Source organism: Paenibacillus uliginis N3/975, from assembly GCF_900177425.1.
Lineage (GTDB): Bacteria > Bacillota > Bacilli > Paenibacillales > Paenibacillaceae > Paenibacillus_AQ > Paenibacillus_AQ uliginis.
In genome coordinates, this window is record NZ_LT840184.1 from 5,095,403 (window position 1) to 5,326,088 (window position 230,686).

Annotated in this window: 204 protein-coding genes, 4 pseudogenes and 2 riboswitches (1 of these 210 only partly in view); of the genes and pseudogenes, 54 read left to right on the plus strand and 154 right to left on the minus strand. The window is 43.1% G+C overall.

Annotation, left to right across the window (positions count from 1 at the left end; all coding sequences use genetic code 11):
• Positions 1–193 precede the first annotated feature (193 nt).
• The 30 genes from B9N86_RS23895 to B9N86_RS24035 form a co-directional block, all read right to left on the minus strand.
• On the minus strand, positions 194–982 hold the full coding sequence (locus B9N86_RS23895; protein ID WP_208915598.1) for a sugar phosphate isomerase/epimerase family protein: 789 nt from the start codon (positions 980–982) through the stop codon (positions 194–196).
• Positions 983–1,143: 161 nt separating this feature from the next.
• Positions 1,144–1,269: a hypothetical protein gene (locus B9N86_RS30715; RefSeq protein ID WP_280174955.1), complete on the minus strand. Its 126-nt coding sequence runs from the start codon at positions 1,267–1,269 to the stop codon at positions 1,144–1,146.
• A gap of 67 nt (positions 1,270–1,336) precedes the next feature.
• Entirely contained in the window at positions 1,337–1,888 is a 552-nt protein-coding gene (locus B9N86_RS23900) for a hypothetical protein (RefSeq protein WP_208915599.1), read from the minus strand.
• Positions 1,889–1,936: 48 nt separating this feature from the next.
• Positions 1,937–2,965, minus strand: a complete 1,029-nt coding sequence (locus B9N86_RS23905; RefSeq protein WP_208915600.1) for a hypothetical protein — start codon at positions 2,963–2,965, stop codon at positions 1,937–1,939.
• 143 nt (positions 2,966–3,108) lie between these two features.
• Positions 3,109–3,498 carry an imm68 putative immunity domain-containing protein gene (locus B9N86_RS23910; RefSeq protein ID WP_208915601.1) on the minus strand — a complete coding sequence of 130 codons (390 nt, stop codon included), beginning with the start codon at positions 3,496–3,498 and terminating at the stop codon, positions 3,109–3,111.
• A gap of 102 nt (positions 3,499–3,600) precedes the next feature.
• Complete coding sequence (locus B9N86_RS23915) at positions 3,601–3,888, minus strand: hypothetical protein (protein WP_208915602.1); 288 nt, start codon at positions 3,886–3,888, stop codon at positions 3,601–3,603.
• A 155-nt stretch (positions 3,889–4,043) separates the two neighbouring features.
• Positions 4,044–4,343: a hypothetical protein gene (locus tag B9N86_RS23920; protein ID WP_208915603.1), complete on the minus strand. Its 300-nt coding sequence runs from the start codon at positions 4,341–4,343 to the stop codon at positions 4,044–4,046.
• Between the two features lie 87 nt (positions 4,344–4,430).
• Positions 4,431–4,853, minus strand: coding sequence for a hypothetical protein (locus B9N86_RS23925; protein ID WP_208915604.1), 423 nt, complete (start codon positions 4,851–4,853; stop codon positions 4,431–4,433).
• A gap of 49 nt (positions 4,854–4,902) precedes the next feature.
• Positions 4,903–5,514 (minus strand): hypothetical protein, encoded by a 612-nt coding sequence (locus B9N86_RS23930; RefSeq protein ID WP_208915605.1) that lies wholly within the window; start codon positions 5,512–5,514, stop codon positions 4,903–4,905.
• A gap of 173 nt (positions 5,515–5,687) precedes the next feature.
• Complete coding sequence (locus tag B9N86_RS23935) at positions 5,688–5,849, minus strand: hypothetical protein (protein ID WP_208915606.1); 162 nt, start codon at positions 5,847–5,849, stop codon at positions 5,688–5,690.
• A gap of 155 nt (positions 5,850–6,004) precedes the next feature.
• Complete coding sequence (locus B9N86_RS23940; protein WP_208915607.1) at positions 6,005–6,370, minus strand: hypothetical protein; 366 nt, start codon at positions 6,368–6,370, stop codon at positions 6,005–6,007.
• Positions 6,354–6,563 carry a hypothetical protein gene (locus B9N86_RS23945; protein ID WP_208915608.1) on the minus strand — a complete coding sequence of 70 codons (210 nt, stop codon included), beginning with the start codon at positions 6,561–6,563 and terminating at the stop codon, positions 6,354–6,356. The genes B9N86_RS23940 and B9N86_RS23945 overlap by 17 nt, the downstream gene beginning before the upstream one ends.
• An 87-nt stretch (positions 6,564–6,650) precedes the next feature.
• On the minus strand, positions 6,651–7,379 hold the full coding sequence (locus B9N86_RS23950) for a hypothetical protein (protein ID WP_208915609.1): 729 nt from the start codon (positions 7,377–7,379) through the stop codon (positions 6,651–6,653).
• Between the two features lie 54 nt (positions 7,380–7,433).
• Positions 7,434–7,922, minus strand: a complete 489-nt coding sequence (locus B9N86_RS23955; RefSeq protein ID WP_208915610.1) for a SitI3 family protein — start codon at positions 7,920–7,922, stop codon at positions 7,434–7,436.
• Positions 7,923–8,103: 181 nt separating this feature from the next.
• Positions 8,104–8,508 carry an Imm7 family immunity protein gene (locus B9N86_RS23960; protein WP_208915611.1) on the minus strand — a complete coding sequence of 135 codons (405 nt, stop codon included), beginning with the start codon at positions 8,506–8,508 and terminating at the stop codon, positions 8,104–8,106.
• A 14-nt stretch (positions 8,509–8,522) separates the two neighbouring features.
• Entirely contained in the window at positions 8,523–9,617 is a 1,095-nt protein-coding gene (locus B9N86_RS30485) for a restriction endonuclease fold toxin (RefSeq protein ID WP_244562831.1), read from the minus strand.
• Between the two features lie 333 nt (positions 9,618–9,950).
• The gene (mutT, locus tag B9N86_RS23970) at positions 9,951–11,003 is read right to left on the minus strand and encodes an 8-oxo-dGTP diphosphatase MutT (protein WP_208915612.1); all 1,053 of its coding nucleotides are present in this window, start codon (positions 11,001–11,003) and stop codon (positions 9,951–9,953) included.
• 6 nt (positions 11,004–11,009) lie between these two features.
• Positions 11,010–14,174 (minus strand): DEAD/DEAH box helicase, encoded by a 3,165-nt coding sequence (locus B9N86_RS23975; RefSeq protein WP_208915613.1) that lies wholly within the window; start codon positions 14,172–14,174, stop codon positions 11,010–11,012.
• Positions 14,175–14,766: 592 nt separating this feature from the next.
• Positions 14,767–16,176, minus strand: a complete 1,410-nt coding sequence (locus B9N86_RS23980; RefSeq protein ID WP_208915614.1) for a TIGR02679 domain-containing protein — start codon at positions 16,174–16,176, stop codon at positions 14,767–14,769.
• A gap of 9 nt (positions 16,177–16,185) precedes the next feature.
• Complete coding sequence (locus B9N86_RS23985; RefSeq protein ID WP_244563166.1) at positions 16,186–20,301, minus strand: TIGR02680 family protein; 4,116 nt, start codon at positions 20,299–20,301, stop codon at positions 16,186–16,188.
• Positions 20,302–20,319: 18 nt separating this feature from the next.
• On the minus strand, positions 20,320–21,549 hold the full coding sequence (locus B9N86_RS23990) for a TIGR02678 family protein (protein WP_210190609.1): 1,230 nt from the start codon (positions 21,547–21,549) through the stop codon (positions 20,320–20,322).
• 33 nt (positions 21,550–21,582) lie between these two features.
• Positions 21,583–23,136, minus strand: coding sequence for a TIGR02677 family protein (locus B9N86_RS23995; protein WP_210190610.1), 1,554 nt, complete (start codon positions 23,134–23,136; stop codon positions 21,583–21,585).
• A 22-nt stretch (positions 23,137–23,158) separates the two neighbouring features.
• Complete coding sequence (locus tag B9N86_RS24000) at positions 23,159–23,596, minus strand: TIR domain-containing protein (RefSeq protein ID WP_208915615.1); 438 nt, start codon at positions 23,594–23,596, stop codon at positions 23,159–23,161.
• Positions 23,597–24,464: 868 nt separating this feature from the next.
• A complete protein-coding gene (locus B9N86_RS24005) occupies positions 24,465–24,749 on the minus strand; it encodes a hypothetical protein (protein WP_208915616.1) in 285 nt (94 codons plus the stop codon).
• A 378-nt stretch (positions 24,750–25,127) separates the two neighbouring features.
• Positions 25,128–27,173: a protease Lon-related BREX system protein BrxL gene (gene brxL / locus B9N86_RS24010; protein WP_208915617.1), complete on the minus strand. Its 2,046-nt coding sequence runs from the start codon at positions 27,171–27,173 to the stop codon at positions 25,128–25,130.
• Positions 27,174–27,192: 19 nt separating this feature from the next.
• Positions 27,193–29,745: a BREX-1 system phosphatase PglZ type A gene (gene pglZ, locus B9N86_RS24015; protein WP_342193880.1), complete on the minus strand. Its 2,553-nt coding sequence runs from the start codon at positions 29,743–29,745 to the stop codon at positions 27,193–27,195.
• Positions 29,746–29,829: 84 nt separating this feature from the next.
• Positions 29,830–33,375 carry a BREX-1 system adenine-specific DNA-methyltransferase PglX gene (pglX, locus tag B9N86_RS24020; protein ID WP_208915619.1) on the minus strand — a complete coding sequence of 1,182 codons (3,546 nt, stop codon included), beginning with the start codon at positions 33,373–33,375 and terminating at the stop codon, positions 29,830–29,832.
• An 82-nt stretch (positions 33,376–33,457) separates the two neighbouring features.
• Positions 33,458–37,024 (minus strand): BREX system P-loop protein BrxC, encoded by a 3,567-nt coding sequence (gene brxC / locus B9N86_RS24025; protein ID WP_208915620.1) that lies wholly within the window; start codon positions 37,022–37,024, stop codon positions 33,458–33,460.
• Positions 37,025–37,045: 21 nt separating this feature from the next.
• Positions 37,046–37,612, minus strand: a complete 567-nt coding sequence (locus B9N86_RS24030; RefSeq protein WP_208915621.1) for a DUF1788 domain-containing protein — start codon at positions 37,610–37,612, stop codon at positions 37,046–37,048.
• Between the two features lies 1 nt (position 37,613).
• On the minus strand, positions 37,614–38,216 hold the full coding sequence (locus B9N86_RS24035; RefSeq protein ID WP_244562832.1) for a DUF1819 family protein: 603 nt from the start codon (positions 38,214–38,216) through the stop codon (positions 37,614–37,616).
• Between the two features lie 415 nt (positions 38,217–38,631).
• Here B9N86_RS24035 and B9N86_RS24040 point away from each other — a divergent pair, with 415 nt between their 5' ends.
• Complete coding sequence (locus B9N86_RS24040; RefSeq protein WP_208915622.1) at positions 38,632–38,901, plus strand: exonuclease domain-containing protein; 270 nt, start codon at positions 38,632–38,634, stop codon at positions 38,899–38,901.
• A 264-nt stretch (positions 38,902–39,165) separates the two neighbouring features.
• Here the strand turns inward: B9N86_RS24040 and B9N86_RS30855 are convergent, their stop codons facing one another.
• From B9N86_RS30855 to B9N86_RS24050, 5 genes are all read right to left on the minus strand, one after another.
• Positions 39,166–39,375, minus strand: a complete 210-nt coding sequence (locus B9N86_RS30855; RefSeq protein WP_342193257.1) for a WCX domain-containing protein — start codon at positions 39,373–39,375, stop codon at positions 39,166–39,168.
• Complete coding sequence (locus B9N86_RS30860; RefSeq protein ID WP_342193258.1) at positions 39,368–39,721, minus strand: WYL domain-containing protein; 354 nt, start codon at positions 39,719–39,721, stop codon at positions 39,368–39,370. Before B9N86_RS30860 ends, B9N86_RS30855 begins: the two co-directional genes overlap by 8 nt.
• The gene (locus B9N86_RS30865; RefSeq protein ID WP_342193260.1) at positions 39,675–39,860 is read right to left on the minus strand and encodes a hypothetical protein; all 186 of its coding nucleotides are present in this window, start codon (positions 39,858–39,860) and stop codon (positions 39,675–39,677) included. The genes B9N86_RS30860 and B9N86_RS30865 overlap by 47 nt, the downstream gene beginning before the upstream one ends.
• Positions 39,829–39,981, minus strand: coding sequence for a hypothetical protein (locus B9N86_RS30870; protein WP_342193261.1), 153 nt, complete (start codon positions 39,979–39,981; stop codon positions 39,829–39,831). The genes B9N86_RS30865 and B9N86_RS30870 overlap by 32 nt, the downstream gene beginning before the upstream one ends.
• Positions 39,982–40,616: 635 nt before the next feature.
• Positions 40,617–40,823: an aspartyl-phosphate phosphatase Spo0E family protein gene (locus B9N86_RS24050; protein WP_208915623.1), complete on the minus strand. Its 207-nt coding sequence runs from the start codon at positions 40,821–40,823 to the stop codon at positions 40,617–40,619.
• A gap of 182 nt (positions 40,824–41,005) precedes the next feature.
• Between B9N86_RS24050 and B9N86_RS24055 the strand changes: the two genes are divergently transcribed.
• Entirely contained in the window at positions 41,006–41,326 is a 321-nt protein-coding gene (locus B9N86_RS24055; RefSeq protein ID WP_208915624.1) for a helix-turn-helix domain-containing protein, read from the plus strand.
• A 147-nt stretch (positions 41,327–41,473) separates the two neighbouring features.
• On the opposite strand, the gene thiE is transcribed toward B9N86_RS24055, so the two are convergent.
• The 6 genes from thiE to B9N86_RS24085 form a co-directional block, all read right to left on the minus strand.
• Positions 41,474–42,148: a thiamine phosphate synthase gene (gene thiE, locus B9N86_RS24060; RefSeq protein WP_208915625.1), complete on the minus strand. Its 675-nt coding sequence runs from the start codon at positions 42,146–42,148 to the stop codon at positions 41,474–41,476.
• Positions 42,145–43,053 (minus strand): bifunctional hydroxymethylpyrimidine kinase/phosphomethylpyrimidine kinase, encoded by a 909-nt coding sequence (thiD, locus tag B9N86_RS24065; RefSeq protein ID WP_208915626.1) that lies wholly within the window; start codon positions 43,051–43,053, stop codon positions 42,145–42,147. The genes thiE and thiD overlap by 4 nt, the downstream gene beginning before the upstream one ends.
• The gene (gene thiM / locus B9N86_RS24070; RefSeq protein ID WP_280174956.1) at positions 43,050–43,892 is read right to left on the minus strand and encodes a hydroxyethylthiazole kinase; all 843 of its coding nucleotides are present in this window, start codon (positions 43,890–43,892) and stop codon (positions 43,050–43,052) included. The genes thiD and thiM overlap by 4 nt, the downstream gene beginning before the upstream one ends.
• A gap of 55 nt (positions 43,893–43,947) precedes the next feature.
• Positions 43,948–44,619 (minus strand): thiaminase II, encoded by a 672-nt coding sequence (tenA, locus tag B9N86_RS24075; RefSeq protein WP_208915627.1) that lies wholly within the window; start codon positions 44,617–44,619, stop codon positions 43,948–43,950.
• Positions 44,620–44,763: 144 nt separating this feature from the next.
• Positions 44,764–44,867: riboswitch (TPP riboswitch) on the minus strand.
• A 125-nt stretch (positions 44,868–44,992) separates the two neighbouring features.
• Complete coding sequence (locus B9N86_RS24080) at positions 44,993–46,171, minus strand: MFS transporter (RefSeq protein ID WP_208915628.1); 1,179 nt, start codon at positions 46,169–46,171, stop codon at positions 44,993–44,995.
• Between the two features lie 403 nt (positions 46,172–46,574).
• Positions 46,575–47,333 carry a hypothetical protein gene (locus B9N86_RS24085; RefSeq protein ID WP_208915629.1) on the minus strand — a complete coding sequence of 253 codons (759 nt, stop codon included), beginning with the start codon at positions 47,331–47,333 and terminating at the stop codon, positions 46,575–46,577.
• Positions 47,334–47,633: 300 nt separating this feature from the next.
• Here B9N86_RS24085 and B9N86_RS24090 point away from each other — a divergent pair, with 300 nt between their 5' ends.
• The 4 genes from B9N86_RS24090 to B9N86_RS24105 all read left to right on the plus strand — a co-directional run bounded on the left by B9N86_RS24090 (position 47,634) and on the right by B9N86_RS24105 (position 51,127).
• A complete protein-coding gene (locus tag B9N86_RS24090; protein ID WP_208915630.1) occupies positions 47,634–48,248 on the plus strand; it encodes a GntR family transcriptional regulator in 615 nt (204 codons plus the stop codon).
• 187 nt (positions 48,249–48,435) lie between these two features.
• Positions 48,436–49,593 carry a betaine/proline/choline family ABC transporter ATP-binding protein gene (locus B9N86_RS24095; protein ID WP_208915631.1) on the plus strand — a complete coding sequence of 386 codons (1,158 nt, stop codon included), beginning with the start codon at positions 48,436–48,438 and terminating at the stop codon, positions 49,591–49,593.
• Complete coding sequence (locus B9N86_RS24100) at positions 49,562–50,221, plus strand: ABC transporter permease (RefSeq protein WP_208915632.1); 660 nt, start codon at positions 49,562–49,564, stop codon at positions 50,219–50,221. The genes B9N86_RS24095 and B9N86_RS24100 overlap by 32 nt, the downstream gene beginning before the upstream one ends.
• 18 nt (positions 50,222–50,239) lie before the next feature.
• Positions 50,240–51,127: a glycine betaine ABC transporter substrate-binding protein gene (locus tag B9N86_RS24105; protein ID WP_208915633.1), complete on the plus strand. Its 888-nt coding sequence runs from the start codon at positions 50,240–50,242 to the stop codon at positions 51,125–51,127.
• 55 nt (positions 51,128–51,182) lie between these two features.
• Here the strand turns inward: B9N86_RS24105 and B9N86_RS24110 are convergent, their stop codons facing one another.
• Positions 51,183–52,541, minus strand: a complete 1,359-nt coding sequence (locus B9N86_RS24110) for a serine hydrolase (RefSeq protein ID WP_208915634.1) — start codon at positions 52,539–52,541, stop codon at positions 51,183–51,185.
• 121 nt (positions 52,542–52,662) lie between these two features.
• Positions 52,663–53,121 (minus strand): MarR family transcriptional regulator, encoded by a 459-nt coding sequence (locus B9N86_RS24115; RefSeq protein ID WP_244562833.1) that lies wholly within the window; start codon positions 53,119–53,121, stop codon positions 52,663–52,665.
• 197 nt (positions 53,122–53,318) lie between these two features.
• Between B9N86_RS24115 and B9N86_RS24120 the strand changes: the two genes are divergently transcribed.
• Positions 53,319–54,731: a helix-turn-helix domain-containing protein gene (locus B9N86_RS24120; protein WP_244562834.1), complete on the plus strand. Its 1,413-nt coding sequence runs from the start codon at positions 53,319–53,321 to the stop codon at positions 54,729–54,731.
• Positions 54,732–55,066: 335 nt separating this feature from the next.
• Here B9N86_RS24120 and B9N86_RS24125 read toward each other — a convergent pair whose 3' ends face one another.
• From B9N86_RS24125 to B9N86_RS24145, 6 genes are all read right to left on the minus strand, one after another.
• Positions 55,067–55,246: an aspartyl-phosphate phosphatase Spo0E family protein gene (locus B9N86_RS24125; protein ID WP_208915636.1), complete on the minus strand. Its 180-nt coding sequence runs from the start codon at positions 55,244–55,246 to the stop codon at positions 55,067–55,069.
• A 172-nt stretch (positions 55,247–55,418) separates the two neighbouring features.
• Positions 55,419–55,547 carry a hypothetical protein gene (locus B9N86_RS30720; RefSeq protein ID WP_280174957.1) on the minus strand — a complete coding sequence of 43 codons (129 nt, stop codon included), beginning with the start codon at positions 55,545–55,547 and terminating at the stop codon, positions 55,419–55,421.
• Positions 55,548–55,552: 5 nt separating this feature from the next.
• Complete coding sequence (locus tag B9N86_RS24130) at positions 55,553–56,905, minus strand: helix-turn-helix domain-containing protein (RefSeq protein ID WP_208915637.1); 1,353 nt, start codon at positions 56,903–56,905, stop codon at positions 55,553–55,555.
• Positions 56,906–57,032: 127 nt separating this feature from the next.
• Entirely contained in the window at positions 57,033–57,254 is a 222-nt protein-coding gene (locus B9N86_RS24135) for a hypothetical protein (protein ID WP_208915638.1), read from the minus strand.
• A 258-nt stretch (positions 57,255–57,512) separates the two neighbouring features.
• The gene (locus tag B9N86_RS24140) at positions 57,513–57,677 is read right to left on the minus strand and encodes a hypothetical protein (protein ID WP_244562835.1); all 165 of its coding nucleotides are present in this window, start codon (positions 57,675–57,677) and stop codon (positions 57,513–57,515) included.
• A gap of 5 nt (positions 57,678–57,682) precedes the next feature.
• Complete coding sequence (locus B9N86_RS24145) at positions 57,683–58,027, minus strand: sigma factor-like helix-turn-helix DNA-binding protein (RefSeq protein WP_208915640.1); 345 nt, start codon at positions 58,025–58,027, stop codon at positions 57,683–57,685.
• A 523-nt stretch (positions 58,028–58,550) separates the two neighbouring features.
• Between B9N86_RS24145 and B9N86_RS24150 the strand changes: the two genes are divergently transcribed.
• Together B9N86_RS24150 and B9N86_RS24155 are read left to right on the plus strand one after the other, a co-directional pair.
• Positions 58,551–60,251, plus strand: a complete 1,701-nt coding sequence (locus B9N86_RS24150; protein WP_208915641.1) for a DUF4127 family protein — start codon at positions 58,551–58,553, stop codon at positions 60,249–60,251.
• Positions 60,252–60,515: 264 nt separating this feature from the next.
• Positions 60,516–61,493, plus strand: a complete 978-nt coding sequence (locus tag B9N86_RS24155) for an aldo/keto reductase (RefSeq protein ID WP_208915642.1) — start codon at positions 60,516–60,518, stop codon at positions 61,491–61,493.
• Between the two features lie 69 nt (positions 61,494–61,562).
• On the opposite strand, the gene B9N86_RS24160 is transcribed toward B9N86_RS24155, so the two are convergent.
• The 11 genes from B9N86_RS24160 to B9N86_RS24210 form a co-directional block, all read right to left on the minus strand.
• On the minus strand, positions 61,563–62,681 hold the full coding sequence (locus B9N86_RS24160) for an SGNH/GDSL hydrolase family protein (RefSeq protein ID WP_208915643.1): 1,119 nt from the start codon (positions 62,679–62,681) through the stop codon (positions 61,563–61,565).
• 84 nt (positions 62,682–62,765) lie between these two features.
• A complete protein-coding gene (locus tag B9N86_RS24165) occupies positions 62,766–63,338 on the minus strand; it encodes a GNAT family N-acetyltransferase (RefSeq protein ID WP_208915644.1) in 573 nt (190 codons plus the stop codon).
• Between the two features lie 180 nt (positions 63,339–63,518).
• Positions 63,519–64,460 (minus strand): AraC family transcriptional regulator, encoded by a 942-nt coding sequence (locus B9N86_RS24170; RefSeq protein ID WP_208915645.1) that lies wholly within the window; start codon positions 64,458–64,460, stop codon positions 63,519–63,521.
• A 170-nt stretch (positions 64,461–64,630) separates the two neighbouring features.
• Positions 64,631–65,290, minus strand: coding sequence for an HAD family hydrolase (locus tag B9N86_RS24175; RefSeq protein WP_208920711.1), 660 nt, complete (start codon positions 65,288–65,290; stop codon positions 64,631–64,633).
• A gap of 280 nt (positions 65,291–65,570) precedes the next feature.
• The gene (locus B9N86_RS24180) at positions 65,571–65,708 is read right to left on the minus strand and encodes a hypothetical protein (RefSeq protein ID WP_208915646.1); all 138 of its coding nucleotides are present in this window, start codon (positions 65,706–65,708) and stop codon (positions 65,571–65,573) included.
• A gap of 126 nt (positions 65,709–65,834) precedes the next feature.
• Positions 65,835–66,770, minus strand: a complete 936-nt coding sequence (locus tag B9N86_RS24185) for a hypothetical protein (RefSeq protein WP_208915647.1) — start codon at positions 66,768–66,770, stop codon at positions 65,835–65,837.
• 410 nt (positions 66,771–67,180) lie between these two features.
• Complete coding sequence (locus B9N86_RS24190; protein ID WP_208915648.1) at positions 67,181–68,095, minus strand: DUF5692 family protein; 915 nt, start codon at positions 68,093–68,095, stop codon at positions 67,181–67,183.
• A 249-nt stretch (positions 68,096–68,344) separates the two neighbouring features.
• On the minus strand, positions 68,345–69,598 hold the full coding sequence (locus B9N86_RS24195) for an FAD-dependent oxidoreductase (RefSeq protein ID WP_208915649.1): 1,254 nt from the start codon (positions 69,596–69,598) through the stop codon (positions 68,345–68,347).
• Between the two features lie 5 nt (positions 69,599–69,603).
• Positions 69,604–70,644: a helix-turn-helix domain-containing protein gene (locus B9N86_RS24200; protein WP_208915650.1), complete on the minus strand. Its 1,041-nt coding sequence runs from the start codon at positions 70,642–70,644 to the stop codon at positions 69,604–69,606.
• A 293-nt stretch (positions 70,645–70,937) separates the two neighbouring features.
• The gene (locus B9N86_RS24205; protein WP_208915651.1) at positions 70,938–71,450 is read right to left on the minus strand and encodes a GNAT family N-acetyltransferase; all 513 of its coding nucleotides are present in this window, start codon (positions 71,448–71,450) and stop codon (positions 70,938–70,940) included.
• 611 nt (positions 71,451–72,061) lie between these two features.
• Positions 72,062–72,307 (minus strand): hypothetical protein, encoded by a 246-nt coding sequence (locus tag B9N86_RS24210; RefSeq protein ID WP_210190611.1) that lies wholly within the window; start codon positions 72,305–72,307, stop codon positions 72,062–72,064.
• Positions 72,308–72,652: 345 nt separating this feature from the next.
• On the opposite strand from B9N86_RS24210, the gene B9N86_RS24215 reads away from it, so the two are divergent.
• Positions 72,653–74,176, plus strand: a complete 1,524-nt coding sequence (locus tag B9N86_RS24215) for a flavocytochrome c (protein WP_208915653.1) — start codon at positions 72,653–72,655, stop codon at positions 74,174–74,176.
• Positions 74,177–74,520: 344 nt separating this feature from the next.
• Here the strand turns inward: B9N86_RS24215 and B9N86_RS24220 are convergent, their stop codons facing one another.
• Complete coding sequence (locus B9N86_RS24220; protein WP_208915654.1) at positions 74,521–75,609, minus strand: SMI1/KNR4 family protein; 1,089 nt, start codon at positions 75,607–75,609, stop codon at positions 74,521–74,523.
• A 571-nt stretch (positions 75,610–76,180) separates the two neighbouring features.
• On the opposite strand from B9N86_RS24220, the gene B9N86_RS24225 reads away from it, so the two are divergent.
• From B9N86_RS24225 to B9N86_RS24245, 5 genes are all read left to right on the plus strand, one after another.
• Positions 76,181–77,890 (plus strand): peptide ABC transporter substrate-binding protein, encoded by a 1,710-nt coding sequence (locus B9N86_RS24225; RefSeq protein WP_208915655.1) that lies wholly within the window; start codon positions 76,181–76,183, stop codon positions 77,888–77,890.
• 122 nt (positions 77,891–78,012) lie between these two features.
• The gene (locus tag B9N86_RS24230) at positions 78,013–78,951 is read left to right on the plus strand and encodes an ABC transporter permease (RefSeq protein ID WP_208915656.1); all 939 of its coding nucleotides are present in this window, start codon (positions 78,013–78,015) and stop codon (positions 78,949–78,951) included.
• Positions 78,948–79,892 (plus strand): ABC transporter permease, encoded by a 945-nt coding sequence (locus B9N86_RS24235; RefSeq protein ID WP_208915657.1) that lies wholly within the window; start codon positions 78,948–78,950, stop codon positions 79,890–79,892. The genes B9N86_RS24230 and B9N86_RS24235 overlap by 4 nt, the downstream gene beginning before the upstream one ends.
• A gap of 19 nt (positions 79,893–79,911) precedes the next feature.
• Positions 79,912–80,904: an ABC transporter ATP-binding protein gene (locus B9N86_RS24240; protein ID WP_208915658.1), complete on the plus strand. Its 993-nt coding sequence runs from the start codon at positions 79,912–79,914 to the stop codon at positions 80,902–80,904.
• Positions 80,901–81,860: an ABC transporter ATP-binding protein gene (locus tag B9N86_RS24245; protein ID WP_208915659.1), complete on the plus strand. Its 960-nt coding sequence runs from the start codon at positions 80,901–80,903 to the stop codon at positions 81,858–81,860. Before B9N86_RS24240 ends, B9N86_RS24245 begins: the two co-directional genes overlap by 4 nt.
• Before the next feature lie 182 nt (positions 81,861–82,042).
• Here the strand turns inward: B9N86_RS24245 and B9N86_RS24250 are convergent, their stop codons facing one another.
• The gene (locus tag B9N86_RS24250) at positions 82,043–83,338 is read right to left on the minus strand and encodes a sensor histidine kinase (protein ID WP_208915660.1); all 1,296 of its coding nucleotides are present in this window, start codon (positions 83,336–83,338) and stop codon (positions 82,043–82,045) included.
• Positions 83,331–84,068 carry a LytR/AlgR family response regulator transcription factor gene (locus tag B9N86_RS24255; RefSeq protein ID WP_208915661.1) on the minus strand — a complete coding sequence of 246 codons (738 nt, stop codon included), beginning with the start codon at positions 84,066–84,068 and terminating at the stop codon, positions 83,331–83,333. Before B9N86_RS24255 ends, B9N86_RS24250 begins: the two co-directional genes overlap by 8 nt.
• A gap of 229 nt (positions 84,069–84,297) precedes the next feature.
• Between B9N86_RS24255 and B9N86_RS24260 the strand changes: the two genes are divergently transcribed.
• Both B9N86_RS24260 and B9N86_RS24265 read left to right on the plus strand, forming a co-directional pair.
• A complete protein-coding gene (locus B9N86_RS24260; RefSeq protein WP_208915662.1) occupies positions 84,298–85,212 on the plus strand; it encodes an ABC transporter ATP-binding protein in 915 nt (304 codons plus the stop codon).
• Position 85,213: 1 nt separating this feature from the next.
• Positions 85,214–86,011 (plus strand): ABC transporter permease, encoded by a 798-nt coding sequence (locus B9N86_RS24265; protein ID WP_208915663.1) that lies wholly within the window; start codon positions 85,214–85,216, stop codon positions 86,009–86,011.
• A gap of 79 nt (positions 86,012–86,090) precedes the next feature.
• Here the strand turns inward: B9N86_RS24265 and B9N86_RS24270 are convergent, their stop codons facing one another.
• From B9N86_RS24270 to B9N86_RS24320, 11 genes are all read right to left on the minus strand, one after another.
• Entirely contained in the window at positions 86,091–86,603 is a 513-nt protein-coding gene (locus B9N86_RS24270; RefSeq protein WP_208915664.1) for a ferritin, read from the minus strand.
• Positions 86,604–86,759: 156 nt separating this feature from the next.
• A complete protein-coding gene (locus tag B9N86_RS24275) occupies positions 86,760–87,470 on the minus strand; it encodes an ECF transporter S component (RefSeq protein WP_208915665.1) in 711 nt (236 codons plus the stop codon).
• Positions 87,458–89,131 carry an ABC transporter ATP-binding protein gene (locus tag B9N86_RS24280; protein WP_208915666.1) on the minus strand — a complete coding sequence of 558 codons (1,674 nt, stop codon included), beginning with the start codon at positions 89,129–89,131 and terminating at the stop codon, positions 87,458–87,460. Before B9N86_RS24280 ends, B9N86_RS24275 begins: the two co-directional genes overlap by 13 nt.
• Complete coding sequence (locus tag B9N86_RS24285; protein ID WP_208915667.1) at positions 89,104–89,991, minus strand: energy-coupling factor transporter transmembrane component T; 888 nt, start codon at positions 89,989–89,991, stop codon at positions 89,104–89,106. Before B9N86_RS24285 ends, B9N86_RS24280 begins: the two co-directional genes overlap by 28 nt.
• A gap of 1 nt (position 89,992) precedes the next feature.
• Entirely contained in the window at positions 89,993–91,048 is a 1,056-nt protein-coding gene (locus tag B9N86_RS24290) for a DUF4430 domain-containing protein (RefSeq protein WP_208915668.1), read from the minus strand.
• Positions 91,049–91,156: 108 nt separating this feature from the next.
• Positions 91,157–95,029 (minus strand): S-layer homology domain-containing protein, encoded by a 3,873-nt coding sequence (locus B9N86_RS24295; protein WP_208915669.1) that lies wholly within the window; start codon positions 95,027–95,029, stop codon positions 91,157–91,159.
• Between the two features lie 153 nt (positions 95,030–95,182).
• A riboswitch (cobalamin riboswitch) is annotated at positions 95,183–95,383 on the minus strand.
• A gap of 140 nt (positions 95,384–95,523) precedes the next feature.
• Complete coding sequence (locus tag B9N86_RS24300) at positions 95,524–97,935, minus strand: ABC transporter permease (protein ID WP_208915670.1); 2,412 nt, start codon at positions 97,933–97,935, stop codon at positions 95,524–95,526.
• A 5-nt stretch (positions 97,936–97,940) separates the two neighbouring features.
• Positions 97,941–98,708, minus strand: coding sequence for an ABC transporter ATP-binding protein (locus B9N86_RS24305; protein WP_208915671.1), 768 nt, complete (start codon positions 98,706–98,708; stop codon positions 97,941–97,943).
• 99 nt (positions 98,709–98,807) lie between these two features.
• Positions 98,808–100,241 (minus strand): sensor histidine kinase, encoded by a 1,434-nt coding sequence (locus tag B9N86_RS24310; protein WP_208920713.1) that lies wholly within the window; start codon positions 100,239–100,241, stop codon positions 98,808–98,810.
• A gap of 20 nt (positions 100,242–100,261) precedes the next feature.
• Positions 100,262–100,957, minus strand: a complete 696-nt coding sequence (locus B9N86_RS24315) for a response regulator transcription factor (protein WP_208915672.1) — start codon at positions 100,955–100,957, stop codon at positions 100,262–100,264.
• A gap of 137 nt (positions 100,958–101,094) precedes the next feature.
• Positions 101,095–101,964: a helix-turn-helix domain-containing protein gene (locus B9N86_RS24320; protein ID WP_208915673.1), complete on the minus strand. Its 870-nt coding sequence runs from the start codon at positions 101,962–101,964 to the stop codon at positions 101,095–101,097.
• A 144-nt stretch (positions 101,965–102,108) separates the two neighbouring features.
• Here B9N86_RS24320 and B9N86_RS24325 point away from each other — a divergent pair, with 144 nt between their 5' ends.
• Genes B9N86_RS24325 through B9N86_RS24335 form a run of 3 tightly spaced genes read left to right on the plus strand, consistent with a single transcriptional unit; the run spans position 102,109 to position 105,936 of the window.
• Positions 102,109–103,068, plus strand: coding sequence for an MTP-1 family protein (locus B9N86_RS24325; RefSeq protein ID WP_208915674.1), 960 nt, complete (start codon positions 102,109–102,111; stop codon positions 103,066–103,068).
• A gap of 12 nt (positions 103,069–103,080) precedes the next feature.
• A complete protein-coding gene (locus tag B9N86_RS24330) occupies positions 103,081–103,905 on the plus strand; it encodes a carbon-nitrogen hydrolase family protein (RefSeq protein WP_208915675.1) in 825 nt (274 codons plus the stop codon).
• Positions 103,906–103,926: 21 nt separating this feature from the next.
• Entirely contained in the window at positions 103,927–105,936 is a 2,010-nt protein-coding gene (locus tag B9N86_RS24335) for a glycoside hydrolase family 125 protein (RefSeq protein ID WP_208915676.1), read from the plus strand.
• Between the two features lie 591 nt (positions 105,937–106,527).
• Here the strand turns inward: B9N86_RS24335 and B9N86_RS24345 are convergent.
• Entirely contained in the window at positions 106,528–108,012 is a 1,485-nt protein-coding gene (locus tag B9N86_RS24345; protein WP_208915678.1) for a radical SAM/SPASM domain-containing protein, read from the minus strand.
• Positions 108,013–108,516: 504 nt separating this feature from the next.
• On the opposite strand from B9N86_RS24345, the gene tnpA reads away from it, so the two are divergent.
• From tnpA to B9N86_RS30495, 4 genes and pseudogenes are all read left to right on the plus strand, one after another.
• Positions 108,517–108,915, plus strand: a complete 399-nt coding sequence (gene tnpA, locus B9N86_RS24350; protein ID WP_208915679.1) for an IS200/IS605 family transposase — start codon at positions 108,517–108,519, stop codon at positions 108,913–108,915.
• 5 nt (positions 108,916–108,920) lie between these two features.
• Positions 108,921–109,881: pseudogene (locus B9N86_RS24355) on the plus strand (transposase).
• A 182-nt stretch (positions 109,882–110,063) separates the two neighbouring features.
• Positions 110,064–110,528, plus strand: coding sequence for an SDR family NAD(P)-dependent oxidoreductase (locus B9N86_RS30490; RefSeq protein ID WP_244562836.1), 465 nt, complete (start codon positions 110,064–110,066; stop codon positions 110,526–110,528).
• The gene (locus tag B9N86_RS30495) at positions 110,512–110,751 is read left to right on the plus strand and encodes a Rossmann-fold NAD(P)-binding domain-containing protein (RefSeq protein ID WP_244562837.1); all 240 of its coding nucleotides are present in this window, start codon (positions 110,512–110,514) and stop codon (positions 110,749–110,751) included. Before B9N86_RS30490 ends, B9N86_RS30495 begins: the two co-directional genes overlap by 17 nt.
• A gap of 143 nt (positions 110,752–110,894) precedes the next feature.
• On the opposite strand, the gene B9N86_RS24365 is transcribed toward B9N86_RS30495, so the two are convergent.
• The 6 genes from B9N86_RS24365 to B9N86_RS24390 form a co-directional block, all read right to left on the minus strand.
• Entirely contained in the window at positions 110,895–111,545 is a 651-nt protein-coding gene (locus tag B9N86_RS24365) for a Vat family streptogramin A O-acetyltransferase (protein WP_208915680.1), read from the minus strand.
• A 67-nt stretch (positions 111,546–111,612) separates the two neighbouring features.
• Positions 111,613–112,488, minus strand: a complete 876-nt coding sequence (locus tag B9N86_RS24370; protein WP_208915681.1) for a radical SAM/SPASM domain-containing protein — start codon at positions 112,486–112,488, stop codon at positions 111,613–111,615.
• 237 nt (positions 112,489–112,725) lie between these two features.
• On the minus strand, positions 112,726–112,944 hold the full coding sequence (locus B9N86_RS24375) for a hypothetical protein (protein ID WP_208915682.1): 219 nt from the start codon (positions 112,942–112,944) through the stop codon (positions 112,726–112,728).
• A gap of 93 nt (positions 112,945–113,037) precedes the next feature.
• A complete protein-coding gene (gene truA, locus B9N86_RS24380) occupies positions 113,038–113,775 on the minus strand; it encodes a tRNA pseudouridine(38-40) synthase TruA (RefSeq protein WP_208915683.1) in 738 nt (245 codons plus the stop codon).
• A gap of 8 nt (positions 113,776–113,783) precedes the next feature.
• Complete coding sequence (locus B9N86_RS24385; protein WP_208915684.1) at positions 113,784–114,203, minus strand: MarR family winged helix-turn-helix transcriptional regulator; 420 nt, start codon at positions 114,201–114,203, stop codon at positions 113,784–113,786.
• Positions 114,185–116,479 carry an ATP-binding cassette domain-containing protein gene (locus tag B9N86_RS24390; protein WP_208915685.1) on the minus strand — a complete coding sequence of 765 codons (2,295 nt, stop codon included), beginning with the start codon at positions 116,477–116,479 and terminating at the stop codon, positions 114,185–114,187. The genes B9N86_RS24385 and B9N86_RS24390 overlap by 19 nt, the downstream gene beginning before the upstream one ends.
• Positions 116,480–116,756: 277 nt before the next feature.
• Here B9N86_RS24390 and B9N86_RS24395 point away from each other — a divergent pair, with 277 nt between their 5' ends.
• The 8 genes from B9N86_RS24395 (at position 116,757) to clpP (ending at position 125,053) form a co-directional block, all read left to right on the plus strand.
• The gene (locus B9N86_RS24395; protein WP_208915686.1) at positions 116,757–117,779 is read left to right on the plus strand and encodes an ABC transporter substrate-binding protein; all 1,023 of its coding nucleotides are present in this window, start codon (positions 116,757–116,759) and stop codon (positions 117,777–117,779) included.
• A gap of 24 nt (positions 117,780–117,803) precedes the next feature.
• Positions 117,804–118,910 carry an ABC transporter ATP-binding protein gene (locus B9N86_RS24400; protein WP_208915687.1) on the plus strand — a complete coding sequence of 369 codons (1,107 nt, stop codon included), beginning with the start codon at positions 117,804–117,806 and terminating at the stop codon, positions 118,908–118,910.
• Positions 118,907–120,562 (plus strand): ABC transporter permease, encoded by a 1,656-nt coding sequence (locus tag B9N86_RS24405; protein ID WP_208915688.1) that lies wholly within the window; start codon positions 118,907–118,909, stop codon positions 120,560–120,562. Before B9N86_RS24400 ends, B9N86_RS24405 begins: the two co-directional genes overlap by 4 nt.
• Positions 120,563–120,777: 215 nt before the next feature.
• Positions 120,778–122,478, plus strand: a complete 1,701-nt coding sequence (locus tag B9N86_RS24410; protein ID WP_208915689.1) for a sensor histidine kinase — start codon at positions 120,778–120,780, stop codon at positions 122,476–122,478.
• Positions 122,471–123,259, plus strand: coding sequence for a response regulator transcription factor (locus B9N86_RS24415; RefSeq protein ID WP_208915690.1), 789 nt, complete (start codon positions 122,471–122,473; stop codon positions 123,257–123,259). The genes B9N86_RS24410 and B9N86_RS24415 overlap by 8 nt, the downstream gene beginning before the upstream one ends.
• Positions 123,260–123,526: 267 nt before the next feature.
• Entirely contained in the window at positions 123,527–123,943 is a 417-nt protein-coding gene (locus B9N86_RS24420; RefSeq protein WP_208915691.1) for a MerR family transcriptional regulator, read from the plus strand.
• On the plus strand, positions 123,940–124,452 hold the full coding sequence (locus B9N86_RS24425; protein WP_208915692.1) for a hypothetical protein: 513 nt from the start codon (positions 123,940–123,942) through the stop codon (positions 124,450–124,452). The genes B9N86_RS24420 and B9N86_RS24425 overlap by 4 nt, the downstream gene beginning before the upstream one ends.
• A gap of 19 nt (positions 124,453–124,471) precedes the next feature.
• On the plus strand, positions 124,472–125,053 hold the full coding sequence (gene clpP / locus B9N86_RS24430; protein ID WP_208915693.1) for an ATP-dependent Clp endopeptidase proteolytic subunit ClpP: 582 nt from the start codon (positions 124,472–124,474) through the stop codon (positions 125,051–125,053).
• A gap of 188 nt (positions 125,054–125,241) precedes the next feature.
• On the opposite strand, the gene rsgA is transcribed toward clpP, so the two are convergent.
• From rsgA to B9N86_RS24465, 7 genes are all read right to left on the minus strand, one after another.
• Entirely contained in the window at positions 125,242–126,309 is a 1,068-nt protein-coding gene (gene rsgA, locus B9N86_RS24435) for a ribosome small subunit-dependent GTPase A (RefSeq protein WP_208915694.1), read from the minus strand.
• A 417-nt stretch (positions 126,310–126,726) separates the two neighbouring features.
• Positions 126,727–128,580, minus strand: a complete 1,854-nt coding sequence (locus tag B9N86_RS24440; protein WP_210190612.1) for a hypothetical protein — start codon at positions 128,578–128,580, stop codon at positions 126,727–126,729.
• A gap of 11 nt (positions 128,581–128,591) precedes the next feature.
• Positions 128,592–130,883 (minus strand): glycosyltransferase family 2 protein, encoded by a 2,292-nt coding sequence (locus B9N86_RS24445; RefSeq protein WP_208915696.1) that lies wholly within the window; start codon positions 130,881–130,883, stop codon positions 128,592–128,594.
• Positions 130,883–131,971: a bifunctional glycosyltransferase family 2/GtrA family protein gene (locus B9N86_RS24450; RefSeq protein ID WP_208915697.1), complete on the minus strand. Its 1,089-nt coding sequence runs from the start codon at positions 131,969–131,971 to the stop codon at positions 130,883–130,885. The genes B9N86_RS24445 and B9N86_RS24450 overlap by 1 nt, the downstream gene beginning before the upstream one ends.
• Positions 131,972–133,612: 1,641 nt before the next feature.
• Positions 133,613–134,827: a NupC/NupG family nucleoside CNT transporter gene (locus B9N86_RS24455; RefSeq protein ID WP_208915698.1), complete on the minus strand. Its 1,215-nt coding sequence runs from the start codon at positions 134,825–134,827 to the stop codon at positions 133,613–133,615.
• Positions 134,828–134,924: 97 nt separating this feature from the next.
• Positions 134,925–135,881 (minus strand): nucleoside hydrolase, encoded by a 957-nt coding sequence (locus B9N86_RS24460; protein WP_208915699.1) that lies wholly within the window; start codon positions 135,879–135,881, stop codon positions 134,925–134,927.
• Complete coding sequence (locus tag B9N86_RS24465; protein WP_208915700.1) at positions 135,881–136,831, minus strand: nucleoside hydrolase; 951 nt, start codon at positions 136,829–136,831, stop codon at positions 135,881–135,883. The genes B9N86_RS24460 and B9N86_RS24465 overlap by 1 nt, the downstream gene beginning before the upstream one ends.
• A gap of 304 nt (positions 136,832–137,135) precedes the next feature.
• Between B9N86_RS24465 and B9N86_RS24470 the strand changes: the two genes are divergently transcribed.
• The 6 genes from B9N86_RS24470 (at position 137,136) to B9N86_RS24495 (ending at position 141,918) form a co-directional block, all read left to right on the plus strand.
• A complete protein-coding gene (locus B9N86_RS24470; RefSeq protein ID WP_208915701.1) occupies positions 137,136–137,780 on the plus strand; it encodes a P-loop NTPase family protein in 645 nt (214 codons plus the stop codon).
• A 147-nt stretch (positions 137,781–137,927) separates the two neighbouring features.
• Entirely contained in the window at positions 137,928–138,107 is a 180-nt protein-coding gene (locus tag B9N86_RS24475; protein WP_208915702.1) for a hypothetical protein, read from the plus strand.
• A gap of 14 nt (positions 138,108–138,121) precedes the next feature.
• A complete protein-coding gene (locus B9N86_RS24480) occupies positions 138,122–138,826 on the plus strand; it encodes an ABC transporter ATP-binding protein (RefSeq protein ID WP_208915703.1) in 705 nt (234 codons plus the stop codon).
• The gene (locus B9N86_RS24485; protein WP_208915704.1) at positions 138,819–139,964 is read left to right on the plus strand and encodes a hypothetical protein; all 1,146 of its coding nucleotides are present in this window, start codon (positions 138,819–138,821) and stop codon (positions 139,962–139,964) included. The genes B9N86_RS24480 and B9N86_RS24485 overlap by 8 nt, the downstream gene beginning before the upstream one ends.
• Before the next feature lie 15 nt (positions 139,965–139,979).
• A complete protein-coding gene (locus B9N86_RS24490; protein WP_208915705.1) occupies positions 139,980–141,158 on the plus strand; it encodes a sensor histidine kinase in 1,179 nt (392 codons plus the stop codon).
• Positions 141,159–141,171: 13 nt separating this feature from the next.
• The gene (locus tag B9N86_RS24495; protein WP_208915706.1) at positions 141,172–141,918 is read left to right on the plus strand and encodes a LytR/AlgR family response regulator transcription factor; all 747 of its coding nucleotides are present in this window, start codon (positions 141,172–141,174) and stop codon (positions 141,916–141,918) included.
• A 449-nt stretch (positions 141,919–142,367) separates the two neighbouring features.
• Here B9N86_RS24495 and B9N86_RS24500 read toward each other — a convergent pair whose 3' ends face one another.
• The 6 genes from B9N86_RS24500 to B9N86_RS24525 all read right to left on the minus strand — a co-directional run bounded on the left by B9N86_RS24500 (position 142,368) and on the right by B9N86_RS24525 (position 147,343).
• On the minus strand, positions 142,368–142,880 hold the full coding sequence (locus B9N86_RS24500; RefSeq protein WP_208915707.1) for a DUF4241 domain-containing protein: 513 nt from the start codon (positions 142,878–142,880) through the stop codon (positions 142,368–142,370).
• Between the two features lie 139 nt (positions 142,881–143,019).
• A complete protein-coding gene (lplA, locus tag B9N86_RS24505; RefSeq protein ID WP_208915708.1) occupies positions 143,020–143,937 on the minus strand; it encodes a lipoate--protein ligase in 918 nt (305 codons plus the stop codon).
• A complete protein-coding gene (gene lpdA / locus B9N86_RS24510; RefSeq protein ID WP_208915709.1) occupies positions 143,930–145,624 on the minus strand; it encodes a dihydrolipoyl dehydrogenase in 1,695 nt (564 codons plus the stop codon). Before lpdA ends, lplA begins: the two co-directional genes overlap by 8 nt.
• A gap of 95 nt (positions 145,625–145,719) precedes the next feature.
• Complete coding sequence (locus tag B9N86_RS24515) at positions 145,720–146,073, minus strand: carboxymuconolactone decarboxylase family protein (protein ID WP_208915710.1); 354 nt, start codon at positions 146,071–146,073, stop codon at positions 145,720–145,722.
• A gap of 132 nt (positions 146,074–146,205) precedes the next feature.
• Positions 146,206–146,637 (minus strand): MarR family winged helix-turn-helix transcriptional regulator, encoded by a 432-nt coding sequence (locus B9N86_RS24520; protein WP_208915711.1) that lies wholly within the window; start codon positions 146,635–146,637, stop codon positions 146,206–146,208.
• A 136-nt stretch (positions 146,638–146,773) separates the two neighbouring features.
• The gene (locus B9N86_RS24525) at positions 146,774–147,343 is read right to left on the minus strand and encodes an SF0329 family protein (protein ID WP_208915712.1); all 570 of its coding nucleotides are present in this window, start codon (positions 147,341–147,343) and stop codon (positions 146,774–146,776) included.
• A gap of 446 nt (positions 147,344–147,789) precedes the next feature.
• Between B9N86_RS24525 and guaD the strand changes: the two genes are divergently transcribed.
• From guaD to scfB, 4 genes are all read left to right on the plus strand, one after another.
• Entirely contained in the window at positions 147,790–149,154 is a 1,365-nt protein-coding gene (gene guaD, locus B9N86_RS24530) for a guanine deaminase (RefSeq protein ID WP_208915713.1), read from the plus strand.
• Between the two features lie 40 nt (positions 149,155–149,194).
• A complete protein-coding gene (locus tag B9N86_RS24535) occupies positions 149,195–150,547 on the plus strand; it encodes a uracil-xanthine permease family protein (protein WP_208915714.1) in 1,353 nt (450 codons plus the stop codon).
• Positions 150,548–150,779: 232 nt separating this feature from the next.
• On the plus strand, positions 150,780–150,929 hold the full coding sequence (scfA, locus tag B9N86_RS24540; RefSeq protein ID WP_208915715.1) for a six-cysteine ranthipeptide SCIFF: 150 nt from the start codon (positions 150,780–150,782) through the stop codon (positions 150,927–150,929).
• 92 nt (positions 150,930–151,021) lie between these two features.
• A complete protein-coding gene (gene scfB / locus B9N86_RS24545; protein WP_208915716.1) occupies positions 151,022–152,410 on the plus strand; it encodes a thioether cross-link-forming SCIFF peptide maturase in 1,389 nt (462 codons plus the stop codon).
• Positions 152,411–152,556: 146 nt separating this feature from the next.
• On the opposite strand, the gene B9N86_RS24550 is transcribed toward scfB, so the two are convergent.
• Positions 152,557–152,847 carry a type II toxin-antitoxin system PemK/MazF family toxin gene (locus tag B9N86_RS24550; RefSeq protein ID WP_342193881.1) on the minus strand — a complete coding sequence of 97 codons (291 nt, stop codon included), beginning with the start codon at positions 152,845–152,847 and terminating at the stop codon, positions 152,557–152,559.
• Positions 152,848–153,093: 246 nt separating this feature from the next.
• On the opposite strand from B9N86_RS24550, the gene B9N86_RS24555 reads away from it, so the two are divergent.
• A complete protein-coding gene (locus B9N86_RS24555; protein WP_208915717.1) occupies positions 153,094–154,119 on the plus strand; it encodes an HIRAN domain-containing protein in 1,026 nt (341 codons plus the stop codon).
• A 99-nt stretch (positions 154,120–154,218) separates the two neighbouring features.
• On the opposite strand, the gene B9N86_RS24560 is transcribed toward B9N86_RS24555, so the two are convergent.
• The 13 genes from B9N86_RS24560 to B9N86_RS24620 form a co-directional block, all read right to left on the minus strand.
• Positions 154,219–156,543 (minus strand): ABC transporter permease, encoded by a 2,325-nt coding sequence (locus B9N86_RS24560; RefSeq protein ID WP_208915718.1) that lies wholly within the window; start codon positions 156,541–156,543, stop codon positions 154,219–154,221.
• A 2-nt stretch (positions 156,544–156,545) separates the two neighbouring features.
• On the minus strand, positions 156,546–157,250 hold the full coding sequence (locus B9N86_RS24565; RefSeq protein ID WP_208915719.1) for an ABC transporter ATP-binding protein: 705 nt from the start codon (positions 157,248–157,250) through the stop codon (positions 156,546–156,548).
• 550 nt (positions 157,251–157,800) lie between these two features.
• Positions 157,801–158,499: a transglutaminase-like domain-containing protein gene (locus B9N86_RS24570; protein WP_208915720.1), complete on the minus strand. Its 699-nt coding sequence runs from the start codon at positions 158,497–158,499 to the stop codon at positions 157,801–157,803.
• 29 nt (positions 158,500–158,528) lie between these two features.
• The gene (locus B9N86_RS24575; protein WP_244563167.1) at positions 158,529–159,257 is read right to left on the minus strand and encodes a helix-turn-helix domain-containing protein; all 729 of its coding nucleotides are present in this window, start codon (positions 159,255–159,257) and stop codon (positions 158,529–158,531) included.
• A gap of 35 nt (positions 159,258–159,292) precedes the next feature.
• On the minus strand, positions 159,293–159,874 hold the full coding sequence (locus B9N86_RS24580; protein WP_208915722.1) for a DUF4256 domain-containing protein: 582 nt from the start codon (positions 159,872–159,874) through the stop codon (positions 159,293–159,295).
• A 204-nt stretch (positions 159,875–160,078) separates the two neighbouring features.
• The gene (locus tag B9N86_RS24585; RefSeq protein WP_208915723.1) at positions 160,079–161,173 is read right to left on the minus strand and encodes a hypothetical protein; all 1,095 of its coding nucleotides are present in this window, start codon (positions 161,171–161,173) and stop codon (positions 160,079–160,081) included.
• A gap of 517 nt (positions 161,174–161,690) precedes the next feature.
• The gene (locus tag B9N86_RS24590; protein WP_208915724.1) at positions 161,691–162,701 is read right to left on the minus strand and encodes a Gfo/Idh/MocA family protein; all 1,011 of its coding nucleotides are present in this window, start codon (positions 162,699–162,701) and stop codon (positions 161,691–161,693) included.
• Positions 162,702–162,776: 75 nt separating this feature from the next.
• Positions 162,777–163,952: a DUF4317 domain-containing protein gene (locus tag B9N86_RS24595; protein WP_208915725.1), complete on the minus strand. Its 1,176-nt coding sequence runs from the start codon at positions 163,950–163,952 to the stop codon at positions 162,777–162,779.
• Between the two features lie 399 nt (positions 163,953–164,351).
• Entirely contained in the window at positions 164,352–167,726 is a 3,375-nt protein-coding gene (locus B9N86_RS24600; RefSeq protein WP_244562839.1) for a HEAT repeat domain-containing protein, read from the minus strand.
• Positions 167,727–168,028: 302 nt separating this feature from the next.
• A complete protein-coding gene (locus B9N86_RS24605; RefSeq protein ID WP_208915726.1) occupies positions 168,029–169,189 on the minus strand; it encodes a cobalamin-independent methionine synthase II family protein in 1,161 nt (386 codons plus the stop codon).
• Between the two features lie 264 nt (positions 169,190–169,453).
• Positions 169,454–170,443, minus strand: a complete 990-nt coding sequence (locus B9N86_RS24610; protein WP_208920716.1) for a tRNA dihydrouridine synthase — start codon at positions 170,441–170,443, stop codon at positions 169,454–169,456.
• A 184-nt stretch (positions 170,444–170,627) separates the two neighbouring features.
• A complete protein-coding gene (locus B9N86_RS24615) occupies positions 170,628–171,197 on the minus strand; it encodes an SF0329 family protein (protein WP_208915727.1) in 570 nt (189 codons plus the stop codon).
• 147 nt (positions 171,198–171,344) lie between these two features.
• On the minus strand, positions 171,345–171,830 hold the full coding sequence (locus B9N86_RS24620; protein ID WP_208915728.1) for a hypothetical protein: 486 nt from the start codon (positions 171,828–171,830) through the stop codon (positions 171,345–171,347).
• A gap of 275 nt (positions 171,831–172,105) precedes the next feature.
• Here B9N86_RS24620 and B9N86_RS24625 point away from each other — a divergent pair, with 275 nt between their 5' ends.
• A complete protein-coding gene (locus tag B9N86_RS24625) occupies positions 172,106–172,453 on the plus strand; it encodes a helix-turn-helix domain-containing protein (RefSeq protein WP_208915729.1) in 348 nt (115 codons plus the stop codon).
• A 372-nt stretch (positions 172,454–172,825) separates the two neighbouring features.
• Here the strand turns inward: B9N86_RS24625 and B9N86_RS24630 are convergent, their stop codons facing one another.
• The 7 genes from B9N86_RS24630 to B9N86_RS24660 all read right to left on the minus strand — a co-directional run bounded on the left by B9N86_RS24630 (position 172,826) and on the right by B9N86_RS24660 (position 180,077).
• Complete coding sequence (locus tag B9N86_RS24630) at positions 172,826–173,650, minus strand: hypothetical protein (RefSeq protein WP_208915730.1); 825 nt, start codon at positions 173,648–173,650, stop codon at positions 172,826–172,828.
• The gene (locus B9N86_RS24635; protein WP_208915731.1) at positions 173,634–175,523 is read right to left on the minus strand and encodes a DUF2326 domain-containing protein; all 1,890 of its coding nucleotides are present in this window, start codon (positions 175,521–175,523) and stop codon (positions 173,634–173,636) included. Before B9N86_RS24635 ends, B9N86_RS24630 begins: the two co-directional genes overlap by 17 nt.
• Positions 175,516–176,025, minus strand: a complete 510-nt coding sequence (locus B9N86_RS24640; protein ID WP_208915732.1) for a hypothetical protein — start codon at positions 176,023–176,025, stop codon at positions 175,516–175,518. Before B9N86_RS24640 ends, B9N86_RS24635 begins: the two co-directional genes overlap by 8 nt.
• Before the next feature lie 8 nt (positions 176,026–176,033).
• The gene (locus B9N86_RS24645) at positions 176,034–176,780 is read right to left on the minus strand and encodes a hypothetical protein (protein ID WP_208915733.1); all 747 of its coding nucleotides are present in this window, start codon (positions 176,778–176,780) and stop codon (positions 176,034–176,036) included.
• 339 nt (positions 176,781–177,119) lie between these two features.
• Positions 177,120–177,719: an HNH endonuclease gene (locus tag B9N86_RS24650; RefSeq protein ID WP_208915734.1), complete on the minus strand. Its 600-nt coding sequence runs from the start codon at positions 177,717–177,719 to the stop codon at positions 177,120–177,122.
• On the minus strand, positions 177,688–178,680 hold the full coding sequence (locus tag B9N86_RS24655) for a DNA cytosine methyltransferase (protein ID WP_208915735.1): 993 nt from the start codon (positions 178,678–178,680) through the stop codon (positions 177,688–177,690). Before B9N86_RS24655 ends, B9N86_RS24650 begins: the two co-directional genes overlap by 32 nt.
• 1,097 nt (positions 178,681–179,777) lie before the next feature.
• Positions 179,778–180,077: a hypothetical protein gene (locus B9N86_RS24660; protein WP_208915736.1), complete on the minus strand. Its 300-nt coding sequence runs from the start codon at positions 180,075–180,077 to the stop codon at positions 179,778–179,780.
• Between B9N86_RS24660 and B9N86_RS24665 the strand changes: the two genes are divergently transcribed.
• Positions 180,076–180,435: a hypothetical protein gene (locus B9N86_RS24665; protein WP_208915737.1), complete on the plus strand. Its 360-nt coding sequence runs from the start codon at positions 180,076–180,078 to the stop codon at positions 180,433–180,435. The genes B9N86_RS24660 and B9N86_RS24665 overlap by 2 nt on opposite strands.
• Positions 180,436–180,852: 417 nt before the next feature.
• Here the strand turns inward: B9N86_RS24665 and B9N86_RS24670 are convergent.
• Positions 180,853–180,991 (minus strand): annotated as a pseudogene (locus tag B9N86_RS24670) (GNAT family N-acetyltransferase); the annotation flags it as partial.
• 437 nt (positions 180,992–181,428) lie between these two features.
• A pseudogene (locus B9N86_RS24675) lies at positions 181,429–182,135 on the minus strand (DNA alkylation repair protein).
• A gap of 491 nt (positions 182,136–182,626) precedes the next feature.
• On the opposite strand from B9N86_RS24675, the gene B9N86_RS24680 reads away from it, so the two are divergent.
• On the plus strand, positions 182,627–183,829 hold the full coding sequence (locus tag B9N86_RS24680; protein ID WP_208915738.1) for an MFS transporter: 1,203 nt from the start codon (positions 182,627–182,629) through the stop codon (positions 183,827–183,829).
• 252 nt (positions 183,830–184,081) lie between these two features.
• On the opposite strand, the gene B9N86_RS24685 is transcribed toward B9N86_RS24680, so the two are convergent.
• The 12 genes from B9N86_RS24685 to B9N86_RS24740 all read right to left on the minus strand — a co-directional run bounded on the left by B9N86_RS24685 (position 184,082) and on the right by B9N86_RS24740 (position 195,390).
• A complete protein-coding gene (locus B9N86_RS24685; RefSeq protein WP_280175009.1) occupies positions 184,082–185,734 on the minus strand; it encodes a formate--tetrahydrofolate ligase in 1,653 nt (550 codons plus the stop codon).
• A gap of 474 nt (positions 185,735–186,208) precedes the next feature.
• Positions 186,209–186,787: a DUF4256 domain-containing protein gene (locus tag B9N86_RS24690; RefSeq protein ID WP_208920719.1), complete on the minus strand. Its 579-nt coding sequence runs from the start codon at positions 186,785–186,787 to the stop codon at positions 186,209–186,211.
• Between the two features lie 267 nt (positions 186,788–187,054).
• Positions 187,055–187,486, minus strand: a complete 432-nt coding sequence (locus B9N86_RS24695; RefSeq protein ID WP_208915740.1) for an RloB domain-containing protein — start codon at positions 187,484–187,486, stop codon at positions 187,055–187,057.
• Positions 187,464–187,979, minus strand: a complete 516-nt coding sequence (locus B9N86_RS24700) for an AAA family ATPase (protein WP_342193882.1) — start codon at positions 187,977–187,979, stop codon at positions 187,464–187,466. The genes B9N86_RS24695 and B9N86_RS24700 overlap by 23 nt, the downstream gene beginning before the upstream one ends.
• A 239-nt stretch (positions 187,980–188,218) precedes the next feature.
• Entirely contained in the window at positions 188,219–189,142 is a 924-nt protein-coding gene (locus B9N86_RS24705; protein ID WP_208915742.1) for an NAD-dependent epimerase/dehydratase family protein, read from the minus strand.
• 60 nt (positions 189,143–189,202) lie between these two features.
• The gene (locus B9N86_RS24710; RefSeq protein WP_210190614.1) at positions 189,203–189,928 is read right to left on the minus strand and encodes a GyrI-like domain-containing protein; all 726 of its coding nucleotides are present in this window, start codon (positions 189,926–189,928) and stop codon (positions 189,203–189,205) included.
• Positions 189,877–190,140, minus strand: coding sequence for a MerR family DNA-binding transcriptional regulator (locus B9N86_RS31045; protein ID WP_425298621.1), 264 nt, complete (start codon positions 190,138–190,140; stop codon positions 189,877–189,879). Before B9N86_RS31045 ends, B9N86_RS24710 begins: the two co-directional genes overlap by 52 nt.
• A 35-nt stretch (positions 190,141–190,175) precedes the next feature.
• Positions 190,176–190,334 carry a hypothetical protein gene (locus B9N86_RS24720; RefSeq protein WP_244562840.1) on the minus strand — a complete coding sequence of 53 codons (159 nt, stop codon included), beginning with the start codon at positions 190,332–190,334 and terminating at the stop codon, positions 190,176–190,178.
• A gap of 69 nt (positions 190,335–190,403) precedes the next feature.
• Positions 190,404–192,071 carry a DUF6138 family protein gene (locus B9N86_RS24725; protein ID WP_208915743.1) on the minus strand — a complete coding sequence of 556 codons (1,668 nt, stop codon included), beginning with the start codon at positions 192,069–192,071 and terminating at the stop codon, positions 190,404–190,406.
• 576 nt (positions 192,072–192,647) lie between these two features.
• Positions 192,648–193,169 (minus strand): ankyrin repeat domain-containing protein, encoded by a 522-nt coding sequence (locus B9N86_RS24730; RefSeq protein ID WP_208915744.1) that lies wholly within the window; start codon positions 193,167–193,169, stop codon positions 192,648–192,650.
• A gap of 30 nt (positions 193,170–193,199) precedes the next feature.
• Positions 193,200–193,526, minus strand: a complete 327-nt coding sequence (locus B9N86_RS24735; RefSeq protein WP_208915745.1) for an AraC family transcriptional regulator — start codon at positions 193,524–193,526, stop codon at positions 193,200–193,202.
• A gap of 535 nt (positions 193,527–194,061) precedes the next feature.
• Positions 194,062–195,390 carry a DUF4261 domain-containing protein gene (locus B9N86_RS24740; RefSeq protein ID WP_342193314.1) on the minus strand — a complete coding sequence of 443 codons (1,329 nt, stop codon included), beginning with the start codon at positions 195,388–195,390 and terminating at the stop codon, positions 194,062–194,064.
• A 443-nt stretch (positions 195,391–195,833) separates the two neighbouring features.
• On the opposite strand from B9N86_RS24740, the gene B9N86_RS24745 reads away from it, so the two are divergent.
• Positions 195,834–197,285: an RNA-guided endonuclease InsQ/TnpB family protein gene (locus B9N86_RS24745; protein ID WP_208915746.1), complete on the plus strand. Its 1,452-nt coding sequence runs from the start codon at positions 195,834–195,836 to the stop codon at positions 197,283–197,285.
• 118 nt (positions 197,286–197,403) lie between these two features.
• Here B9N86_RS24745 and rlmD read toward each other — a convergent pair whose 3' ends face one another.
• The 4 genes from rlmD to B9N86_RS24765 all read right to left on the minus strand — a co-directional run bounded on the left by rlmD (position 197,404) and on the right by B9N86_RS24765 (position 201,085).
• Complete coding sequence (gene rlmD / locus B9N86_RS24750; protein WP_208915747.1) at positions 197,404–198,915, minus strand: 23S rRNA (uracil(1939)-C(5))-methyltransferase RlmD; 1,512 nt, start codon at positions 198,913–198,915, stop codon at positions 197,404–197,406.
• Between the two features lie 214 nt (positions 198,916–199,129).
• Positions 199,130–200,011: a diacylglycerol kinase gene (locus B9N86_RS24755; protein WP_208915748.1), complete on the minus strand. Its 882-nt coding sequence runs from the start codon at positions 200,009–200,011 to the stop codon at positions 199,130–199,132.
• 28 nt (positions 200,012–200,039) lie between these two features.
• Positions 200,040–200,795, minus strand: a complete 756-nt coding sequence (locus B9N86_RS24760) for a sirohydrochlorin chelatase (RefSeq protein ID WP_208915749.1) — start codon at positions 200,793–200,795, stop codon at positions 200,040–200,042.
• Complete coding sequence (locus B9N86_RS24765; protein ID WP_208915750.1) at positions 200,795–201,085, minus strand: YerC/YecD family TrpR-related protein; 291 nt, start codon at positions 201,083–201,085, stop codon at positions 200,795–200,797. The genes B9N86_RS24760 and B9N86_RS24765 overlap by 1 nt, the downstream gene beginning before the upstream one ends.
• Before the next feature lie 265 nt (positions 201,086–201,350).
• Between B9N86_RS24765 and B9N86_RS24770 the strand changes: the two genes are divergently transcribed.
• Entirely contained in the window at positions 201,351–201,938 is a 588-nt protein-coding gene (locus B9N86_RS24770) for a hypothetical protein (RefSeq protein WP_208915751.1), read from the plus strand.
• Between the two features lie 203 nt (positions 201,939–202,141).
• On the opposite strand, the pseudogene corA reads toward B9N86_RS24770, so the two are convergent.
• From corA to B9N86_RS24790, 4 genes and pseudogenes are all read right to left on the minus strand, one after another.
• Positions 202,142–203,099, minus strand: a pseudogene (gene corA, locus B9N86_RS24775) (magnesium/cobalt transporter CorA).
• Positions 203,100–203,225: 126 nt separating this feature from the next.
• Positions 203,226–204,215, minus strand: a complete 990-nt coding sequence (locus tag B9N86_RS24780; protein ID WP_208915752.1) for an inorganic phosphate transporter — start codon at positions 204,213–204,215, stop codon at positions 203,226–203,228.
• Positions 204,216–204,228: 13 nt separating this feature from the next.
• Positions 204,229–204,843: a DUF47 domain-containing protein gene (locus B9N86_RS24785; RefSeq protein ID WP_208915753.1), complete on the minus strand. Its 615-nt coding sequence runs from the start codon at positions 204,841–204,843 to the stop codon at positions 204,229–204,231.
• Between the two features lie 213 nt (positions 204,844–205,056).
• Positions 205,057–206,298: a DUF3048 domain-containing protein gene (locus B9N86_RS24790; protein ID WP_244562841.1), complete on the minus strand. Its 1,242-nt coding sequence runs from the start codon at positions 206,296–206,298 to the stop codon at positions 205,057–205,059.
• Positions 206,299–206,711: 413 nt separating this feature from the next.
• On the opposite strand from B9N86_RS24790, the gene B9N86_RS24795 reads away from it, so the two are divergent.
• Positions 206,712–207,242: a DoxX family protein gene (locus B9N86_RS24795; RefSeq protein WP_208915754.1), complete on the plus strand. Its 531-nt coding sequence runs from the start codon at positions 206,712–206,714 to the stop codon at positions 207,240–207,242.
• 119 nt (positions 207,243–207,361) lie between these two features.
• Here the strand turns inward: B9N86_RS24795 and B9N86_RS24800 are convergent, their stop codons facing one another.
• Together B9N86_RS24800 and B9N86_RS24805 are read right to left on the minus strand one after the other, a co-directional pair.
• Positions 207,362–208,189 (minus strand): alpha/beta hydrolase family protein, encoded by an 828-nt coding sequence (locus B9N86_RS24800; RefSeq protein ID WP_208915755.1) that lies wholly within the window; start codon positions 208,187–208,189, stop codon positions 207,362–207,364.
• Positions 208,190–208,363: 174 nt separating this feature from the next.
• Positions 208,364–208,654 (minus strand): hypothetical protein, encoded by a 291-nt coding sequence (locus B9N86_RS24805; RefSeq protein ID WP_208915756.1) that lies wholly within the window; start codon positions 208,652–208,654, stop codon positions 208,364–208,366.
• Positions 208,655–208,844: 190 nt separating this feature from the next.
• On the opposite strand from B9N86_RS24805, the gene B9N86_RS24810 reads away from it, so the two are divergent.
• Together B9N86_RS24810 and B9N86_RS24815 are read left to right on the plus strand one after the other, a co-directional pair.
• Complete coding sequence (locus tag B9N86_RS24810) at positions 208,845–209,186, plus strand: PadR family transcriptional regulator (RefSeq protein WP_208915757.1); 342 nt, start codon at positions 208,845–208,847, stop codon at positions 209,184–209,186.
• A complete protein-coding gene (locus tag B9N86_RS24815) occupies positions 209,183–209,845 on the plus strand; it encodes a DUF1129 family protein (RefSeq protein ID WP_208915758.1) in 663 nt (220 codons plus the stop codon). Before B9N86_RS24810 ends, B9N86_RS24815 begins: the two co-directional genes overlap by 4 nt.
• A gap of 146 nt (positions 209,846–209,991) precedes the next feature.
• Here the strand turns inward: B9N86_RS24815 and ilvA are convergent, their stop codons facing one another.
• Positions 209,992–211,260, minus strand: coding sequence for a threonine ammonia-lyase IlvA (gene ilvA / locus B9N86_RS24820; RefSeq protein WP_208915759.1), 1,269 nt, complete (start codon positions 211,258–211,260; stop codon positions 209,992–209,994).
• 209 nt (positions 211,261–211,469) lie between these two features.
• Here ilvA and B9N86_RS24825 point away from each other — a divergent pair, with 209 nt between their 5' ends.
• On the plus strand, positions 211,470–211,976 hold the full coding sequence (locus tag B9N86_RS24825; protein ID WP_208915760.1) for a DUF3231 family protein: 507 nt from the start codon (positions 211,470–211,472) through the stop codon (positions 211,974–211,976).
• 115 nt (positions 211,977–212,091) lie between these two features.
• Here B9N86_RS24825 and B9N86_RS24830 read toward each other — a convergent pair whose 3' ends face one another.
• The 6 genes from B9N86_RS24830 to B9N86_RS24855 all read right to left on the minus strand — a co-directional run bounded on the left by B9N86_RS24830 (position 212,092) and on the right by B9N86_RS24855 (position 217,640).
• Positions 212,092–212,292, minus strand: a complete 201-nt coding sequence (locus B9N86_RS24830; RefSeq protein ID WP_208915761.1) for a DUF6199 family natural product biosynthesis protein — start codon at positions 212,290–212,292, stop codon at positions 212,092–212,094.
• Positions 212,293–212,532: 240 nt separating this feature from the next.
• The gene (locus B9N86_RS24835; RefSeq protein ID WP_208915762.1) at positions 212,533–213,102 is read right to left on the minus strand and encodes a helix-turn-helix domain-containing protein; all 570 of its coding nucleotides are present in this window, start codon (positions 213,100–213,102) and stop codon (positions 212,533–212,535) included.
• Positions 213,103–213,134: 32 nt separating this feature from the next.
• A complete protein-coding gene (locus B9N86_RS24840; RefSeq protein WP_208915763.1) occupies positions 213,135–214,103 on the minus strand; it encodes an NAD-dependent epimerase/dehydratase family protein in 969 nt (322 codons plus the stop codon).
• A 14-nt stretch (positions 214,104–214,117) separates the two neighbouring features.
• Entirely contained in the window at positions 214,118–215,311 is a 1,194-nt protein-coding gene (locus B9N86_RS24845) for a glycine C-acetyltransferase (protein WP_208915764.1), read from the minus strand.
• 206 nt (positions 215,312–215,517) lie between these two features.
• Positions 215,518–216,132, minus strand: a complete 615-nt coding sequence (locus B9N86_RS24850; protein WP_208915765.1) for an alpha/beta hydrolase — start codon at positions 216,130–216,132, stop codon at positions 215,518–215,520.
• Positions 216,133–216,500: 368 nt separating this feature from the next.
• Positions 216,501–217,640: a serine hydrolase domain-containing protein gene (locus B9N86_RS24855; RefSeq protein ID WP_208915766.1), complete on the minus strand. Its 1,140-nt coding sequence runs from the start codon at positions 217,638–217,640 to the stop codon at positions 216,501–216,503.
• Positions 217,641–217,952: 312 nt separating this feature from the next.
• Between B9N86_RS24855 and B9N86_RS24860 the strand changes: the two genes are divergently transcribed.
• Positions 217,953–220,094, plus strand: coding sequence for an alpha-amylase family glycosyl hydrolase (locus B9N86_RS24860; protein ID WP_208915767.1), 2,142 nt, complete (start codon positions 217,953–217,955; stop codon positions 220,092–220,094).
• 59 nt (positions 220,095–220,153) lie between these two features.
• On the opposite strand, the gene B9N86_RS24865 is transcribed toward B9N86_RS24860, so the two are convergent.
• Positions 220,154–221,050, minus strand: a complete 897-nt coding sequence (locus B9N86_RS24865; RefSeq protein WP_208915768.1) for a LysR family transcriptional regulator — start codon at positions 221,048–221,050, stop codon at positions 220,154–220,156.
• Positions 221,051–221,205: 155 nt separating this feature from the next.
• Here B9N86_RS24865 and B9N86_RS24870 point away from each other — a divergent pair, with 155 nt between their 5' ends.
• Positions 221,206–221,955, plus strand: a complete 750-nt coding sequence (locus B9N86_RS24870; protein WP_208915769.1) for an SDR family NAD(P)-dependent oxidoreductase — start codon at positions 221,206–221,208, stop codon at positions 221,953–221,955.
• Between the two features lie 453 nt (positions 221,956–222,408).
• On the opposite strand, the gene B9N86_RS24875 is transcribed toward B9N86_RS24870, so the two are convergent.
• From B9N86_RS24875 to purM, 7 genes are all read right to left on the minus strand, one after another.
• On the minus strand, positions 222,409–223,254 hold the full coding sequence (locus B9N86_RS24875) for a sugar ABC transporter permease (protein WP_208915770.1): 846 nt from the start codon (positions 223,252–223,254) through the stop codon (positions 222,409–222,411).
• Complete coding sequence (locus B9N86_RS24880) at positions 223,251–224,564, minus strand: carbohydrate ABC transporter permease (protein WP_208915771.1); 1,314 nt, start codon at positions 224,562–224,564, stop codon at positions 223,251–223,253. Before B9N86_RS24880 ends, B9N86_RS24875 begins: the two co-directional genes overlap by 4 nt.
• A 101-nt stretch (positions 224,565–224,665) precedes the next feature.
• Positions 224,666–225,976, minus strand: coding sequence for a sugar ABC transporter substrate-binding protein (locus B9N86_RS24885; RefSeq protein WP_208915772.1), 1,311 nt, complete (start codon positions 225,974–225,976; stop codon positions 224,666–224,668).
• A gap of 455 nt (positions 225,977–226,431) precedes the next feature.
• The gene (gene purD / locus B9N86_RS24890) at positions 226,432–227,700 is read right to left on the minus strand and encodes a phosphoribosylamine--glycine ligase (protein WP_208915773.1); all 1,269 of its coding nucleotides are present in this window, start codon (positions 227,698–227,700) and stop codon (positions 226,432–226,434) included.
• A 138-nt stretch (positions 227,701–227,838) separates the two neighbouring features.
• Positions 227,839–229,386, minus strand: a complete 1,548-nt coding sequence (purH, locus tag B9N86_RS24895; RefSeq protein ID WP_208915774.1) for a bifunctional phosphoribosylaminoimidazolecarboxamide formyltransferase/IMP cyclohydrolase — start codon at positions 229,384–229,386, stop codon at positions 227,839–227,841.
• A 138-nt stretch (positions 229,387–229,524) separates the two neighbouring features.
• Positions 229,525–230,148 (minus strand): phosphoribosylglycinamide formyltransferase, encoded by a 624-nt coding sequence (gene purN, locus B9N86_RS24900; protein ID WP_208915775.1) that lies wholly within the window; start codon positions 230,146–230,148, stop codon positions 229,525–229,527.
• Positions 230,148–230,686 carry the 3' portion of a phosphoribosylformylglycinamidine cyclo-ligase gene (purM, locus tag B9N86_RS24905; protein ID WP_208915776.1) on the minus strand. It continues 502 nt past the right edge of the window, so the window shows 539 of its 1,041 coding nt (coding positions 503–1,041); the start codon falls outside the window, past its right edge — the gene reads right to left on this strand; it ends in the stop codon at positions 230,148–230,150. The genes purN and purM overlap by 1 nt, the downstream gene beginning before the upstream one ends.

Below are 230,686 nucleotides of genomic sequence, written 5' to 3' on the forward strand. Positions count from 1 at the left end.
ATTATAACATGCTCCTGAAGCGACCACACGGCAATACGCCCCTCCAAATACTCAAAAACCCGAGCGCTGAATACGTTCGGGCTTTACTCGACAGGTAAATGCGCCTTTTATTCGTCTTTGGGAAATAAGGCGAAGATGCTGCTAATTATGGTATCCTGCATATATCAAAGATTGTTGCAGATTATTTCCGTTTTCATTGATTATAGAGTTTTAATGCTTCCAGCCTTTTTGCTCGCTTAAACGCCTTATGTAAAAACTCTTTAGCCGATAAATCCTCATAATCCCAATTCATGGCCTCTATTGCAGTCGCGCCTGAATAATCCGTTTCCGCAATTTTTTTCATGGTTGTAGACCAATCAATCGTGCCGTCAAAGGGTAACCCGTGTTGGGCATAACTTCCGTTATTATCATGTAAATGTAGTGCCATCAGCCGGGAACCGTACATGGATAATAAATCATCGTCTGGATAATGGCGGTAGTGATGTCCACAGTCATAACAGAATCCGATACGCAGGGAATCCACTTGCTCCAGCACATATGCCAAATTGGAAAGGTTCCATAAATTCTCCAGTGCAACATTAACACCAAGCTGTTCAGCTTTTTCAGTGATTCTCTTGATTCTATCCAGTCCCAATGTGTTATATGGATTGTCTTCGCCCGGCAAGTGCACCACCATTGTCGGAATCTCAAATTCGGCGCAATCTGCAACACATTGCAAATAGCAATCAGTTACGATTTCGCCGTCCAGATTGTCAAGCCAGAGGTTGTTTTCGTTTTGGACTGGTGTATGGATATTTTCTATAAAAAGACCCGCTTCTCGCGCAATTTGCGGCCCATTGCGGTAATCGTTCCGACCAAAGCAGTCACGACCAAAACCATCACTCCACCATAATAAAACGCCATCAAATCCAGCTTCTTTTATTAACTTATAACGTTCCTTATTGGGCAATTCATAGCCAAACCAATCATAAATGGTAATCATAAGCCACTTCCTTTCTTGCTTTTATATGGTATCTAATTGTCAGCGCTTACGTAATTTCCCTGTATGTTTATCACCGTCAATGGCGTGAGCGTTTGTGCGTCAGGCACTACAGGAACATGGGAACGGTAACGCCAATCTACCAGCAATAAGAAAACGGCAGGTCACCCTGCCGACCCTCGTTGTCTATCCATATCTGCCAGCACGCATCCAATATGAATATCTTCGACGACGTCCACGTTTTTTCCTTCTGCTTCAAAGAGTGCCTGACTGCACGTGATCATTCCCATCAACCTACTTTCCTATTTTCATTCTCCGAAGCGCTGTTTATATAAGGTTTCTATTTTTTGCATGTAATCACCCTCTCACTTCGTAAGCCTGTATATAATCAAAGATCATGGCCCAACCGTCCATAGGGCTGCCATATCCCCATAGGGGTTCCGTCATTTTTTCCAATTGATTGAGCTTTTCCTGATATTGCTTCACCATGGCTTGACGCTCTTCTTGCGTATACGCGTTCAAACGTTCGTCACTTACCTTAAGTCGCATATTATGCAGGAAGTTGATCATGTCACAATAAAGTGAACCATCCTCAAACGTAATGAAATCTGGGAAAATGGCAATGACTTCGTCAAAAGCATGCTGCAAATGCTGCAAGCCAAATTTCACCAAAACCTCGGAAATATACGGCACGAGATACGGCTGATACGCGATGATACCGTCCCAGCCATCCGACTGCCAGTTGCCGATCATATTGATGGCGATGTGAAGTTGAAATAACTCTGGCGACACCTTCTCTTGGATGGCATCCAGTTCGCCGATCTCCCATATTTTATCGGATAATTCCGCTAAATCCATTTCATCTGCAGGGATTTTTCCATCCCATATCTCATTCAATCCAATACTCATAGTAACACCTCTCCCGGAATCAGAATTCTGCTCGTTCTCGCTTCTCTATTATGATAGTTCCAAATAACTTCTCATCCGTACATCTTCAATCGTCTTAGGTAGCAAATCAATCACCATCTGCTTGTAAGATTCGTAGATAACAGGACATCGATTGTAAACTTGAAATTTGACCTTATCGTTCAGGTGTGGATGTTCCATCAAACGTTCCAACCACCTGGCATCCAGATTTTCCGCCAATTTACGCTTGAAAAAGGTTCTGTGATCGTAACTTCCGTAGCTGTAACGTCCCCAAAATGCCGACATTGTGTGACTGTCAATTTGATCGTCATAATAGATCCGTCCCAAGCTGATATGAATATACCGATTTAATGCTTCATCCTGCAAAAAAATAGCAAATTCATCATACACGTTGTCTGCGCGGTCGGTAAGAAGCTTTGCGGAAAAATAAGGAATCAGCCACTCATTACCGTATTGCGTATACAGGTCCTCAGCCAACAAAATCAACCGTTCATCCATGCTCCGTATAATCGAAGCAGCAAGCACAAGCGGGAAAATACATACGGTTTCCTGGGGCTGCGGGTTCCACATTCTGAGCGTATCGTTAATGTGCACATAGTCCTTATTGGCCAATAGTTTAAGCCTCTCGACCAATGGCTGATTCGCCGCAATGAGACGGTAGACGCCGATCATGGACGGGCTGCCTTTGCCAAGCATAACGGAAACAACGGCAGTGAATCGTTCAAACTCATCCTGATCGGTCAGAAAATCTGGCGGCTGTTGAAACAGCTCGTGAAAATATTTCCCGCAATGCTTGCCCACCACTTCCGAAACCGTATCCGAAATAGCTGGCATCAGGATGTCCTCGCCCAAATTTTTGTGTTTCATATATTTTTCCCAGATCGCAGTCGCTTCCCCACACTCTTGATGAGCAAGTGCTTTTAACGCCGCTTTTTTCCATTTCCCTTTCTCATGTTCTACAAGATATAGAAGCGCCTCCACATGACTCAATCGCGCAATAGCGTCTTCTCTCTTCTTCCCTTTTTCCGGCAACGTCGCCAACACTTCTTCCAACGTCATATAAGCGCCTCCTTACTGAATAATCTCCGCATTTCAGGGTGTACCGTCGATCTTGCCTTGTGACAGGCTGAAAATAAAATTCTAATTTTTCCTTGCCAAACTGCCGCTCCAACCCCGTCCACTGCGCTGTCTTATTTGTGACTTTACATGTTCCGTTCTGTCATAGAAATGACAGCATCTTTGTCCATGATGCCGCCATCCACATCCGTAAGATGAACCTTACCGTTTTTTTGACATTCCAGAATAATAGCCGTAACATCCATCAACAAATTGATCGCACAGCCTATATCGTGACGATGCCCGTTATCGCTAATAAAGTAAATGTCTTTCGTTTGGCGTAAGTCTTTTATTTCCCAAGCATTAGTCAGCTGAAAGTCTCGCAAAATATTTTTAACGTTTATTTTTGCTGGAATATCCAACTCAAATTCTCTGTTAACGAAATAGTCGATTAAAGTATATGTATCATCGGTTCCGCCAATATATTCTCCATTTCTTCTTTGTTCAACCAACATAAAACTATCTTTATTTATCAAGATCTACAGTCCAATCAATCTCTTCAATAAACCAATTACACAATTTTGTTGAACCATTATCCATTTTCAAAGGGATCTCGCTTGCCCACATTTTAATGTCATTTACTCTAAAAATAGATTCCCCAAATGATAGCGTTGCTCTACTTTATACATTTTTTCATATTCTTCTACCGTAACTGCAATATCGATTGTCAGATAGTTATCTTTTTTATTATATCTAATAAATGACTTTCTTCTATAAGATTCAGGTAAGCATCTAAAAGCTATTCCGATCGAAACATCAACATTACAATATTTTGATTTTATTTTAGATACCAATGCGTTTCTTAATTCACTAGCTAATTCAGCAACTCTCGCACCCGCAGTATCTGTAACTATTGAAAAATCCATGCAACGCACTCCTTCTATAACCTATTTAGTGTCTACACTTAAAAAAGAGTAGCAATAAAATCCCCAAAGGGTTAATGCTACTCTTTTGATATAGATGTATTTTTTTGCAAATATAGCCAATTAACAAAGAGAAATACAAGCTGCTATTTCTTTTATTAGAACGTCATAATAAAATCTTCCTGAAGTAACTTTAATTGATTAATTCTCTCTACTATAAAATCTTTATAACTTTCTTTTGTATAACCCTCCGACCATGAATTACAGAATTCTTCACGAGAAATTGTCCCAATTACTATTCTAATAATTTCCGTGCAATAAAACACAAATGTTTTGTGATAATAAAGATCATCTGAATAGTCTTCCATCACATTCCTAATCAACCTCATCATTTTTATAAATGATTCTTCATTCCAGTCAGCGTTTATTCTGATATAATATGCTAACTCCTCTTCCACTAAAACTTCACTTACTCCTTTTGCCCATTTATTCGCTGTATGAATTGGATCACCTTTTGGAACCCTACTAGCACCATTCCACCATGTCTATTTATAGTTTGTATCTTTCAAATTTCCTTTAATCCAGCTTATGATTATATCGTTTATCTTTTCCAAGTTATAATTATTTAATGTACAAACGATCACCAACTCTTTCTGGCTCTGATTGTTCCCCATAGAACTATTAATCCAATAAGAAAATACATTCCCATTCTTAGGGCTTTCTTGAATAATTCTTATTATTTCATCCTTTTTTATAGATTTTGCTGAAAATATAGGATTTCCATCCATCATTTTTTTCCCATTACCGAAGGTAGTGTTATAATAAGGACATATCCAATCATTACCATAAATATTTTCTTTATGCAACAACATAAAAAACATGTCAATCCAATATTTTTCTAAAGCATCATACACATCTTCATCATCCAAGTAATTAATAAAATTATGAAGACAATTTCTATTTTCCAAGACAATTACCCCCAATTTTTATTAGAAAAATTTTTACCTATACTATTAACTACTCATACTTCGGAACCCCATAGTGCCACATCTCTTCTACTGTTTTTAACGGATAGTTATCCACACCAAGCAATCGTAGTTCTTTCAATGGATCGATCCAACGGCCATTCTCAATCGATAAAATCAAGCGACGTACAAATTCATAACCAGTGTTATATCCAACAATTTCATAGTTATTTAAAATATTCGGGTCATTTCTATCAATGTTATATTGAATAATTTCATTCCCCATAATACCTTTATCACCGACGGCGGTATCAATTCTCACTAAATTGTATATTAGTTCATCTTCAATAAATTCTGATCGATTTCCCCACTGTCCTCTATCACTACTAATAAAAATCTCTGGTATAGGGATATTCAAGTTAGGTTGCACATTTTTCACTTTACCTACAGAACACATTTTAATAAATCTTTTTAAAATCATACATACCCCGAAAGGTTTAAACGTATTTAAGTCAAGCTGTTTCTTATTAAAATTATCACTATCACATTTTATATTAAAAAATGCAACATATGGATTTTCTAATAATTGTACAATAATAAATAAATTATCTTTTAATTGTATTGAGTGAATATCATTTTTCTTCCAAATAAATCTTTTTAACATACCAACACCCCTTTAAAATTTTCGAGATCTGATACCTCGCGAGTATTATTAATCTGAGAAAAATATTCTTCGACGTTAGATTTCAAAAGTGATAAGTCATTTAATCTTTCTGTCAGGTCTACTAATTAAGGTATTTACATAGAACAATTTTCTCACTTCCGTTAAGTAAAGAGTCAAACTAAGAGTACTTCTAACTGACTCAGTTCAATTCCTTTAGGTAACTCTATTACATCATTATCAATGTATCCCATTGATTCAAGTTGTTCCAATAAATCGAAATCCGATAATATTCTCTCTAATTTGAGAGAATACTCAATAGCCATTTCTTCCTCCATTGATTTTGGGCATGCAAAAGGCTCATTCCTCCTCATTGTTCAAGTTGGAATAAGCCTGTGAAAGCTTGTCAAGTTGTTTAGTGTTTGATTTGTTGGTTGTATTGTACGATCTTGTTGTTGGGGTTGTAAACCACATCAGCAAAATACATTACATACTATTCATCGGCAATCCATACATCTTCGTTTAATTCCCAAGAACTAGATAGAATATCGCAAAGCTCTATAAGCAGTTCCTTTGCCTCCTTATTTAATTGCTCTGTTTTTATATTTCGCAGTTGCTTTATAACAATATCTATGTCCTGGATTTTCCAAGGTCTCTCCCACCAAGGTTCTTCAACATTATAGTAATATGCTAGACCTGTCCAACCGTTTTCCTCCGGCTGTATCTCCCTCATTATTTCATCAAAATAACCGTCCCAGATTTTTAATACATATTTATCACCATTAGAAAGATACCTTATAAATTGCATCTCACCTTCGCCTTCATAACCTTCATAGTATTTATTATTTATTATTTCCATGATCACAACCGCCCGTTTCATTGATTTTCTCATCAAACTTCTCTCGGGTGTCACCAACATCAAAAACCATTTTAGTTCCCCAGACGGCTGTGTCGATGACTTCCTCAACAGTTCCGATTGTAGCATCGTATAACATCTGTCCGCTATCAGCAGCAGTAATAACACTTGTCTCAACAGTTTGATTTACATCCAAAAAACAGACCCGAATTTATACGGACTGACGAATCTGTATTAAGTACTATCAAAAAATGCACTACCATTGGTAGAGCATTTTTTCCAACTATTCTGATTCCACTACAAATTGCTTTTTGGATAAATCCAATGTATAGGTTATCTCTTTCAGCCCTTGTTCATTGTTCTCTTCTTCGGTATTTCTAGTAGTCACAACCAACTTCTCATTTTCATTCTTAGGGAAGTGATCGACTGCATAGTTAATGGTTTCTTGCTCATTTTCACCTGTTTTAAAGGCTATCGGGAAGGCCCCTCCATTTCCTTTATTTATACCAAAGGCAAAAGAGTTATAACCTCTGGAGGCCATATATTCTGGAGTAAGCAGAAAAATATCTACCTCTTTGAAGCTAATCTTCTCTAAAGAAATCGGTTTATCGGTCTTCTGTACAAATATGAGATCATTAAATTCCTTGATAACTTGTTCGGAGCCATTATGTTTGTAAACCACATCATAATTACCTCTAAAAGTGAGATCACCCTCTGCACCGAAAACGCTCGGTACTCCGATGTGGCCAATTTCTTCTTTATCTTTAGAAACAACAAAGAGTTCTCCCTGCTCTGTATTTACCTGCGCGCGAACTGTAGAGGCCTCCTGAATAGCATCCAGTTCAATGTTGTATTTATTATCCGGATATTGAGATTTTAACTTTTTACTATTTTCAGTCTCAGTACTCTGAGAATTTTGAGTCGGTGTTTCCTGAGTAACGGGAGGCTGTTGTTCATTATTACCACAAGCAGTCAACAAAGCACTGCACAAAATCACTGCATTTAGAATCAAGATAGGCTTTTTAAGAATTTTATATTCCCTTCTTTCTATTAATTTTCGTATTCTCTAAAAAATATAGTTTCCATCAAAATTGCAATATTTATAACCCTTAAGAATTTCAGCAAAACAACCCTTATCCCAAACATGCGATGAATTTTCCGAATATATACAATCTTTAGTGAAAAAACATAATTCATTATCACCATTTGATAAAAATAGAGCATTTGAATTATTGTTTTTCATCAAATTGAATACCAGAGATAGCACAAACTCATAAGTTTCATTATTGTATAAGTTGTTTACAAACCGAAAACTTAATGTACTTTCATACACGAATTCATTTCTCAAAAACTGGGTTTCGTAAGCGTTATATGGATATTCACCAGACTCCGTTAAGTAAAGATTCAAACCAAGTGTGCTTCTAAACTGACTCATTTTAATTCCTTTAGGTAGCTCTATTACATCATTATCCGTGTATCCCATTGATTTAAGTTGTTCCAATAAACCGGATTCCGATAATTTTTCCTCTAATTTGAGAGAATACTCAATAGCCATTTCCTCCTCCTTTGATTTTGTATGCAAAAAGGCTCATTCCTCCTTATTGTTCAAGTTGGAATAAGCCTGTGAAAGTTTATCAAGGATTTGTAAAGTTTTTTAGTCTTTGGTTTATTGGTTGTATTGTACGATCTTGTTATTGGAGTTGTAAACCCTAATTGTTTAGACAAGCCTACATTTATTAATCCTCGTAATCATCTTCTATTTTAGGTATAAATGGGGAAAGGAAGGGATCATTATGATCCATGATTTCTCCTCGAATTAATGTGTAGATCTTAAACTCATTGAAAAGTTCTGCATCATCACTATCTCTTACATATAAAACTCCATAAGATCCTGGAGCCAACTCCCCCACCTTTCTTAATACCTCAATTGGATTATGTTTTGTCACAGGTTTGTGATTATTAAGACCTGCTATCCAAACTTGATAATCACCATTTACTGCTCTTAAATCCAAAACACCAGAAGGCCATTCTAACCCATCGAAATACTTCCGAATTTCTTGAACAATTAACGAGTACTTTTCATCATCATCTTCAAATGAGGAACTCTCTCTAATCGTTGCCCATCCGTGATATTCATACATTTCAATTCATCCTCTCATGGTTTTAAGGGCTTGGTATCAATGATTATTTCCACTCCGTATCTTTCGGCATACTCTTTGAGCTGTCGCAGTACTCTATCATCGGGTTTACCTTCAAAGTGAAAATAAGCTTTTCTGCCAGTCTCAATAGCCGCTTCTATTGTAGCCTTTGCCTGTTTTCTGAATTGCTTATCTAAACTGTTCAGTGGCGGCTTGGTTTGTGCAATATACTGATCGCTTATTGTATCAAACTCGCGTCTATTAGGATCATTGCTAAATTTCACTCTGGATTGACCACCTAGTTTTTTAGACAACATATCGGCAGCTTCATCTCCCTTAGGAACCTTTACTAATTCCCCGGAATATTGCCCATTAGCTTTTGGCGTCCCCTCATCTTTCTTAAGCGGCCTACCTCCGTCACCACCCGAGTCATGCTTCAAGGCATGCCTATTCTTCACCCCAACCCTACGGAGAAGGACTCCTCCAGCAAACAGAGCTCCCTGTTCTCCCAAATAGTTCGCCATACCGCCCGTTTCATTGATTTCCTCATCAAACTTCTCTCGGGTGTCACCAACATCAAAAACCATTTTAGTTCCCCACACGGCTGTGTCGATGACTTCCTCAACAGTTCCGATCGTAGCATTGTATAGCATCTGTCCGCCGGTCCCCAATGGGTCTTCTATTAGAGATTCTACTGTATCGCTAACGGAGTCGGCCAACATTTTTCCACCAGATTTCGCACCTTCCCAGAGCTCTTCAGCATAGTCCTGCCATGTTTTAGGCTCACTTTCCTCACCACTAACAAACGGCTTGAAGTCAGAATAACGAGGCATATATAGTGGATTCGACTTGTCGTCAATGAGTATAAACTTATTAGCAATTTTCTTTAATTCCTCACTAATTACCTTCATGTACTCAATCGTTAATGTCATCTCGTTGCGGGCTCTCTGGAAATCGTCAAAAAACCGCTGCCGCGTTGTTCCATCCCAAACCAGCATCGTGGAAATTTGCTGATTCAGCAGGTTAATGGTCCATTCCAATTGTATTGATGCTGTATGAAATTCATTCGCTACACGGAACAGCAGCTCAGGAGGAACAAGGATCTTGGACATAAATCAACCTCTCCATCATTTGCTAACCTAATTTTATTGATCTACAAATAATTGGTAAAGGTTCCAAGGTCCTTCATTTCCGGTTTTTAATCCACCATTGTTATCGACCATTTGGTTCATTGTTACTATTTCAGAGGATAAACAATGTGGATTTATCCTCCAAGATCACGTAAAAGATAAGAAAATAACCCACTTCATCACGAATCTTGGAAGTGAGTTATTTTCTTTTATCGATGGAAGTCAGCAATGCCAGCAAACAGAATCCCAAAGGTTATATATTGATAGAAAAACGGTGCCGCCTCAGGCATCGTTTCAACAATCCCCTCTCTATAATCATGGAGTTACTTTTCTTAACCTCATAGCTTGAAAATGCGGCTTTCCCTCACCCATGAAACGTGTATGGAAGTCTTCCACCTGAAAATGTTCTTTGACAATCCGCTGAATCTCTTCATCAGGATACATGGCAAAATACCGCTTTGGCTCATATGTATCCTGCTCCCACACCCCGTCCGTCGATACCCCTCCATACAGCCCCAAATAGAACAGGCCGTTCGGTTTCAATACACGTCTAATCTCCACGAGCACGTCAACGAGCTGCGCCTTCGGAACATGAAGCAGGCAGTTCATAGCGTACACGGCATCAAAGGCCTGATCTACAAACTTCAATTGGTAGAAATCCATTACCATGGCGTTCAGACCCTTTTGCTGACACAAATGAACCATTTCTTCTGACATATCTATCGCTGTTACATCCAAACCATGCTGCCTAAAGTATAAGCTGTCCCGGCCTGGCCCAGCACCGATTTCCAGCACATTTCGGACATAGTTCTCTTGAAATACATCAAGCACGTTTTCTCGTTCTTCTGCCTTCCAACCTTCCAATTCCGTAGAGTCTCTTAATTCCGCATTGTGGTTGTACGCCTGCTTGAGAGTACTTTTAATGTCGAACGCAGCAGTCTCCTGCTCTTTCATCAATTTCTCTTCTTCCGCTGCCTTCTGCTCTTCCATCTGCATCTCCACAAATTTCATATCCGCAGGCGCAAAAATAAAATCACTAAGCTCATGCCGCTCCACCCAGCGGAACTCGTCATGATCGACAAGCTGAATGGTGCCGTTTATAAAGCGAGCTTTGTATGCAATCAGCCGGATGTGCGTCGCCCCATAATAATGGTCATTACTTCCGAACCACGCGTAGGGCTCAATTTCAATCTTCATCTCCTCTTGAAGCTCACGTTTTAAACACGCCTCCGGAGATTCACCAGCCTCCAGCTTCCCACCCGGAAACTCCCACATTCCAGCCTGTGACTTACCGGCTCGCCTCCGGGCAATCAGGAGCTGCCCCTGATCATTTTCTATAATCGCTGCCGCAACCTCTATCAATTGCATTCACTCCTATACGATAACTTTGTTCGCCACGGGCACTAATGCCGCCGGCATTTCTTCCTTCAAGCGCCATACGAAGCTCATTGGTTTATTGCCCTCATGTCGGACGTACTCTGCTTCTCCAAGGAACGTGAACGGAGCCGTGAACTGATTGTCCTCCTTATACTCACGCACAAACAGTGCAATTTTGTTCCCAAGTCGCTTGTGGTTAATATAACGCTGCGCCGTGTTCGAACCCTCTGAAGTTCGGCTTTGGGTTTGCCAATGGAACAGCCGCTCATTAATGGCGTAATCCTCGTACAGCGTAGAAGGAGAAAAATCTTTATCCGACTTATGAAGTGTGATGAAGAAAATATCGGTCTGCTTGTCCTCAAAATATTTTACGCCTTCACGAAACGCCGGTGCTTTCTCTTCATTATAGTAACCAAAAGCCGCCAGCACTTGGTCCGTAGAGTACGAGCAGTGAATATCCAGCGGACAAGGAAAGGAGAACGTATTCTGGATGTCCACAAATTCAATATGCTCCAGTTTATATGTTAAAATCTCCGCGATTTCATCTCGAAACTCCTTGCAGTTAAGCACATGACGAATGGCCTCATCCATATTGCCAAAACCCTGCTTCACAGGTTCAGAACGGTAAAATGTATAATAGAACATGGTCAGCATCAAGTGTTCTTCCTCACCCTGAGGCTGTCTTCCTTCCGTAATATATGCCAGCAAAAACTTCAGCCACCGTCTGGAGTTGATGTTCAGCAGCGCAGGAATACGATTTTTCAGACCTTCAACCTGCTCAAGCGAAAATGGCTCCTTCAGACCCGCCTCAACCATTAGCTCCCGGAAAAATCTTTTGCCTGTACGGCCACCGTACAGTTCATGAATCGTCATGCCGTAATACTTCGTAAATTGTCCGATGGTGAGCGACAGACCCGTATCTGCTTCAAAATACCGCATCCGCTGCACAAGACTTCTTCGGTTAAGTGTTGCTTGCTTCAGGTTACGCAGTACATAACCCCGAGCCTGCTTCTCCAGCTGTATATAGCTGCCTCGCGGCAAATGTGCAAAGCCGTTTTCCACATAATGCTGAACAGAATGCTTCGTCTTGCCAAGCAAAGCTCTGAACTTCTCTTGAAAATTATAATCCTTGTGTGCCTGTCCGATAAAATCAAGCACCGTCAGACATTCCTTTCCCTCCGCTAGGCGAAGGCCACGGCCCAACTGCTGAAGAAATACGGTCAAGCTCTCAGTAGGACGCAAAAACAGCACTGTGTTCACCTGCGGAATATCGACGCCTTCATTGTACAGATCCACAACGAAGATCATTTTAATGTCTCCATTAATGAGCCTTTTCTTCGCTTGCGCCCTATCCTCCGAGCCGGATCCACCGTAGAGTGCAAGTGCAGGAATACCATTTTCGCTAAACACTTTTGCCATGTACTGTGCATGATCAACGCCGACGCAAAATCCAAGTCCCTTAACCTCGTCCAAGTCGGTAACATATTTGTGGAGGCTATGCATGATCTGTACTGCACGAATTTTATTATTGGTATATAAATGTTCCAGCTCCTGCAGGTCGTAGCCGCGGCGCGACCATTTCACCTGAGACAAATCCACCGCATCCGCCACACCAAAATATTGAAACGGACTCAGCAGCTTTCGATCAATCGCATCCGTAAGCCGTATTTCCGCTGCAATCGTATGATTGAAATAGCCCAGCACATCCCGACCGTCCATCCGCTCCGGTGTTGCTGTCAGTCCAAGCAGAATCTTAGGAGTATAATAGCTCAGTAGTCGCTGATAGGATGGGGCCGCCGCATGGTGAAATTCATCCACTACGATATAATCGTAGAAATCTGGAGTCGTAACTTCCGTCAATTTCATAGAATTAAAACTCTGGATGCTGATAAACAAATGATCGATTTCGTCCGCCTGATGTGCGCCGACATGCAGCCCACCAAAATTCAGATCCTTCAGAATATAGCGGAACGTATCCCGGCTCTGCTTCAATATTTCTTCCCTGTGGGCTACAAAGAGCAGGCGGGCACGACTGTTCTGGCCTCGGAATCTTTTGTAATCAAAAGCGGAAATCACCGTCTTCCCTACCCCGGTAGCCGCAATAACCAAATTACGCATATGGCCGTAAATCGTTCGCTGCGCCTCCAGCTTCTCCAGCACTTCCTTTTGATAGTCAAACGGCATGATGTCGAACGTAAACGTACCCTGCACCTGCTGCACATCCTTCGAGCGTCTTAGTGCCAGCTTCAGCTGTTCAACATTGTTCTCTTCTTCCAGTGAAAAAGCTTTAAACTCCCGGTCGTTCCAATAACTCTCATAGGTCGCTTCGATCTTTTTCAAAACATCGTAGGAATCCTTCTCCGTAATTTTCAAGTTCCATTCCAATCCGCTAGTCAATGCCGGATTGGACAGGTTAGAAGAGCCAACATAAGCCGTTGTAAACCCTGTATCTCTTCTGAAAATATACGCCTTTGCGTGCAATCGGGTACGCTGGATATCATACGAGATTTTAATCTCGGTATTGTTCAGCTTGCTGAGCTCCATCACCGCTTTGTAATCTGTAGCTTCCATATAGGTTGTCGTGATGACCCGCAGCTGCCCTCCTCGCTCCGTAAACTGACGGAACTCTTCCATAAGACAGCGTAGCCCGCTCCACTTAATAAAAGAAACCAGCAACTCAATCCGATCAGCACTCATAATCTCATGCTTCAGCTCATTCATCAGCTCCGGCTCGGATTTCGAGCCAGTAAACAACGAGCTCTGTGACAACGGTGTCACCGGGCGAATCGCTTTTACATCCTTCACCGCTCGGATGTTATTCATTTTTGAGTAAACGTATGTAAGAACTTCACCTTGCTCCGAGATTTGCAGATCGTTAAACTCTTCATCCCCCAGATTGTTGCGAAGAATAGAGATCATCTCGTTACATGTCTGTATCTGGGCAAGAACGGCCGCGGCATCATCGCTAACCTGCTCCCGCACCATCTTCAACGCCTTGCGGGTCACGATCGATATATAGTTGGCTAGCAACAGCCTTGCCTCTTCGGGATCGATAGCCTCCCGTCCGATATCATACTCGCCTGTGTTCAGCTCATCCAACTGCTGCGAGGTAATGTGGTTGATGATTTGTTCGTATAGTCCTTGGTATAGTCCTTGGTGCATGGTGGCCTCCCTTTCAAGGAGTATTCTGTAAAAATATTAATGTAATATTATAGAATATAAGTGGTGTGATTGGATTATAAAAGTAACTAATCCTATTATACCGGGAAAGCAGGGTCACAGGTTGTTAGATGATACTTAGTTCTGGTCAATTTTTAAGAATAAAAATCATAGGTAGGGCATTGATCCGTTATTGAGGTCTAAAAACGGGGTATGTTAAGATAGGAATAGAAATAAGGAGCAGCCGCCAGCTGCTCCCTTGTACAAACATCTTGAGTAGGATTTCTCCTCCAAGATCAAGCTAGGAATGAGAAAGTAACCCACTTAGGCGCTAACCTTAGGAGTGGGTTACTTCGCTTAACGATGTAGGTCTACAGTGCCAAAAGGAAGATCCCGAAGGTTATCACTTTACCGAACGAAATGTTCATCGCACCACCTAAAAGCTTTCAATAGAAAGCCACATCGAAAGCATGAGGAGTACGCCCACTCAAGATGTGCATGTGCATGTGCATGTGCATGTGCATGTGAAATTATAGTATTATATCTGTACTTCAGGGAAAAACCCTAGTAAATTCAATATATTAATTTATCTCACTTAAACTTTAACAGATAGTCTTAATAATTCAATCCAGTCATTCTTTAATTCAAATGTTATACTTTCTTGGTAAACCTTCCTTCTCTTATCAGCCATGGTACTTGCTAATTCATTATCAGGTTTACTTTCCAAAACTTTTCTATCATGATTTGAAAGTAACAAACTATCTCGATTTAGATAACGAATATATGTATCCGAGTCCATTTTCCACATTTCTACAGCGCCGATGAACATTTTATTAACACCGCTTGCAATTTCGACTCCATACCGATCAAAATCACCGGAGTAATAAATAACACACCTCGGATTAGTTTTAAGACAATTTTCTATAAAGTGCTTAGAAGCATCACGTAATTGACCAGAAGTGCATACCAAGGCAGGAAAATTCTCAGGCAGCTGTTCATATGATAAACCTGTTCCATTAAGAAAATGTATCGTTTCATCCATCAAAAATGAAAATACTGATGGATTCTCGAAAACATATAAGGCAGAATATTCGGGCCAGTCTTCACATTCTTCAATTTCGCGCAGATTCAGTGTTCTTGGAGAGGATGAGTACATAAAATCTTTTGCAAAAATAAGCATATTTGAGCTAATATCATCATCCATAATGCCGGAGTTTCTATAAACTTGACGTTTCTCCATAAAATTCGGAAGCATTAAATGCTGATTATATACATTTATTCCATTCTTAATCCTCTGGTTATTAATATCACGAAGAGCATACCATAGAAGTCTGCCTCCAGGCTGTTTCCAATCAAAAGCGTGTGGGTCCAATGTAACGAATTCAGCTAAAATAGGAAGTCTAATCCAAGCTACACTGATTCCTTTTTTTTGAAACATAACTTCTCTTTCAATACACAAGAACCATAGAGCCTTAACACATTGAAAAAGCTCATCCCCCCCTCCTCCCTCTCTAAATAAATTTTTCACTACTCCGTAACCAGATGCATCTCCTCCTTTTAATCTGTTAAACCAGTTATATATCTCTTCTGAAAAAACACTGTTATACAGATTTGTCTTAAATAAATTCTCGAATTTACTATTTACTTGGTCAAACAACTGTAACCATTTCATTTCTCGTATCTCTTTTTGCTCCATATTCGTAAGCAATGGTTCATCATTTAAAATTTCATATAATTCAGGAATGGTCAGCTTGTATCCCCGCTCCAATTCCTCCGCAATAACGCTAAGATGAACTTCAACTTCAGTCCCCGGACGTACTCTCCGCGTTAATCGGGTTCCAAAAAAATCCTGAAGTCGACTCGCCTCTTCGGTAGTACCTACAGTAATTTTAGCATTACCCTTTACGCCATTCTGTCCTCGATATTTCCGAAATACGGCATCCAGTAGATTTGAGAATGAAGGATCACTATAATATTGCTTAGCTGTTTTACGATAATGAACCATAACCCTAGCTTACCTCGTTTCTAGACTTTCAAGTTCTTTCTCTACCAAAACTCTAACTTGTCCATTCCAACGATAATGAAATAATGTCACCACATCTATATCCTTGGGTCTGAATATTTCATATATAGCCAGCCGCGGAACTGTATCATAACACCCCCACAGCACTTGAGAAGTCATAATGTAATCAAAGCCCATATCGGTTAACAAATGAAACATATCCCTCATATTCGATTCATCTACTCCAGCAAAAGCTTCATCAAGCGAAATGATCCTTGGTGCATCCATGTCGGCATCACTGTATCTGGAATAGGTCGCCGCAAATAAAGGAATATACATTGACATTGCTTTCTCTCCGCCGCTAAGGACATTAAATTTGGAATCGGTAAGTGGTTTATATCCCGTTTGTCCACCTTTTTTATAACTTAGTTCAAATTCAAACCACAATCTGTAATCCAGCAAATGGTAGAGGTATTCTCTTAATGCCCCATGTCCGTCCTGTGCCTCTTGCTTTGCTTGAGTAATACGTGTACGAAAATGTTCAATAACCTGCTCAATCTGCTCATCATCCATCCGATGCGCATCTAATTTCAACAATTCAATTAGCTCCGAGGTATCTAGTTCAGATTCAATAGAACTACCTTTAGCTTTCCAATCAAGTGATAATTTTAGCCCACTGGATGTATCCCGCTGACCCATCAATTTCTTCATCTGGTCTATCCAATCTTGAGCTCGATTTATCCGATTTCGAACAGCCTTTCCAACACTTCCTAATATAATTTCTTCATAAAGCGCTCTGTCGCTTTCCGTTAGTAACACTCGTTGTTCTTCTTCAAGCGTACGTAATTCTTCGAGTAGAACAGATGGGGGAAGAGAATTAAAACGATCCCTATTCGACGAGATAATCATCCTACCCGATTCAAGATATTCTAGATTAAGAGCATAATCCTGCAAGTTACTTCGAGCCACACTAAATTCTTGTGAAAGTTCATTAGCGACTCTTTCTTGTGGTACGTCAATAAATTCAGATCTATAATAATTTATTATTTGTTCACATAAATTAATGCTTAATTCGCTATCTCCAGAACTGTTCTGGTACTCTTTCCATTTCAACACTAGACCCAATTTCATTTCATTGGACCATTTTTCTAGTGATGTTTTTAAATTATCTTCACTTTCATTCCGCTGATTATTTAACAAATCAAAATTAGCATTGATCCTTCCAATTTCTTGTCTCAACTTCTCTTTTGTATCTTGTTGACAATCAATATAACCTTTCAATGCTTTTTTTTCTTCTTTTAATAACTTGATTTCCTTGAAAATTTCCTCTGGACCCAGACCAGACATCAGCTTTTTCATCTCGTTGATTTGTGCAGTTAAGGTCTTCTTATCCTCAAGTAGTTGTTCCTTCGATAATTGTTCTTCTTCTATTTGTATCAATACACTTGATTGCTCCTCAAGCAAATGGCTATATCTCTGTTTGAGTTCTTTATGACTTCTCCACAGAGAAAACAATTCTGAGATCATAGTCCGATAATCGTGACATGATTCGATGGCTTCTTTAATTTGATGTTCCTGCTTAATTCTTGACCACCCAGCAGTTTGCTCTGTTAATTTAATCTGGAATTCTCTCCAGTTTGCGACTTTCTGCTTATATCGGTTCTCTACCTTCTGTTCCTGATTCATGATTTCTTTTAATCGATAGGATACTTGAATCAAAGCATCGATATGTTTTTGTAGTTCTATATCGCTTGGAAAATCGTCTAACTCCTGTTGCAGTTGTTTTCGTTGATTTTCAAATTCAGTAATAACATGATCTCTTTCAATAATCATGTTATGAAGTTGTTGAATATTTTCTTCAAGATTGGAAATTTTAATTAACCGGGTCTGCTTTCTAGTCTCGCTTCCAATAAATTCAGCACGTATTTTGGAGGCATTTTTCCCGGTGAGCGGTCCTAATTTAAAATGGCCTTTTTCACTAATGAATGCATCATGCAGCAGACTTTTATCATTTAATCCTTTTGTATCCTTCAGCCATCGGATGCTATTTAAGACCTGGTTAATATCTTCATGAGATAAACCACATTCCAGAGAGGGTGTAGCATACAAAACGCTTCCTAAAGACTCCCCGTCCGTTTGAAAAGCCGGTTCGAACCAGACTTCTTCTTCATTATTTGCATTGGAAATAATCACTCTTCCATCAGGGAAAATCCATGCGTCCAATAGACCGGAATGAGCAAGCGTCTCTTCTATTAAAGCTCTATCGCCCTCACTCAACTCAGGATTGAATTCGCAAACAGTATAAAGGGGCGCTCCTGTTCCAAGTCTTCTCCGACTTCTAGATTCTGTTTTTCTCACTGACCTCTCTGGTTCAGGATCTTTCGAATTCATCCATTCATCACGCTCAGCTTGAAGCGATTCACAATCTTTTTGCAGCGACTGTTTTTGATGATTCAATGAACTCAATTGTTGCAATATTTCCTGTTGTTTTTGTTCATAAGCATCTATCATCGGCAAACGTACCGTATTATAACTTCTTTCTTTCACCGATATAAGAGAAAGAGATCGTAATGATTCACGCAATTGATCTCCTCCTACAGGTAGGATAGTTAACTTCTGCTGCCAACTTACAAAAGCTTCTCTTAATTTATCTCTTGTCTCTTCGAATTCATTCTCTTGCTTAGCTAGCTCTTCCTCTGTAATATTTCTCTCCCTTACAATCTCACCCAATTCAATTTCTGCCTCTTTTGCTGTAATTGATGCCTCCCTTTCACTTCTGGCTATCTCATAAGTAACAGACAATTGGTATTGATGTAATTGAAAGTCCTTTGTCCAGCTATCTGCCCATTTTTCATCCTCATGAACGCTGCGAGACCAAATTCCTTGATATATGTCATGCTCTTTAAATTCTACTATCCGCGCAATATTCTCCATTTCCTCTATAGCTTTATGCTGATCATTCGAAAGTTCAACTAATTTATCATTAGAGTAGGTAACTTGCTGGTTCAAACGATCACGGCGAATAATAGTTTCATTTAATCTGCGCTCATTAATTGTTAACTGATTAATAGTAGATTGTATCTGTTGTTCAAGACGCTCCATTTCTCTATGCTTTTCCATTACTTCACTACGGTTTAATACATCTAAACTACTATCAATTTCTTCTAATCGCTCTCTAGATATCCTTAGAGTTTCCATAGCATATAAATATTTTTTGTTAACTTCATTTTTCTCAATTTCATGAGAACTAATTTGCTGTAAGAGTTGATTATTTTTTTGCGAGCGTACCCAAACTTCCTCAGATGATTGCTTGAGCAAATACTCATTATATTTATTATATTTTTCTGTGATTTTTTGAAGATCACCAATATGAATTTGTAGTTCTTCTAAACGATCTGTAATTTGATCCATATCTTCCATCACATCTGAAAGAGGATTTAATTCTTCTTCACTTAAAGGTGGCAAGGCTCTTGTAAGTATTTCATACATAGAAGAAGGTTTAAAATCTTTTGATAATTTGGGGCTTCTAAGTTCTAGCAACAACTTCAACAGATCTTTATACGATTCCTCATCTCGAAAACCGAATATAGCTTTATTCACCAGACTTTTATATGCCGCCTGCTCCTGAACTACTTGGCCCGCACCTATCAAATCTTCGAGATTTTTTCGATTTAAGGGGATTTTTTTATTTTGCTCTTTCCATAAATTACAATCATACAACCAAAAATCATGATTGATTCTTCTACCATCATCCAGCAAAAAACCCCAAAAGCCAAGTTGGGCTGCACCACGTCGTGCTCTAATGCCGATACCAATTGTTTTAAATAATTTTTTTTCAGAATGATAGAATTCAAGCCATAAGTAACCTGTTCGATCGGTATGACCATGATCATCCTCTCCCAACAAGTAATACTCAAGTCTGCGATCGCGGGATCCAAAGGGGTCAAGCCTCTCTGGCCTTTTATCACCATCCAACACAAGCGGAATAAAACTCTGCATTGTAACCGATTTGCCGGAGCCGTTCGCTCCTCTTAAAATAACTCTGCCTTCTTCTAATTGAAATTCTTCATCATCGTAAAACCAAAAGTTCAGTATTCCGGCCCGATTCATCTGCCAACGTTCTACCACCCCCAAAACTCGCACCTCCTAGGTATCTAATTCCACTGATCCATATTTAGCCGTCCATCTTCCAACTGCAGCATTCACTACGAAAAATCCATCATGATCCCATTCAGCCAATCCCCAATCTATAAGATGCTGACACACATCCTCGGCAAGCAAAGGGGCATTCTTCTTACGGTATTCATTGGCCCAGAATTCTTTGTATTCGTCCTTTAAATGAAGTAAGATTCGTTCCACATGACCTTTGGTAAGACGTATTTGTCCACCCTGTTCGAAAATCAATTTTGCATTAGTCCCCTGGACTTCCGTCCTAATTTGACCACATAACAACAGACCAATATCTGAAATTGCTGATAACGTTGGAAATACTTCAGCCTCAGCTGAAGGCCCTTCCTCAAAAAATAGAAGCCCCTCACGATACTCGCTGCCTTCCCAACCAAACATGGATTGCAATTGTCTTAATAATTTATTTTTTTCACTATAAAAATAATAAAGATCATCTTTCCATTCCTTATCCAACACCACTGGTTCCAGTAAGAACCGTCGGTACATCTCATGTCTTCTTCGACGATTTAATTCTTGAAGATCATCCCCATACAACTGTGTTTCTCTTAACTCTTCTACTTGAAAGTAGCTCATAAGTTCCCTAGGTAAGTTTCTCAACACATAACGATGGTAAGAAGTACATTCATAAAGCACATCACGACTTGCATCATGCGTTGCCCATTCCATCTCATTTCCGTCGACCCCGCGAACAATGTCTAAGCTTTTCAGCTTCTTTATAGCTCTGGACATAGAAAGCCGATGAAAATAATTTTTCCAGTCTACTTCCATCCCTTGCTCAACCATGTAATCACGAATTTCTCTAATCAGCTCTGTTAAAAGAAATTGATCACTCTCTGTTTTTTGTTCAAGAAACCATAAGCCATAGGTAAACAATGTGTAATCAAGAGGTTCACGAAATTCTTGAAAACCCATCCACGGATGAGCGATAACCGGAGTCTTTTCCAGTTTGACTAGTTTTCTATTTAAAATTAGAGAATAACCGGCAAACTCATTGAACCATGTTTTTAATTCAGATATCTGATCCTTTATCCAATAATACAACTCAGGATCGGATTCTTTAGTGATCCAAGGACGATTTAAAAGAGCGTTCATACACTGTTTACGTCGATATGCACGCTCATCCTTGTCAACGACGTTTGTTCTTTTTCTCTTTGGATTATTCGTTTTTCCAATTTTTATTTTCTCCATGATTCACCTCAAACAATGTGGAGATGTCATATACTATTCCTCGACCCAGTGAAGCATTTGCTCCCATGCACTCTGATTAATTACTGAAAAAGTAAAACTATAATTTAAAAGTTCAAGATCACCATCTTCACATTGCATAGTGGTTCGTTCTTTACTTTCGGGTTGCTCCATTTGGATTCTCACTCCTTCAGGAGTTTCCAATGACCATTTAGGTGAATTCAGGCAACGGCTAATCCATTGTAAAATCTGAATTCTTGTAGAAGTTGTTATTCTTTCTAAATTGGATATTTCTACATTCTTAAGACCAACCATACTTTTCAGGAACTTGTACTCCTGTTTATGTTGCTCGATATATATTTTCCTTAAATTATTTTTTCTCATAGTTTTATCCATAATTGGATTCTGGCCATCTTGCCGGTCCTGTTTTTTTCTACTCCGTGACCGCAGCGTTTTTTCAATTGGAGGCTGTTCCCACATAGACTCTTCCTGGCTATCTGATTCCCTTCGATCTACTCCCAGCAAATGTCGGGTTGGAAACATTCCAAATACATAGGCAGCGAGCGTGTGAGCTAATTCGACGTCCTCTAAACGGTAAAACCATTGTCCCAAGTAATCGAGTTCTTTTTTTCTGCTGATTCCAGAACTTTTTCTTTCCTGTATACGCACTGCACAGCGAACTATTTTGACGATCGCTTCTTTGGTCGCGCGTTCCAATAAAGACATCTCACTAAGGTAATCATCCCCACCTACGAACCACCTATATATACCTTCCCATTTCTCCAACAGCTGTTCATAGTATTGTTCCTGTGTTATTGTCACTTCCATTTTTGGTATACGCCATTCATCCTTCAAAACAGCCTGTATAAATAACTCCTTTACTCCTGGTGTTATTTGTTCAAAATTACCCTCAATTCTGTACGATCTCCGCTGTAGAGCCTGAATAAAATCTTGCAGGTAACGAGTGATTGAGTCTTTATATAACAAAAAAGCATCTGTAACCATTAGATCTTCTGCCATATTCGTCTGAAGGCTAGCAATGTAGTCTACTGATGCTTCATGTAATGTTTGAAACGAGCCATATAATGTATTCCATATATCTCTAGCTTCATCCGCTTCATATTCACCTGCATTTTTTCGGACTCTGATTAAGCAATCTGCAATAGTATCAAATAATGTTGGTTCTAAAGAACCTCCGTAGCCTCGAACATTTTCCAAACTCTCAAGCAAACGCTCAATTTCAATAGAATAAGGGGTGAGGAGATACTGATATTTTTTGCGTAAATATTCATCTACGGTAACCGCCTTTCCGCCATCATGTCTGGAAGAAAGATTTCCCCATTCTACTAACTGATCAAGGTCAATTTGGCATTGTTCCAAGGTATAATTGAGGTTTAAATTCCATGACATTATTCCCTCGTATACATCTTCAGATTTGAGCCAATAATTAAGCCTCAGATATTCCCCGTAAAGAAAACGCATAATGGCCCTGTATCTCGTCACATTATCTGCATTTATGTATTTCAACTCCGGCACGCTACGTAGAGAATGTATATTCGGAACTTTACCCACAGTAGTTCCCCATTTCATCTTGACTATGTAGATACAGAATCTAAACTATATTTTTTGAATTTAAAAACCGAAGCCACTGCACAAGATCATTTTCAGCTTTATATTCCCGGTTCAGATCACAATAAATTATGCCTTGCAGATCCGTAGCCATCCTAGGTTTCCCTCTTCGGCATATAATTGTTCTTTCTCTCCCTAAAAGAGAAACAAAAAAACCATACTCCAAAACAACGTTATCTCTCGTTGTTAGCTGTAATTCATTTCTATACCAAACCTCATCATCTTCGCTAAAAATAAGTATAGCTGCATCGATTCTTCCACTAACTTCTCTCAAGCTGTCTAAAATATAATTCCCTGGTCTAAAGATCTCCGACTTAGTCCAAGGAAGTGGGATATGTCCTTCGGCCTCAATTATCATGGCCACTTTCCTAAGATGATTTAATGCCTCTACTGAACTTGAGCTCCCAAGGAAGATGTTCACTGTTAGAGCCCCCCTTTCATTTCAATCCAGTCAATTATTTTTAATGATACTAAAAAGACAACTTATTGACCATAGAGAGGTTTTCAGCTAAAATTTTTTTATCATCTATTGTCCAATCTATTATTTCAAAGTAGATTTATTATTTTGACTAAATACCGTGGAGGTGTGTATAGTTGGTTTCATTAGATCAAGTGAAAGCCCTTTCAAAGATTTTTGATGAAAATTCTACAGAAGAAGAGTTAGTTGGATTAATTAACATCTTATTAAATGCACTACAGTTTGTAGAAAAGAAGTTAGATTCATTAGACCCTTTACATAGCACATATCTACGTTGTCCTTATTGCAGATCAGGCAGGAATAAGAAGCATGGCGGTAACAATTCAAAACGACTTGTCTGTTTACATTGTAATCATACATACACTAGAGAAACTGGTACTCTCCTTCACAGAAAGCAATTTCTCCGACAAATTTATCAAGCTCTTCATTGCTATCTATAGCACCAATCAATCTTCACACGAAATCAGAAGAACACTTCAAATATCAAAACCAACCTACTATAGATGGAGAAAACAAATTCTATTAATTTTTCCTCAAATCGAGAAAAAATTCTCGAACAGACGCTAATATACCGGTAACTTGTGACCCAAACCTATGTTTAAGGTTAAAAAAATAATATCATTATATTTTTTAAGATATCACATTCAAAAATTAGATGATAAAAAATATAATAAGCACGCTCTTGTTTTTAGAAGCGTTTAATACCTGGATATTAAAAAGATAGATTCTATCAGAACAAGTCTGATTCTCTATCCTTAAGGGTAAAGCCTATTATAATATCTTTATAAAGTCTTCGTCCTAGAAACAAAATTCAATGACTTCTCTTTCTCTCGACTCCTATTCCAACTTTTATGGCCGGCGCTTGGTCCATTCCAATAGGATAAGCCTGACCATCTTCAAATAAACAATCAGGGACAGCTCCCTCTAGTATAGGTATTGTAGAAGAAGTTCTAATATAGTCTTTATGTCTCCAAATGACTTCTGCAATAGGATCAACCTCTCTACCTGCTACCTCTTGGTAAAAGGGTGTAACGACTAGCACATAACCATTTGTGATTTGGTTGTTTTCCCAAGTAATCTTATTAAACAATTCCAAATAACGAATGGACCTTTTTTAACTTTTTAGATCTTCGTTTGGACAATGTTTCAACAACAGAGTGTTCGTTTATGGCATCTTTAACTTGTAAATTTTCGAATGTAGATAAGTCAAACTAATAGGCCCAGCCATTGGATTTAAGTATTTCTTTTGTTAATTCGATTGATTGAATATTTTTTTCAAATCAATTCTTATTTGAATATACCTTATTAGCAAGACAAACAATTGTCAGTAAACGTACGTCCTATATATTGATTCAAATTTTTTCAGGATTACCTGAAGGACGTTTTAACAAAAAAACGAGCCTTAGAAGAGTGCTAATGGCTCGTTAATAAACTTAAAGTTAATTTATTGGAACAGTACACTGATTCTATCCACTTATAGAGCCTTAAACACTGCATCCGACGGATCCGAATAAAACATTGGTTGTATCTTTATGAGCAGATCAGGTGGAACAGTCTGAAAGTCTATAACAGATGAAGCAGGAATTAGTACCTTTTTCGCTCCCGCATCCACGCAAACCTGAAGCGTATTGGCGAACTCCTCGACCTTAGCAATCGTACCACCAACCGTCATGTTTCCAAGCACAACCAAGCTCTCTTGAACAGGTCGTTCCAATGCCCCAGAACAAAGCCCTATCAGCTCAGCTATAGCCAGCTCATCAGTCAGCCCAATACCCTGTAAGTCGCTAATATGCATGAGGTAGTCTTTCGTCTTGGTACTAATCGAGCCACTAATACTTTTACTGTTCGAAGTAAAGTAGCGGAATGCTGTATCTAAGCTCTCTTTTGCACCCCGATGAGTACCAACACCTGATTTTTCAAACTTGCCTGAACCCGAAACCACTTGATTCTCCAGTTTGTACACGCCAATCATGCCCGAATCACCATGTCCAACGGTGTACACGTGCCCTGGCTTGCCCATGCCTTCAGGAATTAGCTTACCCCCACTCTGCTCTGGAACTGAAACATACTCTTCACTCAACGTTTCTTTATCAATGTAGGAGAAGTGGACATCGTAAAATTCCATGCCACCAATTTTCTTGAGTTGCTCTTTGACTCTTCTTCTACCTTCAAGAGCATATTTCAGAACTTCTTCTACATCTTCTCTCGTATACACACCATTCGGATACAAGAGTTTTAAGAATCCCGACACTGTTTTACGAACAGCTATGACATCACGTTGATTTAGGTTATTTCCGAGTTTAAAGTACCGATCAATGGCATCAGCAAACGAGCGTTTACGCATCTCCCTAAAATATTCAGCCATGTAGTCTACAATGAAGCCGTACTTATCGGTAAAGAAGTCAGGACGCATTTTCGGCACTTCCCAGCCTGGAAGATAATAATGCATCCGATCAAAGAACGCCGAATCGTTTGCCATTGCTTCAGGAAAGGGTGCAAATAAGTGGGAAGTCTTGATCAACGAATCAAGGCTCTGATTGATATTACCGACAAATACCATCGAAGCGGAAGCCGCCTTCTCTTCCCTGCCTCGAGCAAATGACCCAGAAGCCATATAATCCTTCATGATCTGAATACCGTCTTTATCCTTGAACGTTATGCCAGCCACCTCATCAAAAGCCACAGTATCCCATAATCCCACAAGCCCAACCTTCTTACTGGACATGTTGTAAAACAGATTGGCTACGGTTGACTGGCCGCCTGACACTAAGATAGAGTTAGGCGAGATTTCTTTATAAACATGTGACTTGCCCGTACCTCTTGGACCTAGTTCACACATGTTATAGTTATTTTCAACAAGCGGTACGAGTCTCAGCAGAAGATGCCATTTCACCCTGTCATCAAGCTGTGTCGGCTCCATTCCTGTTGAGCGAATGAGTACATCTATCCATTCCTCTTTCGTAAAGCTCTTTCTGCCCTCGAATACCTCGTTCAAGTCCATATTGGGCATCTGAATAGGCTTTAGGCTACTTATGCTGAAAGGATTACTATTCTTTACTTCTTCGTCAAAAAAGTATTCCATCTTGAGCATACACCATATCCCGCCTGCCAGAAGCTTGTCATATTCCTTTACATAGTTCGGTGAGATTGGTACACCTTTAAGTCCCAAGTTCGAGAACTCCGCCACATAGGAATCAATTTTCTCATTGAGTGTAACTGAAATCTTATCGATAACGGAAAACTGTCCCAGTTCCCGAATTCTCGACTTAACTTTCTCTGCTTCATCAGGTCTGACAAAGTTTTCCGAAAGGATTTTCTTTACACGCTCAATTCCTTCTCGGATATAATCCTCATCGTCTGTTGCCGCATACATACCCAGCAGATATTCAAGCACATAAACGGGAACATTCGCTCCCTCTTTCATTAACTTTGTCAGGTCTTTCCGTACAACTCTGCCCGAAAACACATCGTTCAGCTTGCGATCTAAATCAAGTGACCGATCTTCACTTATTTGCTCCATTTGACTTCTCCCCCCTCTCTTAAAAATCAAAGTCGCTAACGATGCCTAAATTGATTGTAAATGAGGTTTTTTCCACAATGACATTCGTTTCAGCATCAATTGTAACCAGATAATAGTTTTTACTCTTGTCATACGGCATCGACTTCAAAGCAAACCGAAGCTTAAATGTCCGTTCATCTGGCTTATCTGAGATACGGTCACAGATCAGCATTTCCTCATTGCTGATTACGTTATCTGCATCATCTACCATATAGATCTTCACTATCCGAGGTACTCGCTTGTCCTCCACCTTCTCTGTTTGGAAAAAGGTAAGGTTGAATAGGCTGTTCGTTATTTTTCTAGTCGTGTTGGTAAGCTTCACGTCAACCTTCTCGATTTCACGACTATTCTTCTGTCCACTACGGATGTTTTTAAATTGAATGAGCGGTACAACGATCTCTTGTAGACTGGCTCCACCATGTACAAAATTAGCCCCAGCACCTTGTATTTTGAAGCGAATCGTTGCCTTAGGAACGTAAGTCGTGATCTGATGCTCATTTTTAATCAGCGTATCCATATTGATATCAAGAAGACCGATTCGTTCCCTTTTTTCCTGTGAAAGTAGGTGTCGCCGCTTGACCTCTAAGGCCTGAATGCCTTCTTTTTCAATCTTGTCACTCTCTTCTAATGCATCACGTTGATATACAAATCCATGATCTGCTGTGATGAAAATGTTCGTACCGCTCAAATCATCCTTAATGATCTTAACGGTATCGTACAACTCATCGATCGCTCGATCCACTGCTGTAAACGTATAGACCTCTGTGGAGGCTTTCTCCCCCGTTGCATCGATGCTGTCATGGTATATGTAAACCAATTTCTTACCTTTGAATGTTTCTCTGCGCCCAGCCTTATTCATGTTTTTCAGCTCTTGAAAATGAATGGCTGTGCTATCGGTCACTGCCCCTTGTAAGATGCCGATTCGATTGTCCATCCCTTTTGAGGACTTGCCGTTAACCAATACATTACCGTTCAGATCGATTTCCAGGCTCTTATGTGGAAGAAGTGATGCCATTCCCATCTTAGTAACAGAAGGGACAACCCCCAATAACGGCTGGATATCGCAGGCTCCTGTCATTTCCGAGTTAAGCCTGTCCGCCAGTTCCATCGCTATTTCGTAGCGTAGGGCATCAGAGATGATGACAAATACCCGATCGCCATTATGAATTTTAGGTGCAACGAAGCTTCTATAGAAATCCTTCTGGTTCTGAACACCTGGAAGTACCCAACTGGATTTCATCTCATCTTGCACAGCGGCGGACCAGTTAGCGCATAATTCGCCCATATACCAGTTCGTATAGAGGTTTTCTACCATCGTTTTAAGCTTTTTCAACATTTCACTGTTGGAATCATTGTCATAAGCAACATAGAACTTTCTATAGTTCATGTCCATTTGGTGATAGTCACTCACATATGCTCGGTACATATCCACGGCTTGTGCTTTAGGAATCCCCATACTGTACTTCTTATAGAACTCAAACATCTTGACCGTATAATACAGAGCATCATAAATGGGTTGATAACGTTCGTAATAATGCTTAGCTCTACGTAAGTTGATCAGTTTCGTATATGCTTCATAATCCTCCAGCCGTTCTCCCAGACTGTTAGCGATATAGATGATGATGGCTTTGTCGAAGTATGGGAATGTATCAGCCACCTTGAATTCCTCTATAGGGAGCTGATTCACAATATCCGATAACTTAATTTCTTTCTCGGCTATTTCAGCATACTTGTCATACACCTGATAATCACTTTTATGATGCATCCAGTGATCGATGAACACCAAAGCATTAGATTTGTTTCGAGTGGCAATATAGTTCTTGACCAGTGTGAGACGCTCTTCATTAACCGCATGGCTTAGCGCAGTGACGGTTAAATGAATAAATAGCGTCTTGAGTGACTTTTGATCTTGCTCATAACCATACCTCTCGGCTACCGCATTCCAAAACACATCTAACCCAACGTACTTCGTAATCAAATCCAGGTATTTGTTTTGACTATCATTAAGTGTGTCCATTAGGGCAACCTTCAGTACATCTTCAAAGTCTGGAGTTTTGAGATTACACAACGCACTCATCATTACGAGTTCGAGTGTTTCTTGAGTAAACTTCAAAACCTCAAACCCTTTAAATTTCCTAACCCTATCTTTACTCCCAAAGAACTTTTCGTATTTTTTCACCGCACTTCGCAGAGAAGGATCAATATTCAGCTCGTTCATAATGAGAGATATCTTATCCGCATAGAAAGTCCTCGAGTACAGAATCGTATCCAACAACCAGTTGTCTTCCATACTCAAGTCTAAGTTAGAGTATATTAAGTAATGCGAAGTCGGATCCTCTTCTTCAAGTAAAACCTTCGTATAGAAACTGTTACCTTCTGTCAAAGTATGTACCATGATGTTATCTATGGAAATTTCATTGATGTATTCAGCAAACTCCTGGTCTTTATCGAACCAAAAGACAATTTTACGTTGTTCACCTTCATTAAGTGGTTGAATAAAAGCCTCTTGCAGTGCTTTCTTAACTTCATCCATATTCACGTTTTATCAACACCTTTATCATCAGGCTAAAAAAAGGGATATACCAAGATTAACTGGCATATCCCCATTGTACCCAATTTATTTAATTGGAGCGAGTAAGCCTTCAAATTTAGCATAGTTCACAGCAACACCTTCATCAAGATCAATCTCAATCTGCATGTCTGCCATGTGGTGGAGCTTTTCATCGTATGCACGCAGTTCCTCAATCTTCAGGTCAAGCGTCTTGAGTTCTTTCTTCGCATTGCTGATTTCTTTGCTTGTACTGTCTCCATTAATGATATCAAGCAGAGATTTCTTCTTGGCATCCATGCGAAGCTGAAGCTCGTGCAGGTAGTCCGTTCTGATTCTTGATAGAGTAGACTTGTCGTAGCGGTGCATATAGATCAGGCAGTTAAATGCCTTCTGCTTCCCAGAGGTAAAAAGCCAATAAATTGGTTTCTTTTTGTATGTTTGCAAATGATCTTTGAAGAAGTCGTTAAGGAAATATCTTTGAATAGTCTCTTTAGCTGTCTCACCATCTTTCTGTCCCAGTGAGTCAGCGATATATTCAAGATTTTCTACTAAGGATTCTTCCCCATAGGCTGCCCTAACAAAATCAAGAAGTCTGGATACTATGTCATCTTCAAAGTAAGCCCCTGATAGAATGGGAAGTATGTTGTCTTTATCGACAGAAAAAGATTGATATCTATCGGGGACAAATTTACCACCCGCAAAGGCAATGCCTTCCTTATTCAAAGAATATCTCCCAAATACACACCCTAATATATAGGAGATAAGAGATCTGATATCTTTATCTTTATCCGCTTTTCTGAGTGTTACATCTGACTCTTCCAAATTAGGTGTTATCTCATTCTGCACTCCATATATATCTGTAAATATTGCATTTAATTTCTCTTCATTATATTTCATATCACTAATCCATTGAGAATTAAGTTTGCTCCATTCATTGTACGCATCTTTAATATAGGATATCTCCGATCCAGCATTTAGAAAAGGGTGTCTATTAAAGTTCCAAGATGTCTCAAATGAATCCCATTCATTCTTACTTATTTCAATATTAGCATCTACCAATCTCACTATATCTTCACCGTATATTGTTCTTGCGTCATTCATGAATGGAATCCGATAAATATCACCATTCGTAAAGCTCATGGTCGGGTTTAAAATTTTCAGAACTTCAAATGATAATTTAGAACAAAACAGCCCAATAATAATTTTATTTAACCTAGGGTCTTCGGAAAAGGCAGACCTACCTGTGTCATCAAAAATAAATCCAACTTCTTTATACCTGACAGCAAAGTTGCCTGAACTAATTTTGGTCCATGTTAGACCTTCTTTGAAAAACCAATCTGTATTCCTCGGCGCAGACCTAAGCTTTCCATTTTCAGTTTTAAAGTTCCTAATTTCTTGCCCATTATGCTCCCAGTTTACGACAACTTCATTGTTACCGTACCATTTTCTATATGCACCACCGCTGTTACATGGAAACCATTTATGCAAACCATTCTCTGTCTCTCTAATATCTTGATAATTAAAACCTATTTTCGCAAACTCAACTTCAAACCACTCTTTTTGAAAATAAGTATTATCACCAGTTGACAAGCCAGCCTTTGGTTCAGCAATTTCTCCAATCGGCGTACTTTTTATAAAAGCTTTTAAAAGATCATCACTAATCCAATATGCAATCGGTCTTTCTAAAATACGAGTAAAAGTGTTAATATCGCCGAAGAAACGATCTTTTGCATTAGAATCTTTAGCCGCCTCGATTGTTTTTAACTCTTTTTCCCTTGATTCTCTATAATCAACTAATCTAATATAATCCCCTTTAAAACCCTTTATTGCATTGTTTCGTAAGACAAAAGCTGTCGATTGAACAACTTCTCCACCTATCTCCTCGAATGCCCCTGCACCAAGATGAATCATTGAATAAATAGTTTTTGTTCTGACCAATTTTTCTCTTAGTCTTTCAAAACTTGAAGTGAACATCCATGAATGCTGATTTATCATCGTCAAAAACCCATTCGGTTTTAAATAGTATTCCATTTCCATAAACGCAGTGCATGTATCAGTTTTTGAATCCGCATATTTATCATTCAACAATTTAACCAGTTTTTCATTCATTCTTCTTGAACCCATGTAAGGCGGATTTGTAATCACTACTTCGTACTGCTGACTCATGATTTCTGCCTGCGTAATCAAGTCTTTAAAATACATAATGATTTTATCCCGTGATTCAATCTGGTCTAAATATTCGGCTGGATGATTTATTATATCATCTAATCGATCTTTGAAGAATTGGCTATCAATCGGATCTATTTTTAGTAATGAACCATATATTTTAGCATCACGAAATTGTTCGATAAATGAACTTGTCTTATCAAAACGATCTCCTGCCTTCTCATTAGCAAAGTAGGCTATATCAAACTTATTGAAACAATTTGTTTCTTGTAATGACACTAAATTTAAAGTTACTCCCTCTCTCTCAATTGTTCTAAGAAACCTACTATTATACTTTAGTGCTTTCATAATAATTGAGAAACATGCAAGTTGGTACGCACGATCATCTATGTCCAAACCGTATAGATTATTCTCAATAATAAGTTTTGGTATTTCTCTCTCCATATATCCACATTTACTGTAAATCTCAAAAAAAACTTCAAATAAATATACCAAAATATGTCCACTACCCATAGCTGGATCAAGACACTTAATATCCTCTACTCTTAATTGTTTATCGATATATGGAGCTAACATTTCATTAAACTGATTTCTACTATTGTCATTTTTGAAGTAATATTCCCAGTTTGAGGTAAGATCTCTATCCTCTGGATGAGATTCAACCCAATACCTCCCAAGTGAATTTTGAACCATATACTTCACAATCCAGTCAGGGGTAAATAGTTGGGTCACACAAGGTATCTCTTCCTTCTTGTGTCTTCCTGTTTCTTTATATACTTTGTCTTTCTGATCAGAAATATAAAATTGATAAAGCCAACCAATTATCTCAACCTGTTCCCAATCCGTTTCTGGAATTATATCCGTGTTAGACATATTTCTAAGGAAGGAATCCTTCATAAGCAAACTTTCTGGGAAAAGAATCTCTTTATAGTCGTCAATAGTTTCAAACATAAAAGGAAGAATTCGGTTCAAACTGTTGCACTGCTTAATAACCAAATACTTGAATAATTCTTCTGTCATATTGCTCAGTTTCATTTCATAAACCAGTTCTTTATCAATATCCAAGTCAACCGTCAAAGCCTCTGTAATAATGTCAGGCTCAGAACTGCCAGGATTATTGGATGATAGCACCCTAACTTTTGTAGGAAGATAGTTGTTTACCTCCATAAAACGCAATGCCGTAAAGCGGTTAAACCAAGTATAGGACACTTCTTCTACAACTTGCTGATACCCAATTTCATTAATTCGAGAAATGAGCTTCTCCCGTTGCTTCTTCTCTGTTGCTGAAAGCTGTTTACCATCAATATAAATGGCATCCGAGCTTTCAAACTGAGCCTTCTTGAAGCTCTCCTCGGTAATACCGATTCTAAATGCTTTTGCTTTTACCTTCTCTATTAACTCTTTACGAGCATTCGTTGCAAATTTTTTCAGCGCTGTCTTATTCATGCGTGCTGTTCACCAGCCTATTTTGGAATATGTTTTCATGTAATAGACAAAGTGCCGTAGCCTTTGACCACGGCACATCCAACTAATCAATAAACTCAATTTGTTTATTGCTCTTAATAATCTGCTTCAGCTTTGCTGACAATGTGTTCAACAACATATCCACATCCTCCTCAGTACGCAAGGTCTTCGTGACAAGTAAATTATTCACTTTCACACGTTCTTTATGAGGAAGTGTTTTCACTGCTACGTAAGGCTCTTTTCCTTCAACCACGACTTCTGGCTTTTCTACTTGTTTCTTCCCACATTCATGAATCTCACGATTGATTACAGTATCTTGTCTATCTTTAAAGGCAGTGCTTTGCGTTATGGTAGCATCCACCTTGAAGATATCGGTAAGCTCATTCATACTGCTGAATAAATTTTTATAGTAAGCCTGAACCCGCCTTTTCGTCTCATCGGATACGCCCTCTTCATTTGTCCGTAGCGTTAGGTATTCCAAATCCAGTTGAATAACACTTTTCGCCGCCACTTTCTTCTCTTCAAGGACACCTTGGATTTGCTCATCGATCTTATTTACAAGCTCAGGGATATCCTTGATTTTCCGATACGGTTGTACGTCCGTTAATATCTCTTTTAGCTTATCAGCATATCCTTTGATTTCATTCCCAGATAAATAAACATCGTTCTCTTTATACTTCTCGATTGCACGAAGTCCTTTATCAAAGATGTCTTTTTGAGAAGCAAAGAAACTCTTTACATATGTCATATCTTCTTCCCAGTCCAGCAGGTTATCTTCCAGATCACGAAGCTTGGTAAAGAACGATACATTGTCTAATCCCTTCGTAAATTCCCCGAAATATTCAAGGCCTTTATCCAATAGACTACCACCAGGATATTCCCTATCTTCGTAACGACTTTTCAGTCCATTTATCTCTTTCACCTGTTCTTCAATCAACCCTCGAATATCCTTTATAAGTCCATCCTCATCATCAGCAACGTCAGTTTTATTAAACACTTGCTTACAGATGTTTTTGGCTACTTTCAATAACGACTCATCAACGATAACCCGTTTCACAACAATGACCTTCTCGACTTCACTCGCCTTGGTCAAAGCATTAACTGTGTTACTATCCTCAGGTTCCAGATATTCAGAGTTGAGCCGAAGTCGGATTCGTTGCTCTTTCATTAACTCTGCAATCATACCCGCTATGTCGAGATCCTTCCAGCCATAAGGCTTGTCCTTGAAGCGATCTAATAACACTTTGACCCGAATTTGTTTCTGAATGCTGTCTTGCAAGCTGATAAAGTCCATTACTTCCTTTACAGCCAGCTCGTTTGCATTCTCCGTCATTCCATCAATGGTCAATTGCTCAGTACTTCTTCTTAGGATCGAAATAAGATCCTTCTCCGAGTCAAGAAACGTCTTCACATAACCAATCTTCGTATACACATTTTCGACTAACGTCTGAAACCCAGTATTAATCCGATCTTTAACCGATGAACCCTTGATATCTGCCTTATTGCCGTTGATGTAGAATACTCCACCTTTAATCGCTTCTTCCAGCATATCTCGCACTCTACGTCTACGATCTCTTGCTTCAGCTTGTTTATTGTTTAAGATGTTTTGAATGCTTTCAGGAAGCTGGGTCGGATTTTTATTCTTCCGATACTCTTCGATCTTGAGCACTTCTTCTATCTCTTCCACATAAGCTTCATTCGCTCCCAGCTTCAGAATCATCTCCCCTGTGCCAGAAGACATGAGCATTAGCTCTTGTTCGGATCTCGCATAATGATCAGACAGCGGCGAAAGAATATTGATGCCTATATTCGACGTTTGATTACCTATGTTCTTCTCATCCATCTTCTGATTGTATGGAAATTGATATTGAGATGAATAGCGGTATCTCTTGTCATCATACAAATCTTGATAGATATAATTAGCAAGTTCACGTTTGATGATATCCTCTTCAATCTTCATACCCTTGATCTCACGGTTAATGTCCTGCTCGTCATCCGTCAAGAAAAGATAGAACTCACCATTCTTCTGAATAAGTGTTTGGGAAATCAACTTGCGAAGAGATACCTTAATTTTCTCCTTCAAGGCCAATTTATCTTCATCGATCTGAGTGACCATGAGCGTAGCAATATTGTCGATATTCGCAGGAAGTTCTTTAATATACTTGATCATGAACAGCACTTTAAGCAGATTCATGTTAAACTCGTCGTCTCGTAACGCAGGATTCTCATACGCACCTTCAATAACCCTTGCAATCGAAGGGGTTAGAAACTCTTTGATCGTATCGTAGAACGCATAGAAAGGAATTAGCGTACCCTCCTCTGCATCCTTGTACCGCAAACCGGATTCTTTAAATGCTGAGAGCATGGACCGCTCCCCTTCTGATAAGTGCTTGCCAGAACTTCCATGTTTTCGTACTTGTTCGAAAACATTCTGAAGGAGCTTGAATTGATAGGGAAGAAACGGGTACACATCCGCAAACTCTCTTTCATCTTCAAATCCTCTCAAATCCGCAGTGCTATCCTTAAAGCTTATCAAATTTTTGAGTGTTGCACTCTTTTCATGGTGAAGAAGCTTCAGTTTATCGGCAACATGCTCCTTCTTATCAAGGATCCGCTTCTTAATAACCTCATCTACCGAGATGGAAGAAAGGGATAGTCTTGTATCAAACCGACCTTGGATACGCGAGAAGTTATCGTCCCCTTTTACCTTCACAATGCTATCTATACTTTCTTGTGAAGTAACCATAATCCACACTTTGCCTAAACAATGCGTTCCGAGATCCTCAGCCATTGTTTGCAGATTTAACATTAGCGGTATGTTATCCCCTATATACTGTCCAATCTCATCGACGAGGAAAATCAGATGAAAATTGTCTCCCTTTTGGGCAATATACTCCTTAACGTCCTTCGAGAACTTCTCGATGCTAATCTCAAAGTTATTCACCCCGTTGTCAAACCAGTTTCTTGCTGTTTCTTCAGACATCGAAGTAACTTTCGTCAATGCTCCGATAACGTAGTCAGCATCAAAATAGAACGTGTTTCTGCGTTCTACCCATTCTTCGCCTGCCGCCGCTTTAAACTCACGCTTAAAGTCTTCATAAACGCCTTCTTTGGTCAGATACTTCTCCATCTCCGCCACACCAGGAATATCACCGTAGAAGCCCTGATGTTCGTAGAATACTTTTGTAAATACTCGAAGAATGGCATCTTCTTTGGATTTGTTATCCAATGAGCTTTTCGAGTCAATATTGAACAGAATTACTTCAGTATCTACGTTAGCGGTTCTTTTCATATTAGCGAGCACGATTGGATCTTGAATTTTATCGGCGAAGAAATCAACAGCTCGTTTGTCTTTCGCCTTTTTATTTTCAAGTAAGTAAGCAAGGATTTTCAAGAAATGTGATTTACCCGAACCAAAGAATCCCGATATCCATACGCCCATTTTATCTGTATTCCCGTCGATACCCTGCTGATAATTTTCGTAAAATTTAGATAAATGCTTATTTAACTCTCGTGTCACGACATATTCGTCGAGTTCTTGATAAATATTTTCTTCATCTGTCTGACCAACCTTAATAACGCCCTTAATTGGACGATCTATGCCTTTCAGAAACATATCTTTAATAAGCACTGGTGATTTTCCCCCTCGAAGTTAATCTACTAAACGGAATGCTCTATAATAGTTGTCGTCTTTGAAAAGATCGAATAAGCGTAATGATAATCCATCATACTCCCCTGGAAAGAACATAATAACAGGTATCTTATCCAATACTTCCTGAAGATTGTTCAGAATATTATGAGAACGCACAAATGGGTACACTTTACCAACACCTGTGATAAGGACAATATTGTGATCCTGCATCTGCTCCTTGATCTTTTGCAGAAAGATTTCAGGCTTAGCAAAATTAGCCATCGCTTTAAACAAGGCATCCTTTCCTTGTTTTTCTTCCATCTGGGGAATTCGCTCAAATATTCGCTTTTCCTTGGCAATCTCAATGAGCAACTTATACAAGTCGAACTCAATGATCCTACGGTTGGAACCTTCGTGATTAAACTCCTTCAATATATGTGGAATGTAATCTCGAACAACAAGTTCCTTCTCTGGTTCATAATCAAACACATAAAAACTGATCTCGTTACCAAGACCTCTACCTTCAATAAACTTGTCTTCTTTAATCTTCGGAATGATTTTGTCGAGTCTGCTATTCAAATTCGCCATACTATACCTCACCCATTGCCCGAACATAAGCAATGTCTCCGATTTGAATCAAATGCTGTTTCAATTGCTCTTCCATCATAAGTCTGCTTAATTCACCTGTCTTTTTATCCTTTAAAATGCCTGATTCAAGCAGGATTCTCAATATTACTTGTTTTAATTTGTTCACCGTTTTTTCTGTCCAACCTGCTACACCTGGATCTTGCTCCGCTTTTGATGCAAAGTAGAGATTTAGATCCTTCTTTTCGAACAGATAGTTGTTAGATTCGAGTTTTTCCCGAATCACTTCATTCATGAATTCAAAGAAGAGCCGATCTGTTTTCATGATGGCATAGAGATTGATCATTTTACCTATCTCCAGTGACTCCTTAAGTACCATTGTCTTCAATGTATCATCCAGTGTGTCAACCCTTCGTAAGATTGAGGGCAAACTACGTTTCAGGCTTGAAGTTACTTCGTATTGAAACAAATTCTGGGAGACAACTATTTCTTTGATTTCGGACTCTTTACGTCCTTCGTGGAGAAGTGACAACACTTTCTTAAATTCATATAACATAAAAGCTGCACCAGTCAAAGTTGCAGAATACTTTAATTGAGTAACGATCATAAACATCCCCTTAGGAATACTGTTTTATGTCCATTATTGTAGCATAATTAAGGGATTCTTAATCAGAGGATGTCCCAAGGGAATTTTATACTATTATTAACTTCAACCTAATAATATTAAATTTAGATTATAGGTATTTGTCATCTTTCTACCTATTAATATTGTACTAGTTTAGGTTAACAACATGCTGTCACTAACTATTGACCATTTTCATCCGAACACGAATTGCCTGACAAAATGCTCCCTCTCCCCTCTGCTACAATAGCCTCAAATCGAACCGAGAGGAACAAGCAGATCAATGATCACCTACATTATCTTCGACCTTGAATTCATGGTCGTCCAAAAGCAGCAGCATCTGGCCGATATTATATAGATTGGTTCCATCAAAATGGTCAATCAAGACGGCGGACCCATCATGTCCGACCTTATTCATTCTCAAGTCAAACCGAGTAGACAGTCGAAATTAACGCCAGCCACCACGGAATTCACCGGGGTTACACAAAAACAGGTCGATCAAGCCCCCACTTTCCAGGAAGCCTTAGGATCATTCAAGGAGTGGCTAGGCGAAGACACGTATTACTTGTGTACCTGGGGACCGGACGACAAGTACCAACTGATCAGTCACCGTCATTTACATAAAGAGCCTCTGGATTGGCTCAGTGTTCACCAGGCTCCACAACAATGATTTCATACAACAATTCGGCTTAAAGCGGGCACTAGAGCTGCTTAATATCCCGTTCTTCGGTCAACAGCATAATGCACTGGATGATGCTTAATACAGCCAAAGTTGTTTGCTACAATCTTCTCCCAGGTTCAGCTTCAAGAAAACAATGCGGCGGATGAGCAGCTCTATGCCTCCCAGTTGGTGTACTCTACCAGACAGGAAGAGAACCTTCCATCCAGCAGCTGGCCAGTTATTAGGAATGGTACATTTGTTGCCGTTCCTTTGCTATTTCCCATATAACTGGCTCCACTTCTCCAGCCGCTTTCTCATAATATCTCGATAAGACTTTGGCTCGATAATCTCCGCATCCGGACCATACTGGCTTATCCAGTTCATGAACTCCCGATCATGATTCAACGTTACCTCGAACAAAAGACTCTCCTCCGGCAAGTCGGTCATTCTCGGACTTACAAACATTTCCTCTTTTTTAAACATAGCGCGCCACATCCGGCGAGAACTTCACTTTGAAATGAATCTGCTCATTGCCACGTTCTATCGACCAGGTATTTCTCATATAGCTCTTGATATTGAAGTCTCCCCGATTGAATCCACGTTCGTTAATCTTTAGTTTGCGGAAGCGGCTTAACCGAAAAGTACGTATATCTTGAACCTGTTGGCAATAACTGATCAGATAAAAACGTTGGTCCCTTGGAACGAGGTAGTAGGGATCAATCGACCGCTCAGTTAACTCGTTACGGCTCTGAGTGTGGTAGATAGCAGTTAGCGTTTTTCCGTCAAAATTGCTTGATAACCGGCAGCAAATAGTTAGGTGAATCTTCACGGTAAGCCGACGAACCCATCTGGATAATGTCTGTGACGTGTTGCAAAATATCCTGATCACGGCGCTTCTCTCGGACATGAGAGGCCATGACTTTGTCATATGCACTATCAAAATCCGGAGGCAGGTTCGTTTGATCCACAAAGGAAGGCAGCACGGAGAACACCAATGCCTCCTGCGGCGTCCCAGTTCAGCGGAAACATAGCAAAATCTCCTGCAAACGTATGCCCCTTCCCGTAACCATCATTAGTAATCGGGGCCAACAAATCAAGAGATCTTAAATCACGATAAATCGTCCTTACGCGGTGTCACATTTTTGCGCCAGTTCCGGGGCTTTAATCCATAGTCTGGCTTGAATGGCATAGATGATTTTGAACCATCGAAACAGCTTGTCTAACATAGGCCCAATTTCCTGGTTAAACTAAAAAACGTTCATAATTATAATTCGACAGTCCTACAAAAAAACCTCTCTAGAACTAAATCGATTATGTGTTTATGTACTCAAACAAAAACCGCCCGTATCACACTTGTGTCAATAGGCGGTACCTAATACCTTGATTTAGCAAAAAAACATCCTATTCCTAAAATTTGTGGAGAACATAGTCATATATGGTTTAACAGTTCTTCCGAATCATATAGAGTTATGACCTTGAAACCAGCGAAACAGCCACATTAAAATACAATCCAAATACCGCTGGCGAAGATGTTAACGCTAAAGGAGACAAGGGCATATTTAGTCTGGGAGAATTCAATATCCCAGCTATAGACAATATTAAGGGAATGAACCAAGAGGAGTTATTCAAACAAATTAATGCTGAGGCTGCTGATAAGAAAACATAGGCAATAATGTATCACTTAAAGCGTTACGCTCTTGGATCATGGTGGGCGATGGTTGAGGTTATTCGTTTAACGAAGAGTCGTTTGATTCAGACAATCGGCTGCATCCTTTTTTACAAGCAGCCTTGTTATACCGATTAAGAAGTTCATCAAGCTCCATTGATTGTTTAAGGACCTTATGGTGCCGCAAACCATACTTCTTCCCCAACTGATACAGCAATTGCCTCGACTCTTCTATTCGTTGCCGAATGACTTCGGCATCCATCATTGCTCGCCACCTCTATTCGCGATTTAAAATCTTCTTTATATCAGTTGACAGATTTGAATATGTTTACAGTTTACCATTTGAATCATTAAAGGACAATATTTAACAATAAATAAACTTTATAGTGACTGCAATAATAACTTTTTTTTGTCTACACTTCTTATATAAGAGGAGTAGATACCAATATGATGCAATCAATTACAGTGAGATTAGGCATTGTTATAAGAGAAATACGGAAAAGTCAAAACTTAACCCAAGAGGAGCTTGCCGAAAAAATCGGAACTTCGTTTAGTTATATTGGTAGACTGGAACGAGGAGAAGGCAATTTCACCGTGCAGACCCTAGAAAAAATCACCAATGCGCTTAATATAGACTTCTTCGACTTCATGTCCTTAGTCAAAAAAGAAAATGAGATCCTGCTTGAAGTTAATTCCCTGCTGCTTCAGCAGGATGAAGACAACCAGTTAAGAGGGTTAAACATCCTCAAGGAGCTATACCGAAGATAGTTTAAATGTAATAACTTCTGCTGAAACACTATGAAAAGAGCCTTTTCCACTTATCAGTGGAAAAGGCTCTTTTTATGTTTCCAATTTATGATTCCATGCTGTATTCTTTAGCTCGAATAAAGCGAGAATCTCAAAAATTCAAAGTCATCACCCTAACCTCACTACTGCCTGGTTCACTGTGGCCGCTATCCCCTCCACTGCACTCCTAACCCGCTCCGCCTGCGTTACCGCCGAAATCACCGCGACACCATTCGCGCCTGCGCGGATCACTTCCTCCGCACGGTCGGCAGTAATGCCGCCTATCCCAACGATAGGCAACTCAATTCCAGCTCCTCGCATCTCACGCAAAATGGCGGTGCCTTGTGCTGCCTTCGCATCGTCCTTGGAGACGGTCGGGTAGATCGGCCCGACGCCGAGATAATCCGCGCCGTGAAGAATCGCCCGACGGGCTTCTTCCACCGTGTGGGCGGAAACGCCGAGAATTCGGTTCCCGATCCGTTCGCGGACGGATTCGGCGGATTCATCGTCTTGGCCGATATGTACGCCGTCGGCGTTCAGTTCCAGCGCCAGCTCGACATCGTCGTTCACGATGAATGGCACGCTAGCGCGGCGGCACATGTCCTGCAGCTGGCGGGCGAGTGTGAACATCTGCTCACCGGACAACGCGTCCGTCCCCTTCTCGCGGAACTGGAACAACGTGATGCCACCGGCTAAGGCCTCTGCCAGCACCATCTCCGGCTCTGTCCGGCAGTTCACATTGCCCATGACCAGATACATCCGAAGATATTCGCGCATCCTGACGGGAGAAATTCTCTCCTTCATCGAAGCACCTCCTGACGACGGCAGCCGTAGGCCCAATGGTTTGTCGGTCCGTAACCAGCACCAAGATACAGTCCATCCTCAATAGCCGCCTGAATAAATGCTCTTGCATTCGCGATAGCTACTAGCGGAGACATCCCTTTGGCTAATCCTGCGGTAATCGCGGCGGAGAACGTACATCCCGTACCATGTGTATGTACAGTGTGCACCCGTTCGCCGGTCAATTCTGTAAAGACCGTGCCATCATAGACCAGGTCAACAACCTGCCCGCTTCCGCAGTTCGCCCCATCCTCGCTATTTTCGTTGTACTCAAAATTTTCACGGGTGTCACTACTCCAGCCGACCTGCCCATCCTCGCCCTCATCATGCCCGCCCTTGATCACAACGATCTTCGGCCCTAGATCGCGGATACGCCTTGCGGCTTCCCGGCGGTCCCCCATGGATCGGATGCTCATCCCGGATAACACTTCGGCTTCCGGGATATTAGGAGTAACGACGAGCGCCAAGGGCAACAAATCCTCCTTGAGTGCCTGCACCGCTTCTGTCCGCAGCAGCTCGGCGCCACCTTTGGCGATCATCACCGGATCGACAACAACCTTTTCCCAACCAAATTTCCGGATCTGTTCTGCCACGATGCGGATAATATCTGCACTAAACAACATGCCAGTCTTCAAAGCATCTACCCCAAGGTCTGACCCTACAACTTCGATCTGCTCTGCCGACGCTTCCGGAGGTAGTGGATATACCCCATGGACACCCAGTGTATTCTGTACCGTTATCGCAGTAATAGCCGACATGCCATATACACCAAGCTCCTGAAACGTCTTGAGGTCCGCCTGAATTCCGGCTCCGCCGCCGCTGTCCGAGCCAGCAATCGTCAACGCTCTGGGAACGCGAGTGCTCGTCATCGTCTATCACCTGCAGCGGCTGCACTCAATTCCCGAATAACGGAGCGTCCCTCCAATGAGCCCGGGTGCAGCTTGGCGAGCTCATCCAGAAACGCAACCTGGAAGCTTCCGGGTCCGAGATCAGACGTACGTTCCGCTGCCCGTGAGGCAGCCGCACCATAAAAGGCGAGGCCTGTAGTACCTGCCAGCATCAGGTCCGGTTCAACTGCAGCAAAAGCACCCAGCACCGAGGTCAGCAGACAGCCTGCTCCGGTCACCTTGGTGAGCAACACGTCTCCACCGCTTATGATCCGGACTAACGCTCCATCCGTAATGACATCCTTTTGTCCGGTAATCGCGACGATCGTATTCAGCTCTCGTACGGCCCGTATCGCCAGGTCCACATTCCCACCGCCTGCGCTGTCTCCAGCATCCACGCCTTTGATCTCCCGTTCCTCTCCCACAAGATGGGCGATTTCAGCCGCATTGCCCCGCACGAGTGAAATCTTGACCTCGCTAAGGATTCGCAGAGCCGACTCCGTCCGAAACGTTGTGGCTCCCGCGCCCACCGGGTCCAGTAGAACCGGGACGCCATGGGCATTCGCCGATTGCCCGGCGATGATCATGGCGTCCACCAATTCACGGGACAATGTTCCAATGTTCAGCACCAGCGCACCTGCGATCTTCGCCATGTCAGCGACTTCATCAGGAGAATAAGCCATCACAGGCGATGCGCCCAACGCATAAAGACCATTCGCCGTAAAATTGGTCACCACCACATTCGTCATGTTATGTACGAGCGGTTTGTTTGTTCGCACCTTTTCAAGGAGAGCAGAAAGCTCTTGATCCAGCATACTCATATTGATCAGCCTCTCTTATCATTATAGAATCGCAAAAATATCACAAGTCCGCAGCCTACACCTGCAATGGCCACTCTTCCTGCCGGTAAGCCATGTCCCAGAACATATACTCCAGCTGGCAGCTGAGCATGAAATGTTCAGCCATGCGCTCACGCTCGGCAGCCGTTGCTTCTTGCGCCCACGTATCCACACGACTGCGGAAATTGGCTGCTGCATCTTCGGCCCGATTCCCGTAAAAATATATCCACTCATAGAACGGATGGCTCTCATCCGGCTGAACCTCATCCAGCAGCTTCCGGCCGATCTCTAAGTACGTCCAAGGACAAGGCAGCAGCACGGCCATGATCTCACCAAGGCTACCTTCGTGTGCAACCGTCAGCATGTGATGGATATAATGATGTGCGGATGGAGCGAGCGGGTACCCCTGCATTTCTTCATAAGTTACTCCTGCAACAGCACAGAAATTTTGATGCGGGTGAACTTCGCTGTGGAGTATAAAAGAAATCTGTTCATTAAAATCTGCAATCTCATCCCGTGTTCTACATTTAGAGATCGCGATCCCGTAAATCCGCATATAGGCATTCAAATACTCATAGTCCTGTTTGATATAGTGAATTAACTGTTCCTTGGACAAATTCCCGTCTGCAATACCTCTCACAAAGGGATGCTCATAAATGGCCTGAAAAATGCCGTCCGCCTTCTGACGGAGCTCTTGCGTAAAACTCACTTTTCCCCACCTCCAAATAATTGAAGAGCAGGAAGTCCCGTAAGACAGCACCCTCGGAACAACGCAAAAAAAAGCCGCCCCGAAAGCTGGAGCGGCTTCATCTATATGCCTATGAGTGTGAACGAACACATCGCATTTAAGACCTTATAACCGACTCCACTTTCCTACGCTAGTATGAACTAGATCAGGTTCAAAGGGTCCAAGATATCCTCTTGTCTCAGCCGCTAACGGCTCCCCTAGTGGACTTCCTATTCTATTGAGTAATACTGTACAAAGGTTTACTAGATCTGTCAAACATCGTTATTAGAAAAATGAATACGGACTATCGAAGCTGCTTTATCTTTTTCAAAAATATGTACAATTCGCTTTAAGCTCATTTATGGGAATGAGTCCGGTTCTCTATCGTAACCACTGGATGGTACGGTTCGTCTTTCGGAAGCATAGTCAACAGGAATGGAACCAGCAGAGCCATACTTACTGCAAATATAATATAAGGAACAGTAGGGCCATATGTATCAAACACAAAGCCACCCAATGCAGGTCCTATGATCATCCCAAGATTTGAGCCAATGGAATATTTGCCAAAGGCATCCCCAATATGTTCTTCTGGAATCCTCTTAAAAAACATGGCATCGAGAGAAAGATTAAACGTTGAACAGGAAATGATAAAAATTGTCCAAAGTAAAGCAAAAATGCTTAGACTAGAAGAAAATACAATTGTCGAAATGGTTATGAAGGATATAACTACTGATAAAGTAGTAGCCTTACGATAACCTATACGATCTCCAAGTTTGCCCAAAAAGGAACCTGAAAAAGATGAGACAAGCATTGGCAACAAAAAAGTAATGGCAATTTCTTTAATGTCTGCATCAAATCCAGCTTGTAGATAGGGTATTAATAGAGCAAAAATCATACTGGATAACAAACAGAAAAGCACATTAACAAACCAGATTTTTCGCTTTTCTGGAGATAAAACAAGTTTAGGTATATAAGTCATACGTTGCTGCTCAGATGCTCTGGATATGACCAAAGAGTAAACAAATGCCAATGCGGCAACTGCTCCACAAGCCGTAAATAATACTGTCCATCCGTTCAGCAGCTCATATCTGTTTAGAATAAAAAAACATAATCCAACGCCAATAAGACCGCCGAAATTTCGGTTACTGCTAAAGCTTCCTAATTTTTGTGCAAAACCACTTTTTGTATCTGTGATCATTCCGTACAGGGATATTGTAAGCAAAATACCTGCTACACCATGTATCACTCTGGCGAGGAGCAGAATCGATAATTCAGTCGCAACGGCATAGACAAAGTACGCTATGAAAAAACACAATAAAGAACTTATAAATATGGAGCGCCGACTGTATTTATCTGAGACCTTACCAAGAATAAGTCTCATGATCAATTGAAACATTGAGAACACAGAAATTAAGATAGTGAGTTGAAACGTAGTAAATCCCAGCTCTTTTGTATACACAGGCAATAAAACGTCAAGAAAAATGATTGGTAAAGAAATCATAATAATAGGAATCTTTAATTTCTTATAATCCATGACAACACCTCTCTATTTTTTCTGCTACCATCCTCCTGCAGAAGCTCGATACACTTCCCGATCCAGGACGCCCGTAAGTTTATTAATTAATCCTAATCAAAAAAGCAAAAAATGTAAATGCTTGTTAATTATGTTTGTGTGTATAAGCAAAATATGAATCTTAATTCATTGACCATAATGTTCTCAGTGGTAAATACGGGAGCTTATGTTCTTATTTTTCTGAAGCGGTTGTAAAAATGGGACTATGACAAAAAGAGACGAATGAAGGACAACAGATTTTCTCTGACGCCGTAAAGAAGTGATTTTATGATGGCCGAATTGTTAGTACAAGCTCAGCAACACCACGATCAGGAGGCATCGCCAACAAGAAAAGGCTGGCCAATTTATATTGGTCAGCCTTTTCTTATTTTTCAATAGGTTTAACTTCAATTTGATTAACAACGAATTCATTCTTAGCACTATCGAATTTATATGTGACATTGAACTCACACACATATGTGGGGGATACGCCAACAGATCCCGAGATATTTAATTTTATTTTTTGATTCTCCAATGCATAAATAACTATACCGCCGAAACCAAGCTCATCTTGATTGTAATCTGGCGCTGGATCAAAACCATAATCGAACTTATATTCTTTTCCTTGCGTTTTAACAGTAATTGCTAAAGTATCATCCTTATTTTTAGCAACATGTGATTCAATTTGACTGGCAACAATGCCCTCATAACTTTGTACTTTAATTTCGGATAAATCCTGGGCATTAACTACATGGATATCAAAGTTATCTAAGCCTGTCCCTCTGCCAGTCTGAATGATAATTACAGCTTCTTCCTTCCCGTCACCTGTAACATCCGTATAGAACACCTGCGGTTCAGTTCCCGTATCACCAGGGTATTTCCAATCAAAGTCTCTTTGACTTCCATTAATATTTAAGGTTACCCCTTTAACTCCATTCTTCGTTTCCTTAGTAGCATAAAGTTTTACTTCTTCATTTTTTGAAGCCTTAATCAATTTTGCATCAGTCTCTTGCTCAGGCTGCGTTGTTACCTGTTTATTGGGAGATTCGCCTGACCCTTGCGTAACCGTTGCTAGCTTATCTGTACCACATCCCGAAAGCAAAACTGCACTCAACAACAACAATGTACCAATTTCTTTTTTCAATTTCCTTGTGCCCCTTTCATTGTGCCTAGCAGAAATTATATCAAGGTAAATAAGAAGATGAATTACAAAATAATAACAATATTTAGTGATATAGTTAAATATATGTTAACAAACCTCAGGCATCACTTCAAACAATACGCCAAGCCCAATTCACAACTAGAAATGAGATTCATACTCCTACTCATATCAAACATATCTACAAGATCATGCCAACATCATAAAAACACATGACATACAGAGTATAATAAAACTGCTATAATAGTACAGGATATTGCAATTCATAATGGCAGGAGGATCATCGTGCAAGACATCGCTGGTTACAAATCAATTGCGCTTGATATTGCGCAAAGAATCGTGAGTGGTGAATTTGGTGTTCGAAGTAAAATATCAGGTAGGTCATTACTGGCTAGTCAATATCATGTATCGCCAGAAACAATTCGAAAGTCCATTAATTTGTTAAAAGAAGAGGATATCGTCTCCGTTTCGCAAGGGAAAGAAATCATTGTTATTTCAGATCAGCGAGCATTGGATTACTTAACTAAAAATAATTATTTAAAAACCGTCTACTCCTTAAAGCAAGATCTAGAAAATTTGCTGGAGCAGAAAAAGGAAATTGATCATAAATTTGAAAAAGTTATATCCGGGATTATTAATTTTTCGGATCGGCTTCAGAATCTAAAGCCATACCATCCCATTGAGATTAACGTGAGTGAATCTTCACATGTCGTGGGTAAGACCATTGGAAACTTAGAGTTCTGGCAACAGACAGGGGCTACCATTATTGCTTTACGCAGAGGTACCGACATCTCAATATCACCAGGACCTCACGTGATTTTACGAGAAAATGATGTATTGATTGTTGTGGGCGATGGTCAAGTCCATCAGAGAACAACACAATTTATTAATCAACAATAACGGTAGAAAACACAACCATGGTGGTTGTGTTTTTTTTTGCATTTCCACTGACAAAAATATTTTTTACCATAATTATACTAACAACTTATTTAACAATAATGGGTTGTCAGTTAAATTTTTCTTTGTTATAGTATTGAAAACGTTTCTAGCCACGGGGGTGCACCACAGAATGAAGGAGCATGATGCTATGATTAAGTTTGAAAATGTATGTAAAACGTATGCAGACGGATCTCAGGCTGTTAAAAAAATGAATTTTGAAATTCAAGCAGGTGAGTTCATCGTCTTGATTGGACCGAGTGGTTGCGGTAAGACAACGACCATGAAAATGATGAATCGATTAATTCCCCATACGGAGGGGACCATTTCCATAAGAGGCCAAGATATATCTCGACTTAATCCTGTTGAATTAAGAAGAAATATTGGATATGTCATACAACAAGTTGGACTTTTTCCTCACTATACCATTGAAGAGAACATCGCATTAATTCCCCATCTAAAAGGTTGGAGTAAAGAACAAAAACATCAGCGTGTTCAACAATTGTTGCAACTTATTGGATTAGACCCCAACCAATTCGCCAAAAAATATCCCCGTGAATTATCTGGAGGCCAACAACAAAGGATTGGTGTAGCTCGGGCATTAGCCGCAGATCCTGAAGTCATCCTCATGGATGAACCGTTCGGAGCTCTAGACCCCATTACGAGAGAACAATTACAAGATGAGTTGCTACGATTGCAGAAATCTCTCAAAAAAACCATTGTATTCGTTACGCATGATATGGATGAAGCGCTGAAATTGGGCGATCGCATCGCAGTAATCAAAGATGGAATGTTGCTGCAGATGGATACGCCAGAGAAGCTGCTTAATGAGCCAGCCCATGGATTTGTTGAACAATTTATTGGAAAGAATCGAATCTATCAGAATCCTGCATTTATTACTGTCAAAGATATTATGCGTGAGAATCCGGCTGTTGCTACACCCGACTTGTCCCCATCAAGAGCATTTGCTCAAATGAGGAAGCGAAGAACAGATACGCTAATTGTTGTCAATGATCAAGGACAATTTAATGGAATCGTGTCGGCATACGATCTACAGTCGCGCATGGAATCCATATCTACAATTCAAGAACTAATCATAGATTCTGAATTTTACCTAGATGAGACGGCAACTGCAAAAGATGCACTAATTGCTATTGATGATGCCAAACACGGTATCATCCCTATCGTAACAAGTGAAATGAATGTTATTGGGGTTGTAACAAGAGCGAGTCTATTAACAACATTTGCAGGGCACTGGGCCGGTAAGGAGGAGAACAATGAGGCAATCGCTGTGGGAACAACTCATTAAACAATTTAGCTCAAGATGGGAAGATCTGTTGGCTTCAATAGGAATGCATATCGAGCTTGTTCTAATCTCTATGCTGATTGCCATTATTGTAGGAGTACCTTTAGGCATATTAGTTTCTCGTGTTCCTTCGTTAAAAAGTTGGGTTATTGGTGGAGCCGGTATTCTGCAGACGATCCCCAGCTTGGCACTGTTAGGTTTTATGATCCCTTTATTTGGAATTGGTATCAATACAGCCATCGCTGCCCTCTTCTTGTATTCGTTATTGCCGATTATTCGGAATACGTATACAGGAATTAAGGATGTGGATGCTGCTACAATCGAAGCGGCCAGGGGCATGGGGATGACGGATATGCAGATTTTGTTTAAAGTCCAGCTCCCGTTAGCGTTATCTGTCATAATGGCAGGGATTCGTACGTCTACGGTTATTAATGTGGGTACAGCAACCCTTGCAGCCTTTATTGGTGCAGGTGGTCTGGGGGATTTCATCTTCTTGGGTATATCTAGAAATATTGATGCTCTTATTCTTCTTGGTGCTGTACCGGCTGCAATTCTCGCTTTAATCCTGGATTTCTTATTAGGCGTAACGGAGAAATGGACAACACCAAGAGGTTTAAAAAATACGAAATAAAAGGGGAGAACGAGAAACATGAAGAAACAATGGTTTATATTAGGTTTGATATCAGTACTTATGATTTCATTGATTGGATGCAGTTCAGGCAAAGAAAGTAAAGAGACCATCACCATTGGCTCTAAGAACTTTACCGAGAATATCTTATTGGCACATATGATGGCTGATTTAATCGAGAAGAATACCGATTTGGCTGTAGAGCGAAAAGTGAATTTAGGGGGATCCGATATTGCTTGGAAGGCCTTAAAAAGCAATGATATTCAACTCTATCCTGATTATACAGGTACTATCGTAGCTAACTATTATCAGCAAGAGACAGGAACTGCGGAAGAGACATTGAACAAAACACTTGATCTTATGACAAAAGATAAGTTGTCTTTTCCTGCAAATTTCGGCTTTAATAACACCTACACTTTAGCAGTAAGTAAAGAAACGGCTGCGAAGTATAACCTGAAAACGTTTAGTGATCTAGCGAAAGTAGCGAATGAGTTAGTATTGGGTTGTGAGTTCGAATTTAAGGATCGCCCAGACGGATATCCAGGACTAGAAAAGACTTATGGAATGAGCTTTAAGAAGGTGAATGCGATGGACCGAGGAATTATGTATCGATCACTGACTGATGGGCAAGTCGATGTTATTAATGCTTTCGCTACAGAAGGTCAAATCAAGGTTCATGATTTAGTAATATTAGAAGATGATCAAGGTTTTTTCCCTCCATACCATGCGGGAACAATCATTCGTGAGGATGTCCTGGCGAAGTATCCAGAACTAGAAAGTACATTAAAAAAACTTGAAGGTGTATTAGATGAACAAATCATGCAAGATTTGAACGCAAAAGTAGATTCTGAAGGCCTTAAGGCCGAGAGCGTTGCACGTGATTTTTTGAAAGAAAAAGGCTTGATGTAAACATGATATTAGAGCCCTTCATAGAACTTATGAAGGGCTCTTGTCCCTTCCAACATTACTCCGCCCGAATCGCGTGCTCCTCTGTTCCATTTTCTTCATAAATAATAAATTTTGAAGCTTTGGCAGGCGTATCTGCAACGAACTCCACCTCCACCGGCAAAGGCCGGAGGAAAAACCTTACTTCTGATGAAGGATATAGCTCCAGACGCATTTGTCCGTCAGCTTGAAGATACAGACGGTCCTGCTCTACAGTAATCCATGCAGCTCTGCCATCACTGAGTTGATAAGAACCTGTATAACGCTCATATATTTTCGGATCAACCTGTACCGCTCTTCTCTTCTCGGGACGTTCCGGAATATCAAAAGGCTGGTCGAACAAAATATGTTGAACTGCTGCAATGATACTTTGCTCAAATTCGTAATCCTGTTCCATATTGCTCAGGTATATAATCGTTTTGCTCTCGTCGATATAACGAATCATGAGTGTCGCATACCCCGGCCATCCACCGCTATGGCTAACGGTCATCCCCTTTTCCGCATTCTTTTCCAGAATCCAGCCGAAGCCGTAATCATACGTTTCTCCGTTATTCAACCGGACCGGCGTGAAGGCTTGCTTAAGCGTTTCTTCACTTAATATTTTATCCGAATATAAAGCTTGATCGAATTTCAGTAAATCCCCTATTGTAGAGTTCACTGTTCCATCTCCTTGAATGCCATCAAGGTAGATCACATACTGTGTCTCCAAAAGCTGTTCCGGAAGCACATATTCACCCGAAATCGCATCGTAAACATAACCATAAGCATATCCGGAAATTTTCTCATTCGAATATCTTCGGTTGTATACCCGCGAATTCAGCATACCTAGTGGACGAAACAGATACGTATCCATGTACTCGGCGAAGCTCAGTCCTGAAATCCGTTCTACAAGCAATGCGAGCATGACATACCCGGTATTGCTATATTCCCATTGTTCATTCGGTAAAAAATAACGCTCCGGCTTATACTCCATCAACAGGTTTAACACATCTTCATTCACAGCAATCTGTGTATGATCCCAATGCTCCTGGAACAGATCCATGTAATCGGGTAATCCTGAAGTATGGTTCAACAGATGCCGTACTGTAATACCGGGGTAAGGAAAATCAGGAAGCCATTGTTCGATGGAATCGTCATAGGCTAGCCGCCCCTGTTCTTCCAATAGCATGATAGCTACCGCGGTAAAAGGCTTGGATAACGAAGCCAGTTCGAACACGGAATCAAGCGTTAACTTTCTCTTGCTAGACAACTCCCCATATCCAAATACACCCTGATACAAAATTTCTCCTTGCTCGGCTACACATACCGCTCCGTTTATTTGTTCTTTTTCACGTAAAACGCTAAATAGCGTCTCTAATTGCTGCTTCTTCAATTTCATTTCCAATTCCCCCTTGAATTTAGTAAGTGAAATTAATTATTAAGGAAACTAACATATTCGACAAAAAAATCCCCCCACTGCTCCCAGCGTGCGGTGGGGCGTTGTATGTTCAGCGGTCGACCTAAGATCTGCTTAATTCCTGCTCCACAATTTCCTTTAATTTCAGTGTTAATTGCAGGAGCTGCTGGACCTCTTCAAACTCCATTTTCGCATAAAACCGTTCAATAATCTCTCTCTCCACCTTATCCTGCTTAGCAAAATAGGTGACTCCTTGCGATCCTATCTGCACAATAATTTCACGCCGATTTTGGAGATTAATCTCCCGCTTCACGTACCCCATTTTCTCAAGCTTGCCAATAATCTGGCTTACCGCACTAGAGGAAACCTCCATCTGATCCGCAATTTCCCGTACGGTCATTCTCTGATGTTTATGAATCAATTCCAGCAGCAATGCCTGTTTCGTTGTAATCTCATCGTCTAATAACGAGCGATATTCGTGCAGTAGCAGCGCGTTGATCAAATACTCGGCTTCATTCATCTCTTTAACACAACTTACAAAATCTTCATTTACATTATCCACCTTAAATCGTAAACCACCTTTATTCTTAAGCTGTCTAACATATAATAAAATAAGTTTTTAGAAATGACAAGGGCGAAATTGCTCTTCATCGATGGCGGCTGAGATATTCGAAGCGAAAAATATTGACCATTGGTATAATTATGCATAAACTTACTTATGTAAATAGTTTTTGAAAATATTGGATTTGTATCTGGGGGGTGATATCTTTGGAGCCTGCAGACAAGACGATCAGTGCAGAGTTAATACGCTACATAAAGAAAGAAAATATTAGCATCTCTTCCTTCGCAGATAAGTCGGGAATCAATTCAGGAACTCTTAGTAGAATCATCAATGGCAATCAATCCATTTCCGTATCACACCTTGATTTAATTACAAGAGCAATGAATTTGGAAGAAGGATACTTTTATACTTTATATGCAGATGAGTGCTTTATGCAATCATCACTTGACTGGAGACGGCTTGGGCCGTTTATCATGCGATGTGCCGAACTAGGTAAATTACAATGTATTGATCAAGTTATTGGTATGACGATGGATAATCTAAGTTATTCTTCTTTGCTTTTCGATAGTGCAGAAACACTATATCAAAACGAAAATAAAGAAGCGGCATTAATTATTTTCAAGACAGTTGCCGAAAGTGAAAAATACCAACACGCTGAGCGGTTGGCTTTGTGTCAATATAGGATATTTACATGCTCATTAAGTCAGGACCAGGAAAATAATCTGGAGTGCGCAGTACAATTTGAATCCTATGTTTCACGTCTTAGTGAATCAGAGCAATTAGATGCTTTGAAAGATTTAACAAATATTTTTTTGTCCTTACGAAAGTGGAATAAAGCAAGATACTATGCACAAGAAATGGGGCGTATCTCCAGGTATCTTTATGAACAGAAGAATTACAGAAAGAAACGTAACGGAAAATACATAGAGCCAAAAAAACCATTGTTTGGATACATTTTGTACTCTGATTTGCTGTTAGGCGCAATATCTGCTGAAAACGGCGATTACGAGCAGGCACTTTATTATCTATCATGTTATGAGGATCAAAGTTGGATTATAGAAACGGATGAATTAGCTGAACTTACAAAAAATCAATTCCGGGAATGGGCTATAGGCAACGGTTACCTGTATAGATTAATGACTGGAAATACTACTATACTTGATGAGTATGTAGAGTATATCTCCTCCCGAAAAGATGAGATTCTAAGAGCTTTATTTAAAATCGTTCAAGCAGCAAATTACTATCATTTTGATATTGATAAGTATCTTGAAAGGTTTGAAGATCTCATATCTGATCAACTCGAATTATCAGGAACTATCGGTAGTTACACAGTTCATATTATGGACGATCGCTTTGCAAATTTTCTAACAGATGTCGGTTTATATTATTTAAAAAAAGATAATATTAAAAAGGGTTTTAAATATATATTGGAAAGTTTGGTAATCTCGTTTAAAATTAACAATACAGCGAATATGGTGAGGTGCTGCAGCATGATAGAGAATATCCGACATAAGTTAGATAATTCCAATCTTCAAAAATACGCTGCAATTATGAAGGAGGTTTATAATCCAGATGAAGAAAAAATTAGCGGTACTCTCATTCATCATTAGTTTAGGAGTCGTCCTTATCTTACCCGTTAGTATAAGTTCAGCTGATCAAGCAACTTCAATTCCAAAAATCCTCTATTCCGCGAATAGCCATGGTGAGGGTGGTTGGTAATACATTATTTACAAATATAAAAATACTATCAAAGAAAAACGAGCCTTTATAATCCCTTCTAAGGCTCGTTTTGTGCTTAAGGAGATATATTTGTCTTTTTCAGTGGTGGCCTCATATAGCGCAAATTTCGGTTTTGAGCCAATATAAATATGAACATTTATGATAAGGTGCCCATAAATAAAACAGATACTTAAGCCCCGTGTTATAAGGAAATGATTTGTTTATTTTAAGCAATAGGCTTCATGCCTTCTCTATATTTAACCCTGTTATATCGATTAATTAGTTCGTCAAGATGCATAGATTGTTTAAGCACTTTGGGGTGCCGCAAACCATATTGCATTTCCAGTTGATACAGCAGTTGTCTAGACTCCTCTATGCGCTGCCGTATGACTTCGTCATGTAACATTTGATCGCCACCTCCTTATGTAATATTTTAGGATATAATGTAAAAATATAGATTTATAGATGTATTGCATTAATCTAATAGATGAATACGAATATGGCCTATCATTGTTCGGGAACAAAAAAAGACCAGCCGGTTTCGGCTGGCAAATGATATAGCTTAGCTTCTTTAGATATTAAAGATCGTATCCAGCACCGTGATTAAATGTCTGAATCGGAGGCTGTGCAGAAGAAGCACTTACAGGAATCGCAATCGACATAACTACAAGAGCAGTGGTCAACAGTACAACTAATTTTCTTTTCATTTCTTTTACACCTCACAAATTAATTTATGATATCTATGTTGTGCTTCTTTGGATGACACATGTCGGAACAGCTCAAACAGTCTTACATACTTGAGAATCGCATCATCATTATGAATTTCTATAGCCGTTTCCAATCCAATCAGTACACACTTTATACCAGTCTCATATCTCTCACGGTGCCAATAGTAAGTAGAAAGCTCGGTCAAGAGACAGGTAAATTTATTCATTAATACTTGATCGGTATACTTCCCTGTAGTTCCATAATTATCGATAAACAGAGTAATTTGTAATTCAAATTTTATAAGAATATCGTCTATATTAAAATCAAAGCGATTTGCTGCTTGAAGAATATTAGTTACTGCATGAATAATTTCATTTTCTTGCGATTCGATAAACGCTACATATTCCTGAAGCACCTCAATTTTTCCCATCATCAGATGACATAAGTAAGTGTTCGCCGTAGCCCACATTTTGAACTTCTCTATCAACTGCTTAGCCTCTTCCGTGTCCTCTCTCACCCAGTTCAGATCAGAATATAAGGGAATATACTGCAAGGCTTGCTCATAATCGCCGTATTCTTCACAGATAGCCGAACGCATTAAGTGAGAGTATACGATATAAGTAAACAACGGACGTTTAGGCTCTCGATGCTTATCGCTTCTTCTGGCCTGTTCATACCTATAATTGTATTGGATTAATGCCTTCTTTCCCATTATAGCGGCCATTCCATCCACTTTATCCCATTTTCTGAGAGAATAGTACATATTCACTAAATCCTTTAGCGCATCAAGCTGGTCTATAACATCCAGCCGCTCGACAAAACCCTCAAGTCTAGTAGCTGCCCGAAGATTCTGTTCCTGATCATGACTTAATGAGATGGTGAATAATCGATAATGGCAAAGAGCTAAGCGCTCGGAATGCTGATACTTCTCGCTTTCGGTAATACTCTCATAAATAATAGCCGCAGCAGCAAACTTGCCCTGGTTAAAGAAATCCTCAGCTGTATCAAAAAGCGCCGGAATGTAAGAAAGGTTATCCATCATGAGGTGAACGACTCGCTGAATACATTCTAGCTTGTCCAATTCTGTACAACGGTATAAGAATGGTCGCAAACGCCGCCAATTGGGGGATTGAACAAAGCATTCATCTACATATAATTCATAAAAACTGCCTTCGGGAAGTCCCATAGCCAATACAATCCGGTCTAGCTGCTGCATGGCAATAGGCCTGGTTCCCTTGATGATCGTACTGATCGTCCCGGAGTTAACCTTGGATACTTCTGCAAATTGATTAATCGTTAACCCGGTTCTATTCAGGTAACTTTCCATTTCTGATCGTATCGTGGTTGTATGTATCAAATCAAACAACCTCCAAATAAAACATTAACACTTGCAACATCCACAATTTAGTATAACATTCCAATATAAGTAATACTATAGATGATTTTTACACCCTGTCAATTAAATCTTAATGAGGTTAAATTACTTACCCTAAAACAAACAACTTTTTAAGACTATCTAATAAAGAAGTAGATGTAACTAACCAAAAAATTAATAAACACATTATTAAAGCAAAAACAGCATAAATTATTAATTTCCAGTTGAAATTCGATTCTACTTCCATTCCATATTCTAATTTTTTTCGTTTCCGCTTCTTATATTTGCGTGGTCTCCCTCTAAGCAACTCAACTTCCTCAATTTCATTCATACTCATGGTCTCCTCGCATTATCTAAGTTATTCTATTTTTTCAGTTTTTAAACACACTTCCTTCTATATCTTTTATCGTAATTTCATCAACTAAAATGGAGTCTTAATTATGTTTAGTCAAAAAAATTAAAAAAAGAGCCTCTCCCGCATTACACGGGCAAAAGCTCTACGTATTCCTCTATCATGTCTGATTTATAAGAAACGGGTCGAGTCAAATCAAAGCCATAACAAAACATCCAAGGTTGGAAGAATCTGTGGTTATTCTACACTGTTCTTGATATATTCCAGAAGCTCCACTACAATCTCCGATACGGCATCCTCTTGGGGCAATTGAATGAATTGACTTGCCCAAACAATGTCGTATTTAAACAATTCTATCAGTTGCACCATCGCTTCCGGATCATCTTGTTGTACAGCACGCACCAATGCTAGGAGCTCACAGTCTGGGACAACTGCTCTATCATTTTTCGTTTCCATTTATTCACCGCCTGTTGGCTCATATTTAGTTGAAGGGCGACTTCGGATTCGGTCTGATCTTGTATATAAAGTTTATAGATAATCAACTTGCCTTGAGGAGGTAGTGTATTGATGAGTTGTTCAATCATCATTCGATTCTCGGAGCCATCTGTAAAAGAGACATCCGTTCGCATATATTCTAAATCATAGAAGGAATACTCTCGTTTTCTAATCGTTTTGGCACGATATTGAATTCTCCAGCCAATACGGTCAACCTGGACCTTAAGACGTTCGTAGGCTGTCTGCTGTTTATCCATTGTACAATCACCTCTGTTTGGATTCATTTTTATATAAGATGAATTAAGATTCTTAGCCTAAGCATCACTATGAATGCAGATTATTCTTCCAATCGCTGTTGCCCCCGGATTTCTTTTATAAGTTTATTCAATCGTTGAAATCCGGGGACAGCTTATGCTTCCGATGCGAGCTTTCCTGTGGAAAGCTTTCGGGCGACCACTAACGTTTCTCCAGAATAATTCCGCCTTCTCCGTTGAAGTTTCTATTTCGGTTAATTCAATCTTATTAGACTAACCACAACAAAATGAGAACACCCGTTCTTATTAATTAACAATATACCACTATTTACTATTGGATTTCCACAGGAATTACTGATTTTAAAAAAATTCATCCTAACGGTTGTAATTTGTATATATGAATTACCTATATAGGTGAAGGCACCCGCAATAAAGAATAAAATGAACTTGGGAAGAGGTTCATTTTGATTTCTTCACTTCCCTTTTGCATGTAGCCTATCAATAAATGATAAAGGGAGATGTTTATATGAAAAAAGTACTGTATGTGCCATTAGATGATCGTCCGGTGAACCTGGATGATGTTATTGTTCAAGGAAGATCCGCCGGAATCGAGGTTATTACGCCTTGCATTAGCGATATTACTAACCGTTTGGATTCACAAAAAACAGCATCATGCTCCATTCTGGAAAGCACTTCTTCACCGATCTTTGGAAACATGCCGAACATCCGCCAATTTATTCTCGATCACGCAGACTCTGTAGATGGCTTCATTATTTCGGCAGACATGCTTGCTTACGGAGGATTAATCGGAAGCAGACGTCTGCGGAGCAGCGGGAGCGGAAGTTATCCCAACTACGATCCTTCCACAACAAATTTATTGGACGCTATTCGTCTGGTTAAAGAATCCTGTCCGAGTAAACCGGTCTATGTTCTGGATACGATTATGCGTCTGGCTACAACCACTTATGTTGAAGGTGTATTTCAGAACGCTTATGATGAATCCCGCAGCTTCATGAAACAACCACGTAAAGAAGTGTGTGATTTCAACGGAATTTTGAATGGCTATGACATAAAACCGGACGGCACTCCATACGAAAGCACAACCACCTTCAACAAAGAGCATTATTATGAAGCTCGTCGCCACAAATTCAAATCGAACTATTACATCCTGGATAAGCTTGCTCGATTAGGTTATATTGATTTTCTTGCGATTGGTGTCGATGACTCCTCTACGCAAGGCGTTCAGGCCAACGAAATCACCTTTGTGGAGGGCTATATTACAGCTTGTCTGGGGGGAACGGACGGACAAAATCCTGACCGTGTTGTCATTCTTCCTGACGCGGACGGCCTCGGCCATTCACTCATGGCCCGAATGGCCAATCATCTATTATGCATATCAGCTAAACCGAGATATACGGTGCAATACTTCGGACCACATGGTTCCACAATCATTAACCCTTACGAATATATGAGTGTGCATGAAAATATCAGCCATCACGTGGATATTGTAGGCGGCCAGCTGGTTAGTGATTGCCCTGATGTGGAGATCATTGCGGTTACAGACGTTAATCAGGTATCCAGTGCGGTAAGTCGAATTGAATCCAATGCCTCGAACCGTGTTCCGACTGTCGTCATTGATTTCGTCGCCGGAGGTGCCGCGAACTCAGCGGTTACAGAGGCGCTGCTCAGCAGTCCATCCACAGGACAAATTCTCGGATACAGTGGATGGAATACAGCCGGCAATAAGATCGGAATTGCGATCGGGATGGGGCAAGCCCGGTATGCGTACCTGACTACAGAAACACACTCCGCAGCCCTTGATGCGGCGGTAAACGCACACGGTTCGCTTTTGTTCAAGCGATTCTTGAAAGACTACTATTATAAGACGTTGACCATTGGAGAGATTCGGCAGTATTCCAGAGCCAATACTCTATATACGAACATTCCATACTCTGATGCGAATTTTCTGCTCTTCAATTCAGAGAGCGATTATAATTATGTGCTTAACGTCTTACAGGATCGAATGCAGACACACACAGGTACCCTTGCCTGCAAAAACGCCTTCCAAATTGGTCAGTCTCCTGCCTCATGCAGTATCCGCCAAATCTGCGGGGGGACATGGTCCTATGCGGAATATGCCAGTGCCTCAACCGCATTTGAGAACCCGAACTATATCTGGCATCGGGCTTTCGAGATTACTGTGAACCCTGAGGTTACATTGTCCTGATCTGGTCGGCCGACGTCATGCGACGCCGCACCACGCTCTGGATGACTTGCGCGATATGATCTATTTCGACGGTATCGAAATAGATCATTCGTATAATCCACCTATGCTTGGACCAGCGCAGGCAGATTGGTTATACTGGGGTTATCTAAGGATAGCAGACTCTTAGTCACCCTTCGTTCAGATAACCTATAATCCAAGTGGTAAACAGGGACGGAGCGTTGGTTCTATGAGTCTGGTATCACTCTCACTAAAGGAGCGGATATTATGCAATATCGCCGTCTTGGGCAGAGCGGACTCCTAGTCTCTCAATTGGGGCTCGGCACCAATGCTTTTGGCAAACGGGCTGACCAGGAAACGTCCAACCGTATTCTCCATCACGCGCTAGATCATGGCATTAATTTTATCGATACGGCCAACATTTACGCTAATACTGAATCGGAGCGGATCATTGGGGAAGCGCTGGCTAGCAGACGCCATAACGCCGTACTGGCAACAAAGGCCGGACTTCCAAGAGCTGACGGACCGAACGAACGGGGTTCATCGCGCTACCATCTCATGCAGGAGCTGGAGCACAGCTTACGTCGGTTAAAAACCGATTATGTAGACCTGTATCAAATCCATACATTCGATCCGAACACACCGCTAGAAGAAACGCTACGAACGCTCGATGACATGGTCTCTTCCGGAAAAGTGCGGTACGTTGGCGCCTCGAATTATGCTGCATGGGAAATCATGAAAGCGATCGGGATCAGCGAACGGAATGGTTATATCCGCTACACCTCCACCCAGACCAGCTACTCACTTGCGGACCGTACGCCAGAACTTGAGCTTGTTCCATTATGCTTGGATCAGGGTGTCGGCATTATTCCGTATTTCCCGCTGGCGGGTGGGATTCTGACCGGGAAATATAACAGCAGCAACGGAGAAGTCCCATCCGGTTCCCGGGCGGAAACCGACCCGAACTTCAATCGGTTCCTGGAAAGTAAGAACATCCAGCTTGGAGAGCAGGTAAGCCGTCTGGCTGAAGAGAACGGCCATACACCAAGTGCCCTTTCGCTGGCTTGGCTCATGAACCGTCCCGCTGTTTCCACGGTTATCGTGGGCGCTACTCGTACCGAACAGCTGGATAGCAATATGCAAAGCCTGGACATTCATATCGATCCGGAGCTTGGCAAGAAATTGGATGAAGTAAGTGATCCGTTTGTTCACGGAAAGCCGTTTGCAACGTATCGCTTAGAATAGATAAATAGGTTCACAATGCAAAAAGATGACTTCCGGATTGCTCCGTAGGAAGTCATCTTTTTTATGTCTTTATGTTTGATCAGCGCTCGCAAGAACCTGCTTGAAGATCGGTTCAAGATAATCCGCCATCATCATGAAGCCGAGGTCCGTCGGATGAACGCCATCTACCGTGGCCTCACCCGGATGGCTACCCAGCAGGTTGGTTCCATCAACAAAGGTAAGTCTGTGGTCACCCGCATCCGTCAGACTCTGTATCAGATCAGCTTGGAAATCCCTTCGCTCCAGCCGCTCCTGAACAAGCTCCGGCTTAAACCTTTCTGCACCGTATGGAAATCTTGAGACGAGAATAATCGGCACATCCGGATGAGCTTCACGGTAAATTCGGATAAATGCAGGCAGAGTTTTCTTGTACTGTTCCGTGCCACAGGAATTCGCTTCATAATCAATGACCAGACAGGCTGGATTATCAATCTGCGCTATGAGATGTGCAAGCTCAGGCTCACCCTTCCCGTTTCCGGAAAAGCCTAGATTGATGAATTCTCTATTGATTCTACGGCTCAAAATATTCGTATAGGACATGCCTGGACGTGCCGCGCATCCGCCTTGTGTAATCGAGGTGCCGTAAAGGATAATTCTTTTGTCCGAATCATAGGATTCCGGTGAAGAGATTTCCGCTTCTGAATCTAGACCAATCCACATCTCTTTTACCCCTTGATAGAGCGGCAAATTCAGCATGTAGGAGCGCCATTCCCTGTTCTCATTAACGAATAGCCGACTCTCATATTCCAGTTGCCCTGGCGTGAAGTTCGCAGTACCCGCGAATAACCAGTTACCCGGCCCGCCTGTGTAAGCGTCTACACCACATTCCCCAGTCGGGGGCATATGATACATACCAGATCCCGCTGTTAAGCGAACCCGAACAGATATGTATCGTGAATTGGTACGGAACCGAATTTGTCCACCTGACGTACAGTTAGCTAAAATATCGACAGCAGACGGTATCGGATAATCCGGCACTGCCGGAAGTCTCCGGTAGAGACGATTACTTTCAAACCAGGCAAGACCGGATACCCGGAATGGCTCATCGAGCGGAGAATGCCACGTCAGTTCATCTGTCACAACGTTCTGGGCCTTCATATTTTGATCTAATTGATGTGGGGATACTTCTTCCCGATTGTGCTTCTCCATTACATTTCGCCTCCAAATGGATAGGTATGTTTTGGCATCCCCAGTCTAATCGTATCTCCAGCATTTGTAAACAAGAATCTACTATTACTTCTCTTCATACTCTTGTTTCAAAATGCTGTAAATCTCCAGATCAACAATTCCTTTTCCTGACCATAAGGAAGCTTGTCTTAACATGCCCTCTTTCGTGAAGCCGTTCTTTAACAATACCTCTTTGGAAGCTTCATTGGGCGGCATCACCTCAGCGTGAATCCGATTGACCTGTACCTCTTCGAACAAATACCGAAGCAGCATCGCAACTGCGTTCGTAGCTATCCCTTGTCCCCAATTACACTCCGCCAAAAAGTAACCGATGGTCACCATATTCACTTTTTGATTAAAGTCAGAAGCTTCAATAATGCCAACCAGCCGCTCAGGTTTTTGATTGCTGAATATACCCCATTTAACTCTCGTTCTCTTGTTATAATCCCTTTCAAAATGTCCGATCATCGACTTCACGGTGTTTTTGTTATGTTTAGGAATGATGCCGCAATATTCAAACACACGGTCATTATTATAAATTTCGTAAACCTCATCAAGATGACTCACGTCAATCTTCTTCAATATAAACTCATCCGATTTTATCGTAGGAAATTGCCCGAACACGGCCTCGATATCCATTGTTTATCCCCTCTCTGCCAAGATTCTCTTCTTAAATAATGCGTGTTCAAAAAGGTCGGTTTTCAGCACCGAGAAGGTTGGATAAAGCTAGGGACTAAGGAGCGGAGCGTACGTTTTGGGTACGTGAGCACCGGAAGGACCGGCTGAATTCAAGATTCGATGACGAGCCCACTTCCTGATTCACTTCGTGATCAAAAGCGGACTTTTTGAACAACCTCTAATAGGGATGTAAAGTTCAACCTTGCACTTCCCTTCCTGATCGTTCGCAGGATCATTCATACAGAACTCAAGGCATGGTCTATCGTCAGAGTCATACTCGCTGTTCGGCAGCCACTGATCAAACAAGCTTTGGTACGCGATAGCCAGCTTGTCGACCGTATCGTAGAAGTTATATAAGGCATACGTTCCGCCGCTCAGCGTCTTAAACTGAACCACATCTGTATTCTTTTTAACAAAATCCTCTGGCAGCGTGATACAAGCATCGTACCTGCACTCGGATTCTTCCACCGTGGCAGGATCATCTAGCGAAATACCGATAAAATACTGACTCATTGGGGTAAGCTGATGCTCATTGGCCCACTTCCCTAATACGCTCCATGCCAGATGGGTGTCCAAATAGCTGCCGATATGTCTGACATATGCAACCTCGTATGCAGGAAGCTCCTTAATCGTAACGTTCATATCCCATATCCTCCTCAGAAAATGACTTATTTTTCTGTGTTCATCGTAATTCAGAGGATGGAATAACTCTTTCTCATTATTGCTAACTATCAATGAAATATTGCTATTATTGCTCCCGCTTGCTCTAACTTCACTGGGCGTCCGATTATAAAACTTCTTAAATGCCGTGTTAAAAGTTGTTACCGACTCAAACCCACAAAGCTGTGAGATGTCCAAAATTGTCCGGTCACTATCTGTTAAGTACTGTATCGAATTGTGCAGACGAACCTGATTCACATATGCGATGGGGGTTACGCCCACGATCGACGTAAATATTCGGCTAAAATGAAACTTCGAAAAATTAGAATGTTCCGCCAGCTCCTCCAACGTAATTCGTTCGGAACTGTTGTCCTTGATATACTGAATGACCGCATTCATTCTTTTGACGTATTCGTTGTTCATTTGAGGTGTTTCCTTTACGGTTTTTCTGGTCTATCTTTATTTGAATTATACTTTAATGCAGTAATATTATGGAATATGCTATAGCTTTGAGCCAAAAGAAAAAGCGCCGGTAATTGGCGCTTTTCTTTAAATGATCAGTATTCTACTGACTCATATTTATTTGGTTTCCACTACATGGCTGTATCGTTATCTATATGTTTAATGACCTCGGCTAAACTCATTTCACCCATAGAATTAATTCTTAAATGATATTTCTCGAAGCTAATCTCCTTGGTCACTTCATTAGGCACGATAACACATTTCATGCCCGCTGCGATTGCGGCTTTTGCCCCGTTGGCCGAATCCTCAAAAGCTACAGCTTCGCTCCCTTTAACATTCAAAGCCTCAAGAGCGTTTATGTACAGCGTCGGGTCGGGCTTCACTTTTTCAACTTCGTCTCCCGTCTTGATCGTATCAAAGAAGTCAATGATCTGAAGTTTTGTCAGGAACCCTTCAACCCACTCCCTGTTGGAACTTGAAGCCAGACCTATTTTGAGCCCCATCTCTTTCGCTGCTGACAAGTAGTCCTTAACGCCTTCTCTGATTTCCAGCAGATCCACCTCGGATCTGTGGTTTTCCTTCGCTAAATTCATAATCGTTTCGATGCTTTCCAGACCTAACTTCTCTTCAATGAATTCATGAATCGCTTTATCATGCGTACCTACACATTTCGTAAATACCTCCATCGGAAAATCCAAGTCATAGTCTCGAAGCACATCTTTAAACGCATTGTACCATACGGTTTCCGTATCGATGATCAATCCATCAAAGTCAAAAACAATTGCCTTTATCATTTTATCCTCCTTGATAGCCGCATGTGAATGCCCTAAAATGCCTCAGGCCTCCCCCCACATTGTCTGCTGTTCACACCCTAGTGTCAATATCTAGTGGCTATTTATAGTGAAATTATAGATTGGGATAGATTTTTCCAACGCCAAATAGTCCCATTCTCTCACAAGATAGGGACTATTTGATGTTGCACACGAGGATGTCCACCCGCGCATATATAAATTCCAAAAACACTTGGTTTTTTTCTATAGAATATTTGGTATCATCTAGTTCGCGTTATCCTTATCCTGCTTTGCAGCAACCTGATTCACTCTTGCTCTCTTCGCTCTTGCTTGTTTTGCAGCAGGATTTTGTTTCAGCAGGAGTATCCATAACTATAGGATCTTCGGTTTTTGTTTTACAGCAGCTACTCTTCTCCATATGTCTCACCTCCTCTCCTTAACATGATGTCATTCATAATAAACATGATGCAGCACTCCCCGTGCGCGGCGGTACGGCGTCGCATGACGGTGGTCGTCCCCTATGATGACCTATGTGATACTGCAATTAAACAGGATCAACAGAGCCAGATGAGACTTTCATCGCTTGCTGTCTTTCCCATTTCTTGTACGCCAGTACTCCGCCAAACAAGAATACAGATGCAATGAATGCACCTAATGGAATCATTGGAACAACATGTTCAGGGAAGACAAACGGCAGCAGCGGAAAGGCAAATACGGCTGGCAGTCTGATTCCAACAATTCTAAGCAGCACGAACATCAAGATCATATCGATAAGCGTAGCTAAAATCCATGAATCAATAACAAAGTACATCACAGTTCCAACAGTCGCAGATAAAGTGAGCGCCATCACTTGTTTAAGCACCATTTTGCCATTGTACATTGGCTTCTGAAGTACTTCATACACGACAACCGCAATAGATGGGATCACTGCAAATTGTGGATAGCCTGCGATCCAGGTTAATCCAATCCATATGAAACTCAGCCCCAAATATACAACCATATATTTATAGTGAATCTTCACTTTCTTTTCCAGCCCTTTATTCAACCGGAATGTGAGAACCCCAAGCATCAATATAAAGGTGAACGCGAATACCGATACAATAAACGACCATTCTTGTGCATTCGTTACCAAGGGCAATAAGCCTGTTGCGAGAGATGCTGCGAGGTTCGATTGAATGACCCGCAAGAAGAGCATCATCAAGCACAGCGTAAGAATGACCTTTCCTACATAAGCGATATCCAACTGATTCACGGCAAAACCGATCACAGCTGTAAACGACGGTGCTACAAAAATCTTCGATGGCTGTCTGATCCACCCGGCTTCACGGTACGCCCACAAGGCGATTGCCATGGCAGCAATTTCAGGTAATATGATCTCTCTATCCTTAAAAAGAACAGCAGCTGCAACCATTGTTAATATAAAAGCTAATGCAATAGTATATGAGATCACCGTTTTTTTTTTAGAAATAACGGAATTCATGAGAATTACTCCTTTTTATATAGTAGTCATCCAATTCAGAGGAGTTCCTCTCCTACTCGATATAATATACCCCCCAACCCTATAATTCAACACTGAAATTTATACATAATTGTGAACGACCGTGGCGATTCTTACACTATACGTCTATCCATCGGCTCCTAAATATTTGTTATGATAATAAGTAGCCTAGTTTCTATACTCCTCTTTAAAGAGCAAAATGCCCTTTGCTTTATTTCTCAGCAAACGGCATTAATTAATCACGGAAGATGAGTAGGATTGAAATGATAAAGCAAAAATTTCAAACCGCGCAACTGATTTCCCAGAGTCAGCTCATCATACCGCCGGACAACAAAAAGAGAAGCTACAGCCTCCACCGCTGCAGCTTCTCTTTCTCTTACCGGCCGAGGTCTTTAATTATGCTCGGCGACCGCTTGATATGCTTTCAAATCCGTGTACACTTCCACCTTGAGCGGATTGCGTTTATGCTTGGAAATCTTGTAGAAGTGATATACGAATACCGCGATATTTGCGGCCAGGGACAAGGCGCTTGCTACCCACAATGCCGTTTCGCTGTGGGAGGACTGTACCGCAAATTTGGACTCTCCGACAAATGTCGGGAACGACATCGTAAACATCATCCAGATCGCGAGCGTTTGAGCACGGTGCTGCAGCCACGCCCCTTTTTTAAAGAAGAATGCCGGAATCGTACAGGAGATCAGCAACGCTGCACCTGCATAATACGAGTGGTCGGAAACACAGTTGTACACATAAGCAAAATTCCAGATATCATAAGCAATGATCCAAAACCAAAGTTGATCCGGCCATACCATGTCCTTGGACCGGTTTTTGCTTACCATAATGCCCATCCAACCGGAAATAGTAATAATGTTCAGCAAACCGGCGATTCCGTTCATAATATTCCATGGTCCGCCGATCATCATGACGCCGTCCACAATTCCATTTAAACTGTACACCTGGAAATCGCGGATCACCGCTTCAAGAATATTGAGAGCGAGAATGAAAGCTGGGAACATCAAGACGTACTTGTTCTTGTCCCACCCTTTAATGTACCTCAAGGCCATAAAACCAAGACAACCTGCCAGTGCGGAATAAACTTTGACCCAATGGAACCAGGTTCCTACGCTAGAGCCTTCCCCCGCTGTATTCGGCCATACCGCAACAGTCAGAATGATCGGCAGTACAAGAAAGAGAAACAGAGACACCCATTTGCTCATCCGCGCCAATTCATTCACAAGCATTAAACCCCCGAGCACCACAAACCACATCAAGACCGAGTACCAAGGCATCGCTTCGAAAAAAAACATGCATAACCCTCCTTTTGCAATGATGCAATCCCTATCTGCCTTGAATATAGCGCTTGGCGGAATAAGCATCAAATCCCGAGATTCCTTTCAGGACAAGGGCCCGCGGACTTTGCTTTAAAGGTAGGTTTACACTTTTTCAGTAGAGCTACCTTCACGGCAACTCCGCTTGCGAATCATGGAATTCATTACAATATAGTGTAAACAAAACTTGAAAGTAAAATATTGCAGAATAACACAAGCTGCAGCAGGTCAGAAATACCGTTCGACCAAAGATTTGGCATAGATGATGCAGTTCTCAAGCGTAGGAAAATTCATAATTTCTCCCGCAAAGTAGATGCCGTATTTTCCCTGCATATGTTCAAGCTGTGTATAGAAGCCTCTCTGAAGGGCGTCCATGTCCACATGGGGAAAATGATTCCAGCACTTCATCATGTAAAGCCGGATATTTTCTCCCCCCAGACTGGCAAGCGTAGCCTCGATGCTCTCCCGCATTTCGGAATCACTCATGCTTTCGCTTTCCGCCACATATACAGTGATCAGATCCGTCTCTGCTAGATCCGCCCATCTGTGATACCAAGCCATCATTTGGCCCTTGCGTCCTGGTCCCATATTACCCGGAATGTAACCTGACAGCTTCGGCATGTTGTCAACCCTGTAGGCGTAAACTCGAAACCGCTCATAAATAATACTCTCCAGCAGCTTACGGTCTTCAGGAGCCATATCCACCTTGTCTGGCAAATCCCGCAGTGAGGCTGTATAAATTACTTTGTCAAAGTACAGCGTTCCTTGATCGGTTTCAACCCTGACTCTGCCTGGCTCTTCCCTGTCAATACGATTCACCCCGCACGTAAGCCGCAGATCCGAAGCCTGATCGCCCATGCGCTTGACAAGCTCCGTTACCCCTTGGGGCCAGGAAATCATATGAGTGATTTCAATAAATGACATGAGGTTATCGTAATTAAGCAGCTTCAAAACATAAGCCGCCGGGACCTCATCGATGCTACCAAAACCAAATGCGCTGAAATAATGCATAAACACCTGTTTGAGTACAAACAACCCGTTTTCATCACACCAGGCGGCAAAAGGCTTGCATAGCTCCAGCGGAATATTAGCAAACCCCGGGGCTTTAATGAATTCATAGCGACCCAGCAGCTCCGGAAGATGTTTGAACTCTCTGGCAAAGTCCGACAGCTGCTCTACAGGAATTTGTGAGGTTGTATACCCGTCCCTGTTGAAAAATCCACGATCCAGCAGAGGGCCCTTATCCTGCAGATCAAACTCCTCCATTAGCTTCATCGTCATTTTGTATGACGGCAGACCAATCAAGGTGCCCATTTCATAGGTTTTCCCCTTGTACTCGATCGAGTGGCATTTGCCGCCAACCCGGTCCCCTTGTTCCATAATCGTCACGTGGCGGTAACCTTTCTTGCCCAATTCATAAGCGAGGGTCACGCCGGAGATTCCCGCACCTACGATCCCGATTTTTTCACCGTCCCTGATCATATCCCTCATCTCCTTGTATACAACCAGAGCGGCAATGGCTCCTGAACCCCTCTGAAATCAAGCACAATGTCAGAAGGGATTTTACCTTGGTTGTTCCCCTCCCCGAGAGGACGGGTATAGTTATAGTAATTCATGTATTCATTTAAGCGCTGCTCCAACGTGTCAAAGGAATCTATTCTTCCCTCGTGCCAAACCGGTTTATAAAATTCTTTTCCCAGAACCGTAGTGAATTCATGCAAAGGCTGAAATACCTCGGGATGATCGGCGCCATAGGTAACGGAGTTAATGTTGTGCTTGTGCAGATATTCTGTATACATGTGGTTTCCCCGCTCCCAGGCTGTCGAGAATTCCTGGCTTTTGTTGGTTACCAGATTATCGATCTCCAGATGAAAGGTTCTCAGCAATGGCATGATCTTAAAGCGCATAAAATCAATAAGTTGCATCGTTGACTTCTGATTGCACAGCTTCACCAGCGCTAGTCGCGAATAGGAGTCTAAATTGATGTACTGGTATAACTTCCCTACATTCGGAAACTTGCCTATGTATTGGATGGTCTGAAAACAAATATAGCCGGGCCTCGCATGATCCGAATTGTTCATGTTGTAGTCCAGTGGGTTTTGCTGCTTCACCTGGTTTCCGGCAGAATTTGATTTTCCCCGGCTTGTTCTCTTCTTGGCCTTGATCTCCCTGGCGTATCGCTCCCGATCCTCTCTCCGGTTTAGCCCGTGTCTGCGTAGTACGTTATAAATGCCGGATTCCCCCGTCCGTACTCCTTCGTCCTGTAATTCATAGTAGATCCGCTTGGGCCCATCCTGGGGAAAACGTGCCACATATTGCAAAATAATCTTTTCCGTTGTTCTGTCCACCTGATTCGGCATCACCGGTCTGCGGTCCTTGCTGCCAAGTCCGGCCATTCCATCCTGCATATAGGCGTTATACCAGCGGTAATACAGAGTTCTGGAAATACCGAATTCCTTGCACGTCTTTGACACGTTGTTACTTGTCATTCCGTGGAGGATAACCTGATACTTCTGGCTCTCGTTCAATCGCTTCGCCCCTTTCCCTGAACCGTCGTACTTACTCTTATTGTAGTAAAGTAAGGGGTTCCAGACAATAAAATGAGTTACATGTTTGTGACCCGTCGGATCATTTCAGGGCTTGCCCCGAAGCTAACAAACTATAATTTTCCAGTAAATAAAAATAACTAGAATTACATGTTAAAATTGTTACAATGTTGGGTGGTGAAAAGGGAAACACCAATCCATACCAAAATAGTCGCATATATTTCGGTTCCAGATTTTCTATAGATTAATAGGCTCAAGCGCATTAGAACCCTCCATTATTTCCACTCTTCTTCTAAAATAGCGTAATAATATTCGTCCCACCATTCATTTCCATGTGGTATACACTTCTTGAAAAAGCCTTCTCTTCTCATTCCAACCTTCTCCATCACTCGATATGATGGGGTATTCTGTGGCTGACATGTAGCTATAATTCTGTGTAATTTCATTTTCTCAAACCCATATTTCAATGTAGCTTGTGCTGCTTCAGAAGCATACCCTTTGTTGAAATATTTAGGATTGAACACCCAACCAATTTCATACGTATGTTCACCAAAATATTTATGAAAAACAATATGACCAATCAGGATATTTTCATCTATTAATACCACAGGAAAGTTCTTAGCATTTTCACCAATGTTTTTATTTATAAAGTCTCTTGTATCTTCTTCAGTAAAGACCCCTTCGGGTATGTATTTCATAACATTGATATCTGATGTATACTCATGGACAGCTTCCCAATCTTTGAACTCAAATGTTCGTATTAATAATCTTTCTGCTTTTATAAACATTACTTTTCCCCCTCAAAAATTTGACCTTATATCTTTGTTTCAATAATAGGAAGAAAAGATCCTTTAAAGACAAGGCTCCAATCCAAAATAAATTTTTGAAACTAGTTGATTACCGTTAATCGATAAGTAATTACATGCAAAGCCTCACCGCGCCCTGGAAGCTGCACACAGTGTGAAAATAGAGATAAAACCCGGACAGAGCGCATTTCGGACTTACATTCCGCTATTTGCTACAATTGAGAAGATTTGCAATCGTTACGGACTGAGAATCCGTTATTTCCACAAAACATACCCGATTCCGCTTAAACAAGCGAAAATAGCTGCCTCAGTCCGTTACCTCACTCTAATAGACGAAATCGCTCCATATAACGGAACCTGAGTCCGTTAAGGTTCACCTGTAAATTTCAAACCACTACAAACACCCGAATATACGGCAGGCAAATTAATTGAAATCCTGTTTAGTGAAGATTTTGGCAGTACAGTAGTAGTTGAAGAGTTATAATGTTGTCGCAACAAAAAAACTACCAAACGGTAGTTTTTTATTGCAAGCGTCTCGAAAGTGGTGTGAATTCTTTCCTATCTTCAGTAACTGGCTTGAGCACGATACAGAGCTACTTTTTACCACCCAAGTTGAACAGCGAAACGATAATACCAATGACGAGCAGCACGAGCGGCGAACCAATCAGTAAAAAGAGAGAAGCCGCCATACCTTCATAAGAGATTGTACCGATCACAACTGGAATCTCGACTCCTACCTGCGTAAGGATGAATAAAACACCCCAAGACACAATCCAATGATACCAAAAGTCTTCATAGTTCTTCCAAAAGATTTTGACATTTCTTATCCTCCATTTCAACTATGATTCTAGGATAATGTCTCTTTGAATCCACGGCTGATGCTATTTCTATTAGGGATATGCAGGGGAATTGATGATGTATTTGGAATGTATAGAAGACGATTCGACAAAATTCAACAACTATTGTGAAACAATTCACAACAAATATGCTGATAGTATATTAAAATGAAGTGAACCTAAAAGACTAACGATGCAGACAGGGGGTAACCGTGAAAGATTTGAAGTTAGGAGAACAAAGGCGACGCTCACGCTCCTCCACTTCTCAATTTCTCCGTTACTCCCTTCTTTTTTGTTGGGTTCTTTACGTTCATCTAGATAACAGACATATAAAGCGGAGGGTCAAACATGAAAAAGAACGTAGCAACAACGCTTATTCTCGTTCTCTCTCTCATGCTCGCGATCGCGGGATGTGGCAACGGGAACCAAAACCAGAGTCAGGGCAATGAAAAAAAAGAAGAGACCAAAGAAACGGAAGCCGTTTCGGGAGCGTCTCAAGCCGGTTATACACCAATCGATCAACTAAAAGATAAATATGATATTATCATTGTCGGTGCAGGTGGCGCTGGTATGTCTGCTGCACTTGAGGCAAAAGAAAAAGGCATGAACCCGGTTATTTTTGAAAAAATGCCGCTTGCTGGCGGGAATACAACAAAATCATCTTCGGGTATGAACGCTTCTGAAACTAAGTTCCAAAAAGAGCAAGGCATTAACGACAGCAATGATTCATTTTATGAAGAGACGTTAAAAGGCGGTCATGATACAAACGACAAAGAGATGCTTCGTTTCTTCGTTGACAATTCAGCAAGTGCGATCGATTGGCTGGATTCCATTGGGATTCGGTTGAACAATATTACGATTACAGGCGGTATGAGCGAAAAGCGTACACACCGTCCTGAAGATGGCTCAGCGGTAGGACAATACCTTGTTAACGGTTTGCTAAAAAACATACAAGAACAAGAAATCCCACTTTTCGTGAACGCTAATGTAACGGAAATTACGGAACAAGACGGCAAAGTAAATGGCGTCAAAGTCACCTTCAACCAGACTGATGAGAAAAACATTACAGCAGATGCTGTCGTTGTAACAGCCGGCGGTTACGGCTCCAATATGGATATGATTGCCGAGGTTCGCTCCGATCTGAAAGGTCTTGTGACAACAAACCAAGAAGGCAGCACCGGTGACGGCATCAAAATGATTGAAAAACTCGGCGGTGTAACGGTCGATATGGATCAAATCCAGGTTCACCCAACAGTGCAGCAAGAGAAATCCTATCTCATTGGGGAAGCGGTTCGCGGTGAAGGAGCGATCCTAGTTTCCAGTGAGGGTAAACGTTTCGCAAACGAGCTGGACACTCGTGACAATGTCACTGCTGCAATCAATACACTGCCTGAAAAATCGGCTTATCTTGTATTTGATTCCGGCGTAAAGTCCCGCGCTAAAGCGATTCAGCAGTATGAAAAAATGGGCTTTGTCATTCAGGGCGATTCGATCGAGGCATTAGCCAAAGAAATGGGTGTTCCCGCAGATCAGCTCCAAACCACACTGGATACATGGAACAACGCAGTGAAGGATAAAAAGGATGCCGAATTCGGCAGAACAACTGCAATGGACAACGACTTGTCCAGTGGACCATACTATGCCATCAAAATTGCCCCTGGTATTCACTACACCATGGGTGGCGTGAAAATCAATACGAACACAGAAGTGTTGAATAAAGATGGCGAAGTCATTCCTGGCTTGTATGCAGCAGGCGAGCTTACAGGCGGCTTGCACGGCCAAAACCGGATCGGCGGCAACTCTGTTGCGGAGATTATTATTTTCGGTCGCCAAGCTGGTATACAATCGGCTGAATTTGTAAAAGCACAATAAGCTAGCTATAGGCTGCATCTTTCATACGGCAAAACAAGAAACGCTTGGGCCTATCATGGTCCAAGCGTTTCTTGTTTTTATTGGGCTGCCTCCTACGATTTTAAGTAAAATGTTTCGCACTTTCTTTGTTCTCGTTCCATTCCCCGTTTTCTTTTCCTCTTGTTGTCTCACTCTCATCTTCTCCTGCCACTCCTCATGACGACAATATAAACTGAATATGAACAGGCAAAAAAATGCTACGTCGTCACATGCAAAGAAGCTTGCACATGATGCCGTAGCATGGAGAATGTCTTATTTTATCACGCGTTCATATTCCAAATCCCTAGTTCAATCGTCATTACGCATCATCTCATAATCCTATAAACATTCCCGTTCAACTGCCCTTTTATCTTGTAAACATCCCCTACCGAAACAACGAGTTCTTTAAGCCCCTTCACCAAAACTTCCTGTTCCAGCCCTTCCACATATAACGGAAAACACTTTTCGCCTGGATCATGCATAAACAACCGGTTCACCCGTCCAATTACAATATGCTCAGACCGTTCGCCAATGACGGTAAGCGGCTGAAGTGCCCCGCGTTCATCCTGTTCTTCTATTTTTTCAAGCTCCAAAGGCATCCAGGATTTATGCTCCATATATAAGGAAACCACGAGCCGATCACCAACCCGGGTATGTTCCGAGTATCCGCCTTCCCTTACAAAGTCGCCTGGATAAAAATATTCAAACTGAAACGAATAATGATACTGATCCTTGCGTACATGCAAATCCCTAACGCTTCCGCCCAACTTCACCTTGGTAATGACGCATGAAAATTTGTCGTTATGTTCCAGGTGGGCCAGCCTCTCCGTTATTTTACGGTCTAACCACTTGATATAATAATCGCTAAATGAGTTGCTAACCGGATAAGTACCCTGCCCATGACATGTATCAATGTAGTAAAGCTTGCCCGCATGCTCGCCTGACACAATCATGACGATATAATAACCGCAACCATCGTTATGCAGCGTAATCGTTCCGTGCAAAGCCTCCATAACCATCCGATCATATTCTTCATCTGCAAGATCTTCATCAATGTTTTCAAAGCCATCCCCAAAATATCGATTGCAGCTCTCCAAGGAAAAGGGAAGGCTCATATATTCAAGTCCAATAGTGGTATTTAGATTGGATTCAATGCAATCCTTCGCGTGCGATAGAGACAGAGGAAACGGTCTGCCGTGATGGCCTTGTTTGCCGCCATTTCCGATATGAAGCAGGAAATCCTTATAATCTTGCGGCAGCACTACCTTTGCCGCGGCTTCAAATTCCTCTATTTGATCCGCCGTTAATTGATCATTCAAAACATACGGACCATTTCCGTCATAGAGACTTTGATAATGCTCCAACATCTGTTCCACTCTTGTAATGAATTCGCTCTTGCAGTTGATTTCGTTCATGCCTGCACCTCATTTTGAATTAAAATGGAGAATCATCCGGGTCGTTACCGTTATTGAGGCCTAATGGAAGATCCCGAAGGTTATTACTTCACCGAACGAAATGTTCATCGCACCACCTCCTTCACAAGGAGGAAATACGCCCACTCAAGGTGTGTATGTACAATCCAAATTATAACATTATTTTTGGCTTGCTTAGGGAAATTCCTCTAAATTATTGTTGAGGCGCTACATGTCAAGCCTTCGTTTTCCCAATACTCCCCGCCTTATCCACATGATCCGAATTGTCACCACTAAATCAGACAGCTCTTTTTAAGGGCTACTCTTCTGTAGTTGACCGGGCTCACGCCCGGCTTGAACCTAAAGACCCGCTTCTGCCCCCGCTCCACGCTGGAAAATCTCGCCTTCCATGACTTTCACCATGAAAATTTATCACAAATGGGAATAAATAGAGACGAGTTGGCATGTTTATAGAATGATAGGGTATACACCGATGGCTGCATCGATTCTGCTTCATCATCTTGCCTCCGGCCAGGTGGACCACTTCATATCAAGAGAGGGGTACGCTATGCGTATGAGACGTAAATCCATGCTGGCCGTGCTGACACTATTACTAATCGTAAGCGCTTTTATGAGTGCTTGCGGCAGCAGCGGCGGCCAAGACAACAACTCATCATCGCCTCCGGCGAAGAACAATGAAAAGCCCGCTGATCCGGCACCTGGAGGCAAGACCGAATCGCCGCCAAAGGAACAGGTATTCCGCTTTAATCTGCATTCGAACCCGCCAACGCTTGATCCCGGTCAGGCGCAAGACACCGTGGCATTCGCCGTGCTGAACGGTCTGTTCGAAGGGTTGACGCGGATCGATGACAAGGGCGAGGTCCTCCCGGGCACTGCCGAGAAATGGGATACCTCCTCCGATGGGACCAAGTACACCTTCCATCTGCGGAAGGACGCGAAATGGTCGAACGGGGACCCCGTCACTGCGGGAGACTTCGAGTTCTCGTGGAAGCGGGTGCTCGATCCAAAGATGGAGCCGGCACCGCCGTACGCCTATCAGCTGTACTATATCAAGGGCGCGGAAGCATACAACACCGGGAAGAACGTCGACCCAAATTCGGTAGCCATCAAGGCTGTCGATGCCAACACGCTTGAGGTCGAGCTGGAGCATTCCACTCCGTACTTTTTAAGTCTTCTTTCATTCCAGACCTATTTCCCGGTTCATTCCTCCGTCAAAGACAATCCGAAATGGGCATCTGAGGCCAGCACCATTGTTTCGAACGGCCCGTTCAAAATCAGCGAATGGAAGCAGCAAAGCTCGCTGGAGATGGTGAAAAATGAGCATTACTACGGCCAGGATGAAATTAAATTCACTAAGGTGCAAATGTCCATGGTCGACGATTCGGGCTCGGAGCTGAACATGTACGAGTCCGACCAGATTGATTACGCCGGCATGCCGACCGGACGCATTCCGAACGAGCAAATTCCAATTTTAAAGGAGACGAAACCGGACGAACTGGAGATTAAGGGAATCGCCTCCAGCTACTACTATTTGTTCAACAATAAGCAGGAACCGTTCAATAACGTCAACATCCGCAAAGCGCTGTCGAGGGCGATCGACCGCCAGCTGATTGTCGACAAGGTGACTCTCGGCGGACAGCTGCCCGCATTTGGCATCGTTCCTCCGGGAATCGCGGGCGAGAAAGGCGAATACCGCTCCGAACACAAGGACGATTATCTCAAAGAAAATATAGAAGAAGCGAAGGCGCTGCTGCAAAAGGGGCTCGAAGAGCTGGGACTGTCCGCCATGCCTGAATTTACGCTCGCCTACAATACCGATGAAAGTCACAAAAAGGTAGCCGAGGCCGTCGCCGACATGTGGAGCAAAAATCTCGGCATCAAAGTGAAAATCGAGAACCAGGAATGGGGCGTCTTCCTGAAGAACCGGACCGCGCTCAACTATCAGATGGCCCGAGCTGGATGGACGACCGACTATAACGACCCAATGTCCTTCATCGATCTGTACATGACCGGAAGCGGCAACAATGATATCGGTTACAGCAATCCGGAATTCGACAAGCTCGTCCGGGAGGCGAAGCAATCATTGGATAACAAGGAACGGATGGAATTAATGGCAAAGGCGGAGCGCATGATGATCGAGCAGGATCAGGCCATTCTTCCGCTGTACTACTACACGAATGTTGGGCTCAAGAAGCCGAATCTCAAGAACGTGTTTATCGATTATCAGGGAATGATCAACTACAGCCGGGGTTACTTCGAATAACGACGCAGCTCGCGTCCTGCCCGGTATGAAATCCGTTCGGGATGCACTTGGCCAAGTAGCCGGTGCGTCCCGCTTCTTCATATCCGTGGTGGAATGAACCTGATCAGAAGGAGGATGCATCCATGATTCGGTACTCCTTGACCAAGCTGTTCTATCTCATCCTATCGCTGTGGGTGCTGGCTTCCGTTACCTTTTTGCTCATGAAGGCCATTCCCGGCGATCCATTCATGTCGGAAAAAGCAGTTCCACCGGAAATCCGCGCCCGGCTGATGGCCCAATACGGACTGGATAAACCGCTGTATGAGCAATATTTCGTCTATTTATCCAACCTAGCGAAAGGCGATTTGGGCATTTCGATGAAAATGCTGGACCGCGAAGTCGGCCAGACGATTCGCGATGCCTTCCCCTATTCCCTGAAGCTCGGCGTCGTCTCGATTATCGTCTCTGTCGTCATCGGTGTTAGCCTTGGCATGATTGCGGCGCTGCGGCATCGCAAGCTACTCGACTCCGCCTCGATGGTCATCGCCGTTCTGGGCGTATCGGTCCCCAGCTTTGTACTGGCCTCCTTCTTCCAATATATTTTCGGCGTGAAGCTGAAATGGCTGCATGTCGTCGGCCTAAACGGTCCGCTTGATTACATTATGCCGACCCTGGCGCTCTCCGCCCTGGCTATCGCTTTCATCGCGCGCCTGACGCGCTCGAACATGCTGGAAGTGCTCTCGGCCGATTATATTAAGACCGCCAAGGCCAAAGGTTTGTCCCGTGGCGCCATCGTTCGCCGGCATGTGCTGCGCAACGGCATTCTGCCTGTTGTCACTTATCTCGGGCCACTTACGGCCAACGTTGTGACAGGTTCCTTCATCATCGAGCAAATATTCGGAATCGGGGGGCTCGGCAAAATATTCGTCACGAGTATCAGCAACCGCGACTACTCGCTTATTATGGGCATTACCCTATTCTACGGGCTGATTCTGATGTGCGCCCGCTTCATCACCGACATCGCGTACGGGTTGATCGATCCCCGCATTGCTCTTGTCTCGAGAAAGGAGAAGTCCGCATGACAATGTTCCATTCCCCGGCTGAAGAACGCCCTCTCGCCCCAGACGATTTCCGGAAGGCGGACGTCAGCGAACATGCGGCGGAAGCGATCGTACAGGAAAGCATATCCGCATGGCGTGACGCATGGCTGCGGCTGCGCGACAATCGGGTTGCCATGACGGGCCTTGTCTTCTTGCTGCTCATCATCGTCATGGCCATCATTGGCCCGATGCTAACGCCTTACGATTACTACTCCAATAATTTGGAGAAGACGAATCTACCGCCTTCCGCCGAGCATTGGTTCGGAACGGACGATCTCGGCCGCGACATGTTCGCCCGCACGTGGATGGGTGCCCGCATTTCTCTTACCGTCGGCTTCTCCGCCGCGGCCATCAATCTCGTCATCGGTGTTATCTACGGCGGCATCATGGGTTATGTCGGAGGACGGATCGACGAGGTGATGAACAAAATCTCCGAAATCATCTATTCCATTCCGGATCTGCTCGTGGCGATTCTGCTCGTTGTCGTCTTCGAACCGAGCCTGGGCACGATTATTTTGGCGCTGTGCGTGACCGGCTGGATCAATATGTCCTGGATCGTGCGCGGGCAGATGATGCAGCTCAAAAATCAGGAATATGCTCTCGCTTCCCGTTCCCTGGGCTCGTCGGGCATGCGCATTCTGTTCCGGCATCTCCTGCCGAATGCCATGGGCCCGATTATCGTCACCTTGACCTTGGCAGTGCCGGCAGCTATCTTCAGCGAAGCGGTGCTCAGCTTCCTCGGGCTGGGCGTGCAATCGCCGGCCGCATCATGGGGGACGATGATTAACGACGCGCTTAAGGCCATGATCATTCATCCTTGGCGTCTTGCCTTCCCTGCGCTGTTCATCAGCTTGATGATGCTGTGCTTCAATCTGTTCGGAGACGGGCTGCGCGATGCGCTCGATCCAAAGATGAAAAAATAAGGACAAGGAGGGTTCGCACATGCAACGATTGCTCGAAGTCCAAGATCTCCGTGTCTCCTTTCACGTCCGCGGCGGCGAGGTGCAAGCGGTGCGCGGCATCGGATTCCATGTCCAGCCCGGCGAGGCCGTCGCCATCGTCGGCGAATCCGGCTGCGGCAAGAGCGTGACTGCCCAAGCGATCATGCGTCTTCTGCCGCATCCTCCCGCCCGCATTCATCAAGGAGCTATCCGGTTCCAGGGAAAAGATCTACTGCACATGAAGGAGCGGGAAATGCAGTCCATCCGGGGCAAGGATATCGGGATGATCTTCCAGGATCCGATGACATCGCTCAATCCCACGATGACGATCGGCCGCCAGATTACTGAGGTGCTGACAAAACATCAACACATGACAGCACAGGAAGCCAAGCGGCGGGCGATAGAGATGCTGGAGATGGTCGGTATCCCCCATTCAGCCTCGCGTTTCTCCCAATATCCGCATGAGTTCTCCGGGGGCATGAGGCAGCGGGCCATGATCGCCATGGCCTTGGCCTGCCGCCCGGCTCTGCTCATCGCAGACGAGCCGACAACGGCGCTCGACGTGACGATCCAGGCCCAGATTCTGAGCGTGCTCAAGCATCTACAGCGCGAATTTGGGACATCGATCATTTTGATTACGCATGATCTTGGCATTGTGGCGGATCTGTGCGATCGCGTCATCGTCATGTATGCGGGGCAAATCGTCGAGTCCGGCACGAAACGGGAAATATTCAAGCAGCCGCAGCATCCGTATACCCGAGGCCTGCTGCGTTCCCTACCGCGGATCGATCAGAGCAAGGATGAGCCTCTCGTGCCGATTTACGGCACGCCGCCCGATCTGGCCAAGCCGCCGACAGGCTGCCCGTTCTGGGCCCGCTGCAACGACGCAATGCGCGTCTGCCAGCAGCGGCAACCGGAATCGACCGCCATCAGCGGAACCCACAGCGCGAACTGCTGGCTGCTGCATCCGCTGGCCCGGGAGGTGGCCAGATGAGCACAGAGCCATTGCTCCGGATCAACCGGCTGAGCAAGCATTTCCACCTTGGACGGGGCCAGACGCTGAAGGCCGTCCATGACATCAGCTTAACCGTTCGCAGAGGAGAGACGCTCGGGATGGTAGGCGAATCGGGGTGCGGCAAATCGACGGCGGGACGGACCATCCTCCGCTTATACGAGCCGACGGAAGGGGAAGCCTGGTACGGAGGAACGAATATTTACCGGCTGAAGCCGCGGCAGCTCAAGGCGTTCCGCCGCGAGATGCAGATGATCTTCCAGGACCCGTACGCATCGCTAAATCCGCGTATGACCATTATGGACATTATCGGGGAGGCACTGGACATTCACCGTCTCGCCGACAGCCGTCAGGCGCGCAGGAAGCGGGTCGAGGAGCTGCTTTATCTTGTCGGGCTCAATCCCGATCATGCCACCCGCTATCCCCATGAGTTCTCGGGCGGCCAACGCCAGCGCATCGGAATCGCCCGCGCGCTGGCGGTCGATCCGAAGTTCATTATTTGCGACGAACCGATCTCGGCGCTGGACGTATCGATACAGGCCCAGGTCGTCAATCTGCTGCAGGATCTACAGAAGCGTCTTGGACTGACCTACCTGTTCATTGCTCATGATCTGTCCATGGTCAAGCATATTAGCGATCGGGTTGCCGTCATGTATTTGGGGCAGATCGTGGAACTGGCTGACAGCGGGGCGCTGTATGCAGATCCGCTTCACCCGTATACACGCTCTCTCATGTCCGCCATTCCCGTCCCCGATCCCGACATCGAGGCCGGCAAAGAGCGTATCGTGCTGAGCGGCGAACTGCCGAGTCCGCTGAATCCGCCGAGCGGTTGCTCCTTCCGGACGCGATGCCCATACGCGATCGAGACCTGCGCCGAGCACAAGCCCGAGTTCCGGGAAGCGAAGCCAGGACATTATGTCGCCTGCCATCTGGCCTAGAGCTGCCGCAGGGACGCAGCGAAGGATATGGAAGAATATGCTGGTTGGATGAATAAACCCGCGAAAAGCCTTGTAGAATCAAGCTTTTTCGCGGGTTTTTCGTCTTTTCCAATCGCCGCAAGGCTTCCTGCCTCATCATCGCAATCAGTAGTCCCAATTCAATAAATCTTGCAGCTCCGATTCTAGTTGCTCTTCACATTCAGCTCTTTCGATATCTCAAACAAAACAATTTCAACTTTAAATATCTGATCTTCATAAGAGATATCGCATATGCCTTGATGTTCTTCTACCACTTTTTTAACGCTGCTTAACCCTATTCCATGTTTATATTTATCCGGTTTATTTGAGATGATATTGCCACGATGATTAGTAATAATTTTGTGGGCATAGGAATTTACCACTTTTAAAAAAAGGGACTCGTTCATGTAATGAATATATATATTGATATATGGATCAGAAGTAGTATTAGCTTTACACGCTTCAATGGCATTATCCAGAATATTCCCTAGAATAATGCTTATTGCTACACTGTCTAACTGTAAATTCGGCGGAATGTTTATATCCAGATTAACGGGGATCTTCAATTGATGGGCGATCTTCTGTTTATAATTAATAATGGAGTCGATAATCATACAACCCGTGTTACAACTGCCCACAGCATCATTGATGTTTCCTAGAAGATCATCCAGTTGCTTCATGCTGACTTTTTCATGTTCTGACCGGAGTTGGGAACGCAAACCTAACAGTATATTTTTGAAATCATGTTGAAACTTGCTCATTTCTTCTTGTCTGTTCTTTGAAATTAAATATTGATGAATGTAATAAGCGTTTTGCTGTTCCAGAAGGCTGTTTTTGATCTGGGTGGATTGGATACGTAATATACGATCGCATAAAATCAACACTAATAAATTGATAAATAATAAACTGCTAGAAATAATGGGAAACATATTAGAGTATATTCGGTATGAAAGGTTCATTGTGAGTTGATGAATTCCGATAATGCTGAATAGCGGGCATAGGAACAATATCATCCAATACCCTTTATTTAAATGACCGTCGCCAATAGATTGCGCCAGCCTTAATATGATTTGCATGATTAAAAAAATAAGTATCTTTGAGAAGAACAAACTAAAGATATAATCCGTAGTATTTTGAACCTGAACCATCATGGCTATGTCAGCAAGTACAATGACCACAATAATGAAAAAAGCCACGCCTATCTTCCATGCCGTACGCCCTTTATAAAGAAATCCTAATAATATGATGAACACCGCATTCATTAGTAAAATATATGTACCGGACAAAGAACTGAAGTGTAAGGCCAAACTGAGCACATAATATAAGCAGTAAAATATGAAAGTATACACTCCATTGAAAACACAAACCCTAAAAACCTGCTTATAGAAATAATGAATAATTACAGGAATCGCAGCGAGTGTAAATCCATAGAATAGTTCTTCTATCCAAAAATTATCCAATTAAATTCCCCCTGAATGTTAAATAGCTTTTTTTAACAGAGGCAACATATCTTTCGCTGATCGGTAACTCCAAACCATTCAGTAATACAATCTTCTTAGAAGTGATTTGTTTCACATGATAGAAATTAATGATATACGATTGATGGGTTCGTATAAATTCATCACTAAATAACTTCTCATTTTCTTTATTCAAAGTACTGTAATATTCGATTTGTTCCGTTTTAGTATGCAAGATAATTTTTCGACTATTACTTTCCAGATAAATAATATCTTTAAAAGGGATTAGGGACTCGCTTCCTTTTTGCTGCAATCGTAATAATCGTCTTCTGTTGTCCTTGGACCTGCGTTTAATCTTCTGAATAGCTGATACTAGCTTTCGCTCAAAGAGGTCAGGCTGAATAGGTTTACTAATAAATCCTGACGGCTGAACATCAAAAAGCTGCATATGATACTTTTCATGGCTTGATATGTAAATGAGCTGAACCAAGTCATTATTTTCATCCGCTCTTAACATATGGCCAACGTCTACCCCATTAAGTCCCTTCATTTCAATATCCATCAACATGATTTCGTATGGGCAGCTCTGCTTTATTTCCTCTCTTAACTTTTCCCCCGAATAAAAAATATCGGTTTCAATTTCCTCGGCATGCTTTTGTTGAAAGGAATCTACCAAATTTTCAATTTGTTCAGCCATTTCAAAGTCATCATCACAAATTGCAATGCGAATCATATTACCCTTCCTTTCCGCATTCCTGACCAAAAAATATAAAGATATTCAGTTATAGTATAACTTAAATATCTTCTTCCTTTTCAAAAATAATCCAACTATTGTATTTCCGCAAAAATTACAATTTTCGCCCCATTTTTTACATAAGGCACTTCAGGTAACCAAAATAGTAGTACTATTCACTTAATCATATACGATAGTTCATTACAAAAAATAAGGAGCGACAACTCACTTGAGTACAACGATCTTTGAGGCCAAAGGATTAGGCAAGCGATACGGGAAGAGCTACGCTCTTCAACATATCAATATGGTTGTAGAACAAGGTGATATCTATGGACTGATTGGAGAGAACGGTGCAGGTAAGACTACCCTAATGCGGATTATTAGCGGGCTGATCTATCCTACTGAGGGGAGTATCGCTCTATTAGGTCAACACAAACCTAGTGATATTATTCAGGCTAGAAAACAATTGGGAATTCTGATCGAAAGACCTGCTTTATACCCGCATCTAAACGCCTTGGAGAATTTGACCTTTTATTGCAAAGTATACGGAATTGGCGATCTTTCGAGAATTCATGAAGTGTTGGAATGGGTTTCTTTATCAGATGCAGGAAATAAAAAAGCTTCAGAATATTCCTTGGGCATGCAGCAAAGATTAGGGCTTGCCATCGCATTACTGAATCACCCGAAATTCCTTGTTTTAGATGAGCCTATTAATGGACTCGATCCTTCAGGAATTGTGGAAATAAGAAAAATATTGACTAGATTAGCACGTGAAAATGAAGTGACTATACTTATTTCCAGCCACATTTTAAGCGAACTTCAACTCATGGCAACAAAATTTGGATTTATACACAAGGGAAAACTGGTTAGAGAACTGCCTCTGGAAGAGCTAAAGGAGTCGGCAAAAGCTCACTATTGTATCAAGACGGCTAACCCAGCTGCAGTCATGGAGATCATGCAACAAGAACTGAATATAACGAATATTACCCTATCTGAGACAGGGGAGGTATTCATTCCTAAAGATATGGTTGAATTAGAAGTTCTGTTGTCTATATTTTTGAAGCATGGGATACACATTGAAGCAATTAACCTGTCTGCTACTAATCTTGAAAATTACTATATGAATCTGATAGGAGCCATGTAAGATGAGGAATTTTTTAAAGGGCCAAACCTATTATATAATGCGGGATACCGCATTTATGGGAATTAGCCTACTGTTCTTAATAGTTGGTATTCTGCTTCCGATTTGGATAGGGAATAAAACGAATTTTCAGCTTAATAACTGGATAGAACCGTTAACTCAGGTTACTCCCTTATCTTTATTTCTCTATTTTATAATTCCGATATACTTAAGCTTCTTCGTTACAGAAGGCTTCGAGCATGGTTCAATCAAGCATATCATTGCTTCCGGGTACAGTAGATCAAAGTACATCACCGGAAAATTCATGTCTGCCGTTCAGGCAATAACTTGGTGGGTCTTCCAATTCTTCGGAACCTTCTATGTTGTATATATTTTAGCTGCCTGGATCTCAGGTTCTAGTTCGGATCATCAAAATTCAAACAATGATTTAGTTACGGCAGCAACTGCGATCACGTTCAACATTCTGTATTTAGCTGCGTATGCGGCCATCATTATGCTAGTTAGCATACTTGCTAAGCGAACAGCAACAGCCGTAGTTGCCACCTTCATGATTATATTCGGTGATTTCTTGATAAGCGGCTATTTCAAGAATAGTTCTTCTAACGTTTTACTTTGGCTATCTGAACATACGCTAACCACACAAATTATGAAATTTTCTGGCGTTTATGTCGTTAATTCCGAACATATTGTGCTTTCCGGATTATCTGACTATTTGAATGCACTGGCAATTCCCTTGATCTTGATAGGCTTCTGCTTGAGCATAACTTACATTTTGTTTAGGAAGAAGGATATTCAATCTTGAGTTTGGGGAGCACAGCAAAAGAAGCCGTTCTCCCACATAACATGTTCGGGGAAAACAGCTTCTTGATTGTTGATTAAGTTTAAGCTTCGCCAGCCGGTGGCGTGAACGTGCGCTTGGCCAGTTCGGAATCGAGCATATAGAAGGCGTTGCTGTCATTATCAATACGACGCAGCTTCTGAATGATGCTGTCGAAGGTTGCTTCTTCCTCTACTTGCTCGTCAATAAACCACTTGAGGAAGTTAATCGTCGCATGCTCCCGCTCATCCCACGCGATATCGGACAATTCATAAATTCGCTTGGTCACCGTCTTCTCATGCTCGAAGGAATGCTCAAAGGCGTTCAACAGTGAACTGTATTCATTCTGAGGATGCTCCATACCGCTGACAATGGCGCGTTTGCCCAAGGCGTTTATAAAATGGAAAATTCTCATCCCGTGATACTTCTCTTCTTCTGACTGCATGATGAAAAAGTTCGCAAACCCGTCAAAGCTCTCCGATGAACAATAGGCCGCCATGGCCAGGTACACCTGAGAAGAATAAAATTCATAATTCATTTGATCGTTCAACTTCGAAAGCAGCTTTTCACTTAACATCGGATCACTCTCCCTTAATAGCTTGTCTAGATGAAAGGTAATCTCATCCCGTTGTACAAGTTTACCACCAACGCGGCATTTCCGCACTAGCTACCCTGGTATCATTCTTTATCTTGCACAGCTTGCTTCCTTCTATTCTCAGTATACACCACAGAATTACATATCCGACAGTTTTATGTCACTGGAATGCAGCAAACCGTATTTCGACTTGACTCGCAGTAATATTTTCAACCATATTGCCGAGAAAACGGTAATGAAAAATACATTCGACAGAGCATGGGCAAGATCGAAATAGAAGCTCGCCACATAAGCGGATACGAATACTTTCCAGCTTAAATGATCATACATGCCAATTAAGAACCATAGATTCATAATCCAGCCGAACAGAAAGCCCCACGAAAAGCCGAATATATTTTTGCCCCATAGACTCTTCATAAACCAGGTATTTCTCAATAATCCTGCTGTAAACCCGATCATACCCCAGCAGAACATTTGCCATGGTGTCCACGGACCTTGACCAAGGAAAATATTTGATACGACTGCAGCAATGCTTCCCACGAGAAATCCAACCTCTGGCCCGAACACGAGAGCTGACATCATAATGACAAAAGAGGTTGGCTGTACACTTGGCAGCGGTGCAAACGGAACACGGCTCACTGCAGCGATAGCGCCAAGCATCGCGATGAGAAGGATTTCCTCCGCCTTCATCGTCTTCCGCTCAAAGCGAATGAAGAAGGGAAGCATCGCCAATCCAATCATCAGAAAGCTCAAAGGCATATAATACTTATCCATCCATAGCACGACCGCGAGTAAACCAACAGCTGCTGCTAAACTTCCGATATAGAGCGCGCGCTTCATTTTCCCCATTGTTTCCATACATCCTTCACCGTGATCGCTGCTGGCAAAATGTCTCCTACCGTACGATGAATGGTCGTCGTGTAGAAATAATTGTTCTGCAAAAATGATCGTGTCTCTTCAACGGCGACCATGGCCCCGTCGAACAACAACCCGCATCTGGTTGCATAGGAAGCTGCGAACTCAATGTCGTGGCTGACCATCAAAATCGTTGTTCCCGCTTCACGGATCATTTCAAGCAATTCCGCCAATTTATGCTTGGACATAGCGTCCAGCCCCTTTGTCGGCTCATCGAGCAGTAGCAGTTCCGGCTCTGCCAACAGCACAAGAATGAGCGCAACCTTCTGCTGCTGCCCCCCGCTTATGTCAAAAGGATGCTTATCCATAATATCTTCAATTTCAAATCTGACCACAAGCTCATTCAGTCTTGTTCTACTGCTGTGCTCGCCCAGACGTTTGAGCCGATCAGCCAATTGTTCTCTTACGGTATCTCTTGTAAAGTAGAGCATCGGATTTTGCGCTACGTACCCGATCTTCAGGCTCCTATCGAGAGCGGAACCTCGAAGCAGGGACTTGCCCGCATACAGGATATCCCCCCTTTGCGGTGCAAGCGCGCCCGCGATTTGCTGAAGAAGCGTGGACTTACCCGATCCATTGCCACCGAACAGAGCAAAGAACTCGCCTTTGTGAATCGATAATGACAGACGATTCAAGACAAGAGGAGCATTCTTATCATATGTGAAATAGAGCTCCCTGCATGTGAGCAGCGGTTCGGATTGTTGTCCCTCATTCCCTGGTGGCGCAGACACTGCTTCCTCTTTTGCATTTAAACGATCCCTGTTAGCTTGAATCCATTTTCTTCCCTCTTTCACACTTACGGGAATGGCCCGGTGCTCCTCGGCATTCTCTACTTCCAGGTAGAGCTGGCTGATAGACGGAAGATACGGTATGAATGACGAATCACCCTCACTCCATATCTGCTTCATGACCGAATTTGGAGACCCGTAATATGCCACCTGTCCATGTCTGAGCATCACAAGCTTCGACGAAAGCGGTACAATCTCTTCAATCCGATGCTCACTGATTACAATCGTGATGGAGAACTCCTCATTAATGCGGGACAGTAGCTGAATAAACTCTTTGGCCGCAATAGGATCAAGCTGTGCAGTGGGCTCATCCAGTAGCAGCACCTTTGGTCGCAGCGTCATGACCGAGGCGAGATTGACAAGCTGCTTCTGCCCGCCAGACAGTTCATGAATCGGAAGCTGAAGCCAGTCTTCCATGCCGAAAAATTGAACAAGTTCGCCTACCCTTCGCTGCATTTGGGCTGTTGAATAACCGAGATTCTCCATCGCGAAGGTCAGCTCTTGCCAGACGGTGTTCATGACGATCTGATTATCCGGATCTTGAAACACCATTCCAATCTCTTCGATCGAGCTTCGCTCTTCCACCTGATCTAGGAGCAATCCTCGATAATAGATTTCGCCGTTTCGTATGCCCTCCGGCCGAATTTCCCGCTTCAATTGCCGAAGCAAGGTCGTCTTCCCTGATCCCGAAGAGCCGCACAGCAATACGAACTCTCCTTCTTCAATCGTAACGGATATATTTTGTAGTGTCTGGTCTGGACAGTTCGGGTATTGAAAGCCTACATTTTCGATCTGATAGTGCGCCATAACAGCTCCTCCTTTCCGTTCAAGACGATCGGGATGAAGACAAAGATCAAATAACATATCAAATGCAGCCAGAGTTGTGGTGACCATTCCAGCGGCTGCAGCCGAGGATATACCTCGTACCTATTCACGCCAAACAATCCTCCAATTACAATATTGGCGCCCGTCACAACCATAATCCAGGTTACAAGGATATCTCTTCGATCCATTTGATACGATATGGCACTGGTTCTCTTCCCGATCCCATATCCCCGTGCCCGCATTGAACTGGCCGTTTGCAACGCCTCTTCCAATGACCAGCTGATTAACGTATGCAGTGTCTCCATCCCCTCACGCATGAGATGTCTTTTATTTGCTCTAGGATGCAAGTAACCAAGTACACGCTGGACTGTCATAATTTGCTTCAGTCGTCTTGTCAGCAGCGGTACAAAACGGAGGGTTACCGTAATAATAAAAGCGGTTCGCGGCGCTATTGGCGTTAAGAGATATAATAATTTTTCGGGCGTTATAACGAGATTATAAGCAACAAACGCCAGCAATATATTTAACAGCGACAGCGCGAATAATGCTCCATAGGTGATCGATTCTAATGTAATCGGCCGATCGAACACATATCCTAATATGGTGGCTCCCCGGCTGGAGAATAAAGGGTTAGACACGAAGATAATAATAGCGAGAATCAAGTAACCCTTTATTCCCTTTTTAAGCGCTCGTCCTCCATCCAAGGATAGATTCAGTGCAACGATACCGATTAACGTGAGAATCGAATATACCGGATGGGTATACATCATGCATGCCAACAATAGGACGGCAAAATAGGTAAAACATAATCGAGGATGTAAAGAAGAGAAACCATATATCATGTCAGCTCTTCCCATCCCATAATCCGTTATCTACGCCGGCACCCACATCTTTGCCTAAGTCTTCCGTGTACAGCCACTGAATATGATCACCGGGATGAATTGACCATACACCTGCACTCCGATTCGGAAATTTATTGTTAACGCTGTACATCCAGCCGCTTCCTGCACCTTTATCGAACTCATATAAATTATCAATGCCTTTGATGTATGCGCTGGCACCAGAGCCGCTATAATCCATTTGAATCTTCAAGGAACGTGTTGTTTTCTTCAATATATCCAGCACTGTCTCCGAATCTCCGATGTCAATCTCCTTCGTGCTCATAATCGTCCCGACATCGGGAGAGCCCACAATCGTAATTCGCACGGTATTGGACGAAGACGGCGCAACTTCCGGTTCAGGGGCAGGCGTGTTGTCAGTAGAAGGGCTCGCTGCCTGTTTCCCGCTGTCCGGCTTTCCTTTCATCGCCGCAGTGTCCTTGTTCTTCACTGTGGACGAGGAAGAACTGGATGCTTTCGTGCCCTTCTCTGATGGGGGCACTTTTTTAGAAGAATCGATCGTCTTGCCAGTAATCGGTGATTCTCCTTTGACACTCTCGGTAACCGTACCAGGCTCTCCGCTCGCGGACTTCTTTCCTTCAGAGGAGGAAGCTTCTTTCGTATCTTGCTCTGTTGATTTCTCCGCCTTGGAAGTCTCGCTGCCGGTCTTACTTGCAGTCTCCTCGTTCCCAGCCTCATTCTGACCGGATGGAGCGGCAGTTGGTTGCTCCGACTGCACTTCAGACGTTGCCCCATTCGGTTTCGTCACCGTCGTATCGGTTGAGGAATCAGTCGAATCCCCGGACGTATCCTTTGTGTTATCCTCGAGGTTATCCTTGGACGTATCCCGCTCTGCAGTCTCTTGTCCCAACGCAGCCGACGAGGCTGTATGTATTACACCCTTTGATTGTTCACTGTTCCCGCCATAAATCCATACTGTAGCTAGCACAATTGCCAGTACGGCGAATACTCCAAGCAAGTAGTTTTTTTTACGCCATAATAATGCTAACCAATTGGACATATCCTCACCTCAAAGCATTACATAATTGTCGATGATGCATAGAATGTTTTTTGAATAACTTTTGAAATGGAAAGAAGGAGATTGCTCTCCTTCTCTCACAAATACTAATTATTGAATGTCATGCAGTCTGACGATGACCACCGCGGCCATTTCTCTTGTCACATGTTGCATTGGTCTAAAGTACCCACCATCACCGGACATGAGTCCTGTTTGATAAGCATATTTGACGTAAGGCAATGCCCATGTGGACACTTGCTTTTGATCTTTCAGACCTGCAGAGGTATCTGTGTCCTTAGACAGGCCTTTCATTCGAACCAGAATTGTCGCCATCTCTTGTCTCGTAATGGCTTGATTTGGTGCAAACGTATTGGCTGTGACACCTGAAATCAATCCTTTTTCCTTCGCAGTGGCAACGTAACCTGCATACCAGGACTTGGCGTCAACATCTTTGAACCCTGTATTCTTACCTTTTGGCTCCAAGCCGGCATATCTGACGATTAACGCTGCGAATTCGGCACGAGTCAACTCACGCTTCGGCTCGAACTTGGCCGCCTCACCGCTCGTTCCTTGCATCAATCCGAGTTCGGTTGCCTTGTTGACCGCTTCCTTCGCCCAGGCAGCTATGGAAGCTTCATCTGCGTATGGATGTGCAGCCGTCTCTGGTTGCGAGGTACCTGTTGATTTCACATCTGTCATATCAAACAGGCTGTTGTGATTGTTCAGCATGCGATCATAGGCTGCGAGCGCCAGCAGCGCTTGCTGTGTCGCCATATAATTGCTGGCTTCTCCGCGTCCATGAGCGAAGCCTCCGTCTTTATTGAGATACGTACGCAATGCTTTCAACAAATCGCCGTCTTGCTTCACGAATCTCTTATCTTCCAGACTGTTTCCAAGACTGGACAGGGCAATGATCACTTGTGAGATGCTCTCACTCGTTTCAACACCCCAAGCCTTGAATCCACCGCCCGGAAGCTGCTGCGACGACAGCCATGTCAACGCCTTATCTGTTGCTGCCTTCACCTCTTTGCGATCCTGATATTTCGCCAAGGCCTGAAGCGCCATGGCTGTCATATCGATGTCACTTTCAGCGTTCGACTCTTTGCTGATCGGGAATCCGCCGTCTGGATTTTGCTGGTCGAGGATTTGTTTTACGAGCTTGTCTTTTGTCCAGAGCGCATCAGCAGGGATAGCTGACTTGCTTGCATCCAATGCTAACAAAGCAAATACCAGCCCATTTGTCCCTTGATTTTTCATACGCTCGTTGTTATAAATTTTTTCCAGGAAATTATAGCCCGCGATGTTGCTTGGGTCCTTGTCAATGGCCATTACCGCCAATGCCATGCGTTCGTAATCCGTAACCAACCGGAATTCGCCTTTTTTCTCTTTAACGAAGCTCTCCAGTACCGTGTAATACACAGATGGCACTTGTTTGCCGGAACGAGCCAGCGCCAAAACATCCCAATCGTTAAAGTTGTCTTGAACGGAGAACTTACGGTTGTTTAAGATCCATGCAGCGGAGCCGTTAATAAGGCTCTGGAGCTTGGCTGATTCTTCGATCTGCTTCGGAGGAATCGTATTTCCGCCCGCTGTTCCCGGAACTCCTGAAGTGCCAGGTTGACCAGATTGTCCTGGTTGTCCTGGCTGACCTGGTTTTTCAGTACCGCCATCAAGGCCGCCGTTAATATCTTTACCCAGGTTCGTTGTATACTGCCAGCGGAGAGTATCGCCATTGTTCAATGTATATAGACCGGCACTATAGTTCGGGAATGTGCCGTTGACGGAATACATCCATCCGCTTAGGGGGCCTTTATCGAACTCTCCCAGGCCGTCGATAGCTTGCACATAAAGCGAAGCCCCGGAGCCAGTATAGTCGATTGAGATCCCTCTTTGATCAGCTGCTCTTTTCAGTGCTGTAAAAGCATTATCCCCATCCTGAATTGTAACGCTTATTGGTGCTATAATATCTCCTTCACCTATGGAGCGTTTTTCAGCAGACAATGTAATTGTTTTCGTAATCGGAGGAACTACACCGCCGCCATTGCCCGATCCATTATCTCCTCCGGTTCCGCTACCATTGCCATTACCATTGCCAGAACCGTTATCTCCTCCGGTTGTTTCCTTCTCTTGTGTAGTATAGGCAACAAATTCAGTAAAGTGCGTAGTCTTAATGATTAGATCGCCGTCATGGACATAAGCGTAAACCTCGTTACTACGTGCCGACGAATCCTCATATTTCGGAATCGGTGTAAATGCCCCGCTTGCATCGATAAATCCAGCTTCTGCATATCCTTTACCCTTCAAGGTTAATGTCACATGCTGGTTGAAGTGGATATCCTGATCACCGCCCACTTTTACGCGCAGATCAATCCCCTTGATCTCTTTGTCTGCAGAGGACAAAACTTCATTTATCTTGTTAAGCAAAAGATCATAATTCGTATTCAAGCGATGCGGTAATTCAAGCTTGTTATCCCATGCTGAAATGACATTCGTATTCGGGTCAACTTCCAAATAAGTACTGTCTGTTGCCGATGTTACATGCGGCAGTTCGTTCTTTGGAAATGCAAGTGTAACTTTGCTTGAGGACAGCGGATCCTGATCCGACCCGACACTCACATTGGTTTCATTCTCGTCAATGACGATCGTATGGTCACCGTTTGGATCCGGAATTTCATTTACACTTATGACAACTTCATTACTTGTCTTTTTCCCTGCTGTTGCTGTTGCCAGCGCTTGAATGGAAATATAGCCTGGAGCCGCTTGACCTTCGAAGACAAGCTTCGCTTGTTGATCCGTAAGCAGCGATATCGATTTTAAGTTCAGCCCAGTAGTCTCTGAAATTACAGACCAACTGTCAACCTGTACTGCCTCGGATAAAAACGTATCGCCAACAAGCTGTATTTCAATCGAAGGATCTACAGTGCCTTGCTGAATGGAAGATGTGGACGATATCACAGGCTGACGATCCGGTGGAAGACTCCCTTCGGCAATTCGCTTCCATACCGACTTTCCATGCTGAATATCAAGTAAACCGATAAGAGCCTGTTCAGTCGACATTCCGTTTTTATCGGTATCTTCTGCTTTCCATTTAAACGAGCCGTCATCCAATTGGAATCCTGCATACGCATCAACGACGGTATTCCCGTTCATCTGCCAAGCGGGCGACATCATGTCTTCGCCTACGGCAACCAGACCGGATACCGAAGTAGATAAGCTGTTCGAATTATCTCCAGAGCCCCAAGTGCCCGTAGAATTAAAACCACCATTCTCTAGCTGGCGATCCTTTAAGACATTCTTGGCCCGTTCAATGGCAGCATCAACTTCACTCTGCCCCTTGTATTGCCCCAGCGCAAGCAGCGCCATGCCTGTAATATCTGTATCGCTGTTTTCTCCTCCTGAAGCAGACAGACCAAAGCCGCCGTCTTCATACTGCGCTTTGAGCAGGTATTGCAGCGCTTTTTGCTTGGACTCAGCATTCCATGAGCCTACATTCTGTCCGAGCTTCTCTCCGGCATCCAGAGCAAGCATCGCCCAAATATGTTTATTTACACCGCCAATGCCGCCCGTCTCTTGATTTTGATGGGTAGCAAGTTCCGCCCATAGGTTTCGATCGGTTTCCCAAGCGTGAGCCGGGTCTTTCCCCATGGCGAGCAGTGCGAAAATATACCGAACATGATCAGTTAAATTTACGGCATCAGGTTTAAGTCTTGGTGCTTTCGTTTCCCAAGATGGCAGTTTCCACGTTCCATCTTGCAAATCCTGACCTGCGCCCCATAGGCCAACAAGCTGCCACCAGGAATCAATGGTGGCTGTAGGATCTTCCTCATAGTACTCTTTATAATAATTAACTGTACTTTCAATCATGCTGTCTAATTGTGTATTGCTTTGACCACTCGCCGCACTCACGACTTGTGGATTCAGTAGAGTAAGCAATAACACAACGCTTAATAGTGCAGATATACTTTGCTTCAACAATCTGTTCATAGGTGTCAACGTTCTCCTCATCGTCAAAATGGAATAAAAAAAACATCTTTCCGTATTAGAAAGATGTTCTAAGGCCTGTCTCGCATAACCAAGCAAACGTGCAACTGTAAACAAGCTGCACAAATAAACATCTCCCTCCCATCCTCGTGAGAAATATAGAGCACTTACATGGCAGGTCTCCTGGCTTCGCTTCATCGCTTGACAATCGTCCTTCCTGTTTAAAATCGTTAACAGTGGACTACTACCTTGATTGTCAGCTCTGCGTTACAGTGGCGGGACCGCGTCGAACTCTCATCGACCTTCCCTATTAAGCCGCATACTTTATGCATCAGCACCATATAAGCTGTTTCTATTTAATTTTGATAGACTTTTTTTTATATTAACAAAGATTGGTATATTTCACAAAGGAATTTCTCATAGACAGTACAAAAAACGGCCTACATGAAGCAATAAGACCCTTCTATATAGAGAAGGGCCTAGACTTCGTTATATTTTTACTCAATCACCAATATCCGAGGGGATGTGTTCGCGATTACCCTGGACGACAGCCAAGAACCAACCCCTGCCGATATGATACTTACGACTGCAACTCCAATAATACCGCCCCAATGCATAATTAGAGGTACTTCCACAATCCCATAATATGTTAATATATTTTCCAGCAACATAGGCAGAAGGTATACTCCGACGTATATGCCTAGTAGCGCGCCGATGACGGATAAAGCAACGATCCCTTGGGCTACGGATAATCTAATCCTATTCGATGTTAAGCCAAGTGATTTGTAAATGCCATAGGTTTTGCTGTCTTTTCTAATATTTATACGACAAGTGATGTAAATAATGATGCAAGTGACAACAATAAACAACAATCCCATCATACTCATTGGCAAGATAAGCAGGCCGACAGCCTCTTTAAATACGGAATCTAGTAGCGTTTTCTGAGTTAATGCGGAGAGCGCTTCCTTATATTGCTCATTAATATCACTTACGACCTGATCGGACTGGCTGCTATCATGCAGGTTGATAAAATATGTTTCTGCATTGCTGTAGTCCAGATGATCTGCTTTAATCACATCGATCGTTATTCTTGCAGAATAGGACATATTGGAGATCGCTTGATAAATTCCTGTAACGATGAGCGAATACGGTTTTCCATTGATGTACACCGTTATCACATCACCAATATCTTTGTTAAGCTTCTTCGATACGTTGATACCAATAGCGATTTCGTTCTTGTGAAGGGGATTGGCTCCTCTTAATGTGGAATACCCCAGATCATCATAGTTACCATCAGCAACACCGATATAGACATTCATGGATGAGGTGTTCGAATCTCCGGAACGATCGGATAGTTCTGAAGGAACCACTCCCGTAACATTCCCAAACCACCCGAAATTTTTGATTCTTGGATCGGACAGCATATCTTCTTCAAATTGAGTACGTGAAAATGCTGCTTGATTAAAGACTTCTACTGCAATATGTGAATTGTCGTATCCCCATGATGACGCCGTTCGTTGAATGGAATAAACGCTGTATAACAACACAAATCCGAATACAAGAACGGCTGATGTAATCACGGTTAGAATAAACATGAGAATAGAACCTTTCACATTCTTCAACATATTACGCAGACCAATAACGAACATAATGGGAAGTCGATCGAATCCAACTGGACGATTTCCATTCGAACGTACACGTCTTGCCCATTTACTGCTATCCATTTCAGACATGCCATACCGGATTGCTTGCACAGGCTGTACGGAACGGGCTTTATTGGCATAGAACAACACACATAGAATGACCAGGGCAAATACACATATTCCGACTGCTAGAGCCGTGAAATTACCCTGCATCGATAGCTCTGAACGATTTGTTTTCAAAGATGACAGCGAGCTCTCTACAATGACTTTGGATAAAAACTGACTGGCAGCTAACCCAGGAATAATCCCGATGATCGATAGAAAAGCATATTGAGACATGTAGGTTCCAATGATTCGAAATGAAGATAGCCCACAAGATTTCAATACCCCAATCGTTCGATAATTCGCCAATATCGCGTCTGAAATCGTGAACCCAATTGTGAATAAGGCCACAAGCAGCATGACAGCTCCGAGAAAAATCATAACAAAGCCGATTACTTTATTCATAATTAGATAAAATGACGATATCGATTCGAATTCCATTTTATATTCAAGATACTGCGTACCGGCCTGCTTCTCGAAGCGGTCCCAATACTGTGTATTGGTATCGTAATCGTCAAAGCGAAGTCCCATCATATACATGTCTTTTCCCTGCAATGACTGAAACTGATCTTTATAATCTTGCGTGTTCATCCAGATGCGGGCGTTTCTTGTGAACGGAGCTCCAAAAGGCATATCTACGACAACTGCTGCTACCTTCAACTCAAATGTACTCTTGCCTGTTTTAAAACTTACCTTATCACCTACTTCAATTCCATTGGAATAAAAAAACGAAGTGGGTATCCAGATGGTCCCGACCTCAGGGGTGCTTCTTTCATCTCCTTGCGCCCAGATCAGCTTATCAACCGTAAAGGGAAGCTCTGCTGTATCCATCATAAACATATAGATATTATTAATTTCTTTTCCTTGATGGGTGATTCCTGACAGATTTCGATATGGTATCAGCTCGGACGCCGTAACCCCCTGCTGCTCATCCCACCATTGTTTGAAAACGATCGGATCATGCAGACCATTTCCCAACATCAAAATTTGATGAGAACCGTTTGCTTTCGTATGCATGTCTGTAAATAAATTTTGTGTGTTTGAGATTACAGTCATTGCGGTTGACAGAAGTAGCGTAGATAACAGAATGAGCACCGTTGTAAGTCCGTTTTGGATTTTCTTCGTTCTTAGGTTAGATAGGAAAAGAGTCCACACCGTATTCACCCGCGTCACTCCTTTCCTGACACATAAGAAAATATAATATTTTCTCTGTCCTGGATGTCGTCATTGTCCGATTGATATTTATCAAATTCCAGAATGCCGCCCACTTTGCCATCTCTAATAAAAATGAGCCGGTCAGCTCTGCAAGCCGCTTTGATATCATGCGTAACCATGACAACGGATTGCCCTTGACGATTCATATCCGTTAAAATATCCAATATCGCGACGCCTTGATCATAATTTAAACTGCCTGTCGGCTCATCGGCAAAAATGATTTCCGGAGAATTAATCAGTGCTCTGGCAATGGCTGCCCGCTGCTGCTGTCCCCCTGAAGCTTGAGCTGGCAAACGATTGTTCAGGTTCTCAATCTCCATTGCTTCCATGAGCGAAAGCGCCTTTTTCTTCACTTCATTTTTCTTATTGCCGGCGATATAGCCAGGCAATGCGATGTTTTCCCCAAAAGTGAGATCAGGCACCAAATTAATTCCTTGATAGATGAATCCAATCCTCCGTGCCCTGAAGTCTGCCATTTTCTTTTCGCTGTAAGAATTAATATGTTGTTCTTGATAATACACCTCTCCAGCTGTCACGCTATCCAGTCCGCTTAGAAGATAGAGCAATGTCGATTTTCCTGAACCGGAATTTCCCATAATAACCGTGAAGTCTCCTTGGTAAATATCGATATCGAGATTTCGAATGGCATGATATTGTTCGCTGCTGGTAGAGTAAGTTTTACAGAGGTTAGTTGCATGAATCATCGTTTTTTTGGCCGTCATTCATTAATGCCCTCCTGCAATTCAGTATATTTGCCATTGTAAAGGGCTTTTCTTGCATGCTGCTTATCAGATTATTAATAAAGTATTACAGACCACGGCTTAGCATAATGGAATGGAAAAATAAAAAGTGGTTCCTTGACCCGGTCTGCTTTTAAAGGAAATCGATCCCTTATGCGCTTCAATAATATATTTGCATATGGACAAGCCCAATCCTGAACCCTCATTTTTTTGTTTAACAGACAGATTGTCCACCTGACCTTTAAAATAACGTTCAAAAATAAACGGCATATCCTGCGGTAGAATTCCTTGGCCTGTATCTGCAATCGTGACGGTTAACTGATCCCGCTCCTGTTCAATGCCAATTCGGATGGAATCACCTGGAGATGTATGCTTCAAGGCATTCGCAATCAGATTAGAAATCACCTGTTCCAGCCGATTTGCATCCACATTGATGAGTGCATTAGGAATCTCTACTGGCTCGATAAAGGTAATCCCGGCGGTACGAACGGAATGAGCGATCGGCTTAATGATGTTTAACAGGATCTCTTTACTATATTGCTCTATTGGACAGACTGAAATTTGCCCTAACTCTTTTAATGCATGCAAGAGCAGATCATCTATAAGCGCTGTCATTTTTTGTGTGTTGGTTTGCATCACTTGGATATATTCCATAACCGATTCCATGTCAGGACAAATCCCTGCACGTATCGCCTCAAGGTATGCTTTTACCGTCGTGAGGGGCGTCTTGAGATCATGAGATAGATTCGAAACCAGCTCCTTCTGAGCTTTATCTTGCTCATCTCTTCGTTTGCTAAGGTGCATAATCTCCAGCCTCATCTGGTCGAACATGGCATACACTTCTCCGATTTCATCCATGCGACCATACTCCGCTTTATGCTCGTAATCCCCTTTCAGAATGGCTTCCGAATAGTATTTCAATTTCTGGATCGGCTGGATGGTATCGTTGTTGATTTTCTTTCTAAGGAACCACAGTAAAGTAAATACTATTAATACACATGAAATCATCAGGATTAAAGGAAAGAGGGGGAGATCATCCGATGGTTCATAGATAACCTGATCTGCCGGCACGGTAAAAATGGCGTTTCCGATTTGAGTTTGGGATTCTTGGCTGATGACGGGAAAGGCTATTTTGAAAAAATCTTTATCTACTCTCGAAAGATATAAATCATAATGAAGTGAATTCCTTAAATCGATAGTCTGTATTAACTCCTCAGGGGAAGAATGAAAAATAACCTTGCCATCCAACTGAGAAAACAGAAGGTTTACCCCACTAGTTTCACTCATCTTCCGCAAGGTCTCTCGTATCGTCGCATCGCTGGCAATCACTTGATGATGTTGTTCAAGAAATAACATCATATCATTGACCTTGATACGCACTTGATTAATCACATAGCTCGTAGGGGTCTTGTCCTCTTTCCCGCCCCACAGGATGTACGCTCCACATCCGATCGCGATGATTAGACATATCGAAACAGCGTAAATCCACTTTCTTAACCACCGGTTTACATACATCGTATTCTCCATCCCCAGACTTAATCCAAGCTGAATTTATAACCAACGCCCCAGACCGTTTTAATAAACGTTGGATTTGAGGGGTCGGTCTCCAGCTTTTCTCGCAATCTTCGAATATAAACGGTTATTGTGCTTTCATCTCCAAAGGTTTCGTAACCCCATACTGCATCTAATAACTGACTTTTAGAGAACACCTGATTTTTATGCTTGGACAAGTAATACAACAGTTCAAATTCCTTCGCAGATAATGATATCTCTCGACCTTCTATCGTTACCTTGTAGGCTTTCTTATCAATGATAAGGCTACCATACTGCAGCAGTTCATCATGCTTGGGCCTGCTATCCATGTCCCCTCTCCGCAGATGGGCGTTAATTCTAGCCACGAGCTCACTTAGAGAAAACGGTTTCGTCATATAATCATCCGCACCAAATCCAAGTCCAAGCACTTTGTCCGTATCACTGCCCCTGGCGCTCAAAATCAGAATAGGCGTGATGCATGTCTCACGTATTTGACGGCAGAGCTCAATCCCATCCACATCCGGAAGCATAATATCCAGAATAATAAAATCGGGCGACAAGGTGTCGATTAATTTCAGGCCTTCCTGACCGTTATCCACAACCAAAACCTCATATCCGTTAACGGTTAAGTAATCTTTGATAACACGGGAAATATCTTGTTCATCCTCAATAACGAGTATTTTCTTTGATCTGCTCATTGTGTATTCTCCACTATGTATTTATAGTTTTTCTTTTATTTATCATAGTAGCATGGGATAAGGGGGATGGAAAGATCATACAAATCAGCAGCTTAGCGGTAAACTTATTTTGCTCAGTGGCAGATAAATTTTTCTCTCTAATATATCTTCTTAATACTAGTCTTCCTTTCTCCATTTACACGATAAGTATGCGGGGTCATATTGAATTGCCGCTTGAATAAGTCATAAAAGTAACTCATGTTCTCAAGGCCGACCTCGAAGCAAATATTCACAATCTCCATATCGGTATTGAGAAGCAAATTTTCTGCATAGGACAATCTAAACCTGTTGATATATTGTATTGGGGTAATTCCCAAATGTTTCTTAAACATTCGGCACACATACGCATGCGACTTGCCTGACACCCGGAGCATAGCTGATATTCCCTCTATAAAATTTTCTTTTTTCTTCATCTCCGTGCATAACTCCTGCAGCCAACTCGGCTGCTCACTCCAATCAGGGCTCTCTGCTACTGTCATATAACGTGAGAATAACTCCACTAGCAATGCCCTTACTTCAGCTTTTACGTGCGCTTTATCCGTATGTGGAATGAGATTCAATCTATCAAGCCGGTATCGTACATATTCCTTCTCCGTCTTGGAGAGAATTACGGTCGGAGGCATGTCTGGATTCAGAATCTGCAGCTTTGGAAAACCTTCGCCAAGGTAATCGAACAAAGCTGCAACGACTTCCTTATTGAACGAGAGATTAATGAACTGGCAATCCCCTTCTTCCGTTTGCTCATAGTAATGTACATCCCGATCCCGAATGAATACAAGTGTATTTTCCTCAAGCCTTTGCCGCGTTCCGTTTATACAATGGATAACACTGCCTTTTAATATAAGAAACAATTCGAAGAAATCGTGCGTATGAATTTCCGCCGTATTTCGGATTGATGTAATGAACCGGTAATGCGCCTGAATATCCGGATCAATTCCCTCCGAAGCGAGCAGCTTCTTGACCTCCATTTTCCCAGCCTCCAATCATCAGCTTGTCTCATATGTCAAAATACCATAATCGTTAATCAAAACAAAGCAAGATTTACAGTTCTCCATGATTTACGATAGCGATAGAAAAGTTAACTAACGAATATGACTAAGGAGATGTTGAACATGAATCTTATGAAACGTCGTAAACAATTCGAAGAGAACAAACATATATACGAAAGTGTAAAACTCACTTTTCACGGCGTAGCGGGATATGATGTTTACAATGCATCCATTCCGTTTGAATGGAATGGCAAACGTTATATCTATGGACGAATCGAAAAACGTGAAGAATGGGCTCGCTCCTGGGTTCGCCTGTTTGAGAAGAGTGGTAATGATGAATGGACACTGGTGCCGGACTCTATGATTTATCAGCTTGAAGATCCGTATGTAAGTGTGGTCGGAAGTACCTTGGTGCTCGGTGGGACGCATGTCCGCTACAAACAGGGAAATGTCGACAAGTTCTTCGGTTACTTCTATAGAGGCACCGACCTGAACGATCTCTATTACTTTACGACCGGGCCGGATAATATGAAAGATATTCGACTGGTAGAAATGCCAGGGAATAAAATAGGCGTGTTCTCCAGACCACGGAGCGAGGAAATACGTCAAAAATACGGAAGCGAATCACTTATCGGATTCACTGTCATCAACAATCTGGATGAACTGTCGACTGATCTCATCGAGAACGCTCCATACATTCCAGATTTGTTCGCTAAGGACGAATGGGGCGGCTGTAACCAAGCCTACTATTTGGAAAGTGGAAAAATCGGCGTAATCGGACACATCTGCTATAAGTCAATGAATGAAGAAGGACATATGATTCAAACCTACATGAACATGTCCTTTGTTCTAGATCCAGCCACAAATGAAGCGCTAGATGTCAAGATCATCGGTACACGTCCCTGCTATCCTGAAGGACCAGCTAAAAAGCCCGTTCTGACGGATTGTGCCTTCACGGCAGGCATTGAAATGCGTCAAGACGGCAAAGTTAACCTATACAGCGGCATCGGGGATACGGAAGTCGGTCGAATTGTGATTGACTATCCTTTCGAAGGTTACGGCCAGATCGTGACATTTGCTTAGGAGGAGAACAAGATGGAATTAACAATTGGTATCGTTCAAATGGACTGTGTAATAAAGGATAAGGAAGCCAATATTCAAAAAGCGGAAAAATATATTGATCAGGTAGGGTTAGATGTTGATGTGCTATGTTTGCCTGAATTTTTTACTACAGGATATCATCTTGGCTTGATTAACGATGATTTCTACACATTGGCTGAAACGGTGCCTGGGCCCACGGTTTATCGGTTGGCAGAAAAGGCAAAAAAATATGGTACTGCGATTATAGCCAATATTGTAGAAAAGGATTCACTTCAGGAATCCGTCTTATACGATACAACGTTTGTGATTGACGAGAATGGTGACTATGTTGGCAAATACAGAAAAGTTCATCTTTACCCTACCGAGCATCAATATTTCCGGAGTGGATCGGAATTCCCGGTATTTGACCTCAAAGGAATGAAAATAGGAATCGCGACATGCTATGACCACGCATTCGAAGAGATGTTTCGTATTATGGCGCTTAAAGGTGCAGAAGCCATTTTCATTCCTTCAGCCGTTCCTAAAAACTTCGAATATTTACTGAACCTTCGTACTTGTGCCAGAGCACAGGATAATCAGATTTTTACAGTAGCTATTAATCGGGTTGGAACAGACGGTGAATGTACCTATTGCGGTTTAAGTAAAATTGTGAATCCTCGTGGTGAAGTCGTATGCGAAGCAGGAGATGAAGAAGGCGTATTAATCGGTACGATCGATTTATCCCTCATCTTGAAAGAGCGGAAACAAGAGCCTATCTTACGAAGCAGAAGACCTGAATTATACGGGTCATTGGCAGAGAATCCGAATCCCAAATACTAAAACAGGTAGGTCAGAGCAAAAATGCAAACAGAATTCAACAATCGTCAGATGCTCCCTTTAATAAATGTTAGCAATCACAAACCAATCGATGTCGGAAACGGGCGCTTGTCGGCCAGTATAGGACTTGACGGATTGGTCCGTTCCGTAAATAGTTATCATCCAACGCAAGGATTCATTACACTGACTTCGATTGAACAGTTTCCAAATGACAAGTTTTATGATAGCAACTATGTTCGCTGTTACCGCAGAAGGTTGGTTGATTCATTAGAAGGTGAACGCCAGGCGGTTGGTTTCGGTATCAGACCTCAAGAGAAGAGCTTAAATCAAGAAGTTTATTATTTGGAAGGCAAGGCGCCTGTTTTTCGCTATCAGTTCGAAACAGCCGAAGTTCATTCTATGTTTGTAGCAACCGAAAAGGATGAAAAAAGCTATTTCATTCATAGATTCGAAGTAAACAATATAAGCGATAATGAAATCGTCTTTCCACTTACGGTCGGTGGACTATTCAGTTTAAACCGATGCAGTTATGGACAATTGACGGAAGGAGGACCTATTCCAATTCCTCCATTGGAAAATAGAGTGAATGTCCAGAACAATCATATGGCTATTTGCAATTCGCATCTATCTGCCAGAGCTGATATGTATTTGTTTATCGGTAAAGATGCCTTGATCCTTGTACCCGTACAGACAACAACGAATGAACCTGTCAATTACGAATATGGAACGGAACTTACGTTGGAACAAGGAGAAAGCCGAATCATTAGCATGGTTTATTCACTTTCACATCAGGAAGAATGTGAGTCTGAACTGACGTACACCGATGTTGAAGAGCTGACGGCCAAGGCAATTCAGAATTTACCTAAATGGAAGAATACGGAGTCCGTCCAAGGTGATAAAGCGAAGGCAGCTCGGTTTATCATTCAAAGGAATCTTGATTATATCATTTCCTGCTGTTCTGTGCCGATTTGTGATGAGTATATGTGTGTAATCACCGATCATCAATTACTTCCTTTATCATGGAATCGAGACTCCTATTACATGATGCAGCTCCTATTGGAATCCGAGAAAAAAATGGAGTTCCTGTTTGAAGATTCATATCGAACAGAATGGAAGAGTCTTGTACAACGGATTGTTAAGGGGCATTTACTCTGGATGTTCGAAAAGGCCGATCGCCCGCTTCAATACTGGGGACGCGCTTACTTGACTAACGGCTTCAGTAAAGATAATGTGTTCCAATTCGACCAGCAATGTTATCCGCTTCTTGAGCTTTGTGACTACTATGCACAGTTCGGTGATAAAGAGACAATTGAACGTTTACTGCCAATTGCCAAAGATGTTCTTGATATGATCATGGAGTATAAACATGAGAAGAAGTGGCTGTTTAAGACAGGTGAGACTCCGGCTGATGACAAAGTCGATTATCCTTATCATTTTTCCAGTCAAGTACTTGCGTGGCATACGTTGCAGCAATTATCCGAGTTGAACAAAGAGTTTGCTTTTTACGATAAAGATTTATCAGAATGGGCCGATCAGGTACGACATGATTGCATAGGATCATTTAGCACACTTCATAATGGGAAAGAACTGTTTGCCTATCTGACGGACTTGAAGGGCAACTTCCAGAAGTATCACGATGCGAACGACCTTCCTGCCGTATATGCTCCAATGTGGGGATTCTGTAGTAAAGATGATACGAAATGGATCCATACGATGGAGTTTGGATTCAGTGAAGACAATAAAGGCGGATTTTATCCCGGCCGTTATGGAGGATTGGGATCTGTTCACACGCCTCATCCATGGCCTTTAGGGGATGCGCAGGAGCTGCTCTTTAGCGATGTTATGGAGGATGAGGTTCGCCGAGACAGAATTTTTCAAAAGCTCATGGAGCTTGTTCAATGGGATGGACTGTATTCAGAGGCGGTCGATGAAGAAACAAGAAAAGTACAATCCAGACACTGGTTCTCTTGGCCTGGCGCGGTTATATCCACTGTGTTTTGTACCACTATCTTCAATAGCTTGGAGATTAAATGAAATTTGCGATTGCTCCAATGTGCGATGAGAAGTTGTAACTGTTTGAGAGCCTTGTTGGCGCAACGAACAGTCACTTGTAAGAATGGAGCTTCACCTCGATGGAGGCACAGTTCATTTTAAAAAAAGAAACCCTGTACCTTTAAGAAGGACAGGGTTTCTCGACAATTTAAGCCTGGGATCTCGGATCCCAGGCTTTTGCTGTTGCTATTTTATGAGAAAATGATGTACTACATGCAACATTGGTGCACTGAGTGTATCCCCACCCGCATGTTGTTGTATGATATGCAACACTACACCGTGCCTCGCAAACCATGTGCAGCTATTCTGCGTATTCATGCACCAACATTCTCATCTCAAGAAAGGCATCGATGAGCCTGGGCACTCACAGAGCTTCAGAGCTGTCAGCTGGCTATTAGCTCAAATTACCGGGTACAGACTTGGTCAAGCGTCCCGTCTTGATCGATGCAGGCTTTGCTGCTGGACGAATTACTTTCACATTACTCACCTCCTTGCAATACGCACAGGCGGTACGAAGTTCGCCTGGCTCTCCTTCCATTCCATGATCAGGCTGGCTTCATGACTAGATGCAGCCTACTGCTCAGCTGATTCGCAAGCCACGGACTGGAGCCATATCGTGCGCAGTACCTGCTTAATTTGACGCTTCTCATAGGAGCAAGGGCGGTTGCCCGTCCGCATCCGATAGAGCGGACAATGATTGCCTTGACAGGACGGACGGAAGAAACAGGCTTGGCAGTTCGCATCCGTTTCTTCCCCGGACGTCGTCCATAAGGCCAACTTGTCCATATCAACGTCGAGCGTACCGTCCTCATGAATACGTCCTAATTGATTGTTCTCTTGTTCGAACGCAACCGAGCATTTGTAAAGGCGTCCATCCGACCCGACAACCATCGAATTCGGCTTCGCTGCATAGCAGATCGCCCCTGTCGGAAGCAAAATGTCTTTAATAAAGGAGCTTACAGGTAGCCCTGCTTGAATCGCTTCCTCATTGAGCGCCCATATTTCCTTATCTTTAGTGCGAGCATCACACACAGGGAGCGTAAGATCGTTTTCTCCCCCCATGCAGCCGACAGGCCTGAAATAGACGGCAAACCGCTCATCGTCTCCGAACAAATCGCGCAGTTCCGGAATAAAGGAATGAACAGCTTCCAGATTGCTATTGTCAAAATTCACTCGAATGTTGATCTCGAACGGGCGATCAACCTGCTTAAGGGAAAGCAAGTTCGATACGATGCGTTCATAGGTGTCCCCACCCCCGAATAATCCCCGCCGAGCGTTATGTACTTCTGCAGGGCCGTCCAGCGTAATCATATAGCGATCGATGTGCAGATCGAGCAACTGCTCGAACAGCTCTCGTGTCAAGTAATAACCGTTCGTTGATATTTCCGCATGATACACGACGTCATACTTGTCGCAGACTTCAATGAAAGACTCAGACAACTGCTCAATCACACGTGGAGCCAGAAGCGGCTCACCGCCATGCCAGCTGATGTTCAAGACATTGAGTGTCTTCGCCCGCTGCTCTATATAGGCCATCAATCCCTTGATGACTTCGCTCCGCATGTTTCCACGCGGGAAGTATTCATAGCAATAATTGCAGCGGAAATTGCATGCTTCGGTAACTAGCAGCACGAGGTGCATGGCATCGAGCTGGTGCATCGACTGATGAAGGAATTGCGCCCGCCGCAGTTCGTCTGTATCCGCCGAAACAAGGAAACCGTGTTCCCGCAGTTCCTTGTAAATCTCATGATCCGGCTCCATATCCGCTTCTCCCGGGTGAAGCCAAGACAGTACACGTTTCCGTTCTTCCGCCGAGAAGGAAGCAATGGCCCCCGAATAACTGTTGTAAAGAACAAGCCCGTCGTCATCCACTTGCGCCTGGGCATTGAAGCGAGAAGGGCGCCATTGCACAACATGCTGAACAGGATTCGAGGACTGATGCTGCGTCTCCTTATCAGAGTCCGGGCATGCTTTTGAGCAAGTCGGCTCTAAAGAGGCTTGCTGCAATTTATATGTTGGCAATTGTTGTGATGCATGTTGTGATTCGTCTTGTGCCATGTAACGTTTCCCCATCCTTTTTACGGTTAAAACTCAGTATTTTATGCTCATATATGATGCCGCATACGAGGTGGAAACGACAATGACACCCGTCACGTATACTCACTATAATCACTTACCAAGATTAACCTTTGCCGAACGTGAAGAGCTTTATAGTGAGCGTTTTACTCGCATGCAGCAAGAATTCTTGAACGAGTTTCGTCAACTATTTTGATGAAATTTGAGATAGACCATCAAGGCGTACGGAAGGAAACAGTGAATAGAATCTAGAAGAAGAGGAGAAAGTCTACTGATTAAAAATCGAACATTAGAGGTGATATTGGATGCAATTTTTTATCATTACAGCATTTCCTGAACGGGAAAGCCCACTTCTTTAGGTGTAGGATGAAAGTGAGGTCGGATACGGAGTGCCACTAGCCGAAAGGTTTGTGGGACCTCAAGTATCCGAAAAGTCTATGTCCTTTCTCTGTTGCAGTATATCAGTTCAATTGATACTATATAGACATGAACGAATACAGAAGAACCAACACAACCGTATCTCTACTGAATTATCATTTTGTGTTCTGCCCACGATACAGAAGAAAGATCTTTCTCAAAGCAGAGGTAGAGCAACGCTTCAAAGAATTAGTACATGAAGTGTGTGCGGAATTAAAAATTGAGATTGTCGCCCTTGAGTGCGATAAAGACCACACTCACATGTTTCTCAGTGCACTACCAACATTAAGTCCTGCCGATATTATGGCGAAAGTGAAAGGTCGCACCTCTAGAAAGCTACGTGAAGAGTTTCCACACCTCTTGCATTTGCCGAGTTTATGGACACGTTCATATTTTGTTTCTACTGCTGGAAATGTATCAAGCGAAATGATTAAGCGTTATGTTGAAGAACAAAAGACAAGGGGGTGACGTATATGGCACAGACCATAACAGTTAAGGTAAAGCTACTTCCCACAACAGAACAAATCCAACGATTGAAACAAAATAGTAACGAGTACATACAAGTCATAAATATGCTCGTGGCTGAGATGGTTGAAGAAAAGAAAAGCACGAAAAAGACGACGAAAGACGTTCCAGCTAATCTACCCAGTGCGGTAAAAAATCAAGCGATTAAAGATGCGAAAAGTGTATTCTCTACCAAAGTAAAGAAAAGTAAATACACGATCGTTCCGATTCTAAAGAAACCAGTTTGTGTATGGAACAACCAAAACTATTCTTTTGATTTCACGCACATTTCTATTCCACTTATGGTAGAAGGTAAATCCAATCGTGTTAAAATTCGTGCATTGTTTATCGACAAAGATAATCGGAATTTTGATTTATTAAAGCATAAACTTGGTACGCTCCGTATCACACAAAACTCAGGTAAGTGGGTAGCGCAAATATCTGTCACGATTCCGACAACTGAAAAAACGGGTACAAGAGTTTTAGGCGTTGATTTAGGACTGAAAGTCCCTGCGGTAGCTATCACAGAAGATGATAAAGTTCGTTTTTTTGGTAGCGGACGAGAAAACAAATATATGAAACGGAAGTTTCGTAGTGTTCGTAAAATACTTGGGAAACAAAAGAAAGTGAATGCTATTCGCAATTTAGACGATAAAGAACAACGATGGATGAAAGACAAAGACCATAAGATCAGTCGCGAAATCGTTAATTTTGCAGTTGAGAATAAGATTTCTGTCATTCGCTTAGAGCAACTAACAAATATAAGGCAGACGACAAGAACAAGTCGTAAAAACGAAAAGAATCTACATACATGGTGTACAAGATAGAAGATACAAGTGCCCATGTGGATTCGAGAATCATCGTGATATCGTTGGGGCGATGAATATTCGCTACGCAACTGTGGTTGGCGGTAACAGTCAATCAGCCTAAGATGCTATACGCACTGTCTTAGGAGGGGCGATGACACACCCTAAACTTGAGAGTTGTCCAAAACAGAAATGGATTGAGGGCGTTAACTACTCAAGAATCCCAACTGCGTCAGCAGACTTGCCCTTTAGGGGTGGGAGTGTCAAAGGTACATCAAGGGGAATTGATGAAGCATTGGCCACACAATGCTAGATGAAAACCATCATATTTTTTGCATATCGAGAACTAGCAATCGTAGGCTAATTGAACTGGCGAAGGAAAAAAACAACCGGTTAAGCTATCACCCATTTGACCTGAATAACTTAAGTGGAATAGATCAACTTTTTGAAGAGTTATTTAACACAATACAACATGAGTCGGAAATTGATGCGGTTCATTTGATAAACAATGCCGGAATGCTATCCCCCGTTGCTCCAATTGAACTGAATAGTGCTGATTGCATCATTGAAAATGTAAATATCAATTTGCTTGCTCCTATGATCTTTACGTCAAATTTTATTAAGCACACGCTCGAGTTAAACGTAGACAAACGGATTATGAATATATCATCTGCCTCAGCCAAATATTTGTTGCCATCACAAAGCTGTTACAGCACCTCTAAAGCCGGTTTGGATTCTTTCCAAGAGCGTGAGCTTGGAACAGCTGAATAAAGAATATCCTGCCAAGGTTGTTTCCGTATATCCCGGTATGATCGATACGCAATTGCAGGCTGAGATTCGTTCTGTAAGCAATGAAACTTTCCCTTACGTGGATCAATTCATCCAAATCGCCCAAGAAGGGAAGCTCCAAACACCCGAATATACGGCAAGCAAATTAATTGAAATCCTGTTCAGTGAAAACTTTGGCAGTACAGTAGTCATTGAAGAGTTATGAAACTTAAAAAGAGGGGTTCTCCCCCTCTTTAAATCCCATATCTAGAGGTCCTGCCTCACCAACAGTGAACAGCACCCCACATATGAGGAGAAAGTGAAAGGGCTATTAAATAATAACCCTTGTTTGACTTCCTGCTAATTATACTACTCCTCATTCAATAGCTTCTTTAGTGTGGCAATATCGTTAACTGCTACTAATTGCTCAAGATTTTCAAATATCTTCTTCTCATCCCAGTTCCACCATTGAAGCTCTAACAATAATTTAATCATCTCATCACTGAAACGCTTCCTAATAGTATTTGCAGGATTGCCGCCAACAATTGTATACGGTTCAACGTTTTTTACAACAGTTGAGTTCGAAGCAACAATTGCACCGTCACCAATTTTAACTCCCGGCATAATCGTGACATGTTGTCCCAACCATACATCATTGCCAATCAAAGTATCGCCTTTGATTGGCAACTGCTCTATCGTTGGAGTGACCTTTTCCCAACCTCCAGCAAAAATATTGAAAGGGTATGTTGTTAAACCATCCATTCGATGATTAGCACCATTCATAATAAAAGTAACCCCTTCAGCCATGGCGCAGAACTTACCGATAATCAGCTTATCACCTAAAAAGTCATAATGATGCTGAATATTGTCATAGAAATTCTCTGGTGATCTTGTGTTGTCACTGTAATATGTATAATCTCCAATCTCAACATTTAGCCTGCTAGGTAGATTTTTAATGTAACAAACTGTTCTAATATTTTCATTTGGATAAAGCTTATTTTTATCTGGAGCTATCGTCATACTTACACTACCTCTCTAACAAGTTATTAACCTTGCCCTTCCTCTTGTCAATCCCAATCAACAAACATTACGCTCCAAACCTTTGGCGGTATCCACATCTTCTACATAGTTCCTCGACAGCTTCCCTGCGGGAAAATCCGTCAACGAGGTTATTTGCCCGCTCGCCATCCACGATGTCAGAAAATGATGCCTGATGGATATTGCCTAGATTAATTACCCCTTCACCATCTAGACAACATGGTACGACAGTTCCGTCCACAAGAATGGCCGCTTGGCTGCGAAGTGCATGGCAGAAGCCTCTACCTTCATCCTCAGGTGCTGTCATACTAGGCCACTGGAATTCATGATCTTGGTTCAAATAGACGTTGTTGGAGACTCTCACCCCTCCGCCTGGCACTACCTTTTCTTCGATCTTGTAATCTAGGCCAAATTCTTTCTCTATGATTTCGAGTGTCTGGCGGTTTCTACTCTTATCAATGTTTGTTGCGTTGTCCTGCGTCAAATTCCACAGACGGAATGAAAAGATGACATTATGCTCCTCCGCTTCACGGACAAAGGAGAGGATTTCCCTTAAATATCCTTCGCGGTTGGTTGAACCCTCATGTCCGTCAAAGCTGTGGAGCGAAAAGTTCATCTGTCTCAGCGCAGGCTTTCCAAGCAGCTTATGCCGATTTTTTGCGATCAATGTTCCGTTTGTTGTGATATTGACCTTAAAACCTTTTTCATGACTAATATCTAGTAGCTCATCGATCTTAGGATGGAGAAGCGGCTCCCCTTTGACGTGTAGATAAATGTAATTGGTGTGCGGTTTGATCTCATCCAACCTCTTCGAAAAGTCATCCACCTTAATAAAATTTGCCTTACGCTCCGTTGGCGGGCAAAAAGTACAGGCGAGATTGCAGATGCTTGTAATTTCTATATAAACTTTTTTAAATGATTTCAAGATTTTATCTCCATTCCAGTGTCATGATTGTACGATGCTTATTTGCTTGATCATACCCCACATCGTAACATAGGAGGGCTTTTACAGCTACAGCTCTCTACAGTCGGCCGATACCATGATGAATTCATGAGAATATATGATAGCCATGCACAGTCAAACCTAACAAAAAATCGAGGGCACCGGATTTTCCGGGCCCCCTGATTTTTACTCGCCAGTATATGGTGGTGCTAGCGCTGTTTATTCTGAATCGCTGTCTTCATCTCCTACAGCCTCGCCAGCTTTGTTACCCAATGCTGCGCCTGCGATACCACCTGCAATAGTGCCGATTGGACCCAATACGGAACCCACAGCAGCACCTACAACACCACCGCCTGCAGTTCCTACAGCTTCTCCAGCGTCAACATCCATGGTCGTGTCGCGGTCAGAATCAACGTTTTGATCTTTTTTATTAGCCATCCATCTCACTCCCTCGGAATTGTGATAGGAACCGCTTCTTCTTGCCAGACCAGTTCCAAATCATATCTTGCCCTAACGGATCTGAAAGAATTCTTAAAAGTTAATCTTCTCCAAGTAAAGTCCACATGCATCCGCCATTCCACCCGTCTGCACTCGTTCTTTGGAGAGTAAAATGGTCGGTATTTCTTCTGCTTCTTTTTCACCTAATCCGATCTCGATCAACGTTCCAATCATTTTCCGAACCATATTATACAGAAATCCGTTGCCACTTACTCGAAATTGGATAAAGCCTTCTACTTCTTCTACATCCAGCGAATATATTTTTCGTACCGTATCTTTTTTCTTAGACTTGGCGTTGGAATAAGCCGTAAAATCGTGTTCACCGATAAAATACTGGCATGCTCTTTTCATTTTTTCGATATCCAGCTTTTTCCCGACATGCATACTGTACTTTCTCATGAAAGGATGGCTATACACTTCGTTCCAAATCTTGTACAAATACGTTTTATCTTTCGCATTATAACGAGCGTGAAAACGGTCATCCACTAGCTCAACTTCCGTAATGCTAATATCCGGAGGTAAATAATGATTTAAAAAATTCATGATTTTAGATTCAGGCATATTGTCACTGATCTTAAAATTCGCTACTTGCGCAAGAGCGTGGACCCCCGCATCTGTTCTACTGGACCCAATGATTTCAATGGATTGACCTACCATGACGGATAAGGCATTTTCGATTTTCCCTTGAATGGTATTCTCACTATCACCCAGACGCTGCCAGCCCTTATAACGCCCGCCATCATATTGTATGGTCAATTTATAATTATTCATTGTTTACTCTATTCCTCCACATATGAATCGGTTATTTTTTTGCACAACTGTATAAAACAATGTAGTTCTTCTTCTGTCAACGTATTCTCAATTAAATTCATGGTTTCATTTCTAAATTTTTCTGATCTTAAAAGAAAATTCTTACCATCGGGAGTAATTAAAATGTCATAAGCTCGCCGGTCATTTTCCTGACGTTCTTGTGTAATGTATTTCTTCTCTAAAAGCCTTTTCGTTAATTTAGACATTCCAGCTTGTGAAATTCCACGAATCTCTGCTAACTCTTTAGTTGTTTTAGAGCCTTGTTTATCTAAAATATCCAATACATTATACTGAGCCGTAGTAACACCCTCAATGTTAAGACGATTAATATTACTAATAATCATACATTGAAAAGGAATATAATATTTTTCTAGTTCTTTTTTTGCCATGCATATTCCCCTCCCTTAATATATTTTTTTAAATATTGTCCTGTAATGGAGGAATTACAGTTTATTAGATCCTTTGCCGTTCCCTCGAATATTACTTCACCACCCTTTTGCCCTGCAAAAGGTCCTAGATCAATAATCCAATCTGCTTGACTAATAACGTCCAGATTATGTTCTATCACAATTACGGTGCTGCCTTGTTCAGCAAGACGGTTCAAAATTTTAAGGAGCTGGGATATATCTGACATATGAAGCCCAGTGGTTGGTTCATCCAGCACATATATATTCCCTTTACTTTCAAGTTCAGCGGCGAGTTTTACTCTTTGCAGTTCACCACCAGATAAAGTATTTAATGGTTGTCCAAGTGTGATATAAGTTATTCCTACGTCTGCTAGTCTATTTAAGGTTGCAGATATTTCTTTTTCGTAGAAAAAGTCTAAGGCTTCATCAACTGTCATGTTTAAAATTTCGCTTATACTTTTGTCACGCAACTTGTAATTTAATACCCCATCTATAAATCGATTGCCCTGACAAACCTCACATTCACTTACAACTGTATCCATAAAAGCCAAGTCTGTATATGTTACTCCCAAGCCCTTGCAGTTAGGGCAGGCTCCTTGTGAATTGAAGCTAAATAAAGCAGGTTTTACATGATTGGCTTTCGAAAACAACTCCCTTATGATATCGAATAATCCTGTAAAAGTAGCAATATTGGAACGTTTTGAAGCTTGGATTGGTTTCTGATCAATAAAAATCGTTTCAGGATAAAATTTGGGCAACACTTGATTGATTAACGTACTTTTTCCTGAACCTGCAACTCCAGTGACTACCGTCATAACCCCTTTAGGAATGTTCACATTAATATTTTTAAGATTATGCAAATGCGCGTTTTTCAAAGACAGCCATTCGGCTGGATTTCTAATGTTCTTTTTCAACTGGGTTTGATTGCATAAATATTTCCCCGTAAGTGTGTCTGCCTTTACCAAACCATTCAAAGTACCTTGATACATGATTTTCCCACCATTTGTTCCAGCTTTCGGCCCCATATCAATGATATGATCTGCAATTTCAATAACATCGGGATCATGCTCGACAATAAGAACGGTATTCCCTTTATCACGTAAAAGTTTTAATAAATCATTGATCTTATTTACATCATGAGGATGTAAACCAATGCTCGGTTCATCAAAAATATAAGTAAGATCCGTTAAGCTGCTTCCTAACTGCCGAACCATCTTTATCCGCTGTGATTCGCCGCCTGAAAGAGTTGACGTCTCACGGCTTAAACTTAAATAACCTAGACCGATTGAAACTAAATGTTCCAACCGATTTCTTAGAGCCATGACCATGGTTACTGCTTTGGGGTCTTTAATGGCATTGATAAAATCGAGCAGATCCGTAATTTGCATGTCCACACAATCCGCTATATTTTTATCATTTATTGTGCACTGCAAGACCTCATGATTTAATCTAGTACCGCCACAGAGGAGACACGCTTCTTTACTGACAATGCCAGCAATTTCTTTTTTATATTTCTTTGATTCTCCATCTTCTTTTTTTAAGAAACTTCTTTCAATTCGCGGTATAAGACCTTCATAAAGTGAAGTTTTCGGCCATTCCGGATCAGCAGTAGTTACTTTAATATCTGATTTGTATAAAAGCATCTCCAATTCTTCAGCTGTAAAATCTTTTATTTTTTTGTCGTTATCAAAAAAGCCTGAATGGATATATCTTTTTAATCTCCATCCGCCTGGTTCAAAGGTTGGAAACAAAATGGCTCCCTCAATGAGAGATTTGTTTTTATCCAACAGCCGCTCCATATTTATCGTATCGACTTTCCCTAATCCCTCGCATTTTGGACACATTCCAGAAGGATTATTAAATGAAAAAACATCGGAATAGCCAACAAAGGGCTGTCCAATCCGAGAAAACAGTAATCTTAGTAATGAATGTATATCTGTGATCGTTCCAACCGTTGACCTTGCGTTTCCTCCAATACGTTTTTGATCAATGATAATGGCAACAGATAAATTTTCAATAGCATCCACATTCGGTTGTCCATAGTGCGGCAAGCGATGCCGAATAAAACTTGAATACGTTTCATTGAGCTGCCTTTGCGATTCTGCTGCTACTGTATCAAACACTAAAGATGATTTTCCTGAACCTGAAACTCCAGTAAAGACAGTTATTTTTTTCTTTGGGATTCGCACATCAATATTTTTAAGGTTTTTCTCTCTAGCTCCAACTACATGTATATATTCTTCATCTTTCTTATCCATAAAATCACCTTTCAAAAAACATATTTACAACTTACATAACAGGGTAAATATATAACCTGGTTATTTATATTTAACACCTTTCTTTTTTTTAATGCAAACGTAATTTAGAAATCGTATATGCAGCCGCTTATATTTTATTTTCACTTCAGATCTCTCTTTACTCAAAAATAGGTTGCGAATTTTAGACGATGTTTGCGGATTATGGGATTCTGTAAACGGTATCATGCTTGCTACAATAGACATGCAACGAAACAAACTTAGTTCAGGGGGAATAAAAATGAAAAGGTTTTCTATGTTGCTTATAGCTTGCATGCTAGTTGTAGGGGCGCTAAGCGGTTGTGGAAATAGTGAGTCAGATTCGGGTTCATCTAATAAGCTCGTCATCTACAGTCCGAATAGCGAAGAGATCATCAAGACCATCATTCCAATGTTCGAGAAGCAGACGGGGATTACGGTTGAACTTGTAACGGCTGGAACAGGCGAAATTGTTAAGCGCTTACAGTCCGAGAAACAGAATCCTTACGCTGACGTTATGTTTGGTGGTTCCATGGCTGGTTACCGTGAAAATGCCGATCTATACGAGCCTTACGTGTCACCTGAAGACAAGAATTTAATTGAAGGTCATCGCAATACTTCGGGATTCGCTACCCCTTATATCTCAGATGGAAGTGTGTTACTCGTGAACAAAAACCTCATCGGCGATATTAAAATTGAAAGCTATGAGGATTTGCTCAACCCGCAGCTTAAAGGGAAAATTGCTTCTGCTGACCCAGCAAGCTCAAGCTCCGCTTTTGCACAGTTAACCAATATGCTGAAAGCGAAGGGCGGCGACTATGAGAATGATAAAGGCTGGGACTATGTTGGCAAATTGATCGAGAACCTAGACGGTAAAATTGCAAGCGGTTCCGGTGCCGTTCACAAAAGCGTTGCTGACGGTGAATATGTGGTTGGCCTAACTTACGAAGACCCTTCTAGCACTTATGTAAAGAACGGTGCTCCGGTAGAAGTTGTATATCCAACAGAAGGCGCAGTATTCCTGGATGCGGCATCCGCTATTATCAAAGATGCTCCGCACATGGACAATGCCAAGAAATTCATCGACTTCATTCTGTCTCAAGAAGCTCAAGATGCGTTTGGTACTCAATTAACGAACCGTCCGCTTCGCCAAGATACGAAGCTTGGTGATCACATGAAGCCATTGGCCGATATCAACATGATTGATGAAGACACAGACTATGTAAGTTCGCATAAATCCCAAATCGTTGAGCGTTACATCGATGTATTCACAAGCACCAAATAAACTATAAGAATTTAGGTGACAACTATGAGCGTAACAATAACCATTAAAGATTTAGTAAAAAAATATGGTGATGCAACCGTCATTCCTGAGTTGTCCCTGGAGATTAAGAAGGGTGAATTTTTCACCCTTCTCGGTCCTTCCGGGTGCGGCAAAACAACACTTCTGCGCATGATTGCTGGCTTTAACAGCATTGAAGGCGGAACGATTAACTTTAATGAGCGTGTCATTAATCAGGTCGAACCAGGTAAGCGAAACATCGGGATGGTGTTTCAGAGCTATGCCATCTTCCCTCACCTAACGGTTAAAGGAAATATCGCGTTCGGACTTGAGAATCGGAAATTATCCAAAGCTGAAATCAGCTCCAAAGTGGATGACATCTTGAAGGTCGTTCAAATCGAACAATTCAAAGATCGCATGCCGAAGAATTTGTCCGGTGGTCAGCAGCAGCGCGTTGCACTAGCCAGAGCGATCGTCATACGACCAGATGTCCTTCTTATGGACGAACCTCTATCCAACCTGGATGCCAAGCTTCGTGTCGACATGCGGAACGCGATTAAAGACATTCAAAGAGAAGTCGGGATTACAACCGTCTACGTAACGCACGATCAGGAAGAAGCTATGGCTGTATCCGATCGAATTGCAGTCATGAAATCAGGCGTGATTCAGCATCTCGGTACGCCACAAGAAATTTATCAACGTCCTGCGAATGTTTTCGTTGCTACCTTTATCGGACGTACCAACATTATCGAAGGAAGCTTAACGCGAGAAGCAGGCAGCTATAACCTGCAGATCGGTTCAGGCTATTCTGAAGAAATCTCTAACATTCAAGTGCCGACATCGAATGCGCAGAATACTCTTAATGTTAAAATTTCGGTTCGGCCTGAAGAGTTCATCATGACCGAGGATCAAACAGGCCTGAAAGCGACTATTGTACACAGCGTATTCTTAGGACAGAACACCCATTATTTTGTGGATTTGGAGTCCGGTCAACGTGTTGAAATCACACAGGAATCGAAATCCACACAAATACTTGAACCTGGTGAAGTCATTTATCTGAAGGTGAAAAAAGAGAAGATTAATGTTTATGATGCTGCAGGTGAATTGAACTATACAAGGGGCGGTCAACTATGAGGGGGACGCGCAAACGATTTGATGTCTGGACCAACATTTCGTTACTGATCTTCGCTTTCTACATTCTTTTTCTGGCCCTGCCTTTATTTACGATGTTGTTCAAAAGCGTTTACAACGGCACGACAGGCGACTTTTCACTCGCCTATTTCACAAAGTTTTTCAGTAAACCCTATTATTTAAATGCCCTGTTCAACAGTGTTAAAGTAACCGTCAGCGTAACATTACTTGCTGCCATCATCGCAACGCCGCTGGCCTATATCATGGCAACGGTTAAGATTAAAGGCAATTCAACCATTCGAGTGTTGATTCTGATCTCGTCGATGTCGGCCCCATTCATTGGAGCTTACTCCTGGATCCTGTTGTTAGGAAGAAGCGGCGTCATTACCAAATTCGTTAGTAACACATTTGGAATTACGATGCCTGATATATACGGTTTTACAGGTATAGTAGTGGTCTTAACCTTGCAGATGGTCCCTCTTATCTTCATGTATGTATCGGGGGCACTTAAGAATGTGGACCAATCGCTAATGGAAGCTGCAGAAAGCATGGGTTATAAGGGCCTCAGCAAAATGCGCAAAGTGCTGCTCCCGCTCATTACGCCAACCTTGCTTGCAGGCGGCCTGCTCGTATTCATGCGTGCACTCGCTGATTTTGGTACACCGATGCTGATTGGTGAAGGGTACAAGACAGTCCCTGTACTGATCTTTAACGAGTTCATCAGTGAGGTCGGCGGCGATGATGGCTTCGCTGCTGCGATCAGTGTCATTGTCGTTCTGTTTGCAACAACGATCTTCCTGCTTCAAAAATTCGTATCCAATCGTAAATCCTTTACGATGAGTGCGCTACATCCAATTGAATCCAAGAAGAAAAAAGGACTCGGCAACATTACGGCTCATGCCGTCATCTATCTGTATACTTTAATTGCGCTGTTGCCGCAACTATATGTCATCTATACTTCTTTCCTGAAATCAAACGGCAGAATCTTTGTAAAAGGGTTCTCGCTCCAAAGCTATCGGGATGCTTTCAATAATATTGGAGGCGTCATTACGAACACGTTCTTCCTGGCAATCGTGTCGCTTGTCGTCATCATCCTGTTAGCGATTCTGATCGCTTATGTAACGGTTCGAAGAAAGAATGCTTTAACGAACACGCTTGATATTTTCACGATGTTCCCTTATATCGTTCCCGGCTCCATTCTAGGGATTGCCTTATTGATCACGTTTAACAATAAGCCGCTGGCACTAAGCGGAACAGCCTTAATCATGATCATCTCATTCGTCATTCGGCGTCTGCCTTATACGATTCGATCGAGTGCAGCCATTCTGCATCAGATTAACGATGGTATTGAAGAAGCAGCGATCAGCCTAGGAGCTTCCCAGATGAAGACGTTCTTCAAGATTACACTTCCGATGATGCTTGCTGGCGTAGTCTCCGGTGCGATCTTAAGCTGGATTACCATCATTACCGAATTAAGTACTTCGATCATTCTTTATACAGGCAAGACGAAGACCGTAACGGTTGCCATTTATACCGAGGTCATTCGCGGAAACTATGGCGTTGCGGCAGCACTGTCCACTATCCTTACCGTGATTACGGTAGTGTCACTGCTAGTCTTCCTCAAGCTCTCTGGACAAAAAGAAGTCTCACTTTAAGAGAGGTAGTTCAAAAAGTCCGCTTTTGATCACGAAGTAATACAGAAAGTAACTCGGCATCGAATCTTGCGTTCACTCTCGAAGTCAATAGATTCATTTACATCCAAGTCGGTACCTGCAGCATGAGGACCGGCTTGGATGTATTTGGATTGTCTGCTATGAACAACGAGTAAGTATAATGTATAATGAGAGGCTTATCGTAAGTGGAGGGCAACATGGAACATAAAAAAAAGCGTAATTTCAAGGAATCAACCCGTCACTTATTTCGAATATATACGATTATCCCGTTTTCCATTTTAATCGTACTGTTCTTGGCTTTCACCATTATTAATGGCAGAATGAACCTGACCCAAAAAACGACCGAAGCTGCCCAATCCATTAGTCAGTCCATGGCAGGCGTATATCAGCAATACTACGAAGAGATTAATCAGATGGCCGTCTCCCCTACTGTTATGAACTATGTGAGCACACATTTGGGCAGTGATAAAGTGTACTCCCAGTTTTATGATTTCAATAATCATCAGAAGGTCAAGAGTATTTTCCATATCGTCAATACGGAAGGCATCTTCCTGGCTAGTTCCGCTCCGCCAGATGAACTGTATTCCAACTTTGCTTTTGGCAATCTCATTAATCGGATTGATCAGAGGCCGAGCGACACGCTGACCGAAATGAATAGCTTCCGTTATTCGCATGATCGCGATACGAGCTATACGTTTGGCAAAGCCATCGTAAAGGACAAGCAGACGATAGGCTATATCATCTACCAACTGTACGAATCAGACATCCAAAAAGTTATTTTTGAACAAAATAATGAGATAGCCATGATCACCGATGAACATAACACCATTATTGCCACAACTAGCAATGTTACTAAAGGTGTTCTGAACAAATTCAGCCCTAAGCTCGATAATCAGGGGCATGTTTTATTGAACGATGGCAAGTACTACATGTATTCCAAGCGAATACCTGACACGCCTATTCAAGTCATTACGCTCAATTCCTACAAATCAGAGCAATACACCTACTATACGGTGTCTTTCTTTGTTATTGCTGCCAGCCTTCTGCTATGGATCATGATTCAGTTCTTGGCCAACAAAATGTCCACGCGCAATTCTGAATCGATCGATAAATTAATTCATGCTTTGGCACAGCTGCGCGAAGGGAATTTCAATGGCTATGTCGACATTCAGACGAATGACGAGTTTGAGATTCTAGGTGATGAGTACAATGTGATGCTTGATCGATTAAAGGATCTGATGGAGAAAAATAAAGAGCTGTTAGAGCTCCGCACCATTATTGAGATTAAGCAGCTGCAATCACAGTTCCATCCGCATTTTATATTCAATGTACTGGAAACACTGCGCTATGCAATTAAGATTGACGCGAATCAGGCGCAGGAAATCGTCATGATTCTATCCAGACTACTTAGATACAGCATCGGACATGATCGCAGTGTTCAGCTGAAAGATGATATGAATTATGTACGTGATTACCTGAAGTTGCAGCAAATTCGTTTCAATGAACGACTGGAGTATCGGATTTCAGTAGCGGAGGAAACCCAAGATGTATATGTCCCTAAGCTTCTGCTTCAACCGATTATCGAAAACGCTATCAAGTATGGCTATCGAAATCAAGCCAATGTGCTTATTGAGATTAGGATCTACCCATCCACAGGAAAGCTGATTCTTGAGGTTCTCGACAACGGGCCAGGCATGAGTGAAGAGACGTTGCAGGAAGTTAATCAGATTTTGCAAAGTCAGACGAACGTTACGCAGCATATCGGGCTATACAACGTTCATCGTCGTTTAGTGCTTCTATATGGTGAAGAATCCGGCATCCACATTGACAGCACGCAAGGAAAAGGCACCTGTGTGACACTTACAATTCCTTACGAATGGAGTGGATATCATGTTTAAAGTTCTGCTTGTTGAAGATGAAGATATGATTCGCAGGGGGATACGATTCAGCATTGATTGGCTTAAATACGATTGTATCGTCATTGAAGAAGCGCTTAACGGGCAAGATGGCTATGAGAAGATCTGTAAGCTTAAGCCGGATATTGTCATATCGGACATCAACATGCCGATTATGGATGGCATCTCGATGATTAGAGAGGGGCTGCAGAAGCATACCTTCAGCAGCATTATTATTTCAGGCTATAATGAATTTCATCTCGCCAAGCAAGCACTCCAGTTAGGCGTAACTGAATTTTTAGTGAAGCCATTAGAGGATGATCAGTTGGTTACAGCACTGGAATCTGCCAAAGCAAAAGTGGATTTAATACGCAAATATGAAATCATCTCTAATCATCCGCAAGAAAAAGAAGAGATTATTAACAGCAAATTTTTAGAGAAAGAAACAAAAACATCTAAATACGTATCCAAAATGATCGCCTATGTACAGGAGAACTATGCAAAGAAAGTCAGCATCCATGACCTCGTTGAGGAGCTTGGCTTAAGCGCCTATTACTTGAACCAAAAATTCAAGGCAGAGACAAGCTATACGTTCAATGAGTTTCTCAACCGCTATCGCATCCAAAAATCGATAGATTTACTGAAATCAGGGGATAACAAGGTATATACAATCGCTCAAGATATCGGCTTTAGTGACTACAAGTACTTTATTAGTATCTTCAAAAAGTACGCCCACGTTACGCCAAGCCAATATCAAGAGTATTTCGAGGACAAGAACTTATAGCATTATATAGTCTTTCCTACCAACAGTGAGCAACACTCCACATGTGTAGGTTGCGTAAATAGGCAGTCCTTCGATGTGGCAGTATTCACTAATTATTGTCCATCTACCTCTTGGTACGGTTTCACAGCTCACCTTAGGGTGGGCTTTTTTATTTAGTTGTCATTGTAATCAATACACACTAAATTGACAATTGAATAACGTTACAGTAAACTGTAAACAATACACTATAGTGTAACAGTAACAGTTAAATGTCATTGGAGGTGTGTCATGAATAGCTATACCGCTAAACAAATAGCAGAAGTTCTCCAACAAGACGACCCACGCATGAATTTGCGAACAGTAAGGTATTACACGCAGATTGGTATGGTACCGCCCCTTGAATTAGTCGGTAATAAGAGGGTTTACACGGATAATCACATTCACTACTTTCGCGCTATTATCACCTTATCAAGAACTGGCGAAACATTGGCCTCCATTCAGGAAACATTGAAGAAACTTTCCTTGGAGGATATTGAAAAAATCAGTCAACAAATGACACTGTATGAACCTAGCCGAATTATTGAAAACGAAACACTGAAAATAACGGATGATGTCATAATAACGATAAGCCCTCGGATTTCTGCAGAATTAAAACAAAAAGTTATTGATTCGGTATCTCAGGCATTGAGGGGTGAAAATCAATGATGCTTGAAATTAAATTAGCCAAGTCATTGATGGAGAACGAAGAAGGAATGAATCATTTATGGATACAGATACTTCGAGATGAAAAAGTCGAATCTCAAAAATCGGAACTCGACATCCAGCTTCCGAATGGCGTTTATCGCTCACGTAACCTCAATGGTTATGTTGAGAATGAACGAGAACAAATTGTCCTTGATGTACAGGACAAAGAGGTTATGATAGAAATCTTCACCCAAAACGCAATTGCATGTGGTGAAATGACAATTTCTGTGACCTTGTTTTCACGCGAAACCTCGGTAAGCAAGGAAATTCCAATTCATTTAGTGAATGAAAATGAAATGGATATGGTCGAGATTGACGAACAAGTTGTAGAACGAATTAAAGAATTAAGTAATACCAATAACCCACCCAATAATGAAGAAACAAATGTCTTATTCATTCAACCAAAGGTTTTGGAAACAAGGGATAATGAGTTTTCATATTTAGAAAAGAAATACCGTGTCGATTACTAAAAAGGATGGGAGCGTAACTATGAATCTAATTCCTTACGTTGTCGAACAATCCTCTAGGGGCGAAAGAGCCTACGATATTTACTCAAGGCTCTTGCAAGACCGAATCCTATTTGTGTCCGGCGAAATTACTGACGAGGTTGCAAACAGCGTTATATCACAGCTTCTTTATTTAGATGCTACTGATTCGGAGAAGGATATAAACATGTATATTAACTCGCCAGGCGGCTCAATTACTGCAGGTATGGGGATTTATGATGCAATGCAGTTAGTGAAAGCTGACGTAACAACTCTATGTGTTGGTATGGCGGCTTCAATGGGTGCTTTTTTATTGGCAAACGGAGCAAAAGGAAAACGGCTTGCACTTCCTAACAGTGAAGTCATGATTCACCAACCTCTCGGCGGAGCACGAGGTCAAGCAACGGATATAGAAATAAGCGCCAAACGTATTATTCGATTGAGAAGTAAGATAAACCACATATTGGCTCAACAAACGGGGCAAGCACTTGAGAAACTTGAAAGAGATACCGACAGAGATAACTTTATGGACGCCCACGAAGCAAAGGCATACGGGCTAATTGACAAAGTCATTGTAGCTCAATAACCGACAGATCGGTGGTGGAGTTCATTCGACCTATACCTGAAAACGACTCCCTATACAGGAGTCGTTTTCATCAATTGCCCTAGAGTTCCTTGCCAAAACAAATGGATTCTTCTTCTAAACCCTTTGGCAATTTCTCTCTCAATCATCGTAATTCCAATTTTTCATAAGCATCATTCATATTTATCAGTTCAGCGCTTACTTCTCTTGCTATACTTCTGCATGTATTCTTTTTTCTTTTCCTTCAATCGGCTCAATTCCCTTTGTTGAGTTAGATAGCGTTCATAACGCTCCCGTGATATCACTCCGCTATCAATAGCTGATTGAACCGCACAATCCGGCTCTGTTCTGTGAGTACAATTCGAGAATTTACATTGGGCGACAATATCCACGACATCTGTAAATACCGAATCAAGATCACCGTTCTCTGCCCACAATTGCAGTTCTTTCATACCCGGAGTATCCACGATCATACATCCCGAGTGATGAAAGAACAACTGTCTGTGAGTTGTTGTATGCTTGCCCTTACCAGAATAATTACTTGTTTGATTTGTTGTCTGCACTTCCTGTTCAAGAAGGGAATTAAGCAAGGTAGATTTCCCAACGCCTGACGACCCGAGAAATACAATCGTTTTGCCTTCGACCATGTAATTCAAAATTGGATCAAATCCAATTTTGTTAGCGGCACTTATTGGCAACACAAGTGAACCACCAGCTATTTCATTTACCTGAGACAAATACTCTTCGGGCTTGTCGCACAAGTCAATCTTGTTGAGCAGAATGACTATTTCTAGCCTTTGATGCTTAGCAAGCGTCATATATCGTTCAATTCTTGATATGTTAAAGTTTCCGTCCATCCCGCACATAATAAATACTGTATCAATGTTGGATACGATTACCTGTTCCTCGGTTATACCACCTTCAATAACACCGTTCTTCATTTTTCTCCCCCCAGATATCGGGGCTTTCCTTGAGAAACAATTTTTCCTTTGTAGAACCATATGAATCAAGGCATGGTTTGACTCTTCAATGTGCTCTGCCAGCACAAAATCTCCAACTACAGGATAATCTCTAAGGTGATTTGCTTTAAAACGAAATTTACCTGTAACCTTCGCTGTGAAATCCCCTTGCTCCGAAACAAGATGGTATCGATCATTATGCTGAGATACAACCTTTGCCGGTATATATTTGTTATGTTTAGACGGTATCAATTGTTCAAAAAAGAATGAATCCCAGCCCATTGACTGCAATGATTTCATTGATATATCTACCTCCAGTAACCTTTTTTTGCGCGCAAAAAGACCGCAGGCTATGTCTGCGGTCTACTTAATCCTTATTGGAGGGTAAAAAACCATAAGCAAATAAACCCTCTCTTTTAGAAGAAAAAATGAGCAGTACAATCCTTAAAGAGTGGCAGACCTAGTGTCTGCCCACAATATTCAGTTAAGAATCACCTTAAAATTAACAGTTGTAGTAATAGCCCGGCGTTTCATGCCGCTCACTCCCTTCAAAGAAAGATATTTCCATCTTACCCCAGATTGTTGATGGAAGCAATTTCTAATTTAGTAGTATTTACTTGAAATCACATTAAAACTATCCACATATCAGCTAGCCTCTTCCTCTTTCTGCATGATGGATCCACCTGACCAGAACAGGATTCCATTACGATTATGTCCTCATTGCAGCGTAAGAACGATCTGATCCCCGGAACGGGTAATTTTGTAGATACCCTCCTGCATGTCAACGCCATAATGCTTTTTCAACAACCGCTTTGCGTCGGAATCCGTCTCCACAACGACCAGATAATCGTAGCCGCTCAGAAGATTGTCCATGTTGTCCTCATAGAACAACACAATCCCGTCCACTTTTGGGGCATACAAAAAATACTTCCCGACGTATTGCATGTAATAGTTCGTGACCTGCTGATCCCTGTCCGAGGCGTAGAAGAGATATCTGTGGTTATCCTCCTGGCCACCTTTGTACCACCGATCACCGGTAACCGCATAAATCTTGTGCGGAAGCGTCGTATCGTAGCTTTTGGCGATGGAGACGATACCATTGTATTCCGATAAAAGGATGGTGGCTGCAATAGCTATACAGGCTATAATTCCTTTTTGATAATAGCCTTTCGTCTCGAAACTCTTAAATGCACGATAATCGGGCACTTCACCGATTTTATAGTGGAATGAACGCTCCAGGTCTATCGCAGCGCACAGCACCAGCCCGCCGGCAAACAGCACCACTATGCTCGATGCATAACGCTCAAAGCCTGCCAGCCTAATCGCCTCATCCAGCGGCATCGAGTAGAGGTACAGCGCCAGAATCCCTGCATAGTACAGTAACAGTACGATATCCAGAGCAATCAGTGCTTTCCACAAGTTCCACTTCTTCTTCAACACAACTACCGCAAATACAGAAGCTGCGATCGCTACAAGATGAAAGATAACAATCCCGATCACCGGCCGTGTCGTAAGGTCGGTACTAGATCTTAGAAATAGCGAAATAATCTCACGCATCTGCTCCGGAGTCTTTCCGATCTGCAAACCGGAGGCAGCAACATCGAACTTGTTATCTACCCCCTGGAACACCGTCGCCATTCGCCAGCTCCAGCCGAAGTAAGGAATTAGTGCGCCGCAGATCGTTCCCACCACAGCGAGCGCAGGTTTCCAACCGGACTTTTGCCCATGAGTTAGCCATGTATACACTAGAAAGATCAGGCCGATGGCCGCAAAAATAATACCGGTGCTTTTAACGACTGTCAGCAACCCCACCAGCGGGAGAACGACAATGCATGCTCGCTTCATATCATTACGATACTGATAGACAACTGCCAAGATCGCTAGTGCATATATCGGGAGCAAGAAGTCCACCAACAGATTGGTGATGCGGATCGTAATATTGAAAAAAGAAAGCGTAGATAAGCCGAGTCCGAGAAAAGCATACAGAAGAAAGCGCTTCTTTTCGGAAACGATGCCGAACATGGCATAAAAACAGGAGAAGATAAGCAGCCCTTGCGCCAATAGCATAACGGATTGGGAATGTCCCGCGAAACGGCAGACATAATAGAGAAAAGACGAGACGCCAAGCGGATAATTTTTAAAATCAATGAGATTGGAGTCTGGCGTCGGAAAGGCGTCCGTACTTAACATCTGCTTCAAAACGATAGCCCAGTGGGAAAAATTATCGTAGTGCGTCAATTTGTTCTGGAAAAGCACCAGCAGAAAAATGAAGCTTCCTACGAGAAAACAAAGCTGGGATATGGAAAAGGAAATGCGGAATGAAGCCCCTTGGCGCAGCCAGAGAAACGCGATCACAACAAACGCAAGCAGGCCCAGGACCATAACGGCAAGGCTCCCCATAAAGAGCTGCCCTGCCAAACCGCTAAAAAAAACAATGCAGGCAATCGATGAGAACACGAATACAGGGATGAACTCCCATTGTAGTGAAAGTGTCTTCCGAACAATAAGCAAGTAACCAAGAAAGGAGAATACCAATAAAACTCCCATCAAAAGTTGAAGCATAATCAGCATCTCTATCTCTCCTAACCCTCTCTAGTGAAACTCTCGGAATGCGGATGGATCAAATCATCCAACAGTTGATCTATAAGGCCGCGCTCCACAATATCGTCGATATTCTCAACCGAGAGAAGCACCTCGTGATGACCGGCTGTAGTTTTTCCTGTATGCTGCAAAATGACTTCAATATTATTTTTTGTATAAAAAGTAACCAAAGCCCCTGCCGAAATATCGCCTTGGAAGCCAGAGGCGGAAAAGAAACGGTAATTGAAGCTGCGTAGCGTACAGCTAGCACCATTTGTAAAAACGATCGGAAGCTGAAGTCGGATCCGAGGCATTTTTCTCTTATCCGATCTGGGTTGGACAATACGCTTTTTCACATTGCGAAGCATATCGTCATAAGCCGTATCCCAAAGATTCATCTGCTCTGGCAAAGAATGTTTTCGGTCATAAATGATTTGCATGTATTGGCGTTTATCCCTCTCATTGACCGGCTGAACCTTTGCAGAATAGCGCCAGCCCTCTCCGTCCTTTTTCACATAGACGATGACTGCATCGAGATTCGCCTCATAGCGCTCGGTTTTCACGACCAAAGAGATCTTAGTCTGTTGCGGCAAGTAAATAGGATACGAGACATATAGGGCAATGCCTTGCTCGGATACATCTACGGTCTGGGCCTGATTGTGCAGGTTGTTAGCTTTGTAGTGGATTGTTACATCCTCTTGTGCCCGAATACGCTCTGTCTCACGATAAGCGCGGCGGCCGATCATGAAGAATAGGGCGTAAAATAATGCAATCATATTATAAATCAGCCAAAAAATGATGATACTGCTGTAGAACAGAGCTAAGCCGTACTTGCCATGCACAAACCGGACCACTGCCGCAACCGAAAGAAGAAGAAGGATGATATGCGGAATTGCATACAACAGGGACGACATCCATTTTCGGCCGGCGGCCTTGTTTTTGTTCGTAACCTTGAATTTTCTTTCATGGATGCCCAAGGTTTCAAGGAAGACAGGCACAATCAGATACGGCATAAATATGGTATCAATGACTTGACTCCAGCGCTGATTTCGAATATTGCTTGACAGATAACGCATCGACATACTGTAGCAAAAATAGGACGGAAGCCAAAATATTAAAATTTCCCAAAAGCTAGTATTTACAATTTGGAAGTCAAATAGCGCAAATAAAATGGGAGCCATAATGAAAATCAACCGATTAAAAAAGGACCACCAGTACAAGTAGCTGCTCAAGTAAGTAACTCTCGTCCAGAAGGGAAGCTTCTTGGAAAAGATAGCGCGGGTATTCTGCAAGCTTTGAATAATGCCCCTTGCCCAGCGGGTGCGCTGCTTAATCATGCTCTGGATCGTTGTCGTGGTCAGCCCGGCGGCCTGAACCTCCTGGGTTGCATAAGTAATATAGCCCGCTTGCTGCAAGCGGACGCTCGTCTCAAAATCCTCGGTGATCGTTTTCAGCGGAAAACCATGGATTTCCTCCATAGCTTTCCGGGAAATGACCGTATTGCTCCCTGTATAAGCCACCGCATTGGAGGCATTACGCAAAATATTAACCTCTCTTGAGAAGAAATCCTGCTCGTTAGGAATTTCCTGCTCTGCATAAAGGTTAAATTGGAATAGATCCGGATTGTAGAAGCTCTGAGGGGTCTGAACCAGCCCCAGCTTAAATTTTTCATCCAATTCATCCTCTCGGCGAAGCCGCCATTGCCCATTTTCCTCTATAAACTTGGAGAGCAGGAAATACGGAACGGTCTTCATCAGAAAGGTGTGCTGCGGAATCATGTCAGCATCAAAGGTTGCAATGAGCGGGGAGGAGGTTTTGCTCAGTGCATTGTTCAAGTTGCCAGATTTGGCCTCCGTGTTTCCGGGAAAGCCAAGATACCCGACGCCAAACTGTCTAGCAAGCTCCTCAACCTCAGGCCGTCCTCCATCGTCACACAAATAAATATGAACCTTCTGTTTGTCCGGATAATCCATAAACGTACAGGCATTGACGGTTTTATACAACAGATCGACCGGCTCATTGTGCGTGGCAATGAATACATCTACATCTGGATAATGCTCCGGCGGAATGGTTGGAAAGCTAAGCTGTGTACGTTCCTTTTGCATCTTCTGAAAAAACAATTCAAAGGTAGTCAGCACCGTTACCGTTTCAGCCACAATCAGCAGGATACCGAAAACCATGTTCAAAAAACCTTGATCCCATGGCAGCGTAAAAATCATGCGCCATAGCAAATAAATAGACATTAGGATCATCGTGACGACAAACAGAACATTTTGCCGCTTTTTGTTTAGCACTAAAGCCGCTGCCTCCTTGCTGCAAATACCCACCGCCGCTGCATCTGAAAACTGAGCAGGAACAGCAAGGCATCACAGACGATTTTCGCTATTTTCTCACTCATGAAGAAAATCGTATGGATCAAATATACCCCGGTACTGGAAAGCAAGATCACGAACGCGCATAGCATCAAATAGCGCCATAGACTTCCCTGGGTATCCTCTTTGTGGAATACAAAGTGCTTATTCAGCAAATAGTTGACCATAATGGAAATGATTCTTGCAATCACCGTGGCCAATAGAATCCTTACATAGTCATGCTGGCCCAACATCGGCCGCAAAAAGTCGATCAAAAACCATGCGATTCCTATATCAACTGCAGCACTGGCAATCGAAGAGGAAATAAATCGCACGAAATTGGAGAACAGAACACTCATCACCCGGGCGCTGTCCCGGATCGCTTTAAAATGAGTCCCCGCATTTCCATTTTCATAAATGACTTGAATCGGCAGGGTATGAATCGGTATGCCAGACTGGATACAGGAGATGAGCATCTGCAGCTCGTATTCAAATCGGGAGCCGTGAACGCCTTGCATAAATGCAAGCAGCTGGGGGCCGAAGGCACGAAGCCCTGTCTGGGTATCTGACAGCCGCTTGCCGTACAGCATGGCAAAAATAATGGAGGTAATCCGATTGCCCAGCAAAGACTTGGGCGGTATTCCTCCCTCACTGAAGTTCCTTACCCCTAGAACCAGCGCGTCAGGATGGCGTTGCGCTTCTTTGGCAAGCCGGTATACATCCTCTGCAGCGTGCTGTCCGTCTGAATCTGCAGTTACAACGGAGGAAACCTCATCAAACTGCTGTTCGATATACTGAAAGCCAGTCTTGAGTGCAGCGCCCTTCCCTTGATTTTCCGTATGCCGCAGCAAGATACAACCGTTCTCACTGAGCTCCCTAAAAATCGACTGGTACTCCTCACCAGAGCCGTCGTCCACAATAACAATATTCATAAGGCCGTATTCTCGCAATTCCTGTACATAGGACAATAGTCTCTCGTCTGGTTCAAGCGATGGAATAAGGATAATAGTTTCGCCCTTTTGTTTCCCCATAATCCTCCTAAAAAGACCCAATTTTACATATTTTCGCAAATTTTTATTGAATTTTGTATAGTATAACATCGAAACTTGAATCTAGCATGGTAAAAAAGGACTACTGAAATTATGGATTAAAACGAAAATATCGGTGATAGGGAGACTGCAATGAAGCCGACCGATGCGTGTTGGCATACATGCAGGAACAAACCTTGCCCGCCGCAAGACCATACAGTTCTCTCACATGGACGATTCTACGAAGAGAAGAAGCGTACCTCAGGCTGTATGAGATGGACGAGATCGACCGCCAGCTTGTTCGCGGGTCGCCTAAACGACCTGAAGAGGGAGCTCGACACCGAGCCCACCTGCCGGTCGAAGACCGACAAGCATTTTTTAAGTATAGCCCCTTCCGCTGAACCATTAGCGAAGGTGCTTTTCCTTTGTCCGGGAAAACCCCGAAACTCAATCAGACATTGTTCATCACCTTTTAACATTTTTATACAATTAAATGCAGCTCTAAATCACTAAGTTCTCACCAACAACACACAGCACTCCACGTGTATCGAGTATGGTTATACCTAAGCCCCAATCCACAGATTCAGTATCGCAGTCTCTACCATCAATTCCATTCTCCGCTTTGCCACTACTTGTGATACGGTTCTCTTAATAGCTTGCTTATGTAGTAACTGTCAAGTACAATCTCGTGTCTAATATGTTTTACCATCACTTGTGATACGGTTCAGCTTAACGGGTCTATCGTCGAAAAAAGTAAGAGCTGGTAGAGATCAACATTTACGTACGAGGATTTCTTTATACCTTTATGAAACTTAACGATTCTCATAACAGGAATATAACACCCTTACTAAAGGTCGGTCACACGTAAGTTGGTGCATCTCTTCGAAGTAATTCTTGTTCACTTACCAGCCCACTGTCCTTTTCTGATTTTGTTTAAGCGTACCATGTTGTTCTGAATAATTTCTAAATATGACAAACCGAAGAAGCCATTTTGCAACTTAGCCACGACGACGAAATGAGATACAAGCTTCTGATTCAGGGAGTCAAGCGGTTATTGGAAGATCGCAAGCGGGGACGAAATAAACTCATGCAAGTTCTTAAATTCCCGCAAAGAAAAAAGAACATGCAGGCCGCGAAATGGTCATGAGTCAAATCCAAACTGAATGCGGCGAAACAATGCAAGATTTAAGTCACAGTATAGCGGCTTGAGGCGGAGGGAGCAGGCCTGATAGGCTGGATGCCGGAGCGAACAAGGTCCCTTAGACCACTTCGCCCATCGCAGGAGCATCGGGCCCGCTAAAAGCTCCGGGTTAAGCCCCGGCATTCTAGAAACAGCCCCTAAAACCAAAGGTTGTCTTAGAGGCTCAAGTATCACTCTAATACACCTTCCTACAACATTCTCTGCACTTCTCCCCCACACCCCAATTTTTCGCCGTCACTTATATGATACGGTTCACCGCTACTAATCTTAAACGATTTTACACATGCTGGAGCCCCCCTGCTCCACAAAAACCTTCAATAGAAAAATGCTCTCAATATGTGTTAAGTAGACAGTGTGAACATGCGCGGTGCAAGATTAGAACCTTACACCGCCGTTGTTTCATACCCTCTATTTTATTTATACGTCTCAGTCGATCATCTGATCTAAATGAGCATCCCGGCAATAGCTGCGCTCAATAGGTTAGCTAATGTTGCTGCAATAACCGCACGTAAGCCCATCTCAGCGATATCTTGTCTTCTTGAAGGAGCAATCCCGCCCAAACCTCCAATGATCAGTGCAATCGCAGCTAGATTGGCAAAGCCGCAAAGTGCAAAACTAATAATTACGGCGGTTTTTGGAGACAAATTAGCAATCTCAGGTGCAAAAGAAGTGTACGCTACAAATTCGTTTAGCACAAACTTTTGACCGATGAAAGATCCAGCTTGTAGGGCTTCATCCCATGGAACACCGATCATAAAGGCAATCGGCGCAAACAGATAGCCTAAAATTTGCTCCAGCGTCAGCGCTTCTAAACCAAATATGCCGCCAAACCAGCCAATAATCGTGTTTACTAAGAAGATAAGCGATATAAACGCCAGCAGCAGTGCACCAACACCGGCAGCCATTTTTAGCCCTTCCGAAGCCCCGCGAGCAGCGGAATCGATGACATTTCTGGACTCCGTGTCTTTAATCATTTCAACACGATCAACTCTAATTTGATGCTCTGTTTCAGGAACCAATAATTTAGCCATTAGCAAACCACCCGGAGCTCCCATGAATGCTGCTGCAAGCAAATATTCAATAGGAACACCAAGCATAGCGTATCCACCTAGAACAGAACCAGAAACGCACGCCAGTCCGCCTACCATAACAGCAAACAACTCTGACTTGGTCATTTTCTCGATGTAAGGCTTGATGACAAGTGGCGCTTCTGTCGGACCTAGGAAAATATTCGCAGCCGCTGACATGGATTCCGTTTCACTCGTTTTGAGCACCTTTGCTAAAAATCCACCAATAATTTTCGTAGCCCACTGCATAATTCCAAGATAGTAAAGAACCGATATTAAGGAAGAGAAGAAGATAATAATCGGCAATACTTGTAAAGCGAACGTGAAGCCTGCATTTTCTGCACCTAGTATCCCGCCAAACAAGAACTGAATTCCTGCATTTGTAGAATCTATGATGCTTTGAACGACGGCTGCCAAGTATTCGAGAATTTTTTTACCAAATTCCCATTTTAATACGATCAATGCAAAAATGAACTGAATCGCAAACGCGCCAATGACCGTTCTCGGATTGATCGCCTTACGGTTTTTCGAAAACGCAACGGCTATTAAAAAAATGCCTAAGATGCCTAGAACTCCCCAAATGAATTGCATATACATATCCTTTCTTCATGTGCAGTGACCCGGAATGTAAAAGTGAAAGGGCTGGAAATAGCCGCTCTCCATTTCAGAAGACGACTATTTTCATGCATTAGTTAATAGATTTCAATACTTCAAATAGCATCTCTTTAAAAGCATTGCGATCAATCGCTTCACAGACGCGAACATTGCGAGTGCGTTCCAAACGATGGTTAATATCTACAAGGCTATAGCCTCTTGTCAGCTCGCCAACGGTCTCAATATCAACGTGATATAGATTAGACTTCGTCATAATCTTCTCATCCGCTGCTACTGCTGCGAGCAACGTATCTGGATGTGTTGTGCCATTTAGTCTATGTACCGTTTTATTAAATCTCATAACGACTTTGTTGACATCTTTGAAAAACTTCGCGCCTTTTGTCGCCAGAGCTTCGATCTCTGCATGATCGTTATCATCCATAATGGAATACTCTGTACACATTTCCCAACCAACCATGGTGATTGGAATGCCCGAATGAAGGACAATTTTAGCTGCTTCAGGATCAACGTAGAAATTGTACTCCGCACTCGGCGTAATATTTCCTAGCGCATTGTTCGTGCCGCCCATAATATAAAGATGCGGTATTTGGGGTACAATGGTCGGGTCCTTCTTAATCGCCATTGCAATATTCGTTAACGGCGCAATCGCTATTAGATGGATCTCTCCAGGATTTTTGTGAACGGCATCAATAAGAAAATCGACGGCATGTCCTTTTTCAGGAGACTGAATCGCTTTTTCAAAAAACGAATCCCCCATTCCATCCTTACCATGCACATCCTCAACCGTACGATGCTCTTTTTGACCTAGACCCATCAATGGGCGCTCATGCCCTTTATAAACAGGAACTTGTCCACTTTTCCCAGCTACTTGAACGGTGTAAAGTGCATTTTCAACCTGTTGATCGAACTGGACATTACCACCCGTCATCATAATGCCTTCTACTTGAAAATAATGAAGTGCTGTTAAAATGGCAATCGTATCATCGCCTGCTGTGTCGGTATCAATAATAACTCGCTTTTTGTCTGACATTATGAAACCCTCTCTGTTGCTTTTTTCGCCAATTCTGTCATGTAATCAAAGAATGCATCCCGATCCACGTCATAAACGACATTTACCGGACGTCCGTCAGCCGTTTCAGCGGTTCGGCCTTGGCTTGCACCTTCTGTAAGCACAATGCTGTTCACCGTCTGCACCTTAACCAGATCGCTTTTGCCAACAAACGCTGTCGTTAATACATCCCACAGATAGTATGTTGAGTTCGTCGAGAAGTGAACAAGCGGCGGCACCATCGCGTAGCATTGGCCAAGGAAATCAACACCGATATGCTTGCGTTCTGAAGCCCAGCGCTCACGAACATCTAGTGTAAGTGGTACCTGATTTGTGCTTTCTAGTGCTACTAAATCAATCTCGATCCCGCTTTCCCATACACGAGCAGCTGCTTCAGGGTCCCAGAATACATTCCACTCTGCTGTTCCATCATGCTCAGGCTCATGCACATTTCCTTCTTCACGGAATGTACCACCCATCCACACAAGGCGTTCTACTTTTTCTTCGATCGTAGGATCGATATCTAATGCACGAGCAAGGTCAGTAAGCGGACCTGTAAATAGCAAAGTCGTCTTTCCTTCCGTTGCACGTAACGTTTCTATAATATGAAGATGTGCCGGCTTGTCCGCTACTGGAGTAATGACTTTACCAGATTCATTGAGAAGCGGTAGTGCGTCAACATAGAACGCATGCATACGCCAGTCCTTTGGAAAAGGATTCTTCCCACGAGAATTGGACTCTGCTACATCCACACCACCGTTACCGAAACGATCAATAATTTTACGGCTTGCAAACATAGCTGGTTCTAAGTAACAATCCGCTGGAATGACCGAAACTCCCGTCAACTCAACATTGTCCATTTGCAGTAGCAAAAATAACGAAATTAAATCATCAACGCCGCCATCGTGATTAAAGTAAATATTCTTCTTCATCTTAGCTCCATTCCCATACATCAACACTTCATTTATAGTAAGTGTAATTTCTGCATCAATGTATAAAGTGTTTTAAAACCGAACAATAATTTAAAAAATAACCTTAATTATTCGTATTCCAATAAATATAATACCAAAATTTTAATAAAAAATAAACAATCATTAATAAAAATATCAAAATTGAGGTTATGAAGCGGGGTAATCGGTCGATTGTGTCATCCCCCCTCCTACTATTTGTAGTGGTATTATGTAGGGGAAAAGGTACGACGAAGAAAATAGGGGAAAGGGAGTTTGAACAAACTTTATGCCAATTATATGTCTTGAGGGAGCAAGTGCTGTTGGGAAAACAACCACATCAAAAACACTTGCTGAACAATATGGTGCTTATATTGTTGAGGAGGTTCATTTTCTTTTTGAACAGCCTAAATTAGAGCCTCATGAAATAACACAGTGGTTGCTTGAAAGACAACTTGATCGATGGAGGATCGCCCGAGAAAAACTACAATCGCACGATCTGGTTGTGTTGGACGGAGACCATTTCAAAATGTGGTATGACTGGATCTATGGTGAGGATAAAGCTGCATTTCAAACGTCCTACTCCTTTTTTAAGAAAGAAATTATGAATAGCCATTTTGGCTTTCCGGATAAATATTTTGTTCTATATATCAACCAAGAGGAATTAACGACTCGTAAAGTAAATGACACTACGAGAAGCCGTAGAAATTTTGAAAAGCATTTAAAATTGATCGACCCCCAAAAGGAATATTTTAAAGCACTAAATAACTTCCGTCCCAATTATGTGGAATTCATTGAAGCCAAAAGCGTAGAACAGAACATACAAATTATCCTCGATTCCGTATCTAATCTTTCAAGCACAAATCGAGATTCGCTGGAGTTATTTGAAAATGTTATGGAATGGTTTTGTAGGAACGAAATCGATGAATCCTAACCGTCCTTTTTAATGTCTTGACCGTAGCCTGGAACAGCATAAATGTTACTTTCAGCACAGATAAGATGCCTTTGAAGAGCAATTATCAATATTCCTCCTGCGAGCAGCTACAATACAAGTACCAAACCACTTTAGGGGGAATAGCCAATGCTGTTGGATACGAAAAATAAAAAAATGATATTTTACATTGCCATGATCGTACTATGGGGGGCGACGGGCGTAGCATATACAGTGAAGAAAGATCTGCTCCTCTCCCTCATATCGTTTGCCCTCGTGCTTGGTATCGGAGTAAAGCTCTATAACACAATAAAAGACTCACACGAGTAGGAGCAGGGAACGGTATGATATTAGAAGTGAATCATGTGAACGGCTGGTATACGAAGGATAAACACATTATCGAAGATGTTCATTTTCAAGTTGAAGCGGGCAAAATTTACGCCTTGCTCGGCACCAACGGTGCTGGCAAAACAACCCTGCTCCATATCCTCACATCCATCCATAGCCAATATAGCGGAGAAATTTATGTATGCGGCGAGAAGCTGACACCTGACAATATTGTACGGCTGAAGCAGCAACGATATTTTATCCCGGATCATCCGGACTTGTTCGATGAAATGTCGCCGCTAGCCTTTATGGAATTTGTGCACGGGTTATACGGTAAAACATTCGATATACAGAGATTTCAACAATTGTGCGGGGCATTCGCCTTTGAGACATACGTCCATCAGAAGATTAGCACCTTGTCGCTAGGCAACAGACAGAAGACGGCTTTAATCAACGGACTGCTGCTCCAATGTCCCTTGCTCATTATGGACGAGCCGCTGGTCGGTCTGGACGTCGTGGCCATCGAAACGTTCTATCAAGAGCTGCGGGCATATGTGGCGCAAGGGAATTCTGCACTTCTATCCACGCACTTGTTCCAAGTAGTCGACAGTGTGTGTGATGAAGCCTTTATTCTTCATCAAGGAAAAATAAAAGATCATGTAGTGGTTAATAAGCAGCGTTCGATGAAAGAGACGTTCTTTCGGGTGATTGAACATGAATAGCGCAGGAGCCGTGTTTCGAGTTTTTTGGCTTGATGAAACCAAGGATAAAAAATGGACGCGAGAAATAATAGCTATAGCTGCCATTATGACAATCATCATGTTCGTCATTCCTGCTTCTTACACAACCCTCAGCGTCCATTCGCTTGGCAATCTGCTTAAGGGAGCGATGACCGTTACCTTGTATTTATCCATCCTATCCGCTATATCCCTGATGCGAGACCGGAGATACAAGCTGCTGCATTCCCTTCCGATCGGCAAAAACATGTTCATCTTCCTCTATGCTCTCGTTGTATTTATAAAGAACTATGCGCTAAGAGTAATGCCCATCGTCCTGTCTGTGCTGACCGTGAGCTGCCATCATGATCAGCTGACATTCTTTCAAAGTGTTCTGGCGGCAATTGGGTTTGCCATAGCAGGACTAGCTGCATCGTTATGTGGAATCGGAGCCATCATCTTTGCCTATGATCGTAACTACCTGCAGTTCAAAACAAGACGCTCCAGGATAAAGTTTAACTGGCTCAAAAGGGAGTTCGTTAGATTTGCAAGTGACAAGGTAATATTCATTAACCACGTTGGATACTCGCTTTTTATTATCTTTTTCATCGTCAACGCGATCATGGTATCCGATGTGACAGGTGGATTTTTACTGTTTATCTTAAGCCTGTTGTCTACTTGCTCCACACCCAGTGTATTATTTTCATATGAAAAGCCCTATCGCAATCTGCTGCTAACGCTGCCTGTCTCCTTGAAAAGCTTGTTTTGGAGCAAATATGGCTTCAGTATCGCGATAACATTGCCGCTGTATGCCGTTGCCTACACGATCGTTCACATCTCCAACCCTGAGATGTATAAGCTGGATTTGCTCGTTCTCATGCTATGTTCGCTAGGATTGACTACATTCATCAAGCTATACTTTGATTACAAGCGGCCAAATGACAGCTGGAGCCACAGCCGCCAAATGTTCGAGCATAAGCGAAAATATAAGATTTGGGCCATGTCAATGTCCGTGTCAGTAACATGGATGCTATACTTATATGTAAACCTAGCAGCAATAATCGCATTACAGCTGCTCTTGACTAAGGTCTTCCTGTACGTAATAAAGAAGGAAGACCCCAGTCAACGCATCTTAGAAAGGTGAAGCCGGTGATGTGACATGGATATAAGTACAGCTTGGATCGTCATATTCTTCTTTGTTCTCTTATATACACGGACGAAAGACATGCTAGCATCGCTATTATTTGGTGTGCTCAACTACGTGAATTTCCTGTTTGCCATGCAGATAAGCCAGATTATATGGAGCGATATGCTGAACATCAGGAAACCAATGATCGAGCAGATATTCCTGTTCGCATTCATCGGGGTAGTGGCGTATCTGATCGGCAAATTATTTTCAGATCATACGAAGCGTAACCGTCAGAGCATGCAGCATGTTTTTTCCTTACGGCAGCGCATATTTGTCTTGTTCGGCAATATGTGCATGGTGATGGGAGGGATATACCTTTCCCTTATCTTTTACCGGGACGCTTCCGGTATGCAAGAAATCCTCCTGCACAGTCTGCTGCTCGCCGTATATATCGCGGTCATTTTCTTTAGCCATTGGCTGTATACGTATACGCTCAAAAAGGAAATGGAGAAGCTGCAGATGGAGCAGGAAGTGGGACAACTAGAGAAATACGCGGCTTCCCTGGAAGACGTGCTGCAGGACATGCGCACATTCAAGCACGACTATGCCAACATTTTATCCTCTTTGCAAGGATTCATTGAGGACGAGAACTATTCGGAGTTAAAGCGATACTTCCATCATGACGTTTGTACGTATTCCAATAAGCTGTTCCAAATCAATACGAGACTGTCGCTGCTGGGACATGTGAAGATTGCGCCTCTCAAAGGGATTCTCTCATCCAAAATGGTAAAAGCCCACGCAGAGCAGATTGACGTATTTATCGATATTGCAGAGGATGTACATGAAGTAGCAATGTCAACGCTCGATCTATGCAGAATTATCGGAATATTGCTAGATAATGCAATCGAGGCAGCTTTGGAAACGCCGCAGCCGAGAATTGAGCTTGGGATCGTGCCCGTAAAAGATTCGACTCTATTCATTATTAAAAATAGTTGTTCCCAGCATGTGCCGCCAATCTATAAAATGTTCGAATATGGCTTTTCCACGAAAGGAAACAATCGGGGCATTGGTCTGCCCAATGTTAGGGAGTTAATCGACTGCAAATATCCCCATGCGAATCTTAATACCGAGATTGATCCCGAAGCAATGACATTCATGCAAGAACTAACCATTAAGCATGTCCAACACAGAAGTACGAAATTAGGATGAAGGTGATTCCCAGATGTTGAAAGTCTATATCTGTGAAGATAACAAACAGCAGCGAGAACAGATCGAGCGAATCGTGAAGCATTCGATCATCAAGCAGAAGCTAGATATGAAGGTGGCTTTGGCTACGGGTGATTATCAGGATATTGTGGATCAGCCGCAACATGAAGGCGGCCGCTATCTTTTTATGTTGGATATTGATCTTAAAGCCGACATGAACGGAATTCAACTGGCTGGAATACTAAGGGACAGCTATCCGGACTGCTTCATCGTATTTGTGACCACCCATTCGGAGCTGAGCTATCTGACTTTCCAGTACAAGGTGGAAGCTTTCGACTTTATTATGAAAGACAATCCGGAACAATTTCTATTACGGGTCGATGAATGTCTCCGCAAGGCGTATGAACGTCATTTGAAAAAGGGTAGAGACACTCGAAAGATGACCATTGAAACGGAAGAATCGATTATTAACGTCAAACACGAGGATGTTTTGTTTTTCGAAACCTCTTCCTCGCCGCACAAAATCAAGCTGCATGAGCAGTATCGGCAGATCGAGTTCTATGGAACATTAAAAGAGCTTGAAAAGCAGCTAGATGATCGCTTTTTCCGCTGCCATAAGGCATACATCGTTAATCTGCACAATATTAAAGAGATCGACAAACAGAATCGGGCTGTTCATATGATCAACGGCGAGACATGCTACGTCTCCTTTAGATACTACAATGGGCTGGTCAAAGCTTTGATGAACAGGAATGGAAGGTAAGTCCCTTATACGGATTAAATTCATCCGATACTGTTATACGAGAGAAATATAAAAAGCAGGGTATATTAAACTCCCTGCTTTAATCTTTTCTATAAATTTATACGGTCTTGGTTGTTTACCGATCCGATCTACTACACTTCTCATACTGACAGAATAGTATCTATTGGAGCTAGCGGTCTAACAATTAAATCGAGTATACCCAATGAATCGTCATCTTGCAGTTCAATCGCCAATCCAAGAGTCACATAGAGATTAACGACATCCATTATATTTCTGGGGTATTATCAGGGGTGCCCCAGACACGCACGCCGTCAATATTTTGATAAGCCATATGATATTCTACTCCTGTATTTCACTTATTAAAAACCGCAGATTTTTATAAGGCTAAAAAAGACTATGCTAAATAAAGTCCCCTAGAAGAGACAATGGAAAAACCATTTGGACGCCAACTAACTCTTAATAAACACAATTTTCACGCCTACGACCTGATCCTGTGCATTGACAGCCTTATACACGCCATACGCACCATCGCCCATGCCGCTACGAGAAACAACGCCACCATCCAGGACACCCGCTTCCTCCCCGCTCTCGGTTACATCACAGCAGGCGTAATACCATTCCGTATCGGTATCCGAACTTTCGTGTGGCGCATTCGTATCGGGTATTCTATATTTTTGGATGTCAAAAATCCCGGCCTGACCGCTATCCACCCCAGCCACAAAAGGACATTTGATCCATTCCAGATATGCCCCCTGCTCGGCCACAGAGTAATGGTAAGCCGTCAACTTTGCGTTGGCTTCGCCCCAGTCGCGAACTTCAACTTTCTCCACTTCCCCAATCCACGTTCCATTTAATACAGCTTCCAACACCCCCATGATGATGCTCGTATCCAATTCGTAACAGGGATCGGCTACAACCAATTGTCCGGACTTCACTTCAAACTTGCCAAGTTGAATGATCAATGAGGAGACCTCCAATCATGCGTAAATTTAAGTCTATTCTATCACGCGTGATGGGACGGAATCACAAAAAACTGACACCGATTCAGTATCGGCGCCAGTTTGCTATCTATTTTTTTATTGTCCACTAAATGGGGGCTGCTTACAGAGCAAGAAGCAACAAATCTTTTTCAATTACTTCCTTAAAATCCATACCAATAAAACGGTTTTCAACTGCGCGAAAATCCAAAATAGAGATGCTATCAGAAAAAATCTTCAGCTCTTTGACAAGCCCATGTTCAACTTGGAAAAAGGCCTGGATGTTGCCTGATGAAGTCCTTTTCTCAATAGACGCGTTATATACAGGACTCTCCCCATAAATCCATCGATCATCCATATATTTCTTAATAAAGTCAGGCGATTTCTCTTGCCGGTTATACTTTACCAAGAAGGAGTTTTCACCGTAAATTTCCCTAAAACTGTCAATCAGCGCTTCGGAAAGGCTGGAAATTGTGATTTCATCGTTTAGTTTCTTCAGATTGACGACCCGGCTTTTGACCGAGGTGATTCCTTTGGATTCCAGCTTGAGTTTGGATGGTTTCAGCACTTTAGCAAGCATAGTCAAGTCCACGTCTACCATCATGGTTCCATGATGAAATGCATTCCCGTCTTCTTCATAAAAGGCATGACCGGAGAATTTTTTACCTTCATGGGTCAAATCATTTCTACCGGACCGAACCACTTGAAGACCAAAACGCTCGACAGCTTTTTGGAGTACTGCTATTTGTTTAGTCAAATCTTCTTCTGACTTCTTACATACAAAAGTGAAGTTTAGATTCCCTAGATCGTGGTAAACTGCTCCACCACCCGAAATTCGTCTCGCAATTTTGCCTCCACTTCGCTTGATTTGCTCGATATCACACTCGATATACGGGTTCTGATTTCTACCGATAACGACTGTTTTTTCATTTTGCCAAAGGTATAGTGTCACTTCACCCTGCCGTGCGTTTCTAAACAGCTCCTCTTCCAAAGCCAGATTGAAATAAGGATCGTGTTCCTGAGAAATCACGATTTTATTCATGGTAATGAAGCGCTCCAATACCTAAGCCTAATGCCGCTTCGTGGATGGCTTCGCCAGTCGTGGGATGAGCGAAAATCGTATGTATAATCTCATCCTCTGAGATCCCATTATTGATGATTACAGTAAGTGTACTGATCAAAGCGGAAGCCTCAGGACCGATTATGGAAGCACCGACGATTTTACCGTTGTCGATATTTTTAATTAATTTGACAAACCCTTTATCTTCTCTCATCGTTAACGCTTTCCCATTAGCCTGGAAAGGGAATTTACTGATCGTAATTTTCATCTTTTGACGCAGTGCTTGTTGTTCTGTCAGTCCAACGGATGCAATCTCAGGTGAAGTGAAGATAACGTTTGGTACCATATCGTAATTTAAGGTCGAAGATTTTCCTAATATATGGTCTATAGCTGCTGTTCCTTCATGGGAAGCAACATGAGCCAACTGAATGCGATTGGTGACATCGCCGATAGCATAAATATGATCTACAGATGTCTGCAAATGTTCATTAACGGCAATGCCTTTTCCGTTTTCATTTAGCGTAACGCCAGCTTTATCAATATCCAATCCTTCGAGGTTTGGCTCTCTTCCAATGGCGACCAGAACTTTTTCACTTGTCATAAACATTTCAGTATCATCTTTTTCAAAAATGACGACCGCGTTGCCGTTCTGATCTTTTTCGATTCGAGTTACTCTCGCTCCAGTATGAACGCGAATTCCGCGCTCAGCGGCGATGTTTCTGATTTCTTCCGAAACGTCCTCATCCACCATAGTCAAAAGCCGGTCACAATATTCGATGACGTTGACCTCGATCCCGAAATTGGAGTAGATAAAGGCAAATTCCATACCGATGACACCGCCGCCAATAATGGTGATCGATTTAAAATTCTCCTTCTGCTGCAGCGCCGATGTACTGTTCAAGACAAAATCATGTTCGACACCCGGCAGATTGATTTTCGAAATTTTTGAGCCTGTAGCAATTAGCGTATTGGTCGCTTGAATGGTATATTCGTCTTTCCTGTTTTTGACCAGTACCTGCTTGTTGTCTATAAAAGATGCACTTCCTCGGATCACTCTTACTCCGTTTTTCTCCAGCAGGTAGTCGATTCCCGAAACAAGCGTATCTTTGATTTTATCTTTTTTCTCGATGACCTTAGCCATCTCCACTTGAATGTGTTCAGCGGTAATTCCGAAATCTTCTGCATTCTTAAAATTATGGAATACTTCTGAAGATCGGATCAAAGCTTTAGTAGGAATACAGCCCACGTTAAGGCAAGTTCCGCCAAGCTTCTCTTTTTCCACGATAACCGTCTTTAGGCCATGTTTCGCTGCATAAATAGCGGCTACATATCCTCCAGGTCCTGCACCGATCACTAGAACATCGGCCTCCACCCGTTCCTTTTTGCCATGAACCAGCCCAGAAAAATAATCCAGTTTAGGTTTGGCAGGTTCTGTCTGATCGGTAGTCATTTTAAACATTACATGACCAATCCCGATTTCCTGACCTTCTGAAACCATAATTTCGTCGATTTTACCAGCGTATTTAGATTTGAAAGGGGTATTGCCCTTTTTGCTTTCTAATTGCAATAGTTGTTGTCCAACCTCAACTTGATCCCCAACGGATACATTAATTTTTCCGATTTTCGATTTCTTCTCATGTCCGGAAAGCTGTTCAAGTTTAATCTCCAAAAGAGATGCCTCCTTTAGTTCATCTAGGTTGTTATCCGCAAGGTCTGCTTGTTAAAGCAGACCTCCCATGTTCAGTAAAGCTGCTCTTGTAATTGTTATTTGAAGTCTTTCTCAAATTCGTCAATAGAGTCCTTAAGCAAAGTGACAGAGTAGGCCATGCTCGGACCTCCGCCAAACGCTACTGCCACCATCGCTGCTTCGATAATTTGCTCACGTGTCGCGCCAGCTTCAAGAGCTTTGTAAACGTGAAAAACGATACAGTACTCGCAACGGTTGTAAGCGGCAACGCCGATACTTATCAGTTCTTTCGTTTTTGTATCGAGAGCTCCCTCTGAATAGGTCGTTCCCAGCAAATTCATAAACGCGTTTACGTGTTCACCATTGGTTTCAGACAGGGTGGCTAGTCCATTTGTGAAATCATTCAACATTTCTCTCACATCTTTTTTCATCTTCGTCTCTCCTCTTGATTAATTGTGAAATAATTCACTTTTGTTCTCGAAAAATTAACTTTACACTGCAATGGTTGCTATGTAAAGTATATGTGTATAAAGTATCACTTAGCTAGAATAATGTCAAATCAATTAGTTGTTTTTCGACAAATTCCGAACCATTTTATTGAGCACTTCTTTAAAAATAGATAACTCCTCCTGTGAAATGTTTTGAGTAGCTTCATTATGAAAAGATTGACCAAAAGGAAGCAATTCTTCTCTCAGCGTTTCACCTAGCGGTGTCAATCGAACTCTGGTAATCCTTCTGTCTTTAACGTCTCTGATTCTATAACATAAATTCTCTTTTTCCATGCGATCCATAAGTCTGGCAATTGAGGACTCCTGCACATTCATTTTTTGAGACAATTCCTTTTGGATAATTCCATCCTTCTCTCCGATGAAATAAAGAGCCATCCACTGTACTCGGGTCGTACCACTATTCTCTAATCTATTGTTAAATTCATCAATTATTTTTTTGGAAGCTGTATTCGTAATAAAACAGATGCAATCGTTCAGATCAAACATAAAATTCTCCTTTCACTGCATTAGCGGTTAAGAATGAATTATAACATAAGAACGGTTTTCATCGATACAAAGCTGTCAGCAAGTATATGTTCTCATGAAAAAACCTCCCGATTGGAGGTCAATGAGTTATTTATTTTCATAACGTACTAAGCCGTAGTTCATAGAAATACTGCACACTTGGATGCTTTAACTTCATCATCTCGCTCATGTTTAAAATTCGCTTTTTTCCAACTCGTCTGTCCACCAAAGCTAGAATATTCAATAAGATATCATTACTCTCTATGCTTTCCTCTATTGAAATGGATAAAAATTTATTAGCTACAACGATAAAATTTGATTTACTTAATGTTGACTGTGCTGACAAAAGCCCCTTCGCATGTTCTGATATTTTTCTACTTCTTGCAATTACTTTTAAACGATCCTCCGGAACTGTCCCCTTGGTATCTTTTCTGACCGCTTCAATTTCTTCATTGCTGATAGGAATTTGGATATCTGAATCATTCTTAATTTCCAGCTCCGTCTGATACCATCTGATTAAGGTAGTTGTATCACTCATATTGAGTACGTTTTTTTTATCTACCGTAATATAACAAAGTCCTGCTTTATCTGGTGAATAACGGTAGCTGGTTGCACGGTATTCGACCCTTCCATATAACGCAGGACAGAGAAAACTCTCCAGTTGTTGCTTCAATTTGCTCCAGGACATATATCCTCCTATGTACTATAATAGCCTCTCGGCATTCGCCGAGGCCGATGGGACAAGGGTTCCCTCATCTCATCAAACGTACCTTCCTCCTACTTCGTAGGGGGATTTTTTAAAGTCCTTTAGTCGAAAAACCCGAAATGAAAAACGTGCTGAAAATGTAATTTTAAGGACGGTTATTAACATAAAAAATCCTTGTTATTAGGGGCGCAGGTAGTCCTGTCCAAATCCTACTAACTAAGGAGTTCGCATGGACAAGAATATCATAAAATCCACATTTATGGAATCGTTTTTACCAACCAGCAAGGTACACGGTTTGCTACCCGATTAAAGGCCATTGCGATTATTGCAAAAACTTGTACATATTCGTTTTTTTATTATAGACTTATCATTTTCGACAGATTATAATAACGAATACACTCCAAAAAACGAACATTAAGGAGATACTCATGTATAAATATATGCAATTATTTCAAGGAACTTCTTTTTCGAGCAAATCCTCCAAAGAAATTCAAATATTAAAAAACTATCTTTTTTGTATCAATGCGGACGGCATGATTGAGCAAGTCGTGGCGCCAGAAGACGCCGAATATCAATCCTTGCTGGATACGTACCAAGGCAGCGACAACTTTCATCGTTTAGAGGAAGGTCAGTATTTCTTGCCTGGTTTTGTCGACTTGCATGTTCATGCCCCGCAGTGGGCTCAATCTGGAACCGCACTAGACATCCCACTCTATGATTGGTTAAACACCTATACCTTCCCACTGGAGTCTAAATTCTCAGACTTAGATTTTGCAAAAAAGGTATACGATGAAGTGGTAAGCACCTTACTGGCAAACGGAACAACAACAGCACTTTATTTTGCAACGGTGCATAAAGAAGCAAGCTTGTTGTTAGCAGAAATATGTGCAAATAAAGGCCAACGTGGACTCGTTGGGAAGGTAGTCATGGACGATCCCGAGCAAAATCCAGAATACTATCGCGATGCTGACACCAAAGCGGCACTTGCAGATACGGAAGAATTTATTATCGCGGTACAAGAATTAGCTAAATCCACGAAACAAGGCGTGTATCCCGTAGTAACACCAAGATTCATTCCAAGTTGTACAGATGAAGGCCTAAAGGGCTTGGGGGAACTGGCGGCTAAATACGATACGTATGTTCAATCCCACTGTAGTGAAAGTGATTGGGCTCACGGTTATGTACAAGATCGATATAACAAGAACGATGCTTTTGCGCTGCATGATTTTGGCCTATTGCGTGATAAATCGGTCATGGCACATTGTAACTTCCTAGATGATCCTGATGTCGATTTATTTGCTCAAACCGGAACCGCTATCGCTCATTGTCCTGTATCAAACGCGTATTTCGCCAACAGTGTCATTCCAGTCGCTCATATCCATTCCAAAGGTGTTGAGATTGGCTTAGGGTCTGATATTTCCGGAGGCTTCTCACCGAGTCTATTCGATAATATAAGACAAGCTGTAATCTCTTCAAGAATGCTCGAGGATGGCGTTAACACCTCTCTTCCTGCCGAAGAGCGTGGTGTACCAGGATCACGCATTACGATACATGAAGCATTCTATCTTGCTACTGCTGGCGGTGGGGAAAGCTTGAGCTTGCCTATCGGTCGTATTCAAGAAAATTATACGTGGGATGTACAGGTTATCGATACGAAATGTCCATCAGCCAAACTGCCGATCTTTGATGAGAATGAAGATTTACAAGATATTTTCCAGAAAATCATGTATCTTGTCAGACCTGAGCATATCCGCGAAGTCTGGGTACAAGGTGAAAAGGTTCATTCACGTTAAGATATAGAAATTAATTTGAAAATTCGAGGTGTGCATCTGAGTGAAAACACAAGCAGACAAGCAAGATAACGCGCAAACACAATCACAGCATTTAACGGTTCTGCCCGAAGACAAACTATCATTCGGAAAATCGGCAGTCCTAGGCTTACAGCATGTATTAGCGATGGACGTTTATGTCGTTCCTTTCCTGATTGCCATGTTAATTGGCTTACAACCCAATCAATCGAGCGCATTAATTCAATCCACATTTATTGCTGCTGGGCTTGCAACGATTGTCCAAACTTATTTCTGTATGAAGCTGCCTATGGCGCAAGGTCCTTCTTATGTTCCGCTCGGTGCGATTGTCACGATCTATGCCGCTAGTGGTGGTGGAGAACTAGGTTGGAGTTCTGTGTTAGGTGCCAGCTTAATTGGTGCGATCCTCGTTATTATTTTGGGCTATACTGGAGTATTCAATAAAATAGTTAAATCATTTATCCCTCCCATTGTAGGGGGAACGATTATCTTCATTGTAGGTCTTTCTTTATTGCCTGTTGCGATCAGAGACAATATTTATGGCGCCACTGACGCTACAATCAATCAAAATGTGTTATTAGCGCTTATTTCAGCTGCTGTGCTCATTATTTTCGTGATCCTAGGCTCTTTGTTCCGTAATAAAGGATCGATATTCCGAATTACTTCCGTGATGATCGCGTTAATTGTCGGATGTATTTCTGCACAATTTATGGGTGTCTTGGATTTCTCAGCTGTTCAAAATGCCCAGTGGTTTAGCATGCCGCGGATTCCTTTTAAAGATTTCGGCTTTTCTTTCGACTTTTCTGCTATTATCACCATGGTCATTATTTATCTCGTACTGCTGGCTGAAACAACAGGTACGTGGTTTGCTATCAGCAACGTAATCGATAAGCCGTTAACGGATAAAAATATTAACCAAGGTGTTGTTGGAGAAGGGATTAGCTGTCTTATAGCTGCTGGACTCGGTTCAACTCCGGTTACAGGCTATTCCACAAATGCAGGTATTATTTCCATCACAGGTATCGCGAGCCGACGAGTCTTTCTTGCAGTAGGAGGATGGTTTGTCCTCTTCGGCTGTTCAGGAAAATTAGCAACTTTAATCTCTTCGATTCCAACAGCTGTCATCGGCGGCGTGTTCGCTATCGTCTGCGGTATCATCTCAATTAACGGTATCCAGGTCATGAAAAACGAAACGATTGGCGAAAAAGAAATGTACATTATCGCAATACCGATGATTTTAACACTAGCGCTAGTGCTCATTCCTAAAGACTTCCTCTATACTCTGCCTACTTTCGTGCAATATCTATTGGGTTCACCTATTCTAGCTGCTTCGCTTGCAGCGATCTTGTTGAATAAGCTGTTGCCAAGCAGGAAGTAGGTTGTAGAGCTAGGGTATTGTTGCACTGATTCTAAATCTCTCCACACTGGATGAGTACTGGCGGTAGGTAGGTCTATTTTGTAGTAATCTGCTTTTTGAGTTGATCCAGTGTGACCTATTTGATTGATGTACATCCGAAGTAATTGCTACCATGTTCAAAGAAGTAGAGTGAATTCATTCACAATATTATCTTGTATTGTTGAACTAATGAAATGGCAGAGGAGTTATTCAAATGAAAAGAATCGTAACACTGAGTACCCGCAAACTGATGGATACCGCAAAACACGGCGGATGTGGCGCATGCCAAACATCTTGCCAGTCCGCTTGTAAGACTTCCTGCGGCGTTGCCAACCAGCGCTGTGAAAACCCAATGAACAAATAGGATTCGAAAATGTTCACCGCCCACTGCTCTGTAGATGGGCGTCTATTTTTTAACCGGTCTTTTTGTCGGTAAAAGGAGCTTGATTAGCAAGTATGATTCATCAATATCAACTTAACGGATACAACATCGTGCTTGATACCTACAGTGGGTCGGTACACGTTGTTGATGATCTGGCATACAAAATCATTGAGCTTTATGAGCATACATCTCCGGAGGAAATCCTGACACTCATGCTGGAGCAGCATGAACACGATTCAGGTATTACCGAGAGAGACATTCGAGAAACCATCGCGGCCATTGAGGAGCTTAAAGATACTGGACAGCTCTTTACCGAAGATCCATATGAGAATCTCTCTATGGATTTAAGGAATCGAAAAACTTATGTTAAAGCACTATGCCTCAATGTCGCGCATACCTGCAATCTATCATGCGACTATTGTTTCGCCAGTCAAGGAAAATACAACGGCGATCGGGCCATCATGAGTTATGAGGTTGGAGAGCGTGCTATCGATTACCTGCTAGAAAATTCAGGACATCACCGAAACCTAGACATTGACTTCTTCGGCGGCGAACCGCTTATGGCCTGGAAAGTCGTCAAGCAGATTGTAGCTTATGCACGAAGCAAAGAAAAAGAATATAAGAAAAAATTCCGCTTCACCTTCACGACGAACGGTATGCTGCTGAACGACGAGGTTACTGAATTTTTAAATAAGGAAATATACAACGTCGTACTCAGTCTGGATGGTAGAAAAGAGATTCATGACCGGCTCCGCACAACCGTTAACGGAAAAGGCAGCTATGACCATATTGTACCGAAGTTCCAGGAATTCGTCCGAAAACGTGGAGACCAAGAATACTATGTACGAGGAACCTACACTCGTAACAATGTCGATTTCACCAATGATATATTCCATATCGCAGACCTTGGTTTTGATAAACTTTCGATGGAACCAGTCATCTGTGATCCGCGAGAGCCTTATGCACTAACCGAGAAGGATCTTCCGGAAATTTACAACCAGTACGAAATTCTCGCCAAGGAAATGATCTACCGTGGTGAACAAGGCGAAGGCTTTACCTTCTATCATTACATGCTTGACCTATCTGAAGGCCCTTGCATCCAGAAAAGAATCACCGGCTGCGGGTCAGGAACGGAATATCTTGCTGTCACGCCATGGGGAGAGCTTTTCCCTTGCCACCAGTTCGTCGGAGATGAAGCGTACAGCATGGGGAACATCTGGGACGGTATCACACGATCTGAGTTGCAATGCCAATTTAAAGAGAGCAACTGCTACTCGAAGCCGGAATGCAAGGATTGCTGGGCCAAACTCTACTGCAGCGGCGGCTGTCCTGCCAATGCCCTGCACGCGACGGGTTCCATCAACGGCATCTATGACTTTAGTTGTGATGTTTTCCGCAAGAGGGTTGAATGTTCCATGATGGTGAAGGTTGCCGAGTCGATCAGAGTTATGGAGAACGAGTAAGATAAACAAAAAAGAGGGGTGAGAACCCCTCTTCATTTATAATAACTGGCAGTTCTTGCTGTTCTTTTAATAACACTGATTTCATGAAGAACACCGCTCCAATTAAACCGAAACGAAGGAGCAGCTTGTATATAAATAATGTACGGTTAGTGAATCAACAAGTCTACCTTAGACAAAACCTCATCCAATGTCTCCTTTGGAACTCTGCCAATAAACTTGACTTGGCGAGATTGCCAATCGAGGCTCTTGATTTGATCAGAAAGAATAACCCCATCTAGCGGTAGATCCTGTGGAATAAACACCTCGAACGGGTAGCCTTTAGCCTTGGAAGTAACCGGACAGATGGCGCTGCTGCCAGTACACTCAGATATGCAGAAAAAGGCGCTGCCATCAAGCAGAGCCCCTGTTTGTCTATAAGTGTGCTTCCTCTTCCTAATCTATCCGTCTTGGAAGACTTCGCGTGCCTATAAATTCAGAATCCGATCATCTTCGAAAACTCAAACGCACGCTCCGATAGATTCAATCCAAAGACGGTGTGATTCAAATTGAGCGATGTACGACCTTGTAACTAAAATGTAAATCCAAGATTTTTAATCACCAATCTCTACATAAAATCTCCAATTTATAAAAGTAGTATTATAGTATAATAGTAAAATTAGTAAATAAGTATTTAGGAGGATTTTATGCAAATTGAATTTAATGTATCTGGAGTCACCTTTGAGGATCGTCCAAATATTATTAGAAGATATGCTACTGATGGAGATACAATTTATTTAGTTCGAGAGCCAAACAATGAGTATGATTCAAATGCTATTAAGGTATTCCTACCTAATAGGAAATCTATTGGGTATGTCCCAAAGGAATTCACACCATTACTAGCGAAGTATCTCGATAGTGGTGGAAGTATTTTTGCAAAAGTAAAATCTGTTAATAATAGAGGGGAAGATTTACAAAGTATAACAATTTCGATTAGCACGCAGAATAAAGCTGGCTATGTTATGGGAGATATTAAAGGTTTTATTTATGATGAGGATTCACCTGAGGAATCTACACATGACATTGAATGTTTTGGAATTATTCAATATAAAGATGGTTTAGGAACAGATCTTAATAAGCCTATAGTACATTTAGTAGCTTGTTATGAACTTACCAATTTTCATGTTGATGATATCAAGGAAAGAAATCCGTTATCTGAAAGGGAAATATATTTAGTTAAGGCATTTGAGCAAGTAACTCCTAATAATGCTTTGAGTGATATAGGTTACGTAATGAGAGAATATAGTAAATATGTATCTCGCGATAGCGATGATCGTTATCAATTTAAGTCATTAAGGGAAGATGTTGTTATTCAAGAACAATATCATACGGTCTATATTACAAGTGAAGACTCACTTAATGATTTAAGTAAAAAACGACAGGCACTTGAAACTAACTATTTTGATACCTTAAGAAAAGAATTAAATAACATTGAAACACAGAAAATAAAATATACGATTATTCCCTTTGAAGAAAATAGCTATATTTTTGAACGCATTAATGAAAAATACATAGGTGAAAAAAGATACTCAATTTTGACAATTAATTATCATCTCCAAATTAAATCAAATTTAGAGATGAGTATAAAAGAGCAAGCTGACTTTTTCAATAAATTAGAACGAATAAAAATGGGTTCAAGTCGTCTTTTAAATGAGCAATTAGTTCTTATATAGAAGATATATTAAATTATCCTTTTAAAGGAGTTATTTGTGTGGGAGTATCGGGATAATATATCCTAGTACTCCCATTTTTGTCCCATCTCCTTAAAAGCTTTATTCTACACTTTTTAATGATTCAATCATATTGATTTGGGACACTTTTCTCCGAAGTAGCAAATTAGAGAGAATGGTGAGTAAGAATGCAAGCATAACAGATACCAGCATTATAAAAATATTTAATTTATCTGGGATTTGTTGATGGGTACTAGACAGTGCCTTTACAATAATTGTATAACAATAGCCACTTATCGGTAAAGCTACAATTACCGCAAAGGTGGTTAGTATGATGTTTTCAAAAAAGATAAGTCGGTTTATTTTATTTTTTTGATAGCCTAATACCTTAAGTGTTGCAAGCTCACGATTCCTTTCATAAATGTTTATGGAAGATATCGTATATATTGCGCCAAAGGAGAGTATGACGGCACAAATGATAAACATGATAAATATAAAACTATTTTGTTTCAAAATATATTGAGCTGATTGCTTTAGATCATTCTTATCTGCAATTGTATCTACATGAGGATCTTGTTCAAAGAAGTTACGGACGCTTATAAGATCGGTAGAGCTATTGGCTTCAACTAACAGTGAGGTTGGACTATAGTCTATGCCAAAGCTCTTTAAATAGTCTGGTGTGCTATAAAACGACGGATTCGAATACTGTGTAGATATTTGTAAAACCTTCATATCTACCGATTTATTTTTAAGCTCTGGTGCTGTGAACTTTATTTGGATGGTATCCCCTTCTACAATATGATATTTGTCGGCGTAGGATTGGGGTACCAGCACACCCTTATCTTCTAAATACATCTTGTTGTCATCTTTGTCAAAGAAATGAATGAGATTGTTTTCTTTTTCCGTAACAACCAAAGTGGCATTTTCTTTTTCACCACCTTTGATGAATTCAACAGGAAAGGTGGATGTAAAATAACTATTTTTAATGCCGGGGGGTAGTTGTAGCGTATCGGAAGATGTGCCCAGCTTATAATCTACTCTTACATCATACGTATAAACATCTTCAGTTTGGTTCGCTATTTTGATCAAGGACGATTGAGTGCCCAAAGCAGTTATCAATAACACCGTGCTTACAACAACGCCAATTGAGCTCGCAAAAGCTTTTTGTTTATTTAAAAATATATTTCTTAAAATGAGTTTGTAACTGTAGGAAATATGACTCCAGATACCCGGAACTCTTTCAATTAATAGCTTTTTCATTTTCTTAGGCGGTTTAGGACGCATCGCCTGAGCCGCACGTTCTTTTAATATCGTTCTGCCACTCAAGTAGCAGGACAGAATTCCAAAAGCGCTAGAGAAAATGATCGAAGGAATGATCGAATACCAAGAAAGTGAGAATGTAATGTCAGGCAAAGTGTAGGACTTTGCACTCGACGCAGTTACTAATGGAATAAATACAAGAGCGGCCATAATACAACCTATGATTGAGCCTGCTATACCTACCAGCACAGGGTATCCCATGTAATGAAGCATGATGTTTCGGTTCTTTACACCCAAAGCCTTCATGATACCTACTTGATTTCGCTCAGAATCGATCGTCCTCGACATGGTAAGAAACAGGATAATAGCGGAGATCAAAAAGAGAACTAAAGGTATAACCTTACTCATCATACTATTGTTATATATTGTTTGTTTTATTTGAGAATAACCGTAAGTTCGTTCCTTACTTGTTTGGTCTAAATAAGGAAGATGTTTGGATTGTCCTTCAATTGATTTGCCTAATTGGTCAATATCGTAACCTTCTTGAGCATCAATCATGATTTCATTATAGTAAAAGCCGTCCCGGATTTCAGGTATTGTCTCTTCGGCAATATAAGCGATTCCGTGGGTTTTATGGTCTTGCGTGGGGTTCTTTTTTATATATTCCACATTCTCGCCCAAGCCGCTAATGGTAAACGTAACATCTCTTCCATTCGTAGTGATACGGATTTGATCGCCGACCTGATAATGATGTTCTTGGGCATAATGGGAATCTAATAAGATCTCATCCTTTTTTGACGGAATACTGCCCTCAATCATAGTAGGCGTATTGATTTCATTGTCTACAGGGATCGAATGAAGTTTTAATGAAGCTTTATAATCTTTAAAGACTTGCGTAGCATCAAAGGTATAACGTCCTTCTATTTTGTTGATACCTTCAATTACACTTAAACCAGCCACATCGTCATTGGAAATTTGACTGTAATATACGTGTAAGTCGCTTAAATTATGTTCTTTAAAGTAAGCCTCAGAATAAGTACGATGCTTATTGCTATAACTATTCAGCCCCGCATAGAAAAAAGCGCCTACTGCGACAACCAAAGCTAAGGCTATAAATTGAACGATCGATTGTTTTACATTCCTTAATAACTTCGAAAATAATTTCATAATTACCACTCAATCCCTTCAACGCTTTGTTTCTCATCATTAATCGTAACGCTCTCGATCATTCCGCTTTTAACCTTAATAATCTTATCCGCCATAGGAGCAATTGCGGAATTATGGGTGACCAGAACGACGCACTTGTTCGTTTCCCTGTTCAAATCTTGAAGAAGCTTTAAGACGGACTTGCCTGTCACATAATCCAAAGCTCCGGTTGGTTCATCACAGAGTAAAAGTAAAGGATTTTTTGCAACAGCTCTGGCAATTGCAACTCTTTGTTGTTCTCCTCCAGAGAGCTGGGAAGGGAAGTTTTTCATACGCTCCTTTAATCCAACCTTATATAAAATATCTTTAGCATCCAGATGGTTTTTACATACTTCAGTGGCAAATTCAACATTCTCTAGAGCGTTTAAATTCGGAATTAAGTTATAGAATTGGAATACAAATCCAACTTTCTCACCGCGATAGACTGTTAATTTTTTTTCGCTCAATCTTGTTATTTCTTGATCGCCAACTAACACTTGACCTGAGGTAGGCGTATCCATACCGCCAAGTATATTCAAAATCGTACTTTTACCGGCGCCGCTTGCTCCCAAAATAACGACGAATTCTCCCTCCGATATGGAAAAATCCACACCATTAAGGGCCTTGATTGACACTTCTCCTACATTGTATTCTTTTGTTACTCCTTTGAATTCGATAAGCTTTTTCACTTATTACATCTCCTCGTATCGTATTTTGGATCAACAAGCTTCTTCTCAAGATATTTCTTCTCTTTGCATGTTCGGATGTATGTGCTGATGACGAGGATACAGTAGGTGGTTCTAACGGGCACCCAGGTCTGAGATCAACTAGTAATCGTCCTCCGCTTTGCTCTGTTTCCATCATATACCAATCGAAAGAAGTTGCTTCCTACAGCCGATGTATTTTGGCATCGGTCTCCAGAAGGAGTTTGATCTCGTCGCCGCTTCAGCACTGAACCGCCTCTAATTACGATTGTTAATTCGACTTGTTCGCAAAAAAAACGGAGCAACCTCTAAAAAAGGCTACTCCGATAGAATCATTACTAATTTACTTAAGTATGACGGGTCAATACATTTTCCTTCAATGAATTTTCTCCCCTCCCGCTCTCTATCGCCCAGTGAACTGGTTTAGGATAGGTCAGTTTTTACAAACAGGGATTAAAAAAGACTTCAGGTGTGTTCAAATCCTTCAATCGCGGTAATTAAAGCACGCAATATCTCTTTATCCAAACAACAGTTATTACCCCTGCCTTATGCGACTAACATTCCGATTCATCAGATGCCGAACGACCCGGCTATAGATCGTTTTCTTGAGCGGGCTGAGCCCTTGTTGATGAACGGAGAAGAATGCATCGGGACTGTCGTAAATCCCAAAATCCCGAACGATTCCTTCTTTTTGCACGTAGGTATCGTTTTCATTCCAATAAATTTCCGGGTTTTGAAAATTATCTGTAGCAACGCCATAACCGCAAAATGAATCCGTACACTGTCCGAATTTTTGCTGAAGCTTGGTCAAGTAGGGAATATCCAGTATAAACCCTTCGATATTCAACCACTTGCCTTCATAAAGCACTTCAACCCAGCTGTGAACGATCTCCCGGGGCGACAGTTGGTAATACCACCCTTTCATCGCTCCCTTTTGCAGCTTTTTATCAATGGCAAATCCATGCATACGGCAAGGCACTCCCACGGCCCTTAGCAACGCCATAAAAAGTACACCCTTTGTATTACACTGACCATAGCCATTCTGCAATACTTCCGATGCCGGAATATGATCCGCCCTATTATAGCCGAACAGGATTTCGTCACGGACGTAGTTGTAAATGCCAAGAATTTGTTCCTTCCTGGGCATACGATCCCACTGGCGACTGTGAATGACTTGCCGGATCAGTGGATGAGAATAGTTCAGCAATTCCGTTTCCTTCAAGTATGCTCTCATTGGAAACACCTCCTGCACCAATTGTACGGTTAATGCAGGCAGGAAACTTTTAAAAAGACGCTATCTTTGCGAATATCCTTCGCCGTCATTCCCAGCAGCCGCTTACTTGTGGCGGCTAAATGCGACGGACTGTCAAATCCCGCAGCCATAGCCGCATCCGTAATGCTGAGCCCTTTAAACATAAAATAAGTTGCCTTCTGAAGCTTGTGCAACAGCATGTATCCGCTAAGCGATATGCCTGTATTTTCTTTAAAGAGATGCGACAATCTGCTGTTGGACAAACTCATTTGCCTGGCGTATAGACTTACGGAGTGCTCGGAGTCGGTGCAATCTTTTATAAGCTGTATAAACTCTCTTATTCTCGGATCAGCAATAGCTGTATTTACATGCTCCACGCCTAATAGCTTCATGAGTTGTCCCAGAAAAGAAAGATAGCTGTCCGTATCCTTAACGCCAGGATACTCTTTTTGCACAAATTCGCGAATGGTCTTCATCATCCCCGGCGGAAATACATGATATTTCCGCCCCTCTATATATCGCTTAAAGCTTGCCGCCATCTCAGAGGTGCTGTCCATCAGAAGAAGCATCAAAGGGTGTCCCGCTCCTTTTAGCCGATGAACCACGTTGGAATTGATAATGATGCCGGAGCAACTCAAGCTTTGTCCTTTTACATCAATTTCAAATTCGTCCTCCAAAGAAATGGTCACCTGTAAAAAAGAATGCCGATGTTCTTCAGCATCAATGGTATTGGATATCACCAGCAAGTGATGCTCCGCCCCATACAAAATCATCATCAGACTCTTAGCGAGCCGCGGAAGCCCCTTGCAGCATAGTAGGATTCAGCTCCATTGTGGTACACAAAGACCGTGTCATAGCGACGGTCACAAAAGATGGCCCCGCCAAGATTTCTAATATTTGCAGGCGTTACCACCCAACTTGATGTTTTCAGATCGAAATTTCCAAGCTGCTGCAGTTCCCGGTATTGTTCTTCCGTTAAAAGCTCAATGCCCATGTCGGCTGCCATTTCAACCGCATTGTTTTGCGGTTTATGCTGTTTCCTTGACTCCAGCGCTGCACGGTCGTAACAAACGCTTCTGCGGCCTTTAGGACTTTCCGCCGCACAATCATAAAATATGTATTCGCCCGTCTTATGGTCATACCCAACAACATCGGGCTCGCCGCCAGTTCTTTCCATTTCATGAAGCGACCACAGTTTTTCCGTATTTGCTTCGAGCCTTGCTTGCACGTTAGCCCATTCCAGTCCTTCATGGCGGTTCATGTTTTTCTCGAAACGGGCTTTCAAAGCTTTGAGCAGTCCCTCGCGTTGTTCCGGCGACAACTCCGTTTTATTGCTGATGTCGTTTCCCTTTGTCATGATTGTTTCTCCCCTTCAAATAGCTTTGTTCTAACACCTTCAATTTCATCTTTTCCCTCTAGTTCTCTTTAATACAGAAAAAACCTTTTTCAGAATCAATGATACCAACTAATCCATTCTCATAATTGTATCATCGAGATATTTGAAATGTGAGGGGAACCGATCAAACATGCAGCTGGGTTGACCCCTGATTCGAGAGCCATGTCATCGTTTTTTGAACATTTTATCAATGCTTTTTTGTTCCTTATTAACTGCTTTTTTATAAAAACGAATACCCTTCCTATCCCCAACAGCTTTGCTGCAGGCAAACGCCTTTTCCAAAACGTTTAAATAAAAATGATTTGTTTTTCTTAACATCCAATCACCATTCCGGTAGCATAACTGTGCGCTAATGATATCCTTTTCTTTATAAAAGCCAAGACAGATATCAAACCAGGATTCACTCATAGATCTGCCTAATCCGGTGTATTGCCAACTATCAAATTGCGTAAGAAGTCGTTCCCACGATTGTGCTGATTCAAAAGCTTTTATGTAGTCGTTATTCAAAATATGCAGTTCCGTTATATCTAAGATGGATGATACCTTATCCCGAGCGTCAGTAGTCAACTCTAATTCCTTCTGTTTATAAAAAATGGCCTTTTCATATTTCTTCAATTCTTTAGCTCTATAATATAATGCCTTCAGGTCAGGTTCGGCTTGCTTTTCCAGGAGATCAAAAAGTTTCTCAGCCTCTTCGAGGTCGTCAAAATCTATAGCCATTGCTAATAAACTCTCAGTTGTCTCTTTTTCCATGCTATCGGGAAACCATAAGGTCATTCTATGAAAGAAATCTTCTATATCTTGCTCTGATAAAAGTGAATTCAATTGGTCCTTATGTTCGAACAGATATTTATTGGATTCGGTAAGTTCAAACCCCTCAAGGTACTTGCAAGTCAGTTCAACTCCGGCAGAAAAAATAAATTCATTAAAATACCCACAATATGTATCAAAATTTGCGCATTTGGCTTTCTCAAAAAGCCATATATTTTCCGGCCTGCGGAACTTTGCTAACAAATAAGAAATAAGAGTTAAAGAGTCCCCACAACCTTGGTAAGGATCATGAATCCTGCTCTCAACCTCATTCTCCATTAAAAATTTGATTAAATCGTAATCCTCAGGCTTCCAATCATATTGAAGAGCAACTGCTGCTGCATGCCGTTTGATATAGTTTATGTCTGGATCTTGATATTCAAACTCTGTCCATAAGTCTCTTGAGTTTCTGATCTGTTCGATATTTTGTCTGACTTCTTTAGCATCCATAACTCAACCCCCTATGCATAAACGTGAATGTTGTACTTCATTTTTTCCTCGCCACTACCAGAATCATTATATCAATGAATAAATCGATATAGAGAGAAAACAATCAATATGTCCTCGATATCTGCTTTAAAGATTTGTTTCGTTAGCAGTCGTCCACATTACAAAAAGTAACGCAGCCTAATCCGACTGCGTTACTTTTTGCATGCCACGTAATTCCACATCTTTTACAGACATTTAATATCTACATAGGTACAATAACAAAAGAGGAGTTCTCACCCCTCGTAATTTATATTAACCTCATGTCTGCGTTCAGTTACTGTAATCGAAGCCTTCATGCCGCACTGCTCTCTTTTTATCATCATTTTTCTGATCGCATTTTCGACAGCCTCCATAATCACTTCTCCAATGTGGGATGGGGGTGACCGTACAATACGGAAATCTGTCTCGAAAAACCGTCATCATTAAGCGAGGACGAATTCAGTGGGCATCGGTCGGTTTCCGATTGTTCACGAGAATTCTACTGCTTAGCCCCCATCAATTGAGGTCTTAAATCCGTAAAGCCCTCACCCGGCTTACGCAGAGCTTCCAATACAACTTGTGCGTTATACCCGTCATAGAAATTATAGATGAGACCAGGCTCTCCGTTCAAAATCTGAATGATTTGCTTCAGGATCGGCAGCGGGCTAACGACGTCGTCCACAGATACAGGCTGAAGATCGGCATCCTTGCCGCTTCTGAACAGGTTACGCCAGTTTTCGAGCGCCATGGTCCCTTCCTCACCATGGACCACCAGGGAGACACGTTCTTCCCCTTCCCGTTGGTCGGTTCCAGACAGGTGAATCTCGATATCATTATGTAATCGCAAAACGGCCCGGACACGGCTTTCGGACTGATTCGAATCCGGCGGAAACTCAATCTCGCTCTTCACATGCGTAATCGGACCGAACACCTGCTGGATCATTTGGATCCAGTGAATCCCGACTTCCAGCAGATATCCGCCCTGCTGTCTTGAGGTGATCCATGGATTCTGCTGCCAGGACCTCGGCCACTGCGGAAACTCCAGGTATAGATCCATCTTGAGGATCTGGCCGATCGCCTGCTCTTCAATTAATCCCTTCAGCTTCAGGACGGCCGGGTCGAGTGGAAGCGAGAAATGAACGGCATGGAGCACATCGGCCTTCTCTGCCAGCTCCACCAGACTCCGCGCTTCGGTCAGGCTGTTGGCAAGCGGCTTCTCGCAGAAGACGTGAATGCCTTTCTCAAATGCGATCTGGGCAACATCATAATGCAGGGACGGCGGAACCGCGATATACACCAGGTCAAGCGCAACCTCGTTCAGCAGCTGGCGGTAGTCGGTGTACAGCCGGGGACTAATTCCTGCTGCTGCGACTTCCCTGTGCAAACTAGACTCATCACTGTCGCAAAGAGCGACTAATTCGATCTTCTCACCATATTGGGGCAGTAATCGGTGAATCATAATCCGGCCCATGTGACCTAAGCCGATGACGGCCATTTTCTGTTTACTCATCCTGTTCTCCTATTCTTCCATTGACGATTGGATTTTGCAATTGAATGCCACGTCCCCTATTATAGATGAACGAGTCTATAATAGCGTTTCTGTACTGAGCGTAAACCCTTCAATCGCGACATCTTCGTCGACTTCAATCATGATGCAGCGTTTACCTTGGAAATTCACCTGTTTTACATACCTTAAATCCTGCGGGCTAACCGAAATCGTAGCTACCTTGGTTTCGATCTTAATGGATTTGGAAGTATACTTCGGCATGACGCTGGTTGCTTTCATTTCATAGTTCTTGTTGTCCACGATGGTTTCGAATGCCCGCTCCACCTTCTCGGTCGTCACGTCCTCTACGCCGCTTGCGTTCAGTACGCGCTCCAGATCTTTATAATCCAGCTTCGGAGGTTCTTCCTCCTTCGTCTCTTCGTTAATTTCGATCACCCGGTTGATTTCCTCGTACACCTGTGCAATGGTGGCTGAATCGAGCTGTTCGCCGGCCACTTCCTTGACGATATCTTCGAAGATCGCTCGCTCTTCAAGTGCCGTCACGGATCTTTCTCCGTTCAAGACCTGTTCGACAAAATGCGGATCCGGAAAATTGGATTTTCCCGTACAATACAAAATATGATTCACATCGGAATAATTGTCCGTCACGCTAGGGTACAGGAATCCTTGCTCCGGCGTACTTAACTTGATAATCGGATCTACAATGACATTGTACTTGAACTCCCTCTCCACATAATCGAACAAGAGAGTCTTCCGTTGTTTCTCCGTAGAATTCACACCGCATAAAATGAACGGATGGGCAAACACCTCGTTCTTCTCGCTCTCTTCCGCTTCATCGTTTCTCGCCTTGGTCGGCAAATAATACTGTCCCCGAACGAACGTGACCACCATATCCCGCTCATATTTGGCATCCGTCAGCATTCTCTCCACAAGCATCAGCATCAAGTCCTGCCATTCTTCCGAATCACCCGACACGAGAGCTTGGTGAAGCAGTACCTGCGCCGGTTCCTCCGCTGCTTCCTGAAACCTCAATTCGAACAATTTTTGATCCAGTTCGCCGGTCAGCAGTTTTTTGAAATTACCCATGTATAACTCTTGCTTCTCCCGATCCACCAGTTCGAACGGCAGGCGCTCCCAATGATAGATTTCATTCGTTTCCTTCGTAATATAGACATTGAGAATATCGTAAATATTCAGTAAATCGTGATCCAGCTTAAATTGCTTGCGTATATTGGCGACTTCTTTTTTGTTCATATTGGATTCGGCAGCTCCTTAGATATATTCTGACTTATTTAGTATAAATTATTGGAACGTAAATTTGTTAGCGATCTTACGGCTGGCATTGCTGTGCCTAGGGTCAATTCTCCTGTGCACCTGATCCTCTATTGTTGCATATTTGAATACCCGAGTCGAGGACATACCCTTGTGGGAACCCATACCAAAAAGAGATATCCTTACTCGAAGGATACCTCTTCTGGAAACTCAAACCTATTCATTCAAACAATCTTTGATGTTTATGAAAAAATCGGTAAAAGAATTGTACATTGTCCAGTTCAAACCATTCTGCCGTTTGCAAAATCTTGGCATCGAGATTGTAGCTCTTCGCATGAAGCGTACCCAGAACAAAGGGAGAGTGCCACCCAAACAGCCCTTCTATTCAAGCACCGTCCAAATATCCAGTGCCGCCAGACGAATCGCCTCATGCTCATGATTCCGGTACGCTCTTAAACGGTCGGTACAAGCCTGGTTCCACAATAAAGATGTTCCCGCAACCTTCAGCAGAGAAAGTCCAATATATTGGGCCACAAATGGCTGCCGATCTCTCAAATTGTCCACCAGATCCAGAATTGCCTCCGGGCTCCAATACGCCTGACTGGCATTGGCTGCACGAGCAATCTGTCTGTAGGCGTAATCCAATAGATGCGGATGCGTGTCCACCATTTGAATCACAGGGTCCAAATGCAGGGCAGCCTGATCCGCTTGGTTCCATTCAACCATCGCTAAATATAACTTGATCACGGCTGGTTTCAGGGTTTCTTGGGATTTAAGAGCATCGATCATGCCCGTATATAAAGGAACGAGCACCCGTCTTGCATTTGGAGGCAATGAGATCAGCTTGTCAATCAATGCCACTAGACGCTGCCGCTCTGGAAGGTCTCTCTCCGGTGCAGCATTCCATTCGGCCTTCGTCTCCGTGTCGGCCAACTGTGTGCAAACGCCGATGACCCGATCATTCACCTTCCCGTCACGACTAGCCACAATGAGGGTATCCAACGCGGCCTTCCATCTGGCGTTATCCTCCATATCAAGAATCGTTCTGCTGGCGGAAGCCGCTACCTTCTCCTCGCTTCCATTCACCCAAAGGCTCATGGCTTGGAAAGCCTCTCTTGCCACAACCGGATCGGCATGCCCTGCGATCTCGATAATCAATTGCAAATACCTTGGCCGAGCTTCCACGGGAAGTCCGCCAGAATACTGGTTAAGCAGGCTTCTTGCGATATCACGCTGCGATGAAGCAGCCATTGCACTCATCATGATCCAGCTGCGTTCATCATCGAGCCATTGTCTGGCAGCGTGACCTATGGCGATCATCACATCTTTGTGTACATTCGGTTTCTCATATTCCCGGATGAGAAGCGCCATGCTCTCACTGCTTTTATAAGCCCCAAGCAGCCGGATGGCCTCTTTTCTGACCGTGATTTTCAATTTCTCCCGATTCAGCAGGTCCGACAGCATGGACGTCAACATCACCGGGCTCACCCTGCGCATGCATCTGGGGATCGAGTACATGGCGACCCGAGCACGGTCTCCATCCAGGTTGCCCAGCAATACAGGAAGTGCCTTCTCCGGCTCTTCCCATAACGAATATGCGTAGAGCGCTGCCTCGACGACATGCACTTCCTGATCCTGCAGCAGGACCTCCAGTTGATCGGAGCAATAATCCGGCATGACTGACAAGCTCCGCATCGCCGCCGCACGTTCATGGAAACTTCGTTTGGCATCCAATGCCACCCGTTCCAGCAGGGAAGCTAATGCCTTTTGCTGGCGCGGCAGCCAACGATGAAACCCATTATAGGCGGGCACAACATAAATCGTTTTTCCCGATAAATGCTTGCCTTTGATGATTTTCCCCGAGATGAACGGGTCCAACCACTCCTGACGCTTCAGATGCAGATGCATAAATACGTCGTGGAATGAGATAAAAGATGGGTATCTGTCCAGCAGTTCTCTAACCCTCGCATCCCGAGTTCCATACGGTGCCAGCCAATAATGGACCGCCTGCGGCGATACCGTTTTAGCCTTCAGCAGTTCCTCCAGCAGAAGCTGAAGCTTCGGCAATCGATCCACGGCTTTTCCGAACACATCAGCCATACGCAGGACCACACTTACGTTTTCGCGCTTGTTCGCTTCTACACCAAAGGCATAAATCTCATCGAACAACGCTTCCAGTGCAGAACTTGGTATGCTATCCCAATCCATCGAGAACAACGCAAACTGACCGTCCCGCATCGTCAATCTTCCAAACGTTCTCAAAGCGAATCTGAAAAGATTGCCCTTCGGCTCCAATGCATGTTCACGTAGTATGGCAAAAGCCAGTTTCTCCGTGGCGGACCTTGTCCCGTACGAAGTGTCCCTGGCTTCAACCACGCTATCCACCAGCACAGTCAGATCATTCACATGCTCTTCCTTAAACATTGGAGCAGGACAGTTTGAGAGCTCGACCATAACTTGCCAGCGCACCGGATCCTGGTCGTTCTTGATTCGAGTCAGGAAGCGCAGCGTCTCATCCATTCCGCTTCGGGATAGCGCTGTACTCCGAACGAGGTGGGCGTAGGCCGCAGCACGCTCATCGCTATTAGACACCTGGACGGCTTGCTCCAGCTTCTCCCTGGCGTTAACAATTAAACGGCGCGCCGTCGTTTCGAGCATGTCATCCCGATGATCACGAATGTCGCGAAGTTCCAGCATGCGGGCAGCTTCCTTGTCACGCAGTCGATGCGGTAGTACATCCAGTAGCGGCATAGGGAAAATGCGTGTCTTCCGCTCGTCTTCCTTATAAGCGGCATCAAACATCGCTTCGCGACAAGACGGCGCTAGGGTATCCAGCACCCTGGCTACATGTACAGGCTGATCTGCGAGCAAGGTAGTCAGCATGGTCCACTGCGCTGTGGTGAACCATTTTCTCTTTTTCAAAACGCCTGCCGGAACGCCATGATTCAAAAGATATTCCCGTGTCTCCTCACGTGTCAGCAGTTCGAATACGTCCTCAGAGCTGGCCTGAATCAGAATGCCCAATTGCTGCTTGAGTACAGGATGAATCATATCCGTCGGCCCAAGCGTAAGCGCACATTCCAACACGATCGCCGGTCTTAAGACACTCAATACTTCAATCGCCGATGAGAGCGTCCACCATATATTGACCTTTTCCCGATGCGTTGCGTTCTGCAAAGCATTCTTGAAATACGCTGCAACAAGATCTGGATAGTACTTCGTTAGGAGCCGCCAATTGCGTAACGCATACCCCTGCTCAGGAAGCCTGCTGCGAACCGTCTCTTCGCTGCACACGGCCAATAATAAGGACGCTTCTTGTGCCCCCCACCGGTCAAGCACGAGCGGCAGCAGCCGTTCCGCCCAATCCTGACGATATGTATTCAAGATGCTCCGCAGCAATTGGCGTCGGCAATGATACGACATCAGAGCGATTTCGGATTCAACCGAAAAGTCCGGATCTGTAATCACTTCTGGCAGTAGTCCAGCCGCCCGCCCTCTGACCCCTGCCTTAGAATGCTTCAGGGCAAACAAAACCGCACGAGCATCATTCACTACGTCGGCACCGGTCAAAGCCAGATGCGCCTCATAGGCGGTGCCGCTTTCGAGCAAGGATACGAGCAGCGCGGAATAATCCGCATCTCCTTTATGCTGGCGTCCCAGAAGCGCCATCCGCTTCATCCTGTCCGAATAACCCAGCGAATCCAGCTCCATGAGCAATTGCTCTTTGTTCATCAGATCATTGTTATATGTCAACATTTCCTCTCCCCTCATGTTCTTATAATCGATCAAAATTTCTCCATAACCGATTTACGCAAGCTCTCCTGGAAGTATATAACTTCTTCATAAACGAAGGCTTCTCCTTTTCGATGCGACATTTCAAACCGACTTAGTCTATGGAATCGGGCCTTTTACAGCCTACAATCCATATTCACGCCCTGATTCGGGGTTTCTGCTTTTGAACGGGGCCAAAACGCTGCATACAAAAAGAGATGCCTCTCGGGGTCCATAAGCGGCCCTTTGAGTCATCCCTTTTAGCTCAAGATGATACATATCCGAATTTAGTTATTCCAGTATTGCTTGGCAATCTGTTGACCTTGATCGATTTTCGCCCATTGCTCGGCTTCGCTTAGCTCGTTACCGCCATCGCAGGATGCAAAGCCGCATTGATGCGAGAGCAGCAGACGATCCTTATCAATGATTTTGGATGCTTCGTCAAGTAGACGGATTACGCGTGCTTCATCATCAAGCGTATTTGTTTTGGAAGACAGCAAGCCCAGAACAATCTCCGTTTCCGGTCTGTCCTTGAAAACCTCCAGTGCTTCAATCGAACCCGCACGATCATCATCCCATTCCAGGAAGAAGCGATCATATTTCAATTGCTTCAGGAACAAGTTGGCGATTTTCGCATAAGATCCACCGCCCATGTTGCGGGAATCATAGTTGCCGCGGCAGTTGTGTGTCCATATTTTCAAGCCGAGGCTATGACCGAAGTCGATCACTGTATTGTTAATATCAATAAATTCGGTGGCGAGACCCTGTACTTCCGCTTGATTAATATGCTCCCCTGTAAACGGAGAGTTCGGGTTGTCGTCTGCAAACAGCTCCCACAAGCAATCATCGAATTGCAGGATTTTGCCGCCTACCGCAGCGAATTCCTCCACGAATTCCTTATAGGCGCTCACAAGACCCGCTTTGAGCTCCTGTTTGTTCTGATAAACAGCATCCGTACCGCCAATGTTATCCGACCAGGAAAGTTCACCGAAGATATGGGAAGGAGATGGTACGCAAAGTTTCGTTTGCTGATCGCCTGCCGTATCTTGGAGCTGTTTGAACAGCTTAATGAAGTGATGATTCTTTCCGCTCAGTTTGCCGGTAATGCGCAATCCAATATCTTTGCGTGTTTCATATTTCGATGTTCCGTCCACATCCCGGAAAAAGTAGCCATGGTCAGCGATATAACGCTCAACTCCGCCAAAGCCCCATACAAAATCCAGATGCCACATCGATTTGGAGAATTCGCCGTCCGTAATAACCGACAGGTTATGCTCGATTTCCTTTTTCACGACCTGTTTGATCGCCTCTGTCTCGCACTCGGCATACCCTTCAAAATTCTCATAAAAAGGATACTGGATATCATCACGATGTTCAATTTGCGTTTTATATTTCAGCAGCTCTTCGGGCCGCAACAAACTTCCTACGATCTGGAACTTATCAGTCATGTAAATAACCCCCTCGTTGTATACGATGATCATATCACGTGGATAGGAGTTAGAAGAAATACCAAAAAAATATAACTAGCTATAGCTAAAAGCTATAGCAAAAATGACTGTTGAGATTACTATGGATACTGAATTAGACTGGAAATCGTACAGGAAGACGTTGATGCAACCCGTATTTCTGCTAATCATTCTTCTCTGCTGTTTCCAAAAGAAAAAACACAGCCAAGTCGGCCATGTTTTCCAAAAATATTATTGCCTGTCAATTTAATTTCCGTGTTCATCTACCTCATCATGATCCTTGCTTCCAAATTCATCGAGCAGCGCACGTACTTCACTTGTTGACTTTACGTTCATTAAGCTATTTCTCAATTCACTTGCCCCTCGAAATCCACGGACATATATTTTGAAGAAGCGGGCAAGGGGTCTGAATGAACGTGGCTCCTGTGCTGAATATTGATCATGGAGATCCAGATGCAGCCGTAGCAGATCAAGCAATTCCTCACTGCTATGATCCTTCGGCTCCTTCTCAAAAGCAAATGGATTATGAAAAATACCACGCCCAATCATAATCCCATCTACACCGTATTGTTCGGCGAGCTTCAAGCCGGTCTGACGGTCAGGAATATCCCCGTTAATGGTTAGAACTGTATCTGGTGCCACCTCATCACGAAGTTTCTTAATCTCCGGAATCAGTTCCCAATGAGCGTCTACTTTGCTCATTTCCTCTCTTGTCCGCAGATGAATGGACAGATTAACAATGTCTTGTTTCAAAATATGGGTTAACCAGTCGCGCCATTCATCTACGCTACTAAAACCGAGCCTTGTTTTTACACTGACGGGCAGTCCCCCTGCTTTTGCGGCCTGGATAATATCCGCTGCAATTTCGGGACGGCAGATCAGGCCGCTTCCCTTCCCATTCTCTGCTACATTCGCTACAGGACAACCCATATTAATATCGATGCCTTTAAACCCTTCTTTCGCCATACCGATACTCATTTGACGAAAGTATTCCGGCTTATCTCCCCAGATATGGGCTACAATGGGCTGTTCATCCTCTGTAAAAGTCAAACGTCCGCGCACACTATGGTTCCCCTCCGGGTGACAATAGCTCTCTGTATTCGCAAACTCCGTAAAAAACACATCCGGTCTGGCTGCTTCACTTACGACATGGCGAAACACCACATCCGTCACATCTTCCATGGGCGCCAGTACAAAAAAAGGTCGTGGTAAATCGCGCCAAAAATTATCCGTCATATCAAATACCCCTCTATAAATACAGGAAAAATCTTTATCCGAAATGGTAAATACAACCTGTTCATGCTCTTGCTTTTTCTTCACTTATAGCATGTTTAAGCAATGTAAATCAAACAGCAGTATATGTTAATCGTGCAGTGAAAGCACTCCTAAAACGATGTGACCCGTCAATGCAAGTTCATTTTCATAACGTACTGCGCCGTAGTTCATAAAAATACTGCACAATTGGATGCTTTAACTTCATCTTCTCGGCCATGTTTAAAATTCGCTTTTTGCCAACTCGTCTGTCCACCAAAGCTAAAATATTCAATAAAATATCATTACTCTCCAAGCTTTCATCTATAGAAATCGATAAAAACGTAGTAGCTACTAGGACAAAATTTGATTTACTTAATGCGGCCTGTGCTGACAAAAGCTCTTTTGCAAGTTCTGAAATTTTTCTGCTTCTTGCAATGACTTTAAGACGATCCTCGGGAACGGTCCCCTTCGTATCCTTTCTGATCGCTTCAATTTCATCATTGTTGATAGGAATTTGGATGTCCGGATCATTCTTAATTTCCTGCTCCGTCTGATACCATCTGATTGAGCCAGTTGTATCACTCATATTGAGTACGTTCTTTTTATCTACTGCAAGATAACAAATTCCGGATTTATCAGGTAGATAACGATAACTGGTTGCCCGGTATTCGACCCTTCCATTTAACGCAGGAGAGAGAAAGCTCTCCAGTTGTTGCTTTAATTTGCTCCAGGACATGTATCCTCCTATGTTCTCAAAGCCTGACTACCCGTATTTCGGGGCAGTTTTATGGCAATGACACCTATAGTGCCAGATTGATTTGATTTAAAATAACAAAATTTCTAAAGTTAACATGTTGCCCTTGGGTGAAGGTCTATCATACCATTAAAAAATCGAACGATACAACTCGAAAGGATTGGATGCTACTCTACCCGATAGGTGAATCAGCACATCGTCCACGCGGTTCAGAAGCTTCTGAAGCTGCGAGGCATCCATATGTTGAAAAATTGAAGCATCATTGCAGCCGACCACAAAATTAAGGGTATGAATAAACAGCACCTTATCCAAATCCGGGATGGAATTCTGTCCCGTTAGCTGGATGATATCCTGAAGCGAAAAGTAAGGTGGAGAAAACATGCAATTATTCTCCTTCATATACAATGCCTTGAGCATGCATCCTAAAGCGCGGTCACTAAACAAGATACATACATGAGCAGAGATGGGATGCATCATCCGGGCTGCTGAGTTCATATAGATCTGTACGAAATGCTGCATCTTAATCATTGATTTGGAATGAATAGAGGATTCCTGAATTTTTAACAGCCTATCCTTGCTATCTCTGCATTCGTCGATGGAGGTTAAATGATTCACATACGTCAGCCCCTATTCGGTTATTGGCGATACCCCAGCTGCGACTGAATTCCTTTATTGGTCTGTCCAAAATTGCAGGTGCATAAGAAGTAGTTCTAGCTCAGTTCATCAAAAAGAGTGAATATATAGAAATAAATACTCACTTAGGATGAATAAATAAATACAAACTACATACAATATTACCGTATAGTAGTAATTTATTCAAATAACTTATTATCTATGTGTTATTACAAATCAAAACATTCCCTACACTTCTATTAAAGAGAGGTGTAACGATGCCTGATGTTCTAAAATTAGTCGGAGCACGTATAAAGGATCTTCGTAAAATAAGAGGATTATCTCAAGAAGCATTAGCAGAAAAGGCTGGCTTCAATATAAGTTATATAGGATTTATTGAACGAGCCGAACGTAATGTTTCCATGAAGAATCTGGCGAAGATTGCTAGTGCATTAGATGTTGGAGTGTATGAGCTTTTTACATATTTGAAAGAACAGGAAGAATTAACAGAGGAGTCAAATTTAAAAGATATAATCTCTTTATTGAGAGAACGTGATTCAAAAGATATTGAGATGGTCCGAAATATACTAAATGAAATTTTTAGGCGAATTGATGGAAATAGTTAAAAAAGCTGATCGGATTCCGATCAGCTTTTTTAGAGTTATCACCAAAGATTATAAAATCGATTAAAAGCTAACTATTATAGTAAAATATTTGAGATAAGCTGCCTTTCTCTCCTGCCTTATATAAAGCGTTTAGCTTTGATTCTAGCCTAATGCAGCGCCGCCCACTTACTCTTCGAAAGTTGGGCTGCCTTTTTATAAATACCTTTACAACGAGTGGTTTATTTCATATTCTGTACTCCGCATTGGTAAGAGCTTGAGCATTCTTAACAAATTACTGGCTTCCATAGATAGCAAAAATGTCGATAAATTTTGAAACTATTGGCGTTACCTTGTTGAACGTTGGAGACATTGATCTCTTTTTAAGGTATTTGGTTAGTTTCTCCAAGGGTATTTCATATCAAGATATTCACTCTTAGACTTCAAAAAATCCTCAACCCAATTAATTGCAGTTGCTAAAACTTCCCTTTGATTTTCTTTATTGTACGAAAAAGCATTAATGAATTTGAAATCAACTTCGTAATCCCCTTGCATCCATGTATCCCCCATACCATCCTGTTGAAGCCAGATTGACGGCACTCTATTGAACGCACATATTTTAGCTTCATCTATTTGGCCAGCAGGGTACGATTTCTCAATTACTACAAATTTAGATATGGAAGCATACGCCAACATTTTTTCTTCATTGGAAAGAGTTCGAATTTCGGGCTGCTCTTTTATTAGGATAGGAGTATACCCGTGTTGACGCAACATCTCACTTATATTTTTTAATTCTTGCATGTATTCCTCTGGACTGTCTTTCCCCAAAACCAAAACTGTTTTTTCCTTTGATATTTTTAACCATTCTGCATAGTTTGAGGATGATTCTCCACTTTCATACGTAAGTAATCGAATTTGATCAATTTTCTCGTTACTCACTACAATCGCTTGGAATTCAGGAAACACTTCTGCAAATCGATCTCTATGAAATTGCTTGGATTGTAATATTGTAAATAGATCACTATATAACCCATGTTGCCGAATAGCATCCACAATATTACTGCAATTTTCTTTATGCGATAAAAATTTATTTATAATATCATCTTTATCCAAGTTCAAAGAACGACAAATACTAATTAATTGGATAGGCGAATAAGAATTTTTTAAAAAATCTATTAATCTATCTTCGTCTTTAAATTCAATACTAATATGTGAACCCAAATAATTTCCCTCTCTCTCCTGAGTTATCAAGTTTAAGGCGGACATACTCAGAGTTTTTCAACTCATCAGGAATATCAATCGTAGTAATAAAATATTGAAAATCCACTTTACCGTTTATCTCAAGATCTTCTTTTTCTAATTGAAGAACGAAGGTAAATATCCGTCTATATACTTTTGGGTCAATATCATGCACATTGGGTGAATCATGTATTAAAAATTTCGGATGATTTGTATCTTCTGATATTGCCAGTTTAAGTAATGCCAAATCAAAAGCAATTACTCTAAGAGGGAAAGATGCAGCGCCATCATCAATTCCATCTGTAGTTGCATGCTTGATCTCCAATGAAAAATTACCTTTTCTCTCACTTCTTTTTAGCAACCCAACCCGACTATTAGAGAACAAAAATTTTATTACTTCATTTACCTCAACTTGAAAAGATAATAGTCTTTTATCAACTTCTTTTAGAATAGTAGAAATATCTTTATTGATTTCCGTAAGTTTTTGTTTTGCTTCCTGCCATTCAGCGTAATAATTTTCTACATCACTACTCAAATTTAATGAATTATTTAATTCTAAAAGCTCCTTACGATAGTTTGCTATAACCCCTTCTTTATCCTCTACTTGTTCAAGGATTACGTTGATATCCTTTTTAAGACTCGCATCAATTACACCTATCATTTGTTGTAATTCTTCCTGCTGTTCATTAAGAAATTTTATTTCCTCTTGATGAGACAATGTTGATTCTATCAATTCTTTCTTCTCGTTATTAAGTACCGTTCTAATCAAATTAACGGACTTAATTGACACCTGATTGACAGAATGCTTACAGTTCTCATCTTGATCACTAGAAAAGGGACGTAGACACCTTGGGCATTGTTTATATTCATAGCGGTTCAAAAATTGAACTGCAGACTGAGCAATATCGATTTTCTCTAATTCCCCTTGAATTTCATTGATCGTTGCTTCATAATTCTTAATCCGATAGTGGTAAGTTAATATGTTATTTTTGATTTGTCTTAGCTCATTGAACCACCTTGCACGCTGTGCATTTTCCGCATCTTTAATTTTATTAAAATTTACTAATTGATCCTTAAGATGAGCTAATACATCGTTTTTTTTGGAAATTTCACTTTCAATTGATATTTTTCTACTGTGAACTTCGATATCAGATTGGTTTTGCTTATGCTTAGCATATTTCGCAATTACATTGTAGGCTTTCTGTTTCTCCGCTGCTAACTCTGATGCCTCTGCTTGGCGGTTCTCCAAATCTGTCTTTTCTGGAGTAAGTAAATTTAATAAGAACTCAACTCTTTTTCGCCTTACTGGAGCTTTTTCATAATAATTCGCTGGTTTAGTTAATTCCTGAAAGCCACCGACTTGATCTCTAATTAGGATAGGCGCACTTTGTCGCCATGAAATAATTTTCTTTTTATCAAAACTATTTCTCCCTTCATATAGCTCATTTTCAAGGAATGAACAATACTTTTTTACGTCATAATTATTATGATGGAATTCATGTCCTTCTAATAAACCGTCTATAACCCAGTCTTTATATAAGATGACATTCTCCTCATTCACTAAGCTTCTCAGAACAGTGTATTTTTGAGAACCAATAGAGTATTCTAGGTGAAGAATCATTTTTTCCATACGAATTTTGGCGCTCTTCTTATCATCTGGGAGAAATGACTCCCTACCCAATCCAAAGTCAATTAAGTCCACAAATGTGGTTTTACCAACACTGTTCCTAGTTTGAATATTTACGTCTCCAATATCTTCAGCTAGTATTATATTGAGACCTTTTCTAAAAGTTATATCTATTTCCTTTTCTGAAGGGTACACAAGTAGCCTATTAATAAACAATGACTTAGTCATACCATACCCCTCCAATAATTTGATAAATTCTCCTATTTAGGATATCCAAAGGAACATCTTTAATTATCTTCGCTATAAAGTACGATTTATGAAGGATTGTTTTATATTGCTCATCAATAAATAGTTTCTTAACGTCTTCCTTTACTTCATCCTTAAGAACTATGTAATGTTCGTCTGAGATAATCATTTCCCGCGACATTAATTCTTTAAGCCCGCTCAAGAATCGACTATTATATTTTTCAATTATTATGCCGGAGAGCATTGAATCCAAATTGTTAGTCTCCCATTCGGGTAATAAGGACATGAATTCCTTCCTATCCTCAGAAGCGAGTAGTTCAGTTGTAACGTTTACGAATCTAAACAAGTACATTGCTGTTGCAACCTGATCAAAAGTGGATTTCTCCAAATATTGCATTAATGATAATAAATAAACTCCATTTAAGGCGCTATTTTCTTCAATATTTTGCAAATCCCCTTCTACCGTAATATTACGTTCACTCATAATTTCCCTCACTCATTAAATATTAGGCACTGAAAAGTAGTGTCGAATATCACACCGTATATTTGGTCTTCAATATCTTCTCTTTGTTGAAATTCTTGAGGTAAGATATTAAACAATTCATTTACTAACTCGTTTAATCTGTAATCTGCATTATATTCGTCGGGAGGAAACCTCCCAAGAATTCGCTTCGAATAAAATTTTTGAATCTTTTCGCTCAACGTTACAAAATGATCGTCGAAACCGAGTTTTTTTGCCTTTCTTTTTAAAACACCATTATCGTTTTTCGATCTAATTGCAAGAGCTTGATTTGTTGGAGAAAATTTAGCTTTATTCTTCAATTTATCGTGAAATTCAGTAAAATCTTCAACCAATCCATTTGATAGATAAGGCGAGTCAGGCTCATCGATTGCATTTATTTCATCAAGCTTCTCAAGTAATATTGAATATAACTTGGAAAGTTGGATGGCTATATGTGCATCCAGTTTACTAATATTCGTAGAACCAAACTGAGCATTTTTGCTTTTCATCTTCTCTATTTCAACGCTTAATTCAAAACTCATCCCATACCGTACCGCGCATGTAATGAGAGCATCTGCCTTTTGCGGATTATTCTGTCCTTCCCCGAATATATCCTCTGGATTTTGATTTATTGAACGAGCCAGGCTGCGCCAATCATAACTTTGAAGGTTCATCTCACATAGGGATTGAATAATACCTTGTTGTTCTCTAGGAGATGGCGTTTGACTACTTAACATTGCTATTCCTCTCTCCAAACATTATTGATTTTCTTCCTTACACTCCTTCTTATATAGGTCAATTTTACTATCACGCGGAAATTTTATCCACTAGAGCTTTCTATTCTAAAACTATAATCAAACAAATTCCGACTTAGCCCCTATAATTTTGCAACAAAATGGTAAGTATAGTAAGACGGTTGATTACTCTCCCGGTCCCCTTATGTTGAATTTAAAAAATGAGGTCGAACCCCACCATTGGTTCTGATGAGGGATTAAGTAGCCGAATTCGATTGGAACTTCGTCAATTATTCGTAAAATTCCGCATAAAAAAAGCACCGTAAATTGGTGCCATAGAAACTATCGTTTATTTATTAAATCCATAGCTTGTTTGGGGAACTTCCCCATCAGCCATTCTAAGACCTTTAGCTGATCAACACCAGGAGCTCGTCGAATTTGTGCCAGTAACTTATCAGATGTAGGACGTTCAAGTGTAATATTTGCAGCACCTTCATTACATACAGAACAAAGCGCTCTAAGGTTTCCTGGGTCATCAGTCCCGCCTTGCGACTTATCAATTATATGACCAATATGTAACCGTGTCTTTCGGCTGGGGTCATATGGATGTGGCTCCCCTGCTACTGCCCCACACATTTGACATGTAAACCCATTCCGGTCTAACACATATGCTCTTGTCTCTTTAGATATCGCTCTCTCAAAAGCCGGAATAGGTTTAAGATCAACAAGTATGTACTGACCAGGCTTTAATTCGCCCAGATCATTGTGCGTCTTAATGTTCATTCCTTGCTCATTTCTGAGTTCACGTATTCTTCTTGCCCATTCACTACTACCATCTGCAACTTGTTGCAAAGTACTTGAATCAAGAACCTTACCCACATTAGCAAGAAAGTAATCTCGTAGCTTAGCTTTAGCACCTTGCCCCTTCTTTGCTCTTTTCATTTTTTTTATCCCTCGCTTCTGCAGTTTGAATTGCCATCGCAATTGCTACACCTACAGCATTTGCTACTGGTGGTGGAAATGCGTTCCCAACTTGGCGATATGCATTAGTCTTTTTCCCTGTAATATCCCAATCCGGCGGAAACCCTTGTATTAAAGCAGCCATTTTTACAGTTAGTCTAGGCAATCCCACAAAATCAGGAGAAGGCGGCTCATCAGCTAACGTATGCCCATTCACACCTATTGCTTCCCAGGCACGTTTTGCTCTGGTTGGTCCCAAATCAGGACCTCCGTGTTTTTTCGAGCCACCTACAAGTGTAGGAGCTATAACATTCGCTTTCTTTTTCCAATCATCGGCTCCGACCCAACCTCGACTTGCCATTTGTTCATATAATACCTCTCCTACAGTTGGTGCTGGTAATTCAATAGGAATAGGCCATTGAAAGAACTTTGCATACTTTTTCTTTAGAGCTACGAATACTACTCGAGGTCTAAGCTGAGGAACACCAAAATCAGATGCATTAAACAGCCTCCACTCTCCTTCATATCCAAGCCTTTTAATAGCATCGGTAAAAGCCTCTCTATACTCACTAAAACCAGCAGCCATTAAACCCGCAACATTTTCAATCATAATTGCGTTGGGTGAACATTCTTTTGCTAGTCTAGGAACTTCTGGTAATAAATCCCTATCATCTAATGCACCAAGCTGATTTCCTCCCGTAGAAAACGGTTGGCATGGCGGCCCTCCAGCTAATAGGTCTATTTTTCCTTTGAATGTCTTCGCACTAAAGTTCCTCAAGTCTTCAGGGACAACATTCCACGAAGGCCTATTAGCTCTGAGTGTGTTGCATGCATGTTCATCAATCTCAACTAAGGCAAGATGTTCAAATCCTGCTTGTTCAAGGCCTATTGCTTGCCCACCAGCACCTGCACATATTTCTAAAGAAGTAAGTATTCTTGCCATAAACACACCTCCAAACATATGTTTCCATTATAATAAATCGTGCGATAGGATTCCACCAATAAATAGAGGTAATTTTTAATAGTTCCCAAGACACCGGTAGAGCTCACATTTAGAAGCACCTTCTGGGAGTCTTTCTGTTTATCCGATTCTTTAGTGTTCATTCATACCGGAGTTATTCATAGCACCTGGTTAGCTATCATCTAATCGGATAATAGGATTATACCATTGTCCACGATCCTATTGCTTTAATTTGCCTGGATAGAAGAATGCATGAAGTAACAAACGAAACTGAATTGTCGAATGTTTCGCTTATTAGATTCATCATATATAACTTTACCTATTGGCACTTGGAATGTGAAGACATAAGGATTAACATTGAATCACCCGACGATTTAGCCTCAAACAGAAGATCGGACATTTTATTAAGGACGGCTCTGCGGCGTTCAAGGCTAATCGCGCAGTGTATTGTTCCGCTTCTAAGCGCGCTTCGAATCCGTGATTCCACGGTATGACCGCCGAATCGGTAATGACTTATCCGCTGGATTTCCATCTGTATCACCGAACAAACCCTTTTAAGGAAAGGTTTATAACCCTGTATTACTTTTGTTTAAAATGAATAAACTCGTGCTAAAAAACAGCCCTCAAACCCGCATTCCACCGTTACCCGAAAAATAAACTCGTGCTACAAATCACTGATTCCCCTGACTTTTTTATCGACTTTTTCTATCCGAATTTATTATAATCTGAATAATGTCTTGATATAAAAACAGGGGAAAGGCATGATGGATTGGGTTTCCCCTGTCCTCCATTCATCCCTTCCCCGATTTTATCACGGCTTTATCGATTTTTTAGCGCGGGTTTATTGTGGGGTTACAAACTTTCCTAACCAACAACGCCACACTCTCCACATGGGATGAGTGCTGACGGTAGATAAAATAAAACGAGATGTAGCTGTGTTCACCCGACATAAACATCTTTAACAAGATTCAGTATTTAAAATTTCAAAGGGAGGAGGATTAAGGCCCCCTCTTTTACTCTATCGTGTCCCCAGAAACCTATTAGCGTACACAATACTGACCTACAAGCCTCCCTTAAAATTAGTCGTTAATAATCAGTTCATTGATATGGGAATAGTCCGCTAAGTTAATATTATGCCCTGCACAGATCAATAAGGCCTTTTGATACTCATCTATTTTTATATGTTCAATCATTTTAAAATTTTCGTAGTTAGATGTAATTGTATTAATACTAATACTTTGAGCTTGTATTCCTAATGAATTAATGAGTATTTCCCAAAAATATTTGTTATATATATTTCTGTAACTAACTGGATTAATATAATCTTGGATAAATCTCGAATCAATACTTGCTATTAACTTTAAAACTAATGGCTTCATGTTTGGTGATGATCCAGAAAACGATCGAAATATATCGAACATTAAGCGTTGTCCTGAAATTGTTAGTCATGTAGGACAAGAGCTTTTACGAGACTCAAAGTTGGAGGATGAATGGATTAAGCGTTCAACCCCTTCTGTCATTACCTTAAAAGTCAAAATCGATGAAATCGACCCTACAACATTCCCATGGGCGGTTGTGGATGATACAGGGGGTAGATCGTATTTGTTACTGAAAGCATTTGAACGACTATTGTTTCTTAATACGAACTATCCATCTGACAATCCAATGATTTACCTAAAAGAGACAGCAAACATTAGTGCTGAATGCATTTTTGATATAAGGAAAATAAGAGAATAAGATTGATAATAGAGAATCAGCGATAGTCTCATAAAGGATCAAAAAGTTCCGCATGATTATTTAGTAACATCAATTGCACCTCTATTACATATTATTCATCTTATCATATCGTAGAAAGTACGTCCTAATACTGGAGTGCTTTGTCTAAATAAACCATTAATCTTATTACTAATTATTCAAAAATGTATACACCATTTGCTCCCCATCCACATTACTGAATAAGTCTTCAAAAAAAAAGGAAGGGGAGAAAAACTCATCCCTTCCTTTTCTCTTGCCTGTATTATAGTTCTATACTTTTACTGGTGTCTTATTTTTCACGTTTTATGTCATAAAACTGAAAACATGTACTAAACAGCACGCCTGATTTATTTACTTTATGTTATATGCAGGAACATATCAACTTAATCGCTTTCTTCATCATTTTACATAGTCTTCTTTTAAAATACTGAATATTTCTAAATCGACAATACCTTTACCTGCCCATAGTATTGCTTGTCTTAATGCTCCTTTTTTTGATGTAGCCATTCTTCAACAATACCTTCTCTAAAGTCTCATTAGAGGAGCACTTCATTTTGCCCAATGTCCTAACCTGTCCCATGCAACACGAGTATCCAAATAGCTTCCAACTAACATACGCTACTTCATACTCCTACAGCTTCTTGCCTCCCCGATCATCTCGCCTTTCTATTTATAGTTTGTAACCTCTATGTTATTGCGGCTACATCGATTTGTTTTTAATATGGCGGTTTGAGTTAGGCAAACGGCTCGATGCCCCCCCTGCTACACCAAATAGTTATTTTTTGGCATAGCAAGAGATAATAGATCTGTATATACCAAAAAAAGAAAAAAAAGATCATTGACCTGCAGCTAATGGAAATGTATCCGGCTCACCCTAATAACAATTAGAATGGGGACGCGAATCACTCGCATCCCCTTTTCGTCCCCAACTCTCCTAGCCAGTGCCCAAATCGTTTCTTGCGGCGGAACAATAGTTTAACACCTTACATATTTGCGTTTGAAACCAATTTGCCCTTTATCTACTGCCTTTTGAATATTTTCGGAAGCGTTCAGAAAACTGCTTTTTTTCTTGTCCCGTTTGACTTCTACTGGGCCTACTGCCTTTGCTGTCTCGATCGCCTTATCATGCAGCGGCACATAGGATACCGCCACTGTGTAAATAAAATTATTCATAGCGTATTTAGTTCGTTCGGGAGAATCATGAATCGTCTTTTTCACAATTTCAAGCATGTTGGCTAGTTTACTTTCGGAAAATTCACCATCCGGACGATTACCCAAAAGCCAGCAGTAACAACTCCAGCCCGCTGACATTCTCAGCTCCTCCCCGCTTGCGATCCATTTATCGGCAACTTCTTGTGCATATTTGTTTCTGCCAAGGTTACCGCAACCACATAGTCAGATAGCATATAAAAATACGCCGTATCCATCCAACGCTCAAAATCGTCTTCAGTCATTGCTTCTGGGTCTGCAATGATGCCGGCAAAGTACATTGCGTCGTAGTTCCCTGTGGCATAAAGCTGCTCAGCCAAAGGCTGATTTTTTTTAATTTTCTTGGCTATGGGCTTCATAGCACCTGTAGCCACGCCAAAAAGAGGTTCGTGCGCGCCATTGGTTTCGTAAATTTTCTTAGTTCGTTCCTTGCTGAGAGCTTCAAGCTCTTGCATAACCATTTCTGAATTCATAGTCTATCACTTCCTTCGGAGGTACAATGTTCAATAATTTAACTCAACTCAGACTCCATAGTTCCCACATCCGTTAGTATCGATACGTACTATTAAGACTATATCAAATTTTTTAAGTGTTTGTAATTGTACTAGTTTGAACGGTATATTTGACGGCATTGTTTTTTAGCGCTTGATAATTGTTTTTTTACTCTTGCTACTAAATTTTCCATTACAGATAATCCAATGTGTTGCGAGCAGCTTGTTCTAAAACTAGAATAAACAGTGGACACAACGTTTAGAGACACGGATAATATCACTTAACGAAAGAAAGAGCTGTCCTTGATGGGGGAACAACGGCAGCGTTACAATGAAGAATTCAAAAAACAGACGGTGAAATACATTCAGGACAGACCAAGTCTGTAGCAGATGTTTGTGTCGAGCTCAATATTCCAACTGTATTTGGGAGAGGTATTTCACAGCTATGATTTTACAGAGAGAGGTATTGCTTCATGAAGAAACCATTGAAAGAACAAAAAACAGTCTTACTTATTCTACTAAGTAATATATTCATTGTTTTTCTAGGAGTCGGACTTATCGTCCCTGTTATGCCATCCTTTAAGAATATTATGCATCTATCAGGCCAAACGATGGGTTATCTTATGGCAGCCTTTGCATTTGCACAATTACTCATGTCTCCACTGGCAGGACGATGGATTGACACTTATGGCAGAAAGAAAATGATCATAATCGGCTTATTACTCTTCAGTATATCAGAGCTGATCTTTGGATTAGGCACACACGTATCCGTTTTATATTTATCTAGAATTCTAGGTGGCATTAGTGGTGCATTTATTATGCCAGGCGTAACTGCTTTTGTTGCAGATATTACCTCAGTAGAGGAAAGGCCCAAAGCAATGGGTTATATTTCTGCTGCTATTAGTGTCGGTTTTATTATTGGCCCAGGTATCGGAGGTTTTATTGCTGAGCTGGGTGTGCGTGCCCCATTCTACTTTGCTGCAGGCTTCGCATTAATAACATGTATTTCATCCCTATTTATTTTAAAAGAGCCGCTAACCAAACAGCAGCTCTTGGAAATCAATCAGCTCAAAAAAGATACCAGCTTTGTAACTGATCTGAAACGATCAATTCATCCACAATACATTATCGCTTTTATTATTGTGTTTGTACTGGCCTTTGGTCTATCAGCATATGAAACCGTATTTAGTCTGTTTTCAGATCAAAAATTTGGTTTCACACCAAAAGACATTGCAACCGTTATTACAATAAGTGCAATCTTCGGGGTTGTGGTTCAGGTCTTTCTGTTTGGTAAAATGGTAGATAAACTTGGTGAAAAGAAACTCATCCAGATATGCTTAATTGCTGGCGTATTTTTTGCGGTAGTATCCACCATGATCTCCGGCTATTTAGCCATTTTGCTAGTAACTTGCTTCATCTTTCTCGCATTTGACTTGCTGCGACCAGCATTAACAACCTATTTATCAAAAACGGCTGAACAAGAACAAGGATTTGTCGCTGGAATGAACTCAACATATACAAGCTTGGGCAATATCGTCGGGCCCGCATTAAGCGGTATTTTATTTGATGTAAACATCAACTATCCGTATCTCTTTGCTGCTGTCATTATGATTATTGGTCTTGTAATTACGATGATGTGGAAAGAAAAACAATTAGCTAACAGCTTAGCAAAATAATCATGCCGTAAAACAAATGAGAAACCCGATGTCTTTGAAAAAGACATCGGGTTTCTCTACCTCTACTATCTGAAAACCACTTCCTATGAAGTGATTTGAGATTATTTCCCCATAACCTAGAAACTCGCGCACTTCAAGAACTTACTTCCCTTTGAATATTATCTTCAATCTCACATTCCATTCCATACAGCCAAAATGCTTGCTCCAAATAGTATCCTATACGTTGCGAAGGACAACTCTCCTGCCCCCATATCAGCTCAGGCCTTCGATATGTCCCGCCTCATCCAGCCTTATGCGCCACGCCGCCGGTTCCGCGGGCAGCCCTGGCATCGTGACCACCTGCCCCGTCAGCACGACGGCGAATCCCGCGCCGGCCGACCAGCGGATATCCTGCACCTCAATCGTAAACTGCTCTGGCGCCCCGAGCACGGCGGGACGGTCTGTGAACGAATACGGCGTCTTCGCCATGCAGACAGGAAGGTCACGCACGCCTAGCCGCTCCAGTTCCTGTAGCGCCCGCTTCGCAGCCGGGCGGTATTTAACCCCGGCTCCGCGATAAATACGTGTAACGACCGTCTCAATCTTCTCCGCAAGCGGCATATTATCTGGATAGAGCAGTTGGAACGTATCCTCCGTCGATCCGTCGGCCAGAGCGGCCACTTCCTGCGCCAACTCACGGCAGCCTTCACCGCCACGCTCCCAAGCGTCCGATAGAATCGCCTTCACACCAAGCTCTGCGCAGAGATCGGCAACCTGCGCCAGCTCTGCCTCCGTATCCGCCGCAAAGCGATTAATAGCGACTATTACCGGCACGCCGAAGCCTCGCATGTTCTCCACGTGGCGCCGCAGGTTGCCGAATCCAGACCGTATCGCCTCGGCATTCTCCGTCAAGAGTTCCTGTTTCGGTACGCCGCCGTTGTATTTCAGCGCACGCACGGTCGCGACGATGACCGCAGCCGACGGATTCAGTCCTCCCAGGCGGCACTTGATGTTTATGAATTTTTCCGCGCCTAGATCGGCGCCGAATCCCGCTTCTGTCACGACGTAATCGGCCAGCTTTAGAGCATGACGGGTCGCCCGTATGCTGCTGCACCCGTGGGCGATGTTGGCGAACGGTCCGCCATGAACAAACACCGGATCGCCTTCGAGCGTCTGCACCAAATTCGGATGGATAGCATCCTTCAGCAGAGCGCACATCGCGTCAACCGCCTGGAACTCGCCCGCTGTCACCGGCCGCTTGTCCATGTCATACGCCACGACGATCCGGCCGAGCCGCATCCGCAAATCGGCCATATCTTCCGCTAAACACAACACCGCCATCACTTCCGAAGCGGTCGTAATAAGGAAGCCGTCTTCGCGCACGGTGCCGTTGTTGTCGCCGATGCCGATTACGATCTGGCGCAGCGGCCGATCATTCATATCGAGCGCCCGTTTCCATACAATACGCGCCGGGTCAAGACGCAAAGCGTTGCCTTGGTGAATATGGTTGTCAATGAGTGCCGCGAGCAGATTGTGCGCTGATGTAATCGCATGAATATCGCCCGTAAAGTGCAGATTAATATCCTCGGCTGGCACAATCTGGGCTTTGCCACTGCCTGTGGCGCCACCCTTCATACCCATGCACGGTCCAAGCGATGGCTCACGCAAAGCGGCCGCCGCCTTCCGTCCAATCCGATTCAATCCTTGCGTGAGCCCGATCGTTGTCAACGTCTTTCCTTCACCCGCCGGCGTCGGATTCATGGCGGTAACGAGGATAAGCTTTCCGTCCGGCCGCTGCGAGACGGATGCCCATACATCCTCGGTAAGCTTTGCTTTCCATTTTCCGTAAAGCTCAAGCTGATCCGGCTCCAAGCCCAGTTGTGCTGCAACTTCTGTGATTGGTTTCATATATGCCTCCTTGCCTATTCCGCTTAATAGGCCTTATAAAAAAATAGTTATAAAAGATTGCATATTTCATCAATGAATCTAGATATAGCCCCTATAGAATATTATAAGAAAATTCACCCCCAAAAAGTTAACTATCTTGAGGCGAATTTTAGTACAGTCTCATTTTGCAGACTAAATCTTAATTGGCATTTGTTTTGACAAGTGTTTTTGCAAAAATTCGTAATAGAAACTGATCGCCCAACGTTATAATACTTCGAACTAACCGTAGAACACTTGGTCGTTTTACACCTATAGACCTGTTTCCCCACAAACACAAAAATAGAGTGTCGACGATAATTGCCGACACTCTATTTTTCTCTATATCCTTGAAAACCAAGTAAATCAGCAGTGTTCGATTGATTAACATGGTTCTATATTTTTTCTACGAAAATTTAAAAGCTTTTTTAATCGTATTCGTCTTTGAAGTATGCTGCAACCAGCCTTCACCAGTATTTAGACCCTTAGTGAGCCACGGAACCCTCTAGCAGCGTAATAGGAATCTGCTCCATTATGGTACACAAAGACAGTGTCATAGCGACGATCGCAAAAGATAGCCCCGCCGAGTTTTCTAATATTAGCGGGTGTTTTCACCCAGCTTGAAATTTTCAAATCGAAGTTTCCAAGTTTCTGCAGCTCTCGGTATTGCACTTCTGTTAAAAGCTCAATGCCCATGACAGCCGCCATATTAATAGTGCTATTTTCTGGTTTGTGTTGTTTCCTGGACTCCAACGCTTCATGATCGTAACAAACACTTCTGCGCCCCTTAGGACTTTCCGCTGAACAATCGTAAAAAATGTATTCGTTCGTCTTATTGTCATGATCAACGACATCCGGTTCACCGCCAGTTCTCTCCATTTCATAAAGCGACCATAATTTTTCTGTCTGAGCTTCAAGCTTTGCTTGTACATTAGCCCATTCAAGACCTTGATGGCGGTCCATGTTTTTCTCGAAGCGTGCTTTTATTAATTTGAGTAGTTCTTCATGTTGTTCTAGTGATAACTCCTTTTTACTGCTGCTGGGACTCGTTGTCATATTAATTTCTCCCTTCAAATAGGCTATTTTGTTCACATCTGCCGCTGCAGGCTAAGCCTTTTATGAAATACCATTAGCGAGGTGTTTACTATGCAATGGCAAGAAGCTCGGAGCATTTACCCTGATCAATATATCCTGCTCGAAATTTTGGACTCTCATACAGAAGACAGTTTCCGCATCCGTTAGTATCGATATATACTATTAAAACTATAACAAATTTTAGCTTCTTCGCTGATTAAAATGAAATAGCCTCGTCAAGAATATAGATTAATAGAACAGTAGGCGGAGGTAATGGAATCGATGTTCGGTATATGCGTTAAAGTTACTTTTATGCATAGCCATCCAAAGCTCAAAAGTAAGGTTACTATCCCCCAAGCGGTACTTAATCTGTTTTCCCTTGATACTGTTAGCTTCTTTAAGAAGATCCAAAGTTTCTAGGAACTGTTTAACATGCACCGGTTCATGGCTTTCGTAGTCAAACAAGTGAGTAACTTCCACTTTAGAGATAATAGGGAGACTTTTTGCGTACTTTAGTGGATTCTTCTCTACCTTGCTCTTTATCGATACTTTGATATTGGATGCAGGATTAGCGTCTAAGACAGCATTAATTTCAGCTTCAAGCCAATCTAGATACCATTTCTCTGTTTCTCCCTCTACGGTGAAAAAGTATTGCTTGTTATCCTTCCGATTCGGTGCCATCTTTGAATAGTTCACCTCTGCTTTCCAAAAGGTTTTCAAAAACAGAGGTAAAGTCGATATCCTTAATCGCTCCATATTGGTTCACGAAATAATTCTTCATATATTCACCGCCGTTCCTTACCCCGTTCCTGCCGGAGGTGCCGAAGTCGGACAGCGAGTAATGAGTACTACAGAAGGTATCATCATCACGCTCTACAAACTTGATCTCATCCCTCCTAAACAAATTCGAGTTGAGGAATATCGGATTATGGGTGTTAAAGATCAGCTGAGCTTTATTCTTATTTACCTCATCGTTATGGAAGATGTTCACGATACTCATTAAAGCCATTGGATGTAGGGAAGCATCGAACTCATCGATAACCAAAGTGCCTCCACTAACCAATGCACTCATTATGATGGGAAACATATTTACGAATCGAATTGTCCCATATGACTCAAATACTTCGGCTTGTACGGGCATGTTTCCATCCTCCCCACCTACAAGGGAAACCAGCTTAGGCTCAGAATAAGGTTCTCCGCGCTAGTTGTAACGGCAAGCTAAAACATGCGTCGTCTGACAGAGTTCCTCGTTACTCCGGAATATCTTTTGTTCTAGTCATTTCCGAAAACACAAAGCAGCTCCTGAACTACGAAGTCTCAGGAGCCCAATAATCACGTTATTTATCACAAGTAGCCACCATTTCCTCACTTGATTCCGCCCCATGCACATGGACTATGCGTCAACCAGCCATCTTAGGATTTTGCGGATTGAAACCATTCCAACGTTTGGGCGATCGCATGCTCCAGCGGCGTTGCAGGAAGCTCGAATCTCGCGCTGAATTTGCGGTGGTCCACGACAAAATCATGCTCAAATTGATACGTCATCTCAATCGTTTCGCGCGCCTCTGGAATAAACAATCCTCCTATGCGGAGCATGCCCTTGCCCATTGTCCGAATGGATGCCGGAAATCCGGCAGCACAATAAGCCATTTCGGCAAACTGCCTCGTCGTAATTGCGTCTGCATTCGGTACATGCCAGGCTTGGCCGTAGGTATCCTCCTGACCTCCCAATGCAACAAGCGCCTTACCGAAATCGTGGATGAACGTATAGGTATGCTTCTTGTCAGGGTCGCCAAGCACCGTACAAGGCTTTCCCGCTACAATTGGTTTAAAGAAGCGCTCCCCAACCGCAGAACCAAGAACACCCGGCCCAAAGAAATCGGACCCTCTTCCGATGACGACCTGAAGCAATCCATCCTGATGCAGCTTCAGCAGTTTGCGGGACATTTCGGACCGGAGAACTCCTTTCCTAGTCGTGGCCGCATGGGGCAATTGTTCGTGCATACTTCCCTTGACCAACCCATACATATACAAATTCTCGGCCACTACCACCTTCCCCCCGGCAGCCATCGCACCGGATACGATGTTATCCTGCATTCGCATGAACAGTTTTCCCCATTGATGATATGCCGGCTGCGCACAGTGATAGATGACCGTGGCCTCTTGCATGATTTTTGCAGCTTGCTTCGCATCTAGGAGATTGGCTTTCTCGTGCTGTACACCAGGAGGCAGTGCGTCTTTCCCGCTAAAACTAACCATTTTTACTGGCTCTCCCTGTTCTATAAGCTCTCTCATGATGGACATCCCTAATGGCCCCGTTCCCAATATTACGTGCATGATATTCTCCCCTCTCAAGTATGTCTGCCAAATACAATAAACCCTATAGCAACTATAGGGTCAATCTCTTTGACTAACAGGCACTTGAAGCTCGATCAAATAACCTTCATGGTTCGCCATCTGCGTCATATCTACCAAATATTGCTCCACGGCCGGACCATCCTGACAGTAGCCGTTCATGGCCATCCATTCCAGAAATTTCCTATATATGCATTTGTACGTTTGTTCCGTAGGAATCCCGGTGTACATTGCCGTAATATAAGTCCCCCCTGAAATCACGCGTGTGAAGTTGTGGTTTGTCCCGACCCTCTTGATGGGAATAGCAACTTCAAGATCGGTATCGTTCCGATCGAACGTCATTATATTCTCATGGTAGATCGTCATCATATATCCGTTTTGGGTCATTCCCTTTTTATAAATCGTTCCAAACAGCTCGGTAAACTTCAACACCATAGTCTCCATTCCACAAACGGATCGCTTCCGATCAAAAGCGACATAACGATCTTCAAGCTCTTTCAACTCAATAAGAACTTCGGAATCCTTTGTATCCCTGTTCATCTCCAATAGAGCATCAATTTGCGTGATTCTTTGTTCAATGGAAGTCGTAATGTGCTCCAGTCGACGTATTTCCTGCAGTGCTTCCTCATGTTTGGCTTTCATCAACCCCATGACCCGGTTCAGGCTCCCGCTTTGTAATGCATGGCGAATTTCCTCAAGTGAAAAATCGAGCGATTTCATATCTTGAACGATTTTAATATGCAGGATATCCAGATTGGAATAATACACCGATAGCCAGAGCTTCTATCAATTTCACTAGGCTTCATAAGGCCAATCTTGTCATAATATCGCAGGGTCTGAATGGAGATATTGCAAATCTTCGCCGTCTGCCCTATAGAGTAATATGAATTTTTGTGCACTGGCATCCTTCCTCTCAACCCGAAGCTGTACGTATCCTTTATATCTACTTCAACACTAATCTTTAGTGAGTCTGCGAACATAAAACTATATTTATTTATCAAGATCTACAGTCCAATCAATCTCTTCCAGGCCATCGGATTACGGGAAAACTTGTACAATTCATCCCGAAGCAGGTTCCTTTTCTCTTCGGAGGATCTATATAAAGTTTGCACGGCTGTCTAGCCTCATCCAAATCATGCAGATCGACATAGCCTGATTTATGAGACTCCAACACAATGGCTGACAGATCAATTAGAGCTGAGCTGGCAATATCAAATTCTACTCAGCCTAGGAATTATTCCAACTAAGATAATTTCATTATCAAACGAGCTATCAGCTCCTTGCGTGGTTCCCGCGCCTTGCGAGCCAATGCAGCTAGCTTCTCCGCCTCGCCCCAGATCGGGTACAGTACGCGCTCGGCCTCGTCATCCGACAGAGTCTCTATATGCTGTACGAATAGCGACAACTTCTCTTCGCTTTCCAACTCTGGCTGAATCTTCAGCTTTAGCGAATCGTGGGAGCGTAGCAGGCAGGCGATCAAGGTGGGAGTCGAGCGTTCCGTTATACCATAGGTTTCGGCAAAAATGGCTGTGAACTTGTCATGCACCAGCTGATGCTCATCATCCACAAGGTCCATGTAAGCTTCAACAAGCGGAAAATACCGCTCAGACAAAAGCCCCAGCCCGAACACAGCATAACTGCCCGGCATTACGCTTCTCTCGCTTTCCGTATCCTCGTACCATTCAAACTCTACCATCGCCTCACGAGCGTATTCCTCCAATAAAGGATGCAGCTCGGAATAAGCCAACGCATTTGCAAAAAATCGATGCGTATCCGATTTGGCAAGCCCCTTGATAGGCAAAGTCTCTCTGACACTGGATTTTAACTTGATTTTATAGCTTTTCGGGAAGCCCTTTCTGAGCAGAGAGAGAATAAACAATATTGCCCGCTCATACGCCCCGGCTTCTTCTTTGCGAATAACGACCATAAAGTTGGAAAAAACATCATTAGCCTTGCATTCAACCAACTCATGGCGCATATGAACTTCGTCGTGCGAAAAGCTGTCGCTGCCCTCCTTCAACATGCGTGCGGCTTTGCCGCTGCCAAGCTGCTTCGCCAGCTCCAGAAAAGTCTGTCCCCTAAATTTGCTGAAATTCGGCTCATAGCGAATAATCATTACCGCTCCGTACAACAGAAGGTCAATAGGCTGATTCGGCTCATCCTTGTTTTCCAGTACCGCATCCGGCTTGATTTCATATTCATTGGCCCTGTAGTCGTTACGGGTGATATCGTAATAACGTGGCAAGAATATATTCTCGGCCCAGTGGGTCAAAGCCCGAATGATATCTCTTCGATGCTCCGCAAGAGCCTCAACCCGTTCTTTATTTAACTCCTGAATCCGGTCAAATAAAGCGATCGTCCTTTCGGCTTCCGGTTCGGGAAACAGATGCGGGTCCAACAGATGGCGTGCCAAAAAGAAAGTTTCCAACCGCTTTGTCGGGTAAGAGCCCTTCTCCAGTTCGTTCTCAATATAGGACTGAATTCGCTCCAGAAGCTGCCGCTTTTTCTCTTCATATATCGTTTCCAGCACCGTTAATTCCACAAGCCCGTCCATCGTTGCGAAGGTTCCTTGAAAGGTAAACCGGTAGTCGATCAATGGCGACGTTTCCAGCTTATCCAGCCTCTCTCTTACGATTTCCGCTAGCAGAGGCTGAACCTCATGCAATACCTGCTCCCGTGTAAAGGGTGAAGCTTTCATCGACTTTTTGCCTGCGGCACTCCCCACAGATTTCGAACTGTCAACCCTGGTCCTGCCCGGCCGATAATCCAGCATGACAAAGTTAAAGATGCCTATTTGCAGCGGGGTGCGTTTGCCCAATCCCTCTACGTCAACTCGATTTTCCTGTTCCTCAAACCATTTATGAATCGCCTTTTTCATCTCTTCCAGCGCTTCTTTCTGTAATTCGTTCATTGTCTCCCGCCTTTCTACGTATTCATCGGCTGATCTCGCCATCTCCGTTAACGTCTCTATTATAAAAATACGTATTAATGTTCGCACACGCCTATTATTTTACATGCCAGCGCGCTCCCTGAACAATGAGACTGACGTCCAGTTGTCAGGACTAAAAAACCGGATTCAGAAGCATAACGCCCAAATCCGGTTTTTTATCGAGATCCTGTACACGCCTGAAATGAAACTTATATCCTTACTCCTCCGAGGTGTATGTACCACAATAGCGTTCAACATATTGGATTCGCTTATCTTTTTCCTGTCTGAAACGGCAAGTTTAGGTCAGGTCAGGCTTAACCAAGCCTACTCTTCAGACATAGCAATTCATTTAATGCCATCAGGCTTTCGTCCACAGTTTGGTGAGCCGTGTCGACGCTCTATCCTTTATTTGAACAGTAAATGATGCTTTTGGTGCAGGTAGTTTTTTTATCCTCAAAGGTAACACACACCACGCACCATGTTTTACAATGATAAGTGATGATGAGGCTAGGTCAAATTCAAGACCTAAACCTACTTGTAGCAAGCTACTCAAAAAAATTAGAGTAGCGCTCCATTTTGGCGAAGAAGTTCCGCTACGTTATTATTACCTTGCTTGATTGCAAGAGACAACGCAGTTTCTCCACCTTCAATTCTAGCGTTAACATCGGCTCCATGTTCGATCAATAAGCGAATAATTTCTAGGTTATCGTCATGGAATGCAGCAGTGTGCAGACAAGTATGACCATTGCTGTCGAAAATATTTGTCTGAGCATTATGAGTCAAAAGCAGTCTGATAACATCCACGTTACGCTCTCCAGCTATTGCTGCATGTAATGCTGTATTCGAAGGAATGTAAGAAATCTTGGAATGAGATACCGCCACAACATCTGCGCCATAATTTAGCAATATCTGCACTGCATCTTTATTACCAAAATGTGCCGCATATCCCAAAGGTGTAAGTCCATCACCATTTTCCGTATTTGCAAGTTGTGGGTGAGATTCTAAAATATCTTTTAGCCGTGAAGCTTCATCTGACTGAACTACTTGAAATACTTCATCAATGATTTGTGTTAACTCCATTCATTTAGCCTCCATTTCGACTGTTTTATCCTATGTAATACGGGTTGTTTGAAGAAGAAGCCTCTTAGATTCTTGAAGCCTTCTTTCACCTAAATATTGATGAGGAGAAATGCCAAACATTTGCTTATAACTTCTAAGGAAGTGGTTTGGCGATAAACATGCAGTTCTAGCCACATCCGTTAGGGTTATTGATTGATCAAAGTATGCAGATATAAACTCATGACCTATATGTATTCTTTTATACAATTCCTTACGCGATGAGGCTCTTAGGGAGTGAAGTTTCAATATTTCTTTATTAACCTGTCGATGAACCTTTAGGGCCTTTACCCTTCCAAAAATATTTCTCGCTCCTGCCATGGAGAATCGGATTATAGCCCTGAATACTCTTATTATTTATTGGCATCATTTCCACCTAATCAATGAAATATCTTAGATATAAATTCTTCTGGTTGGATGATCCATTCTCCTGCTTTGATCAAAGTTGAATCATTACATAAGAAATTAGCTTCCGAGTTGTTACTGTTAGAGATATAAGCGATGAAGGTATTTATGGTAATATTAAGCTAACGTTAATGGAAATCACATGACCGCCTAAAAACCTAAATGGCGGTCATTTTTTTGTTCGAAAATCAATATAGTACGATAACAAGCCTATCAAAAAAGAGGGGTTCGTCGTCCCTCTTTACTATTTCCGCCAATACATCTCAACTATTTGTCCGTCCGCACCAACAGTGCCACACTCTCCATATGTGACGAGTGATCAGTGAGAACAACTCATGATGTTAAAAAATGCAACGAATGGATTTTCTAATAATTGAGCAATGGTGTATAAATTTTTTTTAATTTTTCTATCTATGCAACATAGGCACCATCGCGAATGGGTAACTGCTGGTTACGACTGCTCTGCGCCTTGTCTTCCGGCATAATAAGGTTCCCCCGGATCTATATCGATGACAACCCGGTGTGGTGAGGCCAGCCCGTATTGGTGTTCGCAGCGCCAGCGCATCTCTTCGGTGAAACCAACTGTTTCTCCGTCGACAATAACGTCCCCGCGGTCGAATAAATAATAGGCGATATTAAGCAAATTCCCGGCTACTTCATCAGGCTCCAGATCGTAATAATGACACTGAACATCCGGAATGCCAAGCGCGGCGAGTCCCAATGAATCCATCAGACCTTCAGGGCGGCCGCTACCTGTGCCTTCAACATTATAAAAACGAATGTTCAGCGCACCATATAACAGTTCTCCTTCTTCAATCGCCGCCAGGTAAGCGCTAGGTTCGACGAGCTTGTCGCTTTCCCGGAAATAGATGGCGTCGCAAGGCGCCGTTTCCAGCACCGCCCGCAGCGAGCCGGTGAACAGTTGCAACCGCGATTTGGGATCGAGTCCCGATGCCATCATGTCGATCAACAGCAGCGAGTGCTCGCAATCACTCACGACTTGAGCGGCTTCCTGCCAATGCCAGGACTGCTGAATGGCCGTCTCGTAGTCCGTAACCGGGCGGCTTTCTGTATCCATCAGGTTGGTTTGCGCCGGCATTTCGCCTTCCTTATATTCAACCATATAATTCAAATGGAAAAAATGCAGCAAATTCTGATCTTCCTGACTGTTCGCTTCCCACACAGCAAGTCCCGCGGCATCCGGATGATGTTCTCCGCGATCAACCTTACCCGTGTAAAGTTCCATCTTCTCGTAAAGCAGGTTTCGGTCCAGCTTCGGCGGCTGCTTGTATTTTAGCTCCACAGCGTACACCCGGGCAAAACCAAAGTCTTTTTCCTGTTCAATCATCTCATTCGCCTCAATATCATTCTTCACCGAAGCAATTGCGTTTGGCTGCACTGTCACTGAGTTCTCTTGACGGTCTGTTAGGCCAACCTCGTGACGGCTCCATTTCAATAACAACGAAGTATCTTCATCCTCGGGATCAAGTTTATTCGCTATTTCGAGTGCTGTTACTGCGTCCTCATATTGCGATAGGTAGTAGTAGGCGTAACCTACACGGAAATGCCAAAGAGGATCATGTTCGCCTAACGTTTTGATCATCAAAAGCTGCTGCAATGCTTCATTGTAACGTTCCAGATTGTTTAATGCTCTCGCTAAATGGCCGACTAAATCATAGTCTCTATCCTGTTCGGGAATTTCCGCAATCTTGTCTACTATTTTTTCAAATTCATCATCTTCATGCCATAGGTTTAGCTGTTCCAAAAGATCTTTTTCCATAACACTACCTCCTTAGTTTCCAAAAGCCTCTTAGATATTTTTCTAGTTTTACTTCGGAAAACCTCCTTACTTCGCTATTAGTAAACCAACAATGGTCGACATTTAATGCGTAGTTAGGAAAAAACTTGAGTACGATGATTTATTAAATTGCGGGTGGTCTGAAGCTTAAAACAGTTGAGATTAAGTGCATAAGGATTTGCAGGAGGGAATAGATGTTGATTCAAATTAAAAAGGTACTATTTTTAATAGCACCTTTTTAAATCATTATTCTATTAAATTCACCGAGAGGACGCCCTCTTCAAGCGACGCAGGAGCTAAGGGGGTGGTGAATCGGGGACATCTGTGAAATGCTTGTAACAATTCCTTTCAAATCACTCCCACAATCCAAACATATGTAGTAAAATGAAATAGAACATACGTTTTGTTTCAGGGGGGGTGAATGTGTGTCAGAACTAACATATAGAACCTATCAAATTTGGATCAAGCCCGGCCATCGGTTGTATGCGTACGCGGAGCAGATGTGTCAGGACGCCAAGAATTTGTACAATACGACGAACTATTATATCCGCCAAGTATTTACGGCACTCAGGCAGGACAAGCCTCTTCAACCCTTGCAACAACAAGTCATGGACACGTTACTGACGAACATCGGATTGATGAACGTACGCCAACTTGAAGCCCATCAGGCGAGACTTCAGAAGCAGCTTCTGAAACCAGCCGACCAGCGGAAGGATTCCCGCTGCCACCTGTTCGAATTGCCGACGAAGGCGTCTCCTTATGTGGATTATCCCTTTCTCGATTGTCTGTTCAAGGCGATGGAACAAGCGGATTACCGGGCGCTCCCTGCACAATGCAGTCAGTGGGTTATGAAGCGTGTATTTTCCAATTGGCAATCTTTCTTCGCCAGCATCACGGATTATCGCGTGCGACCTGACAAATACGCCGGAAGACCGCGTATTCCCGGCTACGCCCGCACCAAGGCCAAGGAAGTCGTTTTCACCAATCAGGATTGTGAGATCAAGGACCGCAAGTACCTCAAACTCCCAAAGACGAAACAGCGGCTCAATATCGGCAAGCTCGGCTATACAGAGGGAGATTTGAAGCAGGTACGCATCGTTCCGAAATACGGGCAATATGTCGTGGAACTGGTATTCGCTTGCCCAGTAGAAGCGACAGATGTCGCGAAAGAGAATGCGCTGGCGATTGATTTGGGCATTGATCAGCTTGCAACCATCGTCACAAATACGGACCATCGACCGGTATGCGTGAAGGGCAAGCCGATGAAAGCAATCAATCAGTATTACAACAAGTTGAAGGCACATTATACTGGGATTCTCCGCCAAGGCAAACAACCGCAGGAAGGTGCATTTTCATCCAAGCGACTAAATCGGCTGCATCTGAAGCGTCATCGGAGGATTAAGGACTTGTTTCACAAGACGAGTCATTATATTGTCAGACTAGCTGCCGAGGAGAAGATCGGGACAATCGTCATCGGATACAATCAGGGATGGAAGGTGGAGTCCGATATGGGGCGGAGCAACAATCAGTCGTTCTGTTACATTCCACATCAGATGCTTGTTTCGATGATCCGGTATAAAGCCGCGGCACTCGGAATCGAAGTGATTCTCACCGAAGAGGCGTATACGTCGAAGGCCAGTTTCCTGGATCACGACCCATTGCCCAAGTATGAAGAAGGAGTTACAAGGGCCTTCTCGGGCAAGCGGATTCATCGCGGGTTGTATCGAAGTCGGAAGGGCCTGATCCATGCTGATGTGAACGGAGCAGCGAATATCATGCGTAAAGTATTCCCAAAAGCATCCGCCAATGGGATAGCGGGGTTGGTCGGTAGCCAGTCCGTCAACGTGTCAACTCCACTGATGTTAAGCATCCAGTAATAAGCAGAGATGATACATCAGAAACCCCCACTTCAATCGAAGCGTCAGCATAGGTAAGTGGTGGGAGTATTCATTTGTGTTCCCACACTCTAGTACTTGGAATTAAAGATTTCCAGCCTTATTGTCTTTGTAGCAATGCAACCGACTCCACATGCACCGTATGCGGAAACATATCCACCGGCTGCACCTCAACGGTGCGATAACCGCCATCCTCCAACACTCTCAAATCCCTCGCTAGTGTCGACGGATTACAGCTCACATACACAACCCGCTCCGGCTTCATCTCGAGGATTGTTTCTAGCAAACGTGAATCGCAGCCCTTGCGCGGAGGGTCCACTACAATCACATCCGCCTCAACACCTTGCTCTTTCCAGCGAGGGATGACATCCTCGGAAGCTCCTACCTCGAACTCCACATGGTTCATACCGTTCAGCTCAGCATTCGAGCGTGCATCCTCGATCGCTTCTTTGACAATCTCGACGCCGTACACCTTCTTGGCGTGTTGCGCCAAGAACAAAGAGATCGTTCCGATGCCACAGTAGGCATCGATAACGGTCTCATTGCCGGTCAGCCCAGCATATTCGACAGTTTTACCATACAAGATCTCAGTCTGTGCTGGATTCACCTGATAGAAAGAACGGGCAGAGATGGCAAACTTCACGTCACCGATATAGTCATGGATGACCTCACGCCCCCAGAGGACACGGGTAACATCACCGAAAATAACATTCGTCTTACGCGTATTAACGTTCTGGCAGATGCTCACGACGGCTGGCAGTTCCTTGCGAATCGCAGCGATCCATTGATCAAGGTGAGGGATACGCTCGCCGTTGGTGACAAGAACGATCATCAACTCCCCTGTGGTGAAGCCGATCTTCACGACAACATGGCGAAGCAGGCCTTGTCCTGTTTCTTCATTATATGCAGTAATACCAAGCTTCCGGCCGATGGCCTTCACACGGCTGACGACAGCATCGTTCTGTTCGTGTTGAATAAGACATGTCTCCATATCTATAATACGGTGACTGCCCCGGGCATAAAATCCCCCAACCAGTCCGCCTTCGGTAACACCGATTGGCACCTGTGACTTGTTGCGGTAACGCCAAGGTTCACTCATGCCAAGCGTTGGACGCACGATAATCCCTTCTTGAGTTACAGCTTGTCCACTTGGCTCATCGCCCTGCTCCCCGGAATGACCGATCACCCCGGCTCTAGCGGCTCCATCCTGCACCCGCAGCTTCCCGATCCGCTCCAGGTTGTCCACCACCAGCTGGCGTTTCCATTCCAGTTGAGCGGAGTAGTCCAAATGCTGCAGCTGGCAGCCACCGCATTTGTCGTAGATGGGACACGGAGCGGCAATCCGGTCCGAACTTGCCTCCACCAGCTCCATCAGCTTCGCATAACCGTACTGCTTCTTTGTCTTAAGCACCTTTACGCGGACCTTCTCGCCCGGCAACGCGCCCTGCACGAACAGGGTGTAGCCTTCCGCACGGCCGACCCCTTCTCCGTCATGGTTCATCCCGATGATGTCTATGATAACCTCGTCATTCTTTGCCACCGGCAATCCGGCAATCACCGCCGAGGGCTTGCTGCTGCGTTGCGGACCGCGTCCGCTACGGTTCTTCTTCATGATGTGCTGCTCACTTCTTTCCATTCGACTTATAAAGCTCTTTTACCGTATATATCAAATGCGTGCACCCATACCACTCTATATTCCCTGTATCGAGCACATCCATAATCAAAATCTTACCCAACAACAAAAAGCCCCCATAGGGGAGCTTGTCGTAAAAGCTCCGTCCATCATTATACGGGAGCTTCCTATTACATTCAATCTAATTCATGCCTCACGTAAAAATCCGCAGATGCTGCGGCAAGTTGCGGAATGTTCCTGGCAGCACACCGCCGAACTCGCCGTCGAGATTCAGCTGCACTGGACCCGGGGAGACAACCTCCATATAATCGGTCCGGAAGTGGATGACCCTCTTATCGTTCAAATGCTCCCCGCGCAGGGCCAGGTGAACGACACGGACGAACTCCGCGAGATTGCATTTGCGCAGCGCAATGACGTCGAACAGACCGTCGTCGATGCTGGCGCCGGGGGCTAGCTTCTCGAAACCGCCAACCGAGTTGCTGTTTGCGATGAGGAACACCATGAACTCATCGTGGATCGGTGCCTGGCCGTTCGCGTTGATGATGAGCTCCTGCGGCGTCAGACTGACCATTTTCTCCAGACCCTTCAAATAATACGCCAGCTGCCCGATCATCGTCTTGAGCTTGCTTGGAACTTCGTACGTAAGCTCCGTCAGTGTACCGCCGCCCGCAATATTAATGAAGTAACGGTCATTGGCCTTGCCGAGATCAATCGGCCTTGTCTCATTCCGAATCACCAGATCGCAGTATTCCTCCCAGTTCTTCGAAATGCCAAGCGCCCGTGCAAAGTCATTCGTCGTTCCTAGCGGGAACACACCCAAAGGTGGAATATTTTCTTTCTCCGCCATGCCGTTAATGACTTCATTCAATGTTCCGTCGCCACCAGCAGCAATGATGAGGTCATAACCCCGATCCACTGCTTCCGCGGCTGCGAGAGTCGCATCCCCCTCGCCAGTTGTCGCATGACAAGAGGTCTCAATACCTGCGTTGTCCAGACGTTGCAATATATCGGCCAGACGCCGCTTCATTTCCTCCCGCCCAGAGGTGGGGTTATAAATTAACCGTGCTTTTCTCATTTACGATACGCCACCTGTATTCATAATTTCAAGGGTTCAAGAAGGTACGAACCTGACGCAGCATCCACTGCGGAAGCAGCGGGTGAGGCAGCAGCGTTCGGCCTGAATAACGACACAAAAGCCCCTCCAGCTGGTCCGGAATCACCTTCTCGGTAAAATATCCCTCACTTAAAAAAAGCGGAGCCACGATTACCTCGCAGCCGCGCTCCTTCCATTCTACCACCTTTTCCCGGATATTTCCGGGATTCAGCAGCGCAGCATCCGCAAACGTCCCGCTTACTTCCGCCACCCGTAGAGCCAGAGAATTTATCCCAAGCTCCCAGCGGGTGCGAAACAACTCATGTCGGCTGCCATGACCGACCAGAAGTACGACTTCTTTCGAAGGTTCACAAGACAGCTCACGAACTTTATCCCATACCATGACGGCAATATCCGGATCATCGTCGACTGGGGTACCAAAATGGACCCGTGCCTTCACCTCAAATGGTTCGAGATCCGTCTCCTTGTCGGGCACAGACTTTACACCCAAAGCGTATGCTATTTCATCAATATGAGTGCTACCCGACGATACGAACAAAGGAATAACCAGCATGTCCGTGACACCCTGGCCTTCCAATGCTAATATACCGTCTTGAATGAGGCGACCTTCTACTAACTCCAGATATGAAGCCACTACCGGTACATCCACATCCTTGGCCAGCTCCCGTACAGCCTCGTCCACCAGCGATACCCAAGTCTCTTCTCTGGAGCCATGACTGATGACTAGCACTCCAGATTTCATCATTAACGCCCTAAACGTTCCAGCGCCATTTTATACCCATCATTACCATAGTTCAAACACCGTTTCACACGAGAGATTGTTGCTGTGCTGGCTCCGGTTTCTGCTTCTATCTGGTTGTATGTGCACCCTTTTCCCAACATCCGCGCGACTTCCAGTCGCTGAGACAAAGATTGAATTTCGTTGACTGTGCAGAGATCATCGAAAAATACATAACATTCTTCCACACTCTCCAATGTCAGGACTGATTCAAATAATTGATCGATGCTTTTATCATTTAATTTTTTTAATTGCACTAGATCATCCCCTACCGTTACTTATACGCACCTTCATTGTACCCGAGCAGATACAGTCTTTTCAAGCATTAACGATTTCACGCACTACAGGACAACCATATCATCGGCTTTTTTATGGAAAAATACACCTAAAAAAATCACTAATGGCCCACATGGGCACCCGCCCGATTCCGCTCCTATCCCGTAAACAAGGGCAAACGCCTAAGCCATTAGCCCGCCTATTTCATACAGTATAGTAAATCATTCAAAAAGGAAAGTGATAAACATGCCAAGTCATTACCATTATCACCACCGCCGCCCATCGAACCAGCGGGCAATCAGCGAAATGCCGCCTGCATCGCCTTATCCCGGTGTTAATCCATATGCTGACTTCCCTGAAGAGGTTGGGACTCCCTCCCTCTATCCTTATTCAAATGCGGCGCAACCACCCTTCACACCCTTTGATGGAGCGTCTGATGTAGGAACGAATCTTCCGGTTCCTGTATCCGCGGTCACCACTGCTCCTTCCACCGGTGGATCCGGCGGTCTAAGTAGCTTGCTCAGCGGACTTAACCTCAGCAATATCGATGTCAAAGGCATTATTGAGCGAATGGGCGGAATTGATGGACTCGTTGCGAACGTGGGCAAAGTCCAGAAAGTCATGCAAGGCTTCCAACAGCTCGCACCCATGATGTCTCTCTTTGCCGGAGTGTTTGGCAAAAAAGGCAAGGGGGCTTCCTCCAATAAAACTACCGACTTCAAGAACAGCAGTTATGGATATACCCCGAGAAAACGTCGTTCCTCCTCAGCCGCCAGACGGAGATCCGGCTCACGCAGGCCCTCTTCAGGTGGACGAAAGCGCCGGCGATCTTAAGCTGGCGCTCCACGTCTTACGCTTATGAAGCCCGTTAACTCGAAAGTTCATATTGAATCAGCACCATGGCCAATCCAAGTGAGAGGGGGCATTCGTTGCCTTACACTTGGTTTGGCCTATTCAGCATAACATTCATGGAGTATCACCTACATCCTCCTGAAACGATGAAACCGCTTAAGATTACAACCGCCACCCGACATGGCTTATTTGAACCAGCCCCGCCGTATGAACCATAATACCATGCTTCCCCCCAGCAGGAACATGAGCAGGAGCACAGCTCCATATCCGAAACTCCAATGCAGCTCTGGCATAACATCAAAAATTCATTCCGTAAATGCCGGCGATCAGCGTCAAGGGCATAAAGATCGTTGTAATGACGGTCAATGTCTTCATAATATTGTTCATCCGGTTGGAATTCAAAGATATGTAACTGTCACGCAGGTCTGCCGTCATCTCTCTGTCCACCTCGATCATATCTGTCAGCTTCAGCAAATGGTCATAAATATCTGAGAAATAAGCGTGATGACCGTGCTTCTGAACATGCTGCGAATTCACGACCCGGTACAGTAGATCTCTCATCGGCACGACTGTCCGTCTCAGCTTCAAAAGCTTGGAGCGCAGGGAAAACACCTGATGCATCAGGTCCTCTATAGATTCTTCTCCGCCTTTGCTCTCAATCTCTGCCAGTTCATCCTCTATGGCAAACAAGCTCGGGAAATATTGGTCGACCAACTTGTCCATGACCGTATAAGCAGAAAAGGTAGCTCCATTCGACTTAATACCTCTCTGCTTTGCACCTTCCGTTACCCTCTCCCATGCCTCATCTACCTCAATCAAGGGCTGCATATGAAATGACACAAATAGCGATGGCGACAGGAAGAAGTCGACCTCCACAGCTTCCAGGTTATCCGGGTCTAGAGCATGCAGAACAAGAAACTGCTGATCCTCATAATAGTCAAGCTTGGGTCTCTGCAAAACATGAAGGCAGTCTTCAACCGCGAGCGGGTGAAAATGAAAATACGTTTCCAGCATCCTGGACTCCTCCGTCGTCGGCGTATTAAAATCGACCCAGACCCAATCGTATTCCTCCAGATTGAGCTCTTCCAGGGGAAGTCCAATGACAGCCTCACGGCTGCGGGTCACGGCTAACGTTCGAATCATATCCTCAGCCCCCTTTTTCTAAAAGTCTCATCAAAACAATCTTCTATTATATTTTAAACAAAAAAGCCAATCTTATATGATTGGCTCCACACTATCCTATATATATGTGTATGTGTTGTCTGGTTTCTAGAATAAAATCTTGAAGATAAGACCTGCAAGCAGTGCCGTGATCGGAATGGTAATAAACCAAGTTATTACAATACGACCCGCAAGAGACCATTTAACGGCCGAAAAGCGTTTGGCTGAGCCAACACCGAGTATGGCTGAAGTGATAGCATGGGTTGTACTGATCGGCAGGTGAAGCAACGTAGCCGAAAAAATAACAGATGCGCCGGTAAAATCAGCTGCGAACCCGTTAATCGGCTCGATTTTGAATATTTTGGTACCCATGGTTTTGATGATCTTCCATCCGCCCACCGAAGTACCGAGCGCCATTGCCGTTGCTGCAGACAACTTAACCCAAAACGGAACTTCCATTTCGCTCAGCTGACCTGAGGTCACGAGTGCGAACGTGATAATCCCCATCGCTTTCTGCGCATCATTCGTACCATGCGTGAAGGATTGGAGTGCCGCTGTAAAGATCTGCATCGTACGGAAACCTTTGTTTACCGTATGCGGACTCTTTTTGGCAAAGATCACTTTGAGCAGCTGCATGATCAGATAACCGACAACAAAAGCGATGATCGGCGATAGAATGAGCGCAAGCACGATGTCGGTAAATCCGGCATAGTTCAGCTTATCGCTTCCTGCTCCGACAAATACTGCCCCTGCCAAAGCACCAATAAGCGCATGTGAAGAGGAGGACGGAATTCCGAACCACCAAGTCGCGAGGTTCCAAATGATTGCGGCGATGAGTGTTGCAATTACAACCTCAATTCCGTTGTCAAGCGTTGTCGGATCCGCTACACTGCCGCCGATCGTTTTGGCTACGCCGGTAAATAACATCGCACCTAAAAAGTTCATGGAAGCGGCCATGATAATCGCCGTCCGAGGCTTTAACGCCCGTGTTGACACCGAGGTTGCGATAGCATTTGCCGTATCGTGGAACCCGTTAATAAAGTCAAACGCGAGTGCCAGAAATACGACGATACCTAATACGAGCATAGTTGTATCCATAGTTCAGGACCCCTTACGAATTACGCATAATGATAGATTCGAGCATATTTGCCACGTCTTCGCAAGTGTCCGTGGTAGTCTCAAGACGTTCGTAAATCTCTTTGCGTTTGATCAGTTCGATCGGATCAGATACTGTAGCGAACAAATCTTTAATACAAATACGCAGCAGCTCATCACCTTGGTTTTCCAGGTCATTCAGACGAATGGTATACTCACGAATAGCCAGCAGCTTCTTCTGCGAGAGCAGATGAATCGCCTTCTGGATTTCGTAAGAGGATTGACGCAAGATTTCGCCAAACTGAACGATATACTCGTCCGGCTGGCCCAACTGATACATATAAAATCGGGCTGCAGTGGCTTCAAGACCATCCATTACATCATCCATACTGGTTGTCAAATCCATGATGTCGTCGCGTTCAATTGGCGTAATAAATGTTTTGTTGAGTTCCGTGATGATGGTATGTGTGAAAGTGTCACACTTGGACTCAAATTTTTTCATTTCATTAGCAAATTCTGTAACATCTTGTAGATTAGAAACGTGCTGTGAGAAATAATCTGCTGCTTGCACGATTGTATCGGCCATATTCTCCAACGTCTGGAAGAATATATCCTTTTTCTTCAATTTCATACTCTAACCCCTTTACGAAAAATTGCCATGAACGTCGAAATGAAAAGAAAAGACAACCTTGATTATCTTATCACATACAATGAAACGTGTGTACTACAAAGTATTGTCTAAAAACGCCCAAAATCGCAAAAAAAGCCGAGCAATACGCTTACATTTTGAAGACTATAATTATAACTTACCCGCTTCGATGTCGTTTATCCCAGCAAATCCGAATTATGGATTAGTAATTGTAATATGTGTGTCGAAAGCGGGACTGTTTGGCACGATGTTGAAATAGGTCGTTCCTGGAACCAAAGGCACTTCTTTACCGTCTTTCATGAAACGGATGACGTCTCCGGCTGAACGAACCCACTGTCCCTTAATGACCTTCCCCTGCTGGAACAGCATCGCTTCTCCACCCGGATCAATGTCTACAGCCAGTCTACCAACATCGTCGAGCACTTTATGGTTCGCCCCCAGCACAATGACATTGGTAGCTGTAAGCACGGAATTGTTATTCAGATCGATATGCGGCTGGCCGTTAATAGATCTTTGATACAGCTTAGATTGTTCATCATAGGCGTACCCTACCACATAATTTTTCAGCAAAAAGGTAATGTCGACCTTCGCTGCGGCTTCGCCCGCTGGGACGTCTGCAGATACAGATCCACTATCCGAGACTGGTTCCGCTGCCTCTGCAGATACAGATCCACTATCCGAGCCTGATTCCGCTGCCTCTGCAGATATAGATCCACTATCCGAGCCTGGTTCCGCTGCCTCTGCAGATATAGATCCACTATCCGAGTCTGGTTCCGCTACCTCTTCCTTCATAAAAGTATACTTCGGTATCGTCACATCACCTGAAAACTTATGCTTGTCCGCTCCTTCACGAAGCTTCTCATCACTGGAGTACAAGTTATGAGGTGCCTTGCGATCCTTCTCCCGCCAAAAATAAGCTCCGGCATTGCCGATCTCATCGAGATCCTGCTTGCCCTGTTTCTTGATGATGGAATACGCTTCCGGACTTCCTCCCGCATGAACAAGGACGCCGCCATAGCTTTCGCCTATATTAATCAGATAAGGCCGGATGCTGCGGATCGGACCGATCTTCTCAATACCGGTCTGGCTTTGGAAAATAGCGATCAGACGTGTGATTCCGCCTTCTGCCAGCACCTCATAGACAATGTCTGCCTGGCTGAGTCCAGATTGCGGCCGCGCGGCAGGCGCATTGTTGATCATAACAGACAGCGGTCTCCGATTGGATGCCTCTTCAAGCGGCATTCCTGTAAGCGGTGCCGTAAATGCAGCAGTCTCCTTCCCAGGCGGTGTTTCCGCTGGCGATTCCACTGGAGTCTGGACCTCTGGCGTTACGACAGGCTCTTCCTTTTTTCCCCCACTACATGCAGACAGCATGAGCACCGCCGAGATGGACAGAATGCTTGTCCTCCACACGGATTTTCTTTTGTTCAACAACATCTTCGTTTTCCCCCTAATTTCATAACACTCCCAAATTCTAATCCAATAAATCTCAAGTTGAACTGACAGTTAGACCATATTTTACATTTAATCATAAAACGCATTATTTGTCTGTAAATGTACATTATAGAAGGAAAATGACTTAGGTATAACACTTTTAAAACGAGAAGGGGTATGGACCCACAAATCGCTAGGCGTACGCTCTATACATCTTTGTTTTTCATGAAATCGCATCCATTTAAAGATGTTTAAAAATAATTTTAAATTTTATGTAAGAGTGTGATTTAAATCACAAGGTACGTGATTTTTTTCACTTATAATTAAGCCATGAAAGAGATGATCATCTTCCATAAAAACAAAAAAGCAATCAGCAAAATAACACGAAATTATAAATCATCTAAGGAGTGGTTCATATGTTTAACCAATGGCTGAGAGAGAATAAAATTGCAATGTGGCTTCTGACCGTCATTCGGGTCTATGTTGGTTACGAGTGGTTAACAGCAGGTTGGGGCAAGTTAACAGGCGGATTTGACGCCGCAGGGTTCATGCAGGGGGCAATCGCAAAGGCAGCGGGTGACCACCCCGCCGTACAAGGATGGTGGGCTGCGTTCCTGGAACATGCCGCACTGCCTGGAGTAAAAATCTTCAACGTCCTTGTACCGCTTGGTGAATTCCTGGTAGGTCTTGGACTCATTCTCGGAACGTTTACCACCTTTGCTGCACTGATGGGACTCGTGATGAACGCAGCGTTCCTCTTCTCGGGTACTGTGAGCACCAACGCACAATTGCTACTACTTGAAGTACTCATCATCGTTGCAGCCGCTAATGCTGGTAAAATCGGTCTTGATCGCTATGTCCTCCCTTACCTTCGTGGATTGTTTAACAAAGGCGGACGAACAACCTATGGCGACAGTGCTCCAAAGTTTAAAAAGCGCACCGTGTAAAGAACAATCTCAAGCTCGAAATTCATTGTTCCACATATAGAGAAACCATACTAACTTCAATCCTAATAAGTATCGAAAAGACCTCCGCTTCACCCGAACAGGTGAAGCGGAGGTCTTTGTCATATCATCCAATGCTGCCAATCCTGCTGAACGCTCTCCAGCTCGTTCAACCATTCCCGAGTCCGTTTCAACAGCTGTGATCGCTGCAGCCCCGCAGAATACGTATGATCTCCCTGGAAGATAATCTCTTTATCACAGCGTCCCTCGGGACGCATCCAGAACACTTTTTGATACAGGAACGCATAATCGACCGGGATAATTTCGTCAGACGTTCCGTGGATGACCAGCACATCTCCAGTGAACTTGATCGCCTCCTGAAACGGCTGCCCCGCTGCAAGCGATTCGAAAAACGCCGGTGTGAATTCATAGCCGAGGTAATCTGCTTTTCCAGATTTCACGGACGCGTCGTACACGTCACGGCCCGTAATAGTCACAATATCATTAAACGGATAACCTACAGCCGACCATAGAACAAGATTCTTGACCCGGCGGTCGCGGACAGCTGTCTGAAGCGCTACGGCTCCTCCAAGACTGTGACCGATTAGCGTCACCCGGGTTGGGTCAACATCGGTGCATCTCAGTCCGTAATCTAGTACGGAACGGGTCTGAGCAATCATGGACTCCAGCCCTTCAGCTCCGTAGCAGCCAGAGCTTTCTCCGCAGCCGATATAATCGAAGCGGAGTACCATATACCCATCCTCTGCAAGCTCCCGCGCTGTCTTCACGAACAGGCGATCCACGCCGATCCGGCTTCCGACGAAGCCGTGGCAGATGACAACGAGTGGAACACGATTGCAGCGCCCTTCCTGTCGCCCGTCTTTAGACGGATAATGTATACTTGCCGTTAGTTCCTCCTGATTGTGACGGATGATGATCTGCCGCTCCATGTCCATTCCTCCCCGAAAGACTTTTCATATATAATAATAATTCCGATAAGTTTAATATGAATTAATTAAAATTATCTTAGCATTACCTATATGAGTTGTCAACGGGACGGAACGGGCCATTTTTGAACCACATCAAAAAGTGATATTTATAACATTCAACTGTCTCTCTTCATCTTATTCGTAGCTGCGACGGAACATGGAGTGTGTCTCGACCCGGCCGCTCCAGTCATTCATCCACTGTGCATCATCACGTTCATTAGCCCAAAGGTTTAATCCGCTTGCCTCTCCTTCTTCCGTTTCAGCTCCGATTGTCTCTTCCGACGAAACTAGATTCATGCTGCCTGCAGCAAAAGGGTGATCGTCTGGAGTTATAATCCCGATGTCCGTATCGACGCCATCCATTCTTTCCCCTTCTGAAGCCTGTCTTTCTGCCGCTGTGCTGCGTGCATTGTACTCTTGTGTCATACGAATGTTCCCTTTCGTGTGTGGTTGTTCCTGAATGTTCATTCAAGATTGCTTATATTGTTAAGAAGCTGACGGGGAATTATTCTCTTTTTGTCAAAGGTTCACTTTTCTCACACATTAACTTGCAATACAAGGTAGATCATTGTAAACTATGTTGTATTACAACATACTCAGCTCAAAGGAGTTTGCCATGACAACGCAAAGTCAGATGCTAAAAGGGATATTGGAAGGCTGCATCCTGTCACTAATGGAAAATCGCGAAGTGTACGGATACGAGCTCAGCACCCTGCTTGAACAGAGCGGCTTAACGTTCGTTAGCGAAGGCAGCATTTACCCCCTTCTCCTCCGGATGCAGAAAGAGCAATTGATTGAGGGCACGCTCCGTTCAGACACCGGCTCCGGCGGACCTCCCCGGAAATATTACAACCTGACGGAGAAGGGACTGGACACCTTATCTCAATTTAAACAGCATTGGGGTACGCTGAAGCATAGTGTGGATCACATTTTAGACAACGGAGGAACAAAGTCATGAAGATTAAACAGATGGTCCGGGAAAACAACCGGCTACAAGAGCTGATGACACCATCCAACTTGAAATATTACGAAGACATGGTCGTCTATATCCGTACCAGTGCTGTAAATGAAGCCCGGGGTGAAGAGCTTTTGCTCGAGATGGCCCAGCATCTGCTGGATGCCCAGAGCAAGGGCAAAAGTGCGAAAGAAGTCTTCGGCAACGATCCTGAGGCATATTGCGCAGAGCTTGTAGAGAATTTGCCCAAGCTGAAGGGTCTAAGCCAGATCCAGCTTAGCTTGATGATTCCTTGGGTGGCGCTAACCTGGTTCTTTTTCGCCCAAGCTCTGGTCGGTTTCTTCACGATGATGACGGGTGGTAATGTGGAGAAAATGTCTCAAGTTCGTATATCCACCCTTCTGCTCGTTGCTGCAGGCTCCTATATTTTGATCAAACTGATCATGAACCTGATGAACAAAGATGCCTTCCAGCCAGAAGACAGCAAACGTAAAATCAACATTCGCAACATGGGAATTTATATCGCGGTCGTTGTCGTCATCCTGGTTGCAGGGGTTTGGCTTGGCCGCTCTCTTCCCGTTCTCATTATCCCGCCTTGGGCTAGCCTCGTTATTTTCATTGTCGGTTTGATCGGAACCAAAGTTTTTTTCTCCAGAAAATAAATCGTCTTTACTTGGATCAAGAATAAAGATAGTCATAGTCCAAAAGAGCCTGCATTCCTTGGAACGGAATGCAGGCTCTTTTTACATGTAGAATCGTATGACGATGAGTATGTCGGTTGTCAGAGCTTAGGTCTTGCTCCTGCGGATTAGATCAGCAGGTTAAACAGGTTCATGTTTTTGTTGAGTTCGGTGTAATCGAGTCCTTTCCGGTTCATCCGCTCGACCAACGGACCGTAATCCTCCGGATGTAGCAGCTCAATCCCGACTAGTGCGGGACCGTCCTCTTTATTGTGCTTCTTCGTATATTCAAACCGTGCGATATCGTCGTCTGGTCCAAGCACTTCCTCCAGAAACTCACGCAGTGCTCCCGCACGTTGCGGGAAGTTGATCATGAAATAATGCTTCAAACCTTCATAGATCAGAGAACGCTCCTTGATCTCCTGCATACGGTCGATGTCGTTGTTGCCGCCGCTAATAACGCAAACTACAGTTTTACCTCTGATCTTGTCACCATACAGATCCAGGGCTGCTACGGACAGGGCCCCAGCCGGCTCAACCACGATGGCATTCTCATTGTACAGCTCCAAGATGGTTGTGCACGCTTTGCCTTCGGGAACCATGACGATATCGTCCAGAAGTTCATTACAAATTTCATAGGGGAGCTGGCCGACTCTTTTGACCGCGGCACCATCAACAAACTTATCGATCTCTTTAAGCGTAACCACCTCACCGCGTTCCTTGGCTTCAATCATGGAAGCCGCCCCCAACGGTTCAACACCAATCATCTGGGTCATCGGACTGACGGTTTTGACATAAGTCGATATTCCGGCTGCAAGACCGCCGCCACCAATGGTGACAAACATATAATCCGCCGGTGCGTCTAGCTCTTCCATCACTTCCATCCCGATCGTTCCGTTACCCGCTACAATGCGGGGTTCATCGAATGGATGAATGAAGGTCATCCCCTGTTCTTCGCATATCTTGATTGCTTCAGCATACGCATCGTCAAATGTATCTCCGGTCAGAATGACCTCCACGCTGCTCCCGCCAAAACGTTTGACCTGCTTCACCTTCTGGTTCGGTGTGGTGCTTGGCATAAAGATTTTGCCGCGAATGTTAAGCACCTTGCATGAAAAAGCCACGCCCTGAGCATGGTTTCCGGCACTCGCGCATACAATGCCTGCTGCCAGTTCCGCTTCGGTTAAGCTGCGGATCATGTTGTAGGCGCCCCGGATTTTAAAGGACCGGACCACCTGTAGATCTTCACGTTTCAAGTACACATTACAGCCGTATTTGGCAGACAGCACCGCATCCCGCTGCAACGGTGTCCGTATGATCACCTCACGCAGCACGTGGTGAGCACGTACGATATCTTCCATACCAACTGTTTTTTTCTGAGTTTGCGTTTCTTTCATAATCCCACTCCACTTCGCCGCCCGGGTGGCGGATCGCCTTCCGTCTACCCTTGAACTTGTTTTATTTATCCTATTGTATCACTTTTCATGAAATTTACTTGGGTCATTTCACTAGTTATGAAAAGAGGCTTAGTATATCCGCATGAACTTCCAATCCAAAGGCCATAATAATATTCGTTAAATATCAAACGATAAGGAGCTACTAAAAAATGGGTATTCTAAACGGTAATCCCAAAGATGAGCCGATGCATTACGGTGAAATTTTTGTTGTGTGGACAGCTTCTACGGTTGCTAAAGGCGCCGTCTCCTGCTACAAAGCCTATTTAAACCACGCCGGGGACAACGATCTCAAAAAAATACTGAAAGACCTGATCGATCAAGCCTCGCTGGAAATTAAGGAACTCGATAAATTACTCACGGATAACGGAATTGCTCCTGCTCCCGCGTTACCTGAACGACCTGAAGTCAAACTTGAGGACATTCCTGCGGGTGCACGATTCACAGATCCGGAAATCGCTGCTACAATTGCAATGGAAACCGCAGCTGGACTTGTGGCATGTAGCCAAGCTATGGGACAGTCCATTCGGGTGGACATCGGTGCCTTATTTGCTAAGTACCATCTTGCCATGGCAGGATTAGGCGTAAGAATCCTCCAGATGAATAAAGAAAAAGGATGGCTTATCCCTCCACCCCTTCAGATGAAGCAACCTGAATAAGCTAATAACCCGCTCCTTTGAGCGGGTTATTGATTTATTTTTACATGGATTGCATGTGACCTTATTTTTATTTCCAGAGAATCGTAGACCTGCCCAAGCAGTCTCTTCCTTTATATTAAAAAAGCATACCAAACATGATAATTACGACACCCATTATTGAACATACTACTCCGCCATACCGTGTAAAAGATAATTGGACATCGCTTCGTTCAAAATCATCATCGATTCTTCTGAACAACCATAATTCTGGATTTTTGTTAGCAATCAGGCCAACCGCAATCACAGCAAGACCAAGCAGTATCGGAAAAACTGACATTTGATCAACTCCTTTAGAGATAAATACTTATTTTTTATTTCATCCTTAATCATCCTGTAAGCAGTTTCATAACAATATACTTCTCTTAGTTATTTAATTTCCCTTCTTATGAATAAGAAATATGTACCATTTTTACTGGATGTTTCTAAGCAAATCCACGAAACAAAAAAACGCAACCACGTATGGCTGCGTTCCTTAAAGTAAATCGATATTTCAATGATATTAAAAACAGGAGGTCATTTAACGACGAGCTGCGGCATCCGCATAGAATATAATGGTGTAAAATTTCGTGGTCTTCTTGCCCGGATTACGATATCGATGCGGCCGGTTAGCAGAGAAATGGACGGAGTTGCCGGCAGGAACCGTATAACTTTCGTCTTCACGCCAGAGTTCAAGCTCCCCCTCATGCACAAAAATATATTCCTCGACGCCGTCATTATGTGCTTCAGACCCGTGGTCACACCCCGGATCCATCACCACCATATAAGACTCAAATTTGGTACGCAGATTATAAGAAAACAACGGATAAACTCGGTAAGCACCCTCTGCCTCATGAAAAGGCTCCACCTCATCAGGCGACACTACGGTCACTTCGGTTTCCGACTCCTCAATGAGTGTGGTGAATGAAATGCCCAGTCCGCTAACGATTCGCCACAGTACGGAAATTGTCGGGTTTGAATCTCCGCGTTCGATTTGTCCTAGCATGGCTTTGCTTACACCGGTCAACTCGGCAACGTTATCGAGGCTTAAGCCCCGTGATTTACGAATTGCTTGTAAATTTCTCCCTACTTTTTTATGAATGGGTTCCAATCGAACAATATCCTCCTTCTGATCCTAAGCGGTTAACTGATCTTGCTCTGATCAGCCTGCAGCTTCACCATAAGCTTTGACACCATATCATCGGTCATATGGTTCAAATCATATTGTACATCAAATCCCCATTCTTCGCGTGCTGCCGTTGCATCAATGGAATCCGGCCATTCGTTTGCGATGGCTTGGCGGACCGGATCCACATCATAATCAAGCATAAATTCCGGAATATGCCGGCGGATGTTGGCGGCAATTCCTTCAGGATCAACACTCATCGCCGTTACATTAAAGGCATTGCGATGCTTCAGCTTGGAAGGGTCTGCCTCCATGAGTGTGATAACGGCTTGGATAGCGTCCGGCATGTACATCATATCAAGGTATGTCCCTTTATTAATATAGGAAGTATAGCTACCGCTGCGGATAGCAGCTCCATACATTTCAACCGAGTAATCAGTTGTTCCTCCTCCCGGAGGCGCTGAGTGGGATATCAGACCTGGAAAACGTAAGCCACGGGTGTCCACTCCATATTTATGGTAATAGTAATCACATAGCAGCTCACCCGCAACCTTGCTGACACCATACATCGTTAAAGGACGCTGCAGCGTGTCCTGCGGTGTGGCATTTTTGGGGGTGTCTGATCCAAATGCTGCTATGGAGCTCGGTGTAAAGAACTGACAGGACAACGCCCGCGCCGTCTCCAGCCCGCTTAACAAACCGCCCATGTTCAGGTGCCAAGCAAGCGCTGGATCTGATTCTGCTTTAGCGGACAAAAGTGCTGCAAGGTGAATAATTGTATCTGCCTTGTGCTCCCTTGCCGCCTCATAAAATGCAGTGCTATCCGTTACATCTAATGTTCTGAACGGTCCTAACTGTACCGTTTCATGATGGATCTGGCGAATATCTGTCGCGAGTACGGCTTCTTCACCGTAGATTTGCCGCAATTTCGCCACCAAATCACAACCGATCTGACCGAGCGCACCTGTTACCATAATCCGTTTCATTGTTTCGTGCCCCCTTAACGAACCAGACCCAGTTCGCGTCCGATGGTTTCATATGCGGAGAGTGCGCGATCCAGCATCTCCCTAGTATGCATAGCGGTAGGCATGTTACGAACTCTTCCTGTCCCTTTCGGTACTGTCGGGAACACGATCGCTTTGGCATATACGCCTTCTTCGTACAATCTGATGCTGAACTTCTGTGTTGTCACCTCGTCCCCGATGATGCAAGGCGTTATCGGAGTTTCCGTAGACCCTATAGAATAACCAAGATTTTTGAGCCCTTCCTGCAGGTATCTGGTATTCTCCCAGAGCTTGGTTTGAAGCTCATTACTGTTCTGAAGAATGTCAACAGCGCTAATACAAGCGGCAACAGTGCCTGGAGGCAATGCCGTTGAGAACAGGAACGGCCGGCTGCGGACCTTGAGCCAATCAACTAGATCACGGGATCCGGCAACATACCCTCCGACCACACCGACAGCCTTGGACAAAGTTCCGATCTGAATATCCACCCTGTCCGACAATCCGAAATGCTTCACAGTCCCCGCTCCGCCCCCAAGAACCCCAGAACCGTGGGCATCATCTACATATGTGATAAGATCATAGGCTTCCGCAATCTCTACAATTTCCGGAAGCTTCGCAATGTCGCCATCCATCGAGAACACGCCATCGGTAATGACCATGATCTTGTCGTATTGCCCGGACTCTCTCGCTTCTTTTGCTTTGGTCCGCAAATCTTCCATATCCGAGTGGTTATAACGAATAGCCTTCGCTTTAGTTAAACGACAGCCATCGATGATAGACGCGTGGTTTAATTCATCGGATAGTATTGCATCACCGGCCCCCATCACAGCCGAGATCGCCGCCATGTTACAATTAAAACCGGATTGAAACGTAAGTACCGCTTCCGTTCCTTTGAAATGTGCAAGCCTCTCTTCAAGCTCAACATGAAGGGTTAGAGTTCCGTTAATAGAGCGGACAGCGCCGCTTCCCGTACCAAAATCGTTTGTTGCCCGGATGGCTGCTTCCTTCAATCGTTCATCATTCGCAAGGCCCAGATAGTTATTGGAGGATAGATTCACAAATTCACGGCCCTGAATGGTGATCAATGGACCATTCGGACTTTCAAGAGGCTGGATCGTATTATAGAGTCCCTGTCCCTTGAGCTCTGTAAGATTCTGCTGCAAGAAAGCGCTTAACATTTTGCTTGCCATATAAATTCCCTCCCATGGGTATGGATCTCAAACGATACCTTTTAATTACAATTTCATTGTATGCAAAATATTACACTTATGCAATATACCGCACAAAGATATGTTATATTAGATACACATCCAATTGGAAACGATTTCATTTTATTAAAAAAGAGAAGAAGGCATGTTCTTCCCTCTTCTCTATGAACGCTCTATTCAGCCGAAGGTTATGCAAACTTCTCCTTGAACCAGGCAGCCGCAGCCACCACCTCAGTACGACTCAGCTGGTGTCCGCCATGCTCCCAATTAACCAGGGCATCAGCACCGGCTCCGGTCAACAGCGAAGCAAGATCCTCTGTTTCCTGTGGAGGGCACATCATATCGCGCTGTCCTGCTGCAATAAACACTGGTACACCTGCCAGATCTGGCAGCTCTTTATCTCTCAGCGGCACCATCGGGTGATGCAGTACAGCACCCTGCAGCGTACCCCCGTAATGAAAGAGCAAGCTGGCCGCGATATTCGCGCCGTTGGAATATCCTACAGCAACTACACGACTCCGGTCGAAGCCGTATTGTGCTGCCGCGTCATCGATAAAAGCCTTTAAATCCTTCGTACGCTGGATCAGATCCTCTACATCAAATACCCCTTCAGACAATCTCCTGAAAAAGCGTGGCATACCGTTTTCCAGTACATTTCCCCGGACGCCAAGCAGATTTGAAGTCGGGGAGATGATCTCCCCGAGCGGTAGAAGATCCTGCTCATTCCCACCAGTGCCATGAAGCAGCAGAAGCGTTGGGGCCTCAGCCGACGTTCCCTGCCGGTATATATGATGATGCTCCATATTAAACATCTCCTTTCAGAACTTGTACCCTGAACATAACTACCCTTAATATTATTATCCTAACAGTCCTCGATATTGTCTTAATATTAAGATTCTTCATTCTATATTACCATGTTTGAAGAAAAAAGCAACCCGTATCTACCACCGTGCTATTTATCTTTATAAATAGGAAAAGACCCTCCAAATCCATGGAAGGTCTTCTCTCTTCTTTATATATTTTATCTATAAATACCGTACGTGTTCCCCCGTAACTCCCTTATTATATCAAAAGATAAATCTCGTGTCAGCTTATGTTTTGGGTGTTATCACAAAAATTTCTCAGTTCATTTAGACATTGTTCCATATCGAGTGTTACATCTAATCTTGAATCAGGTTCTTACCGCAGCCGTTAACGCGTTGTGCACACGAGCTCGAAGGGATGCAACACTTCCGCTGCGCCCTCCATAGACCCGATTCGTCAGCAGAACGGCAGCGAGATCATGATCGGGATCAATCCACAGACTCGTGCCGGTAAACCCCGTGTGTCCATAGCTTCGTGTACTCATCCAATCGCCGGATGCATCCATCCGGTCTCCCTTAAGAACCCAGCCGAGTCCCCTGTTCGCGTCTGGAATTCCGATGGTATGACTTTGTATAGACATTCCCACTGCAGCCCGGGACAAAATACGCTGGTATTGTGCACTTCCCGAAGGAGTAGAGGAATCATCCGGGACCAGACCGCCTTCCTGCCACATCCGCGCATAACGTGCTAGATCACCCGCACTTGCGAACAATCCGGCGTGCCCACACGCCCCTCCTAACGCACGTGCCTTCTCATCATGCACGACTCCGCATAAATGTCCCCCGAACTCGTCGTCATACTCTGTTGCCGCACAACGACTCTTGGAATCAATAATCGGAGAAAACGCGGTTCTTTTCATTCCCAGTGGCTCAAAAATCCGGATTCTAGCGGCTTCATCAATCGGCATCCCGAGCACTTCCTCAACAAGACGTCCCAGTATCAAATAACCTAAATCACTGTATACAACTGCAGTCTGCGGCTCTCTCTGGAGCGCCACTTGGTTTATAGCCTCCCACATCCGCTCCATGCTCCAGCCATGCGAATGAAGGTTCATATCCGCCTGTAAACCGGACGTATGGGTCAACAGCTGTCCGACCGTTACCTCTTCCTTACCCGCTGCTCCAAATTCAGGAAGCCACGATGATATCGTGGTTCCAAGCGCTAAAATCCCCTCGTCAATAAGACTCAGAATAAGCGGCAGTGTAACTACAACTTTGGTTAACGACGCACAATCATATAGCGTGTCCTCTTGCACATGCATCCGCTGTTCCGGATTGGCGTAACCGGTTGTATACATCCATTCCCGACCGCGATACACGACTGCAAGCACCGCCCCCGGTGCTGTACCGGCTTCAATTTCCCGATCAATGGCTCTGCAAGCAGCCTTCACACTATCCGGTTCAAGCTCAAGTGTTTCCGCACCCTCTTCAATATAATCAAGAGACATCGTGATCCCCCTTCACTTAATTTCGTGTTCGCCTGTTATTTTTAAATCTTCTCATCATATTTTAACAGCTGCATTGACAATTGAATACGCTTGCATATAAAATGTTCTTGAAATCAAGCAATTCATAGAATTTAAGGGCTATGCCTTCTTCAACCTTAACGGTTAAGAACAACCCCGGTTTCTCTTCTGAGATGCCGGGGTTTTTTGTAACTTTTTATGGAGGTGATGCAGTCAAGGTGTTTATTTCACCGGATTCAAATTGTTCAACATATCCACTGCGAAACTACATGTTATCAAAGGAGGTATTAACTAATGAACAAGTTTACCAAGGTAACAGCCGCAATAACCCTCGCTTTATCCCTTTCACTCAGTATGTTTACAACCGCTCAAGCGGCACCTGACACCGCTGTATCCAACAAACAGAATTTCAGCACGGACGTTATTTATCAAATCTTTACGGACCGCTTCTCAGATGGCAATACCGCCAACAACCCAACGGGGTCAGCCTTTGATGGAACATGCACCAATTTGAGACTGTACTGCGGCGGCGATTGGCAGGGTATCATCAACAAGATTAACGACGGTTATCTCACCGGTATGGGCATCACCGCGATCTGGATCTCACAGCCGGTAGAGAATATTTATAGCGTGATCAACTATTCCGGTGTCAACAACACCGCTTATCACGGTTACTGGGCAAGAGATTTCAAGAAAACGAATCCAGCCTATGGCACAATAGCAGATTTTAATAATCTCATTGCTGCCGCCCATGCCAAGAACATCAAAGTCGTCATCGACTTCGCACCGAATCATACATCACCTGCTTCCTCCGACCAACCTTCATTCGCAGAGAACGGCAAACTCTATAACAACGGCACTCTACTCGGCGGCTATACCAACGATACACAAAATTGGTTTCACCATAATGGAGGCACCGATTTCTCCACCACCGAAAATGGCATTTACAAGAACCTCTATGATCTTGCCGATCTGAATCATAACAACAGCACGATTGATACATATATGAAGGATGCAATCAAAATGTGGCTTGATCTCGGCATTGACGGTATCCGGGTTGACGCTGTGAAGCACATGCCTTTCGGCTGGCAAAAAAACTTCATGTCCTCCATCAATAACTACAAACCCGTGTTTACTTTCGGTGAATGGTTCCTGGGTGTTAATGAGGTCAGCGCAGAGAATCATAAGTTCGCGAACGAAACCGGTATGAGTCTGCTCGATTTTCGATTTGCCCAGAAGGTTCGCGAGGTATTCCGTGACAACACGGACACTATGTATGGCTTAAAGTCCATGTTGGAAGGATCGGCCAGTGACTATGCCCAGGTGGACGATCAGGTTACCTTCATCGATAACCACGACATGGAGCGTTTCCACAACTCCAGCGCGAATAAGCGCAAGCTTGAGCAAGCACTCGCCTTCACGCTCACCTCTCGGGGTGTTCCTGCTATTTACTATGGAACGGAACAATACATGTCTGGTGGAACAGACCCGAACAACCGGGCACGAATTCCTTCATTCTCAACAAGTACAACCGCATACAATGTCATTAAAAAGCTGGCTCCGCTGCGCAAAACAAATCCAGCCATTGCTTACGGCTCCACGCAAGAGCGCTGGATCAATAACGATTTTCTTATATTTGAGCGCAAATTCGGCAGCAGCGTCGCTATTGTAGCAGTCAACCGCAACCTGTCGTCCTCCGCTTCCATCACCGGCCTTGCCACATCCCTTCCTGCAGGAACTTACGCTGATGTGCTCGGCGGCACACTAAACGGTGGCGCAATTACCGCCCTTAGCGGCGGTGCCGTTAACAACTTTACGCTTGCTGCAGGTGCAACGGCTGTATGGCAATACACAACTGCCCAGTCTACACCGGTTATCGGTCATGTCGGTCCAATGATGGCTAAGGCAGGCACAACGGTCACCATTGACGGAAGGGGCTTCGGATCGACCAAAGGAACGGTCTATTTCGGCACAACAGCTGTAACGGGAAGCAACATTACCACATGGGAAGACAGCCAGATTAAAGTGAATATTCCGGCGGTAACCCCAGGACTGTATAATATCAAAATCGCAAATTCAGCCGGAACCGCAAGCAATGTATATGATAACTTCGAAATTCTGACCGGCGATCAGGTTAGTGTCCGATTTGTCGTGAACAACGCAACCACTGTTCCTGGTCAAAATGTTTATCTCTCAGGCAATGTAAGTGAAATGGGCAATTGGGAACCAACCAAAGCGATAGGCCCGATATATAATCAAGTTATCTACAGTTACCCGACTTGGTACTATGACGTCAGTGTTCCTGCAGGTAAAACAATTGAATTCAAGTTTCTGAAAAAGAACGGCTCTACGGTCACATGGGAAGGCGGTGCCAACCATTCTTTCACAGCTCCTGCCAGCGGTACTGCAACCGTCAACGTAAACTGGCAGCCTTAATATGAGAAGAGCAGTTCCGGAATTCCGGACTGCTCTTTCTTTTTATTCTATAGGCGATATCACAATTCGTATTTGAGCTTATTCATAAATCTTTTGGAAATATGGGATGTGTTCTTTCCTTTGGGACTAACCCATCCGTAATATACCGGCTCCTTACCTGGCAGATCTAAATCAACCGTAACGATATTACTGTCTCTATTATCATCATAGCTATGAAATGAATAGTCGAGTCCAAGGGTTATTGCCAGACCTTCATTAACTGCATTATCAATAGCCTGTGTATTATTAGTGATGAACAGAATATCCAGGTTTCCGTACACGGATATGAAGTCTGTAACAATATCACGAATCTGTTCATCATCGTACAAGACAAACGTCTGGTTGACCAACTGATCAGGAGTAACGGATTTCTTAAGCGATAATGGGGACCTGCTGTTTACGCCAACGACGATTTTCCCCTCCAATAGCCGTTCAAAAGATAACGCTTTGTACTTCCGCATCACATTTTCAGTTAGGACGATTAATCCAGCGTCGATGTGATTGTGCTCGATATCATGCAAAATCTCCTTTGGTCCTTTTTCATAAACTTCGATCTTCACATTCGGATTTTCCCTCTTGAATTTTGCGATAACATCTACCAGAAGATGCATGGGACCCGGAATGGTTGCGATTTTAAGCCTACCGCTTAATTCATTGCTGAACGACTGAGCTTCTTCCCTCAACTCATGGAGCTTCATCAGCACCTCATTCGCTTTTTGGATAATAACCTGTCCTTCCGCGGTAGGTGTAGCGCCTGATCCCCGGGACCTCGTAAACAAGGTGATTCCTAACTCCGCTTCCATCGCTGAAATCGATTGGCTGATCGCCGATAATGTGACATGGGATTGCTGAGCGGCGCTTGTCAATGAACCGGTTTTGGCCACTTGTACAATATACTCCATTTGTTCAAGATTCAAATCCCCACCTCAATTCAGTTCAATTCAACTTAACTAAACCTAATTATATTTAAATTTTAATTAACACTACTCAATGTTACCATAATAATAGATTAAGAAAACGTATTCATTATTATCTCTAGTCACATGAATTATATATTAAGGAGGAATATCGAATGTCTAATAAAAGAGTTGCTGTCATTACCGGCGCTGCCAGTGGAATAGGAAAAGAAACCGCATTGAAGTTTGCAAGCAAGGGCGATCAGGTCGTTGTGGCAGATTTCAATGAAGCTGCAGGAAACGAAACGGTTGCACAAATTCAAGCGGCTGGTGGAGAAGCTATCTTTGTCAAAACGGACGTGTCCAAGTATGAAGATGTGGAGACACTGGTCGAGAAAGCTGTAGAAACCTTTGGCAGAATCGATGTCATGTTCAACAATGCCGGTATCGGACGTATTACTCCCGTACTGGATCAGAATCTCGCGGACTACCACACTGTCATTAATGTCAACCAACATGGTGTGACTCACGGTATTATTGCAGCCGGTAAAAAAATGCGCGAGCTGTCTATCAAAGGTGTCATCATCAATACAGCTTCGGTATTCGGCTTCCTGGCATCTCCCGGTACGTTTGCTTATCACGCTTCCAAAGGTGCCGTCATCATGATGACTAAATCTGCAGCACTTGAAATGGCTCCATACGGCATCCGTGTTGTTGCAGTAGCTCCTGGCGCGGTGGATACTCCTATCATTCAAGGTTATAAGGATAATGGTATGGTAGAATCGATGAAATCTAAAGTTATGGGTAACAAACTAACGCACCCGGAACAGATTGCCGACTCCGTATACCTGCTTACTCTTCCTGAAGCCAGTGCTATTAACGGCAGTGTAGTCATGGCTGACGAAGGATATGCTTCTTTTAAATAGAGGGAATCTGTTTGGAAGACGCTACGAGTATGAACCGTTCCTACAATCGCTCTTGCCCCCGAATTTCTTGAATTATTCCTTGACGGATGAAATTCGGGGACAAAGGCGATCACTGCGTTTTTCCGGAATCGTTTCGTCCTCTCCGCTGCTTCGTGCGAGAACTCTTTAAAAACATAGGCAAATAAATATTGCGCATCCTAAAAAACGGTCGAGCCCTGGTTAATACCTGGGTCGACCGTTTTCGCTTCTTCTTTTTCCCCTGTCCGAAGGGGAGGATAGCGCCAACCGCAGTACCGCCATACCTATCGATCCGAATTGAAATCGCCCTACTAATTTCATATCCTTTGCCCCTCAAGTATGCGTTTAAGATACAAAAGAGGCACAGCGATCTTTCACTGCTGTGCCTCTCGATGTCTTAAATCTTTGTCTGATTTATTTGTTATGGAACTAGGATTATCCCTTGCTTGCCCCAGCTGTCATGCCGTCAACGAGCATCCGCTGCAGGAATACAAACAAGATTGTGATTGGCAGGGCGATCAGCACAGCTGCAGCCGCGAACAGTGTAAAGTTACTGTCCTGCTGGGAGTTAACAAGGTCCCACAGGCCGACAGCCAGTGTCCAGTTCTCCTTCGTCCGAAGCACTAGGCGGGCAAAGATGAAATCCACCCAAGGGCCGACGAACAGGGTCAGACCCATATACGTAATCATCGGTTTGGACAATGGAAGAATAATTTTACGGAAAATTGCAAAATTCGTCGCACCGTCGATTTTTGCCGCTTCGTCCAGACTTCGTGGAATCGTATCAAGGAAGCCTTTCATAATGAGCGTTCCACCGAGCGGGGCCCCTGCTGCATACACGATGATCAGCGCCATGTGTGTGTTCAAAAGATCCAATGAGTTCAGCAAAATATACAGCGCGATCATACTCATAAAGCCAGGGAACATCCCCAGTACGAGAATGGTAGATAAAGCATTTTTCCGTCCTTTAAACCGGAAACGCGATACCGCGTAACTTGTCAGTAAGACAAGGAGTGTACCGATAACCGTAGTCAGAACGGCAATTTTCAAGGTGTTCAAATACCAGGTGCCGAACATAAAGGTTTTTGAAGTAAACAATTCCTGATAATGCGCAATTGTAAAGCTCTCTGGAATAAGAGATTTGCTGTACAGTGATTTACCAGGACGGAAGGATGCAAGAACAACCCATAGTGCCGGATAGATACAGCAAATAGCGATGATGACCAACATAATATAACTCGCCGTCAGACGAATGGTTTTCTTGAGCTTCTGTCCGATCATTGGATCATATCCTCCTCTTTAAATGATCTTGTGCGGCGGTAGTTGAAGATGGAGAAGGAAGCAATAATCAGGAAGATTATGATACCGATGGCCGATGCCATACTGTACCGCTGCTGATCAAGCGTCAATTTATACAGCCAGGTTACAAGCAGGTCTGTTGCCCCCGCATACTGATAGTCCCCGACAACCGGGTTTCCGTTTGTCAACAGGAAGATGGCGTTAAAGTTGTTGATATTACCTGCAAACTGAGTAATGAGTACAGGTGCCGTAGAGAACAAAATCATCGGGAGCGTAATAATTTTAAACTTCTGGAATCCGCTCGCGCCGTCTACATCGGCAGCTTCATAAAGATCCTTAGGAATCGTGGTAAGAACACTCATAACAAGCAGCATAGATACCGGAATACCTACCCACATGTTAACGACAATAACCGTTACCTTTGCCCAGAACGGATCGGTAAGCCATGGCAGGCCTTCCAAACCAAAATATCTCATATACTGGTTGATCGGTCCAAATTGTCCATTGAACATGTTACGCATAACGAGCAAAGAGATCAGCTGCGGAATCGCATAAGGAATAATAAGAATTACGCGCCATACGCCCTTGAAACGAATTCCTTTTTGCTGAATCAATAGCGCTACCAATACACCACCAAAATAGGTAGTAACCGTAGCCAGAATCGCCCAGATAATCGTCCAAGTCAAAACACCAAAGAAGGTGTGACTCCATGATTTCAGAGCTACCAGATTTGTAAATGTCTCAAACCCAACCCAGTCAACAAGCTTGGCAGGAGGAAGGTTGTTCGGAGCTGAATAGTTCGTAAACGCCAGCATGACCATGAATATGATCGGCATAATCGTAAAAAACAGAATCCCGAAAGCGGGAAGTGTCAAGAAGGATTGTGCAAACTTAATTTCAAAAATATAGTTAAGGGTCTCTCTAAACGTGTTAGGTTTTTCACCGTTGTCCCTTTGTTTTCCGGTATTATACGCATTTTTGATGTTCGCGTAGTAAGCAATAAGATATAGAGCAAGCAAAATCAAAGTGATGAGTCCTTCAATCAACAGATTGATGGAATGGTCACCCTCTACAAGCTTGGTTAAACCGTTTACTTTCTCGAAGTGGTTGCCGTTCTCGCCAAGTGTCGTAATCCCCCACAAGGCGTCACCCAAATTATTAATAAAGAAGTACAAACTTGATATTCCTAAAGCGGTCAAAATGGCGCCTTTGATCCATTGGCGATTATAAAGCTGTCCGAATCCCATGCAAATGGCCGATAACACGGCTGCAGTCGTACGATGTTGACGCATGCTCCATCCATTCTCCTCTCCGTATAATCGAGGAATCACCCGCCGGACATCGACGGGTGAACATCATTTTTTAATAGTTTGTGTATGCTCTATTGTAAGATTTACTTCCCAGCTGTACCGCTGTTCAGTTCCTGAAGCTGTGTTACTGCTTTGTCTAATGTAGCTTTGACATCTTTGTTGTTATCCCAGATCTCAGCAAGGGCAGCACCTACAGGGGCCCATACGTTACCCATTTCAGGGATAGAAGGCATTGGCTGGGAGTTCTTGAACTGCTCAGTGAATGCAGATACATATGGATCGTTCTTGATTTGGTCGGATTCTTGAGCTTTTTTGTTCGTTGGTACAGAACCTACGAGTTCACTAAGCTGCAATTGAGCTTCTTCTGATGTTGCAAAGTTTGCAAACAGACGGGCTGCATTTGGATATTTGCTGTATGAGTTAACATACCAAGCTTTAATACCAGAGAAGGAGACGGCTGGCTGTCCGCCAATGGCTGGGATTGGAGCTACGCCCAGTTTGTCGCCAAGAGCTTCCTTGTAGGTGCCCAGTTCCCAAGGACCGTTGATGTCGATAGCCAGGTCACCGGAAGTGAACAGACCACGCTTGATGTCCGGAGTAATGTCACCGGATTTTACAGGGAGAACTTCTTTCAAGCTTGAGTATACTTCCATACTCTTAATAGTGCCTTCGCTGTTAAGTCCGATATCGTTAATGTCTGTACCGCCGTTACCGTAGATGTAACCGCCGGTCGATGCAAGGAACGGATAGTTAAAGTACAGGTTACCGGTTTCCCACATAATTCCGTATTTATTTTTCGATTTATCTGTAAACGTTTTACTGAATTCGATTACTTCTTCAAAGGATTTCGGAGCTTCTTTGATCAAGTCCTTGTTGTAGTACATCAGGTAAGTTTCTGCCGCACGAGGATATCCATACAACACATCGTTGAAAGTTACACCTTGAATGGCAGCTTCCGTATTCTGATCTCTAGTTTCTGCTTCGAATGAATCATTAGGCAGAACCAGATTAGCAGCTGCAACTTTACCCAAGTTATCGTGAGGGAACATAACAACGTCAGCAGCCATACCGGAAGGTCCGTCTTGAAGCAGTTTACCTGCTTGGTCCGTAGGGTTCACTTCTTCCAATGTTACTTCCACGCCATATTTTTCAGTAAATGCTTTAATAACAGCATCTGTATAAGCTCTTTCATCCTTACTTTCCCAAACAACCAGTTTTGCGCCGTCCTCAGGCTTCAATTCAGGAGCACTTTGATCTGGTGCTGATGTTTTTGCTTCCGTAGAAGGACTTTCTGGTGCTGCTGGTTCAGGAGTAGCTGATTTGCCTCCGCATGCTGTAATGGACACTGCCATCGTGAAAGCGGCAGCGAGCGTAAGTACTTTTTTCATTTTCATTCCAATATAACCCCTCTCAGTAAAAGTACAGAAAATGTTGGAAATCTGCGCAAACGATTTCAGAAAATTTTCAAGCTCGCTATTTCTATGTAGAGCCAGCGGGATTTTCCGGGACATCCGTGATTGGAAAGCGCTTCATCCACTGAAATCATCATACAATAATCAACTTCCGTTGTAAAAACGTTTGCACATTGCATTTAAGGTAATTCTTGTGCATTAATCTAATTTTCTCTCCTGTTTTCGCTGTTTTTCGTAACATATCATGTTTTTGTTAAAAAAACTTTGGAATATCGCCCAATTGTCCATAAATAAAGACAACTATGAAATGCTTTTAAACAAACGTTTGCACTAAATCAGAATCAAAAGACCTGCAGTCACAGCAGGCCTTTTGTCACACACCTCAAAAATGCTATCATGCCTGTTCGATACAAGCGTACATCAACCTGTCAGTTGAATTAAACCAAAGCTTTGACGGCAATATCTGTCCGGCTGTGCTTGCCTTCAAAAATAATATGTCCAGCACGCTTATAGGCTTTGGCACGCGCTGATGCGATGTCGGTACCCATACCAACTACTCCAAGTACACGTCCACCGTTCGTAATCCATCGACCTTCCTCATCGAGAGCCGTTCCGGCATGAAACACGATCGAGTCGTTATCCTCGGCATCCAAGCCGGATATAACTAGCCCTTTCGCATAGGAAGCAGGATATCCTCCTGATGCCAAAATGACACAAACTGCAGATTCTTCGCTCCACTCCAGCTCCAGCTCCGCAAGACTTCCGTTTACCGCTGCCAAAAATACTTCCAGCAAATCTGTCTTCAGACGCGGTAGCACCACCTGTGTCTCAGGATCGCCGAAACGGGCATTAAACTCGATTGTCTTCGGTTTACCGTCCGGTGTAATCATCAATCCCGCGAACAGCACACCCCGGAATGGGCGTCCCTCGGACACCATGGCTTTGGCCGTTGGCTTTATGATCGTTTCGATCGCTTCCTCAATGACGGAGTCCGGGATATGCGGCAGAGGAGAATAAGTGCCCATTCCGCCTGTATTCGGCCCTAAGTCGCCATCAAAGGCCGGTTTATGATCCTGGGCGGCTGACATCGGCTTCACGGTTTCCCCGTCAACAAACGCTAAAATGGACATTTCCTGTCCCTCCAGGAATTCCTCAATGACAACACGGCTGCCCGCATCTCCGAATACCTTAGACTCCATGATATCGCGAAGTGCTTGCTCCGCTTCTTCCATCGTACGAGCCACCGTAACCCCTTTGCCTGCGGCTAAACCGTCAGCTTTGATAACGATAGGTGCTTGCTTACTGCGCAAATATTCCAACGCCTTCTCGAAATCGTCGAATTTCGCGTAGTCCGCTGTTGGAATATTATATTTATGAAGAAGATCCTTCATAAACGTCTTGCTTCCCTCAATTTCTGCGGCATTTTTACGCGGTCCGAACACGGGAATACCCGCCTCCTCGAACACATCAACGATACCGTCCGCCAAGGGATCATCTGGTCCAACAACGACAAGCCCGACCTCTTTTTCCTGAGCAAATGCTCTCAATTGTTCGAATGCATTGACAGCGATTGGCACACATTCAGCAAGTTGTGCAATCCCGGCATTTCCGGGTGCGCAGTATATCGTTCCGGCTTTGGGACTCTTGGACAGCGCCCATACAATGGCATGTTCGCGTCCTCCGCCTCCGATGACTAAAATATCCATGCTTCCCCTCCCACGAGAAAAGTTCGTTTACGCAAAACCGATTTATGAGATGAATCATTTATAGAGCAAAGGAACCGCCCGGGGCGTCCAGCTTGCATGCTGCCATACCATCCCGAATATACGATTCCTCCAACAATTCTAGTGTTTGAAATGTCTTACGCCCGTAAATACCATGGCAATCCCGTTCTCATTAGCCACTTTGATCGACTCTTCATCTTTGATAGAGCCTCCCGGCTGAATCACTGCGGTAATTCCGGCTTTAGCTGCAAATTCCAAAGTGTCTCCCATCGGGAAGAACGCATCCGAAGCAAGTACCGCTCCTTTAGCCTTCTCACCCGCCTGTTCGATGGCAATGCGCGCTGAACCGACACGGTTCATCTGTCCTGCGCCAACGCCAACAGTCATATCATCAGCAGCCAGCACAATCGCGTTGGATTTTACATGCTTCACGACTTTCCATCCGAACAAGAGCTGCTTCAGCTCATCTTCTGTTGGCTGACGGTCTGTAACAACCTTCAGATCAGTTGCGTCCAGCGAATGAACATCGCTCTCCTGTACGATCATGCCACCTTCAATCGAAGTTACAGCAAGCACACTCTTCCGATCCTTCGCGGAGCCAAATTCGCCCATTTTCAGCAATCGAATATTTTTCTTCTTCGTTAGCAGCTCCAGCGCTTCCGGTGTGAAATCTGGTGCCAAAACAATCTCCAAGAAAATATCCTTCAAAAGCTCAGCTGTCGGTCCGTCTACCGTGCGGTTCGCTGCTACAATGCCGCCGAAAATTGAGGTTGGATCGGCTGCATGAGCTTTTTTGAACGCTTCAAGCACATTAGTTCCTACGCCCACGCCGCAAGGGTTCATATGTTTTACCGCAACTACAGCCGGCTCATCGAATTCCTTCACAATTTGCAGTGCTGCATTGGCATCATTAATGTTGTTGTACGATAATTCCTTGCCGTGAAGCTGTTCAGCTGTAGTCAAAGTACCAGACGGAGCCAGCGGTTTCTTATAAAATGCCGCTTTCTGGTGCGGGTTCTCGCCATAACGCAAATCCTGAATTTTCTCATAGGTTACGCTAAAGCGTTCCGGCAGCGGATCGCCTGTCACATTCGACAAATACTCGGAAATAAGCGTGTCATACGCTCCAGTATGACGGAACACCTTAGCTGCAAGACGTTTACGTGTTTCAAATGTCGTATCTCCATCTGCTCGGATTTCCTCGAGTACGGCGCTATAATCGTCCGCATCTACAATTACACTGACAAAAGCGTGATTTTTCGCGGCGGAACGGAGCATCGTCGGACCACCGATGTCGATATTCTCAATCGCATCCTCGTATTCGACATCCGGCTTAGCAATAGTCTCCTGGAACGGATACAGATTCACAACAACCAGATCGATATAATCGAGGCCCAAATCCTGCATCTGGCGGCGGTGCTCGCTGCTATCACGCACAGCCAACAAGCCGCTGTGTACAGCCGGATGAAGTGTCTTCACACGTCCGTCCAAAATTTCCGGAAAGCCCGTTACGTCTGATATGCCGATAACCGGCACTCCCTCTTTCGCTAGCAGACTTTTTGTGCCTCCTGTTGAAATAATCTCCACCCCGAGAGAAGCCAATTCGCGGCAAAACTCCACGATTCCCGTCTTATCTGAAACGCTAACCAGCGCTCTTTTGATACTCACGTTCATTCCTCCCTAACATTTTCGAAAGTTACCCATATGTTTGTCTTGTTACGTAAATGCTGTCGATAAGAGATAATTCCTAAAGTATTTCCCGAGAAATATCGAACATGTCGATGATTGGGCGTCCCTTGTCCGGTTTTACCGTTTTCCCGGTGCAGCAATCGCCACGTTACGCCCAATCAGCTCAATTCGCCCCGCTGTGAACCAGGATACGACTTCCGGGTACAGCTGCTGCTCTACGGCGTGAATCCGTTCGGCAAGGGATGTTTCGTCATCTCCCTCAACAACTTCTACGGCACGCTGAGCAATAACCGGGCCTGTATCCATACCCCCGTCGACAAAATGAACGGTGACTCCTGTCATCTTCACCCCATACTCCAACGCCTGTCCAATCGCATTTTTACCTGAAAACGAAGGTAAGAGAGATGGGTGAATGTTAATCATCCGGCCGGAGTAAGGCTCTACCAGGACAGAGGTTAACAACCGCATATAGCCAGCGAGAACGATCAAATCGATCCCGCTTTTTTGCAGCTCTGCCGCAATCTCGCGCTCATAATCCTCTCTGGATGCATAATCCTTCGGCTGGAATACAAAGCTCTCGATCCCCGCTTCACGTGCACGCTGGACGACGGGTGCCTGCGGCTTGTCACATACCAATAGACTAATTTCTCCACCCAGTGCGCCACTGGCTTGCGCATCAACCAAACTCTGAAAGTTGCTTCCCCTGCCGGAAGCGAACACCGCAATCCGGTAAGAACCCATTACACATCCGCTCCTGTAAAGGTAACCACACGCTCTCCGTCTGTTACACGTCCGATAACATAAGGCTCTTCCCCTGAGGAACGCAAAAGCTGTAGTGCCTTGTCAGCATTCTGTTCTGCAACGATAACAACCATGCCAATCCCCATATTAAATGTCGTAAACATGTCTTTGTTCGAGATATCGCCCTGTTCCTGCATCAGTTTGAATATCGGCAGAATCGGCCATGAACCGTATTCGATGTCGACATTGACGTGATCCGGCAGCATCCGCGGAATATTTTCGATAAATCCGCCGCCTGTAATATGAGCCATACCCTTCACTTCAATCTCTTTCATAAGAGCCAACAGTGATTTAACATAAATCTTCGTTGGAGTGAGCAGCGCGTCTCCGAGAGACTTGCCAAGCTCAGGCATTATCTGATCTAGTGTATATCCCGACTGTTCCAACAGCAGCTTGCGAACGAGCGAGAAACCGTTGCTGTGTACGCCGCTTGAAGCCAGACCTAGGACGACGTCGCTAGATGCAATCGATGATCCGT

Excerpts from the sequence above, each read along its gene's own strand:
- B9N86_RS23895 (WP_208915598.1), bottom strand. The coding sequence starts at position 982 with ATGATTACCATTTATGATTGGTTTGGCTATGAATTGCCCAATAAGGAA.
- B9N86_RS30715 (WP_280174955.1), bottom strand. The coding sequence starts at position 1,269 with ATGGGAATGATCACGTGCAGTCAGGCACTCTTTGAAGCAGAAGGAAAA.
- B9N86_RS23900 (WP_208915599.1), bottom strand. The coding sequence starts at position 1,888 with ATGAGTATTGGATTGAATGAGATATGGGATGGAAAAATCCCTGCAGAT.
- B9N86_RS23905 (WP_208915600.1), bottom strand. The coding sequence starts at position 2,965 with ATGACGTTGGAAGAAGTGTTGGCGACGTTGCCGGAAAAAGGGAAGAAG.
- B9N86_RS23915 (WP_208915602.1), bottom strand. The coding sequence starts at position 3,888 with ATGGATTTTTCAATAGTTACAGATACTGCGGGTGCGAGAGTTGCTGAA.
- B9N86_RS23930 (WP_208915605.1), bottom strand. The coding sequence starts at position 5,514 with ATGTTAAAAAGATTTATTTGGAAGAAAAATGATATTCACTCAATACAA.
- B9N86_RS23935 (WP_208915606.1), bottom strand. The coding sequence starts at position 5,849 with ATGGAGGAAGAAATGGCTATTGAGTATTCTCTCAAATTAGAGAGAATA.
- B9N86_RS23940 (WP_208915607.1), bottom strand. The coding sequence starts at position 6,370 with ATGGAAATAATAAATAATAAATACTATGAAGGTTATGAAGGCGAAGGT.
- B9N86_RS23955 (WP_208915610.1), bottom strand. The coding sequence starts at position 7,922 with ATGGCTATTGAGTATTCTCTCAAATTAGAGGAAAAATTATCGGAATCC.
- B9N86_RS23960 (WP_208915611.1), bottom strand. The coding sequence starts at position 8,508 with ATGTATGAATATCACGGATGGGCAACGATTAGAGAGAGTTCCTCATTT.
- B9N86_RS30485 (WP_244562831.1), bottom strand. The coding sequence starts at position 9,617 with ATGTCCAAGATCCTTGTTCCTCCTGAGCTGCTGTTCCGTGTAGCGAAT.
- mutT (WP_208915612.1), bottom strand. The coding sequence starts at position 11,003 with ATGCAATTGATAGAGGTTGCGGCAGCGATTATAGAAAATGATCAGGGG.
- B9N86_RS23975 (WP_208915613.1), bottom strand. The coding sequence starts at position 14,174 with ATGCACCAAGGACTATACCAAGGACTATACGAACAAATCATCAACCAC.
- B9N86_RS23980 (WP_208915614.1), bottom strand. The coding sequence starts at position 16,176 with ATGGTTCATTATCGTAAAACAGCTAAGCAATATTATAGTGATCCTTCA.
- B9N86_RS23990 (WP_210190609.1), bottom strand. The coding sequence starts at position 21,549 with ATGGAGAAAATAAAAATTGGAAAAACGAATAATCCAAAGAGAAAAAGA.
- B9N86_RS23995 (WP_210190610.1), bottom strand. The coding sequence starts at position 23,136 with ATGAAATGGGGAACTACTGTGGGTAAAGTTCCGAATATACATTCTCTA.
- brxL (WP_208915617.1), bottom strand. The coding sequence starts at position 27,173 with ATGGAGCAAATAAGTGAAGATCGGTCACTTGATTTAGATCGCAAGCTG.
- pglZ (WP_342193880.1), bottom strand. The coding sequence starts at position 29,745 with ATGGATGAAGTTAAGAAAGCACTGCAAGAGGCTTTTATTCAACCACTT.
- pglX (WP_208915619.1), bottom strand. The coding sequence starts at position 33,375 with ATGAATAAGACAGCGCTGAAAAAATTTGCAACGAATGCTCGTAAAGAG.
- B9N86_RS24030 (WP_208915621.1), bottom strand. The coding sequence starts at position 37,612 with ATGGCGAATTTGAATAGCAGACTCGACAAAATCATTCCGAAGATTAAA.
- B9N86_RS24035 (WP_244562832.1), bottom strand. The coding sequence starts at position 38,216 with ATGATCGTTACTCAATTAAAGTATTCTGCAACTTTGACTGGTGCAGCT.
- B9N86_RS24040 (WP_208915622.1), top strand. The coding sequence starts at position 38,632 with ATGTCCGACCTTATTCATTCTCAAGTCAAACCGAGTAGACAGTCGAAA.
- B9N86_RS30855 (WP_342193257.1), bottom strand. The coding sequence starts at position 39,375 with ATGTTTAAAAAAGAGGAAATGTTTGTAAGTCCGAGAATGACCGACTTG.
- B9N86_RS24050 (WP_208915623.1), bottom strand. The coding sequence starts at position 40,823 with ATGATGGATGCCGAAGTCATTCGGCAACGAATAGAAGAGTCGAGGCAA.
- B9N86_RS24055 (WP_208915624.1), top strand. The coding sequence starts at position 41,006 with ATGATGCAATCAATTACAGTGAGATTAGGCATTGTTATAAGAGAAATA.
- thiE (WP_208915625.1), bottom strand. The coding sequence starts at position 42,148 with ATGAAGGAGAGAATTTCTCCCGTCAGGATGCGCGAATATCTTCGGATG.
- thiD (WP_208915626.1), bottom strand. The coding sequence starts at position 43,053 with ATGACGAGCACTCGCGTTCCCAGAGCGTTGACGATTGCTGGCTCGGAC.
- thiM (WP_280174956.1), bottom strand. The coding sequence starts at position 43,892 with ATGAGTATGCTGGATCAAGAGCTTTCTGCTCTCCTTGAAAAGGTGCGA.
- B9N86_RS24080 (WP_208915628.1), bottom strand. The coding sequence starts at position 46,171 with ATGGATTATAAGAAATTAAAGATTCCTATTATTATGATTTCTTTACCA.
- B9N86_RS24095 (WP_208915631.1), top strand. The coding sequence starts at position 48,436 with ATGATTAAGTTTGAAAATGTATGTAAAACGTATGCAGACGGATCTCAG.
- B9N86_RS24100 (WP_208915632.1), top strand. The coding sequence starts at position 49,562 with ATGAGGCAATCGCTGTGGGAACAACTCATTAAACAATTTAGCTCAAGA.
- B9N86_RS24105 (WP_208915633.1), top strand. The coding sequence starts at position 50,240 with ATGAAGAAACAATGGTTTATATTAGGTTTGATATCAGTACTTATGATT.
- B9N86_RS24110 (WP_208915634.1), bottom strand. The coding sequence starts at position 52,541 with ATGAAATTGAAGAAGCAGCAATTAGAGACGCTATTTAGCGTTTTACGT.
- B9N86_RS24125 (WP_208915636.1), bottom strand. The coding sequence starts at position 55,246 with ATGTTACATGACGAAGTCATACGGCAGCGCATAGAGGAGTCTAGACAA.
- B9N86_RS30720 (WP_280174957.1), bottom strand. The coding sequence starts at position 55,547 with ATGAAAAGAAAATTAGTTGTACTGTTGACCACTGCTCTTGTAGTTATG.
- B9N86_RS24135 (WP_208915638.1), bottom strand. The coding sequence starts at position 57,254 with ATGAATGAAATTGAGGAAGTTGAGTTGCTTAGAGGGAGACCACGCAAA.
- B9N86_RS24145 (WP_208915640.1), bottom strand. The coding sequence starts at position 58,027 with ATGGATAAACAGCAGACAGCCTACGAACGTCTTAAGGTCCAGGTTGAC.
- B9N86_RS24150 (WP_208915641.1), top strand. The coding sequence starts at position 58,551 with ATGAAAAAAGTACTGTATGTGCCATTAGATGATCGTCCGGTGAACCTG.
- B9N86_RS24155 (WP_208915642.1), top strand. The coding sequence starts at position 60,516 with ATGCAATATCGCCGTCTTGGGCAGAGCGGACTCCTAGTCTCTCAATTG.
- B9N86_RS24160 (WP_208915643.1), bottom strand. The coding sequence starts at position 62,681 with ATGGAGAAGCACAATCGGGAAGAAGTATCCCCACATCAATTAGATCAA.
- B9N86_RS24165 (WP_208915644.1), bottom strand. The coding sequence starts at position 63,338 with ATGGATATCGAGGCCGTGTTCGGGCAATTTCCTACGATAAAATCGGAT.
- B9N86_RS24170 (WP_208915645.1), bottom strand. The coding sequence starts at position 64,460 with ATGAACAACGAATACGTCAAAAGAATGAATGCGGTCATTCAGTATATC.
- B9N86_RS24180 (WP_208915646.1), bottom strand. The coding sequence starts at position 65,708 with ATGGAGAAGAGTAGCTGCTGTAAAACAAAAACCGAAGATCCTATAGTT.
- B9N86_RS24185 (WP_208915647.1), bottom strand. The coding sequence starts at position 66,770 with ATGAATTCCGTTATTTCTAAAAAAAAAACGGTGATCTCATATACTATT.
- B9N86_RS24190 (WP_208915648.1), bottom strand. The coding sequence starts at position 68,095 with ATGTTTTTTTTCGAAGCGATGCCTTGGTACTCGGTCTTGATGTGGTTT.
- B9N86_RS24195 (WP_208915649.1), bottom strand. The coding sequence starts at position 69,598 with ATGATCAGGGACGGTGAAAAAATCGGGATCGTAGGTGCGGGAATCTCC.
- B9N86_RS24205 (WP_208915651.1), bottom strand. The coding sequence starts at position 71,450 with ATGTTTATAAAAGCAGAAAGATTATTAATACGAACATTTGAGTTCAAA.
- B9N86_RS24215 (WP_208915653.1), top strand. The coding sequence starts at position 72,653 with ATGAAAAAGAACGTAGCAACAACGCTTATTCTCGTTCTCTCTCTCATG.
- B9N86_RS24220 (WP_208915654.1), bottom strand. The coding sequence starts at position 75,609 with ATGAACGAAATCAACTGCAAGAGCGAATTCATTACAAGAGTGGAACAG.
- B9N86_RS24225 (WP_208915655.1), top strand. The coding sequence starts at position 76,181 with ATGAGACGTAAATCCATGCTGGCCGTGCTGACACTATTACTAATCGTA.
- B9N86_RS24230 (WP_208915656.1), top strand. The coding sequence starts at position 78,013 with ATGATTCGGTACTCCTTGACCAAGCTGTTCTATCTCATCCTATCGCTG.
- B9N86_RS24235 (WP_208915657.1), top strand. The coding sequence starts at position 78,948 with ATGACAATGTTCCATTCCCCGGCTGAAGAACGCCCTCTCGCCCCAGAC.
- B9N86_RS24240 (WP_208915658.1), top strand. The coding sequence starts at position 79,912 with ATGCAACGATTGCTCGAAGTCCAAGATCTCCGTGTCTCCTTTCACGTC.
- B9N86_RS24245 (WP_208915659.1), top strand. The coding sequence starts at position 80,901 with ATGAGCACAGAGCCATTGCTCCGGATCAACCGGCTGAGCAAGCATTTC.
- B9N86_RS24255 (WP_208915661.1), bottom strand. The coding sequence starts at position 84,068 with ATGATTCGCATTGCAATTTGTGATGATGACTTTGAAATGGCTGAACAA.
- B9N86_RS24265 (WP_208915663.1), top strand. The coding sequence starts at position 85,214 with ATGAGGAATTTTTTAAAGGGCCAAACCTATTATATAATGCGGGATACC.
- B9N86_RS24270 (WP_208915664.1), bottom strand. The coding sequence starts at position 86,603 with ATGTTAAGTGAAAAGCTGCTTTCGAAGTTGAACGATCAAATGAATTAT.
- B9N86_RS24275 (WP_208915665.1), bottom strand. The coding sequence starts at position 87,470 with ATGGGGAAAATGAAGCGCGCGCTCTATATCGGAAGTTTAGCAGCAGCT.
- B9N86_RS24280 (WP_208915666.1), bottom strand. The coding sequence starts at position 89,131 with ATGGCGCACTATCAGATCGAAAATGTAGGCTTTCAATACCCGAACTGT.
- B9N86_RS24285 (WP_208915667.1), bottom strand. The coding sequence starts at position 89,991 with ATGATATATGGTTTCTCTTCTTTACATCCTCGATTATGTTTTACCTAT.
- B9N86_RS24290 (WP_208915668.1), bottom strand. The coding sequence starts at position 91,048 with ATGTCCAATTGGTTAGCATTATTATGGCGTAAAAAAAACTACTTGCTT.
- B9N86_RS24295 (WP_208915669.1), bottom strand. The coding sequence starts at position 95,029 with ATGAACAGATTGTTGAAGCAAAGTATATCTGCACTATTAAGCGTTGTG.
- B9N86_RS24305 (WP_208915671.1), bottom strand. The coding sequence starts at position 98,708 with ATGACGGCCAAAAAAACGATGATTCATGCAACTAACCTCTGTAAAACT.
- B9N86_RS24310 (WP_208920713.1), bottom strand. The coding sequence starts at position 100,241 with ATGTATGTAAACCGGTGGTTAAGAAAGTGGATTTACGCTGTTTCGATA.
- B9N86_RS24315 (WP_208915672.1), bottom strand. The coding sequence starts at position 100,957 with ATGAGCAGATCAAAGAAAATACTCGTTATTGAGGATGAACAAGATATT.
- B9N86_RS24320 (WP_208915673.1), bottom strand. The coding sequence starts at position 101,964 with ATGGAGGTCAAGAAGCTGCTCGCTTCGGAGGGAATTGATCCGGATATT.
- B9N86_RS24325 (WP_208915674.1), top strand. The coding sequence starts at position 102,109 with ATGAATCTTATGAAACGTCGTAAACAATTCGAAGAGAACAAACATATA.
- B9N86_RS24330 (WP_208915675.1), top strand. The coding sequence starts at position 103,081 with ATGGAATTAACAATTGGTATCGTTCAAATGGACTGTGTAATAAAGGAT.
- B9N86_RS24335 (WP_208915676.1), top strand. The coding sequence starts at position 103,927 with ATGCAAACAGAATTCAACAATCGTCAGATGCTCCCTTTAATAAATGTT.
- B9N86_RS24345 (WP_208915678.1), bottom strand. The coding sequence starts at position 108,012 with ATGGCACAAGACGAATCACAACATGCATCACAACAATTGCCAACATAT.
- tnpA (WP_208915679.1), top strand. The coding sequence starts at position 108,517 with ATGAACGAATACAGAAGAACCAACACAACCGTATCTCTACTGAATTAT.
- B9N86_RS30490 (WP_244562836.1), top strand. The coding sequence starts at position 110,064 with ATGCTAGATGAAAACCATCATATTTTTTGCATATCGAGAACTAGCAAT.
- B9N86_RS24365 (WP_208915680.1), bottom strand. The coding sequence starts at position 111,545 with ATGACGATAGCTCCAGATAAAAATAAGCTTTATCCAAATGAAAATATT.
- B9N86_RS24375 (WP_208915682.1), bottom strand. The coding sequence starts at position 112,944 with ATGGCTAATAAAAAAGATCAAAACGTTGATTCTGACCGCGACACGACC.
- truA (WP_208915683.1), bottom strand. The coding sequence starts at position 113,775 with ATGAATAATTATAAATTGACCATACAATATGATGGCGGGCGTTATAAG.
- B9N86_RS24385 (WP_208915684.1), bottom strand. The coding sequence starts at position 114,203 with ATGGCAAAAAAAGAACTAGAAAAATATTATATTCCTTTTCAATGTATG.
- B9N86_RS24390 (WP_208915685.1), bottom strand. The coding sequence starts at position 116,479 with ATGGATAAGAAAGATGAAGAATATATACATGTAGTTGGAGCTAGAGAG.
- B9N86_RS24395 (WP_208915686.1), top strand. The coding sequence starts at position 116,757 with ATGAAAAGGTTTTCTATGTTGCTTATAGCTTGCATGCTAGTTGTAGGG.
- B9N86_RS24400 (WP_208915687.1), top strand. The coding sequence starts at position 117,804 with ATGAGCGTAACAATAACCATTAAAGATTTAGTAAAAAAATATGGTGAT.
- B9N86_RS24405 (WP_208915688.1), top strand. The coding sequence starts at position 118,907 with ATGAGGGGGACGCGCAAACGATTTGATGTCTGGACCAACATTTCGTTA.
- B9N86_RS24410 (WP_208915689.1), top strand. The coding sequence starts at position 120,778 with ATGGAACATAAAAAAAAGCGTAATTTCAAGGAATCAACCCGTCACTTA.
- B9N86_RS24415 (WP_208915690.1), top strand. The coding sequence starts at position 122,471 with ATGTTTAAAGTTCTGCTTGTTGAAGATGAAGATATGATTCGCAGGGGG.
- B9N86_RS24420 (WP_208915691.1), top strand. The coding sequence starts at position 123,527 with ATGAATAGCTATACCGCTAAACAAATAGCAGAAGTTCTCCAACAAGAC.
- B9N86_RS24425 (WP_208915692.1), top strand. The coding sequence starts at position 123,940 with ATGATGCTTGAAATTAAATTAGCCAAGTCATTGATGGAGAACGAAGAA.
- clpP (WP_208915693.1), top strand. The coding sequence starts at position 124,472 with ATGAATCTAATTCCTTACGTTGTCGAACAATCCTCTAGGGGCGAAAGA.
- rsgA (WP_208915694.1), bottom strand. The coding sequence starts at position 126,309 with ATGAAATCATTGCAGTCAATGGGCTGGGATTCATTCTTTTTTGAACAA.
- B9N86_RS24440 (WP_210190612.1), bottom strand. The coding sequence starts at position 128,580 with ATGCTGATTATGCTTCAACTTTTGATGGGAGTTTTATTGGTATTCTCC.
- B9N86_RS24450 (WP_208915697.1), bottom strand. The coding sequence starts at position 131,971 with ATGGGGAAACAAAAGGGCGAAACTATTATCCTTATTCCATCGCTTGAA.
- B9N86_RS24455 (WP_208915698.1), bottom strand. The coding sequence starts at position 134,827 with ATGCAATTCATTTGGGGAGTTCTAGGCATCTTAGGCATTTTTTTAATA.
- B9N86_RS24460 (WP_208915699.1), bottom strand. The coding sequence starts at position 135,881 with ATGTCAGACAAAAAGCGAGTTATTATTGATACCGACACAGCAGGCGAT.
- B9N86_RS24465 (WP_208915700.1), bottom strand. The coding sequence starts at position 136,831 with ATGAAGAAGAATATTTACTTTAATCACGATGGCGGCGTTGATGATTTA.
- B9N86_RS24470 (WP_208915701.1), top strand. The coding sequence starts at position 137,136 with ATGCCAATTATATGTCTTGAGGGAGCAAGTGCTGTTGGGAAAACAACC.
- B9N86_RS24475 (WP_208915702.1), top strand. The coding sequence starts at position 137,928 with ATGCTGTTGGATACGAAAAATAAAAAAATGATATTTTACATTGCCATG.
- B9N86_RS24480 (WP_208915703.1), top strand. The coding sequence starts at position 138,122 with ATGATATTAGAAGTGAATCATGTGAACGGCTGGTATACGAAGGATAAA.
- B9N86_RS24485 (WP_208915704.1), top strand. The coding sequence starts at position 138,819 with ATGAATAGCGCAGGAGCCGTGTTTCGAGTTTTTTGGCTTGATGAAACC.
- B9N86_RS24490 (WP_208915705.1), top strand. The coding sequence starts at position 139,980 with ATGGATATAAGTACAGCTTGGATCGTCATATTCTTCTTTGTTCTCTTA.
- B9N86_RS24495 (WP_208915706.1), top strand. The coding sequence starts at position 141,172 with ATGTTGAAAGTCTATATCTGTGAAGATAACAAACAGCAGCGAGAACAG.
- lplA (WP_208915708.1), bottom strand. The coding sequence starts at position 143,937 with ATGAATAAAATCGTGATTTCTCAGGAACACGATCCTTATTTCAATCTG.
- B9N86_RS24515 (WP_208915710.1), bottom strand. The coding sequence starts at position 146,073 with ATGAAAAAAGATGTGAGAGAAATGTTGAATGATTTCACAAATGGACTA.
- B9N86_RS24520 (WP_208915711.1), bottom strand. The coding sequence starts at position 146,637 with ATGTTTGATCTGAACGATTGCATCTGTTTTATTACGAATACAGCTTCC.
- B9N86_RS24525 (WP_208915712.1), bottom strand. The coding sequence starts at position 147,343 with ATGTCCTGGAGCAAATTGAAGCAACAACTGGAGAGTTTTCTCTGTCCT.
- guaD (WP_208915713.1), top strand. The coding sequence starts at position 147,790 with ATGTATAAATATATGCAATTATTTCAAGGAACTTCTTTTTCGAGCAAA.
- scfA (WP_208915715.1), top strand. The coding sequence starts at position 150,780 with ATGAAAAGAATCGTAACACTGAGTACCCGCAAACTGATGGATACCGCA.
- scfB (WP_208915716.1), top strand. The coding sequence starts at position 151,022 with ATGATTCATCAATATCAACTTAACGGATACAACATCGTGCTTGATACC.
- B9N86_RS24555 (WP_208915717.1), top strand. The coding sequence starts at position 153,094 with ATGCAAATTGAATTTAATGTATCTGGAGTCACCTTTGAGGATCGTCCA.
- B9N86_RS24560 (WP_208915718.1), bottom strand. The coding sequence starts at position 156,543 with ATGAAATTATTTTCGAAGTTATTAAGGAATGTAAAACAATCGATCGTT.
- B9N86_RS24570 (WP_208915720.1), bottom strand. The coding sequence starts at position 158,499 with ATGAGAGCATACTTGAAGGAAACGGAATTGCTGAACTATTCTCATCCA.
- B9N86_RS24580 (WP_208915722.1), bottom strand. The coding sequence starts at position 159,874 with ATGACAAAGGGAAACGACATCAGCAATAAAACGGAGTTGTCGCCGGAA.
- B9N86_RS24585 (WP_208915723.1), bottom strand. The coding sequence starts at position 161,173 with ATGGATGCTAAAGAAGTCAGACAAAATATCGAACAGATCAGAAACTCA.
- B9N86_RS24590 (WP_208915724.1), bottom strand. The coding sequence starts at position 162,701 with ATGAGTAAACAGAAAATGGCCGTCATCGGCTTAGGTCACATGGGCCGG.
- B9N86_RS24595 (WP_208915725.1), bottom strand. The coding sequence starts at position 163,952 with ATGAACAAAAAAGAAGTCGCCAATATACGCAAGCAATTTAAGCTGGAT.
- B9N86_RS24600 (WP_244562839.1), bottom strand. The coding sequence starts at position 167,726 with ATGTTGACATATAACAATGATCTGATGAACAAAGAGCAATTGCTCATG.
- B9N86_RS24605 (WP_208915726.1), bottom strand. The coding sequence starts at position 169,189 with ATGACTGATAAGTTCCAGATCGTAGGAAGTTTGTTGCGGCCCGAAGAG.
- B9N86_RS24610 (WP_208920716.1), bottom strand. The coding sequence starts at position 170,443 with ATGACGGATAATTTTTGGCGCGATTTACCACGACCTTTTTTTGTACTG.
- B9N86_RS24615 (WP_208915727.1), bottom strand. The coding sequence starts at position 171,197 with ATGTCCTGGAGCAAATTAAAGCAACAACTGGAGAGCTTTCTCTCTCCT.
- B9N86_RS24625 (WP_208915729.1), top strand. The coding sequence starts at position 172,106 with ATGCCTGATGTTCTAAAATTAGTCGGAGCACGTATAAAGGATCTTCGT.
- B9N86_RS24635 (WP_208915731.1), bottom strand. The coding sequence starts at position 175,523 with ATGACTAAGTCATTGTTTATTAATAGGCTACTTGTGTACCCTTCAGAA.
- B9N86_RS24640 (WP_208915732.1), bottom strand. The coding sequence starts at position 176,025 with ATGAGTGAACGTAATATTACGGTAGAAGGGGATTTGCAAAATATTGAA.
- B9N86_RS24645 (WP_208915733.1), bottom strand. The coding sequence starts at position 176,780 with ATGTTAAGTAGTCAAACGCCATCTCCTAGAGAACAACAAGGTATTATT.
- B9N86_RS24650 (WP_208915734.1), bottom strand. The coding sequence starts at position 177,719 with ATGAAAAGAGCAAAGAAGGGGCAAGGTGCTAAAGCTAAGCTACGAGAT.
- B9N86_RS24655 (WP_208915735.1), bottom strand. The coding sequence starts at position 178,680 with ATGGCAAGAATACTTACTTCTTTAGAAATATGTGCAGGTGCTGGTGGG.
- B9N86_RS24665 (WP_208915737.1), top strand. The coding sequence starts at position 180,076 with ATGTTTGGTGATGATCCAGAAAACGATCGAAATATATCGAACATTAAG.
- B9N86_RS24660 (WP_208915736.1), bottom strand. The coding sequence starts at position 180,077 with ATGAAGCCATTAGTTTTAAAGTTAATAGCAAGTATTGATTCGAGATTT.
- B9N86_RS24680 (WP_208915738.1), top strand. The coding sequence starts at position 182,627 with ATGAAGAAACCATTGAAAGAACAAAAAACAGTCTTACTTATTCTACTA.
- B9N86_RS24690 (WP_208920719.1), bottom strand. The coding sequence starts at position 186,787 with ATGACAACGAGTCCCAGCAGCAGTAAAAAGGAGTTATCACTAGAACAA.
- B9N86_RS24695 (WP_208915740.1), bottom strand. The coding sequence starts at position 187,486 with ATGGCACCGAATCGGAAGGATAACAAGCAATACTTTTTCACCGTAGAG.
- B9N86_RS24705 (WP_208915742.1), bottom strand. The coding sequence starts at position 189,142 with ATGCACGTAATATTGGGAACGGGGCCATTAGGGATGTCCATCATGAGA.
- B9N86_RS31045 (WP_425298621.1), bottom strand. The coding sequence starts at position 190,140 with ATGTTCGCAGACTCACTAAAGATTAGTGTTGAAGTAGATATAAAGGAT.
- B9N86_RS24725 (WP_208915743.1), bottom strand. The coding sequence starts at position 192,071 with ATGAACGAATTACAGAAAGAAGCGCTGGAAGAGATGAAAAAGGCGATT.
- B9N86_RS24730 (WP_208915744.1), bottom strand. The coding sequence starts at position 193,169 with ATGGAGTTAACACAAATCATTGATGAAGTATTTCAAGTAGTTCAGTCA.
- B9N86_RS24735 (WP_208915745.1), bottom strand. The coding sequence starts at position 193,526 with ATGGCAGGAGCGAGAAATATTTTTGGAAGGGTAAAGGCCCTAAAGGTT.
- B9N86_RS24740 (WP_342193314.1), bottom strand. The coding sequence starts at position 195,390 with ATGGAAAAAGATCTTTTGGAACAGCTAAACCTATGGCATGAAGATGAT.
- rlmD (WP_208915747.1), bottom strand. The coding sequence starts at position 198,915 with ATGAAGAAGAACCGTAGCGGACGCGGTCCGCAACGCAGCAGCAAGCCC.
- B9N86_RS24755 (WP_208915748.1), bottom strand. The coding sequence starts at position 200,011 with ATGAGAAAAGCACGGTTAATTTATAACCCCACCTCTGGGCGGGAGGAA.
- B9N86_RS24760 (WP_208915749.1), bottom strand. The coding sequence starts at position 200,795 with ATGATGAAATCTGGAGTGCTAGTCATCAGTCATGGCTCCAGAGAAGAG.
- B9N86_RS24770 (WP_208915751.1), top strand. The coding sequence starts at position 201,351 with ATGCCAAGTCATTACCATTATCACCACCGCCGCCCATCGAACCAGCGG.
- B9N86_RS24780 (WP_208915752.1), bottom strand. The coding sequence starts at position 204,215 with ATGGATACAACTATGCTCGTATTAGGTATCGTCGTATTTCTGGCACTC.
- B9N86_RS24785 (WP_208915753.1), bottom strand. The coding sequence starts at position 204,843 with ATGAAATTGAAGAAAAAGGATATATTCTTCCAGACGTTGGAGAATATG.
- B9N86_RS24790 (WP_244562841.1), bottom strand. The coding sequence starts at position 206,298 with ATGTTGTTGAACAAAAGAAAATCCGTGTGGAGGACAAGCATTCTGTCC.
- B9N86_RS24795 (WP_208915754.1), top strand. The coding sequence starts at position 206,712 with ATGTTTAACCAATGGCTGAGAGAGAATAAAATTGCAATGTGGCTTCTG.
- B9N86_RS24800 (WP_208915755.1), bottom strand. The coding sequence starts at position 208,189 with ATGGAGCGGCAGATCATCATCCGTCACAATCAGGAGGAACTAACGGCA.
- B9N86_RS24805 (WP_208915756.1), bottom strand. The coding sequence starts at position 208,654 with ATGACACAAGAGTACAATGCACGCAGCACAGCGGCAGAAAGACAGGCT.
- B9N86_RS24810 (WP_208915757.1), top strand. The coding sequence starts at position 208,845 with ATGACAACGCAAAGTCAGATGCTAAAAGGGATATTGGAAGGCTGCATC.
- B9N86_RS24815 (WP_208915758.1), top strand. The coding sequence starts at position 209,183 with ATGAAGATTAAACAGATGGTCCGGGAAAACAACCGGCTACAAGAGCTG.
- ilvA (WP_208915759.1), bottom strand. The coding sequence starts at position 211,260 with ATGAAAGAAACGCAAACTCAGAAAAAAACAGTTGGTATGGAAGATATC.
- B9N86_RS24825 (WP_208915760.1), top strand. The coding sequence starts at position 211,470 with ATGGGTATTCTAAACGGTAATCCCAAAGATGAGCCGATGCATTACGGT.
- B9N86_RS24830 (WP_208915761.1), bottom strand. The coding sequence starts at position 212,292 with ATGTCAGTTTTTCCGATACTGCTTGGTCTTGCTGTGATTGCGGTTGGC.
- B9N86_RS24840 (WP_208915763.1), bottom strand. The coding sequence starts at position 214,103 with ATGAAACGGATTATGGTAACAGGTGCGCTCGGTCAGATCGGTTGTGAT.
- B9N86_RS24845 (WP_208915764.1), bottom strand. The coding sequence starts at position 215,311 with ATGGCAAGCAAAATGTTAAGCGCTTTCTTGCAGCAGAATCTTACAGAG.
- B9N86_RS24850 (WP_208915765.1), bottom strand. The coding sequence starts at position 216,132 with ATGGAGCATCATCATATATACCGGCAGGGAACGTCGGCTGAGGCCCCA.
- B9N86_RS24855 (WP_208915766.1), bottom strand. The coding sequence starts at position 217,640 with ATGTCTCTTGATTATATTGAAGAGGGTGCGGAAACACTTGAGCTTGAA.
- B9N86_RS24860 (WP_208915767.1), top strand. The coding sequence starts at position 217,953 with ATGAACAAGTTTACCAAGGTAACAGCCGCAATAACCCTCGCTTTATCC.
- B9N86_RS24870 (WP_208915769.1), top strand. The coding sequence starts at position 221,206 with ATGTCTAATAAAAGAGTTGCTGTCATTACCGGCGCTGCCAGTGGAATA.
- B9N86_RS24875 (WP_208915770.1), bottom strand. The coding sequence starts at position 223,254 with ATGATCGGACAGAAGCTCAAGAAAACCATTCGTCTGACGGCGAGTTAT.
- B9N86_RS24880 (WP_208915771.1), bottom strand. The coding sequence starts at position 224,564 with ATGCGTCAACATCGTACGACTGCAGCCGTGTTATCGGCCATTTGCATG.
- B9N86_RS24885 (WP_208915772.1), bottom strand. The coding sequence starts at position 225,976 with ATGAAAATGAAAAAAGTACTTACGCTCGCTGCCGCTTTCACGATGGCA.
- purD (WP_208915773.1), bottom strand. The coding sequence starts at position 227,700 with ATGGATATTTTAGTCATCGGAGGCGGAGGACGCGAACATGCCATTGTA.
- purN (WP_208915775.1), bottom strand. The coding sequence starts at position 230,148 with ATGGGTTCTTACCGGATTGCGGTGTTCGCTTCCGGCAGGGGAAGCAAC.